The sequence below is a fragment of the Deltaproteobacteria bacterium genome (genome assembly GCA_016210045.1).
Taxonomy (GTDB): domain Bacteria; phylum UBA10199; class UBA10199.
The window spans coordinates 57,672-288,357 of the sequence record JACQUX010000038.1; the positions used below are offsets into that span (position 1 = coordinate 57,672).

208 protein-coding genes, 1 other RNA gene and 1 pseudogene are annotated in these 230,686 nt (G+C 61.5%); 93 read left to right on the plus strand and 117 right to left on the minus strand.

Annotated elements, in window-relative coordinates:
* Positions 1–14: 14 nt before the first annotated feature.
* A complete protein-coding gene (truB, locus tag HY696_10745) occupies positions 15–962 on the minus strand; it encodes a tRNA pseudouridine(55) synthase TruB (GenBank protein ID MBI4238872.1) in 948 nt (315 codons plus the stop codon).
* Between the two features lie 118 nt (positions 963–1,080).
* Here truB and HY696_10750 point away from each other — a divergent pair, with 118 nt between their 5' ends.
* The 8 genes from HY696_10750 (at position 1,081) to HY696_10785 (ending at position 11,828) form a co-directional block, all read left to right on the plus strand.
* A complete protein-coding gene (locus tag HY696_10750) occupies positions 1,081–3,261 on the plus strand; it encodes a LysM peptidoglycan-binding domain-containing protein (protein MBI4238873.1) in 2,181 nt (726 codons plus the stop codon).
* 196 nt (positions 3,262–3,457) lie between these two features.
* Entirely contained in the window at positions 3,458–4,102 is a 645-nt protein-coding gene (locus tag HY696_10755; protein MBI4238874.1) for a LysE family translocator, read from the plus strand.
* A gap of 423 nt (positions 4,103–4,525) precedes the next feature.
* Positions 4,526–4,762, plus strand: a complete 237-nt coding sequence (locus HY696_10760) for a hypothetical protein (GenBank protein ID MBI4238875.1) — start codon at positions 4,526–4,528, stop codon at positions 4,760–4,762.
* Positions 4,763–4,765: 3 nt separating this feature from the next.
* A complete protein-coding gene (locus HY696_10765; GenBank protein ID MBI4238876.1) occupies positions 4,766–5,164 on the plus strand; it encodes a retropepsin-like domain-containing protein in 399 nt (132 codons plus the stop codon).
* 28 nt (positions 5,165–5,192) lie between these two features.
* Positions 5,193–5,738, plus strand: a complete 546-nt coding sequence (locus tag HY696_10770) for a GNAT family N-acetyltransferase (GenBank protein MBI4238877.1) — start codon at positions 5,193–5,195, stop codon at positions 5,736–5,738.
* Between the two features lie 287 nt (positions 5,739–6,025).
* Positions 6,026–7,075, plus strand: coding sequence for a hypothetical protein (locus HY696_10775; GenBank protein ID MBI4238878.1), 1,050 nt, complete (start codon positions 6,026–6,028; stop codon positions 7,073–7,075).
* A 64-nt stretch (positions 7,076–7,139) separates the two neighbouring features.
* The gene (locus HY696_10780) at positions 7,140–10,355 is read left to right on the plus strand and encodes a hypothetical protein (GenBank protein ID MBI4238879.1); all 3,216 of its coding nucleotides are present in this window, start codon (positions 7,140–7,142) and stop codon (positions 10,353–10,355) included.
* Between the two features lie 12 nt (positions 10,356–10,367).
* Positions 10,368–11,828, plus strand: a complete 1,461-nt coding sequence (locus tag HY696_10785; protein MBI4238880.1) for a hypothetical protein — start codon at positions 10,368–10,370, stop codon at positions 11,826–11,828.
* A gap of 37 nt (positions 11,829–11,865) precedes the next feature.
* On the opposite strand, the gene HY696_10790 is transcribed toward HY696_10785, so the two are convergent.
* The 3 genes from HY696_10790 to HY696_10800 are packed head-to-tail and all read right to left on the minus strand — an operon-like array spanning position 11,866 to position 14,445.
* Positions 11,866–12,156, minus strand: a complete 291-nt coding sequence (locus HY696_10790; protein MBI4238881.1) for a nucleotidyltransferase domain-containing protein — start codon at positions 12,154–12,156, stop codon at positions 11,866–11,868.
* Positions 12,149–12,571: a nucleotidyltransferase substrate binding protein gene (locus HY696_10795; GenBank protein ID MBI4238882.1), complete on the minus strand. Its 423-nt coding sequence runs from the start codon at positions 12,569–12,571 to the stop codon at positions 12,149–12,151. Before HY696_10795 ends, HY696_10790 begins: the two co-directional genes overlap by 8 nt.
* Before the next feature lie 50 nt (positions 12,572–12,621).
* Positions 12,622–14,445 (minus strand): DUF4091 domain-containing protein, encoded by a 1,824-nt coding sequence (locus tag HY696_10800; protein MBI4238883.1) that lies wholly within the window; start codon positions 14,443–14,445, stop codon positions 12,622–12,624.
* On the opposite strand from HY696_10800, the gene HY696_10805 reads away from it, so the two are divergent.
* Together HY696_10805 and acs are read left to right on the plus strand one after the other, a co-directional pair.
* The gene (locus HY696_10805) at positions 14,420–15,034 is read left to right on the plus strand and encodes a hypothetical protein (GenBank protein ID MBI4238884.1); all 615 of its coding nucleotides are present in this window, start codon (positions 14,420–14,422) and stop codon (positions 15,032–15,034) included. The two genes, HY696_10800 and HY696_10805, sit on opposite strands and share 26 nt — an antisense overlap.
* A 100-nt stretch (positions 15,035–15,134) precedes the next feature.
* Complete coding sequence (acs, locus tag HY696_10810) at positions 15,135–17,111, plus strand: acetate--CoA ligase (protein ID MBI4238885.1); 1,977 nt, start codon at positions 15,135–15,137, stop codon at positions 17,109–17,111.
* Between the two features lie 17 nt (positions 17,112–17,128).
* Here the strand turns inward: acs and HY696_10815 are convergent, their stop codons facing one another.
* Complete coding sequence (locus tag HY696_10815; GenBank protein MBI4238886.1) at positions 17,129–18,280, minus strand: DUF819 family protein; 1,152 nt, start codon at positions 18,278–18,280, stop codon at positions 17,129–17,131.
* A 24-nt stretch (positions 18,281–18,304) separates the two neighbouring features.
* The gene (locus HY696_10820; GenBank protein MBI4238887.1) at positions 18,305–18,802 is read right to left on the minus strand and encodes a hypothetical protein; all 498 of its coding nucleotides are present in this window, start codon (positions 18,800–18,802) and stop codon (positions 18,305–18,307) included.
* 141 nt (positions 18,803–18,943) lie between these two features.
* On the opposite strand from HY696_10820, the gene HY696_10825 reads away from it, so the two are divergent.
* The 5 genes from HY696_10825 to HY696_10845 all read left to right on the plus strand — a co-directional run bounded on the left by HY696_10825 (position 18,944) and on the right by HY696_10845 (position 23,767).
* On the plus strand, positions 18,944–19,312 hold the full coding sequence (locus HY696_10825) for a hypothetical protein (GenBank protein ID MBI4238888.1): 369 nt from the start codon (positions 18,944–18,946) through the stop codon (positions 19,310–19,312).
* A 267-nt stretch (positions 19,313–19,579) separates the two neighbouring features.
* The gene (locus tag HY696_10830) at positions 19,580–20,554 is read left to right on the plus strand and encodes a hypothetical protein (GenBank protein ID MBI4238889.1); all 975 of its coding nucleotides are present in this window, start codon (positions 19,580–19,582) and stop codon (positions 20,552–20,554) included.
* 159 nt (positions 20,555–20,713) lie between these two features.
* The gene (locus tag HY696_10835) at positions 20,714–22,225 is read left to right on the plus strand and encodes a hypothetical protein (GenBank protein ID MBI4238890.1); all 1,512 of its coding nucleotides are present in this window, start codon (positions 20,714–20,716) and stop codon (positions 22,223–22,225) included.
* Positions 22,226–22,321: 96 nt separating this feature from the next.
* Positions 22,322–22,915 (plus strand): MarC family protein, encoded by a 594-nt coding sequence (locus tag HY696_10840; GenBank protein ID MBI4238891.1) that lies wholly within the window; start codon positions 22,322–22,324, stop codon positions 22,913–22,915.
* Between the two features lie 15 nt (positions 22,916–22,930).
* Positions 22,931–23,767 carry a YihY family inner membrane protein gene (locus HY696_10845; protein MBI4238892.1) on the plus strand — a complete coding sequence of 279 codons (837 nt, stop codon included), beginning with the start codon at positions 22,931–22,933 and terminating at the stop codon, positions 23,765–23,767.
* On the opposite strand, the gene HY696_10850 is transcribed toward HY696_10845, so the two are convergent.
* The 3 genes from HY696_10850 to ssrA form a co-directional block, all read right to left on the minus strand.
* Positions 23,742–24,194 carry a hypothetical protein gene (locus HY696_10850; protein MBI4238893.1) on the minus strand — a complete coding sequence of 151 codons (453 nt, stop codon included), beginning with the start codon at positions 24,192–24,194 and terminating at the stop codon, positions 23,742–23,744. The genes HY696_10845 and HY696_10850 overlap by 26 nt on opposite strands.
* A 30-nt stretch (positions 24,195–24,224) precedes the next feature.
* Entirely contained in the window at positions 24,225–25,532 is a 1,308-nt protein-coding gene (locus tag HY696_10855; GenBank protein MBI4238894.1) for a hypothetical protein, read from the minus strand.
* Between the two features lie 139 nt (positions 25,533–25,671).
* Positions 25,672–26,026, minus strand: a transfer-messenger RNA (tmRNA) gene (ssrA, locus tag HY696_10860).
* Between the two features lie 289 nt (positions 26,027–26,315).
* Here ssrA and HY696_10865 point away from each other — a divergent pair.
* On the plus strand, positions 26,316–27,242 hold the full coding sequence (locus HY696_10865) for an EamA family transporter (GenBank protein ID MBI4238895.1): 927 nt from the start codon (positions 26,316–26,318) through the stop codon (positions 27,240–27,242).
* Between the two features lie 8 nt (positions 27,243–27,250).
* Here the strand turns inward: HY696_10865 and smpB are convergent, their stop codons facing one another.
* From smpB to pal, 11 genes are all read right to left on the minus strand, one after another.
* On the minus strand, positions 27,251–27,691 hold the full coding sequence (gene smpB / locus HY696_10870) for an SsrA-binding protein SmpB (GenBank protein ID MBI4238896.1): 441 nt from the start codon (positions 27,689–27,691) through the stop codon (positions 27,251–27,253).
* 20 nt (positions 27,692–27,711) lie between these two features.
* Entirely contained in the window at positions 27,712–28,317 is a 606-nt protein-coding gene (locus HY696_10875) for a DUF502 domain-containing protein (GenBank protein MBI4238897.1), read from the minus strand.
* The gene (locus HY696_10880; protein MBI4238898.1) at positions 28,310–29,596 is read right to left on the minus strand and encodes an amidohydrolase family protein; all 1,287 of its coding nucleotides are present in this window, start codon (positions 29,594–29,596) and stop codon (positions 28,310–28,312) included. Before HY696_10880 ends, HY696_10875 begins: the two co-directional genes overlap by 8 nt.
* A 10-nt stretch (positions 29,597–29,606) precedes the next feature.
* The gene (locus tag HY696_10885) at positions 29,607–30,464 is read right to left on the minus strand and encodes a pantoate--beta-alanine ligase (GenBank protein ID MBI4238899.1); all 858 of its coding nucleotides are present in this window, start codon (positions 30,462–30,464) and stop codon (positions 29,607–29,609) included.
* Positions 30,465–30,535: 71 nt separating this feature from the next.
* On the minus strand, positions 30,536–31,414 hold the full coding sequence (panB, locus tag HY696_10890) for a 3-methyl-2-oxobutanoate hydroxymethyltransferase (protein ID MBI4238900.1): 879 nt from the start codon (positions 31,412–31,414) through the stop codon (positions 30,536–30,538).
* The gene (locus HY696_10895; GenBank protein ID MBI4238901.1) at positions 31,401–32,048 is read right to left on the minus strand and encodes a deoxynucleoside kinase; all 648 of its coding nucleotides are present in this window, start codon (positions 32,046–32,048) and stop codon (positions 31,401–31,403) included. Before HY696_10895 ends, panB begins: the two co-directional genes overlap by 14 nt.
* Before the next feature lie 44 nt (positions 32,049–32,092).
* Positions 32,093–32,677 (minus strand): hypothetical protein, encoded by a 585-nt coding sequence (locus tag HY696_10900; GenBank protein ID MBI4238902.1) that lies wholly within the window; start codon positions 32,675–32,677, stop codon positions 32,093–32,095.
* Positions 32,678–33,132: 455 nt separating this feature from the next.
* The gene (gene rsmA / locus HY696_10905; GenBank protein ID MBI4238903.1) at positions 33,133–33,894 is read right to left on the minus strand and encodes a ribosomal RNA small subunit methyltransferase A; all 762 of its coding nucleotides are present in this window, start codon (positions 33,892–33,894) and stop codon (positions 33,133–33,135) included.
* A complete protein-coding gene (gene tsaD, locus HY696_10910) occupies positions 33,891–34,916 on the minus strand; it encodes a tRNA (adenosine(37)-N6)-threonylcarbamoyltransferase complex transferase subunit TsaD (GenBank protein MBI4238904.1) in 1,026 nt (341 codons plus the stop codon). Before tsaD ends, rsmA begins: the two co-directional genes overlap by 4 nt.
* A 44-nt stretch (positions 34,917–34,960) precedes the next feature.
* Positions 34,961–35,743 carry a tol-pal system protein YbgF gene (gene ybgF / locus HY696_10915; protein MBI4238905.1) on the minus strand — a complete coding sequence of 261 codons (783 nt, stop codon included), beginning with the start codon at positions 35,741–35,743 and terminating at the stop codon, positions 34,961–34,963.
* A 174-nt stretch (positions 35,744–35,917) separates the two neighbouring features.
* Complete coding sequence (gene pal, locus HY696_10920; GenBank protein MBI4238906.1) at positions 35,918–36,334, minus strand: peptidoglycan-associated lipoprotein Pal; 417 nt, start codon at positions 36,332–36,334, stop codon at positions 35,918–35,920.
* Positions 36,335–36,461: 127 nt separating this feature from the next.
* Between pal and HY696_10925 the strand changes: the two genes are divergently transcribed.
* The 3 genes from HY696_10925 to HY696_10935 are packed head-to-tail and all read left to right on the plus strand — an operon-like array spanning position 36,462 to position 38,443.
* Positions 36,462–36,857 carry a hypothetical protein gene (locus tag HY696_10925; protein MBI4238907.1) on the plus strand — a complete coding sequence of 132 codons (396 nt, stop codon included), beginning with the start codon at positions 36,462–36,464 and terminating at the stop codon, positions 36,855–36,857.
* 5 nt (positions 36,858–36,862) lie between these two features.
* Entirely contained in the window at positions 36,863–37,240 is a 378-nt protein-coding gene (locus tag HY696_10930; GenBank protein MBI4238908.1) for a PilZ domain-containing protein, read from the plus strand.
* 12 nt (positions 37,241–37,252) lie between these two features.
* On the plus strand, positions 37,253–38,443 hold the full coding sequence (locus tag HY696_10935) for an iron-containing alcohol dehydrogenase (protein MBI4238909.1): 1,191 nt from the start codon (positions 37,253–37,255) through the stop codon (positions 38,441–38,443).
* A 190-nt stretch (positions 38,444–38,633) separates the two neighbouring features.
* Here the strand turns inward: HY696_10935 and HY696_10940 are convergent, their stop codons facing one another.
* The 7 genes from HY696_10940 to HY696_10970 all read right to left on the minus strand — a co-directional run bounded on the left by HY696_10940 (position 38,634) and on the right by HY696_10970 (position 43,845).
* A complete protein-coding gene (locus HY696_10940; GenBank protein ID MBI4238910.1) occupies positions 38,634–39,716 on the minus strand; it encodes an ArsA family ATPase in 1,083 nt (360 codons plus the stop codon).
* 32 nt (positions 39,717–39,748) lie between these two features.
* Positions 39,749–40,660: an ATPase gene (locus HY696_10945; GenBank protein MBI4238911.1), complete on the minus strand. Its 912-nt coding sequence runs from the start codon at positions 40,658–40,660 to the stop codon at positions 39,749–39,751.
* Positions 40,661–41,239 (minus strand): transcriptional regulator, encoded by a 579-nt coding sequence (locus HY696_10950; GenBank protein MBI4238912.1) that lies wholly within the window; start codon positions 41,237–41,239, stop codon positions 40,661–40,663.
* Positions 41,202–41,552 (minus strand): hypothetical protein, encoded by a 351-nt coding sequence (locus tag HY696_10955; GenBank protein ID MBI4238913.1) that lies wholly within the window; start codon positions 41,550–41,552, stop codon positions 41,202–41,204. The genes HY696_10950 and HY696_10955 overlap by 38 nt, the downstream gene beginning before the upstream one ends.
* Positions 41,519–41,668, minus strand: coding sequence for a hypothetical protein (locus HY696_10960; GenBank protein ID MBI4238914.1), 150 nt, complete (start codon positions 41,666–41,668; stop codon positions 41,519–41,521). Before HY696_10960 ends, HY696_10955 begins: the two co-directional genes overlap by 34 nt.
* A 103-nt stretch (positions 41,669–41,771) precedes the next feature.
* Positions 41,772–42,248 carry a hypothetical protein gene (locus HY696_10965; GenBank protein MBI4238915.1) on the minus strand — a complete coding sequence of 159 codons (477 nt, stop codon included), beginning with the start codon at positions 42,246–42,248 and terminating at the stop codon, positions 41,772–41,774.
* A gap of 10 nt (positions 42,249–42,258) precedes the next feature.
* Complete coding sequence (locus tag HY696_10970; protein MBI4238916.1) at positions 42,259–43,845, minus strand: alkaline phosphatase family protein; 1,587 nt, start codon at positions 43,843–43,845, stop codon at positions 42,259–42,261.
* Positions 43,846–43,966: 121 nt separating this feature from the next.
* On the opposite strand from HY696_10970, the gene HY696_10975 reads away from it, so the two are divergent.
* Genes HY696_10975 through thiD form a run of 3 tightly spaced genes read left to right on the plus strand, consistent with a single transcriptional unit; the run spans position 43,967 to position 46,526 of the window.
* The gene (locus HY696_10975; GenBank protein MBI4238917.1) at positions 43,967–45,079 is read left to right on the plus strand and encodes a sigma-54-dependent Fis family transcriptional regulator; all 1,113 of its coding nucleotides are present in this window, start codon (positions 43,967–43,969) and stop codon (positions 45,077–45,079) included.
* Positions 45,076–45,759 carry a thiamine phosphate synthase gene (gene thiE, locus HY696_10980; protein ID MBI4238918.1) on the plus strand — a complete coding sequence of 228 codons (684 nt, stop codon included), beginning with the start codon at positions 45,076–45,078 and terminating at the stop codon, positions 45,757–45,759. The genes HY696_10975 and thiE overlap by 4 nt, the downstream gene beginning before the upstream one ends.
* Complete coding sequence (gene thiD, locus HY696_10985; protein ID MBI4238919.1) at positions 45,756–46,526, plus strand: bifunctional hydroxymethylpyrimidine kinase/phosphomethylpyrimidine kinase; 771 nt, start codon at positions 45,756–45,758, stop codon at positions 46,524–46,526. The genes thiE and thiD overlap by 4 nt, the downstream gene beginning before the upstream one ends.
* 1 nt (position 46,527) lies before the next feature.
* Here the strand turns inward: thiD and HY696_10990 are convergent, their stop codons facing one another.
* Positions 46,528–47,388, minus strand: a complete 861-nt coding sequence (locus tag HY696_10990) for a nucleotidyl transferase AbiEii/AbiGii toxin family protein (protein ID MBI4238920.1) — start codon at positions 47,386–47,388, stop codon at positions 46,528–46,530.
* Positions 47,385–48,020, minus strand: a complete 636-nt coding sequence (locus HY696_10995) for a hypothetical protein (GenBank protein ID MBI4238921.1) — start codon at positions 48,018–48,020, stop codon at positions 47,385–47,387. Before HY696_10995 ends, HY696_10990 begins: the two co-directional genes overlap by 4 nt.
* 177 nt (positions 48,021–48,197) lie before the next feature.
* Here HY696_10995 and HY696_11000 point away from each other — a divergent pair, with 177 nt between their 5' ends.
* Entirely contained in the window at positions 48,198–48,779 is a 582-nt protein-coding gene (locus HY696_11000) for a hypothetical protein (GenBank protein MBI4238922.1), read from the plus strand.
* Between the two features lie 198 nt (positions 48,780–48,977).
* Here HY696_11000 and HY696_11005 read toward each other — a convergent pair whose 3' ends face one another.
* The 5 genes from HY696_11005 to HY696_11025 form a co-directional block, all read right to left on the minus strand.
* A complete protein-coding gene (locus HY696_11005; GenBank protein MBI4238923.1) occupies positions 48,978–49,829 on the minus strand; it encodes an aminotransferase class IV in 852 nt (283 codons plus the stop codon).
* Positions 49,810–51,297 (minus strand): chorismate-binding protein, encoded by a 1,488-nt coding sequence (locus tag HY696_11010; GenBank protein ID MBI4238924.1) that lies wholly within the window; start codon positions 51,295–51,297, stop codon positions 49,810–49,812. Before HY696_11010 ends, HY696_11005 begins: the two co-directional genes overlap by 20 nt.
* Before the next feature lie 31 nt (positions 51,298–51,328).
* Positions 51,329–52,399 (minus strand): hypothetical protein, encoded by a 1,071-nt coding sequence (locus HY696_11015; protein ID MBI4238925.1) that lies wholly within the window; start codon positions 52,397–52,399, stop codon positions 51,329–51,331.
* Between the two features lie 49 nt (positions 52,400–52,448).
* Positions 52,449–53,420, minus strand: a complete 972-nt coding sequence (locus HY696_11020; GenBank protein MBI4238926.1) for a ParB/RepB/Spo0J family partition protein — start codon at positions 53,418–53,420, stop codon at positions 52,449–52,451.
* A gap of 64 nt (positions 53,421–53,484) precedes the next feature.
* Positions 53,485–54,771, minus strand: coding sequence for a hypothetical protein (locus HY696_11025; GenBank protein MBI4238927.1), 1,287 nt, complete (start codon positions 54,769–54,771; stop codon positions 53,485–53,487).
* Between the two features lie 253 nt (positions 54,772–55,024).
* Here HY696_11025 and HY696_11030 point away from each other — a divergent pair, with 253 nt between their 5' ends.
* The 3 genes from HY696_11030 (at position 55,025) to HY696_11040 (ending at position 57,132) form a co-directional block, all read left to right on the plus strand.
* Positions 55,025–56,266: a glutamate dehydrogenase gene (locus HY696_11030; GenBank protein MBI4238928.1), complete on the plus strand. Its 1,242-nt coding sequence runs from the start codon at positions 55,025–55,027 to the stop codon at positions 56,264–56,266.
* Between the two features lie 24 nt (positions 56,267–56,290).
* A complete protein-coding gene (locus HY696_11035) occupies positions 56,291–56,740 on the plus strand; it encodes a nucleoside deaminase (GenBank protein MBI4238929.1) in 450 nt (149 codons plus the stop codon).
* A gap of 86 nt (positions 56,741–56,826) precedes the next feature.
* Positions 56,827–57,132: a hypothetical protein gene (locus HY696_11040; protein MBI4238930.1), complete on the plus strand. Its 306-nt coding sequence runs from the start codon at positions 56,827–56,829 to the stop codon at positions 57,130–57,132.
* On the opposite strand, the gene HY696_11045 is transcribed toward HY696_11040, so the two are convergent.
* Together HY696_11045 and HY696_11050 are read right to left on the minus strand one after the other, a co-directional pair.
* Complete coding sequence (locus HY696_11045; GenBank protein ID MBI4238931.1) at positions 57,080–57,640, minus strand: hypothetical protein; 561 nt, start codon at positions 57,638–57,640, stop codon at positions 57,080–57,082. The genes HY696_11040 and HY696_11045 overlap by 53 nt on opposite strands.
* A 40-nt stretch (positions 57,641–57,680) precedes the next feature.
* Positions 57,681–60,398 (minus strand): hypothetical protein, encoded by a 2,718-nt coding sequence (locus HY696_11050; GenBank protein ID MBI4238932.1) that lies wholly within the window; start codon positions 60,396–60,398, stop codon positions 57,681–57,683.
* A gap of 264 nt (positions 60,399–60,662) precedes the next feature.
* Here HY696_11050 and HY696_11055 point away from each other — a divergent pair, with 264 nt between their 5' ends.
* The 5 genes from HY696_11055 to HY696_11075 all read left to right on the plus strand — a co-directional run bounded on the left by HY696_11055 (position 60,663) and on the right by HY696_11075 (position 71,683).
* The gene (locus tag HY696_11055) at positions 60,663–67,619 is read left to right on the plus strand and encodes a hypothetical protein (protein MBI4238933.1); all 6,957 of its coding nucleotides are present in this window, start codon (positions 60,663–60,665) and stop codon (positions 67,617–67,619) included.
* 188 nt (positions 67,620–67,807) lie between these two features.
* Positions 67,808–68,083: a hypothetical protein gene (locus HY696_11060; protein ID MBI4238934.1), complete on the plus strand. Its 276-nt coding sequence runs from the start codon at positions 67,808–67,810 to the stop codon at positions 68,081–68,083.
* A gap of 72 nt (positions 68,084–68,155) precedes the next feature.
* The gene (locus tag HY696_11065; GenBank protein MBI4238935.1) at positions 68,156–69,412 is read left to right on the plus strand and encodes a homogentisate 1,2-dioxygenase; all 1,257 of its coding nucleotides are present in this window, start codon (positions 68,156–68,158) and stop codon (positions 69,410–69,412) included.
* A gap of 64 nt (positions 69,413–69,476) precedes the next feature.
* On the plus strand, positions 69,477–70,640 hold the full coding sequence (locus HY696_11070) for an ATP-binding protein (protein MBI4238936.1): 1,164 nt from the start codon (positions 69,477–69,479) through the stop codon (positions 70,638–70,640).
* Positions 70,640–71,683 (plus strand): membrane dipeptidase, encoded by a 1,044-nt coding sequence (locus HY696_11075; protein MBI4238937.1) that lies wholly within the window; start codon positions 70,640–70,642, stop codon positions 71,681–71,683. Before HY696_11070 ends, HY696_11075 begins: the two co-directional genes overlap by 1 nt.
* Here HY696_11075 and HY696_11080 read toward each other — a convergent pair.
* The 11 genes from HY696_11080 to HY696_11130 form a co-directional block, all read right to left on the minus strand.
* On the minus strand, positions 71,680–71,862 hold the full coding sequence (locus HY696_11080) for a hypothetical protein (GenBank protein MBI4238938.1): 183 nt from the start codon (positions 71,860–71,862) through the stop codon (positions 71,680–71,682). The genes HY696_11075 and HY696_11080 overlap by 4 nt on opposite strands.
* 218 nt (positions 71,863–72,080) lie before the next feature.
* Complete coding sequence (gene phoU / locus HY696_11085; protein MBI4238939.1) at positions 72,081–72,749, minus strand: phosphate signaling complex protein PhoU; 669 nt, start codon at positions 72,747–72,749, stop codon at positions 72,081–72,083.
* A 175-nt stretch (positions 72,750–72,924) separates the two neighbouring features.
* Positions 72,925–73,677, minus strand: a complete 753-nt coding sequence (gene pstB, locus HY696_11090; protein MBI4238940.1) for a phosphate ABC transporter ATP-binding protein — start codon at positions 73,675–73,677, stop codon at positions 72,925–72,927.
* Positions 73,674–74,486: a phosphate ABC transporter permease PstA gene (gene pstA / locus HY696_11095; protein ID MBI4238941.1), complete on the minus strand. Its 813-nt coding sequence runs from the start codon at positions 74,484–74,486 to the stop codon at positions 73,674–73,676. Before pstA ends, pstB begins: the two co-directional genes overlap by 4 nt.
* A gap of 104 nt (positions 74,487–74,590) precedes the next feature.
* The gene (pstC, locus tag HY696_11100) at positions 74,591–75,508 is read right to left on the minus strand and encodes a phosphate ABC transporter permease subunit PstC (GenBank protein ID MBI4238942.1); all 918 of its coding nucleotides are present in this window, start codon (positions 75,506–75,508) and stop codon (positions 74,591–74,593) included.
* A gap of 3 nt (positions 75,509–75,511) precedes the next feature.
* Positions 75,512–76,612 (minus strand): phosphate ABC transporter substrate-binding protein PstS, encoded by a 1,101-nt coding sequence (gene pstS, locus HY696_11105; GenBank protein MBI4238943.1) that lies wholly within the window; start codon positions 76,610–76,612, stop codon positions 75,512–75,514.
* A 114-nt stretch (positions 76,613–76,726) separates the two neighbouring features.
* Positions 76,727–78,154 carry a HAMP domain-containing protein gene (locus tag HY696_11110; protein ID MBI4238944.1) on the minus strand — a complete coding sequence of 476 codons (1,428 nt, stop codon included), beginning with the start codon at positions 78,152–78,154 and terminating at the stop codon, positions 76,727–76,729.
* A 91-nt stretch (positions 78,155–78,245) separates the two neighbouring features.
* The gene (locus HY696_11115) at positions 78,246–78,926 is read right to left on the minus strand and encodes a response regulator transcription factor (GenBank protein MBI4238945.1); all 681 of its coding nucleotides are present in this window, start codon (positions 78,924–78,926) and stop codon (positions 78,246–78,248) included.
* A 21-nt stretch (positions 78,927–78,947) separates the two neighbouring features.
* A complete protein-coding gene (gene hppD, locus HY696_11120) occupies positions 78,948–80,033 on the minus strand; it encodes a 4-hydroxyphenylpyruvate dioxygenase (GenBank protein ID MBI4238946.1) in 1,086 nt (361 codons plus the stop codon).
* A 101-nt stretch (positions 80,034–80,134) separates the two neighbouring features.
* Entirely contained in the window at positions 80,135–80,545 is a 411-nt protein-coding gene (locus tag HY696_11125; protein MBI4238947.1) for a putative toxin-antitoxin system toxin component, PIN family, read from the minus strand.
* Positions 80,523–80,798, minus strand: a complete 276-nt coding sequence (locus HY696_11130; GenBank protein ID MBI4238948.1) for a ribbon-helix-helix protein, CopG family — start codon at positions 80,796–80,798, stop codon at positions 80,523–80,525. Before HY696_11130 ends, HY696_11125 begins: the two co-directional genes overlap by 23 nt.
* Before the next feature lie 176 nt (positions 80,799–80,974).
* Here HY696_11130 and HY696_11135 point away from each other — a divergent pair, with 176 nt between their 5' ends.
* Both HY696_11135 and HY696_11140 read left to right on the plus strand, forming a co-directional pair.
* Complete coding sequence (locus HY696_11135; protein MBI4238949.1) at positions 80,975–82,450, plus strand: hypothetical protein; 1,476 nt, start codon at positions 80,975–80,977, stop codon at positions 82,448–82,450.
* A gap of 32 nt (positions 82,451–82,482) precedes the next feature.
* Positions 82,483–82,995: a hypothetical protein gene (locus HY696_11140; GenBank protein ID MBI4238950.1), complete on the plus strand. Its 513-nt coding sequence runs from the start codon at positions 82,483–82,485 to the stop codon at positions 82,993–82,995.
* A gap of 9 nt (positions 82,996–83,004) precedes the next feature.
* Here the strand turns inward: HY696_11140 and HY696_11145 are convergent, their stop codons facing one another.
* Both HY696_11145 and HY696_11150 read right to left on the minus strand, forming a co-directional pair.
* Positions 83,005–83,259, minus strand: coding sequence for a hypothetical protein (locus tag HY696_11145; protein MBI4238951.1), 255 nt, complete (start codon positions 83,257–83,259; stop codon positions 83,005–83,007).
* Complete coding sequence (locus HY696_11150) at positions 83,228–83,518, minus strand: BrnT family toxin (GenBank protein ID MBI4238952.1); 291 nt, start codon at positions 83,516–83,518, stop codon at positions 83,228–83,230. The genes HY696_11145 and HY696_11150 overlap by 32 nt, the downstream gene beginning before the upstream one ends.
* A 126-nt stretch (positions 83,519–83,644) precedes the next feature.
* On the opposite strand from HY696_11150, the gene pseG reads away from it, so the two are divergent.
* From pseG to HY696_11225, 15 genes are all read left to right on the plus strand, one after another.
* A complete protein-coding gene (gene pseG, locus HY696_11155) occupies positions 83,645–85,168 on the plus strand; it encodes a UDP-2,4-diacetamido-2,4,6-trideoxy-beta-L-altropyranose hydrolase (GenBank protein ID MBI4238953.1) in 1,524 nt (507 codons plus the stop codon).
* Positions 85,169–85,260: 92 nt separating this feature from the next.
* Positions 85,261–86,142: a UbiA family prenyltransferase gene (locus tag HY696_11160; protein ID MBI4238954.1), complete on the plus strand. Its 882-nt coding sequence runs from the start codon at positions 85,261–85,263 to the stop codon at positions 86,140–86,142.
* Between the two features lie 25 nt (positions 86,143–86,167).
* Positions 86,168–87,490, plus strand: coding sequence for an FAD-binding oxidoreductase (locus tag HY696_11165; GenBank protein MBI4238955.1), 1,323 nt, complete (start codon positions 86,168–86,170; stop codon positions 87,488–87,490).
* Positions 87,487–88,242, plus strand: coding sequence for an SDR family oxidoreductase (locus tag HY696_11170; GenBank protein ID MBI4238956.1), 756 nt, complete (start codon positions 87,487–87,489; stop codon positions 88,240–88,242). Before HY696_11165 ends, HY696_11170 begins: the two co-directional genes overlap by 4 nt.
* A 12-nt stretch (positions 88,243–88,254) precedes the next feature.
* A complete protein-coding gene (locus HY696_11175; GenBank protein MBI4238957.1) occupies positions 88,255–89,556 on the plus strand; it encodes a glycosyltransferase family 39 protein in 1,302 nt (433 codons plus the stop codon).
* An 11-nt stretch (positions 89,557–89,567) separates the two neighbouring features.
* Entirely contained in the window at positions 89,568–90,620 is a 1,053-nt protein-coding gene (gene pseI, locus HY696_11180; GenBank protein ID MBI4238958.1) for a pseudaminic acid synthase, read from the plus strand.
* Between the two features lie 42 nt (positions 90,621–90,662).
* Complete coding sequence (locus HY696_11185; protein ID MBI4238959.1) at positions 90,663–90,944, plus strand: hypothetical protein; 282 nt, start codon at positions 90,663–90,665, stop codon at positions 90,942–90,944.
* A complete protein-coding gene (locus HY696_11190) occupies positions 90,902–91,522 on the plus strand; it encodes a nucleotidyl transferase AbiEii/AbiGii toxin family protein (GenBank protein MBI4238960.1) in 621 nt (206 codons plus the stop codon). The genes HY696_11185 and HY696_11190 overlap by 43 nt, the downstream gene beginning before the upstream one ends.
* Positions 91,519–92,271: a uroporphyrinogen-III synthase gene (locus HY696_11195; GenBank protein MBI4238961.1), complete on the plus strand. Its 753-nt coding sequence runs from the start codon at positions 91,519–91,521 to the stop codon at positions 92,269–92,271. Before HY696_11190 ends, HY696_11195 begins: the two co-directional genes overlap by 4 nt.
* Before the next feature lie 68 nt (positions 92,272–92,339).
* Positions 92,340–93,665, plus strand: coding sequence for an adenosylhomocysteinase (locus tag HY696_11200; protein MBI4238962.1), 1,326 nt, complete (start codon positions 92,340–92,342; stop codon positions 93,663–93,665).
* Between the two features lie 59 nt (positions 93,666–93,724).
* Positions 93,725–95,002, plus strand: a complete 1,278-nt coding sequence (locus tag HY696_11205) for an AAA family ATPase (protein ID MBI4238963.1) — start codon at positions 93,725–93,727, stop codon at positions 95,000–95,002.
* The gene (locus HY696_11210) at positions 94,999–95,439 is read left to right on the plus strand and encodes a hypothetical protein (GenBank protein ID MBI4238964.1); all 441 of its coding nucleotides are present in this window, start codon (positions 94,999–95,001) and stop codon (positions 95,437–95,439) included. Before HY696_11205 ends, HY696_11210 begins: the two co-directional genes overlap by 4 nt.
* Before the next feature lie 81 nt (positions 95,440–95,520).
* Positions 95,521–95,904 (plus strand): response regulator, encoded by a 384-nt coding sequence (locus tag HY696_11215; GenBank protein ID MBI4238965.1) that lies wholly within the window; start codon positions 95,521–95,523, stop codon positions 95,902–95,904.
* A gap of 52 nt (positions 95,905–95,956) precedes the next feature.
* Positions 95,957–96,190 (plus strand): AbrB/MazE/SpoVT family DNA-binding domain-containing protein, encoded by a 234-nt coding sequence (locus HY696_11220; protein ID MBI4238966.1) that lies wholly within the window; start codon positions 95,957–95,959, stop codon positions 96,188–96,190.
* On the plus strand, positions 96,187–96,600 hold the full coding sequence (locus tag HY696_11225) for a type II toxin-antitoxin system VapC family toxin (GenBank protein ID MBI4238967.1): 414 nt from the start codon (positions 96,187–96,189) through the stop codon (positions 96,598–96,600). The genes HY696_11220 and HY696_11225 overlap by 4 nt, the downstream gene beginning before the upstream one ends.
* 14 nt (positions 96,601–96,614) lie before the next feature.
* Here HY696_11225 and HY696_11230 read toward each other — a convergent pair whose 3' ends face one another.
* From HY696_11230 to HY696_11255, 6 genes and pseudogenes are all read right to left on the minus strand, one after another.
* Entirely contained in the window at positions 96,615–96,986 is a 372-nt protein-coding gene (locus tag HY696_11230; protein ID MBI4238968.1) for a hypothetical protein, read from the minus strand.
* Between the two features lie 148 nt (positions 96,987–97,134).
* On the minus strand, positions 97,135–98,022 hold the full coding sequence (locus HY696_11235) for a thrombospondin type 3 repeat-containing protein (protein MBI4238969.1): 888 nt from the start codon (positions 98,020–98,022) through the stop codon (positions 97,135–97,137).
* A 95-nt stretch (positions 98,023–98,117) separates the two neighbouring features.
* Positions 98,118–99,407, minus strand: a complete 1,290-nt coding sequence (locus HY696_11240; GenBank protein MBI4238970.1) for a hypothetical protein — start codon at positions 99,405–99,407, stop codon at positions 98,118–98,120.
* A 123-nt stretch (positions 99,408–99,530) separates the two neighbouring features.
* Positions 99,531–100,346 (minus strand): annotated as a pseudogene (locus HY696_11245) (thrombospondin type 3 repeat-containing protein).
* A 130-nt stretch (positions 100,347–100,476) separates the two neighbouring features.
* Positions 100,477–101,556 carry a hypothetical protein gene (locus HY696_11250; GenBank protein MBI4238971.1) on the minus strand — a complete coding sequence of 360 codons (1,080 nt, stop codon included), beginning with the start codon at positions 101,554–101,556 and terminating at the stop codon, positions 100,477–100,479.
* A 101-nt stretch (positions 101,557–101,657) separates the two neighbouring features.
* Positions 101,658–102,815: an acyl-CoA dehydrogenase family protein gene (locus tag HY696_11255; GenBank protein ID MBI4238972.1), complete on the minus strand. Its 1,158-nt coding sequence runs from the start codon at positions 102,813–102,815 to the stop codon at positions 101,658–101,660.
* A 58-nt stretch (positions 102,816–102,873) separates the two neighbouring features.
* Here HY696_11255 and HY696_11260 point away from each other — a divergent pair, with 58 nt between their 5' ends.
* Entirely contained in the window at positions 102,874–105,072 is a 2,199-nt protein-coding gene (locus tag HY696_11260; protein MBI4238973.1) for a HEAT repeat domain-containing protein, read from the plus strand.
* Between the two features lie 27 nt (positions 105,073–105,099).
* Here the strand turns inward: HY696_11260 and priA are convergent, their stop codons facing one another.
* The 8 genes from priA to HY696_11300 all read right to left on the minus strand — a co-directional run bounded on the left by priA (position 105,100) and on the right by HY696_11300 (position 116,379).
* Positions 105,100–107,160, minus strand: a complete 2,061-nt coding sequence (priA, locus tag HY696_11265; GenBank protein ID MBI4238974.1) for a primosomal protein N' — start codon at positions 107,158–107,160, stop codon at positions 105,100–105,102.
* A gap of 150 nt (positions 107,161–107,310) precedes the next feature.
* Positions 107,311–108,138, minus strand: coding sequence for a methyltransferase domain-containing protein (locus tag HY696_11270; GenBank protein ID MBI4238975.1), 828 nt, complete (start codon positions 108,136–108,138; stop codon positions 107,311–107,313).
* The gene (locus HY696_11275; protein MBI4238976.1) at positions 108,135–109,472 is read right to left on the minus strand and encodes a M20/M25/M40 family metallo-hydrolase; all 1,338 of its coding nucleotides are present in this window, start codon (positions 109,470–109,472) and stop codon (positions 108,135–108,137) included. Before HY696_11275 ends, HY696_11270 begins: the two co-directional genes overlap by 4 nt.
* On the minus strand, positions 109,469–109,969 hold the full coding sequence (locus HY696_11280; GenBank protein ID MBI4238977.1) for an acyl-CoA thioesterase: 501 nt from the start codon (positions 109,967–109,969) through the stop codon (positions 109,469–109,471). The genes HY696_11275 and HY696_11280 overlap by 4 nt, the downstream gene beginning before the upstream one ends.
* 204 nt (positions 109,970–110,173) lie before the next feature.
* Entirely contained in the window at positions 110,174–111,913 is a 1,740-nt protein-coding gene (locus HY696_11285; GenBank protein ID MBI4238978.1) for a hypothetical protein, read from the minus strand.
* Positions 111,914–111,929: 16 nt separating this feature from the next.
* Positions 111,930–113,402 (minus strand): hypothetical protein, encoded by a 1,473-nt coding sequence (locus tag HY696_11290; GenBank protein ID MBI4238979.1) that lies wholly within the window; start codon positions 113,400–113,402, stop codon positions 111,930–111,932.
* 210 nt (positions 113,403–113,612) lie between these two features.
* Positions 113,613–115,847 carry an SUMF1/EgtB/PvdO family nonheme iron enzyme gene (locus HY696_11295; protein MBI4238980.1) on the minus strand — a complete coding sequence of 745 codons (2,235 nt, stop codon included), beginning with the start codon at positions 115,845–115,847 and terminating at the stop codon, positions 113,613–113,615.
* A gap of 85 nt (positions 115,848–115,932) precedes the next feature.
* Complete coding sequence (locus HY696_11300) at positions 115,933–116,379, minus strand: peroxiredoxin family protein (GenBank protein MBI4238981.1); 447 nt, start codon at positions 116,377–116,379, stop codon at positions 115,933–115,935.
* A 42-nt stretch (positions 116,380–116,421) separates the two neighbouring features.
* Here HY696_11300 and polX point away from each other — a divergent pair, with 42 nt between their 5' ends.
* On the plus strand, positions 116,422–118,143 hold the full coding sequence (polX, locus tag HY696_11305) for a DNA polymerase/3'-5' exonuclease PolX (GenBank protein ID MBI4238982.1): 1,722 nt from the start codon (positions 116,422–116,424) through the stop codon (positions 118,141–118,143).
* Entirely contained in the window at positions 118,140–118,802 is a 663-nt protein-coding gene (nth, locus tag HY696_11310) for an endonuclease III (protein ID MBI4238983.1), read from the plus strand. The genes polX and nth overlap by 4 nt, the downstream gene beginning before the upstream one ends.
* A gap of 6 nt (positions 118,803–118,808) precedes the next feature.
* Here the strand turns inward: nth and HY696_11315 are convergent, their stop codons facing one another.
* On the minus strand, positions 118,809–119,951 hold the full coding sequence (locus HY696_11315) for an ATP-binding protein (GenBank protein MBI4238984.1): 1,143 nt from the start codon (positions 119,949–119,951) through the stop codon (positions 118,809–118,811).
* Between the two features lie 190 nt (positions 119,952–120,141).
* On the opposite strand from HY696_11315, the gene HY696_11320 reads away from it, so the two are divergent.
* Positions 120,142–120,375, plus strand: coding sequence for a ferredoxin (locus HY696_11320; GenBank protein MBI4238985.1), 234 nt, complete (start codon positions 120,142–120,144; stop codon positions 120,373–120,375).
* Positions 120,376–120,950: 575 nt separating this feature from the next.
* Here HY696_11320 and HY696_11325 read toward each other — a convergent pair.
* Complete coding sequence (locus HY696_11325; protein ID MBI4238986.1) at positions 120,951–121,928, minus strand: hypothetical protein; 978 nt, start codon at positions 121,926–121,928, stop codon at positions 120,951–120,953.
* A gap of 279 nt (positions 121,929–122,207) precedes the next feature.
* On the opposite strand from HY696_11325, the gene HY696_11330 reads away from it, so the two are divergent.
* Positions 122,208–123,479 carry an ATP-binding protein gene (locus HY696_11330; protein ID MBI4238987.1) on the plus strand — a complete coding sequence of 424 codons (1,272 nt, stop codon included), beginning with the start codon at positions 122,208–122,210 and terminating at the stop codon, positions 123,477–123,479.
* 79 nt (positions 123,480–123,558) lie between these two features.
* Here HY696_11330 and HY696_11335 read toward each other — a convergent pair whose 3' ends face one another.
* The gene (locus HY696_11335; protein MBI4238988.1) at positions 123,559–124,437 is read right to left on the minus strand and encodes a 4-hydroxy-tetrahydrodipicolinate synthase; all 879 of its coding nucleotides are present in this window, start codon (positions 124,435–124,437) and stop codon (positions 123,559–123,561) included.
* 33 nt (positions 124,438–124,470) lie between these two features.
* Positions 124,471–125,319, minus strand: a complete 849-nt coding sequence (locus HY696_11340) for a diaminopimelate epimerase (protein ID MBI4238989.1) — start codon at positions 125,317–125,319, stop codon at positions 124,471–124,473.
* Between the two features lie 52 nt (positions 125,320–125,371).
* Here HY696_11340 and HY696_11345 point away from each other — a divergent pair, with 52 nt between their 5' ends.
* From HY696_11345 to HY696_11355, 3 genes are all read left to right on the plus strand, one after another.
* Positions 125,372–126,328 (plus strand): YcbK family protein, encoded by a 957-nt coding sequence (locus HY696_11345; protein ID MBI4238990.1) that lies wholly within the window; start codon positions 125,372–125,374, stop codon positions 126,326–126,328.
* A gap of 160 nt (positions 126,329–126,488) precedes the next feature.
* Entirely contained in the window at positions 126,489–127,739 is a 1,251-nt protein-coding gene (rho, locus tag HY696_11350) for a transcription termination factor Rho (protein ID MBI4238991.1), read from the plus strand.
* 7 nt (positions 127,740–127,746) lie between these two features.
* Entirely contained in the window at positions 127,747–128,352 is a 606-nt protein-coding gene (locus tag HY696_11355; GenBank protein ID MBI4238992.1) for a hypothetical protein, read from the plus strand.
* Positions 128,353–128,365: 13 nt separating this feature from the next.
* On the opposite strand, the gene HY696_11360 is transcribed toward HY696_11355, so the two are convergent.
* From HY696_11360 to HY696_11370, 3 genes are all read right to left on the minus strand, one after another.
* Complete coding sequence (locus HY696_11360) at positions 128,366–129,118, minus strand: phosphodiester glycosidase family protein (protein ID MBI4238993.1); 753 nt, start codon at positions 129,116–129,118, stop codon at positions 128,366–128,368.
* 82 nt (positions 129,119–129,200) lie between these two features.
* Positions 129,201–130,256 (minus strand): efflux RND transporter periplasmic adaptor subunit, encoded by a 1,056-nt coding sequence (locus HY696_11365; GenBank protein MBI4238994.1) that lies wholly within the window; start codon positions 130,254–130,256, stop codon positions 129,201–129,203.
* A 57-nt stretch (positions 130,257–130,313) separates the two neighbouring features.
* The gene (locus HY696_11370; GenBank protein MBI4238995.1) at positions 130,314–132,044 is read right to left on the minus strand and encodes a hypothetical protein; all 1,731 of its coding nucleotides are present in this window, start codon (positions 132,042–132,044) and stop codon (positions 130,314–130,316) included.
* A 101-nt stretch (positions 132,045–132,145) separates the two neighbouring features.
* On the opposite strand from HY696_11370, the gene HY696_11375 reads away from it, so the two are divergent.
* The 4 genes from HY696_11375 to HY696_11390 are packed head-to-tail and all read left to right on the plus strand — an operon-like array spanning position 132,146 to position 136,451.
* Entirely contained in the window at positions 132,146–133,072 is a 927-nt protein-coding gene (locus tag HY696_11375; GenBank protein ID MBI4238996.1) for an ATP-binding cassette domain-containing protein, read from the plus strand.
* Positions 133,069–133,779, plus strand: a complete 711-nt coding sequence (locus HY696_11380) for an ABC transporter permease subunit (GenBank protein MBI4238997.1) — start codon at positions 133,069–133,071, stop codon at positions 133,777–133,779. The genes HY696_11375 and HY696_11380 overlap by 4 nt, the downstream gene beginning before the upstream one ends.
* 5 nt (positions 133,780–133,784) lie before the next feature.
* Entirely contained in the window at positions 133,785–135,386 is a 1,602-nt protein-coding gene (locus tag HY696_11385) for a GldG family protein (GenBank protein MBI4238998.1), read from the plus strand.
* 3 nt (positions 135,387–135,389) lie between these two features.
* Entirely contained in the window at positions 135,390–136,451 is a 1,062-nt protein-coding gene (locus HY696_11390; GenBank protein ID MBI4238999.1) for a DUF4340 domain-containing protein, read from the plus strand.
* A 21-nt stretch (positions 136,452–136,472) separates the two neighbouring features.
* On the opposite strand, the gene HY696_11395 is transcribed toward HY696_11390, so the two are convergent.
* Together HY696_11395 and HY696_11400 are read right to left on the minus strand one after the other, a co-directional pair.
* The gene (locus HY696_11395) at positions 136,473–136,961 is read right to left on the minus strand and encodes a hypothetical protein (GenBank protein ID MBI4239000.1); all 489 of its coding nucleotides are present in this window, start codon (positions 136,959–136,961) and stop codon (positions 136,473–136,475) included.
* Complete coding sequence (locus HY696_11400) at positions 136,954–138,174, minus strand: MFS transporter (protein ID MBI4239001.1); 1,221 nt, start codon at positions 138,172–138,174, stop codon at positions 136,954–136,956. The genes HY696_11395 and HY696_11400 overlap by 8 nt, the downstream gene beginning before the upstream one ends.
* 192 nt (positions 138,175–138,366) lie before the next feature.
* Between HY696_11400 and HY696_11405 the strand changes: the two genes are divergently transcribed.
* Positions 138,367–138,972, plus strand: a complete 606-nt coding sequence (locus tag HY696_11405) for a lytic transglycosylase domain-containing protein (GenBank protein MBI4239002.1) — start codon at positions 138,367–138,369, stop codon at positions 138,970–138,972.
* Positions 138,973–138,975: 3 nt separating this feature from the next.
* Here the strand turns inward: HY696_11405 and HY696_11410 are convergent, their stop codons facing one another.
* Together HY696_11410 and HY696_11415 are read right to left on the minus strand one after the other, a co-directional pair.
* A complete protein-coding gene (locus tag HY696_11410) occupies positions 138,976–139,761 on the minus strand; it encodes a sulfite exporter TauE/SafE family protein (GenBank protein ID MBI4239003.1) in 786 nt (261 codons plus the stop codon).
* A 65-nt stretch (positions 139,762–139,826) separates the two neighbouring features.
* Entirely contained in the window at positions 139,827–140,810 is a 984-nt protein-coding gene (locus HY696_11415; protein MBI4239004.1) for a hypothetical protein, read from the minus strand.
* Positions 140,811–141,135: 325 nt separating this feature from the next.
* Between HY696_11415 and HY696_11420 the strand changes: the two genes are divergently transcribed.
* From HY696_11420 to HY696_11440, 5 genes are all read left to right on the plus strand, one after another.
* Positions 141,136–142,743 carry a HAMP domain-containing protein gene (locus tag HY696_11420; protein MBI4239005.1) on the plus strand — a complete coding sequence of 536 codons (1,608 nt, stop codon included), beginning with the start codon at positions 141,136–141,138 and terminating at the stop codon, positions 142,741–142,743.
* A gap of 5 nt (positions 142,744–142,748) precedes the next feature.
* Positions 142,749–143,417: a response regulator transcription factor gene (locus HY696_11425; GenBank protein MBI4239006.1), complete on the plus strand. Its 669-nt coding sequence runs from the start codon at positions 142,749–142,751 to the stop codon at positions 143,415–143,417.
* 63 nt (positions 143,418–143,480) lie between these two features.
* The gene (locus tag HY696_11430; GenBank protein ID MBI4239007.1) at positions 143,481–143,675 is read left to right on the plus strand and encodes a hypothetical protein; all 195 of its coding nucleotides are present in this window, start codon (positions 143,481–143,483) and stop codon (positions 143,673–143,675) included.
* Positions 143,672–144,724: a cytochrome c3 family protein gene (locus HY696_11435; GenBank protein ID MBI4239008.1), complete on the plus strand. Its 1,053-nt coding sequence runs from the start codon at positions 143,672–143,674 to the stop codon at positions 144,722–144,724. The genes HY696_11430 and HY696_11435 overlap by 4 nt, the downstream gene beginning before the upstream one ends.
* Before the next feature lie 9 nt (positions 144,725–144,733).
* Positions 144,734–145,420: a cytochrome b/b6 domain-containing protein gene (locus HY696_11440; protein MBI4239009.1), complete on the plus strand. Its 687-nt coding sequence runs from the start codon at positions 144,734–144,736 to the stop codon at positions 145,418–145,420.
* Here the strand turns inward: HY696_11440 and metH are convergent.
* The 3 genes from metH to HY696_11455 all read right to left on the minus strand — a co-directional run bounded on the left by metH (position 145,413) and on the right by HY696_11455 (position 149,774).
* Positions 145,413–148,907 (minus strand): methionine synthase, encoded by a 3,495-nt coding sequence (gene metH, locus HY696_11445; GenBank protein MBI4239010.1) that lies wholly within the window; start codon positions 148,905–148,907, stop codon positions 145,413–145,415. The two genes, HY696_11440 and metH, sit on opposite strands and share 8 nt — an antisense overlap.
* Positions 148,908–149,085: 178 nt before the next feature.
* The gene (locus HY696_11450) at positions 149,086–149,523 is read right to left on the minus strand and encodes a PIN domain-containing protein (protein ID MBI4239011.1); all 438 of its coding nucleotides are present in this window, start codon (positions 149,521–149,523) and stop codon (positions 149,086–149,088) included.
* Positions 149,511–149,774 carry a hypothetical protein gene (locus HY696_11455; GenBank protein MBI4239012.1) on the minus strand — a complete coding sequence of 88 codons (264 nt, stop codon included), beginning with the start codon at positions 149,772–149,774 and terminating at the stop codon, positions 149,511–149,513. Before HY696_11455 ends, HY696_11450 begins: the two co-directional genes overlap by 13 nt.
* A 90-nt stretch (positions 149,775–149,864) precedes the next feature.
* Here HY696_11455 and HY696_11460 point away from each other — a divergent pair, with 90 nt between their 5' ends.
* The 3 genes from HY696_11460 to HY696_11470 are packed head-to-tail and all read left to right on the plus strand — an operon-like array spanning position 149,865 to position 154,316.
* The gene (locus tag HY696_11460; GenBank protein MBI4239013.1) at positions 149,865–153,224 is read left to right on the plus strand and encodes an AAA family ATPase; all 3,360 of its coding nucleotides are present in this window, start codon (positions 149,865–149,867) and stop codon (positions 153,222–153,224) included.
* Entirely contained in the window at positions 153,221–153,898 is a 678-nt protein-coding gene (locus tag HY696_11465) for a cyclic nucleotide-binding domain-containing protein (GenBank protein MBI4239014.1), read from the plus strand. Before HY696_11460 ends, HY696_11465 begins: the two co-directional genes overlap by 4 nt.
* Positions 153,882–154,316 (plus strand): hypothetical protein, encoded by a 435-nt coding sequence (locus tag HY696_11470; protein ID MBI4239015.1) that lies wholly within the window; start codon positions 153,882–153,884, stop codon positions 154,314–154,316. Before HY696_11465 ends, HY696_11470 begins: the two co-directional genes overlap by 17 nt.
* Before the next feature lie 106 nt (positions 154,317–154,422).
* Here HY696_11470 and HY696_11475 read toward each other — a convergent pair whose 3' ends face one another.
* Positions 154,423–156,615 carry a hypothetical protein gene (locus HY696_11475; GenBank protein ID MBI4239016.1) on the minus strand — a complete coding sequence of 731 codons (2,193 nt, stop codon included), beginning with the start codon at positions 156,613–156,615 and terminating at the stop codon, positions 154,423–154,425.
* 265 nt (positions 156,616–156,880) lie between these two features.
* Between HY696_11475 and HY696_11480 the strand changes: the two genes are divergently transcribed.
* Positions 156,881–157,825 (plus strand): radical SAM protein, encoded by a 945-nt coding sequence (locus tag HY696_11480; GenBank protein ID MBI4239017.1) that lies wholly within the window; start codon positions 156,881–156,883, stop codon positions 157,823–157,825.
* A 92-nt stretch (positions 157,826–157,917) separates the two neighbouring features.
* On the opposite strand, the gene HY696_11485 is transcribed toward HY696_11480, so the two are convergent.
* Positions 157,918–158,592, minus strand: a complete 675-nt coding sequence (locus HY696_11485; GenBank protein MBI4239018.1) for a DedA family protein — start codon at positions 158,590–158,592, stop codon at positions 157,918–157,920.
* Between the two features lie 98 nt (positions 158,593–158,690).
* On the opposite strand from HY696_11485, the gene HY696_11490 reads away from it, so the two are divergent.
* Genes HY696_11490 through HY696_11500 form a run of 3 tightly spaced genes read left to right on the plus strand, consistent with a single transcriptional unit; the run spans position 158,691 to position 162,086 of the window.
* Complete coding sequence (locus tag HY696_11490) at positions 158,691–160,070, plus strand: hypothetical protein (GenBank protein MBI4239019.1); 1,380 nt, start codon at positions 158,691–158,693, stop codon at positions 160,068–160,070.
* 11 nt (positions 160,071–160,081) lie between these two features.
* Positions 160,082–161,122 carry a GDP-mannose 4,6-dehydratase gene (gene gmd, locus HY696_11495; GenBank protein ID MBI4239020.1) on the plus strand — a complete coding sequence of 347 codons (1,041 nt, stop codon included), beginning with the start codon at positions 160,082–160,084 and terminating at the stop codon, positions 161,120–161,122.
* Between the two features lie 4 nt (positions 161,123–161,126).
* Positions 161,127–162,086, plus strand: a complete 960-nt coding sequence (locus HY696_11500; GenBank protein MBI4239021.1) for a GDP-L-fucose synthase — start codon at positions 161,127–161,129, stop codon at positions 162,084–162,086.
* A gap of 27 nt (positions 162,087–162,113) precedes the next feature.
* Here HY696_11500 and HY696_11505 read toward each other — a convergent pair whose 3' ends face one another.
* Entirely contained in the window at positions 162,114–163,982 is a 1,869-nt protein-coding gene (locus tag HY696_11505) for a tetratricopeptide repeat protein (protein MBI4239022.1), read from the minus strand.
* Positions 163,979–165,856 (minus strand): MFS transporter, encoded by a 1,878-nt coding sequence (locus HY696_11510; GenBank protein MBI4239023.1) that lies wholly within the window; start codon positions 165,854–165,856, stop codon positions 163,979–163,981. The genes HY696_11505 and HY696_11510 overlap by 4 nt, the downstream gene beginning before the upstream one ends.
* A 69-nt stretch (positions 165,857–165,925) precedes the next feature.
* Between HY696_11510 and HY696_11515 the strand changes: the two genes are divergently transcribed.
* Positions 165,926–167,086: a thioredoxin domain-containing protein gene (locus HY696_11515; protein ID MBI4239024.1), complete on the plus strand. Its 1,161-nt coding sequence runs from the start codon at positions 165,926–165,928 to the stop codon at positions 167,084–167,086.
* A gap of 458 nt (positions 167,087–167,544) precedes the next feature.
* On the opposite strand, the gene HY696_11520 is transcribed toward HY696_11515, so the two are convergent.
* On the minus strand, positions 167,545–170,076 hold the full coding sequence (locus HY696_11520; GenBank protein MBI4239025.1) for an MMPL family transporter: 2,532 nt from the start codon (positions 170,074–170,076) through the stop codon (positions 167,545–167,547).
* Positions 170,077–170,182: 106 nt separating this feature from the next.
* On the opposite strand from HY696_11520, the gene HY696_11525 reads away from it, so the two are divergent.
* The gene (locus tag HY696_11525; GenBank protein MBI4239026.1) at positions 170,183–170,947 is read left to right on the plus strand and encodes a hypothetical protein; all 765 of its coding nucleotides are present in this window, start codon (positions 170,183–170,185) and stop codon (positions 170,945–170,947) included.
* Between the two features lie 153 nt (positions 170,948–171,100).
* Here the strand turns inward: HY696_11525 and HY696_11530 are convergent, their stop codons facing one another.
* The 4 genes from HY696_11530 to HY696_11545 form a co-directional block, all read right to left on the minus strand.
* The gene (locus tag HY696_11530) at positions 171,101–171,955 is read right to left on the minus strand and encodes a hypothetical protein (protein ID MBI4239027.1); all 855 of its coding nucleotides are present in this window, start codon (positions 171,953–171,955) and stop codon (positions 171,101–171,103) included.
* 156 nt (positions 171,956–172,111) lie between these two features.
* On the minus strand, positions 172,112–173,020 hold the full coding sequence (locus tag HY696_11535) for a hydroxyacid dehydrogenase (protein ID MBI4239028.1): 909 nt from the start codon (positions 173,018–173,020) through the stop codon (positions 172,112–172,114).
* Positions 173,017–174,165, minus strand: a complete 1,149-nt coding sequence (locus HY696_11540; GenBank protein ID MBI4239029.1) for an alanine--glyoxylate aminotransferase family protein — start codon at positions 174,163–174,165, stop codon at positions 173,017–173,019. The genes HY696_11535 and HY696_11540 overlap by 4 nt, the downstream gene beginning before the upstream one ends.
* A 75-nt stretch (positions 174,166–174,240) precedes the next feature.
* Positions 174,241–175,176 carry a deoxyribonuclease IV gene (locus tag HY696_11545; protein ID MBI4239030.1) on the minus strand — a complete coding sequence of 312 codons (936 nt, stop codon included), beginning with the start codon at positions 175,174–175,176 and terminating at the stop codon, positions 174,241–174,243.
* Between the two features lie 196 nt (positions 175,177–175,372).
* Between HY696_11545 and HY696_11550 the strand changes: the two genes are divergently transcribed.
* Positions 175,373–175,969: a hypothetical protein gene (locus HY696_11550; protein ID MBI4239031.1), complete on the plus strand. Its 597-nt coding sequence runs from the start codon at positions 175,373–175,375 to the stop codon at positions 175,967–175,969.
* A gap of 6 nt (positions 175,970–175,975) precedes the next feature.
* Here HY696_11550 and HY696_11555 read toward each other — a convergent pair whose 3' ends face one another.
* The 3 genes from HY696_11555 to HY696_11565 all read right to left on the minus strand — a co-directional run bounded on the left by HY696_11555 (position 175,976) and on the right by HY696_11565 (position 177,231).
* On the minus strand, positions 175,976–176,260 hold the full coding sequence (locus HY696_11555) for a type II toxin-antitoxin system RelE/ParE family toxin (protein ID MBI4239032.1): 285 nt from the start codon (positions 176,258–176,260) through the stop codon (positions 175,976–175,978).
* Positions 176,241–176,462, minus strand: coding sequence for a hypothetical protein (locus tag HY696_11560; GenBank protein MBI4239033.1), 222 nt, complete (start codon positions 176,460–176,462; stop codon positions 176,241–176,243). The genes HY696_11555 and HY696_11560 overlap by 20 nt, the downstream gene beginning before the upstream one ends.
* A gap of 106 nt (positions 176,463–176,568) precedes the next feature.
* Entirely contained in the window at positions 176,569–177,231 is a 663-nt protein-coding gene (locus HY696_11565; GenBank protein MBI4239034.1) for a hypothetical protein, read from the minus strand.
* 281 nt (positions 177,232–177,512) lie between these two features.
* Between HY696_11565 and HY696_11570 the strand changes: the two genes are divergently transcribed.
* The 3 genes from HY696_11570 (at position 177,513) to HY696_11580 (ending at position 180,384) form a co-directional block, all read left to right on the plus strand.
* Positions 177,513–178,826 carry a GTPase gene (locus HY696_11570; protein MBI4239035.1) on the plus strand — a complete coding sequence of 438 codons (1,314 nt, stop codon included), beginning with the start codon at positions 177,513–177,515 and terminating at the stop codon, positions 178,824–178,826.
* Positions 178,804–179,475, plus strand: a complete 672-nt coding sequence (locus HY696_11575) for an A/G-specific adenine glycosylase (GenBank protein ID MBI4239036.1) — start codon at positions 178,804–178,806, stop codon at positions 179,473–179,475. Before HY696_11570 ends, HY696_11575 begins: the two co-directional genes overlap by 23 nt.
* Before the next feature lie 165 nt (positions 179,476–179,640).
* Positions 179,641–180,384 (plus strand): hypothetical protein, encoded by a 744-nt coding sequence (locus HY696_11580; GenBank protein MBI4239037.1) that lies wholly within the window; start codon positions 179,641–179,643, stop codon positions 180,382–180,384.
* A 20-nt stretch (positions 180,385–180,404) separates the two neighbouring features.
* Here HY696_11580 and HY696_11585 read toward each other — a convergent pair whose 3' ends face one another.
* The 6 genes from HY696_11585 to HY696_11610 are packed head-to-tail and all read right to left on the minus strand — an operon-like array spanning position 180,405 to position 184,855.
* Entirely contained in the window at positions 180,405–180,806 is a 402-nt protein-coding gene (locus tag HY696_11585) for a type II toxin-antitoxin system VapC family toxin (GenBank protein MBI4239038.1), read from the minus strand.
* A gap of 18 nt (positions 180,807–180,824) precedes the next feature.
* The gene (locus HY696_11590; protein ID MBI4239039.1) at positions 180,825–181,067 is read right to left on the minus strand and encodes a CopG family transcriptional regulator; all 243 of its coding nucleotides are present in this window, start codon (positions 181,065–181,067) and stop codon (positions 180,825–180,827) included.
* A gap of 58 nt (positions 181,068–181,125) precedes the next feature.
* A complete protein-coding gene (locus tag HY696_11595) occupies positions 181,126–181,449 on the minus strand; it encodes a divalent-cation tolerance protein CutA (protein ID MBI4239040.1) in 324 nt (107 codons plus the stop codon).
* Positions 181,446–182,003: a cob(I)yrinic acid a,c-diamide adenosyltransferase gene (locus HY696_11600; protein MBI4239041.1), complete on the minus strand. Its 558-nt coding sequence runs from the start codon at positions 182,001–182,003 to the stop codon at positions 181,446–181,448. Before HY696_11600 ends, HY696_11595 begins: the two co-directional genes overlap by 4 nt.
* Positions 182,004–182,010: 7 nt before the next feature.
* Positions 182,011–182,538 (minus strand): tetratricopeptide repeat protein, encoded by a 528-nt coding sequence (locus HY696_11605; GenBank protein ID MBI4239042.1) that lies wholly within the window; start codon positions 182,536–182,538, stop codon positions 182,011–182,013.
* Between the two features lies 1 nt (position 182,539).
* Entirely contained in the window at positions 182,540–184,855 is a 2,316-nt protein-coding gene (locus tag HY696_11610; GenBank protein ID MBI4239043.1) for a PBP1A family penicillin-binding protein, read from the minus strand.
* 113 nt (positions 184,856–184,968) lie between these two features.
* Here HY696_11610 and HY696_11615 point away from each other — a divergent pair, with 113 nt between their 5' ends.
* Positions 184,969–187,071 carry a zinc-dependent metalloprotease gene (locus HY696_11615; GenBank protein MBI4239044.1) on the plus strand — a complete coding sequence of 701 codons (2,103 nt, stop codon included), beginning with the start codon at positions 184,969–184,971 and terminating at the stop codon, positions 187,069–187,071.
* A gap of 33 nt (positions 187,072–187,104) precedes the next feature.
* Here the strand turns inward: HY696_11615 and HY696_11620 are convergent, their stop codons facing one another.
* Positions 187,105–188,019 carry an FAD-dependent thymidylate synthase gene (locus HY696_11620; protein MBI4239045.1) on the minus strand — a complete coding sequence of 305 codons (915 nt, stop codon included), beginning with the start codon at positions 188,017–188,019 and terminating at the stop codon, positions 187,105–187,107.
* Positions 188,020–188,133: 114 nt separating this feature from the next.
* Positions 188,134–190,851, minus strand: a complete 2,718-nt coding sequence (locus HY696_11625) for a hypothetical protein (GenBank protein MBI4239046.1) — start codon at positions 190,849–190,851, stop codon at positions 188,134–188,136.
* A 188-nt stretch (positions 190,852–191,039) separates the two neighbouring features.
* On the opposite strand from HY696_11625, the gene HY696_11630 reads away from it, so the two are divergent.
* Together HY696_11630 and HY696_11635 are read left to right on the plus strand one after the other, a co-directional pair.
* Complete coding sequence (locus HY696_11630) at positions 191,040–191,183, plus strand: twin-arginine translocase TatA/TatE family subunit (GenBank protein MBI4239047.1); 144 nt, start codon at positions 191,040–191,042, stop codon at positions 191,181–191,183.
* A 164-nt stretch (positions 191,184–191,347) separates the two neighbouring features.
* Positions 191,348–193,666 carry a hypothetical protein gene (locus HY696_11635; GenBank protein MBI4239048.1) on the plus strand — a complete coding sequence of 773 codons (2,319 nt, stop codon included), beginning with the start codon at positions 191,348–191,350 and terminating at the stop codon, positions 193,664–193,666.
* Positions 193,667–193,683: 17 nt separating this feature from the next.
* Here the strand turns inward: HY696_11635 and HY696_11640 are convergent, their stop codons facing one another.
* Genes HY696_11640 through HY696_11655 form a run of 4 tightly spaced genes read right to left on the minus strand, consistent with a single transcriptional unit; the run spans position 193,684 to position 196,508 of the window.
* Positions 193,684–193,824 (minus strand): hypothetical protein, encoded by a 141-nt coding sequence (locus HY696_11640; GenBank protein ID MBI4239049.1) that lies wholly within the window; start codon positions 193,822–193,824, stop codon positions 193,684–193,686.
* Entirely contained in the window at positions 193,821–196,025 is a 2,205-nt protein-coding gene (gene feoB, locus HY696_11645; GenBank protein ID MBI4239050.1) for a ferrous iron transport protein B, read from the minus strand. Before feoB ends, HY696_11640 begins: the two co-directional genes overlap by 4 nt.
* Positions 196,022–196,270 (minus strand): ferrous iron transport protein A, encoded by a 249-nt coding sequence (locus HY696_11650; protein ID MBI4239051.1) that lies wholly within the window; start codon positions 196,268–196,270, stop codon positions 196,022–196,024. The genes feoB and HY696_11650 overlap by 4 nt, the downstream gene beginning before the upstream one ends.
* Before the next feature lie 10 nt (positions 196,271–196,280).
* Positions 196,281–196,508: a ferrous iron transport protein A gene (locus HY696_11655; GenBank protein ID MBI4239052.1), complete on the minus strand. Its 228-nt coding sequence runs from the start codon at positions 196,506–196,508 to the stop codon at positions 196,281–196,283.
* A gap of 195 nt (positions 196,509–196,703) precedes the next feature.
* Between HY696_11655 and HY696_11660 the strand changes: the two genes are divergently transcribed.
* From HY696_11660 to HY696_11675, 4 genes are all read left to right on the plus strand, one after another.
* Positions 196,704–197,318 (plus strand): superoxide dismutase, encoded by a 615-nt coding sequence (locus tag HY696_11660; protein MBI4239053.1) that lies wholly within the window; start codon positions 196,704–196,706, stop codon positions 197,316–197,318.
* Between the two features lie 7 nt (positions 197,319–197,325).
* On the plus strand, positions 197,326–198,033 hold the full coding sequence (locus HY696_11665; protein MBI4239054.1) for a hypothetical protein: 708 nt from the start codon (positions 197,326–197,328) through the stop codon (positions 198,031–198,033).
* Positions 198,034–198,045: 12 nt separating this feature from the next.
* Positions 198,046–198,297 (plus strand): 4a-hydroxytetrahydrobiopterin dehydratase, encoded by a 252-nt coding sequence (locus tag HY696_11670; protein ID MBI4239055.1) that lies wholly within the window; start codon positions 198,046–198,048, stop codon positions 198,295–198,297.
* Between the two features lie 67 nt (positions 198,298–198,364).
* Entirely contained in the window at positions 198,365–199,606 is a 1,242-nt protein-coding gene (locus HY696_11675; protein MBI4239056.1) for an MFS transporter, read from the plus strand.
* A gap of 15 nt (positions 199,607–199,621) precedes the next feature.
* Here HY696_11675 and HY696_11680 read toward each other — a convergent pair whose 3' ends face one another.
* From HY696_11680 to HY696_11700, 5 genes are read right to left on the minus strand one after another with little or no spacing between them, the layout of a single operon-like run.
* Entirely contained in the window at positions 199,622–200,650 is a 1,029-nt protein-coding gene (locus HY696_11680) for a hypothetical protein (protein ID MBI4239057.1), read from the minus strand.
* Positions 200,651–200,652: 2 nt separating this feature from the next.
* On the minus strand, positions 200,653–201,039 hold the full coding sequence (locus tag HY696_11685) for a PIN domain-containing protein (protein ID MBI4239058.1): 387 nt from the start codon (positions 201,037–201,039) through the stop codon (positions 200,653–200,655).
* Positions 201,036–201,299 carry a ribbon-helix-helix protein, CopG family gene (locus HY696_11690; GenBank protein ID MBI4239059.1) on the minus strand — a complete coding sequence of 88 codons (264 nt, stop codon included), beginning with the start codon at positions 201,297–201,299 and terminating at the stop codon, positions 201,036–201,038. The genes HY696_11685 and HY696_11690 overlap by 4 nt, the downstream gene beginning before the upstream one ends.
* Positions 201,300–201,350: 51 nt before the next feature.
* Positions 201,351–204,470: an efflux RND transporter permease subunit gene (locus tag HY696_11695; GenBank protein ID MBI4239060.1), complete on the minus strand. Its 3,120-nt coding sequence runs from the start codon at positions 204,468–204,470 to the stop codon at positions 201,351–201,353.
* Entirely contained in the window at positions 204,467–205,744 is a 1,278-nt protein-coding gene (locus HY696_11700; protein ID MBI4239061.1) for a TolC family protein, read from the minus strand. Before HY696_11700 ends, HY696_11695 begins: the two co-directional genes overlap by 4 nt.
* Before the next feature lie 811 nt (positions 205,745–206,555).
* Between HY696_11700 and HY696_11705 the strand changes: the two genes are divergently transcribed.
* Together HY696_11705 and HY696_11710 are read left to right on the plus strand one after the other, a co-directional pair.
* Entirely contained in the window at positions 206,556–207,002 is a 447-nt protein-coding gene (locus HY696_11705; GenBank protein ID MBI4239062.1) for a hypothetical protein, read from the plus strand.
* A gap of 50 nt (positions 207,003–207,052) precedes the next feature.
* On the plus strand, positions 207,053–209,536 hold the full coding sequence (locus HY696_11710) for a hypothetical protein (protein ID MBI4239063.1): 2,484 nt from the start codon (positions 207,053–207,055) through the stop codon (positions 209,534–209,536).
* A gap of 48 nt (positions 209,537–209,584) precedes the next feature.
* Here HY696_11710 and HY696_11715 read toward each other — a convergent pair whose 3' ends face one another.
* Positions 209,585–210,895, minus strand: coding sequence for a hypothetical protein (locus tag HY696_11715; GenBank protein MBI4239064.1), 1,311 nt, complete (start codon positions 210,893–210,895; stop codon positions 209,585–209,587).
* A gap of 112 nt (positions 210,896–211,007) precedes the next feature.
* On the opposite strand from HY696_11715, the gene HY696_11720 reads away from it, so the two are divergent.
* The gene (locus HY696_11720; protein MBI4239065.1) at positions 211,008–211,685 is read left to right on the plus strand and encodes a hypothetical protein; all 678 of its coding nucleotides are present in this window, start codon (positions 211,008–211,010) and stop codon (positions 211,683–211,685) included.
* A 4-nt stretch (positions 211,686–211,689) separates the two neighbouring features.
* On the opposite strand, the gene HY696_11725 is transcribed toward HY696_11720, so the two are convergent.
* Entirely contained in the window at positions 211,690–212,844 is a 1,155-nt protein-coding gene (locus HY696_11725) for an MFS transporter (GenBank protein MBI4239066.1), read from the minus strand.
* A gap of 88 nt (positions 212,845–212,932) precedes the next feature.
* On the opposite strand from HY696_11725, the gene HY696_11730 reads away from it, so the two are divergent.
* From HY696_11730 to HY696_11740, 3 genes are all read left to right on the plus strand, one after another.
* The gene (locus HY696_11730; GenBank protein ID MBI4239067.1) at positions 212,933–213,886 is read left to right on the plus strand and encodes a hypothetical protein; all 954 of its coding nucleotides are present in this window, start codon (positions 212,933–212,935) and stop codon (positions 213,884–213,886) included.
* 130 nt (positions 213,887–214,016) lie between these two features.
* Positions 214,017–217,085, plus strand: a complete 3,069-nt coding sequence (locus HY696_11735; GenBank protein MBI4239068.1) for an Ig-like domain-containing protein — start codon at positions 214,017–214,019, stop codon at positions 217,083–217,085.
* Between the two features lie 174 nt (positions 217,086–217,259).
* The gene (locus HY696_11740; GenBank protein MBI4239069.1) at positions 217,260–220,142 is read left to right on the plus strand and encodes an Ig-like domain-containing protein; all 2,883 of its coding nucleotides are present in this window, start codon (positions 217,260–217,262) and stop codon (positions 220,140–220,142) included.
* An 83-nt stretch (positions 220,143–220,225) separates the two neighbouring features.
* Here HY696_11740 and HY696_11745 read toward each other — a convergent pair whose 3' ends face one another.
* The 9 genes from HY696_11745 to HY696_11785 all read right to left on the minus strand — a co-directional run bounded on the left by HY696_11745 (position 220,226) and on the right by HY696_11785 (position 229,287).
* Positions 220,226–221,014, minus strand: coding sequence for a hypothetical protein (locus HY696_11745; protein MBI4239070.1), 789 nt, complete (start codon positions 221,012–221,014; stop codon positions 220,226–220,228).
* A gap of 115 nt (positions 221,015–221,129) precedes the next feature.
* A complete protein-coding gene (locus HY696_11750; protein ID MBI4239071.1) occupies positions 221,130–221,348 on the minus strand; it encodes a hypothetical protein in 219 nt (72 codons plus the stop codon).
* Entirely contained in the window at positions 221,345–222,118 is a 774-nt protein-coding gene (gene nuoB / locus HY696_11755; GenBank protein MBI4239072.1) for an NADH-quinone oxidoreductase subunit NuoB, read from the minus strand. Before nuoB ends, HY696_11750 begins: the two co-directional genes overlap by 4 nt.
* Before the next feature lie 17 nt (positions 222,119–222,135).
* Positions 222,136–223,608: an NADH-quinone oxidoreductase subunit C gene (locus HY696_11760; GenBank protein MBI4239073.1), complete on the minus strand. Its 1,473-nt coding sequence runs from the start codon at positions 223,606–223,608 to the stop codon at positions 222,136–222,138.
* Positions 223,605–225,059 carry an NADH dehydrogenase FAD-containing subunit gene (locus tag HY696_11765; GenBank protein MBI4239074.1) on the minus strand — a complete coding sequence of 485 codons (1,455 nt, stop codon included), beginning with the start codon at positions 225,057–225,059 and terminating at the stop codon, positions 223,605–223,607. Before HY696_11765 ends, HY696_11760 begins: the two co-directional genes overlap by 4 nt.
* Positions 225,056–225,691, minus strand: a complete 636-nt coding sequence (locus HY696_11770) for a hydrogenase (protein MBI4239075.1) — start codon at positions 225,689–225,691, stop codon at positions 225,056–225,058. The genes HY696_11765 and HY696_11770 overlap by 4 nt, the downstream gene beginning before the upstream one ends.
* Positions 225,688–226,590 (minus strand): NADH-quinone oxidoreductase subunit H, encoded by a 903-nt coding sequence (locus HY696_11775; GenBank protein MBI4239076.1) that lies wholly within the window; start codon positions 226,588–226,590, stop codon positions 225,688–225,690. The genes HY696_11770 and HY696_11775 overlap by 4 nt, the downstream gene beginning before the upstream one ends.
* A 4-nt stretch (positions 226,591–226,594) precedes the next feature.
* Entirely contained in the window at positions 226,595–228,580 is a 1,986-nt protein-coding gene (locus HY696_11780; protein ID MBI4239077.1) for a hypothetical protein, read from the minus strand.
* Complete coding sequence (locus HY696_11785; protein ID MBI4239078.1) at positions 228,577–229,287, minus strand: PTS sugar transporter subunit IIA; 711 nt, start codon at positions 229,285–229,287, stop codon at positions 228,577–228,579. Before HY696_11785 ends, HY696_11780 begins: the two co-directional genes overlap by 4 nt.
* A gap of 186 nt (positions 229,288–229,473) precedes the next feature.
* Between HY696_11785 and HY696_11790 the strand changes: the two genes are divergently transcribed.
* Positions 229,474–230,439 (plus strand): hypothetical protein, encoded by a 966-nt coding sequence (locus HY696_11790; protein MBI4239079.1) that lies wholly within the window; start codon positions 229,474–229,476, stop codon positions 230,437–230,439.
* Positions 230,440–230,686: the final 247 nt, after the last annotated feature.

Below are 230,686 nucleotides of genomic sequence, written 5' to 3' on the forward strand. Positions count from 1 at the left end.
GTTCCGGCCGACCGTCAGGAGCGGGCGGCCGTAAACACCCGCGCACAACGCCAACCGGCTGCGGTGGGCACTGCAATCGCGAGCAGTGCGTCGGCATGATATAACGCCACGTGCGGCGCCGGCTGTTCCGGCCACTGCAGCGACGCGAGGACGTGTTGTTGTCCCATGCCAAGGGCGCGGGCCGTGGCCGCATCGACCGCGATCCGTGGCCAATGGTCCAATAGCTGATCGAACGGAACGGCGCACGGGAGCGTAGCCAGCGGTTGGTTCGCGGCCAGCGCGGCGGCGATCTGTTCCAGTGTCCATGCTGCCACGCCGTCGAACTTGCCCACACCGACTCGCCGCAGTGCCGTGAGCATCCCGACCGTGCCTAAGGACTGCGCCAAGTCCTGGGCCAACACCCGAATATAAGTGCCCGCACTGCAAGCGACTTGGAAGCGAGCCTCGGGAGCTGAATAGGCAGTAATCGTAAAACCGCTGATCGTGCACGCAACGGGAGCGCGTTCGACCTCCACACCCTGGCGTGCCAAGACGTACAATGGTTGTCCGTCCCGTTTTTTTGCCGAATGCATCGGCGGACGTTGCCAATACGTGTCCCCGACGAATGTATCGGCCGCCGTCTGAATGATGGCTCGCGCCGCCGGCAGCACCGCCGAGGTCCGGATCACCGGATCGGTGCAATCGCCCGACGCGGTGGCCGCGCCGAAGCGGATCACGCCTTCATAGCGCTTCGGGGCCCCGAGAAAATATTCCGCCAGTCGTACTGCCGGGCCCACGAAAATCGGGAGCAATCCCGTGGCGAACGGGTCGAGCGTCCCGGCGTGCCCCAATTTCGGCAGCTCGCGCGGCCGCAGCCCCGTCTGTTGCGCGAAGAGCTGGCGCAAGCGGGCAATGATCGCAAAGGAGGATGGCCCGGCGGGCTTGTCGACCAATAAGACGCCGCAAAAAAATGCGTGATTCATCGAAAAATCGGCCTTTTCATTTTGACAGTCCCCCCGGGTTTTTTTATACTGACCTTGGAGATCATTGCACGCCTTTCGTTCTTTATCACTCGTTCTCTTCGTGCGAATTGGAGTGGACATGCGTCGTCGTCGTTTCTTGATTCTAGCCGCTTGTTGTGCCGGCCTCTGCCTCCAGTCTTGTTCCACGTCACAAAGCAAATCGGCGGGAAATTTTCGCCAAGGCAACTATCGGTACTATTGGGAACGGGAATCGTATGCCCACGGTGGCGGGCGCTCGCACCGTCATAAGCGCGTCCGCGGCGATGTCCCGTTAGTCATGAACGAAAAGGTCCAGGCCTGGCTCGACTATTTCACCGGTCCGGGGCGTCCGTGGCTCGACCGTTCGTTGCAACGATCCGGTCGTTACATCGACATGATGCGGTCCGCGTTGGCCCGCAAAGGCCTGCCGCAAGATCTGGTCTACATTGCGCTGATCGAGAGCGGATTCGTCAATCAGGCGCGGTCGCACGCCGCGGCCGTGGGAACGTGGCAATTCATCCAGAGCACCGGGCGCCATTACGGGTTCAGCATTAATCAGTGGGTCGATGAACGCCGCGACCCGGAAAAGGCCGTCGAAAAAGCGGCCAACTTTTTCGCCGATCTCTATCGGGAATTCGGCGATTGGTACTTGGCCATGGCAGCCTATAACGGTGGACCGGGTCGTGTCCGCAATGCCATCGCCGCCGTCGGGTCGAACGATTTCTGGGAACTCTCGGCGCCAGGGCGCAATGTCTTTCGTCACGAGACACGGGAGTATGTCCCGAAGTACATCGCGGCGGCGATTATCGCGAAGCAGCCGGAGCGATTCGGATTCCACCGCATCCGGTATCAAGCCCCGCTGCAATACGACACCGCGACCATTCATGAGCAGACCGACTTGGAAACCGTCGCCGAAGCGGCGAATGTGCCGGTTTCGACGGTCGAAGACCTCAATCCCGAACTTCGTTCTGGCCTAACGCCGCCGGGCCGCTATGCGCTCAAGTTGCCGGTCGGGTCGGCGCGCCGTTTCGCGCGTGAATTTCGGCAGATTGCCTCGAATCGGCGCGTGGAAGTGGCGACGTATCGGGCGCGCAAGGGCGACACCGTCGACCGCGTCGCGAAGCGGTATGGGGTCAGCACGGAAAAATTGCTGGCGTTCAACCATAAGTCCAACGGCCGTTTAGCAAAGGGTGAAGTCCTCGAAGTCCCAGTCCAGAAAAAACGGAGCGGCGCAACTATCGAAGTAGAAGTCGCGGGCGAGGAAGCCGCGCCAATTGAATCGGTCGCAACGACGACTTCGGTCGCTTCGCCTGCGCCGGAATCCAGCAATCGTGGATTGGCACCAGTGATCGCGGCGATCGAAAAGAGGGACGAGGCCCCAGTTGCGGCGACGGCGGAGGCCTATACCGTGCGGCGCGGCGATACGTTGGCTCGGATTGCCAAACGCACCGGCGTAGCGGTTGCCGATTTGCGCCGTTGGAATGCGTTGGAAACAGGAGAGATCACGATCGGACAGAGTTTGCGGCTGACGGCGGCGAGCACGGGTGAGAGTGTGGTCGTGGCCGCTGCGGCAACGGCGGATGGCGAGCCTGCGGCGATGAACGAATCGACCGAAGGGACTGCGCCGACAGGTGTCGAAGCCCCGCGCGAACCGATCAAAGTGGTCACTGCCCAACGCCCATTGCCGACTTCGTATGTGGTGCGCAGCGGCGACACGTTGGCCACCGTTGCACGCCGCCAAGGGGTGACCGTGGCGGATCTGCGGCGCTGGAATCAATTAAACAATGGCGGCCTGAAGATTGGGCAGCGGCTGCGATTATCGCCCACCGGCAATGCGGCGCGGACGGCAGCGCCCACCGTGGCGAGCAGCGCACGCGGCGCGACACATCTGGTCCGTCGTGGCGACACGCTCGGCGCGATCGCGAAGCGCTATGGTGTTTCGTTGGCCGAGCTGAAAACAATGAACCGGCTCGGAAAGGCTGGGGCGTTGCGGCCGGGACAGAAGTTAGTCGTGAAGACCGGCAAGAGTGCTCCGGTGACGCCCGCCACTCCGGTGGCGGCGACGGCCGCTCCGCGAAGCTCCACCGTTGTCGCGAACGCCAGTTGGGTCCGCAGTCCGGCGAAGGGCCGCCACATTATGCACAAAGTGCGGCGTGGCGACACGATCTGGGATCTGGCCAAAGTCTATAAAGTGACGCCGCACCAAATTAAACAGTGGAACCAACTCAGCCACAACACCCTCAAACCCGGCCAAATGATCACGATCAGAGTCTCGTCGTAAGGGATTGTTTGCAAAATCGATGTGGTGATTCAGGGCTTTCCATAACGCATGCTCGCATTCAATGCGGGGGCCGGGTGGAGGGGCCAGCGTGTCGAGTGCATCACTCTTGATATGAGGGAATTTCAAGAAAATATTTTCTTGAAATGCGCCATTTTTTAGCCAAGCGTCTCTGCTGGGTCTATTCAAGGTTGCCGCAATGACTGATCTCCTTCCGCCTTGGCCGCTGTTCTCCGCATTCCTTCTTGCGAGCTTTGTCCTCGCCGTCACGCCTGGGCCTGGCGTGCTCTACATCGTTACGCGCAGCCTTGTTCAGGGGCGCCGGTCCGGGTTGGTATCGGTGGCGGGTGTTGCTCTCGGCAATCTCGGCAACGCGGTTGCTGCTTCGGCTGGTCTTGCCGCTTTGTTCGCGGTTTCTTCACTTGCTTTCTCCATAGTCAAGTATGCCGGCGCGCTCTACCTTGTGTGCCTCGGCGTGCAAATGCTCCGTTCCTCCCCTGTCGAGAATTCAGCCGCCATACCCGGCGCTGTGCCACTTAAGCGCGCCTTCCGTGACGGTTTCGTTGTTGCTCTGCTCAATCCCAAGACTACGGTTTTCTTTTCTGCGTTTCTGCCGCAGTTCCTGAGCGCCAATGCGCCGCCCATGTTTCAGAGCATCGCGCTTGGTTCTCTCTTTGTGGCAATCGCCGCAGTAACCGACAGTGCCTACGCTTTGGCCGCTGGTGCGGCCGCGCCAGCGCTGCGCGGCTGCATCATTCGCCGCATCGGTCGGTGTCTCGGCGGCGGCGTGTTTATCGGGCTCGGTATCTTCGCTGCACTCGCGGGGTCGCGCGGTGCCAAATAGGCCTATATGCGGGTAGCTGACCCGGAGAATCCAATTGCATAGTCAACCGCCGCCCAACAATGCGCCCACGGCGGACGGCTACGCCGCCGCTTAGCTTGGTCATTAGTTCGCACAAGGGGCAGAGCGTCGACATTGGCTTTCTCCCGCCGTTCAAAAAAATACAGATAGACGGAGTTCCAGAGATGGGACGAATGAGTCTGGTGTGTTCAGATCTTGGAACTTCGTCTGATATTGGTGGTGCTAAACAAAGGGTAAACAGCATGCCGCCGAACAACGCCAAAAATTTTTCCTCTGCCCGCCGTTCATCAGCGGCTGTATGTCCTCCTAAGCTGAAAGATGCACGGCCGTTGATGAAGTTGTCCCCACTCTGACATTGATTTCAGTCGCCCGCTGTGGCCTACTGCGCCTTAGCAGGAGGACGCTATGGAAAAAATGCTGACGTGGGACGAAGTGCAAGCGCAGTACAAAGATCAATGGGTGGCCTTCACCGAATGGGAAGAAGATGAACATGGCGATGTGATCAAAGGGCGCGTGGCGTATAGTCATCCGAGTCAAACGATTTTCTACGAATATCTCAAAACCGCGCTTCGACCGCAGAAAAAAAGAATTGCCAGCCGCTATACGGGCAATGTGAGAGGCCCGTTCTTTTTAGGATCATAACGCATGATTGCCGCATTTCATTATGACGCGAAGAAGGATCTTATTCACGTCCCGGGCAATATGTGGGGTCCGTTGGGCGAGCAGAATGTCCGTTTCGCGTTTGATCCAGGTGCCTACCGCACGATCATCAATACACGCTTGACTGATGCACTTGGCTATCAGGTGGCGGGAGACAGTCAAAAGGTGAGCACCGCGTCAGTCATTGGCAGGGAATGGGGCTATACTCTCAGAGTGGAAAAACTATCGATCCTTGGTTTCGAGTTCCCCAATCTTCAGATCGCCTGCTTCGATCTCCCCGAACAATACGATATCGATGGCCTGATCGGCCTTGATCTCATCGAGCAGTTCGAAATCACACTCCGCCATCGAGACCGCTGGATCCAGTTTCGATTGTTGGGGTGAAAAAAAGTACAGCCGCTAAAAAACACCGATGAAGCCACTCATTTCGCACAGTCTCTGTATTCGACCGTTTCAGGAGCGCGATGGGGTGTCTTTTGTTGCGGCGGCTCGCGAATCGGTCTCGTCCGTGGGGAGGTGGTTGCCGTGGTGCCATGACAATTACGGGCTGGACGAGGCGGCGGCATGGTTTGCCCTCTGTGCGCAGCAGCTACAGTCCGGTTCCGCGTACGAATTTGGAATTTTTTCGACAGTCACCGATGACTTGCTCGGGGGCATCGGAATCAACCAACTCAACCGCGACCACAATTTTGGCAACGTCGGTTACTGGGTACGCCAATCCCAACAACGAAAGGGCATTGCGGCACAGGCCGTAACGACCATCGCGAACTATGGCTTCCAAGCGCTGCAGCTCACCCGGTTGGAGATCGTGATCGCCGAAGGCAATCGGGCCAGCCGCCGAGTCGCGGAAAAAGTCGGCGCCGTGTTGGAGTGTGTTGCCCGCAATCGGCTGATCATCCACGGCAAGACACATGCGGCTGCCATCTATTCATTAGTGCCCGGGCAAAGTGCTCTCTAAGGTGCGTTTGCAATATTATGGAACGCGCACATCGTTTTGTTGAGCATTACAAAAGTACCTCGCAGTGCGTTGTGGGGAGTATTCTGGCACCTCTGGGTAATTAGTTGAAACCACTGAAATTTTCCGAATCGGCTAGTCGTATAATTTCAATATGAAAATTATACGGCGCAGTGTGTTGGGCTCCGTCTGGCCGCCATTATCAAGCAATGCACTAATTTATATATCGATTCTTGAATTCATCCGCTGTGGCACACTCATTGCTTTATACGCCGTACAAGGGGGAAGCCATGGGACAATGCACTGTATCTGTCCGGTCGAGCGGTATCAAAAAAATCGCGGCCATCTTGCTCGGGGTCTTGTTGTTGACGGCGAGTGGGGAGGTGAATGCGGGGATCGAGGCGGGTTTCATTGATACCGGCGCCGGTCGAGTGTTGTTGATCGATGAACCGGAGCGCGGGGTCCAAGCGGCCTTCGGGTTTTCGCTGGAATCGATTCGCTTCCAAGGTTCCGGGGCGGCGCTGCCGGGACAAATCTATGTCGTGTCGCCGAGCGGTCGGTGGCGCGTGGCCGCGATGGCCGTCGCGGATCGGCAAGGGATGCGCGTGAGTCTGCCGGCGGGCCAGGGCAGCAAGCTCGTCTATACGAATCGACAAGGATCCATCGTCGGTGGCGTGGGATGGAGTGCCGCCGAGGTGCAACGCTTCGCGGCGCTGCACGATTTGCATGATCTCATGCCGTTCGCGGCGTTGGCCAAGCCGGAGCTGCAGCCGGGATTCTATGAGTCGATTGCGTTGAGTGCGATCAGCGTGGCCGATGCCACGGCAGTCAGTGCCGGTGAACGCGCCATGATTTTTCTGAGTGCGGTAGAAATGCTCGGCGGTAATGCCGCGCGCAATCTTGTGGATGCGATTCTACAGACGGCGGATAGTGACAATACCGAGTCCCTGGCGGGGTTTGCGGAACTGTTCTTTGGCGATGCGCCGCAGCTTGTGGGTGAGCCGATCGTCGGTGGGGTCCATTTGCTGAGTGGGGATCTCGTTGGCATGGGTGACAACGGCGGTGTCGGTCCCACGAAGGGCTCTGTGGCCATGGGTGATAATGGTGGCGTTGGCCCCACGAAGGGTTCGGTCGCGATGGGTGACAACGGCGGTGTCGGGCCGACCAAGGGTTCCGTGGCCATGGGGGACAACGGCGGCGTCGGCCCGACCAAGGGCTTGGTTGATCCGTCGGTGTTGGTTGCCGGCAGTGCGGCTGGATTGAGTGTGCCGCTGCCGCCTGCCCCGATTGGACTCTCCGCCGATTGCTCGGGGAACTTCATCTTTCTGCTGGGCCAATAATCGGGTCCGAGTCACTGAAATAGCGCTTGCCAGAGGAGGGCTCCGATAGTACGGCGCATAATATATGCCGCCGTTGGATCTCCTCCCCGCGCTCTCTGCATCATTAGAACAGTACACGCGTACCGGTGTTGCGCTCTGGGATTGGTTGGTCGGTGACGTGTCTTGCGAGTGGTCGGCGGTCGGCCCACATTGCGAGGCTCATCCGGATCCCAGTACGTTGCTGTGTGATTTGTACGAATCTTCCGCCACCGTTGCGAAATCACCCAACACCCATCCATCCGTGTCGGCGTTGCGGACGCAGGGCGCCGCGTTACTCCAACGCCATCTCCCGGAAGCGGCGGTCGGCATGTTGTGCCAGGCGCGACGGTTTGCAGCGACGCCAGCGGAACGCTCGACCGCCTACACGGCATTGGGCGAAACCGTGACCTCGCTCCCGTGGCTGTTTGAGAGTGGCTTTGCTGTCGCCACCAGTCAGGCGTTGTTCACGCAGGCCGTGGCCGTGGATCCCCATAATGCCCGCGCGCGCTTGCTGCATGCGGCATTCATGGTGACTGAGAATCCCGCAGCGGCATTGGCGGCGTTGCCGTTGGTCGAGGCCGATCGGGCCCGTTGGGAAGGGAGCGACGTCGACTATTATCGGTTACGCGCGAAGGTGGGGTTGATCGCTGGGGATCCGGCGGTGGCGGTGGCGGAGGCGGAACGGTTGATCTCCATCGCACGCGGTGCCGACGTGATCGAGGCGCGTCTGCTGCGCGCGGAAGGACTGCTCGCAGCGGCTCGTGCGGATGAGGCACTCGAGGAATATTTGTCGACGTGTGCCGCGGTGTCGCGACTGCGCGTTGACCCGGAAGTGCAACGTGGTTGGTGGGGGCAGGGTATCTACGGCGCATTGGAAGCGGCTCGCGGCGTTGCGACCGAAGCGGCGTGGCGGCGCGTCTATGCCAGCCCCTTTGCGACCGCGTTGCCGTTGGAAGACCTGAGTCATGGGATGCGGTTTCAGTATCAAGTCGGAGACGATACGTCCGCGATTCGGCTGGCGCGGGGCGTGCTCGACGCCGTCAATGCGGAGTGGGCGAGTGTCGTCGCCCTGCCGGATGGGGAGCGTGGGCCGTCGTTGGAACGCCTCTGGACGCACAAGAAAAGCGCGCAGTTCATTGGCTCGTGGGCATTGGCGCGTTTAGGCCACGATCCGGAGCCGCAGTTGGGGAAACGCCCGCCTCGTGGGCAGTCTCCGTCGAATCGCTTATTGTCCGATCCGCTCGCGAATCTATTCGGGATGTACGACGATCCGTTTGTAGACCCCGAAGAGAACATAACCGACTCGGTCGATATTACAACGCATCCGTTGGCCTTCGTGTCCGCGGCGGCGATCGGGGCGCAGGCGGCGCTGCGTACGCCTGAGAAACGGATGTCCGAGCGGGATCGGGGTTTACTCCTGGTCGCGATGCGTCCGGAGGTCACGATCGCATGGGTGCGGTTGTCCGATCCGGCCGAGCCGGATGCCGTCTGGTCCGCCGAGCAAGTGATCATGTTGTTGCAACAATGTATCGCGCACGCCGTCCGGCACGGCGATGCAGAGGCCGCGGCCGGCGTCGTGTTGCAACTGCACCGTTTCGGGGACGCGCATACCGGGACGCCGGTGTCCGGCGCCACGATAGCGGCGATCCAGGCTGTACGCGGACATTTCACCGAATGGGTCACCGCGTTGCGGCGGCTCGGTGAGGGACATGAAAAGGACTATCGCCGCCAACAGTACTCGCAGCGCGCGGTGGAATTCGCGCGTCTGGCGGAGGCCTATGCGTCGACGGATATCGCGCTCAAGTCGGCCAAGATCGAGGCGTTGGTGCAGTTGCATCGCTTTTCGCCCGCCACAAACGACCCGATGTTTCAGACCGAACGCGTGCTGCGGGAGGCCCTTGAGACCATCCAAGCAGTAGTCACGTTGCGAGAACAGGGCCGACCGAACAATGACCCGAGCATTGCGCCGGTCGATTTGCAACACGAAGATGGCCGTGCGGAACAATTTCAGCAGATCGCCGTGGTGTGGGAACGCAAAGTGTCGGATCTCCTGACGGAGTTGCAGTTATATCGTGACACGCCGGTCGCCGTGCCGTTGAGCGATGTGAAGTTGTTCGATGCATTGCGCACGACCTGTGCGCTGGAACCGGAGGCGGCCACGACGCTCGCCGAACGGTGCACGGCGCTCGATCGGCAGCTTGGTCAATTGTCGTCGCGGGAACTGTTGCAGTTGGGCTGGGTCGCGTCGGAATTCATGGAGTATCTGGCGGACAGTCGTGTCCCCAAAGGTGTGCCGTCGAATACGCCGGAGGATCGGTCGTTGCGCTATGAATTGACCGCCGCCACGTTAGTGAGCGGAGTCGCGCTATTGCGGATGACGGAATGGTTTGCCGATGAGCCGGAGGGTTGGTTGGAACTGAGCCGCTGGTTTTACAACCTCGGGAAGAAGGAAGAGAGTTTCGAGCGCAGTATCGAAGTCGCGCAGCGCGTGATCACGGTCGTTGGGATCTTACGGGAAAAGCAACTCGCCGGCGACGAACAGTTCGGCGATGCGGTGCGGAATACGTGTTGGACCTATATCGAAGCGGCGCGCAAGCTGGGACGGTCTTCTGTGGCGTCGGCCAAAGAGTTGCTCACGCAGGTCGAGCCGCTGCTCAAACAGGCCGATAAAGTGGTGTTGCTCCCGATCTATCGGCGGGATCTCGTGTATTTGTGGATCAAGTATTACATCGTGCGGCAGAACCTTGCCGATCAGCGCCGGATCTGGGCCGCAGCGGAACGCTTCGGGGATCAACCGAAATTGTGCGTGCGCGTGAATGAAATCGCGGCGCAAGATCCCGAGGCGATGCGCTATTACGACTTGGTCCAACGGCGCGTGACGGAGCTGGAGCAATTGGAACAGCGTCCCGGTCCGCTGTGGTTCGCGAAAGCGGGAATTGCGCATCATTGGGGAAAATTCAGCGAAGCGGCGGATTGGTATGAAAAGGCGTTGAGCGCGGAAGGATGGCCGGCGGACGCGCGTCAGGAGCGGCTCAGCTCGAAAGATGAATTGGCGGATGTGTTGAAGAATTATTTGTGCAGTGAGCGACCGGCCTATCCGGAGAGTTGTCGCGTTGCCGAGCGGATTGTGGAGTTGACGAGCGATTTGACGCAAGCGTATGCCAATTCCCAGGAATATGCGGATGTGCTGCGGCGTTCGGAAGCGGTGCGCGCCGTCTATTGTCGTCCGGGAGTGGGCGTGACACCTGGCGGGGCGCGGTAACGAGGAGTGATCATGATGGGCGTACGGCGGAGAATTCCATTTCTCGGGCTCACCGGGTTCGGCGCGGTGAGTGCGCGGCGTCGCTTCGGGTTCATCATGAGCACGCCGGATGGAGCGCCGCGCGCGGGCTTTTCTCCCACGCTCATCGAGGAACTCCCGGTGCCGTTTGGGGACATTGCCGACGCGGTGTCGTGTGCAGCAGAAATGGTTGCGTATCAGCGGATGGTGTCCCGTTGGTTGGGGCGTAATCATGCGCCGCTGCGACCACGGATGCGGTTTGGTGACGCTCCCGGCGCGCGTGGTGGATCGCCGCGCATGGCCTCAGAAATTGCTGGGCGGCTGCTCCGCCGTATGGGGGCGCCGGATCGTGCGCCCAGTGCGGCGCGAGGGACGACTCCATCGCTAACACCGCCGGAGCGATTGCAACAACTCGTGGCGGAAGTCGTGTCGGAAGCCGCACACCCTAGGTCGTGGGTCGAGGCATTAATGCATGGAGTCATGTTAACGTCGTCGCAACAGGCCGCGGCGATGGCGGCGCTGCACGCAATCGCGCTGCGGGCCAGTCGTTTGTCGCGGCCGCCACGTCAGGATTCGCCAAGTGCCGGACGAAAACGCCAGGTCTTTACCGATTTCGACGCGATGATCCGGTTTTGGACGGTGGCGCCCTCGTTGGTTGAACCGTACAAGGCGTTGCCGGCGGGCACGCAGTGGCTCATTGCGGCATGCTTCGGTTATCCCGATCTGTGGCGCGACCTCGGTAGTCAACTGACGGCGGAAGGGGATCAAGCAGGTGCAGGAGTCGTCGTGCTCAGGACATTCGAACGTTTGCGCGAGGACTTGTGGCGTCGACTGCAAAATCGGATTGGGCATGACCGCAAAAGCCGTGAGGAACGGCACTGGGCGCACGATCAGCCCATCGACTTGGAGGCGCTGCGCGGTCTGAACGGACGCGGGCCGCAAGGCGTGTGGTTGGCAAAGTCTGCGCAGCCGCCGGCTTCGGTTGCGCCCGCCGCGCCGCGTGCCACGGAGACACCGCGACCGGACGTTGCCGTGCAAACGTTGTTAGCCGAAGTCGAGCACGCCGATGCCGCTGCGGCGCGCATGGTGCGTGGTGTGGTGATCTATTTGAAACGACGAGGCAGCGTGACCGAGGAACAAGCGGCCGCGGTGCGCTGTTTACTGCAATGGGCGACTGACGCGGCACACCGAGCCGACGTGCAGCAAGTGCTCAAAGTGCGCGGCGAGGCGGCGTTGCTGCACCTGTTCGCATATGCAGATCTCCCTGCGCTGCAGCGCGTCGCCGTGTTACAAACGATGAGTCGCTGGGCCCAAGAGTCAGGACATCAGAGCATCACTTTCCATTTCGAGCGCCGCGGCCCCGACGTTGTAGTCACAGCGCATCGCCCGGTAATGGGTGATATTACAACCCGCGTCGCAGCGGATGGAATGAGCGCGTCTACGGCGCCGCGTTGAAGAGATCCGCGCAGCTTCCCATTCAGCCAGCCAGCCGCTACAGCACGACATAGTGCGCAGCAATCACGGTCTTGAATTCGTCACTCAGGGCATGCCAATCGACAACATCGACACGAATCGGCAGATCGGATTCTTGGAAGGCCTCCCGCAACGCACCGAGCGTGTTGAGTGAAAGACGCTCACGGTCCACAATAGCCAGATCCAAATCGGAATATTTTTTTGGTGTCCCGGCCGCGCGCGAACCAAAGACTCGCACTTCGGCGGCTGGAACATGCTGCGAGAGGATCGCCTTCACCTGCGCGAGCTGGTCGGCGGGCAGGTCAATCATTGCGCGCCTCGAGCTGCTCGCAGAACTGTGTCGCTTGGCGCAAAAAAATACCTGCGACTCGTGCGACATCCTGGGCCACGTCGCCATCGTAGGTATGTGTCATTTCATTGCGCGCCTGATGAAACGTCATCCAGCGGTCGACATCGTCGATCAATAGGTGTTCTGCGGCGATGCGGAACAATTCTCGCCGCGTCACGCCGTCGACTTGGATCTCACTCACATTGTGCTCCAACCACCGCTTCATCATCTTCCAACATTGTTCATACGCCACTTGAAAATTCTGAATCACCCCAGCCCGCAGCGTCTCTTGAGTCGCTAAATCCACTACGTCCATTACCGTTGGCGACTCGACCACGTGGAGCGCTCGCGCTAACGCGTCAATTGATTTCTTCAGGTTGCTGAGTTTGAGCGACATGCCAGGTTCATAAAGGATTTTTCCGCCGGCGTCATGGCATTTTCAACAGCTTACGGAGCCGACTCGATAATGTCCGCCAATGCGGCGCGTGCTGTTTCCCAGACGTCGGGGTCGGTCGACCAACTGATGTCGGAGTGCAGATACGTCGGATCGTTCGGGTTATCGATGCCGTACTCCCAATAAAACTTCGGCAGCATCTGATGCACGAGTTGTTGCACTGCGGCGGGAGCCTTGGCGGCGGCCATCGTGAGGTAATCGACATCTTGAATGCCGCGCCGCCAGAGTTTCAGCCGCAAGCTCGCGAATGGACCTTGGACGCCGTAGGAATCTTGCGGATAGCGCATGTCGGAGCCGGGATAGAAGAGCACGCCGTCGCCGTTGCCGTACATCCAGCCGGTCTCGCCGTAGGTCGGATCGTTCGGATCGGCGATGCAGCCGAAGGTCATCGCGGTTTGGAAGACGTTGGTCTCGCCGGTGCAACCTTGGTAATTGCTGTAATATGTCGATTCCCAATAAAACCAGCGGTCGATCTGTTTTTTGTACTGTCCCCACGCCAACGCGCGCAATGCCACGCCGTCGTCTTCGATCGCAAAGCTTCCCGTGACCGGGCGACGGCCGTTGTAGGCGTAGAGCCGCTTATCGGGCAGGCCTTCGTAATGGTCAGCCGTGGTTTGCCACGGCACGGTGTCGCCGACTCCGGCCGGCGCGGTCGGGAGATCGAGGTTGGGGACGTTCGTGGAGATCGGGATTTTGGTTCCGTAATCGACGAGCGGAATCGTGATCATCGACATGAGTTGTTTGCCGGGACCGGGATTGTTGCCCAGCCATTGCGCCCATTGTTCGATCTGCGGATAATCGCCGCTTTCGTCGATTAAATAGAGGAAATAGTCCGCACTCGGGGCGTTTGCGGTGAACCAGTTCACCCACGCGTCGCTGTGGGTCCGCATCCCCGCCTCGCCTTCGGCCTTCCATCCCCACGAGCCGTACGTCCCGATCGAGAAGACATTATTTCCGACGCCGACGCCGGGACCTGCGTAACCGTTCGTGGCGGTGAAAAGCGAGCCGTCGAGACGCGGCACCCATTCGGGGCGCGGTTGATCGAGGTTCCAATTTTCACTGCCGGCGTTGGCGTCGATCAGCGAGACGCGGTGACGATGCGCGAGCAGAAAATGACGGTCGCGGATTTGTTTCGAGAGCAGATCGTTCGTGGTGCCCGGATTGGGATAGAGTTCACCCAAATAGCGATCGTTGAGATCGCGATAGCCGAAATAAACCATGGTCTTCGCGCTCGGGAGGTCGGGGAGTGTGAAGTTGCGGACGGCCAAGGTCACGGGGATCTGGTGCGTGACCACGCCGCCTTCGGCGATCGTGAGTGTGCCGGTGAACGTTCCCGTCGGAGCCGTTTTCGGGATGTAGACGTCGATCCAGATCCCTTGGTTTTGACCCGCAGCGATATTGAAGGTCGGGACCAAATCGAGCGGGACGGCGATTTCGGGATACAATTGGTCGTGGTCGGGCCGGTCGTCCCAGGTCGTGCCGGGCTCGGGCGTTCCATTGCCGCTCCATGGACGACGCAGGCGGGATGGCACGTGGCGTTCGTCGTAATACGATTCATAGGCCGAGCGGCTGAGGCCCTTGATGCGCAGATAGCGGAGGTAAAACAGTTCGATCGGGCGATTTACCCAGTTAAAGATGCCGCCGCCGGTGGCGGGCGTGGATTGAATCGTCGCTCCGCCGGGCCCTTGCAATTGATTGAATTGCACGGTGATCTGGCTGACGGCTTGTGTCGCGGCTTCGAGGACGAGGTTGCAATGTACGACTTCGTTCTTCGCGCCGAAGAGGTTGATCGTGTTGCCGTCCCACACTGTATTCAACCCGCTCGCCGGTGCGGTGCTGACGCGCAAGTCGTCGCGCGTGACCTTATCCTCGCCGCTGTTGGCCCAGACCGCGCTGAGCGCGGAGACCGGTGGAGGCGGCGGGGGCGGAGGTGGTTCGCCGGAGGAGGACCCGGATGAAGACGAGGATGATGAAGAGGAGGATGAGGATGATGCCGACGACGCAGCCGATGAACCGGACGATGAGGACGACGTCGAAGAGGAAGAAGACGACGACGCGCTAGACGACGATGACGAAGAGGAAGCGGATGATGATGACGACTCTGGCGGTGGAGTCTCTTCCACGGGCACGTCCGGTATCGGGTCACCTCCGGAAGAAGAGGCCGAGTCTAGTGGGGCGATTTCCGGCAACGGGTCGGCTGCCGGAATGGGTGGCGCGGGCGCCGGCTCAGGTTCAGGCTCGGCGAGTGGCGGTTCCGGTGTCGGTGCGGTCACTACGGGCGGTGGGTTAGCCGCTGGGGTCGCAGGTGGTGTGGCCGCTGGCCCGCATGCCGCCGTCCCTAGCAGCAGCCACAGGCCAACCACCGATCCAAACCGCTGCCGTGCGCGACGCATCCGTACTCCCTAACGCCATCGGCGGGCTTCCGCAAGCAACACCTTTCCGGTTGATTTCCACGGCTGGCGTGAGTTAGCAGTCTCGTCACGCTATCAGCAAATACGGAGGTGGTATGGCCAATCCGACCAGCATTGAGAGTGTCCAGCAGGCGGCGCAACTATTTCCTCCGCCTCCGTGGGGCGAACAGGCTTTCATCCGTTCCCGCGAAGCCTATCAACGGTTGTACGACCGTTCCATTAACGAACCGGACCAATTCTGGTCGGAGATCGCGAAAGAGTTTTTTTGGTTCGAGCCGTGGCAAGTAACGCGGCAGTACGATTTCCGCGATCGGATCGACATCAAATATTTCCTCGGCGGTCGTACCAACATCACCGTGAACGCGCTCGATCGCCACGTCCACGGCGGGATCGGGCATCATGTGGCCTATTATTGGGAGGGGAACGACGGCGAGATGCGGACCGTGACGTATCGCGAACTGCTCACAGAGGTCTGCAAGTTTGCGAACGTGTTGAAAGCCCAAGGCGTGAAGAAGGGCGATCGCGTGACGCTCTACATGCCGATGATCCCGGAGCTGGCCGTGGCGGTGCTGGCGTGTGCGCGGATCGGAGCGGTGCACAGCGTAGTATTCGGCGGCTTCTCTGCTGAATCGCTGAAAGATCGGCTGCTCGACGCGCAATCGACTTGCCTGATCACCGCCGATGCAGTGCGGCGCGGCACCAAAGAAATTCCGCTCAAGGAAACGGCGGATGCCGCCATGGCGGGCACCGCAGACGCGGGACAACCGGTCACGCGCTGTATCGTGTTCCGACGCTTGGGTTCGACGGTTACGATGCAAGCGGGCCGCGACCAGTGGTGGCACGACCTGATGCGCGACGCCGCGCCGGAATGTAAACCGGCAGTCCTAGACGCCGAGGATCCGCTCTTCATCCTCTATACCTCCGGCTCCACCGGCAAACCGAAAGGCGTGCTCCACACCACCGGCGGCTACATGGTCTACACCGCCACCACATTTAAATACGTGTTCGATTATCATCCCGGCGATATCTTTTGGTGCACGGCGGATATCGGTTGGGTGACCGGGCACTCCTACGTCGTCTACGGACCGTTGTGTAATGGCGCCACGTCGGTCATGTTCGAAGGCGCGCCGAATCATCCGGCGCCGGATCGTTGTTGGCAACTTTGTGAAAAATACGATGTCACGATTTTCTACACCGCGCCCACCGCGATCCGCGCGCTGATGCGCGAAGGCGACGCCTGGCCGCAGCGGCACGACCTCTCGAAACTCCGCGTCCTTGGCACGGTCGGCGAGCCGATCAATCCGGAGGCGTGGCGCTGGTATCACGAACAGATCGGCGGCAAACGTTGTCCTATCGTTGATACGTGGTGGCAAACGGAAACCGGTGGCATCCTGATTACACCGTTGCCGGGCGCATTCCCGTTGAAACCCGGCTCCGCAACGCTCCCATTTTTCGGCGTGCGCCCGCAAGTCGTGCGGGAAGATGGAACCGAGTGCGGCGTCAACGAAGGCGGTTTGCTCGTGCTGACGGAACCGTGGCCCGGCATCATGCGGACCGTGTTTGGTCAACATGAACGCTTTAAAGAGACCTATTTCAGTCGCTTCCCCGGGATGTATTTCACCGGCGACGGCGCGCGGCGTGACGAAGACGGTTACTTTTGGCTGATGGGCCGAGTCGACGACGTCATTAACGTCAGCGGTCATCGCATTGGCACGGCGGAAGTCGAATCGGCGCTGGTCGCCCATGGGTCCGTCGCGGAGGCCGCGGTCGTCGGATTTCCGCACGAGATCAAAGGCCAAGGACTCTACGCCTACGTCACGTTGAAGGCCGACCGCGCCGTATCGGATGCGCTCCGCACCGAGTTGGCCGCACATGTGCGCCTGCAGATCGGCGCGATCGCCGTGCCCGACCGGATCCAATTCGCCGATGCATTGCCGAAGACGCGCTCCGGCAAGATCATGCGCCGCATTCTCCGTAAGATCGCCGAAGGCGTCGTCGAGGACTTAGGCGATACCACGACGCTCGCCGAGCCCAGCGTCGTCCAGACGCTGGTTGCCGGGCGACAAGCATGAAGCTGGGCGTTGCGGGTTTATCCGGTCAACGCTTGCGCCAAGAAGAGCCCGATGTAATTCGCGATTGCGTATCCCAAGATGCCGAGCAGGATCGCGGGCGTGACCATATGGTACCAGCCGTTCGCCTCGGCCAGCGCGACGGCCGTAGATGGTCCGCCGATGTTCGCTTGCGAACAGACGAAGATCGTCGCCAAGTCCGCCTTGCTAAGCTTCCCCGCAGCGAGGATCAGCGCGCCGTGTACGGCCACGATCGTGGCGACAAAAACAAAGACCGCCGGACCGAAGCGGACGATCTCTTGGATCGACGAGACCGCGCCCATGTAGAAGAAGAAATAATAAAACAGCAACATGCCGAGCGAATACGACACATTCAACACGCGGCGGAGCGGCGTTTGCGCGACCAACAATGCGAACGTGGTGACCCATAGAATTGTCGTGTTGAAACGGAGCCACTGGATTTGGTTCGCTTCGGCGAACGCGCGGATCGGTTTCGCGATTGCAATGGAGGCGATCAAGATGCCTCCCGCCAACGCCAACGCGTAGACGATGTTCGGAATCAGTGTGGCACTGGTCACGGGTTGACTATGTTCCCGCGCGGCGAGGATTTGCTCCTGCGGCATTTCAGTGGAGAAAAAGCGCGAGAAACCGAACGGCGCGGAGAGGCCGATCATCATCCAGAGCGCGGTTACGACGTTGTCGGCTGCAAACGCCGCCGTGAAGAGATCGGTCGGGACCTCGACGGCCTTCGCCACGGCGACGGAGTTTTCGCCGCCCCCGATGTACGAGGCGACCAATTGGCCAGTCAAACGGCCGGCATCGGGACCGATCCGATCGCCGAATAAGAAAAAGGCGACCAATCCCCCAATCACTGAACAGGCGGAGCCGATCAGAAAGAACAGCAGATGTTGTGCCTTCAACGTGCGCAGCTCGCGCAAATCGAGACGAAAGAGCAGCAGCGCGATCGAGAGCGGGACGACGTAGCGGGACAGCATGTCGTACGCGTCGTCCGTTTGGGTCACGACGCCGACGTTGCCGAGGAGCAGTCCGGAAAAGATCACGAGTTGTGTAATGCCGATTCGTTCGGCCAGTTTGGATCGTGCGGCGATCCCGTGGGCGAGCGCAATAACTGCCGAGATCGCCACGAACAACGCGAATGGTTCCGTAATCATGATGTCCCTCCGCGTATGCGCTGCCTAGTTGACGTAGCGCGCGACCACTTTGCCGGTGCCGCCGCAATGTGGACAATTATCTTTCAAGCCGAAGGCGTGGAAAATCGTGCGCGCGTAGGATTCCTGTTCGTAATTGTGCAGCCCATATCGCAAGTGCGCCAGTTCGTGCGCGAACGTCATCAGCAGTTCGCGTTGCGGGATCGCGATATGCTTGCGTCGCCGCCGCTTCCCCATTTGAATCAGCACCGGGCGATGCGTGGCGATCGTGATGACTTTCGCCTCCACGCTGCACGTTCCGTAGACGCGCATTTCGCGATTGAGCGGAGGCTTGTACGATCGCACTTGTTTCGGCAACGTCAGCGACGGCATTTGGCGTTTTGCGCGCCGCAAGTGGCGCAGCATCCAGCTGAGATTTTCCGATATTTTTGTCGGAATCCGGATCGGTTTCGGCTTTGGTTTGCGGGTCGCCCCACCCACCCCAGCGCGGGGTTTGGCGAGTCGCTGCTCGATAGACGTCGACATCCGGCCCTTATAAGCGAAAAAAGCCGAGACGTGTCAATAACCTACTCAATCACGCCGAAAAGTTCTCGACTCGCGCCCGGAACTGACTAAAGTGACTTTGAACAGTTGCAGCGGGATCAATGTGAGGTCAAAGGAGGCCTGATGGCACCGCCGAAAGTTGAGCCACAACGGGTAGCAGCACGAGGTTACGGATTAGGAAGCGAACCCCTTTCGGCGAAATTGGCACGGGCCCTGGTACGAGCAGATGCTGATTTCGCAGTAGAGTTCGTAAAGAAAAAACCGCGCGTTCAAGCCTTTCGAAGGGTGGGGAACTACAGCGTTGGAATTGATCGTGGCGATGAGGCGTTTCGGGCTTTACTGAGCGGGAAAGATCAGCTGTCTGGAAGTTCGGCAGTGCAGCTGGCGCGTGTGAATGGTGTCAGCGCCGAACATCGACAATATCGTTGTGTACTGAGCGGCGAAACGCTCAAATGCACGCCAACCGATAAGGCAATGAAGACCGCTAAATAGTCCCAAGAACGGTACCTGGGAAACAACGGCCTGGTTTGACCCGAATATCCGCCGGGTTGACTTGGGCCGTTCTTTATTTTGCCGAAGTCCAGCAATCTACTGGTCACGTAGCCTGCCACCAGGCCATGCTGGCAGCATGGCCTGCTAAAAGTCGATAGGCAAATCAGCTTTATATCAGCAGGTTAGTCACAGGTGTGGGGTGTGGTGGAGGTGCGCAACTCCTTGGGGTGTTGGGCCGATACTAAGAGGGGATACGGGGGGATTTGCATGACCAGGCGGGTGGAGCGGCTGATCTTCCACGGCGAGGAGTGCCGACGGCTCTCGCAGTGGTCGGTCCAGAGCGGGGAAAAAGAGGTCGGGACCTCGACGTGGCAGTGCGGGAAGGCCGCCGCGCCGGTGCAATATGCCTATGGCCCGGCGTCGCAGGTCGATGGGGAGTATGTGCATGTGGGGGATACGTCGCTCTCTACCGACGTGTTTCGTCGCGAAGGGCGGACGCTGTGGGTCGAACGACCGGCTCCGGCGCCGGTGCAACCGCCCCATCCCGCGAATGACCTCCAAGCGCTCGATGCGGCGGCCAGGGCCGAGTCGCTCGCCGGCCGTTCCTTTACGGACGACTATGTCCGTCAACGGGGAATGGATGTTTTTCTCGAAGAAGATCCGCATCTCGCCGCGATGGTGGAACATGTGGCCGCCGAGATGGGCGAATCGGCCGCGTTGCTGTACGGCATGATGTTCACTGAGACCGGCGGCAAGATCGATCGCTACAACCCGGAATACGGGGCAGTCTGTCCGGCGCTGGGATACACGATGGATCAACTGGCGCAATGCAAGGCCGACCCGCGCCGTAACGGCGCCGGTTCGCGAGGCTTGCTGCAATTTTTCCGATCGACGCATGAGACCGGCGAAGGGAATCTCTGGCGGAAATTGGGCCGCGACGCCGTCGTCCAAGCCCGTTGGAGCGCGGTCTATCCCGGCCGTCCGTGGCCACGGCGCGGCGAATCGGTCTACGCCGATCTATTGGCGGGCGCGCGCCATTGGCAGTTAAGCCGCGAATCACGCGACTTGCCGTCTGCGAGCGCCGATCCTCGCACCGCCGTAATCCTCCGCGCCATTCACAAGGCCGGCCCACGTGGCGAAGCCATCGCGCGTCGCTTCCTCGCTGGCCACCCGACCACGTTGACCGACCACTTGCGTGATTTCCAGCAGCTCTTCGTGCTGATCCAAGAGACTCATCGGTAGTTCCCGTGCAAAAAACGTTTTCGGTGCGACACCTGTCGATCATCCAGCGTGCGTCCGACAGGTACCCAGTTACCCTGTGACAAATGGATCCGCGCAGGCTACGATGCTGTCATCGTGCGAGCCAAGGCTTGATCAACACGTCGGATGAACGGGGGACTCATGGTGCATGACACGATGTGGCGGTGGGGACGGATCATGTTGTGCTTCGGCACGATGGGACTGTGCATGCAATGCGGGACCTCGGTCCCTACGAGCGGCAGTAGCGATAGCGGCGCCGACAGCACCACGGAGGACGGGACCGATAGCACTGCCGACGACAGCGGCAGCGACGATGACAGCAACTCCGACTCCAACAGCGAAGGGTTTCGCCTCAGCGGTACGATTGCATCCGGCACCAGCGGATCGCTGGTCGGCGGTTTGAAGAGCGTGGCCACAACGCCCACCGACGCCATCGCGATCAGCCCGGGCGTTCAAGGCGCAAGCTGCCGGCAAGCCACGGTGGCCTCCGACGGCACATTCGACCTGACCCTCGAAGCGGGACAACCCTGGATGGTCGTCTTCATTGACCGCGCGCAAAGTGGCGCGTCGATGGTCGTCGGACGATTAGTCAGCGATCAACTCGACGCACTCGCGCCCAGCAGCACGGCCACGAGCCTGGACCTTTCCACCGTCACGATGGACGCCGACAGCGGAACGGCCACGTCCAGCCGTAACCTGATCGACATCGTCGCCGATTTAGGCATCGACAGCGCAGTGGCCGAACTCCTCGCGACACTCGATGACACCGTCACGCGTTACCAAAACCCCGACATCGATAACGACGGCGCGATCGACTGCTCCTCGACGACGTCGAATGCGGTACCCTATTTTCTCGACTTCCACGTCCGTTTCGACATGTCGCTGGCCGGCAGTCGCGCCAGCATTGCCGATATCCTCGACACCTTCCTCGCGGCCGATCAAACGACGGCCACGTACAGCAGCACCGGCATCTATGTCGCGTATCCGAGCTCGTTTTCGACCGAGACCACCGGCACCGTGACGTTCGCCGATGCCGTCACCACTGAAGGCGGCTCGCTGCTCGCCGCAGGCAGCACGAACGCCGCGACGACCTCATTGAGTTTTTCCGATTACTATAGTTTCGGCACCGATATTGGCGCCGCGTCGGAACTCCCCGATGGCGAAATTTCATTCGGCGTCGGCTCCGAGACGCTCACGTTTTCCGGCGTCGTGACCCCGCCACTCAGTGAATTGACGGCACCGACCGGACGCATCTTCCCATTCATCCGCTTCGATCGGACGTCGTCGAGTTGCACCAGCGGTTGTACCTTGTCGGGACTCAGTTACGAATGGCGGAAGAAGACGTCGACCGGATGGACCAGCGCGTCGGTGAGCGAACTGGCGACATTAGTGGAAGCGAATCAGGCCACGGCCGGTTTCAACGTGGGACTCGACACCAATTCCAGCCAAACCGTGTATTTCACGATCCCCGCCACCGCCGCGAGTGGCACGATCACTTGGGCCGCCGCCAATGCCAGTCTCAGCGGCGTCTCCGAAGCGGAATTCCTCGTGCTGACGACGGAACAGATCTGTCACTTGGGCCTCAGCTTCGACGACACCCTCGGCATGCGCTATTTTGCAGGATATCTGAACGCCCCCGGGACGTGTGAGTGAACCTCAGCCGTGCTCTATGCAACAGGCGTTGCGCGCGGGTGCGGCGATACTGATCTGCATTTGCGTCCATGCTCATTCCCGAGTATTCTCCCGCCGATGAAACCTTTTTGGCTCTCGTTTCTGCCGTTATTTGTCGCGATGGACGTGGTCGGGAACGTCCCGATCGTTATCTCTCTCACCAGCGACATGAGCCGCCGACAAGTGGCGCGCGTTGTACGGATGGCGGGCGTGACAGCGCTTGTCGTCGGGCTGCTCTTCATGTGGTTCGGGAAGCCGCTGCTGGCCGTGTTGCACGTCAGCCCAGCCGACTTCAAAATCGCCGGCGGATTGGTCCTGTTCGTCATCGCCGTCTCTGGCGTGATGCATGAGGAGTCCCGAAATTCCGGCGTACTGAAAGAACATATCGGCGCGGTGCCGATCGGCGTGCCGCTGATGGTCGGACCGGCGACGCTCGTCACGTTACTGCTATTGGCCGACCTCTATCCCATGTGGGCCGTGACTTCAGGCCTGGTCGTGAATGTGGCCGTCTCGTTGTTCGTCTTTCAATTCAGCCGCGTGTTGGAGCGCGTGCTGCATGTGAACGCCATCCGCGCGATTTCCAAAGTTGTCCACTTTTTCCTCGCCGCGATCGCGATCATGATGGTGCGCGTCGGGATCATGGAAGTCCTCGCTCTGATGTCGCGTCACTAACAGCATAGGTCATGCATGCGGGAATCTTTGCAAGCGAGCATCGGGACGTTATGGCATGCGGCGCGGCGCTTCCGTGACGACAACGCGCTCCATTTGGCCGCAGGGCTCGCGTTTTTCGGGACGCTGTCGCTGGTTCCGCTGCTGCTGCTGATGGTTTCAGTATTCGGCCATCTGTTAGGCCAATCGGAAAATCTCTTCCGGCAGATCGTGTTGTGGATTGGCGAAACGATTCCGGGCGTGGAGTCTGGATTCGTCGACCTGTTGCGGGGGATGGTCGCGCGCCGTGTGACCACGGGCGGCGTCGGATTGGCCTGTCTGTTATTGTCGGCATCACTGCTCTTTACCAGCCTGGAGCGGACGCTCGATCTGATCCTGCGCGTACAGCGGCGGCGCCGACTGTGGCGGAGTCAACTGCTAGCCGTCGTGTTAATCGGCGTCACATCTCTGGTCTTTTTCACGCCAGTTTTGTTGAGCAGTCTCGGCGAATTCCTTGCCCGCTATTCTGTGGAACTGCGAGTGACGGCGTGGTTTCGCGGCGGCCATTTTTTCTGGATGGCGCACGGCGTCTGGTTCGCATTCCTGATCCGTGTCGTCCCGCACGCCCGACCCCGGATGCGTTTCGTGTGGCTGGCCGCCGCGCTCTTCGCCACCCTCGCGTGGTTGGCGCGCTTCGCCTTCCACATTTACCTCTCTTACACATTCGACCGTTTCCACCTGATTTATGGCCCGCTGACCGTCTTAGTCCTGTCGCTGCTCTGGCTCTTCTACCTCAGCGCGATCTTTCTGTATTGCAGCGAAGTTGTGGCGGTAGCGGAAGCAACGCCGCCTAAGCCGGCAATTGCTGTTGAATAGCGTGTTGCAGTGCCTCGGGCTGATCGGTGCCGATCCGAAATTTCTTGCCATTCCGATACTCCACTTCCACCGCCGAGAGACCGGAGACGTTCCACAACCAGCCATGCGGGGTGAGCCGAATCCCGAATCCATAGAGGAGGGAATTGCGCGCGATCCGACTGGTCTTGATGTCGGTGAGCGGGATCGTCTTGTGAATCGTGCCGGTACCGAACCGAAGTCGCACCTGGCCATTGTCGACCTCCACGCTCAGCGAAGCGAAGAGGAAACAGAGAATCGTGGCGACCACGCCGACGGTTGCCAAGAGGCGGAGGACCCAGAGCTCTTCAATAGGCATCCACCAGAGACTCCCGAATGACCAAATGCCGACGATTGTGCATGGCAACGCGGTGACATAGCCGAACTGCGTATGGCGATACGAAGCGGGCATATATACCCCCTGGGGTGTGTGATGCTCGGATCATATGCGGGGTGCGTGCGCGTTGCAACTCGTTTCCCCGGTCGCAAACGTGATCGACAAGTCGTCGGAGAAATTGGTGAGCGTGAGTCCGTTGGTCGCCGTCGTGGCCGCGCGACAGACCGTGAAGAGACCGACGAAGTCGTCGGGGCTATCCGTGTCGCCGATCAAATCGAGTCCATGGCGTTGCAAGAAGAGTGCGTTTCCATCGCCTTCAAACAGCAGCACGCCGACACACGCGGCGTTGGTGTCGATGTCCCAATCCCAGATCCCGAAGTTCCGATACGCCATCGACTGCACTGGTGCCAACGTCGCGGTGTCGAGCCATTCGCACTGGTCGTAACCGGCATCGTTTTTCGTCCAATACGCGCCGGGCAGCGTGGAGTGATATTGTTGCGGCGGGGCTTCATCCGCCTTTCCGATCCGGTCGAGACGGCCGTCCGCGAGATGCAGCAGATATTGCATTGCGCGATAGGCCTGTTGTTGTTGCGGCGCACACGGTGCCTTCGCACAGCGCATCAGCGCGTTCGCGGCGCGAGCCACCATGCCGGGCGGGTCTGTCGCGAGCGGAGCCGGGAGCACGCCGAGCAACGTCGCGTACGCGGTTTGCGCCGCAGCCGTCAGCGGAAAGACCGCGTAATGAAAATTTGCATACGCGCCGCCGGTGCCTAAGCTTCCTTCGGTGATGTCGCCTTGCGGCAGACCATGCCGGCCGTCGCTGTATCCGATTAGCAAGGCGTCGTCTTCCCAATCGAAGCGAGTCGTGACGTTCTCGATTCGCAGCACGTTGTGGCCATCAAATTGGTGCGGCGCAATCCCCCAGGCACGGGCCGGGGGATTGTTGTGCGTGTCCCACTGGCCGTCGTACCAATCGGCCGCAGGAGTGGCCGATGTGGTGGCCGGATCGAAATTCGCCAGTGTGACGCCGCGCTGCGAGGCCATCCGCGGACAGAGCTGCGGGAGGGGCTGTTGTTGCGCCGCCGCACAATCAAGGTTCGGAGGGGTCAATTCCGCGCCGACGCCAGTGCCGCCGATCACTCCGGCGCTGGCCAAGAGGACCTGAAGCGTGTCCGTGGCGCTGAGATCGAGACAACGGTGCTGCTGCAATAGCGGCGACCATCGATTGGCCGGGGGCTGCGCTGGGGGACTGGTCGAATGTGCGAGCGTTTGCACCACGCGGAAGAGCGTGGGTTGCGGAATCGTCGTGAGGAGGAGTTGAAGGGGGTTGAATTCCACCGCGTGCAGCGGCGTGCTCGGCACGGCACTGCCGGCGAGGATACTGCAGACGGTCACTGTTTGCCAAAAGCGCATGTACTAGTACAAGTCTACGCTGTTAGCCGGCCGCAGCTCAATGACCATTTTGTGGGAATGCCGAAACCAAAAAAATGCCCGGTGATTGCGATCACCGGGCGTGCTTCAGCGAGCGTCGGGCTTTGCCCGCGCGAGCGAATGGTGGAGGCGGGGAGATTTGCACTCCCGTCCGAAAGGTCGTTGAAGCCCCCTCTACGCGCGTGGCCTCCGTTTGAATCTCGCGATGCACGGCCCGGAGACAGGTCGTTGATACATCGCCAGCCGCTGGGCTATTCTCATCGCGTGCACCAGTAGCACCTGCACGCGACCAGCCTCCTAGTGGCGTTCCGTATCCGTAGGAGACATCAGGAAGGGAACGTTAGCGGAATTTAGGCCGCTAAGGCGTACTCAACGTTATCGTTGGCACGTATGGTTTTGCCATCGGTTTAACGACTTGATGACAGGTCGGCGCGCCAGGACCTCGCGGAATCCCTCCGTCGAGCCTATTCGCCCCCAGTTGTGAAAGAACGAAGAACCCCATGCTAGCGGGGCGTAGCGGGTTTGTCTAGGGCGGGATTTGACATTTCCACCCCTCCCTCCCAAATCGCTCCCAGTGGGGACAGGTACCTTCAAACAGGCGCCAAATCTATATTTGAAGGTACCTGTCCCCATTCAAATGAAGATAGCGATGCGTTCTGCGGTTTAGCGGGAACGCTGCAGTGTCCCGCGCGGCACATATCCCGAGAGCCCAAACGACTCCGTGCCCCCTCTGTGCCAAAGGGAAAAATGTGATAGGGGACGTGGATGTCCGGATTTTTTTGGATCCTACTCGCCTCTTGCCTCTGGGCCACTGCGGCGACGGTGGCCAAGGTGAGTTTTCACGAATCGGTCTCGCCGCTGTTGCTCACAGCAGTGCGGTCGCTGCTCGCGGCCGTGGTTTTCGGGATGTGGAATGTGATTCGTGCGGTTTCATTGCGGTTAACTCCGACGCAACTGCGCTTGGTGATCGCGCAAGGCGTGGCCATTTCAGTCATGAGCGTTGCGTATTATGAAGCGATCCGCACCACGAATGTCGCAATCGCGGTGATGTTGGAATACACGGCCCCGCTCTGGGTGGCGCTGTATCAGTGGATCCGCGGTCGAGAGCGGCTGCGCCTGGCGCTCGTGGGACTTTTGTCGCTCGCGATGGCGAGCGGCGTCTTGCTGGTCGGAGGTTCTCGTCGCGCCGTTTGGCAAGTGAATCTCTACGGTGCGGCAATGGGGATCGTGAGTGCGTGGGCATTTGCGGCGTATGTGCTGCTTGGCGCCGCAGGGCATCGGCTGCAGCTCAGCAGTCGAGTTATGCTCGGATACGCATTTGCGATCTCGGCCTTCGGGTGGGCGGTATTGTTCAGTAGCGGCGTGATCACTGTGCCTCCCGTCCATGCGTGGCCTGCACTCCCCTGGGGTCTGCTCGTTTTTATCGGGTTGGGAGGCACCGTGCTCCCCTTTTGGTGTCAGCTCCAGGGCCTGCGGACTTTTCCCCCGATGCACGCGACCCTGCTCGGAATGGTCGAACCGCTGATTGCGGCCTTGTTGGCGTATGGGATGTTCGGCGAATCCTTCGCATGGCCGCAACTCATCGGCATGGTGGGCGTCGGCACGTCCGTCGTGCTGCTGCAACGCGATCGGCTGCGCGCCTGCGCCGGAGACGCCGAAGCCGCCACCGATGCCGTGCAAGTGCTGCAGTGAGGGAACAATTACTTCAACGCGCGCCGCATCAAGCGATCCGTTTCGCGTTTCTTGATCGACTCGCGTTTATCGAATTCCGCTTTGCCCTTGGCCAGCGCGAGTTCGCATTTCACGATGCCGCGCGCGTTAAAATAGAGACGCAGCGGAACGAGCGTCAGGCCGCGTTCTTTAATTTTGGCGCCGAGGCGTTCGATCTCGTGGGCATGGAGCAGGAGTTTGCGACTGCGCGTCGGCTCGTGATTGTTGTAGCTGGCGGCTTCATATGGATTGATGTGGCAATTCAACAGCCAAAGCGCGCCGTTGTGGATCACGGCATAGGCGTCGACCAAATTGGCGCGCCCGAGTCGCAACGATTTCACTTCACTGCCGGTGAGCACCAACCCCGCTTCGAACCGGTCCGATAAATGGAACCGAAAACTCGCCTTGCGATTGGTGATGGTGGGGGTCATAAATAATAGTGCGTAAGCACTTAAACCAACCCCCCACTAATAATCAATTTGCTGGCCTGTTCGACGCTCAGCTCGGTCGGCGTGGTGGCCGCTTCCGGCACCAACAGGAGAAAGCCCGAAGTGGGGTTCGGCGTAGTTGGCACGAACACCCGCACATAGCGCACGGTCTGGCCGTGAGCGTCGGTGTTGACCGTCTCGCCGGTGACGAATCCATAGGCGCGGGAATGTTCGCTGAAGCACGGGACAATGACGACGCGACTGAAATGCTGGCCCGGCGATCCGACCACGAGTTGCATCAGCCGTTTCACTCCTTGATAAATCCCGCGCGCGATCGGGATGCGCTGCACGATCGCCTCGCCGAGTGCGATGAATGAACGGGCCAAGTAGAGGCGTGTGACCAGCCCTACCGACCAGATGATCAAGAGGGTTAACAGAAATCCGAGCCCGGGGATTTGCAGGCCCAACAGCGCGGTCGGCTGAAAATAATGCGGGATGAGTCCCAAGAACAGCCCTTCGCCCCATTGCACGAAGATGCGCAAGATCCAGATGGTCGAGACCAGCGGAAACAGGACCAACAGTCCGGCCAGGAACGTGGTGCGAAAGTGGGCGCGCAGCCGTTTAAGCATGGGGAAGTTCGATTCCAGCCACGAAGCGATGACGAATTTGCGGCGGCGTGGTGAAGCGGACCAACGCCTCTTCCAATCCGCGATCCCGTTCGCGTGGCGGGAGGTCCAGCACGAGATAATCCGCCGCCTTCCCGGCCGTCAGGCTGCCGATGGTGTCGCTGCAGCGCAGCGCATGGGCTCCGCCCAGTGTGGCCATGTGGAGGACGTCTGTCGCGCCGATGCCGCCACTTTGTAATGCGGCGCGCATTTCGGCCCAGAGGTCGCCGTCGGTCGGCGTGAACAGTGCCTCCGTGCCGAGCGCGACCGGCACGCCGTGCTCCCGCAATTTGCCATACGGGAATTCGCCTAAGCCGAATTGGCGCACGGCTTGCGGGCAATACACAACCGCACAGCCGTTGCGTTGTAAGATCGGCAGGTCGTCTGCGGCGAGCTGGACGCCTCCGACAATCGTGGGATGTGCCGCCAGAAATCCGATCTCTTCCAAGTAGCGGATCGGCGTCTTGTGGAACGGCGGCGGTAACGGTTGGCCGGTCGCGGGGCCCCAACCGAACAGGGGGAAGAGTTCCGTGCCGATCGGGCCGCTCGAGTTGAAGAAAAATTCCATTTCTTCGAACGATTCCGCGGCGTGAATTTGAAGTGGCAGTTGGGCCCCGGCGACGTGTTGGCTGACGATATGGAGCACTTGGCGTGACAATAAATACGGGGCCAGCGGTGCGAGTCCGAACCGGATCCGATCGCTGTGGCCGGCGTATTTTTCCAACAGTGCGAGCGCGCTTTCGAACCGGTCTTGCGTGACTTCCGCCGCGCGGCTGGCGAAAATTTCCGGGAAGACGACGGCGCGCAAGCCGGTCCCCGCGAACAGCGGAACGGCGGCGTCGAACGTGGTCAGTGCGCCGACGCAGGTGACACCATAGTGTTGCAGGCGTTCGGCGCAATAGCGGATCGATTCTTTGCTGTGATCGAGCCGATTCTCGAAACGAAACGTGAGCGCGGCCTGCTGCCACTGCAAATGCGGCGATGGCGCGCCGCCTTCCTGATTCCCTTCCGCCGCAGGATGCGGGGGATAAAACTGGGCCATGTCGACATGCAGATGCGCGTTCACCAGTCCCGGCAAGATTACGTGTTCGGGGTAATCGATGCGTGTTGCGGCAGGATGCTCCGCGGCCAATGCGGCGGCGGTGCCAACAGCAAGGATCTTCCCGTTGTTGATGATCATTGCTCCATTAGACATGGCCGGTTGGTCGATCGGGAGGAGTTGCGCCGCAGTGACTAATTGCATGGCCGGCACTCTAACAGAGGGGGGTTGGAACGGCAACAGCCACATTATCAATCAATCGTGTCGTGCCGATATGGGCGGCGATGCAGGCGCGGGCGGGGCGGTCGAGATGTGTCAGCGCAGCCAGCGACGTGGCGTCGACGATCTCCAGATAATCGATGTGTTGAATACCGGCGCTCGCCAGCAGCTCGCGGCCTGCAGCGACGAGCCGGGCCGCATCGCGGGTTTGTGCAGCCAGCACGACGATCTGCTGTAATGCCTGTGGAATGGCCGTTGCCTGGCGGCGTTCCTCCGGCGAGAGATAGCGGTTGCGGGAACTCATCGCCAAGCCGTCGGGCTCGCGAATGATCGGCATCGGGATGATCGTGACCGGCAGCCATAGATCGCGGACCATTTGGTTGATGACTTGGAGTTGTTGATAGTCTTTCTCGCCGAATAGCGCACAGTCCGGGGCGACGAGCTGCAAGAGTTTGTAGACGACAGTCGCGACGCCGCGAAAATGGCCGGGGCGAAATGTTCCGCAGAGCGGACGGCTGAGTTCCGTGACCTCGACGACCGTCTGATCGCCGGGCGGATAGATTGCGTCGGCCGTCGGGACGAAGACGGCGTCGCAGCCGCAGTCCCGGCACACGCCCAAGTCAGCGTTGAGCGGACGCGGATACTTGGAAAAATCCTCCTGCGGACCGAATTGGGTTGGATTGGCGAAGATGCTGGCAACGAGCCGTGCCGCGCGTTCGCGTCCGCCCCGCAGCAAGCTGGCGTGGCCGTCATGCAATGCGCCCATCGTCGGGACCAACGCGATCGTTTCCCCGGCCGCGCGCCATGCAGCCGATTGGGTCCGCATCTGTTGTGGAGTGTGGAGAATGAGCATAGGGGCGCAATTGCTTCCCCTCTCCCATTTGGGGAGAGGGCTAGGGTGAGGGGGAGTTCAACATGGGCATACTAGGGCTTCCTCCCCCGCATCCTAACCTTCTCCCCAATGGGGAGAAGGGATTGATTGGCCTCCCTATGAAACCCGTGCGCCGCGGTGGGGAACGCGCTCGTTTTCACTTCGGTGCAATAGGTCTGCACGGCCGTTGTGACTGTGGCGCCGAGATCGGCGTAGCGTTTTACGAACTTCGGTGCAAAATCGGGATTGAGCCCTAGTAAATCGTGGAGGACCAAGACTTGGCCGTCGCAATCGGGGCCGGAGCTGATGCCGATCGTCGGCACCGGGACGCGTTGCGTGATCTGCGCCGCGGTTTCGATCGCGACGCCTTCCAGCAACAGTCCGTAAGCCCCTGCGGCGACAAACGCTTCGGCCTCGCGCAGTAGCTGGTCAGCAGTGTCGGGATTTTTCCCTTGGATTTTGTAGCCGCCCATTTGGTGCACGCGCTGCGGCTTCAAGCCGATATGCGCCATGACCGGAATGCCGGCTGCGGTCATTCGCGCGACGGTGTCGACCAGTTCCATCCCGCCCTCGAGTTTCACCGATTCGGCGCCGCCCTCTTTCACCAAGCGTCCGGCGCTGAGCATAGCCTGTTCTGCTGAGGCCTGATAACTCATGAACGGCATATCGGCCACCACGTGTGCAAGGGGGCGAGTGCGCGTGACCGCTTTCGTGTGATACAGTACGTCATCGAGCGTGACGGGAATCGTCGTGTCGTGGCCTTGGACGACCATGCCGAGTGAGTCGCCGATCAGCAGCATCTCCACATCAGTCCGGGCGAGCAGTCGCGCGAACGTGGCATCGTAGCACGTGATCATGGCGATCCGTTCGCCGCGCGCCTTCATGGCGGCCAGGCGCGGGATGGTGATCTTTTGGCGTTCAGCGTCCGACATAGTGGTAATGAGCGGTTCCTTGTGCGTGTTCGAGGATCGCGGTGCGTAAGTTTTCCCAATCCGACGGATGCTTCACGATATCGACGTCGCTGACATTCACGACCAGTAACGGCGTCGCCGCGTAGGCGAAGTAGAAACGGTTATAGGCCTCCGCCAGCTCTTCGAGATAGTCTTCGGTGATCGGTTTTTCTGCCGCGAGTTTGCGCTGCCGTATGCGTTGCAACATCACGTCGGTCGAGGCTTGCAGATAGACGACCAAGTCCGGCTTCGGCAGTCGCGGATCGAGCAATTGGAATACGGTATCGTAAAGCGCCATTTCGTCGTCGGTGAGATTGAGTTGGGCGAAGATCCGGTCTTTCGCAAACGTGTAGTCGGAGACGGTGACGGCGTGAAAGAGGTCTTGTTGCGCCAGCCCGACTTGCTGCTGATAGCGCTTCAACATGAAGAAGAGTTGCGTAGTAAACGCATTGCCGCGGCGATCTTTATAGAAGTCGGTTAGGAACGGGTTTTGCGCTAACGGTTCGAGGATCGTCCGTCCGCCCAAGTCTTTCGCCAACATCGTGGCGATGGTCGTTTTCCCCGTCCCGATCGGCCCGTCGATCGCGATATAGCGCCGTGTGGTGGTCAGTGACATGCCGTCGGCTATAGCAGGGCCGTTGTGGCCTGGCAAGCCGGCCGTCAGCCGTGCTCCCCAGCGCGGGGAGCATCATCAGGCAGTGTGCGTGTGAACAGCGCATCGACTTGTTCTCGGTTGACCACATCGCCCAGGCCTGCGCGTTCGAACAACTCGACCACACGCGAGATCTCTCCCAGTACGGTGGTGTAACTCCAATCTCGATTACCTCTGGCCCCATAGAGCAGGGCGCGCAGGCCTGCTTCGGCGGCGAATCCATGATAGCCCTCGTCGCCAAGCATCAGGTTCGACAGCTCGTCGCGGAGCGCGGCATAGGCCAGTCGGAGTGTGAAAAAAAGTGCGTCCTGCGGAGCTCCATCGGTCAGGCAGTTGATCTCCACTTCACCAACGCCGAGATATTCGTCGGCCAACCGCACCATGAAGAGATCCGCAGCCGTGGGGCGATCAGCCGTGAAGAGGACGCTAGTGCCGAGGAAATAGCGAGCGCCGGCCTCGGTGAGCGGGAAGACGTCGTCGCAGATGACTGCCCGACCTTCGATCTGCAGTGTGGCACTATATCGGAGACGATCTGCGTATGGGCAAAGAGCGGTCTCTACGGGTAACGTGCCGCTCAGGCTAAGGCGCTCCATGTCCGGGTCGGGTGAGATTCTGGCAAGGGTCAACGTTGTCCCTCCTGACACCATGGAGTCGGGGAGCTGAAAGTCCACCTGTGCTGGGAAGGGGCGTGTCAGGGCCTCGATGCGACCTCTGCCCGGGGGTGGTTCCGTAATGTTCGTCACGGCGACCTGGCAAAAGTGACGGGCACGCGCATCGTTAAAGCTGAGCCCCGCCACGGGATTGGCCGAATCTGTGCGATCCAAGCCAACCAGGAGCCCGGAACGTGTGGCTGCAAAGACGTGGACCTTCGGCTTCGTGCCCTGCTGCCCTCGCACAAATACCGTGGGGCGCTTCATCGCCGCGCGGGCAGTGTTCAGTAATCGACTCGTTGTCATTTCCATAAGATTCCTCCTGTGCCCTTGATATCGGCCGCCCGTCAAGAAAGTTGCGGATTATTTTTTGAGAGCTTTATTGAAGGGATCGCGCCTCAAACGATAACCAGCCGCAGCAGTTCCTCGATTGTCAGGGTCTCCACGCGGCGGGTGGGGTCGATGCCGGCGGCGAGCAGGCGGTTGGCAGCGAGTGAGTGGCGGAGCATCTTGCGGCGTTTGGTAAACAGCGTGCGCACGAGGTCGCGCAGTGCGGCTGGGTCGGGGATTGCGTAGGGTGGGGGAATCGGGAATGCCAAGCGCACGGCGGTGGAGACCACTTTTGGTGCCGGTCGAAACGAGTGCGGCTGGATGTCGAAGAGGCGCTGCGCCGTGGCAGTGCTTTGCACGGCGATGCTGAGTGGTCCCCACGCCTTGGTATTCGGCGTCGCGGTCAAGCGGTGCGCGACTTCGCGTTGCACGGTGACAATGGCCGTGGCGATCTGGTCGCGGTGAGCGCAGAGCCACAGCAAGATCGGCGCGGAGATGTTGTACGGAATATTGCCGATCAATTGGTAACGCATGCCGGCGGGCAGTGGTGGCGGGTCGAACGTGACGATGTCGTGATGGAGCAGCGTCACGTTGCCGGTATTGCGGAATTGCTCTTCCAGCGTCGCGATCATGCGACGATCGAGTTCCACGGCGATGACTTGAGCATCGGACGCGGCGAGGCGTCCGGTGAGGGCGCCCGGGCCGGGACCGATTTCGATGATCGTGTCGGTCGGTTGCGGATCGAGTGCGGCGATCAGCTTGTCCAGCACCCCCTGATTGATCAGGAAATTTTGTCCGAAGCGACGCTGCGGTCGTGGCGTTGCATTCATGCCGCGCCCACATGTCCCAATTCTTCCGTAGCGGCGGCGTTGAGATCGAGTCCGCTCCGCTCGCCGCGTTGCAGATGTTGCATCCCGGCCCACGCGATCATCACGGCGTTGTCGGTGCAGAAGCGGACTGGCGGAATGAAGACTTGTAATTGATGCTCATGCACCACGGTTTCGAGCCGCGCCCGCAAGGCGCGATTGGCGGCCACTCCGCCGGAGACGACGATTTGCCGACAGCCGGTGGTCTCCGCTGCGGCGACGAGGCGCCGCACTAGTTCTTCCACCACTCGATGTTGAAACCCGGCCGCTATGTCGGCCACAGCGGGTGGTGACGAACGTTGTAACAATTGCGCGACGGCGGTCTTGAGGCCGCTGAAACTGAAATCATGTACCGCGATTTCGAACGGCGATCCGCGTACTTTTAAATTGGGCCGCGCAAAACGGGCGGCCTTCGCATTGCCCGTTGCCGCGAGTCGGTCGATTTGCGGGCCGCCGGGAAATCCGAGGCCGAGTAATTTGGCGACCTTGTCGTAGGCCTCGCCGGCGGCGTCGTCGCGCGTGGCCCCCAACAATTCGTATTGGCCGAGGGCGCGGGCATGATACAGACTGGTGTGACCGCCGGAGACGACCAGGCCGACGAACGGGAATACGAGTTCCGGCGCAAATAGTTGGGCTGCGAGTAAATGGCCTTCCAAGTGGTTCACGCCGATCAGCGGTTTGTCGAGCGCAAAGGCCAACGCCTTGGCAAAGCTGAGTCCGACCAACAGGCAACCGATCAGGCCCGGTGCGCGGGTGACGGCAATCGCGTCGAGGTTGCGCCATTCAATGCCGGCAGTGGTGCGCGCGGATTCGGCCAGCTGCGGCAAGACTTCAATATGCCGCCGCGACGCCAATTCCGGCACAATCCCGCCAAAGCGCGTGTGGATGTCGTCTTGCGACGCGATGCAATCGGCCAAAATCGTGCGATCACGGAGTACGGCGACGGCCGTTTCGTCGCAGGAGGTCTCAATCCCGAGGACCATCATACGTGCGCTCGTCCGTTCGTCCTACGTGCGTTCGTGTACACGTGTTATCGAGGGCCCCGTTCGGCGGTGGCGGCCGTGGGTTCGAGGAGGCGCAGCCGCGTGGTGGCCTGTCGGGCCTCTTTGGAATTCGGCGCTTGAGCCACGACTTTGCGATACGCCCCCGCTGCTTGTGGTTTCATACCGAGTTCGGCGAACGCGAGTCCTTGCTTGAACAGCGCCGCGCCGATTTTTTCGCTGCCGGGATAGCGATCGACGAGTGCTTGAAATTCTTTGGCGGCGTCTTGGAAATTTTTCTGCGCAAAGAGGCATTCGCCGATCCAGTATTGGGCCTGCGCGGCCATCCCGCTTTGGGGCGCGGCGCGGAGATATTGACGGAACGACGCCAGCGCCGTGTCGTAGTCGCGCTCTTGTACGGCGTTGAGGCCTTGTTGATAGGTCGTTGCTGCGGTGTCGGGGCGTGCAGCGACTGTTTCTGTTTCGCCCGTATCAGATGGGGTGACTTCCGCCGACCGCTTTTCGACCGAACGCAGCCGGCCGTCGAATTCGTCGATATATTTCTTCAGTTGATCGAACAAGAGCTGCTGCTGTTGCGAAATGGCGTCGACGCTGCCTTGAAATCCGTTCCAGTCGGCGCGCATCTGTTCGACGGCCATCATTTTTTGTGCGATCTCGGCGCCTTGTTGCCGAAATGCGGCTTGCAAGTCGCGCAGTTCCTGCTCCAACTGAGTGATTTTTTGTTCGAGTTTGTAGGTGTCTTTGTCTCCGGCACCGGCCATGGATGTAACCAAACCAATGGCGAGCACTGCCACCGCGAGTACGTTTTTCATACCGAATATCCTCCTTCGGAGCGCGATGCTCCCGCCTTGGTCGCATCGCGATCATCGCTACCGCGGGCCACGACTCCGCTAACGCTCCGCCGCCCTTACTCCTTCGCAAATGAAAACCCCGGGGAAGATAGCCCCCCCGGGGTTCGCAATCAAGCGTTCTTTGTCCGCAACCGCTTAGCGGGCCACGAATTCTGCGCGACGGTTCTTCCACCAGCAACCTTCGTTGTGATCCGTGCAGCTGGGGCGTTCTTCACCGTAGCTGATCGTGGAGACGCGATCCCCGCTGACGCCGAGGTGTTGCAGATAGGCCTTGGCCGACTTCGCCCGGCGATCACCCAATGCGATGTTGTATTCCGTGCTGCCGCGTTCGTCGCAGTGGCCTTCCACCGTGACCTTCGACTTGGTGTTCTTTTGTAGCCAGGCCGCATTGCCCTTCATCGCAGCTTGGTATTCCGACTTCACCGCGTATTGATCGAGGTCGAAATGAATGCGTTGCAATTTGCCACTGACCCGTTGTGAACAGCCGGCCGCAAACACGACGGCGCCGAGTGCCAATGCTGCCAGCAATTTCTGACTCGTGTTCCTCTTCATACCTGCCTCCTCCTTGTGGAAAATGGGTTGATAGTCTGCGCTCACTTGTTGGGAACCCCCAAACGTGGCGGCAAGCTAGGGAAATAGAGATTGAAAGTCAAGAATTTTCATGAGATGCCGCCCCTCTATGCGTTGGATTATCGTGGACCCATCGCCGCTCGCGCGCAATTTATATCGGTTGCTGGTGCTACAAGCTGCGCCGGATGCGCTCGTGCAGATGGTGGCGAGTCCGAAAGATCTTGGCGACATCGCCGGTGACATGTCCGCCACGCAACTCATCATTGGGAGTGGGGCGTTAGTGGGATTGGAAGAACGCTACCGCGCGTTGTTGACCGACGCCGCGCCGTGGTCGACATTTCCGAAACTGATCTTAATCGGATTTGCGCATCAACGGTTGCCGGAGTCTACGTGGGATCTGCCGTGCGCGATCAGTGTGCCGCGTCCGTTTCGTCCCGAGGCGTTTATTGAATTGATCGCGCATGGGTTGGTGTCCAGTGCGCCGAAACGGGCACGACGCGGTTAATCAGTATGGGACGTCCAAGAAAAAAACTGCCGCTGCTCGAACAAATGGCTGCGCAACGCCCGCGACGGCTGTTTCCACGTGCCGGACTCACGGCCGACGTCGTGTTGGAAGATGAACACGGCGAACCGCTGTTGATCTTGCCGGCTGAAAATATCAGCATTGGTGGGTTGTTCCTGCATGGCAATCTCCCGCTCCGTGTCGGCGCCCATCTCCTGTTGTCGATCCCGTTACCGAATCAATCGTTGCCGCTGCGCGTCGTCGGCGAAGTCGTGCGCGTCGAACGCGTCGGCGGCAAACCCACCGTCCGTGGTCTCGGCGTCCGCTTCATCGAATTATCCCGCGCGATGCGGCAGATGCTGGAGGCGTTAGTCTCAGTCGGGTAAACGGTACGCACGATGGCGCAGCATTCCTACACCTTCTCGTGGCCGACCACGTTAGAATGCGGGCCCGGCGCAACGGCGCGCGCGGCCGAGCGGGTCGGGCAATACGGACGGCGGGTCCTTTGGGTCTATGGCCGCGCGTCGCTGCAACGTTCTGGTCTGCATGCGCGACTCAGCCGGCAACTCGCTGCATACGGACTTGCGGTCTGCGAAGTCGGCGGCATCGGGACCAATCCGTTACTCAGCCAAGTCCAAGCGGGAGTGACTGCCGGGCGGGCATTTGGCGCCGACGTAGTGTTCACTTCCGGCGGTGGTTCGGTGATGGATGCCGGCAAGGCGATGGCAGCGGGGATCGCGGAAGACGCGGACCTGTGGGCGGCGTTCCAACAGCATCGACAAATTGTCGCGGCGTTACCGATCGTGGCGTTAGTGACGTTGCCCGCGACCGGCTCCGAAATGAACGACGTTGCGGTCGTGACTCACGACACCACGCGCGACAAATTGGTCGCCAGCAGCCCGGCCCTCTACCCGCGGCACGCCATCCTCGATCCCGAGCTGACCTTAGACCTGCCTCTCCCGCTCACGATGGGCGGCGTCGCGGACCTGATCTCCCACGTCGTCGAACTTTACTTCGACGGCAGTCGCTCGCCGCTCGTCGACCGCTTCGGCGAGCAGATCGTGGCCGCGGCGATCGCGGCCGCCCGCCGTGTCCACGCGGATCCGCGCAACCTCGAGGCGCGGACCACGCTGATGCACTGTGCGACGTTCGCGCTGAATGGCTTGCTGGCGTTCGGAAAGCACGGCGGCGATTGGAGCAGTCACCGGATCGAACACGCGATGAGCGCCCTCTACGATGTTCACCACGGCACCGGACTCGCCGTGGTCCTGCCCACATGGATGGCATGGGCCGCCGAGCACGTCCCGGAGCCGTTTGCCCGCTTCGCGCTCGGCGTCTTCGGCGAGACCGTGCGGGGCGTCACGATTGCCGACACCGCCCGGGCCGGCATTCTCCGGCTGCGCGCCTTTTATCGCGACGTCGGATTGCCGACAACATTGGAAGGCCTCGGCTTGGAACGATCACAGATCCCGGCGCTGGTGGAAAAGGCCGGACAGATGCGTCCGTATCCGTATGGAGCGTTGTGTGCGATTGGCCCAACGGAGGCGACGGCCATTTTGGAGCGCATAGCCGACTGGGGGGAGCAGTGAAAGGGCGGACGTCGTCGCAGATCGGCATGGTCGATCCGCCACCAAAGTAACGTCGTTCGTCGGCCTCCGCCGTGGCCTCGACACGTTGCTGGACAGCGACTAGCGACCCAATATCATCCGGATGGGGACAGGTACCTTCAAACCAGCGCCGATTCTCGATTTGAAGGTACCTGTCCCCATTCAAATGCAATTAGCCGATTGACACCGCGGCCACACATTCGGCCAAATCATCCAGCCGTTGGGGCGGGGTCGCGCGTTCGGGGATGGTCCAATGGGGGAGGTCGGGCGGAAGTGCGGCCTGCAGCGCGTGGAACGCGGCTTGTTGCGCCCGCTGCACGTCGCGACAGCGCGCGTCGTTGTCGCGTAGGCGCGCGGCGAGGGCGGGGTCGAGCGTGGCGGGGAGCGTTGGCGCGGCGGCGAATGCGGGCATCGCGCGGTTCAGAATGACTCCGGCGAGGTGCATGCCTTGTTCGGTCGCGGCCGTGGCAAACGTTTGCGCGTCGTCGAGCAGGTCGCGTTGAGGTCCGACGACCAATACGATGCCGGTCGTGGGTGCGCGCAGCAGTTGATGCACGGCATCAGCGCGTGCAGCGAAACCGCCGAACAGCCCCACGGTGCTTTGAATGAGGTCGGCCATTTCCTGCAGCAGCTCCACGCCGGTGACGCGTCCGAAGAGTTGCATCAAGCGATCGGCCCCTCTGGCGAACAATTTCGCGCCGAACTTGCCGGCGGCCAGCGCCGGCGCAGTAAACAGCTTCAGCATGCTGTCGCTCAACGCGCGGACCATGCGTTGCGGGGCTTGGAAGAAATCGAGGGCGTGTTGGGTGGGCGGCGTGTCGAGGATGATCAAGTCGTACGCGTCTTGGGCCACAACCTCATATAGGCGTTCCATCGCCATATACTCTTGCGATCCGGCAATGGCCGTGGAGAGTTGCTGATAGAGGGGATTATTCAGGATCGTTTGGGCGGCGCGCCGATCCGGGGCATAACGTTCGATCACACGATCGAACGTGCCCTTCACGTCGAGCATCATCGCGTCGAGCGTGCCGGCCTCCTTCGCCCCCTTTTTCGGCCAGACACGCTGTGCCTGATCCGAAAATGTTTTAATGCCAAGCGCGTCGGCCAGTCGCCGCGCCGGATCGATCGTCAACACCAACGTGCGTCGCCCCGCACGCGCCGCGGCCACGCCCAACGCCGCCGCCAATGTGGTCTTTCCCACGCCGCCGGTGCCGCACGTGAGGAGGATGTGGTACGTGGTCAAGAGTGGGGGCATGGTTGGAGTTTTGTAGCACGACACGGTCATGTTCACCACGTCGCCAGGGTTTCACCGATGCGGGCCAACAGATCGGGGCCGGCTTCGACCGGAAACGTTGGTAGCTCGTGAAGCAATGCGCCGAAGCGGGTGTGGAGACGCTCGCGCTCCGTTTGGGCGCGTGCCCACTGTTGGTCGAGAAACGCCGTGGCTGCGATGGCGGGACGCCACGGCGCATCGGGGGCGGTGTCGTGTTGCAATGTTTCCCATGCGCGACGCAAATCCGCCGGCACCGGCGCGGCCGTCGCATGATTGGCCACCACGCCGGCGAGCGGGATGCATAACGGTGTGGCGAGACGATCCGCCAATTCGAGCGTCTCGTTGACGGGCAATTCTTCGTAACGGGTCACGATCAGCGTCGCGGTGACGGCCGTGTCTTGCAACATGCTGCGCATCTGTTCGCCCAACGTGGCCAGCGGCCCGCGATGCACCGATTCGGTGAGGATCCGTGGGACATCGAGAAAGCCTAAGCCATGTCCGGTGGCCGGGAGATCCACGATGACGCGTTCAAACACGTGTGCCTTGACGACCAAGTGCCACAGTTTGCCAAGGCACATCAACTCGTTCAGTCCTGGCGTGGCGTCGAGGAAATAATGAACGAAGCGATTGTCGAAACAGAGATGGTATAACTTCGCCGATCCGAGTCGCAGTACGGCGTATTCTTCGAACGCCTCGCGCGGTGTCAGTTGAAATGCCGTCAGTCGTGGCGCGACCTCCGCGCCGTGGTAATGGATCGGGGTTTCCGTGTTGAACAACCGCGCGAACGGATGGGGTCCGAGCGCAATGAGTGCGGTGCGCTCGCCTCCCGCAGCGCAGCCGCACGCCAAGGCGGCGGCGACCGTCGATTTGCCCACGCCGCCCTTGCCCGTCACGAACGTCAGCGGGGTGCGAAGGAGCGGCGACACTTAGACCTTCTCGGGGCGCTCGTAATCGTGCAGTCGCTGCTCCAATTCCTCGATCCGTTGCCGGAGCGAGCGGATTTCGGTCTGGACCGCCGGGATGTTTTGGACGCTTTCGATCGTCGGACGAATTTTATCTTCCAGGAATTTGCGCATCGCACTGAGCAGCGGCGCGCGTTCTTCTTGCGACAGATGGCCGTGTCGGACCAGTCGGTCCACGAAGTCGGTCAATTCCGTGCGCACGTTGGCGATCTCGCGCGATCCCGATTCGATCGATTTATGCACGAAGTCGCGGATCGTCTCGCTGCCGCTCCGTACTAAGTTCAACAGCGCGCCGAGGGGGAGGACGTTTTTCTGTTTCTTCTCCGTCTCGAAGATGATTTGGGCCAACGTGACCGACGTGAGGTCGTTCTTCGACTCGTTGTCGATGACTTGAATGTCGTCCCCTTGCTTGATGAGCTCCCCGATGTCTTCCAGCGTCACGTAGCAGCTGTCGGTCGTGTCGTAGAGTTTCCGATTTTGATACCGTTTAATGACGCGGGGTCCGTCACTCCCCTTGGGGCGATGTGGTGCGGCGGCTGACATGGTGTTGGCTCCTTCCAGCGGCGCGGCGCCGCTTTGGTGTCTTCTTGGTGGATGTCGATTTGCGGCGAGCGGACGGTCCCGGTGCTGTCCCCCCTAACGCGCGCGTGATCGCCTTTCTCACGTGCTGGAGCGCGGTGTGGAGATACGGATATTGATACGTGAGCCCACTCTCCACGGACTGCTGCTCCAGTGTCGCGACGCCGGTGTTCAGCGCACACAGCAGTTCTCGGCCGGCGGTCACGAGGTGGCGGCGCACCGCCGGCGTGCTCAGCAGCAGGGCTAACGGGCCTCGGGGGGCGGTGTTGGTTTCCATAAACGATTGCGAACTCGGTGCCCTTCGTGGACCCAGACGATGATCAACGTGACAACGCACACGAACAGCGTTTCTAAGAGTCCCACATGTTCCGTCCATTCGCTCCACGTGGGCATGGGGCGGATATAGTCAGGGGTCGAAAAAGTGTCTAGCACTATTCTTTGCCGCATTGCTGATGTGCGTCATTGGTGCGTTATAGATACTATCGTGCGTCGGTGGTTAGGCGGCTTGGACGGTCGTCGTGGCGGCGGATTCCCCGAGGCGGGCGGAGAAATAGTTGACGGGCGTGGGGTCGGTGTCGCGGCGGTGAAAGTAGAGTAGATGACAGTTCACATAGAGCAGGAACGCAAATCCGAGATTGCTGAGCCACAGGACATGTGGCGTGAGTCCGAGGTGTAAGCAAGCGGCATTGAACAGCAGCACGTAGGCCGCCATGACCAGCGCGGTGCGGAATTGCCATTCGATGCCGGGATATTTGCGCAATCGTGGGGCGTTGGCCGGGCGTGGATAATAACGAAACGAGCCGAACGCGCGCAGTAGCGTATATTCCGCGACAAACACGCCGATCGCGATTTGACTGCCGAGGCCGAGGGTTGACCAATTCGAGAGGCGCGCAAGATAGCCGCCGACTGCGAGGACTCCGAGCAGTTCTAACCACGGGACGACGTGACTTTCACAGTGAAAAAACCGGCGCATGCACAGAGCCCTACTCAAAGAGCGGACGTCCGTCAATCCGATTGAGTGGAACGGGGAGGCTGAACCAGCGGAGCATCGTGGGGTAGAGATCGACCAGTTGGGCCAGCCGTCGGCGATTTGGCCGAATGCCGGGGCCGCGGATCACGAGCGGGACATGCATGTCCATCGCGTAATGGGTGCCATGCGTTGCGCGTTTTTCATGGAGGAAGTCGAAATCCGGTGTGGCCGCAACGACCAAATCGCCGGCGTGGCCATCGTCGAAGAGTTGGGCCAGCATCGGGACGGCTCCCGGCGTTGAGGTGTGGGCCAACCGTGCGATCCAGTTTGACGCAGTCAGTAGGCGCCCGTCGGTGAGGGCGCGCAGTTGGGGGTCATGTGTGAATTCGAGCGGATCCCCGGACCGTGCGTCATAACCGTACAGGGTTTCCGCACCGCGACGGACACTCCGGAGGATGCCCATTTGTTGGCGGCGGTACAGCCGGACGCGTTGTTCGCGCTCCCCAGCCTGCTGAATAACAGGTTCACGTACCAGCACAAGATCGAGTTCGGGAGCGGTCGTCAATAATTCCAGTAAATCGATCGGGTCGGCGGCGCGGCGGGGATAGGCCTGGAGCGCTTCCAACGTAATGGGTTCCTGCCAGCCGTTCGGGCCTCGAGCTGTGAGTGTGGCGACCGAGACGCCGCGCGCGCCGAAATAGAGGTCGGCATAGTGTGGCTTCGCGGGAGGCGTGACGCGCAGTCCTTGTCGCCGCAATACGGTCTTCAGTTCGAAGGTTCCAATGATGTCGTGCATGCCGTGGTCGGAGGTGACGATCAAATATGTTTTATCGAGAAGCTCGCGATGACGGAGCAACGTTACGAGTTCGCCGAAGAAGGTGTCGAAGTCGCGCAAGACCTGTTGGACGCGCGGATGATCGGTCCCGAGCTTGTGCCCCAAGAAATCGGTGGCGAGCAGGCCCGCCAACGTGAAGCGGGGGATTTCCGCAACAGGGCGCTGAAAGAGGGTCAGCAAATCACGCTGCGCGAGCGCGTTCATTTGTTCCAATCGCCCTTGGACGACGACGGCCCAGGCCGCGGGGAGCGGATTGGTCGGGGTTCGGGTCGACGCACTGCGGAAAAATTGGGTGTAGACGGCTGCTGTCTCGTGGCCCTGCAGGTCTTCGAACAGCGTGCCGGCGGTTGCGTCGTACCAATTGCGGAAGCTGGTATTGAGGCGTTTGAAGCCGCGCAGCGAAAGAAAACGGTGCACTTGCTCCGTGGCGCGCTCGAACCATTCCAGATACGGGATACCGGCGTGTCCCGGGAAGAGGCCGGAGACCATGGCCTGGTACCCGGTGCTGGTGGTGGACGGATATGTCGCGATCGCGTCGGTGAACGTGACGCCGGGTTTGACTAAATGGGTGGTGAGATTTGGGAGCTGTCCATCGCGGAGCAATTGGTTGAACAGTGCGGCTGGACAGCCGTCGAGGACCATCAGCACGACATAGACGTCGCGGATTGGGCGTGGGGCTGCGTATGCAGCGTGCGCGCGGCAAGCGCCCGCGATCATTACGGTAGTCCACAACAACCACGTAAAGAACCGGAGGCATTTTGCCATGGCGCCGGACCATGCCTGGGGTCCACGGGGAAAGTCAATATTGAGACGGCATTCCATGATTGCCTAATTTTCGATCACTTTTTTCTTGTCACGGTTCACCGGCACGACTAGATCTCGCGCCATGGGATTACCGCAATACGATCCGGAAACAGTGGTGGAATCCGTCACCGAAGAGCATCGGATCGCTAAGCTTACCGAGGAGTTAGTCCCATTTGTGGGGATCGGGCGCTGGGCGAAAGAGACGTGGGGAACGGTGCAGGCCGCGGCCCGCTCGGGGGACCGTTTGACGCTCGTCGGCGAGGCCGGCACCGGCAAGACGCTGTTGGCGCGTCACCTCCATTGGCAATCACCGACTGCGGACGCGCCGTATCAAATCATTCAACTGGAGCGCATTCCGCACGAAGTCGTCGAGAGCGAGTTGTTTGGCTACGTGCGCGGCGGTTTCTTGAGTCGGCGCACCGTCGTACCGGGACGAGTCGCGGCCTGTGGCACCGGCACTTGTATCGTGACCGGGCTGGATCGCTTGCCATCCGCATTGCAGGAGCGCTGTCTTTCGTGGCTCTGTGAAGGAGCTATGATCCCGATGGGGAGCGAAGAGCGGATTCCGGCGCCGGCGCGTATCGTCTTCGAACTGCGGGCGCGCGAATTTCCCCGCGCGCGGGAGAGCGCGCTGATCGGGCCGTTGTACGACCTCGTGGCCCGCCATGTCGTCACGATGGAACCGATTGCGCGGCGCCGTGACGACATCGTGCCACTCGTGGAATATTATCTCGAACGTTATGGAACCGAATGGGGATTGGGCTATCGGCGTCTCTCCAGCGAGGCCGCGCGCTTCTTGCGCCGTGCCGGGTGGCGGGAAAACGTGCGCGGCATTATGCTGGCGGCCGCGCATGCCGTCTCGACGACCGAGGCCCGGGAACTGACGCCGAAGGATTTCCCGCCGCAATTGGCGCGCCATCCGGAGCTGGCGACGGAGCTGGGCTTGGAATCGACTTCGTTAGAAGAACTGATCGAACGCAAGCTGACGCAATTTTTTGAACGGTTGGGGGAATACGACGTCCACGAGTTGCATAGCGCGATTACCGCCAAAGTGGAGCGGCCGTTAATCAAGCTCGTGCTCGCAAAAACCCGTGGCAACCAAGTGCAGGCGGCGCGGATATTGGGGATCAATCGCAATACCTTACGCACCCGGATGCGACAACTCGGGTTGACGGCCAAGCGGGAGCGGGCGTGACGAGGCATTCGGTGCAAGGCATTTACGCCGTTGTCGACCCACGCTTTCTGCCGGCCGGGCGGGACGTGGCGGAATTCACCCGCGCGTTTCTCGATGGCGGGGGCCGACTCGTGCAATTGCGCGTCAAGGACGCTGGGCCGGCCCTCAGTGCGGAACGGCGGCGGTTGGCCGACGCCATCATGGCGCTGAAGAACGAGTACGACTTTACTTTTGTTATGAACGATGACGTTGCCGGTGCGCGGGCCGTTGCCGCAGATGGTGTGCATGTCGGTCAAGACGATCCGCCGATCAGCGTCGTGCGAGCAACGCTGGGCTCGGACCTGTTGATCGGCTATTCGGCGCACACGGTCGCGGAGGCCGTCACGGCCGCAGCTGCCGGGGCCGATTATGTGGCATTAGGGGCGATTTATCCGACTGCGACCAAGGGGCCGGGTCATCCGGTGCAAGGCGTTACGGTCTTGCGCCACGTCGTGCAGGCCGTACATATCCCCGTGGTGGCGATCGGCGGCATTACGCGCGCCAATGTCGATACCGTTTGGCAAGCGGGAGCCGCAGCCGTCGCGATGATCACCGGCCTCACGCAAGCGGCGGACGTCCGGGCGGAAACGCAATGGCACGTCCGCGCATGGGAACAGTGGCAAAGCAGTCACACACGATGCACTGATAGGAGCGTTGCATGACACGACCAATTGTATTAACCATCGCAGGATCCGACCCGACCGGCGGAGCCGGATTACAAGCCGATCTCTATACCATTCAACAATTCGGCTGCGACGGTCGCTCGGTGACCACCGCGATCACGGCGCAAACCAACGATCGAGTCCTCGGCGTCTGGCCGACGGCCGGCGACGTCTTGACCCAGCAATTGGCCACGGCCGCAGAGCGGGTCGAATTGGCGGCGGTCAAGATCGGGATGCTGGCGACGACCTCGAACATCTGGGCCACGATCTGGTTCCTCCGTTCCCGCGCCCACGGCCACGTTGTGATCGATCCGTTGCTGCATTCCTCCAGCGGCATGCCGCTGCTCGAACAAAAGGGTGTGCAGATCTTCCAGCAGCAACTGTTGCCGTATGCCACGGTCATCACGCCGAACATCCCCGAAGCCATGGCGTTGGCCGGGATGCAAATCGCTTCGATCGAGGCGATGGAAGTGGCCGCCAAACAGATTCACGGCGACGTCTTGCGTCTCCGTGGGGGGCACGGCGATAAACCGCTATTTATCGTAGTAAAGGGTGGGCACTTAAAACACGATCCGGTCGACGTGATCTTCGACGGCGAACGGACCGAACGCCTGACCGGCGCGCGCCTGCCCGGCGGGATCCACGGCTCCGGTTGCCGCTACGCCTCCGCCCTTGCCGCCGAACTCGCGAAAGGCCACTCCGTCGTCCACGCCGCCCAAAGCGCGAAGGCCTATGTTGCCGGCTTGATTGCGGCCGGATTGCAATAATTCACCGCAGGCCCTCTGCCAGCCGGTCGAGTCGATCGAGAAAAAAATCGGTCGACCAAAGTGCGAGCGTAGAGAGTGCAGTCGGTTTTAGAAATCGTTCGACATCGGCGCGTGCTGCGGCCCAATCGGTGGCGCGGATCTTCGCGCGCATCGTGTCCAGGAACCACTTTCGTGTTACTTGTTGCCCTTGGCCGCGCCACGGCCCCTGCTGTTCACACGCCGCACTCAACAATGGCATGTTTAATTGAGGGTGCCGGCCAACGTACCAGACGAAGTCATACCAATCCCGTCCCTTGAGGTACTCGCGGCACAGCAAGGCGTGGCACTTGCCGGCGAAGAGGCTGGGAAGATCGTGAATGACCACCGGGAAGGGAAAAGGAAAGTCGAGATACTTGATTTCGGTGTGTGCGCCGGTCGGGGGATTGGTGTCGAGTTCGAATTTGACGCGGATTTGTTTCGGACGTCCGGTGGTGAGCGGGTGGCGAATCTTGAGGACCTTGCCGATCGATTGATCCTTTAAGAAAGCCGCTTTGACCGTGCCGGTGGCCTTCGTGCGGTCCTCGATCTCGACGGTTAATCCATAGGCCGCAAATTCCGTGATGAGGCCACGCAAGTAGGTCTCCCATGCAAACGTGGGATTCGGTTGGTGCAAGGCAAAGTCCAGATCCTCGGAGAACCGTTCGAGGCTATATAAAATCCGTAAGGCCGTCCCACCGTGGAACGCGGCGACCTTAAAGAAGGCGCTCCGGGACAACGCAGCGAGCGCGATCTCCTGGACGATTTCACGCAGCGCTTGTGCTTCTTCCTGATGGGACTGGCACCGATGCGTATCGAGACGCTCCTGTAGGATGCGGTGGCTCATAATTGGAGGTCCTTTCTCACACGATTCAAGAAACGAACGATTGGTCGACTGCGGTTCACCGCAGCGAGTGCGTTCAATTCCTCGGCGGTTGTCGTATGCATCTGCTCTTCATCGAGCCGTAAATCGTGTAGCAAAGGGCCCACGCCACGCCACGACTTGCGATGCGACCTCATGTAGTCGACGATGGCCCGCCACGGGCGTGCCATGAAGAACACCTCGTCGGCGACGACACAGCGCTCCACTGCGGTCATGAAGCCATGCAGGGGGACCGTCGTGAAATGAAAAATCCCGAGCGGCGTATGAAATGCGCGGGTGCGCAGTCGGGCTGCGGAGGTGGTCGTGTAGACGGCCTCCGGTATCCAGCCGTGATGGACCAGCGCCGTCTCGTAACTGATATACGAAGGGCCATAGAGTTTCTGTGCGAGGACAAAGAGATTCAACGGGCGGCGCCGATACGGCTCGGCCAGACAATAGACGCCGCGGCGCAAGTGGATGAAGTCTCGCCGCGCGAGGGCGCGTTTCACCAGCCCATACAGGCGATCCTTCGAGCCAGGGAAAATTTGGAGCAGTTCCGTATCCGAGAAGCTGTCATATGGGATCCGTGCACGGATGGAATCGATGAAGGGTGACATATATTTGTATGATACTGTCGAAATGTGACAGTATCAATCGTTATTATGCCATTGTTTGCCTAATGTGACGCGCACGCGCGGCGCGATCCCTATCGACAATGTCTGTTCGGGCAGATATCTGCCTGCGGGGACGTTATGAATCGTGTGTACACCGAGCATGATTTTAACAGCGCCGAACTGCGGCGATTGCGCGCGTTGCAGACTCCGTATGGGATCCAGTGCATGCTGGATGCGATGCCGTACCATTTGGCCACGACGGCCTGGTCGCCACGGCGGGTGTTGACGGAACACACCGCGCACTGTTTAGAAGGAGCGATATTTGCGGCCGCGGCGTTGCGCGTGCTCGGCTTTCCGCCGCTGATCCTCGATCTCGAAGCTGACCACGATACCGATCACGTCATCGCGGTGTATCGATCGCGCGGGCATTGGGGTGCGGTCGCGAAATCGAATTTCACTGGGTGTCGGGGGCGGGAGCCGGTCTATCGCACGCTCCGCGAACTGGCGCTCAGTTACTTCCATATCTATTTCAATCCGCGCCGTGCCCGCACGCTGCGGACTTTTTCGCGTCCGGTTAACTTGGCGCGTTTCGATCGCCAGCACTGGATGACCACGCAACGACCCATTTGGTTCATCGCCGAGCATCTGCTCGAGATCCCCCACACCCGCTTATTGACGCCGCAGCAAATCAAGTCTCTCACGCGCGTCGATGAACGCACCTACCAAGCCGAATGTTTAGGGAAGGCCAAGCGCGGCGCGTGAGAGGCGGTGTGATGTATTGCGCGTTTAATCTTCCCAGGTGAAATTCCTCGCGGCTTTTCTTATTCCCTCTCCCTTAGGGGAGAGGGCTAGGGTGAGGGGAGGATTCAAGACTGTGTAGTCATGGTGGTCTCCCCCTCACCCAACCCTCTCCCCAAAGGGCGAGGGAGGTGGATACCCCACCCCTTGGGGCGGGTGCGTTCAGTGCGGCAGTAGTTGTTGATAGGCGGCCATCAGTTGGCGGGTGATCGGGCCGGGGGTGCGGGGCTTGATCGTGATGTCGCGGATTTCACGGACGGGCAGGACTTCGCTGGTGGTGCCGGTCAGAAAAATTTCGTCGGCGGCCTTCAGATTTTCGATGGAGATATGGGCCTCGCGCCACGGGATGTCGAGACTGTCGGCGACTCCTAAAATGCCGAAACGGGTGACGCCCGGCAACACGCCGTCGCTGAGTGGCGGCGTGTAGAGGCGGCCTTTGCGGACGAGCAAGAGATTCGTGGCCGTGCCTTCTAAGACCCAACCGCGTTGATTCAACAACAGGCCTTCGTCGGCGCGCGCGGCCTGGACCTCTTGGCGCGCCAACATCCGACAGAGATAACTCGTGGTCTTCAAATTCGCGAGTGCCGGCGGTTCTCCACAGACCGATGTGACGACGATGATCGAGGCGCCTTGGTGGTAAAGGCGTTCCGGTTTCGGCCGAAAACGCCGTGCGAACAAGACGACGTTGGCGTCGAGGTGGGGCGGGCGGTCGAAGGTGTACGCCGTGCCTCCAGCGCTGATCGTGACGCGCACCACGGCCTCGCGTAAGCGATTGGCGGCGAGGACTTTTTGCACGGTTTTTTCGAACGCGTATTCGTCCAGCGGGAGATCGATTTGGAGTCGTTCGCAGTTTTCGCGCAGTCGGTGGTAATGGAGCGCGGGAAACGCGACGCGGCCGGCATACGCGCGCAACGTCTCGAAGACGCCTTCGCCGTAGAGAAATCCGCGGTCGAAGACGGAGAGCTTCGCCGCCGTTTCCGACACGAGCTGTCCGTTAATATAGACTTTGCTCATGGATCGTGTCGATCGGGAGATGGTGGAGTTGCGCGAAGAATGCGGCCACGCGCTGGTCGGTGGCTTCGAGCGCGGCCTCGGCGTCGGTCGCTGGATCGAGCCAGTTCGCGGCGTGGAGATAACCGAGGCCTTCGCGGATGGTCAGCAGCCGAACGCCGAGGTTAAATTGCGCGCGCCCGTGCGGGCCCCACATCCCGAGTGCGCCGGTGTAGGCGTGGCGACGGAACGGTTCGTGTTGCAGCAACAGGCGGACCACGTTGTGTTTCGGGAAGCCGGTCATCGAAAGTCCCGGCACGATGATGCTTAATGCGTCGACTAATCCGTAATCGGCGCGGAGCCGCGCGCGCAAGTTACATGTCAGGTGGACACTGCGCGCATCGACTTCCAACGCGGCCGGGTCTTCCCGCACGGTCCCTTGTTCGGCGAGCGGCATCAGTTCTTCGCGCAAGCGGTGCAGCAATCCACGGGCGCCCGGTGTTTCCGCAAGCCATTCGTTCGGTTCCGGCAGCGCGATGCCGTGCTGATACGGGCCGCACGCCAATACGGGCTTGGCGGTGAGTTCGCGCTGTTCCATGGTCAGAAACGACGTGGGCGAGAGGGAGCAAAGTTGGAACGAGCCGGTGTCGAGGTACGTGGCGTATGGCGCCGGATTGGTCTGCCGTAACTGCGCATGCACGGCCCATGGGGCTTGCGGCATCAGGCCGACGTACCGTGGCGCCAAGTTGATGCGTTGCGCTACGCCTTGCCAGAGGCAGCGTTTCAATTCCTGCGCGATTTGGCGATAGCGGCGGCGCGGACTGACCGGGGTGAGATCTTCGGCCATGAACGCGATCGGATGATCCCGATCCGTGGCGCGGTGCGAGAGGATGCTGGTCGAGAGCGAGCGTTCGGTATCGTGGTTGGGCAGCAGGCGATGCGCTTCCGGATCGTCAAGCGATGACGTCGCGTGTTCCGTCACGAGCGCGGCCAGTTCTTCGGCGCGGGCCTCCGCTAATGCGGGCCGTGATTGCACGGTGTGGTCGAGGCCGAGCGAGGCGACGTACGCACTCCGTTCGACGTGGTCGATGACGAGCACGGTGTCGAACAGGCCTAACCACGCGTCGGGGAGTTCTTGGTTGCCATCGGCACGGGTATCCGGAATGGCGCGTGCGCCCCATTCGAAGCCGACGTAGCCGACGAGTCCGCCATAAAAGGGGAGATACGGATCGATCGGCAAATCTTGCAAAATGGTGGCAAAGCCGCGCAGCGCGTCGACCGGGTTGTCGATCGCGGTGCGGGTGCGGGACCCCTGTTGCGTGGTGATGAAGCCGCCAACACATTGGAACTGCGCGACGGGACGGATGCCAATGAAGGTGTACCGCCCGCCGGTATCCATACAAAAACTGGGACCGGCCGTGCTGACGGCCTGCAGCGCCGCCGTGACATCGGGTGGCGTGGCGAGAGGGACAATAGCAGGAGTGCCCGGCACGGCGCCACCCGACCACAGTTGCGAGGAGGTGTCAATTGAGATTATGCGAAGGAGCCGCCAATAATCCATGTTCCCGGGTGATGGTGATGGGCACCGTTGCGCGGCGGTAGTGGATGGCGGCGGTGAGATAGGCGTACATCTGTTGTCGCACTGGGCGGAAGTAGCGATAGCAGCCGTTCACCGGGACGAGTTCGCCGAAATAGATGCTCGTTTCCGGAAAGCGTTGCTGTCCTTGTGGGGCATAGCCGCGCGGATAGTGCAGGCATGAGAGTTCGATCCCTTGGAGCGCCGCTGCCGGGACGGCGGCCAGGAGTTGGTCGATCAGCGTGTCGTAGTGCGTTTCCCAATCCGGGCCCTGGACGATCGGATCGAGCGAGCAGATGATCCGATAGCCGGCGTCGGCCAGCGCCGCCGCGGCCGCCAAGCGGTCCGCCAACGGCGCGGTCCCACGTTCATTCCGGCGGATGAAGTCGTCCGGGGCGACGGCAAAGACGATGGTGGTTTGTCCGCGATGTTCGAGACCGATCAAGTGCTGCACGTTCGCGGTGCGAGTCCACAATTCCAGCTGTGCATGGCGCGTCCACGCGAAGCACGGGATGAGCCGCGCGGCAAAGTGCGTGTAGTGATCGATCGCCAACGCATCGCCTGCGTCGCCGCAGCGCAACACGAATTGTTGGTTTACTACGCGGTTGGCGCGACGCGAGAAATCAGTCAACATTTCATCGAGGTTGACGTGCACGGACACAATTGGGCGTCGGAGTTTCGGGTTGGGAAACGGAAAGTAGCTGCATTCATACGGTGCGTTCAGCACAAAGTCGGTGCACCAATGAAGGCTCGGCGCCTCTGCCGTTTCCGCGCCGATCTCCGAGGACGGTATCTTCACCAACGGGCGAAACCATGGTTTCGGGGCCTCGGTAAGTGCCCAGCGGCGCTTTGCCGCCGCCGGGTCGTCGGGGTACACCAACGTCGTCAGGTCGTCGATGGTTTCTGTGGTGGTCGTGGTTCCGAGTTGCGCCAGCAGCTGTTGAGTCGCCGGCAATCCACGCACGGCGGCGTCGATGTAAATGATGTCGGGATCTGCGCTGTACGAAGCCGTGCTCATGCGGGCTCCGTGTTATGTCGCGCTCTCTACTCCTGTCAATCGCGATAGATTATACGCGGTACCATTCGAAGATCTTGCGCCATGACTGACGGTCGAAGGCTTGTTGCAACTGAGTGACCAGGGTCGCCAGCTCTTCCGGGGCCTTGAATTGGTACTCCAGCTTAATGCGGGGGTCTTCGAAGTAGGGATCGGCGGTTAGTTTCGCCGTCTGCGGCAACGCCAAGTCGCGGATCATCGAGGCGAATTGTTGTTGGCGTTCCATCAGCGTTGGCAAGCGCACGCCTTGCAGCGTTTTGCGCAATGCCTCGACCTTGGCCGGCGGAGCGACAGTCGGATCGATCACGACGGCGAGGAGTTGATAGCGCTCCAGCACGTCTTCGACGCTGACGGCGTCTCGGGCGGCGATCTCGCGGATCATGACGAGCAAGTCGTTCAATTTGGCCGGTGTCGCGCGCAACGGCCGCAACACCTTGACCAACGCCTCTTGGGTGCTCGGGCTGAACTCCGCGATCCGAGCAGCCGTGGACAATGCGTAGCGCTTGTCCACGATCAAGGCCTTGGCTGGTCCCGCGCACTGCATTAAGGACAACAGTTGGTGGAGGACGCGATAACTGGCGTCTTCTTCCATCAGCGGGAGATAGGTCTTCACTAAATCGTCTTCGGCGATGCCGTAACTGCCGAGCAGGCGTTCCAACACGTGTGCTTCTTCAATGAGGTTCAAGCCGCGCGTGGCCAAGTTGTCGTGCAAATTGTGTAGGAAGGCCTGAAAGACCGGCAACGCGCTGTGGTCGTAGACCAGCGCCGGGATGGTTTGACGACCCAGTGCCTGGCACGCGACCACGCGCCGATATCCGGCGACGATTTGATACGCGCCGTCCACGGTGTGACGCGCGACAATCGGTTGCACCACGCCGATCGTCTTGATCGAGGAGGTGAGTCGTTCGAGTCGCGGCGCGAAACTCATTCGGAAACTGTCGTCGGCGATATTGAGACCGGTAATTGGGAGGACTTGAAGTAGCATAGACACGCGCGTATCGCAAAATTCGCTCAAGGTCGCAATAAAAAATCAGTCATGCAGTGAAAAATTATTCGGGGAACAGCATTGTTGGAAAAATATCTTCCCATTCCGCTTCCGGATGTTCTCGCATCGTCTCGTCGACTGCGGATTGCAGGGCTGCGAGGGCGGTGTGTTCGATGGAGAGCCGTTGGTAAGCGCCGAACATCCCGCAGTGGTACAATGCCGCTTCGAGTTGTTGCTGAAACGTCCGGATGGCTGTCGCCGTACGTGGCACGGCGTGGTCGTCTCGTGCGAGGAGATACGCCAGCAGCATGGCGTAGAGGCCATGAAACGACGTCAGCGGGCACCCGTCGTCGTTATACAATAGGACTTCGTCCGCCTCATAAATGCCGGGCGTGTGATGGGTCCGGGCGGGTGGATCGTAGACGCGCAGTGTCGCGGCGAAGCGGACGGGCCGCGGATCGTTGACGAACGCAGGGTGCATGGCGTTCCAGAGACGTCCCAACACGCGGCGCATTTCCCAAGTGAGTGTGCGTGGACAATACATCACGATCTTATCGGGACGATGCAGGTGATGCTGGAGTTCTTCGTCGGCGACAAACGGCGACGGCAGTTTGAGGTCGACATCCCAGTCGGCGCGTTTGATGGTGTCGATGAGCGTGGAGGCGATTTGAGCGGCGAACGCGGGATGTATGGCCAAGTAGAAGCGGGTGCTAGTTCTCACGCCTCGATAATCGAAGCGTGGTTGGCATTGTGGATCGCGGGGGCGCAAATACAGCCACGATTCATGATCGGTCGGATCGTCTTGGGGGATGATTTCGATGGTATCGGTGTCGCGCGTGCCACAGCGTCGATACAGGGCCGCTGCGTGGTGTCGATAGATTGCGAGATGTGTCGGTTCCACGGTCGTTGGTGTCTCCGGATGATACGTCATCCAATAATAGACCTCGGATCGCGTCGGCAGGCGGTCCTGCGTGGCGACAAACGCGCGGGCAAAGCGGAGAAACGCGCGGACGTCGCGGCGAAACTGGGCCGGGGCGATGGGCGTGCGCAATTTTGTTTTGGTGACGGCGAGGCATTGCTGCCCCCACGCGCTACGTTCCGTTGTGGCCGCAGCAGTTGCGAACGGGGCGAAGAGTTGGCCGGCTCCAAGGAGGCGACCGGTAATGCGATCGGCCAGCTGTGCGGCGTTGTCGCCATGGAGTGTCGGGGCTGGACGCAAAAAACGGTCTCCGGCAACTGCGTGGTGCCGAGCTGCGGCGTCAGCGGCCACTAATGTAGCGTCGGCATGAGTTTCCCGCAGCCGCCGGATATTGGCGATGCGACGCAGCTGTAATTGGGTGGCTCGGCTCATAGTCAGTACAGAGCATCGGCAGAAGCGGGGGAAAGTTGTGTAAATTAGTCGCATAATCGCAATATTCTCCATCTTTGAGGCCTCTATGAGCCAATTTACCGGGCTCTGGGAGGTCGGCAGGGGGCAGAGGTGGGGGGATTTTTTGGAAAAAACCCAATGAAATCAATGGCAGGTTTCGCAGTCGCAGAAAGTGGTGGTTAAAACAGCTGCGATATCATAAGGATGGACGCGGTTCATAACCTGGAGGGGGACCATGACAGCGAAGCATTCGGCGTTTGCAGAGGTGAATACCTATGTCCGGCGGGTGGCGAAGCGGCTGCAAATCCCGGACGCGTATCTGAACATCATGCTCAATCCGTATCGCGAACTGCGGGTCCAAGTGATGATCCATCGCGACGATGGCTCGATTTTCGAGACCTTCGGCTATCGCATTCAGCACAATGCGGCGCGCGGTCCTTATAAAGGTGGGATTCGTTACCATCCGGACGTGAACGAAGACGAAGTCCGTGCGCTGGCGTCGTTGATGACGTGGAAGAACGCGTTGGTCGATATCCCGTTCGGCGGGGCGAAGGGTGGGATCACGGTCGATCCGCGCCAACTCTCGCCGCGCGAATTGCAAGACCTGACCCGTTCGTTCACGCGCAAGATCGACATGGCGCTCGGGCCGTATCGCGATGTCCCGGCGCCGGACGTGAACACCAATGCCGAAGTGATGGGTTGGATCATGGATGAATACGGTCGGCGGCACGGACACACGCCGGCCGTGGTGACGGGAAAGCCGTTGGCGCTGGGCGGTTCCAAGGGACGGCAAGCGGCCACCGGGCGAGGCGTGAGTCTCGTTACGCAGTGGGCGGCGAACGATAACGGGATCGACGTCCCGGGGGCGCGGATCGTGTTGCAAGGATTCGGCAACGTCGGGACCTATGCGGCGGAGTTCCTGATGCAAGCGGGCGCGAAAATTATCGCGGTGAGCGATGTCGATGGCGCGATCTATGCGAAAGACGGACTCGATATCCCGGCGCTGTTGGCGTGGGTGCGGGAACATCGCACGGTCAAAGGGTTCCCCGGCGCGGAGCCGATCGACGGTGCGAAGCTACTCACGATCCCGTGCGACATCCTGATTCCTGCCGCGATGGGGGGCGTGATTACGATGGCGAACGCGGCCCAAATTCAAACCAAGCTGTTGATTGAAGGGGCCAATCATCCGGTGACTCCGGACGCCGCAGCGGCGTTGGAGCAGCGGGGGATCCCGATCATCCCCGACATCCTGGCTAACGCCGGCGGCGTGACCGTGTCGTACTTCGAATGGACGCAGAACTTACAGCAATTCTTCTGGAGCGAGGCGGAAGTGAATCAACGACTCGGCGAACGGCTCGAAACGGCGTATCGCACCATGTCCGAGACCGTCGTGGAATCACAATGCACGTATCGCGAGGCCGCGTATCTGATCGCACTCCGCCGCGTCTGGGAAGCGATGCAGCTGCGCGGGATTTGAACTGTGCTGACGGACGACGAATGCATGCGTGCGGCGCTGGCGGAGGCGGAATTGGCGGGCGCCCAAGGCGAAGTCCCGATCGGGGCCGTCGCGGTCGTCGGCGAGCAAATCGTGGCGCGGGCCCACAACCGACGTGAAGCCGACGGCAATCCACTGGGACACGCGGAAATTCTGCTGCTGCAGCAACTCATCGGCACTCGTGCCAGTTGGCGGCTCGACGACGTCACGCTGTACGTCACGTGTGAACCGTGTCTGATGTGCGCGGGCGCATTACTGCAAGCGCGGCTCGCACGACTCGTTTACGGTTGCGCCGATCCGAAGGCCGGCGCCTGCGGCTCGCTTTACCAAGTTCTCGACGACGCGCGCCTCAATCACCGCATCCCATGCACCGCTGGCGTTTTGGCCGCCGACTGCGGCGCGCTGCTCTCGGCGTTTTTTCGAGGGTTGCGGGGATGTAAGTCAGTGAAGGCGTAGACGCGTTGTGGGCAATTCCCTCGCCAGTGAAACCGGTTGCGCGTTGTCGCGTCCCTCATTACACTGGCCGCCTGGAGTCGACGCCGATGCTGAGTCCTGCGGAAGTGACTGCGGTGCAACAATTCCGGGCCAAAGTAGCGCTGTGGGATGCGGCCTATGCGGTATTTGTCGCCACCGAGGTGTTGATTGCGCCGCTCGTATTGACCTATCCGCAATACTCCGCGCTCCGGGCGCATGAGCGACGCATTGCGATCGACATCGAGCGGGACGGGATCCGATTATGGATGCCCTTTTCCAAGACGATCGCCGGGGACCGATTGCGCGACGTCGAGCAGTTTCTCACCGTGGCGCGGGCGTATCTGGCCGCGCTGCCAGTTGATCCATTGGGATAAAGCGGCAGGGATGGGAGCGGAGCTGTGCGACGGCCGTGTTGTGCAGCGGGTCGCCGTATTCGCTGAGCGCCAGGATAAATCGGTCGATCGTGTCGGCGCGCCGGGCCGCGCGGATCCAGACGCGCATGCCGGCGCGGAACAATGTGTCCTGCGTAGTTCCGAAGAACGGGGGCGTCGCGGGGTCCGCGGGGAATTCCCAATATTGCACGCGAGCGCGCAACGGTTTCCCCCCAACGGTGCCGACGACGACGGTCTTGGGGAGCCGGCACTTCGCCGGCGAGGTGAAGCGTGTGGCGTGGATCGGCCGCGCGGGCGGCGTTGCTCCGGCAGGCGTGAGCGCGGGGATGAACGCGAAATAGGAAATGACTCCCGGTTGGGCCCGAGAGCCGGGAGGTGGTGGCAGGGGCTGATCGTGACTGATCATGAGGACCGCATCGGCAATCCCATCGCGATTGAAATCGTATGGCGGATTGATCGGTTGTCCGATGGGGAAGTTGCCACGGCCCATGCTGCGGACATACGCCGGGCCGCAGATGCGCGCAAGTCCATTACGGTTGCGGAGTAGCGGGCATCGGCTGCGCTTGTTGCGGCAGGGTGTCGGTGGGCGTCGCGGCGTGTTCGATGAACGACTGCATCATCGGGGAAGGGTCCCAGAGGCCGAAGCCGGGCAAGTTGCTCCAGTCGAGGCCGAGGCGCGGATCGCCGCCGCCTTTGTTGCAGCATTGCGCGGTGCCGCTGCCGGTGCCGGTGCCGCCGCCTTTGCTCGTTTTTACGTCGCTGTCCGCGAGCGGGGATCGGGCGCCCATCGCGGGTCCGCAGTCGACGGCCCAGCAGGCGCTCTTGTTCGACGTCGACGGGGCGCAGCTGCTCAAGTTCCCCTGGCTGGCGGCGCCGCCGCTCATGCTATTTTTATCTGTTGCATCTGCCATTCCGCCGGCCACCAATGATCCGGTGCCGGGCGGTTGACACTCCGCGACGATGCAGTCCGGTTGCGGTTTGTCGGGACCTTGCGGGTATCCTTGACAGCCGCCCGGCGGGGCGAATTGTCCGGAAACGGAAGTACACTGATTGGAACAAGTGTCGCCTTGGCAGAGATGTCCGCCGTGCTGCATCGGCACGGTGCCACTCTCGGCCATCACGCCGTGATGTTCCTTGGATGCGACGCCAGCGCCCGACAGATACGCGTGACCGCCTTCGTGTTGGACAACACCGGTCCCTTGCCCGCTTGCGGCAACACCTTTGTTCAGGAAGATGCGGCCGCTGGCGGGATCGTAGAGTCCGCCGGGTTGCGGTTGGCCCGGTTTGCCGCTGGCGTGGGACACGGTTCCCCCATCGGGAGATAGCACGGCGCTGCCACCCACCAGCGGTGTAGCGCCTTCTTCTTTCGCCTTCTTCGCGAGTTCACCCGGCGTCACTTTTTCGAAATTCACCGGGGTCGCGTTGGCCATCGCCTTCTGGGCGTGTGCCAGTGCGGCCGCGTGTTGCTCGGGCGTGATATTGTGACTATTCGCGTTGGCCTGATTGCGGAGTCCATCCGCGACCGGACCAAAACCATCGCCGGCTTGTTTCTTGTTCTTGTCGATTTTTTCATCGAGCGGAGTCTTAATTGGTGTTTCGGTTTTTTCGGGATTATCTCCGCTCGCCGCGCCGCACAGCGACCCGACCGGGACCTTCACGATACTCTCCATCAGCTCGCCGCCGCCCATGCCTGCGCCGCCGGGCCCGCGTCCACCGCCGCCTTCACCGCCGCTGCGATACGGTTGCGGATTCGGTGCGATCGGATTGGAAAACGGATCACGATGACACATCACCCAGCCGAGTTGCGGGAGTTGCACGCCGCAGGCGCCCGCGGTCCCGCCGCCGTCCGATCCGCCGCCGCAGGTATCATTGCATCCCTTGCCGGCCGCCGCAGTGGACCAGAGGCTGCAGGTTCCCATGCCATGCGATGCCGGGTCGAGCAGCACATTCATGAAGCTGTCGAATCCCATGCATTCGCCTTGCAGCGCCGCGCCGACGAATGCTCCACTGGGACTCCCGCCGCCTGGTTGGCAATTTTTTTCCTTCACCTTCCCCATCGACGCGCCGAATGGGGTTTTTCCCATTCCGCCGCCTCCCCCAAAGGCCGCCATCTTCGGACCCATCCCGGCTCCTTGGCCAGGACCTCCGGCCTTCATCCCCATTCCGCCACTTTTTCCTGGTATGCCGGCCATCCCGGGTATCCCGCCGAGTCCGGCCTTTTGCGCATCCGCGCCGGCACAAAAGAATTGCTGTTTCATCAGGCCTTCGGCCGGGTCATACAAATAGAGACCGAATTTTTCGAGAAACGGATTTTGCGCGGCGAGGTCGATTGACGGCAGCAACGACTGCATCGCGAGCCAGAGTTGACTTTCGGTCCCGACGCGTTTGATCACGTCGAAGAGGTTGAGCACGGGATTCAGTCCGACGGAGAGAAGATGGTGCCGAACCAAGGCGCGTTGTGCCTCCGTGATCGGCAACGCGTCGACCTCTTGCACGGCCGTTTGCAACGCCTTGGCCAATGCGGCGTCGAGCGCCAGCGCTTGTGCAGTATTCAGATAAAGCGAGCCCAATATCCAGTCGCTCAAATGGGCCGTGGCCGGTTTGAATTCACCATGCACGGCATTGAGACAATATTTGGTCAGCGTTTGCTCGGCAACGACGTCGCCGGTGTACTGATCGGTCAGTCCGGCGATCACGGTGCGCAGTCCGAACGGCAGCGCGCGACGGGTCGCGATCCCGAGACGAAAGCAGGATTGCTCCAACAGCGGAACCAAATTGCCGCCGGCCAGTGCGGGGTCTTGTAATACGTCATCAAGACGCGCCGCGAGTTGCGCGTCGAGTTGGGCATCGAGCGGCGCGAGTGCCTCATCAGCCGCTTGCAGCGACTGGATCGCGGCTTGATAAGTCTGTTGGGCCACGGCCAGCGGACTCGGCGTCTTCGACTTCGATTTCTTCTGCAGCAGTTGCCAGAAGCCAGGCGCGGATGGTGGCGTTTTAGTCGCTTGGGTTATTTGCGCGGCTGTTAACGGTTTTGCTGGCTGCAGCGACTGCTGGATCACGATTTCCCGATACGCCTGATCGACCGCCGCCCCAGCCGCCCAGACCCGCGCTTGCTGCGCGATCGCGTCGGCTTCGAGTTGGATAATGGCGTCGGTCGAGCTCCCGGCCCAGCTGAGGGACGGAACTCCAGTCAGGGTCAGGGTAAGGATGAAACGGGCACAGTACGGAAGGATACGAGTTCGGCGCATACGGGGCTCCTGGATAGTGAGGCAGGATGATCAGAAAGCAAGATGCGTACCGCACGCGACCGTGCGGCGGGTTCCGCACGGTGCTGAAAAGGCGGGCCATTTTTTTGCGGGGCGACCAGCTGATTTCTCAGGTTGAGAATGCGTGGTGGGAACGAGAAAAAAACGTCACTGAAATGGCGGTGGCGTGCCTGGATAGACGTCGTCTGTATAGGGGACTTGCTCTAGGAAGGTTGCTGGCCTTGCCATTGCAGGTGTTACAAGGTCATGCGATTCTTGCGGTGGCATTGGTTCGCCGAATACCCACAGTGTGCCTGGGTTCGTGGCGCGCTCTGCGGGCTGTTGTTCCTGGCCGGTCCGGTGGGGGCTGCGGAGGAGGAGGCGCGCGCCGAGCCGGACCCGCCGCCCGCTGCCGAGTCATCCGCCGAAGAACAGGAAGCGCCGCCGCGCGGGGAGACCACGCACGAGCTGGCCACGCAGCAAGCGGCGTTGACCGAGGACGGCGCGGCGGCAGCGCCTGGCGCTGCGGTGGGCGCTCCGATGGACGACACGCAGAGTCCGTTGGGCGATCACGGATTGGCGGTGCAAGAGGCCGGCGTGGGTCCTGCCGGTGGGGTGTCGCTACCATTTCCGTTGCAGTTACTTCCCGGGCGCCACGGAATGACGCCGGTCGTCGCCGCCGTCTACTCCAGCGGCAATCGGAGCAACGGGCCGCTCGGGTATGGAATGGAATTGGTCGCGGGAGGCCAGATCACGCGGCGAGGTTGGCGGGAGGGCGTTGTGCCGCCACAGAGTTATGGGCCGGGGTTTTTCAGCAACTTCGATTGGGCGAACGAACGCTATCGGGTGAATGTCGAAGGGAACGCGCAGGAAATTTTCTACGCCGGATCCGCGACGGCGGGCGGGTTGCGATTTCTGCCGCGGTATCAGTCCCATTGGGTCGTTACGGCGCCGAATCAATTCCTGTTCGATAAATGGGGGGCTCGGCTTCCCACCGGGATGCGCTATCAATTCACAAGCCATCCGGGAACGACGAGCGCGATCAAGCGGAACGAACAGTATTTGGTGGCGGCGATTTCACCGGACGAGCAGACCAACACGTTCTATCGCTATCGCGCCGGTGCGCCATTCATGATCGGCGGCGTCGATGTCGGGTCACGGGCGGTCGTGCTCGCAGAAATCCGCTATTCCTGTGCGCTTGAGGAATCCGATACCTGTTACAAAGTCCTCTTTCACTATGAATACCGAGACGATGTCGTTATCTCGGCCCAATCGGGGCAGGTGGTCGGCTCCGCCGAGCGCGTGAAGCGAGTGGACGTGCTCACGCCGACCGGCGAACTGGCGTGGAGTTACCACTTTACTTACGTGCAGGACCACATCAACGGGCACAGCCTGTTGCGGGAGATTCAACAAACCTTCAAAGGTGGTCAGAGTCTGCTGCCCCCCATTCGTCTGACGTTCAGCGAGGCGCAGCCGCCGCCAGAATATTGGCCGTTGAACACGACGCCACTGGGGGCGCTGAGTTACAGTTATCAATCGTTTTATGCGCAGGAAACATTGGGGACGCCGCAATATAATAAAGACGAGGATGGGAAGCCGATCAATCCGATGGAGGGAGATCCGATTATTTATGTCGGTGGCACCCAATGGGTCGAGGCGGAGGAATTTGTGTTCGGTGCCGGCGTCTTTTTTGCCGATCCGAATCATGATGGCTTGCCCGACTTGATCCAGCGCGACATTGCCAAGCAAGATTGGATCAATCAAGGCGATGGGACGTTTGCCCCGACACCTGCGGCGTTTGCGGGCAGCGTCGGAGCGGACGGCTATTGGATGCGTCGCCACACGACGGAAGCGACGACCATTCCGGGATTCAAGAAAGACGCCGCCGCCGCCGCGCAACCGAAAGCGGCGACTCTGCTCAAAGAGGTCTTAGATGCCAATGTCCAAATGGGCGATGTCGATGGTGATGGGCAAAGTGATCTGTTGGTGAATGGCGTCGGCATGGCCGTCACTCCGGCGGGAATTTTGGGATCAGGCGTCTTCGATCTACGCGGACAACCGCTCAGCGTGGCCCCGACGCTGCCGGTCGCGCTTGCCGGTGCGGGCCCAACCTACAACAGCCCCGGCGTCGTGACCGTCGATCTGAATGGCGATGGTTATGTCGATCTGTTGCAAGGCGTGATGGAATCCTATCCGCCGGGCACGCAGCACCGCGCCTGGCTCTACGACCCGGTGACGAAGCATTTTCAAGAACGCGCTCAATGGGCGCCGCCTGTAGTGTTCAGTCGCTTCGGTGTCGATCTCGGCGTGCAATTTACGGATTTCAATGCAGACGGCTTAGTCGACCTCTACAGCATGAATCAGAAGTACGTCGAAAACAACGGCCTCTTCCTGAACACGGGGAATGGATGGTTGAACGTCACGGCCGATTGGGTGGCCGCGTGGAATGGTGGAGAGCAGGCCCCAACCGTGGTCGTCACGGCATCCGGAGAGACCAAATTCCCCGCGTCGATCGATTTTCCGGACAATCAGAACCGCAGTGTCGATAGCGGATGGCGATGGTTCGATCTGAATGCCGACGGGATTGACGACATGATTTACGCCGTTGTGTCCATTGGGTCGGATGGAAAATCGACGACGGAATATCACACGCTGCTCGGCAGCGCGGTGCGACAGTGGCGGGCGTACATGGGGAAGAACATCATGGGCGATGCGGTTTCTCCAAAATTTGTTGTGCCGATGGCGACACGGTTCCGCTCCCAGAATCCCGACGATGACAAGACCTACACCATTGATCGCGGTGTACGGGTTCTGGATCTGAACGGGGATCGAGTGCCGGATCTAGTGGAAAATGTCTGTGCGATCGGCCAAGCGTCGTGCGTAGCCACGGTACATCTGAATTCGCTGGCACTTCCCAATTTGCTGAAAACGGTGCGCGCCCCGATGGGGACGACCACGACGTTTGCGTACACCACATATGCCAAGTTTGAAGAGGCCGTTGGTTCGCCTCCGCTGGTCGTGCAATCCGTGAAAGTCGCCGACGTGGCCGGTGCCGCGATCGGCGCGCGCACGTTCGAATTCGCGGATCCGCAATTCGTGGCTAAGCCCGAGTCGTCGGAGAGCGCGGATTCGGAATACGACGAGCGGCGCGGTCCGGAACTTCTCGGCTTTCGTGAAGTCCGGATGATCGAAACGGGATTGCATCCGGCATATGGCGCAATGAGCGAACGCCGCACCACGACGATTTACAAGCCGGGCTATGCCTTCATGGGGATGGTGGAACAGCAGCAAATGCATGTGCGGGAGGACCTTAAACAGAAGTCGTCATCCGCGGAATGGCCACCGCAACCAGTGAGTGCGGTTTCGCAGACCTATCACGAGGTCGGCACGGCGAAGCCTCCGTATGCGCCGCGGGTGCACATTACGGAAACCACGCAAAATGAGGGCGGCCTAAAACGGACGGTGCGCACCGAATATCAGGAGTATGATCCGTATGGATTCCCCATTGCGATCCATCACCACGGACGGATCGATGCCGCCGTGGGGCTCACGGACGATGTGCAGGAATCACGCATCTACACGCGGCGCGAAGATCCGTATATCCTCGGGCTGTTGGAAAAGTCGACAACGACCGCGAATGGCCTCAAGCGCTCCGTCGACAACGTGTATGATGACCTCGGGCGGCTCCAAAAAACGACCACGGAGGCCGACGGCGCGGCCTCGAGCTGGACCAGTTATAGTTACGACAGCTACAGCAATCGCGATATCGAACGACGATCCGGTGCGGACCCGGACGCGCCGTCCAGTCAGACGCGGATCTTTTACGATGCCAACTATGCGCAATTCGTGATCGGTCAAGAGAACACGCTCGCGCAACGTTCGATGGTGACGTATGCGGGTGTCAATGCTGCGGAACCGTTGACGTCGGGGGCTTCATTCGGCAAGCCGGTGCGCGTTGAAGGCCTGTCGACTACGGCCGTCGCCGCCGCGCACTATGACCTCCACACGTACGATATGTTCGGTCGGCTCGAACAGCGCATGTCGATGGGACGCGCATTGGAACAGGGAAAATGGATCGACGCGCTCGATCGAGCCCAAACGTGGAAGCACTTCATCTTTGCTGCGGACGGCCAGAGCCAAACGACCCGGACTGATCATCCGAGTTTTTATTCCGCAAAAGGCACGCCGTCCTCCATGACCGAAATGACGCTGAACGATCGCGGAAAAATCGTGCGCGTGCGGACGTTGGGCCAACAAGGCTGGCGCCAAGTCCTGACGGAATATGGCCCGTATGCAACGGTGTGGCGGGTGAGCGAGCCGCATCGGGATGGCGAGCCGGTCCGCTGGACCACAACGACGGTCGATGCGCTGGGCCGCAAAATCGTCGTGGAGAATCCGACCTCGGTGGAAAGCTATGAATACCGGCCGTTCCAGGTCCACACGGTGTACGCCGATGGACAAAAGAGCACCGTGGAATCCGACGGACGGGATCGCGTGATCCTGCGCTCCCATCCCGGCGGCGGCCAGACGGCGATCAGTTATGGTGTCGCAGACGGCCGCATCACGATGACGGGTCCAGACGGGAAGAATACGATTCTGCAGCGCAACGGCTTGGAACTCGTGACCCAACGGGTAGATCCGGATCGCGGCACGTGGACTTGGCAATACAATGCGCGTGGCATGCAAGCGGCGCAGATCGATGCCAAGCAGATCGCCACGCGGTTTCACTACGATCTGCTCGATCGCGTGCGGGCCGTGGATGTCGGCGACGATGGAAATTTCGAAGCGGAATATTTTTACGACGGCAACACGCCCACGACGCAATCGCTGGAGGCGACCGCGTTGGGCCAACGCAGTGCGATGCGCGACGCGCAGGGCATCACGCGATGGCACTACAACGCGCAAGGCTTGGTGCAACAGCTCGAGAAAACAGTAGATGGCGTCACCCATCGGGCACTGTACACGTATGACCACCGCGGCCGCGTATCGGAATTCCGCGATGTCGATCCCGCTGCGCAGCCGAAAATTGGGCTGACTGCCGGAGCCATGCCGACAGCGGATCCGATCCGCTTCACGATCCGATATCAATACGACTTGGACGGACTGACCAAGGTGCAAAGCCGCGTCGGGCAGCAACCATGGCAGGTCAGCATCGCCGCGATCACGTACGACGGCAGTGGTCGATTACAGCAAGTGACCTATGGCAATGGGACCCAGGAGGACTTCACGTACCTCCCGAACACGGGACAACTGCAACAACGACGCGTGACGCGTCCGGGGAGCGGCAATGCGACTGCATTGCTGGACTTTACGTACGCGTACGAACATCCGTTGGGATTCATCTCCGCGATTACGGACGCCGTGACGCCGAGCTCCTCGCAGCAGTTTACGTATCATGCCGATCGCTCGCTCGCGTCCGCCAAGAGCCAAGTCTACGGGGAAGTCGCCTACTACGCGGATGCGGCGGGAAACCTGATCAATCACGGTCCGTGGACGTTGGCGTATGCGGACAAACGTCCACACGCCGTGAGCAGCGCGTATCATCAGCAGACCAAACAGCAGATCAGCTATGCGTACGACGCGAACGGCAATATTACGGGCTCGTGGGATCGTATTTTCACGTACGACGACCAGAATCGGTTGTCGCGGCTTCAGAGTTCGCTCGGCTTCGTGGACTTTGTGTATGACGGCGATGGACGCCGGGTCAAACAGCTCACAACGGTTTTGCAAGGACAGCGCGCGGCGCCGACGTTGAAAACTGCGGATGGCCGCACGCTCCGGCAGATGTGGCAAGCGGCGTTCGGAATCCCGAGCGCCGTTGCGGCTGTGGCTCCGTCGCGTTCGACCGGGGCGCTGGTGCGCAGCCAAGCGGGCAAGATGCCGGCCGTAACGAATCCCCTTGGCGCCGTGCCCGGGACCAATAAACCGCCCGCGGCCAGGGCGCAACAACCCGTGCCGACGCCGCGCGCGAAGCAACCGATCGCGATTCCACGGACGCGGACGCCGACCTTGGCCGCGCTGCAACCCAGCGCGCAAACTATGACGACACCGTTTGACGAGCTGGAGATCGTGGAGCGCGATGGAAACGTAGAACGGCGCTACCATATCATGGCGCTGGACCGCCGCGTGGCTACGGTCACGGTTGTCGAAGCGACGCCTGTCATCCGCTATTTCTATGCTGATCATCTCGGCTCCCGTTCCATCGTGGCCGACGCGACTGGCACCGTGACCGACGGCCGCACCTTGTACACCCCGTACGGCACGCCGCTCGCTGCCGACGGTCAACCACAATGGCACGGTTGGCAAGATCAGACCAATATGTATACCGGCGTCGAGCTCCCCGAAGTGGTGGATTTGTATCTGACCGGACCGCGCACCTACGACCCGGTCATTGGGCGCTTCCTGCAGCCCGATGCGATTCCGGGCGATCCCACCGCCTCCGTAGCCGCCAATCCGTATGCCTATGCGATGAATAATCCGATCGTGGCGTTGGACCCAAGCGGGTTTTCCAGCGAATCCGCGCAAATGAACGGCGGCGGATGGTTCGGTTTCCTCTGGAATCTCGTGGAAGGATTCGTGGAGATGGCCGTCTCCGGCGGGAAGGATTTTTCGTTCGGATTGAGTCTCGGTGCGAATACGTCTGGATCGTCCGGCGCGTTCGGGCCGTCCCTTGGGGATGGTGCCTATGGTCGTGGTCCATTCAGTGTATCGGAAGAGACCCTTGCCAGAGATCCAGCGGGTATCCAGCAAGAGGCGGCGCGGATGCTTACGGAATACGGCATCGATGCGGAAGATGGCCCTGAACTGATCTTCGTGAAGGAGCTGTATCTCAGAGGCGAACCCGTCAAAGGGGCCTTTGAGCCGCCAGATAATTCCACTTGTTCCCCTGCGACACCGTGTCGTGGAAAGATTTATCTCGCGTCGTGGACTTTGAGCACGCTCTACCACGAAATGGGCCATTACCTACATATCGGCGCGCGGGTCTTCGATACGGCGAATCGTTATCTCGGGTCGCTGGAGCAGAAAGAGGCGCTTGGAGACATCTTCATGATGCGGGAGTTGAATCGACAGGGACATACGGGCGTGGAGCTGGGCATCAATGAGTCGGCTCGCGCGGCCTTGCGGCGGTGGGAGCGAATAAGCTTCGTGAGCGGCGGCAATATGTGGAGCGGCCAAGATTTGAACCAACACTTTTTCAATGTCGAAAAAGTCGGCAATTGGTAATGGGTAAGTGCGGTGTGGTTTTTTCTTCAATGCCCATTGCAGTCCAACCGTTTGAAATCCATTGATAAATCTAACTACCGCTTGGCCGGTCGACGCGCGGTCAGCATTCTGCTAGCAACTTTTTCACGCGCACACCGATATATTGCACAGTCGTTGTTCAGAGTCTTCACCTGAGTAAGGAGGTTGTTATGGCCCAGCCACCGAATGTTGCGCCGCCGAGTGCGGGGAGAGCCACACCGCAGACCCGCGGGGAGCCGGAGAAGGCGCCGAAGACCAGTCGTGCGCAGCCGCGCGAAATCCGGATTAGCGACGAAGATGCGATCGTCGTTGTCGGCAGGATTCACAAGCCGGAAGTTATGTTACTGCTCGGCCGGACGGATCCGCCCCAGCACGCGCTGTTTCGGGATCGGGGCAAGTCGTTTGTGCCAGAGATCGAAAAAACCGTGCGGAAGAACCCGTTCTGAGCCGGCGAGTGCTTTTCGCGTTGATATCGTGGCGTCCCCTCCGCTAGAGCGCTGAAGCGGAGGGTCCAATTTATGGCTATGATCGTCAAACGCGGAACGTTACCGGCGACGCCACATACCGAACATTACGCCATCCCTGGCGTATTGGCGTTGGAAGAAATCCACGGGAGCTACGGTTTTAGCGGCGCGTGGTCGCGCAAGCTCCACGTCCGATCGTATCCCACCGAACAAGTCGAGCCGCCGACACGCGCCGATTTCAATTTCATCCCGCAAGTCCCGGCCGAAGCCGAAATTCTGCAACCGTTCCTGATCCAGACCGGTGAGATGCCGTTCGGTCGCGACGCATTGCGGGCGCGGACGCCGATCGTGTTCGGACCGCAGACGACGCTTTCTATCGTGAAGCCGACGGCCTCGTTTTCGCCCGACACCTTTTTCCGCAACGGCGAGCGGCATGAGATCTATTTTGTCCAAGAAGGCGAGGGCGTGCTGACGTCGGAATACGGGCGTCTGCCGTTTCGCCGACATGTCTACATCGTCGTCCCGAAGGGGACGACGTATCGGATCGATCTGACGACGCCGCGCGCGTTTCTGTTGCTGACCGAATCGGTGTTTCCGATCGAATGGCCGCAACACTATATGAATCCGGCCGGACAGGCCACGCTGGTTTCTCCGGTGGTGGAGACCGAAATCGAAGTCCCGGAATTGCCGCCGTTTATCGATCGGCGCGGGACGTATCCGATCTTCGTCCAACACGGCGGCGGACGCGTCACGCGTCTCACACTTGGACACCATCCGTGCGACGTGGCCGGATGGGAAGGTGCGCTCTATCCGTTCGTGTTCGACGTCAAGAATCATCACGGGATCGCGCGCGAGATCCACACCGCGCCGCCGGTCCACCAAACGTTCCAGACCGGGAAAGTGCCGTACAGCGGGTTTTCGCTCTGCTCATTCGTGCCGCAAATGGAGGGCTGGCATCCGAAGGAAGTGCCGGCACCCTACGCGCATTACAACGTCGACAGCGACGAATGCATGTTTTTCTGCAACACCAGCTACGGCGCGCGCCAAGGCGTGATCAGCGAAGGCTCGTTCACGTTTCATCCCGGCGGCACGCCGCACAGTCCGCAAGGCCATGCCGCCAAACGCTCGCTCGCCGCACGCGGCACGATGGCCGCGCGTTTGGCCGTCATGCTCGACACCTATTTCGAGAGCCTCCAGATCACGACCCACGGCTATCAATACCGGACGCCGGATTACGCCGTCAGTTGGAACGACGCGCGTTGGACGGAAACGGGCCGCGGCGACGCCGCTGGCGAATCATCGGGCGTGTAAGGCGTTGTGTTTGAGTGGGGGAATAAATCTTGTGCGTGGTGAATTTGCAAGGTAATATCACTGTATGATTGAAAGAATTTTGGCTCGCCGGCTGCGCAAAGAGCGCAAGCATCACATCCTGTTGTTGGGGGCGCGGCAGGTCGGTAAGTCTACGTTGGCCAAGGCGTTGCATCCCGGACGCTACATCAACCTCGCCGATGAGTCGCTTTTTTTGGAGTATGCCAAAGTTCCGGCGCTGCTCCGACGCGAATTAGCGGCGCTCCGTGCCGCGACATTGGTCGTGATCGACGAGGTGCAGCGGGTCCCGGCGCTGCTCAACATGGTGCAAGCCATGCTCGATGAGGGGACTGCTCATCGCTTTCTGTTGACGGGTTCGAGCGCTCGCAAGCTGAAACGAGGTGGAGCCAACCTGCTCCCGGGGCGAATTATTCTCGAGCACCTCGATCCACTCTTGTACAGTGAAATGGGGGCGACATTCGATTTGGAACGCGTGTTGCGGCTCGGTTCATTGCCGGGCGTCTACTTGAACGCAACACGCGGTGGGGACCTGCTCGACACGTATGCCACCGTGTATCTCCGTGAAGAGGTGCAGGCGGAGGCCCTGACGCGCGATATCGGGGCCTACTCGCGGTTTGTTGATATCGCTGCGCAAATGAGCGGACAATGGATCAACTATTCAAAAATGGCGTCGGATGCCGCGATTCCGATCGAAACGATCCGCCGTTTTTTTTCCCTCTTGGAAGACACCTTATTGGCGTTCCGAGTCCCGTCATTTCAGCCGCGTGTCAACCAACGCCGCGTCAGTCAGCGCGACCGCTATGTCCTCTTTGACATCGGCGTGCGCAATGCATTGCTCGGCATTCACCAGCGGCCGATCAGTCCTGTGGAGCGTGGTCTGTTGTTCGAACAGTGGCTGCTGCTGCAATGCCTGTATTATCAACGAGCGCATCGGTGCCATTGGCACATTGCCTCCTATCGGACGCAGGCGGGGGCGGAGGTGGATATAGTGATCGATACGGGACGAGAGATCGTCGGGATCGAATGCAAGAGCGGCGCGCGGATCTCAACCGTGGATCCGCGAGGGTTTCGTTCGCTGGAAGAAGTCGTGGGGCAGTCCATTCGCCGCGTCGTCGTGTACACGGGATTGCGTCGGCAACGTTTCGATGACGGGACCGAGATCGTGCCATATGGCGAGTTTCTGACTGACACCTTGGCGGAGTTGCATTGATGCTTGCCAAGCACTCTGACTGTACCGGCACCCAGCAATCAGCCCTCAAGCGGTTGCCCATCATCGATCTCCACTGTGACCTGCTGTCGTGTCTCTACAATCACCCCGAATGCACGCCGTTTCTGCCGGAGGCGCGTTGCGCATTGCCGCAATTGCAGGCCGGCGGCGTGCGGCTGCAAATTTGTGCGATCTTTCACCTGACGGAACCGGGATCGGGGCGTGCCGGAATCGGTCAGGCGGAAACCTTCCAGCGACTGTTATCGGAACAATCCGCGACGGTCCACGCGTGGCGACCAGGCCAGGCGATTAACGGCGACGACCGCCGTATCCAATTGGCCTGCGCGATCGAAAATGCGTCGGTGTTGGGTGAGGAATCGGAGCCGCTCGATATCGTGCTCGCACGGCTCGACCGGATCCGCATGCTTGCCGGGCCGTTGGTCTATCTGAGTCTGACGTGGCGCGACGCCAATCGTTTCGGCGGCGGCGATGCCACGAGCTCCGGATTGACTGCGGAAGGGCGCGTGTTGCTCGATTATCTTGCGCAATATGGCATCGCCGTGGATTTCGCCCACACCTCGGAATCACTGGCCCACGATATTTGTAACTACCGCGCCGCGCATGCGCCGACGCTCCGGCTGTTGGCGAGCCACACCTGTTTCCGTGCGGTGCACGATATCCCGCGCAACCTCTCGGACGAGACGCTGCGCGCGATTATCGCCGCCGACGGCGTGATCGGTATGCACTGGATCCGTGACCACGTCGGCGGCAACAGCGCCGCGCAATTCGCGCGGCACGCGGCGCAGCTGCTGCAACTCGGCGGCGAACGCCATTTGGCTTGTGGCGCGGATTTCTTTTACGAAGGCGATCTTCCGCCAGCCATGCGGTCCACGGAGCCGCACGCCCATTTCTACCCCGGCTTCGAAAACGCGACCCACTACCCCAATCTGTTCGCGCTGCTGCGCCGCGAATTACGCCTTTCCGAGGCCGTCTGCGAACAAATCGCCTGGCGCAACGCCGCGCGGTTTTTGGGGGCGGCGGCTTAGCGGGGCCCTTGCGTGAGCTGTTGGCGGGCGAGTTGAAGAATCTTGATGTCTTCCAGATCGCCTGGATCTTTGGTGACACGCGGGACGCCATACGCAATGGCCAGCGTCCCTCCGATCAGCAGATATTCAACCCCGTGGGAGTTCAAGGATTTGAACAGTTGTATATGTTGAACGATCATCAGGGATCTCGACTTGGCACCATTGATTGACGAAGACGACGCTTTCAAGCGCCTCGCGGAGACGGTCCTCCAGTGGTTTTTGCCAGAACCACCGCGCTTTCGCTTCGAGTGATTCCTCCTCGCGGTCGTGGGAGATGCCGTACTCCATAGGTCGCAGCATAGCATGGGTCACTGGTCGGTGCTACGAGAGAATCGTTCGACATCTGCTCATGGACCGTTTACGCCCCCCGATGGCGGATGTCTTCGCCTTCGACGATGAAGATCACTTCTTCGGCGAGGTTCGTCGCGTGATCGGCGATCCGTTCCAAATGGCCGGCGATTGCGATTACGCCGGTCGCGGGGCGGATCGCGGCGGGGGATTGCTCCATCTGCTGGAGCATTTGTTCGAAGAGCGCGTGATTACGAGCGTCGACTTCGTCGTCGCGCGCACAGACGGTGCGGGCCAGTGCGGCGTCGCGGCGGACGAACGCATTCAGCGCGTCGCTGACCATTTGCCGGACTTGGGTGGCCATCGCCGCCAGCGCCGTGGGCACGGTGTCGGGTGGCGCGCCGAGCAGGTCTTGCGCGGTATGGGCGATATTTACGGCCAAGTCGCCCATCCGCTCCAAGTCTTTGTTGGCGCGCAATGCGATGATGATGAGTCGTAAGTCCGATGCCATCGGCTGATGGAGCGCGAGGAGATTCAGACATTGGGCGTCGATTGCGATCTCGAGTCGGTCGACTTCTTCGTCGCGCGCCAAGATCGCCGGGACGGTGAGTGGATCGCGTTCCGCGACGGCCGCCATCGCGTCGCCGATCATCGCTTCGATCAGGCCGCCGGTATGAAGCAGCGAATCCTGCAATTGGCGGAGTCCCGCGTCGAATTGGGTATCGGTGTGTTTGCGCATTTATTTCTCCAAGTGAAATTTTTCACGCTTTGTCGCATTTCCCCCCTCTCCCATTTGGGGAGAGGGTTAGGGGGAGGCATCAAGTGGATGCTGCCCTGGAGGTCCCCCCCTCACCCAGCCCTCTCCCCAACAGGGAGAGGGGAGAGGATCCCCCGCCCCTTGGGGCGGGGAGCACTCATCCAAACCTCCCGGTGAGATATTCCTCGGTGCGTCGGTCTTTCGGATTCGTGAATAGAGTTTGCGTCGGGCCCCATTCGATCAATTCGCCCAAGTACAGGAACGCGGTGCGGTCGGCGACGCGCGCCGCTTGTTGCATGTTGTGCGTGACGATCACGATCGTGTACCGCCCGCGCAGTTCGTGGATCAGTTCCTCGATCCGCGTCGTCGCGATCGGGTCGAGCGCGGAACACGGTTCGTCCATCAGTAAGACGTCCGGCTCGACCGCCAGCGCGCGGGCAATGCAGAGCCGTTGCTGCTGGCCGCCCGAAAGGCTGGTGCCGGGCGCGTCGAGCTTGGTGCGCACTTCGTCCCACAGGGCCGCGCGGCGCAGGCTTGCGAGCGCGGCGGCATCGAGGGTGCGGCGATCGCGGACGCCGCAGAGTCGGAGTCCCGCGACGACATTTTCGAAGATCGACATGGTGGGAAACGGATTCGGACGTTGAAACACCATCCCGACATGGCGGCGCAGCAACACCGGGTCGAGCCGTTGCGTCGCGGCACCGTCGAGCAGCACGTCTCCGCTCCATCCGGCCTGCGGGACCGTCTCGTGCATCCGATTCAGGCAACGGATCAGCGTGGACTTTCCGCATCCGGACGGGCCGATGATCGCGGTGACTTCGCCGGCGGGGATGGCGAGCGAAATATCGCGCAGCACGGTTTGGTCGCCGAACCACGCCTTCAACTGTTTCGTTTCGAGCTTGGCATTCATGGCTTATCTCCAGCCGAGGACGAAGTCCGAAAGCAGATACGGGTCCCGAGGTTCAACAGCAAGACGAAACCGATCAGCGCCAATGCGCCGGCCCAGGCTTGGCGTTGCCATGCGGCGAACGGGCTGATCGCGTAGGTGAAAATTTGCAACGGCAATGCGGCGAGCGGTTGCAACGGATCGAACGACCAATTCGGATTGCCGAGCGTCGTGAACAGGAGCGGCGCCGTTTCTCCGGCGATCCGCGCCAGTGAGAGCAAGATGCCGGTGACGATACCGCTGCGCGCCGCGCGCAGCACCACGGAACACATCACGCGCCAATACGGGATGCCGAGTGCGATTGCCCCTTCGCGCACTTCGCGCGGCACGAGGCGCAGCATCTCTTCCGTGGTGCGCAACACGAGCGGGATCATGATCAAGCCGAGCGCGATGCCGCCAGCCAGGCCGGAGAAGTGGCCGAGCGTCGTGACGCAGAGGGCATAGACGAAGATGCCGGTCACGATCGACGGCGTGCCGCTTTGCAAATCGGCGGCGAAGCGGACCCAAGCGGCGAGCCGCGTGGATCGCGTATGGGCGAGAAACAGGCCGCCGCCGATCCCGAGCGGGATGCCGATGCCGGCCGCGAGCAGCAAGATCAGGCCGCTGCCGACGAACGCGTTCGCCATCCCGCCGCCGGATTCGCCGACCGGGCGGGGCAGCGCGGTGAACAAGGCGGGCGTGAACGCCTCCCAGCCACGTTGCACGAGCTGCGTCGTGATCAACAGCAATGGCACGAGCGCGATCAGCGTGCAGCCCACGCAGCAGAGAATCATCGCGTAGTTCACGGCGTGCCGCAGACGTAATCCGCTTGCTGCCCCTGCGGATCTCCCCCTCACCCAGCCCTCTCCCCAAGGGGAGAGGAGACCGTTGATCGATTTCATGCCACGCTCCGACGTTGCGGCACGAGCCGATGGACCATCACGCGCGCCAACGCGTTGATCCCGAGCGTGACCACGAACAGCAACAGGCCGACGGCGAACAGCGCGCTGCGATGTAATTCACCCGTCGCTTCCGCGAATTCGTTGGCGAGCAGCGAGGCCATTGTCTGTGCCGGCGCAAAGAGTGACGCGGTAATGTCCGGTCGATTGCCGATCACCATCGTGACGGCCATCGTTTCCCCTAACGCGCGCCCGAGGCCTAGAAAGACCGCGCCGAGTAGGCCGGATCGGCCGTAGCGCAAGACCGCGATCCGGATCATTTCCCAGCGCGTCGCGCCGAGTGCCAACGCGGCCTCGCGCTGCGTGTTCGGCACCGCAAGCAACACGTCGCGACTCAGTGCCGTGATGATCGGCAAGATCATAATCGCCAGGATCACGCCGGCCGCGAAGAGGCCGATGCCGTACGCCGGTCCGCGAAACAACGGCAGGAAGCCGAGCGCGCGGATTAGGTGCGGCTCGCCGCTGTCGCGCAGCCACGGGATCAGCACGAAAATGCCCCAAAGGCCGTAAATGACCGACGGGATGGCGGCGAGCAGTTCGACGAGCGGGCCGACGACGGCGCGCAGCCAGCGCGGCGCGAGTTCGGCGAGAAAGATCGCGATGCCGAATCCGAGCGGGGCCGCGAGGCAGAGGGCCAATAGCGCAGAGAGGACGGTGCCGTACAAAATGGGCAATGCGCCGAAGTGGTCCAGCACCGGGTTCCAGACGGAGTCGGTAAGAAAACCCCAGCCCGCATGCGCGAGGATCGGGAATGCGCCGTGCCCCAGAAAGAGCGCCATCGCCAACTGCACGCCGATCGCGCTCAGTGCGGCGCAGCCGATCAGGCGAATGAAGAGTCGATCCGTGCCACGAAACATAGGTCACCGTGCGGTATATTGGCCCAATGTGGCGAGCACGCGCTCGCGGAGCGCGTTCGGCAGCGGCGCGTAGTGGAGCGCTGGCGCCAACTCTTGACCCGGCCCCAGCGCCCAGCGAATAAATCCTTCCAGCGCCTTGGCCTTCGCGGCATCGGCCGGTGTCGGATCGATCAGCAGATACGTGAATGCGCTGATCGGATACGCCGTCGTGCCGTCTGCGTCGGTGATCGAGCAGCGAAAATCCGCCGGAATAGCACCGAGCGACGCTGCGGCCGCTGCGGTGACGCTGTCTGTCGTCGGCTCCACGAATTGGCCCAGGCGATTTTGCACCGCGGCGTAGGCCAATTGATTCTCCTTCGCGTATGTGAGTTCGACGTAGCCCAGCGCGCCCGGCGTTTGTTTGACGAGCCCGGTCACTCCTTCATTCCCTTTGCCGCCGATTCCGACCGGCCACTGCACCGCTTTACCGGCGCCGACGTTCGTCTGCCACGCGGGACTGACCTTCGCGAGATATTCGGTGAAGATATGCGTCGTGCCGCTGCCGTCGGAGCGATAGACCGGCATGATGGCAGCTGTAACGCCCGCCAATTGCGGATTTAACGCCGTCAACGCCGGATCGTTCCATTGCGTGATGTGGCCGAGATAAATTTCGCTCAGCAGCGCGCCGGTCAGCTGCAGCCGGCCGGGCGTATTGGGAACGTGATAGACCGCAACCACGGCACCTAACACGGTTGGGATATGCAGAATAGTGCGGCCGGATTTCGCGAGTTGTTCGTCGCTCATCGGCGCGTCGCTGGCCCCGAAGTCAACGGTCTTCGCGGTCATTTGTTGAATGCCGCCGCCGCTGCCGATCGATTGATAGTTGAACTGCGCGCCGGCGTGCGTGCGCTGATATTCGTAGAACCACTTCGCATAGAGCGGATACGGAAACGTCGCGCCGGCCCCGGTCAGTCGCAGCGTGCCGGTTGGCGTCGTGGTCGATGGCGTGGAGGCCGTTGTTGGTGATGCGGTCGGCGCCGGACCGCTCCGTTGGCATGCGAGTAGCGGCCAGAGACCGCAGAGCAGCAATGCGGCAGCGCGGACGCGGCGGATATGAGCGTGCATCATATGAGGCCCCCTGGGTACGTGATGAAAATTATTACGCGTTCCTCTCTATCGGGACACGGTGCCGGGATGATGAAGCGGGTGTGACAATTCGGTGACGATTAGTGCGCTGCGCTAATACCCTGTCTTCGGAAGCTGCACCGTAAAGCAGCTCCCCTGACGCGGTGTGCTCTGTACCGTGATCGTGCCGTCGTGGAGTTGGACCAAATGTTTGACGATCGCGAGGCCGAGGCCCCCGCCGGAGGCGGACCCGCCTCCGGCGGAAAGTGGAATGGATGCTTGCGGCACACGGAAAAAGCGCTCGAAGATTCGTTCCAATGCGGTGGCTGGAATGCCGACGCCGGTGTCGCGCACGGCGATGCGGCATTGATCGGCGTTTTCGGTCGCAGTCACGTCGATCCGGCCGCCGTCCGGAGTCCATTGGATCGCGTTCTCCACGAGATTGCGTATGATTTGGGTGAGCAGCGTGGGATCGGCAGCGACCATCAAGTCGCGCGGTTCGGTCGTGACGTGGAGCGTGAGGCGGCGCCGATCGGTGAGCGGCGCGAGGTCCGCAATCACGCGCTCGCAGAGCGGGCCGACCGCGATTGATTGTCGATCGACCGCAATGTGTCCCGCCTCGATCGCGGCGAGCCGGAGCATCTGTTCCACTAAACGTTGCAGATGGATGGCGCTGCGTTCGATTTTTTCCAAAAATGGGAGTGCGGTGGCGGCGTCGCGCCACGCGCCGTCGCGCAGCGTCTCTGCATAGCCGCGGATGCTGGTGAGCGGCGTGCGGAGTTCATGCGCCACGTTGGCGACGAAGTCGCGCCGCATGGTTTCCAAGGCCCGAAATGCGGTGACGTCGTGCAACACGGAGACGCACTCGAGCCCTGCTGTGTGCAGGAGCGCGATCGGGACGCTCTGCACGTGGATGCTTCGCGGTTCGGACCCATGCGACACCGCGAGTTCGCACGCGGTCGGCTGCCGGTCGCGATGGGCGGCGCCAATGGTGTCGTGGAGCAGCGGATCGCGAATGGTTGCGCGGAGCGATTGCCCGACGGCCTCGTGGGGAAGTTGGAGCAACGTGTGGGCCTGTGGATTCGCGAGCGTGAGTTCGTGCCGCGCGTTCGTGACCAAGACGCCGTCCGATAATCCTTGTAAGATGGCCTGCAGACGTTCGTGCGCCGCCGTGTGCTCCGCCAGTCGCTGTTCTAATTGCGTCGCTAACGTGTTGACGTCGTCGGCTAAGCCGCCCAGTTCATCATAGCGGCGGATCACGATGCGGTGCGTGAAGACGCCGTTGCCGAATTGGGTCACGGCGTCACGCAACGCGCGTGCGCTGCGGCTGAAGCGGCGTGCGACGACGACGCTGACGCCGAGCGCGAAGCAGCCACCCATCGCGAGCGCCGCGATCAGTGCGGCGCGGAGTTCCGGTTCGAGGACGATCCTCACCGTACGTGGAAGGGCGGTAGTTAAGACGAACGAGGCCGCGCAAAGACTCAGGCCCATCCCCGCTGCCAGAGTTGCAAAGAGCCGCCAACCGATCCGTGCGCCTGTCATGAACCTTCCTTCCATAATCTCCCTCTCCCCGTTGGGGAGAGGGCAGCCCGCGCCGCGCGGGCGGGGTGAGGGGGAGGCCGTTCTGTTTCACTCACTCCCCGCCCACGAAGCGGTAGCCGACGCCGCGGACCGTTTCGATCGCGTCGCCGGCAGGCCCAAGTTTTTCGCGCAGCCGCTTCATATGCGTATCGACGGTGCGCGTGGTCAGTGCGGCTTCGTACCCCCACACGCGGTCGAGCAACGTGTCGCGCGTCGCGACGCGGCCGCGGTTGCTCAAGAAGTAGTGCAACAGTTTGAATTCGATCGCCGTCACATGCACGAGCCGATCGTCGACGAAGACTTGATGCGCGTTCGTGTCCACGCGGAGGCGCCCTGCGCTGAGTGTCGGCGCCGCCGCGTCGCGGTCGTCGCCGTGGCGCCGTAAGATCGCGCGGACGCGCAACGTCAGTTCCCGCGGACTGAACGGTTTCGTCAGATAGTCGTCCGCGCCGACTTCGAAACCGACCACGCGATCGATCTCTTCGCCGCGCGCCGTGAGAATCACGATCGGCACGTGCCGCGTCTGCGGATTATTCTTCAACGTGCGACAGCCGTCGAGACCGGAACCGTCCGGGAGCATCAGGTCGAGGATGATCAACTCCGGCGGAGTGGCGAGTGCCTGCGCGATCCCGTCGCGCAACCGCGCGGCGCAGGCCACGGTATAGCCGGCCTGGCGGAGGTGATAGCTTACCAAGTCGGCGATGTCGCGTTCGTCTTCGATCAGGAGGATCATCGGTGGCGACTCCGTGCCGTGTTACAAATTGCCGCGCGCGGCTTGATCGCGTTCGATCGCTTCGAACAACGCCTTGAAGTTGCCGACGCCGAAACTTTGGCCGCCTTTGCGTTGGATCACTTCCAAGAACAGCGTTGGCCGATCTTCGACCGGTTTCGTGAACAGCTGCAGCAAGTAGCCGTGTTCGTCGCGATCGACCAAGATGCCGAGATTGGCGAGCGTCTTTACGTCTTCATCGATCTTGCCGACCCGCGCTTCGAGCGATTCATAGTAACTGCCCGGGATTTTCAAGAACTCGACGCCGTTTTCGCGCAGCTTCGTGACTGCCTCGATGATGTTTTCGGTGTGCATCGCGATATGCTGCACGCCGGCGGAGCGATAATATTCCACGTATTCCTCGATCTGCGACTTGCGCGCGGCGGGCGCGGGTTCGTTGAGCGGGAATTTAATCCGCTCATTCGCGCTGGCGACGACTGTGGAGCGGAGCGCCGAATAGTCGGTGTGCAATTGCTTGTCGTCCACGCTCCAGAAACGATGAAAACCGAACACGCGCTCGTAATATTCGACCCACGTGTTCATCCGATTCCATTCCATATTGCCGACCACGTGGTCGATCAGTTGCAACGCTGCAGGGCGATGGATCGGATCGCGTTCGACCGGCTCATAGCCGGGCAGAAAGACGCCTTGGTATTTGGTGCGATCGATGAACGTATGAATAGTGTCGCCGAACGTCGCGATCGACGCGGTCTGGACCGTGCCATTGCGGTCCTCGGCCACATGCGGTTCGGCCACGGAATGTGCGCCTTTCGCGATCGTGTCGCGATACACGGCGGCGACGTCGTCGACGACTAACGTAATGGCGCGGACGCCGTCGCCGTGCAGCTTGTGATGCTCGGCGAACGGATGTTCCGGCGTGAGCGGCGTTGTGAGCACGAAACGGATGTCGCCCTGCTCCAACACATACGACGCACGATCCCGCACCCCGGTTTCCAGCCCGGCGTACGCGACGAGGCGAAAGCCGAACGCGCTGCGATAATAAAACGCCGCTTGTTTCGCGTTGCCGACAATAAATTCCAGATGGTCGTAGTTCTTAATGGTCCACGCCATAGTCGACCTCCGTTGGTGGTGGTAGGCTCCTCCCGCGCCGCATAGATCATATAACGGGAAGCAGGCAACGGAATATTTCACGGCAAGGGCCCTATGTTGCTTCAGCGCTCCATTGCCATGAGAAAAGTGGCCGGCGATAGGATCGGGATGCCGGAGTACCGCCGCAGGGTCAGCAGGTGATGATCGCCGGAGACGATGTACTGCGCTCCAGCCGCGTGCGCGCATTCTAACACTCGATTGTCATCGGGATCGGCGCGGATGACCCGCACACGCCGTTGTGGCACGACAATCAACGAGTATGCCACTAGCGTATCGGCAAGGAGCAGCAACAGTGCATCATCGAGGCGAAATTTGGGACGCGCCAACACGTCGGTAAATTCATCCAGGAGGGGACGGGACAGGCAGAGCTGAATGACGCCTTGCTGGGATAATTCGAGGACCCTCCGTGGCGGACCTCCGAAGAGGACTCCGGAGATCAAAACATTCGTATCAGCCACGATTCGAGTTCGCATGGAAGCGCCGGGTGTGCCGCTGTGCGCGATGGGCGGCGATTTCGGTGGCGACATCGCTCGCCCGTATGCCGTGCTGTGTCGCTGTCTGTGCGGCCAAGCGGCAAACGGCCTCCCACCGCCGATAGCGCTCAATGTATTGCCGCGCCGCCTCTCGTAAGAGTTCCGACCGCGTTCGTGATTCGGCCATGGCGACGGCATCGAGGGCCGCCATCAGATCTTTTTGGAGTGAGATGTTGACCATCGTCGTTTTCATCAACACTATCGTATATATAAACCTTGTATATTGTCAATCAGGGGCGCGCGTACTCTCCGCCTCTGTGGCGGTAGCGGTAACGCTGGCAACGGAATATTTTGACAGCAGCGGCGTCTTTCATTAGTCCGACGGGGCGATTCGATGATGACGCCTGGGGGCAACCGCAGAGGTGCAGGGTGGATCGACGTATTGGTGTCCCTTCATACTATTACCGTCAACAAGTGGCGCAGCGTGCAACGGCCCGAGGTCGTGATGCCGCCGTGACGCCGATGCCGCGCGGGGGCGGGCGCTCCGGGCGCCTGCAGCGAGCGTCGCGCCTTTCTGGGCACCCGGCGTTGGCTTCGACCACCGGCGTGGCCATCACGACGAGTACATTGATCGCCGCGCGCGATGCGTATGCCGGCGTCGCGTCGCCTGCCACGCCGCCGGCTGCAGATGGGTTGTCGCCGCAGTGGGTTGCCGGCGCGATGGCGGTGGGCACGCTCGCATTCGTCGCGACTCGCGCCGTGATGCGGCATCGCGCTGACCGCAAACGCGAACGGCCGCTGGTGGCAGAAGAGGTCCGATTGGGTTGGCGGAGCCATCCGACACTGACCCCGGCCGCGTTTGTGGACTGTAGCGGCAGAGTAGCGCCGCCGCGCACCGTTGAAGAACTGCGTGCCGAGGCGTTGCGGCTGATCCCCGGATGCACGGCCGAGCTCGTATCCGAAGAACGGACCGCAGATGGCGTGGCGGCCGTTGCACAGTACTTCGCGCTGACGGTGCCGACCGGATTCGAGCCCACGCGCCTTCCGGGATTGGTGGCGCAGCTCTTCCAATTCGGATATGCCGACGGTCGTGGCACATTGCCGGTGTCGGAATTTCGTCTGCTCGTGTCCGATTCGCTCCCCAGTGTCGACGCCTGGACTGCGCTGACGCAGGCACTGCAAAAGACGCTGAAATTTTCCGGATTGCCGGGAGTCGACAGCGCCGTGCATGGATTTGCTCGTTTCGGCGGAACAGTCCACGCCGTGGAATCCTTGTTGATCTCTTCACTGACGTGTTTTGCGGTCCGCTTACGACCACGCATGCCGCTCGGCACACCGGAAGCCCATCTGCAGACCATTCTGGCCGGTGTGCGCCAAGCGTCGGACTACCCATGGGGGTTCTTGCAGGATCTCGAGCTGCGCTACGACTTGCCGTCCGGCATGTCTCGGGCCGAGGTGTTGGCGTTCGTGCGCATGCTGTGCCGGACGGAGGAATTTGCGGATGTCTCTTCTTACGCGGTCTTCTGTGACGAGGCGTTCTTCCTTGCGCTGTGGACAGTGGGAATGGTGACTGTTGGAACGGAAGTTGATATCTTGCGGGCTGCGCTCACGGCCGAGCACTTCTCGTGGAATGGGTCCGTCGGCTGGGGGGCTGGTTTAGGAAGTGTGTTAGGACTTGCGGCCGGTTGGGCGCACGGCCGCGTGATCGAGCGGCGCGCTGCGGTCCGCGAACGCACGGCATCGGAGTTCAGCGGCCGCTTGCATCTCTTTGTCGACGGGGCGCCGGTCGTGTCGCTGCATCGCCAAGTCTACGCACGGGGGTGGGCAGCCACGACCGTGGAATGGGCGACGCCGGAGTCTGAAGCCGCGCGTCCCATGCCGCCGCCCGTGACGGCCGCGGCGTGATGGCAGTCTATAACCAGGAAAGGAAAATGCTTATGACATCCATACGCTCTCTCATACTGGCGCTTGTTGCTGCACTCACGGCCGCCGGCTGTGGCAGCACCGCAACGACCGATGCGTCGTCTTCATCGTCGTCATCCTCATCGTCGTCCTCGTCCTCGAGTAGCAGCTCCAGCAGTTCGAGCGGCGGCAGCACGAGTTGCGCGTCGGACGGCAGCGCAAGTCTCGTCGTCGGGAGTTACACGCGCGAACTGACGAATATCGACCGCTTCCAGTTCAAGATCTTCCGCTCCGACTGCAATTATTGTTCAGGGAGTGTCGACCTCGACGACGCCGACGAAGATCAGTCCGTCGACGGCACCTGGTCGTCGGAGCTGGCGGATGACACCAGCGCATCCGGTCAGGAAATCAGCATCTCCGCCGGTGGCATCACGTATGTCCTCTCCGGCGATGGGCAGACATTGTACGAAGGCTCGCTCGGCTCGGACACGTTTTGGACCAAAGACTCGTCGCCAAGCGCCACCTGCGACGGCGAGACGGTGCAGTAAGCGGATGGCCTATGCCGTGGCCGTGCGCCGTAACCGATGCATCAGCCACATCTTAATCAGGGATTGATAAGGAACATCTTGTTCATCCGCGATCATCCGGATGCGGTTGAGCATGGCTCGTGGCAAACGGATGCTGATGGATTCCGTCGGTGAGGGGAATTTGAGGTCCAACGTCAGTGGAGTGGCGCTCGCGAGCAGATCTCCATAGTCCGTTGTCAAGTGGCGCGCTCGTTCACGCAGTTCTTTGGTGATTCTTTTCTTCATAGAGGTGTCGCTCCTTTCGACTGGCCGGGCGGACTGAAATGATCCTTACGTGTGTTCCGCGTAAGGTCCAGGCAACGCAGAGCAGTCGTGGGCGGGAACTTTGCCCAAGCGTAATATACCGTCGCTCGGCGCGAGAATGGAATGGGTCGTCAAAGTCGAGTCGACGACGATCTTGAAACGCCGACTCCGCTTCCTGGCACGAGACGCCATGTTTGGAATAGTTCTTCGTGTCATTGCCGTGGTCCCATTCGAAGGCGATTTTCACTGTATATGCCCCTCTCTACACATCGTACTGGAGGTCGAGGGGGGCGGTCAAGGGGTGCGATGCGTTCCGTGTTTTTTGACTGGTATGGGGTGTCTGGTCGAGACTAGGGTGGGCGCAGCGATGCCGAACCCTCTCCTAATCCGTGCCGATGCCGGGCCGCAGCGCGGGCTGGGGCACATCATGCGCACGTTGGCATTGGCGCAGGCCTGGCGCGCGACTGGCGGCGCCGTGTACTTTGCGGTCGCGGAAGGGGCGGCGATAATCGAGGCGCCATTAGTGGCTGCGGGCTGCGTCGTTGAACCGCTGGCCGTAGCGCCCGGCAGTGCCGCCGATGCTGCGGCCACGCGGGCCATGGCCGCGCAGTGTGGCGCGGAATGGCTCGTGCTCGACGGCTATCACTTCAATCCCGATTACCAACGCGTCGTGCGCGCGGATGGCCCGCCACTGCTCTTGCTCGACGACTACGCCCACTGGCCGCAATATCACGCCGATCTGTTGTGGAACGCCGTGGCGGGATCGGGGAGTGCGGGCGCGGCGCTGCTGACCGCGTATGCGGTGCAGGCCCCAGGCGTCGCGTTGTTGGCCGGGCCGCAATATGCGTTGCTGCGGCGCGAATTCGAGCCATGGATCTGCCGCGAGCGCACATGGGCGCCGCACGTGGCGCGCGTGGTCGTCAGTTGCGGCGGCAGCGACGCGACGGGTTTGGTGGCCGCGTGGTTGCGCGCGTTCGAGTCCATCGACGATGCATCACTCGATATCACCGTTGTGCTCGGTGCAGCGCGCGCCCCGGACGCCGCGTTGCAGTCGCTGGCCGCGAACTCGCCACACCGCGTGCAGTGGCTCGTGAATCCCATCAATCTTCCCGAACTCTTCGCCAATGCGGATCTCGCGTGTGCGACTGCGAGTCAGACCGCGTGGGAATTGGCTGCGTTAGGCACGCCGAGCCTGGTCGGCACAACGGCCGCAAATCAGCGCTGCCTCGCAGCCGCGCTGGCGGAAGCCAGTGTCGTGCGCCACGTAGGCGAATGGCCGAGCGACGCCACGGCGGCAGCCATGTCCACGGCGCTGCGCGCGTTGCTGGCCGATGCCGCAGCACGTGTCCGCATCGGCCAAGCCGGTCGCGCGTTGGTCGACGGCGACGGCGCCGTGCGCGTCGTGCAACGATTGCAGCGCGCGCCACTGCGGTTGCGTCGCGTGCGCCATGGGGACGATCGCCGCTTATGGGAATGGGTGAATGAGCCGACCACGCGCGCGATGTCGTTCAGTGCGGAACCGATTCCGTGGGCCACGCACGTCGCATGGTTGGCCGCGCGCCTGCACGATCCCGATTGTGCGTTTTATCTCGGCGTCGATACCGATGACCAACCGATCGGACAATGGCGCGTCGATCGCATCCACGACGAAGGCGTGGTCTCGGTCGGTCTCGCGCCGCAAGCCCGCGGCTGTGGCATGGGCAGTGCGCTGATCGCGGCCGGCACGCGGCACGTGGCGTATGTCATGGGTCTGCGTCGCTTTCACGCGTATATCCGTCCCGACAACGCGGCCTCGGTGGCCGCCTTCACGAAGGCCGGTTACGTTGAAATCGAGCCGACGCAATTAAAGGATCAACCGGCGCGCCATTTTGTTTGCGATGCAGTGTCGTAAATCTTGCGTGAGGTCCGTACATTTTCCCCTTCCCTTCATTCCGACGATCGGGCGATAAGCGTCCCCGCGCGCTGTCTGGAAAGGGGTGGGGGATGCACAACATTCAACAGTGCTGCCGTGCGTTGCGGATGCGGCAGTGGGCCAAGAATCTGTTGGTGGCGGTGCCGCTGTTGTTGGCGCATCGGTTTACCGAAGGACCGCGACTCTGGTCCATGGGGTGCGTGTTTCTGAGTTTGAGCCTCTGTGCCTCCGCCGTCTACGTGATCAATGACCTGCGGGATCTCGCCGCCGATCGGATCCATCCGCGTAAGTGTCGGCGTCCCTTTGCCTCCGGCGCGTTGCCGCGCTGGAGCGGCGTGGTGGCCGCGCCGCTGCTGCTCGCAATGGGGTTCGCGCTCGCAGCGTGGACGCTTTCGTGGGTCGCCGCCCAGGCCCTTTGCCTCTATATCGGACTGGCGTTCGGCTACGCGGTCTATCTGAAGCGTTTCCCCATCCTCGATGTCTTTCTGTTGGCGGGCCTCTATACGCTGCGGGTGATGCTCGGCGCGATAGCCACGAATGTTCCGGTTTCTCCGTGGCTGTTGGCCTTTTCGATGTTTTTTTTCACGCATCTCGCGTTCGTGAAGCGCTTTACCGAAGTACAGCTGTTGACGCGCCAGGGGCAGCGCGAGGCTCCCGGGCGGGATTATGGCGCCCAAGACCTCGCGCTGTTGCGCGTGATTGGTCCGTGTTGCGGGCTGTTGTCGGGACTGGTCTTTGTCCTCTATTTGCAAAGCCACGAAGTGGCAGCCCAGTATCGGGCGCCGATGACGCTCTGGCTGATTGCCCCGTTCCTCCTGTATTGGATCATTCGGATGTGGTGGCTCGCCAATCGTGGCGAGATCGACGACGATCCCGTGGCCTTTTGTCTGCGCGACCCGATCAGTTACGCAATCGGGAGTGTGATGCTGCTGATCATGCAGTCGGCCGCGTAGCGGCGGGTCGTGAGAATAGGACAGCATGACGCGCGATCAATCGTGGGGCCATTATCCGCAGGTGCAGCATCGCGACATCGTGCCGTTGTATTGGCGGGATGCGTTGCCGCGCCTCGAGAGTTTTTCTCACTCCGTACTCCCGCGCGCGATGGGGCGGAGTTACGGGGACTGCTGTCTGAATGCCGATGCGATCCTGCTCGATGTCACGCCGCTCGACCGATGGATCGACTTCGATACAGAACGCGGCTTGGTGCGGTGCGAGGCCGGTGTAAGCCTGGCGGAACTGTTGCGTGTGTTGGTGCCGCGTGGCTGGTTTCTGCCGGTCGTGCCCGGGACCAAGTTCGTCTCCGTCGGCGGCGCGATCGCGAACGATGTCCACGGCAAGAATCATCATCGTGCCGGGAGCTTTGGGGCCTACGTCCGCCGCTTCGCATTGCTCCGCTCCGACGGCCGTTGCCTCGAGTGTTCGCCGACGGAGGAGTCGGAGCTGTTTCAGGCTACGATTGGCGGACTCGGATTGACCGGCGTGATCCTCTGGGCGGAGTTAGCATTGCGGCCGGTTGCCGGTCCGTGGATTTTGGAAGAACGTCGGCCGCTGCGCGATCTGGACGAATTTTTTGCCTATGCCCCGGAGGCGGATCGGGCCCACGAATATACCGTGGCGTGGATCGATGCGCTGGCGGGAACCGCTGCTCGGGGGCGTGGCGTCTTGATCACCGGCGATCATGCGGAGGCGCCTGTCATGCAGTCTCCGCCGCGCCGCCGCACTTGGCATGTGCCGTGCGCGCTTCCCGGCGGCGGTCTGCCGCGTCCCGCCGTGCGCGCGTTCAATGCGGGACTCGCGTGGTGGGCGGCGCGGCGCGGCGTCGTGCGGCGCGTGGTCGATTGTGATCGCTTCTTCTTTCCGCTCGATGCGTTCGGCGACTGGAATCGACTCTACGGCCGGCGCGGTTTTCTCCAATATCAGTGCGTTGTCCCATTGCCCGTCGCCCCCGCAGTATTGCGCGAGATCCTCACGCTGCTGGCGCAGGCGCGCGCGAGCGCTTACTTGAGTGTGCTCAAGCTGTTTGGGGAACGTCCCAGCGTTGGCCTGCTTTCGTTTCCGCGCGCCGGCGCGACGCTGGCCCTTGATCTGCCGTTTCGCGGCACCCCGACGCTCCAAGTTTTGGATGTGTGCGATCAGTTGGTCTTGAGTGCCGGCGGGGCGGTTTATCCGGCTAAAGATGCGCGAATGTCGGCGGCGGCCTTTCGCGGATTTTTCCCCAATGCGGAGCGTTTTTGCCGACTCATCGATCCGAAATTTTCCTCGAGTTTTTGGCGACGCGTATGGGAAGAGAGGGGAGTATGAACGCTCCAACGCAACGACCGCATCTTTGCATCATCGGGGCAACGTCCGCGATCGCCCAAGCGACGGCGCGACTCTATGCCGCCGACGGCGCGACGTTCTTTCTGGTGGGCCGACAGCAATCGCGCTTGGAGGCGGTCGCGGCCGACTTGACGGCGCGCGGTGCGGGATCCGTCACTGCGTATGTCTGCGACGTGAATCGGGTGGACGACCACGAGGCGTTGCTGGACGCAGCGTGGCGCAGCCTCGGCCCAGTCGACGTGGTGTGTATCGCCCACGGGCTGATGGCGCCGCAACCGGCCTGCGATCAGGATGTCGCATGCACGTTGGAAACCTTACAGGCCAACGCGATCAGCACCATCGCGTTGTTGGTCCGACTGGCCAATCGCATGATCGCCCAACGGCACGGCACGCTCGCCGTGATCACTTCGGTGGCGGGCGAGCGCGGCCGTCGTGCCAATTACACGTACGGGGCGTCCAAGGGAGCGGTCACCCTCTTTCTGCAGGGATTGCGCAGCCGACTCTATCGGCACGGCGTGCACGTTTGCACCATTAAACCGGGACCGGTCCGGACGCCGCTGACGGACGCGTTGCGGAAAAATTTCCTCTTTGTGGAGCCGGCGGCGATCGGAGCGGGGATCTATCGCGCCATTCGGAATCGTCGCGATGTGGTCTATCTCCCGTGGTATTGGCGCGGCATCATGGCCGTCGTGCGATCGTTGCCGGAGGCGGTGACCAAGCGGATCGGGTTATGAGGAGATGACCGCATGCAACGGAGCGGATGGGGTTGGGTCGCGGTAGGGGTCGTGTTCGGGCTCGGCTGTCTCTGGCGCTGGCACTACCTGTTCCACGTCCACCCGCCGACCGCATTTCTCTACAGCGACATGAAAGGCTATGTCGAAACGGCGCTCCGCTGGTTCGATCCGGCCTATGTCCAGTCCATTGCCGACACCTTGTATCCGCCGGGGACCGCGTATTTTTTGGGATGGCTCCACGCCATCGATCCCAGTTGGCGACTCGCGATCGTTGTCCAGTGTGTTCTCTCGTGTCTCGTGCCGCTGCTGCTCGCGGACACCGCCCGCGTGCTGTATGGCCGTCGTGCGGCGTGGCTGACGTTGATCGTCAGCAGCGGCTATTTCCCGTTTCTCGATCACGCCGGTTACTTTTTTTCCGAGGGGCCGCTGTTGGTGGCCGTAATCGCCACGATGTGGGCGCTCGTCCGTGCGCTGGATGCGCGTCGTCGCCGGACGGCATGGAGTGGGGCGTTGGTGGCCGGCGTGTTCTTGGGTATGGCCGCGGCGGTGAAGAGCGTGGTGTTGGTCCCGGCGCTCGCGGTGGCCGGCGTGCTGGGCGTGGCCGCGTGGCGGGTGCGTGCGCGTCGCGCCGCGTGGTGCGGCGTCCTCGTGACTGCGGGGATCGGTTTCGTACTGGTGTGCATCCCGCTGAGCCGGCGCTGTACCCGGTTGAACGAGGGGGATTTCTGTCTGATCTCGAACAATGGTCCGATGAACGTGTTGCTCGGTCACGCGGGGGCGATCAAAGGGATCCGTTGGACCGACCCGCAGCGCCATTTCGTACACGAGTTCGGGTGTCCGGTCGCGAACCAACGGGGTTACACCGCGATGCTCGAGTTTCCGTTCGGCGCGTACGAGTCACAACCGAACCTCGCCGCGGCGTGGCACTGGATTCGCCGGCACCCCGGCGACGCATTGTTGCTCTCGATCGAGCACGTCTTCGATCTCTTCGCCGGGACGCTCCCGTGGCCCACGTCGCACACGCCGCAGCGTCGTTGGATCAATCTCTTTCAACAACTCTATTGGATCTTCATCTTGCTGCCGGCCCTGTACTATCTGGCGCGGCGGCTGCCGTCGGCGCGGGCCGGCAACGGCCCGATCCTCGCGGACTGTCTGATGATCGCGCCGTTGCTCGGTCTGATGGCGGTCGTGTTTGCGACCAAAGGCGAGCCGCGATACCGGATCGCGTATGACGGCTTCATGATCGTCGTGGCGGCGCATGCGTACACACGAAGGCGGGATGATGACTTGACCCCTGCGGCACCAACGACCTAAGAGAGACCTCGATGGACACCATATTTCATATCGGCGCGCGTGCAGTGGGACCGAGCCTCCCCGTCTATATCGTCGCCGAGCTCTCCGCGAATCATCGACAATCGTTCGATCAGGCCGTCGCGCTGATCCATGCCGCATGCGACGCGCACGTCGACGCGATCAAACTCCAGACGTACACCGCCGACACCCTCACCATCCGCTCGGATCGCGAATATTTCCGGATCGGCGGCGGCACCTTGTGGGATGGCCGCACGCTCTACGAGCTGTACCAAGAGGCGTATACGCCGTGGGAGTGGCAGCCGAAGTTGCAACAAATCGCGCACGAATGCGGACTCGAGTGTTTTTCGTCCGCGTTCGACGCATCCGCGGTGGATTTTTTGGAACGGATGGATGTCCCGGTCCACAAAGTCGCGTCGTTCGAACTGGTCGATCTTCCGCTGATTCAAACGATGGCGCGGACCGGCAAACCGCTGATCCTCTCCACCGGGATGGCCACGCTCGCGGAAATCGACGAGGCCGTGCAGGCCGCGCGTAGCGCCGGGGCGCAAGAAATCATGTTGCTCAAATGTACCAGCGCATATCCGGCCGCGCCCGCTGCGATGCAATTGCATGCCATTCCGCAATTGCAACAGCGCTACAACGTTCCGATCGGCCTCTCCGATCACACCCTCGACACGACCGTGCCGATCGCGGCCGTCGCGCTCGGCGCCTGCTTCATTGAAAAACACCTGACCCTTTCCCGCGCGACTCCGGGCCCGGACAGCGCGTTTTCGCTGGAGCCCGCCGAATTCAAGGCCCTGGTCGAGGCCGTCCGCACTGCCGAAGCCGCGCTCGGGACCGGCGCAATGGGCGACGACGCGGGCGAAGCGAAGAGCCGAATCTTTCGCCGCTCCCTGTTCGTCGTCGCCGAGATGCAGGCCGGTGAAGCGTTTACGCCCGCCACCGTGCGTTCCATCCGCCCCGCGCACGGCCTGCCCCCGAAACACCTCCCGGAGATCCTCGGCCGCCGCGCAAAATGTGCCCTTCCCGCCGGCACACCGCTCACGTGGGACTGTGTGGAGTAGCGTGGCCGTTGTGTTTCCGCTGCTGCGTGTTATAGTGATTGTATGATCCCCGCCTTGCTCAGTCGCTTTTTTTGGGATGTCCAAGCGGCGACGCTCGATCTGAATCGTCATGCCCCGTACATTATCGAGCGACTGCTCGAATGCGGCGATCTGGACGCCGTGCGTTGGTTGTTGGCCACGTACTCGCCGACAGACATCGTCGCCGTGCTGCACAGTGCGCGGGGACTCTCCGCGCGGAGCCGGCGGTATTGGTCACTCTATTTTGATCGCCCCGAGGTCGCATGCACGAATCCATCCTGGCTCCCGACACCGCCCGTGTCTTGATCGCGCTGTCGGCACAATCCTGGTTGTCGGCATTTTATCTGGCGGGTGGAACGGCCATCGCGCTTCGGCTCGGGCATCGGCGATCCGTCGATCTGGATTTTATGGCGCCGCAGCCGATCGATACGCTGCAATTACGACAACTGTTGGCGCAATGCGGTCCCTTCATCCTCGACCACGAAAGTGCAGGCACGGTGCACGGCACGCTGGCCGGCGTGAAGGTGAGCTTCCTCGAATATCGCTACCCGCGACTCGACCCCGGTGACCACTGGCACGGCGTTGCAATCGCCGCGTTGTCGGATCTCGCGTGCATGAAATTAGAAGCGATCGCGGCCCGAGGCAAGAAGCGCGATTTCTACGACGTCTACGCGATTGCGCAAACCGGTCATAGCGTGCGCGCCATGTTCGATTGGTTCGTCAATAAATATCAAGCCGTGCAGTACAACCAAGTCCACATCGTGAAGTCGCTGACCTATTTTGCAGATGCCGAGAACGATCCCGAGCCGATGCTGATCACGCCGATCGCGTGGGACGCCGTGAAGGCCTTCTTTGAGCGCGAGGCCAGGGCGCTGATCCCATGACGGTCATGCACTGTCTCACCACCAACCCCCAGCCGCAGAATGACCGCTTCACGGGACTGCTGCGGGCGCGTGGCATCGGCGTGACGCAACTCCCGCTGCATGCCTACGGGCCGCCGAGCGCTGGCGGCGCGGCGTTGCGGCAAGTGCTTCGCGAGGCCCAAGCCGACGCATTCGATTGGCTCCTCTTTTCCAGTCCGCAGGCCGTGGCAGCCGTGGTGGCGGAAGCGACATTGTTCCCGAACGCAGCGCAGTACGGCGCCGTCGGCGAGGCCACGGCCGCTGCGTTGCGCGCGGCCGGCGTGGAGCCGGCGGTGGTCGCAAATGGCGGTGGCGAGGCCCTCGCAACCGCGGTGCTGCAGCATGGCTTGACCGCGAGTACGCGGATCGCTTCATTCCAAGCGGAAGCCGGCCGGACCGAGTGGCACACTGTACTCACGGCCCACGGCGCGACGCTACGCCACGTCCCCGCATATCGCTTGCTCCCAAGCCCCGTCGACGCCGCCGCGTGGTGCGCCGCCCATCCCGACCCGATCCACGCGATTCCGTTCACCGCCCCATCGGCCGTGCAGCGCTTTGTCGAACTATTCTCGCCGTTTCTCGCGGCCTCCCCGTTCGCCACCGCGCGGTACTACGCGATCGGCCGCACCACGGCCACTGCCCTTACGGTCGCCCAGCTCCCGATCGCTGCCGTCGCGTCGTCCCAGGCCTTTTCCGCGCTCGTCGCCGTGATCGAGCACGAAAACAGTTGACCGAACCGCCAACCTTCTCTATCAGCGCCCCGAGATTCATGAAACCGTTGCCACCAAAGGAGAATGCCATGGCCACCGCCGCCGCGATCAAGTCCGTGCAGCCTGATTATAAGGTGAAAGACATCACGTTGGCCGAGTGGGGACGGAGAGAAATCGTCATCGCCGAGACCGAAATGCCGGGCCTAATGGCGCTGCGCGAGGAATATGGTCGCACGCAGCCGCTGAAAGGGGCGCGAATCGCCGGCAGTCTGCATATGACGATCCAAACCGCCGTCCTGATTGAAACCCTGATCAAGCTCGGCGCCCAAGTCCGCTGGAGCTCGTGCAACATTTTCTCCACTCAAGATCACGCCGCGGCCGCGATCGCCGCCGCCGGGATCCCGGTTTTTGCCTGGAAGGGCGAGACGGAAGAGGAATATTGGTGGTGTGCCGAACAGTGCACGCGCTGGCCGGACGGCCAAGGGCCGAACATGGTCCTCGACGACGGCGGCGACATGACGCTGCTGCTCCACGAGAAACAACCCGAATTGCTCGCCGGGATCTACGGCATCTCGGAAGAGACGACCACCGGCGTGCATCGCCTCTATCAAATGATGCAAAAAGGAACGCTCAAATGTCCCGCGTTCAACGTCAACGATTCCGTCACCAAGTCGAAGTTCGATAACTTATATGGCTGCCGCGAATCGCTGCTCGACGGGATCAAGCGTGCTACCGATGTGATGATCGCCGGAAAAATCGCCGTGGTCTGCGGCTACGGCGACGTTGGCAAGGGCTGTTGCCAGTCGTTGCGCGGCCAAGGTGCGCGCGTGTTGGTCACCGAAATCGATCCGATCTGTGCGTTGCAAGCGGCGATGGAAGGATACCAAGTCGTCACGATGGACGCCGCAGCTGCGCTCGGCGACATCTTCATCACTGCCACCGGCTGCTGCGACGTCATCCGTCGCGAACATATGGATCAAATGAAAGACCAAGCGATTCTCTGCAACATCGGTCACTTCGATTCCGAGATCCAGATCGCGTCGGTTTTCAACGATCCGCAGCTGAAACGCGAAGCGGTCAAACCGCAAGTCGATCAAGTCATTTGGCCGAGCGGCAAGCGGCTCACCATCTTGGCGGAAGGGCGATTGGTCAATCTCGGCTGCGCCACCGGCCATCCGAGTTTTGTCATGTCCAACTCATTCACCAATCAAGTGATGGCGCAGATCGAGCTGTTTACCAATCACGGCACCTACGAAAACAAGGTCTACACATTGCCGAAACACCTCGACGAAAAAGTCGCGCGGCTGCATCTGAAAAAACTCGGCGTGCAACTCACGACCCTCACCGCGCAACAGGCCGACTATCTCGGCATTCCGACCGCCGGCCCGTTCAAGCCGGATTATTATCGCTATTAAGTTGACGCGTGACGGTGTGCTCGCTAAATAATTTCCCCACGATAGCGCAAGGGGGAATCATGCACACAGTTGCGATTGCAAACCATAAGGGCGGATCGGGGAAAACCACGACGGCCGTGAATTTGGCCGCGTGTCTCGCGGAGATGCAGTATCAAGTGCTGCTGATCGACCTCGACCCGCAATCGCACGCCTCGCTCTCGTTCGGCATTGAAATCAGTCGCGAAGAACAATCGATCTTTTGGGCGATGGGACAACCGGTCAGCGAACGCGCGTGGTTGGCCGAGATCGCCACGCCAGTCGGCAAAGGTTTGGCGCTCATTCCCTCCGCGCCGCTTTCCATCCAACATGAAGAGAACTTGATGCGGCGGGAGAATCGGTTGTTCCGGCTCCGCGAACTGATCCAACAAGTGCCGAAATACGACTTCGTCGTTATCGATTGCCCTCCGGCGCTCGGCATCCTGACCTGCAACGCGTTCATGGCGAGCGACTCGGTGCTGTTGCCGGTCGAAACCAGTTTTTACGCGATGAACGGCGTCGGTCGCGCGCTCGACATCCTCGATGAACTGCATCAGACCTATGGCACGCGGCCGCGGCACCTGGCCGTCGCCACGCTGTTCGATCGCCGCACGTCGCTTGCGCGCGACATCTTGGAAGAACTGCGCCGTTTTTTCCGCGGCGCATTGCTCGAAACGGTCATCCGTCAATCGATCCATCTGCGCGAAGCCGCCAGCCACGGCACACCGGTCACCAACTACGCCCCCAGCTCGCGCGGCTGTCGCGATTACTGCGACCTCACCGAGGAATTCTTGCAACGGATTGCCGTGCGGCCGGAACAGCAAGCCGGATGCAGTGAAGAGGTCGTGTTGCTCGGCCAAATGTATGGCGAGGCACGGGAAACGCTCGATCGGTTGCGTGAGTCCGGCTTCGTGACGCTCGAAGCATTGCGCCACGCCGACCCGAAGAAATTGGCCCACGCCAGTGGTGTCACGCTCCACACCGCGCGGCAACTCGTACGCCACGCCGCGCGATTGCAAGGCTTTCCCGCGTTGCGCAGCGCGAAGCCGTCGGCCGTAGCGAACGAAACGGCGGCGTTGGTGTTGCGCACCACCGCCGACGGCGCAGTGGCGGACATTGTGACGTTACAGGGGCTCACGTCGCCCCCTCCAGTGGCAAAGCCACTGGAGCCTCCCCCTCAACGCCGCTGTGCGGCTGAGGGTGGCGTCACAGGCCCAGATGTGGTCGCGAGTGGCGTGGCAACCCCAGCCACCAGTCACCAGCCACCAGTCACCGGTCACGAGTTGCCAGCCACGCCTGCTGACACCCCCACACTCCAATGAATCCCCCCTCGGATCGCCGCGCATCCTCTGACCGTCGGCAGCGTCGGACGCCGTTGTTGAATCGCTATTTCCTCTGGGGCCGGCGCCGTGCGCCAAGGCGCGAATCGGAAGACCCGTGTTACGTGGACCGCCCACGCCCGTTGTGGAGCTGCTTCGCGCTCCTCGTGGTGGCATTGGGCCTGGCCGATCTGGCCATTACCGAATATGAACTCGGACTGGGCTGTGCCACGGAAGGCAACGTCATCATGCACTGGTTGTTGGAGCGGAGCGGCAACGTCGTCGCGTGGGGCATCAAGACGATCGTCACATTGCTCGGCGCCGGACTTTTATTGGCGCACCATCGGTGGCGTTACGGAGGCTTAGGCCTGATGGTGCTGACGCTCTATTATGCGGGCTTACTGATCTTCCACGGCACGGTGCTGCTCCGTTGTTGGTAGCAGCTGTTGAAAATCGTGCAATGGGTCGGCATTCACCCGTTGCGAAAAACGCTCACCATCGTACAATTCACCCTGGGGATTATGGCAAACATACTCATCGCGGAAGACAACAAGGAATTCGCCGACCTCTTAATGCGATATCTCCTCAGTGCGGGCCACACCGTGCGCGTAGTCAACGAAGGCGTGCGCGTGATGGAAGAAGTGCATCGCCAATCGCCCGACATCATCTTGCTCGACTTTCTGATCCCCGCCGGACGCGGCAGCGAAATTATCAAACGCCTGAAAGGCCACCGCGACACGGTCCGCATCCCGATCGTGATCATCTCCGCACTGAACGAAGCCAAGGCGCGCGACCAAGGCTACGAAGGCGGCGCCTACATCTATCTGACCAAGCCTTTCGCGCTGCAAGATTTACTCGGCTACATCGAAGAAGCCGTCGATAGTTCCTCCGTCACGATGAGTTAGCCCTTCAAGGACCCCATTGACAGCATCCGAATACGAAATAAGATAATCAAATATGAAAAATGACTCTGTGATCACCAGTCGAGGTCAAATTACGGTGCCGAAACGGCTGCGCGATCGGTTTGGGCTCCGTCCTGGTATGCGCGTGCGTTTCGCAGCCTCGCGACAAGGCGTCCTGGTGCAAAAAGAAGAACGCGCCAAGTCCGTGCTGCGCCGGGCCTACGGGGTGGTACGCGACGGCGTGGCCACCGATGCGTATCTCCGCACGATCCGGGGATCGGTAAAATGATTCGCACCGCTGTGGACTCGTCGGTCCTGCTGGATATCTTTGCCGCCGATCCGACATTTGGCGAGGCTTCGCTTCGGGCTCTAGAACAGTGCAGCCGCGACGGCGTCTTGATTGCCTGTGAAGTGGTCTGGGCGGAATTACGGCCTCGTTTCCCCTCGGACGATGCTTTGCTCCAGGCCGCTGCAGCGCTCGATCTGCAATTCGACTCCATGTCCCAAGAGGCGGCACTGCTGGCCGGTCGCGTGTGGCAGAAGTACCGGCGCACCGGGGGCCGGCGCGAACGAATGATTCCGGATTTTCTGATTGCCGCCCATGCGTTGGAGCAAGCCGATCGGCTCTGTACCCGCGACCGCGGCTTCTGTCGACGATATTTCACGAAGCTCGCGCTGTTGCAGCCAATGCCGGCGTGAGCGGGTCGGGTCTGTTACTCCACGACCGATTCCGGGATTTCACCTCGGCCGACGAGGCGATAGGTGCGCCAGGTCCAGCCAAGGATGAGGCCGAAGAGGAGGCCATAGATTAGCCGATGATTGGTGGCGCGTTGGGCGGTGCGCGGATTAAACAGCGCGCTGCGACTGCTACTGAGGCGCGTGCCGGCGTAGGCCGTGCGGCCGGCCAATGGCGCGGAAGGGCGAGGGAGCGGCGGGCGAGCGCGGCGGGCGAGCGTGGGCCATGGCGCCGCCGATGGGGAGAACGTCGTCGGAGATGCCGGAATTGTGGGTTCGGGAAGATCACTGAACAACAGGCCGAGACCAGATGCCAGCAGAAGCGCGTATTTAAACAGTTTGCGGCTCATGACAACCTCTCCAGAGAGCAAGGGGCATGCCATATTATGCGACTGGATAATCCCGAGTGATGTTGCGGAGATGAACTTTTGGTGCATGGAGAGCGTTGCCTGCCGCCGGGAAATTTTGTCCCGGAGTGGGGCGGCAACGCGGCATTTGTTACCGCAGTGAGCGGCGCATCCGAGTCCATACCCATACCACTGACAGCAGCAGGCCGACGATCGTCAACTCCGACAAGCGCCATGCCCGCTGCCCGCCGACGACTAACGAACAACCTTCCCCACCGATCACCTTTGCGGCCGGAGATTGAATCATGGTTGGCGTGAGCGGTGCCGCGCCGACGCTCGGTTGGAGCCCCTTCGCGCGGCACGTGTGCTGCGACACGTCGTACTCTTCAGTCGCCGGATCACAACAGGAGGAATCGAGCAGCGCGACATTGGCGCAGCTCGCCCCCGATTGGAAATCGCACGCATCGCCGATTCGGTCTCCGTCGCGGTCCAATTGGCTCGGATTGAAGGCATCGGGACAGTTGTCCGCCGCGTTCGCGATCCCGTCGGCGTCGAGATCCGCGTTCGATGTGGTGCCGCCGCCGCTACTGCCGCTGGAGCTCGTGCCGCTTGGACACCCGGTTGCAGGCTCAATGACGGCCTGGCTCAAGTCGACTTCCGCCTTACCGAAGCATTCGGACCCTTCCAGTTTCAATGCGAACGCGAGCGTGTCTTGCTCGTCCAGCGGACCGTCGAGTGGCGCCATTGCGTAGCAGACGGAGTCGGTGTTGCTGCTGATCTCGGCCGTCATCATGGCGGTGTTGCCGTACAGTCGGGCCGCAGCCGTGGCCCCCTCGATACAAAGGTCGATCTTCGTAATGCCGTCACACGAAGCCGTGCCCGTGGCCACGAGTTGTACACTCTCAGGAAGCGTGTAATTTTCGCATCCTTCGCCCATATGCTCAAACGGCCGCCGATTGGGGGCAAACGCGCGATTGGGGACGAGGGTGCCGAGGGCGACGATGGCTCCCAAACCGACTGCTATCATTGTGTGGCGCATAGACCGACCATCCCGTGGACCGACCCCTCACTGATAGTATCGGCAGAATTGGGAAAAGGTTGCGTCGCGTGATTTCGGCGTTCCCGAGGTGTGGGTTACGGACGTCCGTTGCCCACAACGAGGCTACAACCGCCGCCGGCGTTGGTGTCTGCGTCCGCGGTCGATTTGTCCTTGTTCGGCAAACTCGTATTTTCGCCCGCAGCCGTTTTCGATTTACAGCTCAAACTCCGCGCATCGAAAATCTCGGTTTTTGGATCGCAGCAGGCCGTGCCCGCAAAAAGGACTTCATTGACCGTGCATCGTGGCGCAGTGCGTAGACATCCTTCGGCGTCGGGATTCGTGGCGCATGGATCGTCAGCGGCCGAACCGCCGCCGGAGCTGGAGGAACTGCTGCTGCTCGATCCCGTGCCAGCTTTACTCTCCGGCACGCAGGCCGCGCCCCAGCCGTCGCCGTCGGCATCGAGTTGATCCGGATTCGGCGTGGCCGGGCAATTGTCGTCCGTGTCGGCGACGCCGTCGTCGTCCAGATCGGAAGCCTCGGTGTTGTCCTCATCCTCATCCGGTGTTGGTTCCGCGACACAGAACTGCGTTGGATCTTCCGACAAGACCGTTCCTGGAGGGCAGGGACAAACACCGAACGGATCATCGGATGCGGGCATGCCATTCCAGCAGATTTCGGTATCGCTCAGCGAATAGTAATCGATGATCGGACGTCCGTTTTTTAATGGGACCTTCACGGTCTCCGTGCAGCTTGGCCGCTTCACAGTGACCGAAACGGTAGCCAGCGTACTGAGGAGTGTCTCGTGAGTATCTATATCTTTGCCCCAGAAACCCCAGCAATAGAGTTGGTCTGCATCGCGTACGATGTCTAATGTGGAGAAGTTCACCTGTGTGGAACTCAACGAACTTGGTTCGGACTGACCCACCAGACAGAAAAACCCGAGTGTTCCGCAATCTGAGTTCGTGCAGGGATAGACGAGGACTGTGCTGCTCTCGTCGCAGGAGCCGTTGATGGTGTTATAACTGGTCTTCGCAAACGCGCGCGAGGGAACGAGGCTGATGCCGCCGGCAATGCAGAGGAGCAGCAAGCTGACGGAGGCCCCGGTTCGTCGATCCTTTCGCACCACGCGATCGAGGCCCAGTGCGAGCGCAATAATCAGGATCGCCAGCAGTGGGAACATGCCCGGCGCAGCGGCAGGGGTCGTGGCGTGCAGACTGCATCCGCCGCCACCGTCGGTGACGGGATTGCCTTTGGGCTTGGCGATCGTCGCGAGGTTCGTGGTCGTCTTGCACTGATTGCTCGGATCGTTTTGCTGCGGGCATTCGTCGATACAATCGAGGATATTGTCTTTGTCCGTGTCGACATTATCGCAGCACAAGCTCATCGCCGGGATCGCGATCTGGTCGGCCTTGCAGGTCGTCGAGCCGCCGCTGCTGCTGCCGCCGGAAGAGCTACTGCTACTACTGCCGCCGCCGGACGAACTACTGCTGGAGCTGCCGGTCGCGTGATCGTCTTCGCAGACGTCGCCGATCCCATCCAAGTCACTGTCGGCCTGATCGGCGTTGCCGGCGAATTGGCAATTGTCGTCGTCGTCTTGCACGCCGTCGCTGTCGAGATCGTCCGCGTCGCACGTGGTGCCGCTGCTGTAGGGGCACGGGTCCTGCGTGATCGGCAACTCGTCGCCATCGACCGAAACGGCCACGTCTTCGGCAATCTTCGCGAATACGGCCGCGATGACGCAGCCGGGATTGAAGTCCCCCGGTTGACTGTCGCATCCGCTGACGAGTCCCTGCGGAGTGATGGCGACTACTTTACTCAGCGGCAGTGATAAGCCGAGTGAACACGTAAGCGGTTTTCCGTTCACGACCGGCGTGACCAAGATCTCGAGCGTGGCATTTGCTCCATTGGGAAGCTGCGACTGTTCTAACGGACAGCCCGAGAACGCCTTCGGAAGTGGGTTGTCGGCTCCGCTACTACCGAGCTCTTGGCACTCCAACGCGCCCACCTTGCTGATCCCGACCTTGTTGGGAAGATAGGTCCCGTCCTTATCTTGCAGGAAGACGAGCAGTGGATACGCATCGACGCCGCTGGAGTTCGTGAAATGGTAGAGGACGCCGAACGTTGTATAGTCGCTGCAGTCGCCGGCTGCATAGTAGTAGTAGCCGCTGCCGCCATAACTGGCCTTTGCGGTATTCGGCTTCGCCTCCGTCGCGCCGCTCCCGAGCAGCAGCAGCGTGCAGCAGGCAATCGCCGTGGAAATTAACCGTAGATAGGTGCGCATAGCCGTCCTCCCTTGTACGGTCCAGAGAAGAGCAATGGCCATGCCATGTTATGCGACTAAATTGTCTGGTTCTTTCGCCAGGTTTGGCGCGCCATCCCACGGCGCGTGGGGATCGGAGTCGCACGTTCCGCCGATTCTGCGGACCGCGCACCCCGGGTGGTTGATATGCGGACTATTCGTAAGTGACGCCCTCGATCTCCACGCTTCGCACGAGCCGAACCAATTCGAGGCGGATAGAAGGCTCGAGCAAATCATCCAGAAACCAGTCGGGCTCTATAGGCCGTAAGGGGATCGAAAACGGACGACCCTCGATTCCGACGATCTCTTCGATGACGCGAACTGTCGGAATCGTTGCAAAGCGTAAGACCTCGCGGCTGCCGAGGCCTCGTTCGTGGACCTCGACGATATATCGAGACTTCCAGTCCGGTTCCAGTCCGACGTCAAATCGCACGCGGAGCGTGTAGTGCGCGGCGTCGCCGTTGATGCGCCGGACCTGGTGGTAGATGTCGGTCAGATAGGCCCTGCGTTGGGAGGGATCGTGGAGGACGCGATCGGCCTCCGTTGCCAGCGCAGTGAGTTGGTTGATCAATTCCGTATCGGGCGATATGCCGGCGCGGTCGCAGGCCTGGCGGTACCGTTGCAAGTGGTGTGTCGTGGCGTGGATTTTTCCGCGTCGTGCCTCCTGCTCCGCGTGCTTGGCCTGTGTCTGGAGCTCGCGGCGATAAAAGGGTCGGCCAACCGTGGAGATCTGGGCCATAATCTCCTCCGGAGGGAGGCCGGCCGCAATGCCGAGTCCATAGAGGGTGTTCGTATCGGGCGCAGAGTGGGAATCGCATGGGACCCGCTCGCACATTTCGCTAGCGCGTTGGAAGAGCAAGGAGAAGAGCGGTCGTACGCGCGCGATCGTGGCCTCGGCAGCCGTCTCCAACCCGAGCGAGTGTGCTGCGGCGCGCAGGTCTTGCTGCGCCATCTCTCCCTGCATGAGGCGATCGGCGTAGTCGGCCATCCGCCATGGTCCCAGAGGCTGGGGGCTGCGCGGCCGGTAGAGCGCCGTCGCTGCCTCCAGATACCGCGTGACTTCCGCGACCGACTTCCCGATGAACTGATCCGCGGTCACGCCGTATCGTTCGGGCAGTTCGCGGAGCGGCCGCGTCTTATCCGAGTCACACCGTAATTCTCCCCGCTCGACGACCCCGTTGCGATTGTCGTCAGTGACCGTGACCTTGTTGTGGCATGCCGGTACCTTGCCCATTCCTGGTCTCCCTTTGCCTCAGAATGATTATCGGCGGGACGGGCGTGATAGTTGCGGATTGGCGGGTGTTCCGGGCGGCGATTCGCGACACGGCGGACGCATTACGATTCAAAACACCCCAGGCCGCGGGCGATGACGAGCCGCTGGACCTCGTTGGTGCCTTCGCCGATCTCGAGGAGTTTCGCGTCGCGATAGAAGCGGGCGACCGGATATTCTTCCATGCAGCCGTAGCCGCCGTGGAGTTGGACCGCTTGGTCGACGACGAACTTCATCACTTGAGAGCAGAACAGTTTCGCCATTGCGGCTTCCTGGCCGAACGCTTGGCCGGAGTCCTTCAGCCAACACGCGCGATACAACAGCGACCGCGCGGCCTCGATCTGCATCGCGCTATCGGCGAGTTTGAACGCGTTGGCCTGGAAGCTGGCGATCGTTTGGCTGAACGCACGCCGGGTTTTCGCATATTGCAATCCGGCTTCGAACGCGCCTTGGGCGCCGCCGAGCCCCATCGCGGCAATCCCGAGTCGTCCGCCGTCGAGGGTCTTGAGCATCTGTTTGAAGCCGTCGCCGCGTTTGCCGAGCAAGTTGGCTTCCGGGACGCGGACGTTGTCGAAATAGAGTTCCGCCGTGTTGGAGGCGCGCCACAGCAGTTTGTGATGCATCGTTTTGGTCGTGAATCCGGGCGTGCTTTGCGGCACCAGGATGCAACTGATTTCCTTGCGGCCGTTGGCGTCGCTGCCGGTGATACATTGGACCGTGCTCCCGGCCGTGATCGGCGTGCCGGCGTTGGTGATGAAAATTTTCGCGCCGTTAATGGTCCAGTGGCCGTCTTGCAGTTCCCCGGTGGTGCGCGAGTTGCCGGCATCGGATCCGGCGTCCGGTTCGGTGAGGCCGAAGCCCCACAGTGTGCGGCCGGCGCACAAGTCGGGGAGGTAGGTCTGTTGCTGCGTTTTGTTGCCGAAGTTTGCGATCGGTCCGACGCCGAGCGTGTTGTGGGCCGCGACCGTGGCCGCGTGTGACGCATGCACGCGCGCCAATTCTTCCACGATGATCGCGTACGACAACGTGTCGAGTCCGAGACCGCCGAATTCCGGCGGGGCCATCACGCCCATGAAGCCGAGTTCGCCCATTTTTTGTGTCAGCTCGATCGAGAATTGTTCGTCGCGTTCCAAGCGCTCCGCTGCGGGAGCGAGTTCGCCCTCCGCGAAGTCGCGAACCATGGTGCGGAGTGCCTGTTGTTCCGCCGTGAGTGTGAAGTCCATGCGCCGCCTTGTAGCGAAGTTGATGTCAGATACAAGCAGTTTATGGTAGAGCGCCGCCGTGCGGTTTCCACGTGCCACGATCTGGAACGTCGTCACCTTTGCGGCGCTGGCCTTTGCGGCGAATGTTGGATTCGTCTTCGGTCTGTTCCCGACGAATGCGCTGCTCATTACGCACGTCGGCACCGATGCGCTGTTTGCGGCCTATCTCTGGAGCGCGCTCGCGGTGCTGGGGTTTTCCGGCCTCTTCGCCTGGATTGCTGACCGTTATCCGCGCCGTCGCCTCTTTCTCGGGTCGCACTGGTTGGCCGCGGCGTCCGTCTTGGTCGCGTGGTGGGCGGTCCGTCAGCCGCAGGTCGAGTTTTGGTGGTATGCGCTGATCCGCGCGTTTTTTTACGGCTACTACATCCTGTTGTCGCTCCAGTTTTGGGTCCTCGCGAGCGATCACTTTTCCAGTTATGAAGCGAAGCGCGTCTATCCCTACGTCATCGCCGCCAGTATCGGCGGGATGATGGTCGGAGGACTGATCACCTCGTTCGTCGCCGGAACCCTTCCTGCGGCCGACTTCCTGCTCCTGTGGGCAGGAATTTTAGGCCTTTCGCCCGGACTGTTGTGGTGTCTACGTCTGCGGCCGGTGCTGTATGGACGTGTCCATCAAGCGTCCGCGACGACGCCGCTTGTGGGAACGTGGTCGTTGTCGCTGTTGATGCTGCTTTTCTGGATGATCTATGCCTTTCTCTGTCATGGCGTCGATTATGTGTACAACGTTGTCGCGTCCGCCGCGCTCCCCGACCCCGATCAGCTCACGGCGTTTTTTGGGAAAGTCACCTGCGTGGCCAGTCTCGTCGTGCTCATCTACCAACTTGGCTTGGCCAAACGCATTGCGACGCGATTCGGGATTGACCGCGCGCTGCTGATGATTCCGTTGTTGGCGGTCGGCGCCTGCGGACTGTTAGTGGCGCAGCCGTCGCTGTTCGGCGTCGCCGTCGCGGAGGCGACGGTTTTTTTCTTCGTCGATTTCGCCGGCTCGGCGCTCGTGCAACCGCTGCTGAACATTGTGCCGCGCTCCCAACGCGGCCGAGTGAAAATGGGCACGGAAGGGGTGGGGCGTTCCGTTGGAGTTGTCGGATTGTTTTTCCTAGCGACCGTCGGCACGGCTGTGATTGTGCCGGAACGGCTGAGTGGGCTTCTCTTTGCTGTGTCGCTGGCCTTCCTCGGATTCCCGATTTTGTTTCATCGCATCTATCTGCGCCATTTAGTGCGTTGTCTGCGATCGCCGGATCAGGAGCTGGTGCTGAATGCGATTCAGGCGCTGGGCGAGCCGAATAAAGTGGCGGCGACGCGGCCGCTGCTCCGCTTATTGCGTGCCACGACGCAACTCCATTTACAACGCACCATCGTGTTGAGCTTAGGCCAAATGCGCAGCGGCGAGGCCTTTCAGGAAGTCGTGCAACTCTTCGACGTCCGCAATGAAGCGCTCCAAAACGCCGTCGTGGAAGCGTTGGGCGACTACCGCAATTACGAAAGTATTTTGGCGATTTTTCGATTGATGAAATCGGGCAACAACGTCTCGCTGCAAGTGCGGATGAACGCCGTGATGTTGCTCACGCGTCTGCTCGGCCGCGCAATGACGCCGTTCTTGTTGCAGGCCTTGGACGATTCCGATCCGCGTGTGCAGGCCAATACGTTGGAGGCGTTGGGCCTGTTGCGTGATCGCGCGACCATCCGTTTGTTGCAACCGTTCTTGACCCATCCGCACCATCGAGTGCGCGGCAGCGCTATTATTGCGTTGTACCCGTTTCGTTTTCGGCCACGATCGGTGCGGCCATTGGTGTTGCAAGCATTGGCGCAGCTCTATACGTCGCCGCAGGCGCTCGAGCACCGCACTGCGCTGCATGTGATCGGCGCGTTGCGCTGCCGGGCGTATATCCCCGATCTGCTCCGCCAACTCGCGACGCCCGATCGCCATACGCGGCAACATGTGGCCATTGCACTCGCGAAGCTGCAAGTCCATCAGTGCACGCCGGTGTTAGTCGAACTGATGCTCGATGCCGACGAGACGTTCGCGATCGATACCGCGAAACGCATGGGGCAGTTTCCGGCCGTCAGCCGTTGGCGCGTGTTCGAGGCGATCGACCAATTGCCGACTACGCCACGCGCCGTCGTCTTTACCCGCCTTGAAGCCACCGGTCTCGATTTCTCCGCCGAACAAGAACAGCTCGGCAGCCGCGCCACGCTCTTCACGTATGCCCCGTGGTGAACGGGGTCCCAGCCCCCAGTCACGCTTTTACAGCAAATGCACCGGATCGACGTCGATCGCGACGTGGACGCCGGTGGTGCCTTCTTGCTCGCTGTGGCGACGGATCAGTTGGGTGAGTCCGGCGGCGGCGCGGGTGTCGGGGAGTTTCAGCAGGATCTGCCAGCGATATTTGCCGGCGATTTTTTCGCGCGGCGATGGGGCGGGGCCGAGGAGGGAGAAGGGGTGGCTAGTGACTGATGACTGGTGGCTGGTGGCTGGTGATTCTGTTCCGCCGAATCGGTGGAGCGCGTTCGCCAATTGTTCTGCATAGGCATGCACTTGCGCTTCGTGATTGCCGCTGAGGCGGATGTTCAGCAAGCGGCCGAACGGCGGATAGTTCAAGTCCGCGCGGAGTTTTGTCTCTTCGCTGACGAACGCGGCGTAATCGTGGCCGCGGGCGCAGAGCAAACTGTAATGTTCCGGGGTGTACGTCTGGATGATCACTTGTCCGGGACGGTCCGCGCGTCCGGCGCGTCCGGCGACTTGGGTGAGCAGTTGAAACGTCCGCTCCGCAGCGCGGAAATCCGGCAGATAGAGCGAGAGATCGGCCAAAATCACGCCGACCAAAGTGACGCGAGGGAAGTCGTGGCCCTTTGTGATCATTTGGGTGCCGATCAAGATGTCCACGGTGCCGCTGTGCATCGCACGCAGCGTCCCGTGGCGGCGGTGGCGCGACGTGCTGGTGTCGCGATCCATCCGCGCGATCCGCGCCGTGGGGAACTGCGTCTGCAGCAGTTGTTCGATCCGTTCTGTGCCGCTGCCGACCGCTTTGAGTTGCGCGGATCCGCAGGCGGGGCAACTGCGCGGCACATTGATCGTGAATTCGCAGTAGTGGCAGCGGAGTTGCGCTTTGCTGTGATGGAGTGTCAAGCTGATCGCGCAGTTCGGACAGCGAAAAATGTGGCCGCAGTCGCGACACAGCGACATCGTTGCGAAGCCGCGACGGTTCAAAAACAACAGCACTTGTTCGCCGCGCGCGAGCGTGTCGTGCATCGCCACGCGCAACGGCGCCGAAAGCAGGGCCGCGTCCGGCGTGCCCGCGGCGTGTTCGCGCAAGTCGATCACGGAAACGGTCGGGAGCGGTTGGCCGGTTGGTCGCTCCGTGAGTGGTAACAGCGTATATTTCGCGAGGCCCACGTTGTGGAAGCTCTCCAACGACGGCGTCGCCGACCCGAGCACGACGGCGGCTTGTGCGGCCTGCGCGCGGCGCACCGCCACGTCGCGCGCGTGATAGCGCGGATCGTCTTCCTGTTTGTACGAGGCGTCGTGTTCTTCATCGACGATGATGCAGCCGAGTCGATCGAACGGGGCGAAGACGGCGGAGCGGGTTCCGCAACAGACGCGCGCTTCGCCGCGGGCCATCCGTTGCCATTGATGCAGCCGTTCGGCTTCGGTCAAGTCGCTGTGATACAGCGCGATCGCGTCACCGAAGCGGGCGCTGAGATGGGCCAACAGCTGCGGCGTGAGTCCGATCTCCGGCAACAGCACAATCGCTTGGCGATGCGCCGCCAGACAACGTTCCACGGCGGCTAAATAGACTTCGGTTTTGCCGCTGCCGGTGATGCCGTGCAGCAGAAACGCACGGAATGCGTGGTCGCGGATCGTGGCGGCGATTGCGTCGGCGGCCATGTGCTGCGCTGCATTCAAGGTGATCGCGGCAGCGTCGCTGAGTGTATGTTCTTGATGTAAATGGGCGGCGCGGCGCGGTCGTCCCAATGGTTTTCCCGCGCGAAACAACGCGGTTGGGAGCGCGGCGCGACAGACTTCTCCGATCGGCGCGGCGTAGTAGCGGCTGATCCATTGCACGAGTTCGAGGAGCTGCGCATTCAGGACCGGCTCCGGATCGCACAGCGCCGCGATTGGCTTACAGCGCGCGGTCGGCGGCGGCGTGGTCTCGGTCTGTAGGATAATGCCGACGACCTGTTTGCGGCGAAACGGGACCACGACGCGACATCCCGGTCGGCATTGCGCGGCACAGGCCTCCGGCAGTTCGTAAGTAAACGCGGTATGCACGACCACCGGAACGGCAATGTCAGCGTAGCGAGGCATCGGTGTTGAATTTCTTCCTCTCCCGTTGGGGAGAGGGTTAGGGTGAGGGGGAGGAATGAACCAGAAAATCGCCTGGTGGTCTCCCCCTCACCCAGCCCTCTCCCCAACGGGAGAGGGGGGTGGCGACCCGTGACTTGCCGCGGGTATCGCTCATGGCCCTACTCTCTCGAAGTCGTACTCCACAATACTATTTACGAGTGACGCGTCGGGCGCGATCCGGAGCCAACATTTGAGCCGTTGGCCGGCGGTCACGGTCAGCGGGCGACGCAGCGGCAAAAAGGCCTGGCGCCAGTGCGTCGGCGGGTCGTGAGGACCGGTCGCAAAGCGGATCGTCGGCGTGAGATGGAGTGTGAACCAACCGGCGAAGCCGGTTAACGTGGCGTTGCGCGTGATGCGAAACGTCGGACTGAACTGCCATGCGGTCGCACGGGCGGTGCGAAATGCACACACGGGGCTGGTTTGTGGATTTGCGATGAGCTGCGCAGCGGGAATGGCTTCGTCCCGGAGCTGCCACGAGCGACGCCACGAGACAAACTCGGTCGGCGCGATCGTGAGCGCGCAGCCGTGCGGAATGATGCGTCCGCCGGGCTTCAGCCAGACGCGCCGAGCCGTGCAGAGTAGCGGGAGGATGTTTTCATCGAATCCGAGCGAGCCGAGCGTCTCGGTCATAATGGCGTCGACGAGTTTCTTTGGCCGGACGGCTTGCGCGAGGCCGGCGTAAAACGTGATCCGATCCGCGACGCCGCGCGCAGCGGCCTCGTGCCGTGCGAGCGCTAATGTGTGCGGCTCGACTTCGACCGCATGCACATGCGCCGCGCCTGCGTCGAGCGCCAGAAATGCGAGCGCGCCAGTCCCGGTGCCGAGATCGGCCACGATATCGCCGGGCCGCACGATCGCGCGGATCGCGCGCGTATAGGCTTGCATTCGGACGGTATCATCGAGCAGGATTTGATGCCGATGCTGCAATACTCTTTTCACGTCACAAATTCCTTCACCACATCATAAAGCGTCCGCACGCCCCAGTGAAAGCCGTCGAGCGGGATCCGTTCGTCGTGGGCGTGTGCCAGCGCAACGACGTCAAAACCGCGCGGACAGCGCAGCGGCTGGAAGCCGTAGGTCACGATGCCGAGCCGCTGATAGAAATGCGCATCGTCGAATCCGGTGATCATGAACGGCACGGCCCGCGCGCCCGGATCGGCCGCCGCGACGACGCGGGCAATGGTCGCAAAGAGCGGCGTGTCGCGCGGTTGCTCCAACGGCGCGCGATAGCGAATGACTTCGTACTCGTAACCGGGACCGAGCAGCATTTGGAGCTCCGCCAAGAAATCGGCCTGTGTCTGTCCCGGGAGGATCCGACCGTCGACACTCAACTCCGCCTCCGACGGGATCACATTGACGGAATCGCCGCTGCCGGCCCGCAGACTGGTCGGGCATGCGGTGTTGTGGAGCGTGGCGAGTAGAAACGCGGTTTGTTGGTTCAGCGGCAATGCGCGTGCGCAATAGTCGCCGACGCCGCGAAGCGTGATGCCGCGCAGCCACCAACGTTGCGGTACCGGTGACGCCGCCGCGATGGCCTGCACAAAGTCGAGTGCGGCAGCGGTGCGATGGAGTGGTAAACGCCGCGTCGTTAAGCGGTGCAGCGCCTGTCCGAGACGGGCCACAGCCATATCGGCATGCGGTTTCGATCCATGGCCTGGCGTTCCGCGCGCGCGCACGTTCACCCAGACGATCCCTTTTTGTGCCACTTCGATCGGATACAGGCGTTGCGCGCCGATATGGAGCGTCATCCCGCCGACTTCATTCAACGCATACGCGGCACGGATCAGATCGGCGTGGTGTTCTACTAAATACGCGCTGCCGTACTGACAGCCCACTTCTTCGTCGGCCGTCGCGGCGAGAATCACGTCGCGTCGCACGCGGAGTCCGTGGCGCTTCAGCAGCAGCAGCGTCATCAGTTGGTAAATCGTCATCGACTTCATGTCGAGCGCGCCGCGGCCCCAAATATATCCGTCCGCGAGCACGCCGTCGAACGGCGGATGGGTCCAATGCGCTGCCTCGGCGGGGACGACATCGACGTGCGAAGAGAGCAGCAGCGGGCCGTCCGTGCCGCCGGTCGTGTAGCGGCAGACCACGTTGGCACGACCGGGTGCGGGCTCGATGAGCTGCGGCGAGAATCCCTCGCGGGCCAATATTGCGGCCAGCCAGCGGGCCGCCGCGAGCTCATTCCCCGGCGGATTCGTAGTGTCGATCCGGAGCAGCTGTTGCAAATAGCCGGTCGCCTCGGCAGAGACTGAGTCCCACGCGATGTTCATGAACGATGTTTCTTGATGAAGTCGAGCCGCGCTTGGCGCCGTGCCTCGGCTCGACGGTAGCGCGCTTTATCTTCCGTTGCCTCGACGATCAAGCGCGGCACCGCGGCGGGCCGGCCTAAGTCATCCAGCGCGACCATGGTGAAATACGCACTCCCGACCTTATGGACGCGACCGGCCTTCAAGTCTTCCGCCTCGACTAACACGCCGACTTCCATCGAGGTCGTACCGACATAATTGACTTGCGATTTGAGGATCAATACGTCGCCGATCCGCACCGGATGCAGAAAATTTTGTTGATCCACGCCGGCGGTGACGACGTTGCAGCGCGCCAGTCGCATTGCCGAGACGAACGCGGCTTCGTCGACCAACTTCATGATCTCGCCGCCGTGCACGTATCCGTAAATGTTCGCTTGCGGCGGCTGCATGACTTTCATCATCGTATTTCGCGTGGCCCGAACGGGGATTCCTTCCAACTTCGCTAAGCGGCTTGTTTTCATAGCGTGCTCGCTCCTTATGCAACTCGTCTCCGGACTGCAAGGCGAATCCCCCGGGACAGGGCACGTATAGATAAGAGACGTCATCCTGAGCCGAAAGGCGAAGGATCCAGTGGGTTTTGTGGGATTCTGCGCCGCACTCAGAATGACAAATATGCGCGGGACATGACACGAAAAAAATGGAGCACGAATCTGATTTCAGTGCCGCTACGCAGCGGGTTCTTGGGCTGGGGCCGGCTCTGTCGGGGCCTCGGCCTCAGCTGCTGCCTTGGCCGCCGCAGCGGCTGCGGCGATGCTGTCGTAGTCGCGGAGCGCGGCGCCCACTAATGTCGGATTTTCTGATTCCAGCGCGACCAACGCCGCGCGATAGCGCCCTTCCGCGTGCCACGGTGTGCGGAGGACAGCGATGCTGCTGAGTCCCAACAACATCTGCTGTGCGTTGGCGAAGGCCGTCGGCTGTGTTGCGGCCAACTCGCGCTGCGCGGTCAGCAACGGCACGACGACGGCGTCGAAAAATGCGGACAAGCGGTCGGGGCGTGTCTCGATCTCGGCGATCTCTTCCTCGATGGCCGCGCGCTGTTCGGCAACGGCGAGCACGAGTGTATCGGGATCCCGAGCGACGAAGAGGCCAACGAGGCGAAGAAACGCGGCTCTCTCTGTTTCACCCATTGTGTTCAGTGCGGCGAGTGCCGCTTGGCGGTCCAATACGAGAGTGCGTTGTGCGCGAAGGATTTCCAATTGTGCGGTGTCGCGGGCCTGCTCTTCGCCCAAGTGTAGCAAATATACGCCGCTGCTGGCCCCTCCACGGGCGTAAAAGGTTACATCCGCATTGCCGAGCTCAGCGTAGCGCAACCATGCCGGGAGTGGTGTTTCGAGATACGGCGCATCTATGTTGAGTCGCACGCAGCTCGCGGCATCAGCGCTGGTCTTGACGTGGGCGATGACGTGCTCCAGTCGTGCATTGCACAGCGCCTTCACGCGCGCCAAGGCCGCTTGTACCGCGGCGAGATACGATTCGCGATCCGCCTCGAGCACGCGCTGCGCCTCGGGCGTCAAGAATCGCAGTTTTCCTGCAATAATTTGGTAGGCCTCGCGGAGCCTTCCCAAGATTGCGACGTCCACGTCCGGGTCCGTCGATGCCGCGTCACCCAACTGGTCAAGCCGCTCCAGGCCTTGCAGGCCGCGTGCAAAGAAGTGGAGCGCAATCTCCTGCGGCCTTTTTTCATTGGCCGCGCCGTGTGCGTAACATGTTGCCGCGACAAAAGCGTCGCCAAGGAATTTCACTGCGGACGTTGGTTCCTCCAACAAAACCGCCAGCCGGGCGCCGAGCTCCATCACGTCGATCACTGCCGGTCCTTTGGATTTTTTATCATCCTGCACGAACCACATGGCGCTGCGAACCGCGTCGGTATCTGCGTCGCTTAGTGGCAAGCCGGCGTTCTCCAAGCGATCCGCCAGACGCTGTGCGTTGGCGAGCGTGGCATTCACCGCGCTGCCGCGATGCCTTGCCCGATAATGTTCGGCGACCACGGCCGGAACCTCAGCCGCCGTGGCATACTGTCCCGGCGAGAGACGTCGTGCGATGGCTTGCTGCCATCCGGGGAGTGCCGCGAAGGTCTCGCGCGGCATCCAGACCAAGCGGCGATAGAGTTGGACCGCCTTGAGTGCGCCCAACGAAGCTCCGAGACTGAGCACCGCCAGTGTAATGCCTCCGACCGTCGCGGTTGTGGCCACGACGTCGGTCGGTTCTCCGTTGCCTCCTTCCCCGAGCTTCGTCGAGAAGACGCCGAGCGGTCCCATCGGCAATGCGGCCATGCCGAATGTGGCCCGTTCCAATCCCTCTTTGACTCGCGCTCCAAGCGTGCGGCGTTGCGCCAGCGCTATTGCCTCGCCCGTGGGATGTGAAATCGCTGTGGTCGTCCGACGCCTCAGTTGCACACGCTGCATAGTGACTCCTCGATCATTACAATTTCATGTTATGGGCCACGAACCAATGTTGCCCGCCGTCGGATGACACCAAATAGTTATGGATCGCTCCAGTCCCGAAGCCGAGATTGAAGAGTGCGAACGTCCCTTCCATGCTCATCGAGCCCGCCATCGACAGCGCATAGGCCGATCCGTCCGGATTGATGAGCGTATCGCCTTCCTGCAATGCGCCCGCGTGGATCCAGCGTTCCGTGCCGTGGCGTTGTACGCGCAATCGATGGATCGACGTCGTCTCGAGCGTGCCGAGTGCGCCGTTCGCGTCGGTCACGGCGAGCGAGAGCAGATCGGACGGAACGACGCCGTGCTGCATCAGTTGGCGCGGCGTCTGATACACGACGGCGCGCGTGTCCGGATCGAATCCCGCTACGGCCGGCAGTGGCTGTCCCGCAGCCTCCAACGCGGCGAGTGCGGCAAACGAAATCGTGCCGCCGTCCGCCGTGCGCAGCACCGCGCGTTCGGTGAAACAGCCGCCGTAGCCCTTGTTGCAACTCCCGACGTCGAAGCTGACTTCCGTGTCGGGATAGATGCCAAACAGCCACGCGGCGTCGTTGAATTCGACGTCGATCGTGCCTTCACCCTCGCACGCCGCCCAGTCGCCATCGCTCTGCTGTGTGCGGCATTCAATGGTCTCGACAGACGCGAGGATCTCTGCCGTCTCAGTCCACTGGGTCGCAGCCGCAGCGGCCAGCGGCCGTAGGGCCTCCGGTACACCGAGCGCGAAGTACGTCATTTGTTTGATCTCGTCGCACCCCTGGCCCAACACCAAATCGCCCGGATCGCGCAATCCGCCTAAGCGCACATAAATGGACAGCCCGCGCGCGGAGAGATCGGCCAAATAGTCTTTCGTGATGGCCGGGGCCTGCGCGTACGGATGGCTCGCGGGATAATAACCGCGCGGATCGATCCCGCTGCGCACCGAATGATCGAATGTGGCTTGGTCGACTTGCAGGACGTCTGCATCGCCGTCGCCCGGAACGCTGTTGAGGACCCACTTTCTTGCATACTCGCTGACCCGTGCGACCTCCAGAGACCAATCGAGCAACTCGGTGACCGCGCGCTGTTGCCCGATTGTGATGGGTCCGCCAGTGAGCGGTACAGCCGCGTAGCCGATCAGTCCGCGCAGATGGGCGCGATCGAATCGTTGCGGTGTCTCGGACGGCGTGGGAAGCAGGAAGTCGTCTTCACTGAGCATGCTGAACGGCGACACACGATCGAAGCGTTTGAGGATCGCGACGGCCTCGGGCGAGCAAAATATCGCGCTGGCGCTGCGTGAGATGGAGGTGAACGCGTCGACCGCCTCGCCACTGCCGGTCATATCCCAAATGGGATGTACTGCAGCACGGATGCACGGTGTCGGCGCCGCGGCCGTCGCCGCATTTGCCGTCGTTCCTTCCACTTCATATCCCGTCACCAGTTGCGCCAACGCTGTCCCGAGTCCAATTCCAACCATAAGTGCCTCCGCATGGGTTCCGTACTGTTCGCTGTATATCGGCGTCACGAAAAAAGAGTTGCTAAGAAAATGCCTGGCCGTTTCCGGGAGTCATTAGGGAACTCATGCCTGGCTTGAATACTCCGCAATCGACCCGCAGGGCTAGCGCCACGGGCGCGCTGATGGGGAGGCTCCAAATCCGCGAACGAGGACACGCGCACGCCGTCGTGCTTATGGCATGTTGCCTGCCGGGGGTGGGGGACAGTCTGGCATGTGCGGTTCCGCCGGGATATCGGCGGCGCAACGGAAGCCGATGAACTTGGAGCGCTGCGCGGGGTGCCACCGGCGGTCGGTGACATCGCGGATATCCGGGACCGTTTGATCGACGGCGATCGCGTCGTCACACTCATTCAGCGGATCGGAGTCTGGATTGATATGATACGCATTGCCAACTACGACGGGTAGTCTGTCTCCGTCGAGTTCCGCGGTCAGTTCATAGACCGGACCGACCAGGTCGTGGATCCCCAACGGATTGGCCGGTGCGGTGGCGACGGACAACGGCCGCTTGGTGCCGATCGCCATTTCGTCGGCGCGTAGTTCGCCGCTGCGGGTGCCGAACTGGTTGTTCCCGCCGGCGGTCGCCAGATATTGCCATTCGGCTAGTGTGAGGAGCCGTTTGCCGGCGGAAAAGGCGAAGAAGAGGGCCTCCCAGAGGGTCACTTTGACGACCGGCTGATTGGGAGCGCCATGAGATTGGGGCAGCCGCCGTTGCGTGGCGACGGGGACAATTCGCTCCACCTGCATCGCGTACGCATGGAAACGATGCTCGCTGCGATTCTGCCGAATCCACGCCTCCGCGTCGTTTTCGTTGCGGAAGCCGCCGACCAGCACGGAGTAGCGCCCGTCGATCTGACCGAAGACCGCGAAGGGCCTCGTGGCATAACGGCCGCAATGGGCATCGAAGGCCTCGTTCGTGACCACATGGGGATCACAGTAGAAGGGCGCGATGGCGACCACATGGAGGCTGCCGTCAACACCGCGGCTCGTGAAGCCCGTCATTCCCGCCACTTTGACCATTCCGATGAAATCCCCGGTGCCATATTCCATGACCGTGTTCGGCGCGGCCAGTTGCAGCGGGTTCGGTGAGGGCGCGAAAGGCGTGCGCCGCACACGTGGAGCGGCCTTCCCAACCGCGCGCTGGGCTGCGGCCTTGGCCTGTCGTTCTTCCTGTGCCCGTGCAGTGCGCAACGTGTCGATTGCGGCCATCACCAACGCGCGCCGTTGCCGACGGCGGATCTGCCACCAGTGCGCCGATTCCGGCAGTAGATCCAACAGGGCCGCGAGGGCGGGGACCGCGTCGGTGGCGGCCAGAGTCGAGACATGGCGCACCGCGGCGGCGACTGTGGACCATCGGTTACGCACGGTGCCGGCGTCGAGGCCCCGCAGGAAGGCCACTTGATGTTGGGTCGTGACCTGCTGCTCCGCTTGGCGGATTAATTGGGCCTGCTCGCCGGCGCTGCGTTGATCGCGGCCGGCCAAACGGCGGAGATTGACGAGGGCAATCTGCTGGCCCTGCGTGAGGAGTCCAAATACGGTGAAGGGCTCATCGACCACGGTCCGACGAGTGGCTTCATCCAGTCCATAGAGGATCTCGCGGACGGCCAGTTCGCGCTCACGATCGGGCAGGACCTCCAACAGCGTAATCGAGAGGATGTAGAGCAGTAGATCGCTGGCGGCATTCAACTGGTGGGTGGGGTACTCCACGACGGTGTGGACCAGTCGGGAGACCAGCCCGCGCAACAGGTCGCGCACAAATTCATACCGGCCGTCGACGGCGCGGATCACGTCGCCGCAATCGACGGCCAACATCTGACAGAATTGTTGCCATGGCAGTTCGTCGCCCGCAAAGCGTTCCGGAAAGTCGCGCGGAAACATCATACGCAGGATGACCTCGCTTCGGTCCTCGGCCGCGGCGAGGTTCACGACTCGACGCAAGTGATCGAAGTCCAGCAGGGAGCGCTCGGCAATCCATAACAGGCCATGATGGGGCGCGGCCGCCACCGGGCCCGAGGCCGTGGTCGCTAAAGCGGTTGACGGGCTGGTGGCATCAGTGACCGGGACTGCAGTCTCATTCGCGACAGCAGGTTCAGCGCTGGTCGGTGTAGGTGGCTGGGTCTCTCCGCTCATACTGAAATGCGGCACTGCGGCGAAGCGAGTGCTGGCGGGTTCGGACGGTGACAGCGCGTGTGCAAAGGTTACTGGTCGATCCGGGACATGCGAAAAGGTGTCGCCGTTGGCACAGCGGAGGAGTGGCGCAGTGGCTGCATCCGGAGCGATCGGGTGGTGAGGCCGATGGGGAGCGGTCGGTGGTTGTGTTCGCGTCCGTAACGAAGGCCGAGTGGTCGCGCTAGTCCGCCCCCCCCCGTCTCCCCAGCGTCGCATGTGTGTCGTGCGTCTCCAACTCATAACGTGGCTCTCCTCTTGTTCCGTGTATATCGGCCCTGCGAAAAAAAAGTTGCTGGATCAATGTGGGTAACTGGGAAACGTGCGTTTACGCCATCCACCCGCGCACCAGTGTGGCGAGCGCGTCCGGGGTGGGGTAGGTCCAGGGCCACACGCTCATCTGGTGCGCGAGCGTGCCGTCCGGTGTCACGAGCGCGACGCCGCGTTTGGGTCTCAGCCAGGAAGAAAGGCCGAGCGCGCGGAGCAGCACGGCCTGAGGATCGGCGATCAAGTCGAATGGCAGTCGATGCGTCTCGCGAAACTTCGTGTGTTGCTCCACAGTGCCGGTATTGATTCCCCACCACAGGCACGGCACGGCCTGCAGTGCCGCCCACATGTCGCGATAGGTGCAGAATTGTTTGGTGCATACCGGCGAGAAGTCGCCCGGATATGACAGAAACACCGTGTTCCGATCTGCGGCCAATATAGCCCGCACCGCTAACGCGCCACGTGTGGTTTCGAACGTCTGATCCAATATGTCCTGCAACGGAGCCACTGCTTGCGCCTTTCGCACATTCTACGCTAAGGCGAAAGTCCCATGCCACTCGATCGGTCACAAATTGCGGCGCGGCTGATGGAATTCGCGGCGCTGTTGGAATTGACGGGCGCCAATCCGTTCCGCGTCCGCGCGCTCGCCAACGGCGCGCGCGTGCTCGGCGGGCTGGCCTCGTTCGAGCGACTCTTGGCCACAGCGCAGCTCACGAGCATCAAAGGGATCGGAGAGGGGCTGGCGGAACATGTGCAAGAACTTGCGACCACCGGGACGTTGCAGGAGTGCGACGCGCTCGCCAAGACGATTCCGCCCGGGGTGGTAGAGATGCTCGATATCCCCGGCGTCGGGCCGAAGACGGCGCGGCGGCTGTGGCAAGAGTTGCAGCTGACGACGGTCGACGCGTTGGCCCAAGCGTGTGGCACACATCGGCTCGCCGCCGTCGCCGGAATGGGCGAGAAGACGGAGCAAAAGATCCTGCACGGGATCGACTATCTGCGCACGCAGCACGGACGCCATTTGTATCCGGGCGTCGCGTTGGTCGCATATGAACTGGCGGCCGCGTTGACGCGGAGTCGCGTAGTGCAGCGGATCGAAGTGGCCGGGAGTATTCGGCGCCACAACGAGATCGTGAAAGATATCGACTTGGTGGCGAGTACGCGCGACGCGGAACGGTTGATGGCCGCGTTCGTCGCGCATCCGCTGGTCGGTCGGGTCGTGCAACACGGGCCGACAATATCGAGCGTGCAATTACGTCCCGGATTTTCCGCCGATCTGCGTTGTGTGACCGAAACGGAATTTCCGTACGCGTTGCTCCACTTGACCGGCAGCAAGGCGCACAACGTGGCATTGCGCGCGCGCGCGCAGCAGATGGGGATGCAATTGAACGAATATGGATTATTCAAGAGCGACGGGACTGTCGAATCACTCGTGCCGTGTGTGGCGGAAGACGAAATCTATGCCGCGTTGCAGCTCGCATTCATCCCGCCGGAACTGCGCGAGGACTGCGGCGAGATCGCGGACGCAGCGAACGGCGCGTTGCCGGATCTGCTGACGTACGACGACTTGCAAGGCGTGTTTCATTGTCACACCACATACAGCGACGGGCGAGCGACGTTGGCCGAGATGGCGGACGCGGCGGCCGAACGCGGATTTCGGTACCTCGGCGTGACGGATCACAGTCAATCGGTGACCTACGCACGCGGTTTAGAACCGGCGCGGGTGCGCGAGCAGTGGCGCGAGATTGAACGGCTCAATACCAACGGCAAGATCCGGATCTACAAAGGGACGGAAGTCGATATCCTGAAAGACGGCGCGCTCGATTATCCGGATGAATTATTGCGCGGCTTCGATTTCGTGATCGCGTCCGTTCACACCCACTTCACACTCACGCGCGACGAAATGACCGCGCGCGTAATCCGCGCACTGCGCCATCCGGCGGTGCGGGTGTTGGGACATCCGACCGGACGGCTGCTGTTGTCGCGAGAACCGTTTGCGGTCGATCTCGAAGCCGTGTTGCGCGTGGCGGGGGAGGAGGGCGTCGTGGTGGAAACGAATTGCAATCCGCAGCGCGCGGAACTCGATTGGCGGCTGGCGCGCACGGCCCAAAGTTGCGGCGTGCGCACGATGATCTCGCCCGACGCGCATCACGTGGACGGACTCGACTACCTCCGCTTCGGCGTCGGGATCGCGCGCAAAGGCGGCTGGACGCGGGCGCACGTCGTGAATGCGTGGACGCCGCGCGCGGTGGAACGATGGCTCGGACAATGACGGTCCAGCCACTAGCCACCAGTCACCAGCCACCAACAAGGCGAGCGCCCCGCATCATGTCGTTATTGCGCGCCGCCTATCCCTCGATCCACGTCGCGCTGACCCACGACAACCCGCTGCAGCTGTTAATCGCGACCATTCTTTCCGCGCAGTGTACCGACGAACGCGTCAATCAAGTCACGCCGCGACTCTTTGCGCGCTATGTCACGGCCGCCGACTTCGCGACAGCCGCGACGGCGGAACTCGAAACGCTGATTCGGTCCACCGGTTTTTTCCGCAGCAAGGCGCGAAATATTATCGGTTGTTGTCGTGGCATCATGGAGCGATTCAATGGCGAAGTGCCGCCCCGACTCGACGACTTAGTCACGTTGCCCGGCGTGGGTCGCAAGACCGCCAACGTGGTCCTCGGGGCCTGTTGGGGGGTTCCGGGCGTCGTGGTCGATACGCATGTCAAACGAATCTCGAATCTTTTGGGCCTCACGCAATACGACGATCCGGAGAAAATTGAACGGGACTTGATGGCCTTGTTGCCACAATCCGACTGGAACGATTTCAGCCTCGCGCTCATTTGGCACGGCCGCCGCGTTTGCATCGCCCGCCGCCCCCGCTGCGCGGAATGCGTCTTGAGCGTGCTGTGCCCGAGCGCGCGCAGGAAGTAACTTTCGTTACTCCAGATATTGGAAAAGTTCGGCCCATGGAATGGCCAAAATTTGTCCGATGCGTTGTGCTCGCGCCACTTGGCACACAAGATACGCAGCGTGCGGCCGGTACTCTTTGCAAAAATGCGCCAGGCCTTTTGTGTCCGCGAGTGTGGGCCGTGCAGTTGCTTTGACTTCGATAGCAATGCGCTGTTGACCGGTCTCCAACACCATATCGACTTCATCCCCCTGCTTATGCCGCCAATAAAAGAGTTGCGTTCGGGGGGAGCGCCGCGCCATCAATTCCAGGACCATCAAATGCTCGAACAACACGCCTTGTTGGAGGGGGAGGAGTCCGGGACCATGCCCGATCTGCGCTGCGGCGTTGCGGACCCCGAGGTCGAAGAAGTAATACTTCGCCGTGCGGAACACGGCATCGCGCACTTGGCCGAAGGCGGGTAGGCGTTGGATAATCAGCGAATCTTCAAGGATTTGAAAATACTCCCGGATCGTGGTGTGGCTCAGTCCGATGCGCCCGCCGATCTTCGAGAAATTGGGCGCCCCACCCGATTCTAGGGCAGCCAAACGAAGAAATTGCGTAAAGCGCGGCACATTGCGAACCGCTGCCTCGGCGCGAATCTCTTCCTCCAAATAGAGGTGTGTATAGGCATTGAGATTGCCTTCGCGCTGCGTGAAGTCCGTTTGTGAAAGAATTCCGGGCAACATGCCATAGCGCAAGATTTCTCCCAGCCGAGAGAGGGGGAACCCAGTTTCTTGCCATGTCAACGGAGGCAGGAAGTGGAGTTGCACTCGGCCGGGGAGCCAGTTCGTGCGCAAACGTTTCATCTTCCGAGCCGACGAGCCAGTGGCGGCGAGAACGATGCGGCGATGATCCAGGAGAAATTGTAGCGGATCCATGACGGCAGGGATTTTCTGGATCTCGTCGATGTAGAGGAAGAGCGGCGTGCGGGAACGTTTCGCTTCGACCTCGCGCACGATGCACTCGGGGTCCTGTTCGATCGCTTCGCGTTGGGAGGGAAGTTGGAAATAATAGGTGAGACACTGCGCGGCGGGAAGCTGCGCGAACAGGGCCTCCAACAGCGTGGATTTTCCCGTCTGACGGGGGCCGAAGAGGAGAAACGACTGGCGGCGATCGAGTAGTTGCTGCAAGCGCGAGACGGCAGATCGAGGGAAAGTAGATGTTTCAAAATTGTTCATATATTGAAAGTACCACTTTCAATTCGAATTCGCTAGCAAAACATCAGGCGCGCATTGGCGGACGTGATTGCAGAAACCATTGACGTCGTGGGCTCAGGCTGCGTAGGATCATGCCTCACTTCGCAGGGAGGAGAACGTTTGTATGGCGAATCGAGAAGATCGGGTCAAAGAGAACGTCGCGGGGCTGTTTTTTGTCGACTCGCAGTGCATCGATTGCAATTTGTGTCGCGACACGGCGCCGGCAAATTTCAAGCAACACGAAGCGGGTGGCTATTCGTTCGTGTATAAACAACCGGAAACCGACGAAGAGCGTCAACAATGCCAAGAAGCCCTCGAAGCGTGCCCCGTTGAAGCGATTGGCAGTAATGGGACGTAGTGTGTCGCACACAGTAAATGAGCAGATCATCCAGAATAAGATAGACTGAGTCCCAGCTCCGGGAGGGGAGTGCGGGGGGCCTGCGGGCCGTTCGCCTCGTGTTACGGCGCTCGGCTCACTGAGACCTCGCTCGGTCGAGCTTCAACACCATAGTACTCCCTCGCTCAGACTCGCCCGCAGGCCCCCCGCACTCCCATCCCGGGACCATCGTTTCAATCCGGATAGTCAACCAATCAGATTGAATCATGTCCTTCGTGCTTCGGGGGGCAAGAGAGAAGGCCGTGCAGTGTTCGACTCCTCATAACCGGTTTGTGTCTCGATAAACATTGATCTTAAGAAAGAGGCTACCCAGGCACCGCTGTCTTATGGCCGGAGTCCAGGCCGGCGGGCGCCAGGGGCTCTCGCAGCCGTTTTCCCCTTGCGTAATCTAACGACGAAAACGGCGAGGGCGAGCGCGCGGCGGCTCGATGCCGCCGCGATAGCGTACCCTGGCGCCCGCCGGCCCGGGGCTCCGGCCCTTCGTGTGCCAGCAATGCGTGGACAGATGATCGTAAAGGCATACGTATGGCGTGCTGTTATCTCCGCTTCCCCTTCGCAACCGCCCACTCCACGAGCAGGTCTTGGAACGCGGGGTCGTTCTTGAGCGGGAAAAAGTCGTCGCCGATTTGGACCCACGTCTTGAGTTGGTGGCTGTTGTCGAGTGGTTGCGCTTGTTGCAGGGTCGCGATCGTTTTTGCCACATCGCCCGTCGCCGCGTAATAGCTGATTAGGGCCGTGAGGCCGCCGAATTCTTTGGTCACTTCGTCGAGTTTGACCTTTGCCACGCGTCGTTCGGCGTCGCGGGTTTTCCCCATCGTGGCGGCCAGCGCCGCAGTGAGCAGATCCGCTTCGTATTGGTGAGCGCCGCGCGTTGCGCGTCGGGCCTTGCTGTAGGCTTGGGTTGCTTTGCCGACGAACCGCTTGTTCATCGTCCCGTGATTTTTCAGAAAGAGGATCAGGTTGTGATACGCGACGCCGAGGTTGAGGTAGTAATGGTGCTCGTCGCCCGGCGCCGGCTTCACGCCCGCTTGGGCCTCGCCGATCCGCTCCATTTCCCGAATCAGCATCATGCCGCGTACGGAGGCTGGTTCCAAATAAAGACGCCGTACGGCCGCAGCGATCTCGCCGTCGGCCAGCAGCGTGACGACAGCGCCGGGAATTGCGGTCTGCAGCGGCATGTTTCGCGGTTTTTCGAGCAGCGCAGGGAGTGGACGCTTGCCACGGGATGCGGCGGGGCGCGCTTTGTCCTTCGCCGCGTGACTTTTCTTCTTCGTATCCGTCTTGGCGGCACTCTTACTCTTGGCCTCTGTCTTGGTGGACTTCCCCTTCGCGGCGGGAGTGCCTTTCTTGGTCGGAGGCTGCGGCGTCTTCGCCGGCGCCGTTTTCGGTGCAGTGCCGGCCTTTCGGCCTGATTGGACCCAGGTCGGATTAGCGGCCGCGCCGACGAACGGGGCCGCGAGCGCGACGATGAGGAACAGGGTCACCAAACTGCCGAACGGGCGTAGAATCTGCATGGGAGGTCGTATAGGGAAGAGTGCTCGCGCTGTCAAATCGACTGACAGCCATCATGCGTTTTCGCTAGCAACTTTTTTTCCACAATACCGATACTACTGGTAATGGTCATTTGATACCGGCTGCAGGACGAGCTCAAACGGGTTGCGATGCGACGGATTGCGAAGGCCCGACCCCCCGTAATATGCACCCAGCGTGTGCGAAGCATCGCACGCCGGACCGGAATCAACGTTCGTCTTCCCCTGCCACAACCCCATGGGGGACAACCCCTCCACCCCGTCTTGTCGATCGGCGTCCATCGGGGCGGATATCGTCTGGTGCAAGTCGGCTTTGGCGGCGCGGCCGTGCCCGTACTCCCGTGGCAATACGAGACCTTGGCCATGCGGTTGGCGCGGCATTTTCATCATAATGATGTCGCGCCCGATCCCTGTGCGTTGGAATTGGCGGCGACGGGTTTTGGAGATATGCCAGCGACTGAAAGTGTCTCGGTCGCGGCAGCGTGGGTGTTGAGCGGATCTGGAATGTTTGTTCGTGGTGGTGTCCCGCGTGGTCCGCTGCGCGTGGCATTGGCGACGCCAAACGACGCAGAGGCGGGGGGCGCGCAGATCAGTCACGGGCGCGCGTCTGCTGGCGTTGCAACGGCCGTTGCGAGCGCTCCGCCGAGCGAAGCGGACGGGATCGCGGCGGTCGATGCGGTGAAGCGGCGCTACGAATGTGAATTACGGCCGCGGATTGAAACGCTGCTGCAGATGACGGCGCAGCTCGTGGATGGGTCGGTGCCGTTGGTCATCCCGTGGCTCCGAGCGGCCATTGAGGCCATTGATCGGTTGAAGGGCGAGTTACATGACATTGCGAAGCGTTTTTCTGCGTATCCCACCCCTTCGACGTATGCCCACATCGTGCGGCACAATACGCTTGCGCCGCTCGGCACGTCCCTCATGATGTTGCAGCTTAAGATGGAGGTTGAGACCCAGCATCTCCCGTGGGTCGCATGGCTCCTCCCGGCATTCGGCGCCACGCCGCGGTTGTTGAAACACTTGGCAGATGCGGCGATGGGGCCGGTGCGCGTCGAGGCCGTGCGGCGGGGGATCAAGGAGGAGCCGGTCCGGTTGGAGCACGTGCAATTGGCCGTGACCATTTCAGACGCGCAGGCCGAGCAACTGTTGGAGGTGTTCCGCAATTTGGCGACCAATGGAATCGTCCACGGATGGGAGGGACGGGCGGATGAATTCGATCTGACTGCGGCGGAGGCGCAGCGCCGCTTCGTGCGGCTGAGCTTCAAGGAGGGTCAGTTAGTTTACGAAGATAACGGGCAGGGGATTCCCCCGGAAGTGATCGACGCCGTGGCGTTGGCCGATTGGACGGCGATTGCGCAGCGTTCGCAGACGCGTGGTACTGGCAGCGGTCTTGGCCTGGAACATTTTGTGCGCACCATGGATTTACTTGGCTGGTCGTGGAGCTTCGGACCACGATCCGGTGGCGGGACGCGGATCGTCTGTACCCCAAATCCGGAAGATCTCGCCCATCGCCCGGCATATTCCCCCGGTTCATAACTTCATTTGAATGGGGACAGGTACCTTCAAATGCCCGTAGAGTGGGCATTTGAAGGTACCTGTCCCCACTGCGATTACTTTATGGGGCGAGGAGTTGGGCGGTGCGCAGTACGGCGGCCAGCCGGTCCCGATTGGCGGGGGCCATTGGGGTGAGGGGGAGGCGCCAGGCCTCTTCGCAGCGGCCCATTAGTGCCAGCGCGGTCTTCACCGGGATCGGGTTGGATTCAATGAATAGGGCTTGATTCAGTGCGTACAGCGCTTGGTGGAGGCGTGCGGCCGTGGCGGTATCGCCCCGTTGCCACGCGTTCCACAATTCCGCCACGCGGCGCGGCGCGACGTTCGCAGTGACGGAAATAGCGCCTTGGTACCCGATCGCATAGAGCGGATAGTTGAGCGCATCTTCGCCGGACAACAACGCGAACGTATCGGACACTGCGGCCCGATGTTCCGTGGCCTGGGTCAGCGAGCCGGAGGCGTCTTTGAGGCCGACGATGTTGTTAATGCCCGCCAAGCGCGCGACGGTCGGCGGCAGCAAGTTGACGCCGGTGCGGCCGGGAACGTTGTACAAAATGATCGGCAACGGTGTCGCGGCGGCCACGGCTTGGAAGTGCTGCGCCAATCCCTCTTGCGTCGGCTTGTTGTAATACGGCGTGACGTGCAGCAGGCCGTCGGCTTTACATTCGGTGCAGAGCGTGGTCAGTTGCGTGGCCTTTTCGGTGATGTTGGCGCCCGCGCCCGCGATGACCGGCACGCGGCCGCGCGCTTGTGCCACCGTGAATCGCACGACGCGCGCATATTCTTCCAGCGTCAGCGCCCCGGCCTCTCCGGTCGTCCCACACGGCACGAGGCCATGCACGCCTTCGGTAATCAGCCATTCGACGTGGTCGCGAAACGCCGCTTCGTCGATCGCATTGCCTTTGAACGGAGTGATGACGGCGGGGAAGATGCCAGTGAACATGAAACGCCCCCTATTTGGTGACTAGTCACCCCTTTACGCACTTACAGGCACACTCCCCGAAAAAACCAATTCGGCCGGACCGGTCAGGTGGAGTTCGTGGGTCTCGCGGTCCCAATTCACCTTCACGGTGCCGCCCGGCATTTTGACTTCCACGTCGCGTTCGGTGTGGCCGTTCAGGACCGACGCCACGACGACCGCGCAGGCCCCGGTGCCGCAGCCGCGGGTCTCGCCGGTGCCGCGCTCCCAGACCCGCATTTCGATTTCGTTCGGGCTGACGGTGCGGGCGAATTCGACGTTAATGCGGCGCGGAAAGGCATGATAGGTCTCGACCAACGGACCGAATTTGGTCACAGGAAAGTCTTGTGGATTTTCGACGAAAATCACGCAGTGCGGATTGCCGATCCCGCAACAGGTAATGCGCAGTTCGCGCCCTTCCATCCGCAGCGGGCGATTGATGATCCGGCCGTTCAAGCTGACGCCGATCTCTTTCCCCTTTAATTGGGGGACGCCCATGTTGACGCGATATTGCTTGCCGATCGGCGTGACGCTGTAAAACCCGCCCAACGTTTCGATGTTGACGCTCTTCTTTTTGACCTCTTTGCGGTCGAACAGATACTTCGCGACGCACCGAATGCCGTTGCCGCACATCTCGGCCTCGGAGCCGTCGGCATTGAAGGCCTGCATTTTGAAATCGCCGTCTTTGCGGCGCGTCGTGGAGATCAGCAGCATTTGATCCGCGCCGATGCCGGTGGACCGGTTACAGAGCTGCCGTGCGGTCCGTCCGGGGTGTTGCAGCGTCCAACCGCGCAGGTCGAAGATCACGAAGTCGTTGCCCGTGGCGTACATCTTGACAAAGGGACGGGCTTGTGAGCGTTGGGCCATACTTATCCTTATATTCCTTTATAAAGGACCGGGAGCCGCTTGTAGCAATCGCATGGGGGCGCTGTCAAAGAAAATGGGCTTCATTCGTCGGATAATCTGCTGTTTCTTGGCCTGTGCCGTGGGATTTCCCGGATATGCGGCGGCCGCAGCCGGTCGATTTCGGGTCATGGGGGATGGGGCCCTGACCGGGACGCGGGGGAAGGGAACCGCGACGGTCCGGTATCGCGGTGCCGACGGGCAATACCTGGCCGAGGGATTACGCACCATCAATAACTTCTTCGGGACCTCCTATGACCGCCCCACCGAGCGGATTGAACTCCGGCTGCTGGAATTGCTCGACGCGGTCCAAGACCATTTTGGCGGTCGCGCGATCGTGTTGCGATCCGGTTTCCGCAGCCCGTCCGAGAATAATGGCCTGCGGCGACAAGGCAAGCTGGCCGGGCAGTCGAGCATGCACATCGAGGGAGGCGCGGTGGACTTTCACTTGGCCGGTGTGGCGTCGGCTGAAGTCGCGGCGTATGCCCGCTCGTTGGAAGTGGGCGGCGTGGGCTATTATCACGGCCGAGAGGTCCACCTCGACACCGGCCCGGTCCGGCAGTGGGACGAACAGACGTCCGGGACCGAGAGTCGGGAGCCGCAGCGGAATGCCAAGATCATCCTGCAGACCGAATATGACCACTACCGCCCCGGAGAGCCGGTGCGGCTGCGCTGGATGCGGATCACCGAGTTTCCCGTGGCCGTCCCGCTCCGGGTCACGCTCGAATGTGATCGGGATGGGCGGGCCACGTCGCTGGGAGAGGTGATGCTACAGTACGGCGAAGGGGTGCTGCACCGTAAAGACGGCTGCGCCGTGCTGGAGACGCGGGCGGCGGCGCGGAGCCCCGTGTGGGTGGCGGCAGTCGGCGACCGGTGTGGGGCCCGGCATCGGCTGCGGGTCCGTTTCTGTGAACGGCCGTCGGAAGCGATGCCGGCGGAGGTCACGTCCAATATTTTCCAAATCGATGATTGACTATCTCGGCAGCTTACAGCATAACCCCGCCCGAATCTGAATCTGCAGGCCGCCGCACAGACCACCCCGAATGTAGGAATTTCATAACGCCCGACCGACTACGACCACTGCATGCTGCGCCCTCAACTCACTGACCATTCCCTTAAGGAGGATCTCCCCCATGCATCTCAATGAACTGAAGCGAATGAAATTCGGCGATCTTGTCGAAATGGCCAACGGCTTCCGGGTCGAAAATGCGGCGGGCATGCGCAAACAAGATCTGATCTTTGCGCTGCTCCAATCGCAGGCCAGCCAAGATAAGGCGATCTACGGCGAAGGCGTCTTGGAAATCCTTCCCGACGGGTTCGGTTTCTTGCGCTCCCCCGATTACAGCTATCTCCCCGGTCCCGACGACATCTATGTCTCGCCGTCGCAAATTCGTCGCTTCAGCCTGCGCACCGGCGATACGGTCGCAGGGGAAATCCGGCCGCCGAAAGAAGGCGAACGCTACTTCGCATTGCTCAAAGTGGAGACGATCAACTTTGAAAGTCCCGAAAAGGCGAAGACCAAGCTGCTCTTCGACAACTTGACGCCGCTCTATCCGAACCAACGCTTCAAACTCGAGACCAGCGATCCGGAAAATTACTCGATGCGGATCATGGAACTGCTGACGCCGCTCGGCAAAGGGCAGCGCAGCCTGATCGTCTCGCCGCCGCGGGCCGGCAAGACCGTGTTGTTGCAAAATATCGCCAACGCGCTGACCGGGAACTTCCCCGAAGTGAAACTGATCGTCCTGTTGATCGACGAACGGCCGGAAGAAGTGACCGACATGCAGCGCTCCGTGAAGGGCGAAGTCGTCAGTTCCACCTTCGATGAACAGGCCTCGCGGCACGTGCAGGTCGCCGAAATGGTCATCGAAAAGGCGAAGCGGTTAGTGGAACACCAACACGACGTGGTCATTTTGCTCGACAGCATCACCCGGCTGGCGCGCGCGTACAACACCGTGGTCCCGCCGTCGGGCAAGATCCTCTCCGGCGGCGTCGACGCCAATGCGTTGCACAAACCGAAGCGCTTCTTCGGCGCGGCTCGGAACGTGGAAGAGGGCGGCAGCCTCACCATCATCGGGACCGCGTTGATCGACACCGGGAGCCGGATGGACGAAGTCATCTTCGAAGAATTCAAGGGCACCGGCAACATGGAAATCCACCTCGATCGCCGGCTGATGGAAAAGCGGATCTTCCCGTGCATGGACATTAATAAGTCCGGCACGCGGAAGGAAGAACTGCTGCTGGAAGATGGCGTGTTGAAGCGTGTCTGGGTATTGCGCAAACTGTTGCAACCGCTGAATCCGATCGACTCGATGGAATTCCTGCTCGATAAAATGGGTCATACGAAGAATAATCGCGAATTCCTGGATAGCATGAACAAGTAGGAGTGGTATGGCAATCACTGCCCTGTGTCGTTGGCTGAAAGGGTCGACGCGCAAAGTCGGCGCGCCTGCTACAGCGCGTGTGTCGCGTCCTGTGGCGCAGCACTTTGGCACGCTGGAGCGGTTTGCGCAACGGCCGACGCCGTACCAATTCGGCCGCGACCGAGAGGCGTTGCAGCTTGTCGAGTTGGCGTGGGGCGTTGTTAGCGAGCACGACATGCTCATGAATGCTCGGCGCACGGCCGGCAAGAATATAGAGTTGATCCGTGATTGTGAGCGGCGTTGGTGTCGTGCGATCCGCAGTTTTGCTGAATATGCGGTCCCTCGTTTCCCTGACACGATGGCGCGGGTGGCCGTACTCTCATCCTTCCAACAGCAGGGATTTCAAGCGGCATTGCCGTTTGGCGTGTTCGCGATCGCGGCACGGCGTGGCGACGTCGATTTCGTCGTCAGTGCATATCCGCTCGCGGCCGGGGCGCGCGAAGTACTCGCGATCCGCGCGGGTGGAACGGCGCTGGAAATTCTCGACGAGGCCGACTTGGAGCCGGAAGCCGATTGGTTGAATGATCTCCTCGGGGCGACCACCCTCGTGGTCGCAGCGCGCGACGCGGCGTAAAGTCGTCGTGTTGTCATTTTGGCAACACGACGACTGCATCGGTGATCGCACTCAAATTCGGGATGTGGAGCTGAAAGCGGCCTAAGCGGGTAAAGAGTTGGGCGGAACGGCCACCGTCCAAGTTGAGCGCCGACCGACAGCCGAGCCCGCCCTGTTTTTCGGTGCGCCGGAACAAATCGGCTAGCGTGGCCGTTTCCATCGGCGCGTGTTCCGTGATCGCCACGACAACTTTCCCCTGCGGCGTGATCCCGAGCGCGGAACGGTCATCGGTGCCGGGCCGCAGCGGAGGAAGGGCGCCATCCACCAGCAGGCGCGGTCCTGCTTGCACGGCCATCGTCGGATTCGTGTCGGGACGAAAATCGCGTTGCGCCACGATGCGTGGTTGATGGCCGTGGATTGCAAAAACACCCCACCAACTGGTGTTCTTGAGCGGCGAGCGAATCTTGCCGCCTTGAATCCGGAGCCCCAACGGTTCCAGTTCCGGCGAAAAAAACCCGCCGTTGATCGCGAGCAGTGCCTTCGAGCGCTCCGCCAATTCGCGGACCGAGGTGCTCTTTTGGGAAAAATCTTTGGCGAGCGCGACGCTGAAGCGATACTTCGCCGGATCGATCCGAAACGCGTGGACGTAACTTTCGGTATTGGGTCCCGCCGCCGCGAGCTTGGCATATTCAAACCCCGGCGCGAGCGTCATCCACGTCGTCGGCGCCGCAATCGCCGGCGTGATACGGAGACAGAAGAGGCAGAGGATGAGTGCTCGAAGGCGCATATGTTAAGGGGTGACTGGTGGCTAGTGGCTGGTGATACGTGGTCCGTTCCCCAGTCACCAGCCACCAGTCACCAGTCACGATTCACCGCACATCCACCACCGCTCCGTCTTGCAGCCCTTCCGCCCCTTTGACGACCACTAAATCGCCGCTGTGCACGCCGCTGGCCAGCGTGGCTTCTTCGTCGTCGATCCCTTTCACGACGACCGGCTGCAGCCGGGCGACGCCGCTTTGGATGATATAGACATGGGGTCGCCCGTTTTTCAACGTGAGCGCTGAGGCCGGGACGAGAAAAATATCGTGGACCTTGGTCGTGCGGAAATCCGCGAACGCGCGCATTCCGATTTTCAGCGCCGCGAGTGGATTGGGCAGCGCCGCCCAAACGGCGAATGTGGAGCCCGGCATTTCCAGGCTGGGCCCGACGAAGCGGACGGTGGCCTCGAAAGTCTCTCCGGGAAGTTCTTCGATCCGAATTCGGACCGAGTCGCCAGGCGCGATCGATCCGGCTTCGTCGGCCGTGAGATGGAATTGCGCGAGCAGCGGATCCGGCGCGACGATTTCCAGCGCCGGCACGCCGGCGGCGAGGTTTTGGCCGACGCTCGCGCCGCGCCGCACCACCATCCCGCCGATTGGACTCGAGACGGTGCCCGCGGCCAGTTCCTGTTCCAACGCGGCGATCTCTGCGTCGGTGCGTTCGGCGCGCGCCGCACTCAGTTCGACCTCTTTCTCCACGCCGGCGTACTGCAGATCGTCCATTTTTTTCTCGTCCCGCAACTTGTCCCGATTCTCCAACAAATAGCGGTTCCGGTCGAATTCGGCCGCCGCCTCGCGGCGCGTCGCGCGCAATTGTGCCAACGCCGATTGGCGCGTGCTCAGATCGAGACTCACGATGGGATCGCCTTTATTGACGACGTCCCCTTCGGTCACAAATATTTTTTCGATGCGCACTTCGCGAGGAAAAGAAATTTCCGCGCGGTCACTGGCCGCCAACGTGGCCGGAGCGGTAATTTGCGGACTGGCCTGGCGCGATTCCACGGTGGCGACGACGACCGATTGCCCGATCCCGTGTCCTTTGAACAGACGACCGCACGCCGCCGTCCCCACGGCCACACTCAACACCATGCAGAGCCCCCGCTGCATGGGCCGGTCATAGAGGGTCGAGCGAGTGGGGTCAAGGGGGAGAGGGGGCTTTTGTGCTTACCGTGTGGATGGCGACGTGCGTGACGCCGGGAGGGTTGTTCCGGCCGGCATCGATTCGGTATTGGCAGGAGTGATGGCGCGTTCCATCGGCTGCGTCGCCAGTGGCGATGGGTCGATGGCGCCGCACAGCCGCGTGTTGAGCGGGGCGCCAAGAGTGCCCGCGGCGCAGCGTTCCACACGCGTGGGAGCGTTGCCGCCGCCGCATTTGGAGCAATCGCAGGCGTTGTGGCCGTCGGGTGAGGGGATGTCGGTCGGGGCTTGCTCGTTGCAGCAGATCGGGCAGTCGGAGTTTGTCCCGCCTGCGTCTCCGCTGGTCCCGCCGTTTCCCGCGTTCGCGCTGGTTCCCTCGGCACGATCCCCACCCTCACCTGGATTGCAACCACAGGTCATCGGTCCACTGGGCGTCGGAAGCGGCATCCCAGGCGTCATGATGGGTGCTTGCTTGCCGGCGTTTTGCAGTGCGCAGGAGGCAACGGGATCGATCAGCGGCGCCTTAGCGGCGAAGCACCCATACGTGATCGTCGCGACGGCCTGACGGCACCAATTGGCGGTCTCTGCATCGGGCGTTGGTGAAAACGTGCCGAGCAGTCCGACTTCCGCGTGTCCGAAGCCGACGCCCTCGCCCCCGACATGCACGCTCCCCGAATGATACACGCCGAGACCGAGTTCTCCGCCGACGTTTTTGGTGATCCCGCCGCCGCCTCCATACGTCCCGTCGGGATTTTTTCCACCCCATCCGCCGATGGTCGATCCTCCTTTGGTCGTGTACCAAATTTCGCCACGCTGCTTGTTCTTGCCGTTCGGATTTTCCGGAGGCTTCGGCGTTGATCCCGGCGGGAGCGGGATCTCCACAGGGGGCGCCTCGATCGGTTTCCCCACCCCCTGATTCGGTGTGGTGTAGTCGTTTGGATCTTCCGCCGTCGCAGGAGGCGCTGCTTGATTGCCGCCTTCCGGTTTTTCAGGCTTGGCGGTCTGTTCGCGAGGAGCCGCGCCCGGATCCTCGGCACTCGTTCCCGGCGCTGTGCTTGGAGCCTCTGCTGCCTGCTCGTTCGGTGTCGCCGCCCCGCCGAACAGCTTCGTGGGATCCACAGTCAGGCATTTGGCAGAAAGCGCCTCCATCCCTTCCACGCCCTTGGTGAGTGGCGGTTGTCCGGAGACTGTGCCGTTGCTTGCGCGTCCGGGCGTATATTCCTCGCCCGGCGGTTGCAATTGGCCGAAGTCGCAAAAAGGGTTCACCGCGCCGCTTTCCGGGCACGCACCGGGCTCCGCAATGTTCATCATCGGCTGAGTGAGCGGGCCGCCGCTCAGTGCCGCAGTCTTGTCGAGCATGGCCGCAAACGTCGCGGGACCGGTGTCTTCCATGGCTTCGATCATGGAGCGTTCCGCCAGACACCACCACCCCACGACGGCCGGTGTCGGTGTCTGGAGGGTATTCAGCTGCGCGGGGAGGGAAAGGGTCGAGCCGATCTGTTGCGCGGTGAACGTCTGTTGTAGCGTATTACATTGCTGTAAGGTCATCGTGATCGATTGCGCGCAGGTCTCCGTGAGTCCGTTGGGGCAAAGGTGGGTGGCCATTTGGGAACGAATCAGCTGCTCGTTGGTCGGCGGCGTAGGGTCCGCCGCCCCGTACAGCCACTGCCAGGCCAAGTTCCGTGTCGCCGCAGGGCGCGCCGCAGTCAGCCCAAGGCACAGCAACAGCAAAGAACCACGAAGACGAGTCCAGACCATACCCAAAGAATTATCGGTGATTCGTTGTCGGGTGTCGAGATTTCTCTCGAGCCGTTGCACCATCTTGACACGCGCGGCGAAACTTATCATATACGGCGCCCATGATTGAGGTCCGGAATATTGCGAAGGCGTTCGGTGCGATTCGGGCGGTGCAGGATATCTCGTGTACCATCCAACGCGGCGAAGTGGTCGGATTGCTCGGGCCCAACGGCGCCGGCAAATCCACGACCATGCGCATGATGACGGGCTATTTGCAGCCGGACGCCGGGGTCGTGCGGATCGGCGGGATCGACGTGGCCACCGATCCGCTCGGCGCGCGCGCCTTGATCGGCTATCTCCCGGAGAGTGCGCCGTTGTATCACGACATGGAAGTGACCGATTTTCTCGACTACATCGCAGCGCTACGCAAACTCGCCGCCCCGGTGCGGCGGGAACGGATCCGCGAGATGGTCGAACTGTGCGGGCTGAAGAGCGTGGTCGGGCGACCGATCGCGGAATTATCGAAGGGATATCGCCAACGCGTCGGCTTGGCCGCCGCGATGCTCCCCCACCCGCCGGTCCTGATCCTCGACGAACCGACCACCGGCCTCGATCCGAATCAAATTCAGGAAATCCGCGACGTGATCCGCAACATCGGCCGCGAACGCACGGTCGTACTCAGCACGCATATCATGCAGGAAGTCGAAGCGGTCTGTAGTCGCGCGCTGATCATCCATCGCGGCCAATTGGCCGGCGAAGGAAGTCTGGCCGAATTAGTGAACCAACAATCGGGGCAAGTCCGGTTCGCGATGCTCGTGAATGCGGCGGAAGGGATGTTGCGGGAGCGCGCGCGCCAATTCAATCAGGGGAGTCTCGTGACGTGTCGTCGGCTGGACGGCGAATGGCATGAAGCGGTGTTCACGGCGCACGGCGGTGTGGCGGGCGAGGATCTGTTTCAATGGGTGGTCGCGAACGGCTGGCGATTGCGGGAATTGCGGCGCGAGGCGGTCAGTCTGGAAGACGTCTTCCGGGAGTTGACACGGCAATGAACACGGTGCTCACCATCGCACGGCGGGAGTGGCTCGCGTATTTTCGCTCGCCGATCGCGTATGTTTTTTTGGTCACGTATTTAGCGCTGACCGCCTTTCTCTTCTTCCGCAGTTTTTTCCTGATCGGCGAAGCGGAACTGCGCCCGTTCTTCATGCTGATGCCGTGGATCTTCCTCTTTTATGTCCCGGCCGTGGCGATGGGGAAGTGGGCGGAAGAGCGGAAACAAGGGACGTTGGAACTCCTGCTCACGTTGCCGGTCGCGGATCGGGACGTGGTGTTGGGCAAATTTTTCGCCGGACTCGGCTTAATCGCCGCCGCGCTGCTGTGCACCTTCCCAATGACCTTCACGGTCTCGTTGCTCGGGACGCTCGATTGGGGCGCAGTCTGTGGGGCCTACCTCGGGCTGCTCTGCCTCGGTGGCGCGTATTTAGCGGTCGGGCTGGTCGTCTCGAGCCTCACGCAAAACCAGATCGTCGCGTTCATCATCGCGGTCGTGGCCTGTTTCTTGTTGCTCGTGATCGGCGAACCGATCTTCACCGTGGCCATGCCGCAGGGCGTGGTCCCGTTTTTCCAATATTTGGGCCTGGGGTATCATTTCGAATCGATCGGCCGCGGCGTGATCGACACCCGCGACGTGGTCTATTACGTCTCGCTGATCGGATTCTTTTTGTGGGTGAATTGGCAAATCATTTTGAAGCGTAGATAACGATTATGAAACGATCGGCTCCTATTAGCGGTGTGGCGATTGTCCTGACGCTGCTCGTGGTCAATTTCTTGGCGAGTAGGCATTTCGCGCGACTCGATCTGACCGCGAATCGCGAATATACGCTGGCTGCGGCCACGAAAGAGACGCTGCGCGGTTTGCAAGACGTGATCACGATCCGCGAATATTTCAGCCGGGATCTGCCGCCGCAGCTGACGTCGATCAAGCGCGGTGTTACGGACATTCTCGGCGAATACCAACGCTATGGCGCGGAGAATATCCAAGTCGAAGTCCTCGATCCGCAGGCCAATCCGCAGACCGAACGCGAAGTGATGATCCTCGGGATCAACCCGCTGGAAGTGAATGTGGTCAAGAAAGACAAGCAGGAATTGGCGCGCGTCTTCATGGGCCTCGTGTTGTTGTACGGCGACGACAAAGAAATCATTCAAATCGACCCGCGCGAGCCGACGCGTCATTTGGAAGAATGGCTGACCGGCGGGATCGTGAAGCTGACGCGGGACAAACAACCGAAGATCGGTTGGGCGGCGCCGACCACGCGGCCGGAAGGCTCCGGATTCAACATCGCGCGTAAGTTCTTAGAAGAACGCTACGGCGTGGAGAACATCGACGCCAAGTCGCCGCAACTCGACCCGACGAAACTCGACGCGGTCGTGCTGGTCTCTCCGCAAGACGCGACGCCGGAGCTGCCGTACGCGCTCGATCAATATCTCGGCGCCGGCGGAAAAGTCGTGTTGTTCCTCGACCGCGTGCAAGTCGAAGAACGCGGCTTTAGCGGGACCAAGCAGGCGTCCGGATTGGAACCGCTCTTGGAGGCCTATGGCGTGCAGAGCACCGGCAAGCTCGTCGCCGATGCCTCGGCGAATTATGCCTCGTTCCAATCGCAGATGTTATCGCAGATGTTCACGTACACCGTGCCGTATCCCTTTTGGCCGGCATTGCGCGGCGCCGGCCTGGACCGCGAGCATCCGGTCGTGAGCAAATTGGAACTCTTGACGTTGCCGTGGGCGACTGCGCTCGAAGTAGCGGCGACCGTCCCGGCGGGGCTGACGGCGAAGGTGTTGGCGCGGACTTCACCGAAGAGCGGGTTGTTGGCGGGCGAGCCGCCGTACACGCTCGATCCGGAGTCAGCCGCCGGCGCGATTCCGGCCAATCCCGGCGCCGGGTTCCCATTGATTGTCGCCGTGGATGGCCAATTTCCGGATGCGTTCGCGGCCGGAGGATTGGCACGACCGGTCTCTGCGGAAGGAAAACCCGCACTGCCGCGCGGGACGACGCCGGGCCGCCTGATTGTGATCGGGACCGCGCATTTGTTGGAAGATCGTTTCGTCGGACAGCGCCAATTCGCCGAAGGTGTCGCGTTTTTTGCCAACGTGATCGATCACTGCACGATCGGCGACGCGTTGATCGGGATCCGTTCTCGTCCCGTCACCGCGCGACCGATCAGCCGCGATTTTTCCGAAGCGGATCGCGCGCTGATTCGCTATGCGAACTTGATCGGCGTGCCGTTGTTAGTGGTCGGCGCCGGGTTGTTCTGCCTGGCGCTGCGCCGCAAACGCTGGGCCGCGCTGCGCGCCGTGTACGGGCAATAACGTATGCAACTCAAACATCGTCCTTATTGGTACCTCCTCTTCGCGATCGCATTCGCCGGCGTGGTCCTCTGGATCGAACGGCCGGATCGGGAATCGATTCGTGTCGCGGAGTCGCAGCCACTATTCGCCGGGTTGCAGTCTGAACAGATCGCGCGGATCGAGATCGAGCAACTGCTGGATGGCGTACAGTTGGTCCGCGACGGGACGCAATGGATGATCCGCCCGTTGACGTCGACGTTGAAGGCCTCGGTGACCGAGGCGGAGGCGCAGCCGACTGCGGATGCCCCGGAGACTGTGTCGGCCGCGCCGGCGTCGCCAGCCGACGCGACGCTGATTGCATCGGCGTTGGAGACGTTGACGAAACTCGAAGTCGGCGGCGTAGCGAGCCGGAATCCGGACGCGCACGACAAATTGCAAGTCGGAAAACTGGCGCTGCAAGTGCGCGCGTTCGACGCCGCAGGCAAGGCGTTGGCCTCGCTGCGGATCGGCGGCCAAGGCCCCGATTTCCTGAGCAGCTACGTGCGCGCCGGCGACGCGCCGAATGTCTATTTGGTTCGCCAACAATTGCGCAGCCATTTCCCGACCCGCTTGGCGCCATGGCGCGATAAAGTGATTTGGAAGCTCGACCCGGATCTAATCACGTCCGTGCAACTCGACCGCAAGACCGGCAACTTGGCGATCGCGAAACAGCCCGATGGCTTATTCGCGCGCAGCGATGTCGCCACGCCAACTCCGCTGGATGCGGCGAAATTGCGGGAGTGGTTCAGCGGCTGGACCGGACTCAATGCCGTCGAGATCGCGGAAACTGCGGATCCGAAAACCACCGGTCTCGACGACACGAAAGATCGTTTGATTGTCAAATTGCAAGATGGGACCGAACGGATGCTGTTGCTCGGTAAAGCGGCCACGCACGGCTCCTACTTCGCGAAGCTAGCCGACCGCGATACCGTGTTCGTGTTGCCGACGACTTTCCAATCCGTGATGACCGCCGACGTCGCCCAATGGGTCCCAGCCGCCGAACCGCCCGCTTCCACCGCCGAGTCGTCTGCGCCGGTTGCGGAATAACGCACTGCCTTGCCGTTATCTCTACGGATCCACGACCGGCAGCCAGCGGTCCAATTCGCCGAGGCGGTCTTCCACTGGGGGCTGGCAAGTATACTCCGTCGTCCGGTGAGCGCGACGGTGGCGGACGCGGATGCCGCGCTGTTGCTCCGGCCGCTCGCCCTCGCCGTTGTAATCGGAAAAGAGTTCGTACGTGTAATCGCCGTTGTCGAACGCGACCGTGAGATACGTCACTTGATACCGCGTATAGCGCGAAAGTCGGAAATGGGCCGACGGCGTTCCGTGGGCAGTGGGAAACGTGAGTTCCAAATGTCCCAACTTGCCGAAGCGATATTGCAACGCCGTCAGCGATTCCCGCTGCCGCGTGCCACAGAGCGCCACGACCTTTCCGCTCCCGACGATCGTGCAACTGAAATACGTCGCCTCCGGCGGACGGCACCAGGTATCGACACTGGCGGCGTGGAGTAGTGAGGGCGGGAGCGACAAGCAAAATGCCAGTGTCAGGTTACGCATGTTCCCTCTTACGAGCCGATGCGTTTGCAGTGGCATCGGCGTGTCCCCACGCCCGATACCCATACATGCACAATCCGCACGCCACCACGCCGGTTGTGCCGCAGAGTACCCAGCAGGGGCCGAAGCCAAACCAGTCGAGCAATAGGCCGGCACCGAGCGGGCCCACCATGGCCCCAGCTGCGGAGACGGCGTGGGAGATGCCAAAAAGCCGGCCGCGAAGGTGACGCGGGGATTGTAATGTGATCAACTGATACAGCACTGCTGCGGCCAGCGCCTCGCCGATCGTGACGACGGCCTCGGCCGCCAAGAGTCCCGGCAGTGTGCGAGCTATGGCAAACAGTGCGGTCCCGGCACCCAGCACGAGCGTGCCGAGGCCGGTGCCGATGAACGGATGCCAGCGACTGAGCCACGCCGTGAGCGGATATGCGAGGATGATGATCCCGATCGCGTTCCACGAGACGGTCACGCCGTAGACCCAGGTTGGCAGTGCCAACTGCTGATGGATGTAAAGCGGCAACACGGAGAAGCCGAGGACCATCGGAATCATAAACAGCAGTTCGACCAACATCACGAGCGCGAAACGCCCGACGAAAAACGTTTCCTGGTCGTCGCGTGCCGTGTCTTCGGTGCTTGTTGTCGACGGCGCATTCCAAATCAACCGCCAGGCGATCGCCCAACAACCCGCCAGCGCCACCGCATTCCACGCAAAGAGCCACTCGAAGCCCCAGGCCAGCAGCGCGCTGCCGAGCAACGGGGCGATCAAAAAACCGATGTTGATCATCGTGTGATGCAGGCTGAAGGCCTTCGTCAACTGAGGTCCGGCCATATAATGAGTCAGCAGCGTCGAGGAGGGTGGCCGGACGAGTTCAATACAGACGCCGCAAGCAAAGACGGATGCCACGAGCCACGCGACCGAGTGTGCCCGCAACAGCGCGAGAATGGTGACGACACCGCCGGCGTAACTGAGCAGGATGAGCCGCCGGCATCCCCAACGGTCGACCGCGTAGCCGCCCAATACCGTGGCGAGGATCGAGCCGGCCCCGTAGATGCCCATCGTTTTGGTCGCCTGCGCCGCCGTGAAGTGGAAGCGTTCCGCCAGATACAAGGCGAGAAACGGAATCACCATCGCCCCGGCCCGAGAAAGGGCCGTCGTCGTGAAGATCCCCAGCACCGGGCCAGGATAGGAACGCAGCAATGTCAGCAAAGCGCGCATACGTTACATTCATCCGAGTGGGGACAGGTACCTTGCGATCGTTATTTTTCGCGCATTGGAAGGTACCTGTCCCCACTCGGATGGAATTAGAAGTGGGCTATTAGCATCAGGTGGGCGCGGGTGCAATGGGTGTGTTATCCGACAAAATTGCCGATTGACGAGTGGCGATGCTGTGGATAAGTAGCGCCCTCTATGTCTCGTACCCCGCGTCCTCGGATTCGTTGGTCCATTGGGCTGGCGTTGCTGCTGATCGGTGGCGGCGTGAACTTGTGGCCCGCCCCGACGGCCGTCCGCTTGGTGGCCCGCGCCGTGCCGTGGGAGGCGGTTGCCGTCACGCGGGGCCGTCCCGCGCTGGGAAAGCGAGTCCAGTTCCGCGGCATCCCCCGCTTGGCGCAGCACCCGCTGGCGCCGATTATCATCGCGGCCGCAGAGCGGTATCAGCTTGATCCGGCGATCATTGCGGCCATCATTCATGTCGAGTCGGGATTCAATCCGTTAGCGCGTTCTCCGAAAGGCGCGATGGGGCTGATGCAACTGATGCCGCAGACCGCGGGGCGACTCGGGGTCGAAACGCCGTATGATCCGGCCACGAACGTCTTTGCCGGGGCCCGCTACTTCCGCCAAATGCTCAACCGCTTTCATGGCGATTATCTGCTGGCGCTCGCCGCGTACAACGCCGGGCCCGGTGCCGTCGAACAGCACGGCGGTATTCCTCCGTACGCCGAAACCGTCCAATATGTGCCGAAAGTGATCCGCTACTATCGCCAATACGCGGCCCTCGCGCGTCCCGCCGGCTAAGCGTTACAACAATCCCGCAGCCATCAGCAGGCCGATGACCACGAGCAGCAGCCCCGTGAGCCGCTGGATGGTCGTCATCGTGATCTTGTGGAGGAATTGCATCCCGAGCAGGACGCCGCAAACCGCAGCGATGCTGCCGGTCAGGATCATCCGGCCTTCAGCGGTGACAGGGAGCGTCCGCCAGTGGAATGTAGACAGCATCGTCCCATACGTCAGCAACCGGATCGCATCCACGGCCAGGCCGATCACCGCGTTGGTCCCGATGAACGCCTGCGGTGTCAGGTCGACTTTCGTGAGAAACGCGGAACGTAAGGCGCCTTGATGGCCGGAGAGACCGCCGAAAAAGCCGGAGAGCATTCCGCCGAGCGGCAAATATTTGCGGTTGAAGGAGAGGTGTTTGAATCCGGGGTGCAACTCCAGCACTGCAAAGCCCAAGATGAGTACGCCTAAGACGAATGACAGCGGACTGACGTCGCGTGCGCCGAAACATTGGTACGAAAACCATGGAGGGAGATGCGCCAGTCGGACCAGCAATACCGCTCCCACATAGGCCGTCGCAATGGCCGCAAGCCCGAAGCGCCAGACGATTTTGAAATCGGCCAGTCGGCCTGCGACCAGCACCTTGAGTACATTATTAGCGCCATGGACGATCGCGGTCGCGGCGACGGCCATATCGGTGGGGAGGAAGATCGCGAACACGGGCAACAGAATGGTGCCGAGACCGAATCCGGAAAAGAGGGAAAGAAACGATGCCCCCAACGAAACCACGGCTATGAGTACGAGATCCATCGGCTGATAGCGAATGTCTCTCGCACGAAATCATCCGGATTGTCTAGGGTGGTATTGCCGTGTCGTTAGATCTCGGGGAGAAATCCGAGCCGATCGAGCGTTTCGACTACGCTGTCGAGTGAAGGCGCTGCAGCTGCGGCGGCTCTTGGGGCCGGGCGTTTTTGGACGATTCGTAGCGGATTGCGAGCGATCGCCGTCATGAGCGCTGGGCTCCACGGGGCTTGCGTCAGATGGTAACGCCGGAGGGCCGCCTTCGTGAGCGCCATACGGGCTTTGGGTGGATCGAGATGCCAATCGACCAGTAAATGTTGCCACGCCGGCGGGACTGCGAGTTTTTGTTCCATCAGTTGCGTCGCATGTTCCACGCCCTTCACGAGGACTTCCACGGTGATCCACGCATCGCTGATCCGATCCACCAAGTCCGCACAATAGCCAGCCAGGCCTCCGTAGTCGGCGTCACATTCGGTCGCGACGCGCTGCAAGTCCGCTAGCGGCGGGAAACAGGCGGCAAAGCGATCGAGCTTGTGTCGCAGCGTCGTCCGGAATCGGATTTCGTCGATGAGATTCGCAAAGGCCAGCGCAGGATCGCGGTCGGCAAGGAGCTCGATTTCGAGCGTCACGGGATCGCGGCTGGTCATCCGTGCCAGCCCTAACGCGAAATCTCGTTCTTCGGGTGGCGTCTCGGCGACGTGATAGCGAATGACGAGAGGCTCCCGAGGATCTGGAGCCATTTGCCGCAGGGCCGAGGCATAGATGCAGCGGCGCGGATCCGAGGTATTCGAGAGTGGCGCGATCAGGTCCAATGGGCTGAGTTTGCCGGCCAACGCTGCCGTGTTGCGGTGTTGCGTGGCACGGCGTGCGCGTTCCGCGCTACGACTGGGATGCGGTGGTCGTTCCGCGCGCCGAGGCGCCGCATCTTCTGCCGGGGGCACGCGGCTCTCGAAGAGGCGCCGTGCGAGCAAAACGGTGCCGGGGACGAAGCGCGCGACGCGCGCATGAGCCGTGGGCGCGCCGGGTGCGCGGAGTGCCACGGGCGCTGCGCGTTGCATCGGCTTTGGTATTAATGGTGTCGGGGCGCCGGGAAATACGTGCAATTTCCCGCCAATGGCAGTGCCGGTGCCCGGGCGCAACTTGCCGCCCCCGCCCATGCGGCCCCGAAACGGTCCAAAAGGTCCTCCCCCGGGTCCCCGGGGCGGTCGCGTACCCATCATAAGAGGTATCGGCAATCTGCCGGAAAAGTTGTGTCAGTCGGCGAACGACAAGTGCACGGCGGACGCGTATCGCAGAACGAACGGCGCCGTGCAACGGAAATGATTTGATATCGAATGACTGCGGTCATGGCGTCTCGGCGTCGGCAGGCGTCCGATAGCCGGTATGGGGCCGCAAGCGCGCACACTCAGCATAAAACACCGGATCTTGCTGTTCTCCGTGGTGGGACTCGGTATCTCGATCGCGATGGTCTTGATGTACAGCGTGGCCCATGTGCGCGAGGCGATCGACCGCAGGGTCACCGAACAACAGCGCGTGACGACGTTGGTGGCTCGGCATCTGGATCACGTGCTGCAATCCCAACTCACAACGTTGAGCGGGCTTTCGCTGTTGCCGGGCGTGGATCTGCACGACGCCGATTGGGAGCCGGAGCGGGTGGCAATTCACGGCATGGTCCGCACGTCACTTTTTCGGAAGGGGATTTTTTTGCAAGACGCGCAAGGCGCGGTCCCGTTGCGCGAGCCGATGGATGCCCTCGTGCCGGCGGTCGCGTGGTCGGCCGTATCGTTGCATAAACCGTTAGTGACGACGGTGACGGCCGACGGGGCGGGGGGCGCGCGGTGGATCCTCATGGTGTTGCCGTTGCGTGACGGGCGCGGGGGCAGCTTCGGTATCATCGGCGGCCTGATCGACCCGGCCCAGACGGGATGGGTCACGGCGCTGTTTCCGGCAGCGGCCGACCTTCCAGGCATGATCGAGGTGTTGGATCGCGATGGCGTCGCGGTGTGGCGCACGGGATGGTCCGACACCACCGCTGTCACGACGGCGCATGATGATGTCTCCGCGACCGTCACGGAGGCCGCGCTGGCCGTGGCGCCGTGGCGAGTGTCTGTGCGGCAACCGCGAAGCGCGGCGTGGCGGTCTGTGATGTCGTTGCAAACGCGAGCCGTCTTGCTGGCCCTGTTGCTTTTGCTGGTCGGACTCGGGTTTGCGCTCGGCATGGCCCGCAGTGTGACGCGCCCGATCGCGGTGTTGCAACGGAGCGCGCAGCAGATCGCCGATGGGGATTTCGCGCGGCCGGTCCCGCTGCTGGGCGGCGACGAACTGGGCGTGCTCAGTCGCCACTTCGAAGTGATGCGGGTCCGGTTGTTTTCCTGGCATCGGGAACTGGAAGGAAAAATCCGGGAACGCACCCAGAAGATCATTACGGCACAAGAGGAAGAACGGAAGCGGATTGCACGGGAGCTGCACGACGACTTGGCGCAAAAGATGGCCGCGCTGCTGCTGAAACTCGAGTTGCAGCGGCCGGAGGAGGCGCGCGCATTGGCCATTCAAGTGCTCGACGACATGCAGCGGTTAATGCGCAATTTGCGGCCGTCGATCTTGGACGATGTCGGACTCAATTCGGCGATCCGCTGGTTGGTGAAACACAATCTCACGGCGACGGGCGTTGCGACGCAATTGTTTCTCGATGAGTCGCATCCGCGCTTGGCGCCGGCGCTGGAAACGGCTGTCTTTCGCGTGGTGCAGGAAGCGGTGGCAAACGTCTGTCGTCATGCGGCGGCGCAGCGAGTCGTCATTTGCACGCAACAGCAACACGACGTACTCCACGTCACGATTGAAGATGACGGTTGCGGATTCGATCCCGCGGCGGCCGCGAGCTTCGGGATTGCAGGGATGCAAGAGCGGGTCGCGTTAGTCGACGGGCGGATGCAGATCGACGCGGTCCCGGGACGCGGCACGAAGATCCGCGTGGAGGTTCCACTGCGATGACACCCATCACGGCCACGATTAATGTGCTGATTGTCGATGATCACGCGATTTTGCGGGAGGGCATCCGCGCGTTGCTCGCGGCCGCGGAGGATATGGTGGTGGTCGGTGAGGCGGCCAATGGCCAAGAGGCGATCGAGCGGGTTGAGGAACGGCGGCCGGATGTCGTCTTGATGGATATCGCGATGCCGGGGCTCGGTGGGCTCGAAGCCACGCGGCAGGTCTGCGTGCGGAGTAAAGTCCTGATCCTCACGCAGTACGACAATCCGGAGTATATCTATCGCGCATTCAAGTCCGGTGCCTTGGGCTACATTCTGAAACGCGCCCTTGGGAGTGAACTGTTGACCGCGATTCGCGCGGTGCATCGCGGCCGCACTTATCTCGATCCGACGATCGCGTCCGACGTCATTGCCGGATATCTGCGTGATCGGGGGGAGCACGTAGTGACCGATCCGTACGAACTCTTGACGGATCGCGAGCGCCAAGTGCTGAAACTCTTCGCGGAAGGTTGCACGGCGAAAGAAGTGGCGACGGTATTGAAAGTCAGCGTGAAGACAGCGGGGGCGCATCGTGACAACCTGATGCGCAAGTTAGGGCTCCATAATCGGGCCGCGCTGGTGCGGTTCGCGATCGAAAAAGGCGTGCTCTCGGGCATTAAAGAGGGAGAAATCGGGTGAGTGCCCAATGGTTAAAGTGTGGCCGACATCGTATCTTGGTGGCGAACCAAGAAGGAGGTACGTATGAAAACCACATTGCAAGCCATCGGGATGCTCGTGACAGGGTCGCTGTTGGGCCTGCTGTACGTCATCTTTCTCCCGTTCATCGGCTTCACGATGGTGTTCTATCACGGCATCGTGTGGGCGGGGCGGGCGGCGCGACGGGCGGTGAGCCTCTGCGCAGACGCGGTGGAGAGAAGGGTACGGGACAAGGCATGAAGCGCTGCTGGGTGGTCGTGGGGCTGTGCGGGCTGTTGTTGGGGCCGATAGTCGAGGCGCAGAGCCAAGAGAAAAATGCCGCGTGTCTGGCGTGCCATGACGATCCGACGTTGACCACGTCGTTGTCGAGCGGCGAGTCGCTGGTCTTGCACGTCGACCCGCAGCAGTTTGCCGGATCGGTGCATGGCGCGCAACTCTCCTGCACCGACTGCCATGATGTGGCGCTGGAGTCGCATCCGAGCGGGACTGTGGCATTTGCGACGCGGCGCCAATATGCGCTGGCGATGTATGAAAATTGTAAGCGGTGCCATTTTTCCAATTACACCAAATTGTTGGAAAGCGTGCATTACGACATGCTGGCGCAAGGGGCGCTGCACGCGCCGGTCTGCGTCGATTGCCACGGCGCCCATGATGTGGAACGGCCGGCCGCGGATCGCCAAGGCATCTCGCGGCGCTGTGCCACGTGCCATCATACAATTTATGCTACGTATGCCACGAGTGTGCATGGCGCGGCGCTGCTCGGCGACAACAACCAAGACGTTCCCGTATGCACCGATTGCCATACGGCCCACAATATTCAGGACCCGCGGTCCGCGCAATTTCATTTGGAGTCCCCGGAGGTCTGCGGACGGTGTCATGCCAACGCCCCGTTAATGGCCAAATACGGTCTTTCAACGGACGTCTTGCGCACGTATCTGAACGACTTTCATGGCGTCTCGGTGCAGTTGCATCGACAGGAAGGCGCCCCCGAATCGACCGCAGTGACGGCGGGGTGTATCGATTGTCACGGCGTTCATAATATCAGTCGAGCCGATGCGCCGAATTCAACCGTCATGAAAACCAATCTCGTCCAACAGTGCCGGCGCTGTCATCCGGAGGCCTCGGAGCACTTTCCCGATGCGTGGCTGTCGCATTACGAGCCGACGCCGACCAAGGCGCCGCTCGTCTACGCGGTGAAGCTCTTTTATCGGATCTTTATTCCGTTCATCATCGGGGGGCTGGCGCTCCATATCTTGCTCCATATCTGGCGAGCGATCGTGAATCGATAGGAGGCGGTTGTGCGAAAGTGGATACGCTTTACCCGGCAAGATCGTCTGGAGCACTGGCTGGTCGCGCTCTGTTTTCTGTTGTTGGTGTGGACCGGGCTGCCACAAAAATACTACGGAGCCGAGGTGTCGCAGTGGATCATCGCCCACAGTGGCGGGATCGATTACACCCGATTACTACATCGCGTGGTCGGTTTTGTTTTTACTGCGCTGACCGTATGGCATGTCGGCTCGCGCGTCTGGGGCTTTCTGCGCAAAAAAATTGCCCCCTCGATGCTGCCGACGAAACGCGATTTTACCGACGCGATCACGAATCTACGCTATTACATGGGGCTCACGGACCACGAAGCGCGCTGCGATCGATTCGATTACAAACAGAAGTTCGAATATTGGGGCATGCTGATGGGGAGCGCCGTGATGATCGCCACCGGGCTGCTGCTCTATGCGCCGGCATGGTTCACGCAGTGGTTGCCCGGGGTGTTGATCCCCGCCGCTAAAGTGGCGCACAGCAATGAGGCAATGTTGGCACTGCTCGTAATCGTCGTTTGGCATTTGTACGGCGTGGTGTTCAGCCCCGAAGTCTTCCCGCTCGATACCAGTATGTTCACCGGCAACATTTCGGAAGAGCGGATGAAGAAAGAACATCCGTTGGAATACGAACGCCTGCAGCGCGAAGCGGAGACGCCGCCGCTCACTTGACGTCGAAGTAGCGCGCGGCGGGATGGTGCACGATCAAGGCCGACGTGCTGGCTTCCGGATCCATTTGGAACGTCTCGCTGAGACTGACGCCGATCCGTTCCGGTTGCAGCAATTCAAACAGCAGCGCCTGATCCTCTAAATTCGGACACGCGGGATATCCGAAACTGTACCGACTCCCTTGATACCCTTGGTGATACAGTCCCTCGATCGTTGTCGCGTCGGCTCCCGTAATGCCAAGTTCCACGCGGATTGCCCGGTGCCAATATTCCGCCAACGCCTCCGCCGTTTCGACCGAAAGCCCGTGGAGATAGAGGTAATCCGTGTAATTGCCCGCTTCGTAATACTGCTGACACACGGCCTTCGCGCGCGCGCCGATCGTGACCACATGCAGCCCGATCACGTCCATCGTGCCCGCATCGAGCGGCCGGAAGAAATCCGCAATGCAGTGATACGGCTCTCGCGGCTGCCGCGGAAACGTAAACAGCACGCGCTCTTGCCGCGTCTCCGGATCCAACACGATCACGTCATTGCCCACCGCGCCACAGGGGAAATATCCGTACACCACCTGCGGCGCGAAAATCCCCTCCCGCTCCACGCGTCCCGTCAACTCGCGAAAGATCGGTTCAATTTTTTCCCGCACCAGCGCTTCATACTCCGCCTTCCGCATCTGCCCCTGCCGAAACTGCCACTGCCCCTTGAACAACGCCGTCCGATTAATCAACGGCCACAGTTGCCCCACAGCAATATCCCCCACCACCCGCGTCCCCCAAAACGGCGGCGTAGGGATTGAAGCCGCCATCTTAATGGCAGAGCGCCTGCCTCGTCCCCCCAATAAAGTGGAGGATTGCGATGCAGCCGGAGACGGGATGGGGTCCGCGGGGGGGACTTGCGGAGCCCGCTGCAACGATGTTGTTGATACCGCAGCGGGCGAGCATGAGCGCGGCTGCGGCGCGTAAGCCGCAGCCGACGCGTGCCCCCCCGCGGACCCCATCCCGTCTCCGGCTGCCACCTTGCATTCCGAAACGACCGCTTCCATCACCCGCAACCCCTCGAACGCATCTTTACCATAATACACCGCCCGCCCATACGCGCTCGCCAAGTCGCTCTCCACAAAGCGCCGCGTCAACGCCGCCCCGCCGCAGATCACTGGGATCGCCAGGCCGCGGTGCGACATCTCTTCCAAGTTTTCCTTCATGATCGCCGTCGACTTCACCAGCAAGCCCGACATCCCGATCGCGTGCGCCGCATGCTGTTCCGCCGCCGCCAACATCTGTTCCAACGGGACTTTAATGCCGAGATTGTAGACCGTGTAGCCGTTGTTGGTCAGGATGATATCGACCAAGTTCTTTCCGATGTCATGCACGTCGCCTTTTACCGTTGCCAACACGATCTTCCCCTTCGATTGGCCCTCGACCCGCTCCATGTGCGGTTCCAGGAATGTCACTGCGGCTTTCATGACTTCCGCCGACTGGAGCACAAACGGGAGTTGCATCTTGCCGGCGCCGAACAACTCGCCCACGACTTTCATCCCGTCGAGCAGGATCGTGTTGATAATTTCGAGCGGCGCGTAGCGCCCCATTGCCTCGCGGAGCAACGGTTCCAAGTCGGTGCGGCGTCCGTTGATGATCCGTTGTTTCAACCGTTCTTCGAGCGGTGCGGCGCGATCCTCCGCTTCGCTGGGACCCGTCTCCAAACGGTTCGTCTGAAAATAGGCCATGAACGCCGTGAGCGGATCGCCTTGGCTGCGGTCGTTGTGCACCAGCCGCTGCGCCAACTGGAGTGCCGCATCGGGGATTCGGTTGAGCGGCAAGATCTTCGCGGCGTGGACAATGGCGGCGTCGAGCCCGGCCTCGACAGCGGCGTGCAAGAAGACGCTGTTCAACACGACGCGGGCCGCCGGATCGAGGCCGAACGAAATATTGCTGACGCCCAAGACCGTGCGCACGCCGGGCAATGTGGCCTTGACTTGGCGAATTCCGGCAAGCGTCTGGACGCCGGCATCATGAAATTCAGCGTCGCCGCTGCCGAGCGTGAACGTCAGCGTGTCGAACAACAGATCTTCCGGCTTCAGGCCGTATTCTTCCACACAGAGGCGATAGATCCGTTGCGCAATGGCGACTTTTTGTTCCGCGCGCTTCGCCATCCCTTGTTCGTCGATGGTCAGCGCAATCACGCCGGCGCCGAAGCGCCGCGCCAGTTCCAAGACACGCCGCGCGCGCGCGTCGCCGTCTTCCAAGTTGATCGAGTTGATCAGGCAGCGTCCGCCGGCGAGCGCGAGCGCGTGCTCCAACACCGGGAGCTCGGTGGTGTCGATCACGAGTGGCAGCGGAACTTGCGTGACATAGCGGCGGATCGTTTCCGTCATATCGCGCACTTCGTCGCGGCCCACGTACGCTACGCAAACGTCGAGCGCGTGACAGCCTTCGGCGACTTGTTCTTTCGCCATCTCGACCAGGCCATCCCAATCGTCGCGTTGCAATAAGTCGCGGAATTTTTTCGACCCGTTCGCATTGGTCCGCTCGCCGATCAGAAACGGCCGCGGCTCTTGGTCGAGCGCTTGCGCGGTGTACATGCTGCTCACCGCGGGCGTCCATTCCACCGTGCGGGCGTTGGGCGCTCGTCCGGCCAGCGCGATGGAGAGTGCGCGGATATGTTCGTCGGTCGTCCCGCAGCAGCCGCCAACTGCGGCGACGCCGTAATGCTCGACGAAATACGTCTGCCACTGGACGAATTCCTCCGGCGTGAGGCGGTAATGGGCGTGGCCGCCGACATTTTCCGGCAGTCCGGCGTTTGGATTGATCACGATCGGGACGGGACAGTGTTGACTTAAATGGCGGACGTTGTCTTCCATCTCCTTCGGACCGGTCGCGCAGTTCATTCCGAAGAGATCGATGCCATACGGCAGCAATGCCGTGCAGGCCGCGCCGATTTCGGTGCCGATCAACATGGTGCCGGTCTGTTCGATCGTGACGGAGACGAGGATCGGGACGCGCTGTCCGGCCGTGGCCATCGCCTCGTGCGCCGCGACGATCGCGGCCTTGACTTGCAGCAAGTCCTGACAGGTCTCGATCGCGAAGAGATCCACGCCGCCTTCGAGTAATCCGAGACATTGTTCGGCATATGAAAGGCGCAATTCGTCGAATGTGGTTTGCCCTAAGGTGGCGAGTTTAGTGCCGGGACCGATCGAGCCGGCCACAAAGCGCGGTCGTTCCGGCGTGGCGAATTGGTCGGCGGTCCGTCGCGCGAGCGCGGCGGCGCTGCGATTCAGTTCTTGCGCCTGTGCAGCGATGTCGTACTCCGCCAATACGATCCGGTTGGCGCCGAACGTATCAGTCTCGACGATGTCGGCGCCGGCCGCATAATAGCGGGTATGAATGTCGGCAATCGTATCTGGGCGGGTGACGACCAGATATTCGTTGCACCCCTCCAGCGCCTTGCCGCCGAAATCGTCCGCGGTCAGCCCGACCCGTTGGATCATCGTGCCCATGCCACCGTCGAATACGAGCACGCGCCGTTGTAGAAGCGTCAACAGTTCCACGCGCGGGGCTTACTAAGGTCCAGGGGCGGGGGTCAAGGGGTGAGAGGGAAATGCAAACGGCAAAATGCAAAAATCAAAAGGCAAAATGCCGGGACCACGTCCGAACCGTTTGCGGAGGCCGGTCCCTTCACAGCGGATTAATGACGTGCAGCTTCGGGATGCGGCGGAATTCCGTGTCGCGTGTGAAGATCGTGTCGATGCCGTGTTCGCGCATGATCGCCGCAATCCGGCAGTCGTGGACAAAACTTCCGCGCACGGCGCCGACGTCCTGCAAGATCGCTTGCAGCGTCGTCCAATATCCTTCGCCTTCGGTGAGGAGGCGCAATGTCGGGAGCGCCAACAATGACGTCACGTTGGCGCACGCCTCCTGAAGAGAGAAGAGGGGCGGCGCGCCGCCGAACGACTGGGTCACGAAGGCGAGATATTCGCCGATGTTGATCCATGTGATGGCGTATGAAGATCGGTCCTGTGCCACTTGATCCAGGAATGCACGGGCCGCCCGATGCTCCGGCGCGGCCTCACTCGAGGCGTAAATGAGGATGTTCGTGTCGATCAGGCCGTGCACGGCAGTGGTCGCTCCAAATCAGGGAGATACGAAGTGCGATCCGCAGGGTCGATGCCGGCCGGAAGCGGACGTTTGCTCGTGTGCCACGTGGCCAGCCGGGCGGCCGCCGTATGCCGCCGCTCCGTGCGCGCCTCCAAGCCGCCGCGAATGAGTTCCACCACAAGGTGTTTCAATCGTCGGCCCTCGCTCACGCACAGCCGTTTGAGGGTGCGCAACAACTGGTCGTCCATTTCGATGGTGGTTCGATGCATCGTCAAAAATGATAAAATGTTCCAATGAATGTGTCAATATGTGAAAACCTTCCGATTGCACCCCCGTTGGGGGCGTGGCACAATGGTCGCGTGATCGAAAAGAGTCTGAACCTCGGCCATCTGGCCGAGGATTTTGCAAAGTTGTTGGTCGATGTCCCGGGCGAATCCCTGCCCGAAGACACGATTCAATTGGAGGAAGGAGAGCGACGCGAAGTCACGATCCTTTTCCTCGATATCGTCGGCTATACGCGGCTGGCGGAACAACTCGATCCGGAACAACTCAAGTTCGTCATCTCGAACACGTTGCAAGTCTTTACCAATCAGATCAAACGCTGCGGCGGGACGGTCGAGAAATACGTCGGCGACGCGATCATGGCGTTGTTCGGCCGTTCGGAGGCGCACGAAGACGATTCGCGGCGCGCGGTGGCCGCCGCGCGCGCCATCTTGGAACGGCTCGAAGACATCAACAGCATCCTGGCGCAGAAGGGGATCAACATCAGTTGTCGGATCGGCGTGAATCGCGGTTTGATCGTCACCGGACAGATGGGCGAACACGACACCGTGACCGGCGAAGCGATCAATATCGCGCAACGGTTGGAAGCCAACGCCCCATCGAACGGGATTCTCGTCTCCGACTCTGTTTTTGCGGAATGTCAGGCATATTACGATTGCCAAGCCTTGCCGCCGCTGCATGTGAAAAATAAGACCGAGCCGGTGATCGTCTATTTAGTGAGCGACGAAAAGGCCGGCGGCGATCGCGTGATGATCCGGCATGAAGGGACGTTCGCGGGACGGGAAGGGGAACGGTCGACGTTGCGGGCGGTGTGGGAGCGGGCCGCGCAAGGGCAAATGGGTTTGGTGCAGGTGGTCGGCGAGGCCGGGGTCGGCAAGAGCGCGCTGTTGCAAGCGGTGATGCAGGAAATGCGGTCCGAGACGTTGCGCGCGGCGACCGTGTATTTCAAGGCCGATTCGTTCGGATTGACGCCCTACCATGTCCTTTCGGACTTGGTGCGGGAATATTTGGCCGGACACGTGACGAGTCTCGAGGACTTTATCGCGGCGATTCCGGACGCGGCGTTGCGCGACGGTCTCGGCGCGTATCGACTGTATCTCACAGATATTCTCGGATTGCCGCTCGGTGAAGACGATCGGCAGCGCTTATCGCGGATGGATCCGCGGGCGCGCCAAGCGGAAACCAATTTGGCGTTGAAACGCTTTATCGAAGCCGCCGTGGCGACCGAACGCGTCCGTGGTGCGCTGCCGCTGGTGATCGCGGTCGACAACTTTCAATGGGTCACGCATGCCTCGCGCGAGGCGCTCAGTCAAATCATCCAGACGTTGCCGTCCGAATCGGCGGTACTCTGGCTGATGGCGGGGCGCAGCGGCGATGCGGCGCCATGGTTGTCGGCGCAATTGGGGGCAACCGTGTTGCAACTCACGCCGTTGCCGTTCGAGGCCGCAGCGACACTGATTCGGGCGCGTTTCCCGGAACGCGTGTTAGGCGACGAGTTTTGTCGTCGTCTGTTTTTGCGCAGCGGCGGCAACGCGCTGTTTCTCAACGAACTGGTCGGCGAGTTGCGGCACGACAGCGATCTGAGCGATGTCAGTTTCGCTGAGCGGCTGCCGTCGTCGATCAAGGCGTTAGTGTTGTCGCGTCTGGATCGACTGCCGCGTCCGGAAAAATTCGCGCTGCAACTCGGCGCGTTGGCGGGGCGGGAATTTTCCGAAGACCTGTTGCGCCATGTGCTGCGGCGCGCGATGTACGATTACGACGCCACGCAACTGATCGAACGGCTCTGTGCCGCGAATTTCCTGGCCCGCAGCGATCACGGCGTCACGATCGCGCAGCCGATGCTGACCGAAGTCGCGTACTCCACGATTTTGTACGCCAATCGCCGCAAACTCCACGCGACCGTCGCGCAGTGGGTGGAAGACAATCGTCCCGACATCTCGATTTACGCCGCGTATTTGGCCGAACAGTGGGAGCGGGCCGAGGAATATGCGAAGGCGTATCATTACTATGCCGACGCCGGGCATTCCGCGCGGCGCCGCTATGCGCAACGCGAAGCGGCGACATTCCTTGAAAAGGCCCTCAAGTTCCGATCGGCGGCGAATGCGACTCCGGACCAATTGGCGGAGGTGTACGGACATTTGGTCGGCGCGTTCGAGGCGTTGGGCGATCAGGAAAAATGGCAATTGTATTTAAAAGAAGGGTTGCAATATGCTCCGCCCGAAAGCCGGATGCATTTTCGCTTTCGCTTGTCCGCGATCGAAGTGGAGCAGCGCTATGGCGACCGCGCGAAGGCAAAAGAGCGATTGGCTGTGTTTCTTGCCGATGCCGCCGTGCAGGCCAATGCGGAAGTCCATTTGCGGGCGTTGCTGACGGCCAGTAATTTTGCGAACGATCAAGGCGCCGACGACACCGCCTTCATCGGCACGGCATTGGCGTTGCGTCCCAAAATTCAAGACGTGGATCTCCAAGAGAAACTCGATCATTGCGTGTTTAATCATTACAAAAACGCGGACGAGCTGACGCAAGCGGAACAATATCTCATGCGGCTGCTGGATGCGGCGCAGACGGATTTTCGGCGTCATTTGTGCGATCTTTTTTATTGTTCGTTCGCGTGGGATCGTGGCGTTGATTTCGCGGCGATCATGACGCGGGCGTTGGCGGCGCAGAACTATTGGCGAGAAGTCGGCTGGGTGCGGGGCGTCGGCTGGGGCGCGTTTTATCGAGGCGCGGCGTTATGGCGGATGAGCCGTTACACGGAGGCGCGGCAGGTCTTCATTGAAGGCGTCAAGGAATTAGAACGCGCGCGGGACCAATTCATGTTGGGTAAATTGGAACTCGTGTTGGCGGCGATCCATCTATTCAGCGGCGATCAAGTGAATTACCAAGTGCGGAAGAATCGGATTCTCACGCACGCGCAGCAGACGTCGGAATCGGAATGGCTCGCGCTGCGGCGCGAATTTGCGATGTTCGAAGGCCAATGCCTCGAGCCGCGCCATGCGCTGACGGGCGTGTATGAAGAACTCGTCGCGACCGGGTCGGCGCCGTTAGCGAAGGTGCAGATCGACGAATATACCGTCACATTGGCGCTCGTGGCCGTGCAGTTAGGCCACACCGTGGAGGCGGAACAGTTAATCCACAAAGTGGGTCCGCATATTCGCGACAATGAAAAGACGTGGCTGTGGGGACTGTGCGGCCGGGTCGAGGCGTTGATCGCCGCGGCGCGGGAGGAGTGGGAACCGATGGAACGGTCGTTTGCGGAGAGCGTGCTGCGGTTTCAAAAACTCGGCGCGCTGTACGACGCGTATCAGACCTATCGCGGTTGGTGGCGGGCGTTGAAGCAGCGAGGATTGGGAGAAACGCCGACCGGGGCAACGGTCCAGCAAGCGCTGGCGCAGCTGGCGGTTTCGGTGGGTGTGCCGGGGGAGGGACGGGGATGACCGACATGCACGACGTGATGATCACGCTTTTTTCGGGACTCGACGCGGCCGCATTGGCCGGCGTGCGCCAGCGGGCGGAGCCGCGCGACTTCGACGGTAACGTGGCGATCATTCGCGAAGGGGAGCCGGGCGATGCGCTGTATATTATTGTGCAAGGGACAGTGGCCATCATTAAACATGCGGCGAGCGGACGCGGCGACTTGCTGGGCATTTTGGGGCGCGGTGAATACGTCGGCGAGATGGCGCTGCTGACCGTTGCGCCACGCTCGGCCTCGGTCATCACGTTGGAGCCGGTCAAGACGTTGGCGATCAGTCACGCCCATTTCGGGCAATTCGTCGAACAATTCCCCGGCGCCGGGGCGCAGATTTTCCGGACCTTTGCAACGACGCTGAGCGCCCGGTTGCAGCGCGTGACGGAAAAATTGGGGGAACTCTTGACCCCGACCGCCGCGCGGGCCTCGCAGGCTGCGTCCGTGGACGCGAGTATCAGCCAGCCCGATGCCGAACTCTCGACGCCGGCTGCGGTGCTGAAAGGCACTGTGGATCTGTTGTCCCAAACGGCCTTGACGCCGGAACGGCGGCAGGAATTCTTGCGCACGATGACGATTCAAGCGGAACGCTTGGTCGGTCTGTTGCGCACGGCGAACGGATTGAGTCATGAACAGACGCAGTAACTGCGGCGTGATCATCCTGTTGGCGCTAGCGGCGTGCAGTGCCGTGGGCTGCCGCGATTCGCGCTACTACGGAACGGTCGAAGATTTGGTCTTCGATTCGGTGCCGGAAAAACACGACTTGATGACACAAACCATTAGTGGATTTGTGACTTGCCCGACCTGTCCGCCGGATACCTCCAGTATGTTGATCGAAGTGCGTGGTCCGCAATTATTGACCGCAGAGCCGTTAGTGAGTGAACCCTTCGCGCGGGTCGGGGCCTACGAAGTCACCGTGAAGGTGCGGCCCGGCGAACCTCTCGTCGTCGAAGCGACCATCTTTACCAGCGGCGGGCTCCGCAACGTCTCACAAGAAGTCATGGCCATCGCCGACGCCCCCGATGGGACCGCGAGTATGACGGTGAATTTGCGCGTGGAATGAGTGGCTGGTAAGCGGCGCGCATAGCACACGTTGTTCCCAGCCACCAGTCACGAGTCACCAGCCACCGCTTTTCCCAGTCACCAGTCACTAGCCACCAGTCACGCATCTAAAACTCCGTCACTTCCACCGGTGTAGTTTGCGGGGGCAGTTGATAGCCGGGGTTGATGCCGATGCCGAGTTGTCCCGAGCTTGGATCGCCCCACGCCCAGACAGTGCCGTCGTTCTTGAGCGCCAAACTGTGGCGCATTCCCGCCGCGACGGCGATCACGCGGTCCAAATTCACGGTCGTGGGGTCGCAAGAGGTCCGGTCGATCGTCGTGCCGTCGCCCAGTTGCCCATTGTCGTTCTCGCCCCACGCGAAGACGCGGCCGCTCGCATCGATCGCCAAGAAATGGTTGCTATTGGCGCCTAAGCCGGCATCCACGATATTCGACAATGCAGTGACCTGGCGTGGGCCGGTGTTCCATTCGTTCTCCACGTCGCAATAGCTGCCGCCCCAGACCCAAAGTGTGCCGTCGCGTTTGACGGCCAACGAGACGCCGCTGCCTGCGGCAATGTCGACGACATCGGAGATCCCGGGGATTTGGGTGGGAGTTGGGACGTAGCGGTCGTCGGGAGACGAATTCGAATCATACGGCGTAATCTCGCCATTCACGGACCATCCCCACCCCCACACCGTGCCGTCGCTGCGCAGTGCCAGATTATGAAACGATCCCGCTGCGAGTGTGACGACGTTTGACAGCGAGCCGATGAGTACCGGGGTCAAGCGGTCGGTCGTCGTGCCATCCCCCAATTGTCCGGTGCCGTTATCGCCCCAGGCCCAGATCGTGCCGTCGTTGCGCAGCGCAATGTTGTGACTGTCGCCCGCGCCGACAGTAATGATATTGCTGAGCGACGAAACTTGGATCGGCGTCGGGCTATAGGTCGTGGTCCCGTTGCCGAGTTGCCCCGAACGATTACTCCCCCACGTCCAGACCGTGCCGTCGCGTGCCCGCGCCACGGCGTGTTGCGGCCCGGCGCTTAGCTGAGTCGCTGCGATGTTCACCACGGCTGGCGTGAAGACGTTGGTCTGTCCTTCGCCCGTGCCGAGCGTATATTCCACGCCATCATCCACCGCCCACCGGATATAATTGTTGCCCCATCCGTACACGGTCCCATCGACATCCAACGTGTACGAAGTCACGTTGCCAGCAAAGACGCCGACGAATCCGGTCGACGCGGCAGTGGTCGATGCCAACGTGACGTCATCGTCCGCCGCACGACCTGGGACGGCGAGCAGCTCTTGGGCGGTGCATCCGCTGGCCGCGCTACCAGCCAGCGTAACGCAGCTTTGCGACGCGCTTTCTCCGTCGACCGTGTAGGTTGTGTAAAGTTTGCCCGAGGCCGGGGTCCAAGTGGCCGTGAATTCGACATCCGCTTCGGCGCCGAAGTCCGCGTGCGTCCCGAGCACTGCGGCCTGTACCACGGTGTCGCTGGCCGCGGTCTTGTCGCGGGCGATCGACTGTGACGAGCCCGCCGTTTCGGTCAAGTACGCGTGCGACGTCTCCACGTCGAACCCGGTGAGATCGGGGAGCGACGTCGACCAATACAGCTCGAGTTGTCGGCTAGTCGTCGCTTGCTGATCCCAGACGCCGCTCAGCACGTAGGTTTCCACCCCGCGGATCTGCGCGTCTTCGTTGGTGCCGGTGTTGTGCGTCCCGAAGAGGCGGAAACAGCCGGCCCCTTGTCCGGTGTCGTCTTCGGCCGGCAGCGCGGTGAATTTCCCGACGAAGACGCGGCGATTGTTCACATACAGCCGGACACACATCGGCAGTTCGCCCGCATTGCCCGAACAACTGGCGGAGCAATCGACGGTCGAGATCTGTTGATTGGACAGCGCGGGAAACGTGAAGGACGAAAAGTCGAGTCGGTAACTGCTGCCACCTGCCGTCGTGCCGGTGGTCGCGGTCGTCGCGGTGTTATTTTCGACTTCGATGCCGCTGAGCAACAGCAGCAGCGCGTCTAATCGATCGCTCGCATCGTCGACAAATGAGAGCGCCCGTTCCGGCGCCCCGCTGCCAGAGAGTGCCTTCGCCGACTTGGCCGCGCTGACACTGCTGCTGCTCGAGCTCACCGTGCCGACGCCGACGCCTAAACTATTAGGGAACGAGAAGTTGCCGGTGGCGGACGGCAGTTCAATCGGAATCGGCGTGCTGGTTCCTCCGCCGGTCGGGACCCCGGCGCCGCCACAGGCGGCCACGCCGATACACAGCATCAAGACAGAGATACACCGCCAACACACCTGGGACGGTTTTCGCATATCGTCATGGAAGAGCAAAGGACATGCCGCAGCCCCTCGATGCCAACGCGTCAATATCGCAACGCTTTTATCCGGCGTATCCGTCCGCCCGGGTAGGCGTTCACCACAAAATCCTCGAAATGAATGAGAATGCACTCATACGGCAGTGACTGGTGGCTAGTGGCTGGGAAATGGGACTCACTTGCTCCGTTCCCCCGCCACCAGTCACACCTTTCCCAGCCACCGCTTTACACCGCCCCGCAGATCGACTAGCCCTCGCGGACCTATGCAACCGAGCTTGTGGCAACGCCTGCGCTATGCGCCGTGGTTTGTGCAGTTGGTGGTGATCCGCCGCTGCAATTTGAGCTGCGGGTATTGCAACGAATTCGACAAGACCTCCGCGCCGGTCCCGTTGGACCTCTTGAAAGCGCGCGTGGATCGGATCAAAGATTTGGGCTCGTTCGGGATCTGTTTCACCGGCGGCGAACCGACGTTGCACCCCGATCTGCCGGCACTCATTCATTACGCCCGCTATGAACGGCGTTTTCTCCGCACCGGGATGATCTCGAACGGCACCTATCTGACGCCGAAGTTGATCCAGGCGCTGAACGAGGCCGGACTGCAGGAATTGCAAATCTCGATCGACGGTGTGCAACGCAACGAAACGACCGAAAAGGTGTTGAACAATTTGCGCAAACGCTTGGAGGCGCTCCGCGAACACGCCACGTTTAATGTTACGGTCTCCGGGGTCGTCGGCGCGTGTCCGCCGGAGGAGAGTTTCGAAGTCATCGCGTATGCGAAACAGATGGGTTTTCGTCCGCGCGTGTTACTGGTGCACGGCGCTGACGGACAGATTCGGCTGACGGCAGAGCAGTTGCAAGCGTATCACGAAATCCAAAAGAGTATCGGCCGGCATCTGTTCGAACCGTCGGCGTATCGGCATCGCTTGATCACCACGGGCCGCGCGCCGTTCAAGTGCCGCGCCGGAAGCCGCTATTTGTACGTCAACGAATTCGGGATGGTGCATTGGTGTTCGCAGACCAAGCAATATTTCGGCAAGCCGTTGGCCGAGTATACGTTCGACGATTTGAAGCAACAATTCCACACCCCGAAATCCTGCGCCGATCGCTGCACGCTCGGCTGCGTCCGCTCCGCCAGCGCGTTCGATGAATGGCGCGGCCAAACGGCACTCGCTACGCAAGCGCCCGCCGCGGCCTCCAACTCCCGCTAGAATACATCCGAGTGGGGACAGGTACCTTCAAACGCTGTATTGACAATGGTTTGAAGGTACCTGTCCCCACTCGGATGTATTTGATTGCGATGCTACGCTGCACCGCCGGCATGGTGCGCGCGGCGGCGTTCGCGCCATGCGGTGATCACGGCCGGGAGCAGTGAGAGGCCGATGATGGCGAAGATCACCAGGCTGAAATGTTCTCGGACCGTCGGTAAATTGCCGAAGCCGAAGCCGGCGCCGACGAAGCCGCCGACCCACAACGCGGTGCCGACGACGCTGAAGGTCAGGAAGCGCGGATAGTGCATCCGGCCGATCCCGGCGACAAACGGCGCGAAGGTGCGCACGATTGGCGCGAAGCGGGCGATGATCACCGTCTTGCCGCCGTGCCGCGCGTAAAAGGCGTGCGTTTGATCGAGATGGCGCCGATTCAGGAAGCGATGTCGTGCATCGTGAAAGAGGCGCGGGCCCACTACGCGGCCGATCCAATAATTCGTCGAGTCGCCGGCCACCGCCGCGCCCGCCAATACTGCCAGCACGGATGCGCAGTCCAACGCACCGGTCCCCGCCAATGCCCCCGCCGCAAAGAGGAGCGAGTCGCCGGGGAGGAACGGCGTGACGACCAGGCCGGTCTCGCAGAAGACGATCAGGAAGAGGAACGCATAAATCCACGGGCCGTACATCGCCGCGAGCGCCACCAAGTGGCGATCGATATGCAGGACGAAGTCGATCACGAGGGGGATGCCTTGCCAGAGCCAGTCGAGCATGAGGCGGCTCATAGCGGATGCAGAGATTTGAGACAAGGTTTTGACAGCGCCGCAAATTGCGCTATGGGAGACAGCTCAACAGGACAACAGGGGGAACTATGCGACGACGAATCAGCTTCGTACTGATTGGACTGCTCAGTGCTGCGGCCTATGCCGCCGGATGTGGAGGGAGTGGCACGACAACGACGACCGAAAGTGGGCTGGGAGACGCGACGAATATTACCGGCACCGTCTACGCCCCGAGCGGGTTGACCGGCGTTGCCGGTGCCTCGGTCTATGTCCCGGGCGGCGTTACGAGCAACGTCACGGCCTCGAAGGCCGTGACCGATCCGGCCGATGACGGGACGACGTGCGACGACCCGCCCGAAACAGCCTGTGCCAGCACGTGTACCCAGGCCAACGGGACGTTTGCGTTAGACGTCAGCGCATGCGCCGACTCTGCCACGTCGATCAAATTCGCGAAGGGATCGTTTACCAAGACCACGACATTGGATTGCGGGACCGACACGACCTGCACCTTAGTCGCGACCGATACCACGTTCGCCGCGACGGTCGTGAGCATGGCCGTGGTCTCGGGCGCATACGACAACATGGAAGACGTCTTGGCAAAATTGGGCTTCGGCACGTTGGACGCAACCGGACATCTCACGATCGGCACGGAACAGTTCGCGATCTATCGCGGCGGCGGCAGTATCGACAGCCAGCTGACCGACACGGATCGCTATAAGGCCTCCACGACACTCTTTTCCGATATCGACGAGTTGAAAAAATACAGCATCATCTTCATTAATTGTGGGGCCGACGAATCCTTAGTGACGACCGACGAAAATGCGTTGCCGAGTTTCAATTTCAAGTCCCATCAGAAAACGGCTCATGTCCATAAGTCGCTGCCGGCGGCGGTCGTCAGTAATCTCCAAACGTATGTGCAAGACGGCGGACGATTGTATGTCACCGATTTGGCCTATGACTTCATCGAACAATCGTTCCCCGCCGTCATGGACTTTGAAGGCGACGGGACCGATGCGAGCACGGCGGAAAATTACGGCGAGGCGCAACTCGGCACGTCGGGCATCGTGTCGGACGCGACCGTCAACGACGCGACGATGCAGTCATGGCTCAGTTCGCAAACGAGCAACACGATCGCCAGCACCGGGGCACCGAGCAGTAGCGAGTGCACGACGACGGAAAACGGCAGCACGACCGCGTTGAATGCCAATAATACGATCCGGATCGGCGACTTCCTCTCCGGCTGGGCGGTGATGAACAGCGTCCATAACGGACAGGACACCAAGATCTGGCTGACCGGCCCCGTCAGTTTCAGCGGCGGTTCCGGCGATCGTCCGCTGACGATCACGAAGACGGTCGGCAGCGGCAAGGTCCTCTATTCGTCGTACCACACCGCCCACTCCTGCCCCACGACCGGCGCGTGGCCGCAGGAACGTGTGCTGCAATATTTAGTCTTCGACGTAGCGGATTAGCGAGGGCGTCTATGGCGCGCGCGTTGATTACCGGGATTACTGGGCAAGACGGGTCCTATTTAGCGGAGTTCTTGCTGGCGCAAGGCTACGAAGTTCATGGCCTGATCCGGCGGGCCAGCACGTTCAACACCAAGCGGATCGATCACCTTTATACCGATCCGCATACGTCGACCGCAGCGCTGCAGCTTCACTACGCTGACTTGGCCGACGGCGGCCAGCTGACCCATTTAGTCTACCAAATCGCCCCGGACGAAGTGTATCACTTGGGCGCACAGAGCCACGTGCGGGTCAGTTTCGATCTGCCGGAGTACACCGTCGACATCACGGGGCTCGGGACCGTGCGCCTGCTGGAAGCGATTCGGCGCAGCGGCATCACAACGCGATTTTATCAAGCGTCGTCTTCGGAAATGTTCGGCGATGCGCCCACGCCCCAATCGGAGCAAACGCCGCTGCGTCCGCGCAGTCCGTATGCGATCGCGAAAGTGGCGGCGTATTGGTCGGTCGTCAATTATCGCGAGGCGTATGGGCTCTTCGCCTGTAACGGCATCTTGTTTAATCACGAATCGCCGCGGCGTGGCGAGACGTTCGTCACCCGCAAGATCACGCGCGCGGTGGTCGCGATCAAGGCAGGACGCCAGGAGAAGCTCTACTTAGGCAATCTGCAGGCCTGCCGCGATTGGGGCTTTGCGCCGGAGTATGTGGCGTGCCAATGGCGGATGTTACAACACGACACGCCGGACGATTACGTGATCGGGACCGGAGAGACGCATCGTGTGCAGGAATTCGTGGAAGCGGCGTTTGCGTATGCCGGACTCGATTGGCGGGTGCATGTGGCGGAAGATCCACGTTACTTGCGCCCCACCGAAGTGGAGTGTCTGCAAGCGGATGCGAGTAAGGCGCGGCGGATCTTGGCATGGGAGCCGCGGGTGCGATTTCACGATCTGGTCGCGATCATGGTCGACGCGGATCTGCGGGACGCCGGGCTTCCGGCACCGGGGCGGGGGGCCGCGGCGCTGGAGCGGGCGGGATTGACGTGGTTGCAACGGTGGTAAGTCGATGACGACGCGCGCGAAAACAATCTATGTCGCGGGGCACACGGGTTTAGTGGGGCATGCGTTGTGCCCGCAAATACAAGCGGCCGGATGTGCGCGGCTCGTGGTGCGGACGCATCAGGAATTGGAATTGACCGATCAAGCGGCCGTCGACGCGTTCTTCGCGGCGGAACGGCCCGACAGCGTCGTGTTGTTGGCGGGGCGCGTGGGCGGCATTCTCGCGAACAACACGTATCCGGGCGATTTCATCGAGCAGAATCTCTTGATCCAGACCAACGTGCTGCGCGCGGCATTGCGGGCGCATGTGCGGCGACTGCTCTTTTTCGGCAGCGTCTGTATTTATCCGCGCGAGGCGGCGGTGCCGGTGCGGGAAGCGGCGTTGCTGACCGGGCCATTGGAAGCGACCAACGATGCCTATGCCGTGGCCAAGATCGCCGGCATTCTGCAATGCCACGCGTACAATCGCCAACACGGGACGCAGTATCTCGGGCTGATGCCCGCGAATTTATATGGTCCGCACGACAATTTTCATCCGCACGACGCGCACGTCATTCCGGCACTGCTGCGTCGCTTTCACGAGGCCGCGCAGCGCGGCGATGCGAGCGTAACGCTGTGCGGAACCGGCGCGCCGCGACGGGAGTTCCTCTTCGCCGACGACTTGGCCCGCGCGGCCGTGCAGCTGTTGCAATTAGACGATGCCGCGTGGGGCGCGTTGTTGGCGGAATCCCGCTATCCGATCGTGAATGCCGGGAGCGGCGAAGAGGTGACGATCCGGGACTTGGCCGAACAGATTCGTGCGCTCACCGGATTTCGTGGCGAGATCGTCTGGGACACGACCAAACCCGACGGCACGCCGAGCCGCATGATGGACAGCACGCGGATGCGCCGCCTGGGTTGGCAACCGCTGGTCCCGTTGTCCGCAGGCTTGGCGCAGGCCTATCGGTGGTTTGCGGGCCGCAAGTAGAGCATTTTCCATAAGAGGGACGGGCTGTCATCCCGGGAACCCGCTACACCACGCCCGCCACATGCCGCGATATGCCGCTTCCAAGTCGCGTGTGAAGGCCGCGGCGTCGCAGAGCGAAGATGCTCGCATCCGGTCACGCAATTGCGCACGCCAGGTTGCGAGCTGGTCCGGATCGTTGGCGAGCCGCACGGCCGTTGTGACATATCCGGCACGATCATTCGCGATGCATTCAGATAAACCGACGCGCGTAAGCAGACTCGCGCTGACACGTGCGGCATGCCGATCGCCCCAGGACGCGATGACGGGCACGCCCATCCAGAGTGCCTCGCACGTGGTCGTCGTGCCGTTGTACGGAAATGGATCGAGGGCGAGGTCGAGTTCCCGATAATACGAAAGCTGATCGCGTCGGTCGGTACTCCACCCGACCAGCTCCAGACGCGCAGCCGCGATGCCGTGCGCCGCGAAGCGCTGCGCCACGAATGCGCGCGTCGCCGCGTCGCCGAGCGCCTTGCTCTTGAGCAGCAGACGCGCGGTCGGCACGCCGTGCAGGATCGCGGCCCACGTCTGCAATACGTCGTCGTTGAGCTTGGCCGGATTGTTGAGCGAACCGAACACGACGTGGCCGCGCTGTCGCGCCGGTAGCGGTCCCACAGCCGGCGCATCGGCGGGCGGGAGATAACAGTTGAAGCCGTGCGGGAGTCGCCACAATCGCTCGCTGTGAACTGGCTCGGCGCCGTCCGGATCGGTGAGCGCGTCGACCAGGCGATAATCGATCGTCGCGAGGCCGGTCGTGTTCGGATAGCCGAGATACGTGACTTGGAGCGGCGCCGGCTGTTGTGCGAACACGTCGAGTCGTTCGCCTTCGGTGTGGCCGGCCAAGTCCACTAGGATGTCGATCCGGTCCGCGACGATCTGTGCCGCGATCTCGTTGGTGGCGCGGCGATGAATCATCCGCCAGAAATCACCGTAACTTTGCAGCCGCGTGGTCGTGGCGTCGGGTTGGGCCACGTTGGCGTAACAAAACAGTTCAAACACGGCACGATCGTGTTGTTGCAGAAACGGCTCGATGAAATAGACGCACGCGTGCCGCCGAAAATCGGGCGAGACATATCCGATACGCAGCCGTCGATTCGGGTCGCGATCGTGGTCCGTACCGACGATTGTTCGCACCGGCTGCCGCTGCCCCCACGCGCGGTGTTGCGCAGCGACGGAGGCAGTGCTCAACGACGGATGGTAATTCAAGTTCAGTAAATGGTTGTGCCATGCCTCACGATAATCCGGTTTCAATGCGGTCGCCTGTTCCAACGCGGCCAACGCCTCCACAATCCGTCCTTGGGCGGTGAAAATGGCACTCCGATTGTTCCAAACCTCCGCCAGGATCGCGGGGTCTTGCGCCGCGCGGTCGAAATATTCCAACGCGCGGCTGAAATTTCCCCACTGCGTATGAATCACGCCTAAGTTGAGCGCGGCGGCGCTTGGATTGGCGTCGAGCTCTAAGACGCGCTGATAGCAAGCCGCCGCGGCCTCGAGGTCTCCGTGGTGTTCATGCCAACTGCCTAAGTATTGGTGGGCGCACGCGGACGGCGGATTGCAGTCGGCTGCGCGGGCAAGGCATGCCCCGGCCTCGTCGCGTTGTCCCGTTTGCAGATAGACGATGCCTAAGTTAAGCCACGCATCGCCGTGCTGCGGCTCCCGTTCCACGACCTGTTGGAGATGGGTAATCGCCTCGGCCGATGCTCCGTGCTGTGCACACGCGGTGCCCAGCAGAATGCGGACTTCCACAGACTCCGGCAGTGCCGCTAAGACCGTGCGATAGCCGTCGATCGCTGCTTTGAGACGACCTTGTTGTTGATCGGCGATGGCGTGATCGAGCAACGTGGCGAGTTCCGGCGTCACAAATGTGTTCCGCGCAACGCCGCGACGCGTTCTTGTAAGTCTGCGGCGCGAACTTGCGTCGGCGGAAGCGGCTCGGCGATTACCAGCCGAATGTGGGAACGCAGTCGTTGTAGAAATCGCCATACGGTGCGGCCCGGCATCCGGCTGAACGCGCTGCCCCACAACCCTTGCAGCGCCATCGGAATGACCGGCGCCGGTGTGCGTTCGATGATTCGCTCAATCCCCGGTTTGAACGGATTCATCGCGCCGTCGTGCGTCAGTTTCCCTTCGGGGAAAATGCAGACGACGTCGCCTTCCTGCAGCGCCTGCGCGATCGCGTCGTATGCGGATCCCAACACATCCGGATTTTCCCGCTTCGACGCGATCGGGATCGCGCGGCCGCGTTTGGCGAAGTAGCTGATGATCGGATGCGCGGCGATGTAATGATCCATGATAAATCGGGCAGGGCGACGGCATGCCGCGGCGACGATCAGGCCGTCGACGAAGCTGACGTGGTTGCAGACCAACACCACCGGCCCGTGTTCCGGGATCCGCTCCGCGCCTTCGACCTCGAGCCGATAGAGGGAGTGCATCAGGATCCAGATCATGAAGCGGTAGAGGAATTCCGGGATGATCCCGTAAATGTAACTCGCGACGGCGGCGTTCAAGATTGCGAGCACGAGGAACATCTGGGGAATGGAGCAATGGAGTTGTGTGAGGAGCATCGTCAGCAGCGCGGAGCTGACGACGAACACGGCGTTAATGATGTTATTCGCAGCGATAATCCGCGAGCGCCGCTCCGGTGCGGACCGTTGTTGAATCAACGCTTGCAGTGGCACGACGAAGAATCCGGAGAAGATGCTGATGCCGACGAGGTCGATGAGAATTCGCCAACTCCCGACACTGTGCAGAAATGCGGCGACGCCCAATGGTCCGGACGCATTGCCGTGAAACTGCGGACTGGCCCACGCGAGATCGAGTGTGAAGAGTGTCATGCCGATCGAACCGAACGGCACTAAGCCCAATTCCACGCGCTTGCCCGAGAGCCGTTCGCAGCCGAGTGATCCGATCCCGATCCCGACACAAAACATCACGAGACACAGCGTGACCACCGACTCGCGACTGCCCAAGACGTCTTTACCGAAACTCGGCAGCAGCGTGAGCAACATCGCGCCGAAGAACCAGAACCACGAGATACCGAGAATGGAGAGAAAGATCGTGCGATGGCGGCGCGCGTCGCGGACCAAGGCATACGTCAGGCGCAGCGGATTCCACGTAGCGACGGTCGTGTGATCGAGTGGCGGGGCGGTTGGGATGCCGCGGGAAAATCCCCAACCGAGCATGGCGACGCCGATGGCCGTGAGCGGGACAATATGCGCGCCGTTCGGCAGCGCCATCAGGACGCCGCCCAAGATCGTGCCGAGCAAGATCGCGAGGAACGTCCCCATTTCGATCATACCGTTCCCGCCGATCAATTCGTCCGCATGCAGGTGTTGCGGCAGTAAACTGAACTTGATCGGGCCGAAGACCGTGGAGTGGAGCCCCATCAATGTGAGTACGACCAACAATCCCGCCAGGCTGTGGTAGTGAAAGGCGATGAGCGCGAGTCCCATAATGGCGATTTCTGCCAGCTTGACGAAACGCACCAAGCGCGATTTTTCGCAGCGATCCGCCAATTGCCCGGCCAGCGCGGAAAAAAGGAAGAACGGCAGAATGAACAACCCTTGGCAGAGGGCCACCAGCGACGTGCGTTGCGCCTCGCTCGTCTCCGCGCTGTGGAAGACGATCAGGATCATCAGCGCGTTCTTGAATAAGTTGTCGTTGAGTGCGCCAAAAAATTGCGTCCCGAACAACGGCCAAAAGCGCGTGCTGCGCAGCAACAGGAATTGATTCATCGCTGCTCGTCTATATCGTATCGTCACTACTTGCCTCAACGGGATAATTGGCGTAAGAGACGCGACACTATGCGCAAATGGGGAGCGAGTATTGTGGTGGCGGCGGCGCTGTTCGGAGTGCTCTGCAGTGCCATCGCGTTGAAACATTACGTCGGCATCGCACAAGGCGGATTAAGCGAGCCCTCGTTCTGCAACATCAGCGAGGCGTTCAATTGCGACGCCGTCGCCGCGAGCAGTTATGCTACGCTGGGCGGCCTTCCGGTCGCGGGACTCGGCCTCATCTTCTTCGCGGCGCAGGCCCTGTTCGGGCTCTGGGTCCTGTTTCAAGGCGAAGCGGCGCATGCCACGGCCGGCTTCGGCCTTTGGTTGGCAGCGTTGGGGCTCATCCCCAGTGCGTATCTCCTCTATGTCATGACCGTCGTGTTGGGAACGTACTGTCTCACTTGTCTCGGCATGGACGCCGCAACACTGCTGATGCTGTTCGGCTGGGCATGTTATGGGCGCGCCGGCTTGGCTGCCTTGAAAGATCGCAGCGCTTGGGTGCGGCACGGTTCCACGTTAGGCGTGCTGTTTTTCGTCGGGATCTTGTTCCTCGTCAACCTGCGCAGCGCGACGGGCGGCGGCCAAGTGAAGCCGGAAGTGTTGCGCGAGGCGCTGCGGGCCTTTCAACGTCAGCCGCAAGTACAACTGGCGATCAATCCGCAAGAACATCCGGTATGGGGCGCGCCGGACGCCAAGGTCACGATCGTGGAATTCAGCGACTTCGAATGTCCGCATTGTCAAAAGGCGGCGTTCTTTATTCGCCCATCGTTGGCGGAATTCCGGCGCCACGTGCGTTTCGTGTTCGTCAATAATCCGCTCGATCAGTCGTGCAATGACGACATCAAGCACCCGGCCCACCAATTCGCGTGCCTCGCCGCGCGCGCGGCGCTCTGCGCCGGAGACGTGGGTCGGTTTTGGGAATATCACGACGCCGTATTCAAGATCCAAACGAAGCTGTCACGCGAGCGCTTGATCGGCCTCGCGAAGACGCACGGGATCGAAGAGTCCGCATTTGTCGCCTGTCTCGATGCGCCGGAAACTGACCAACGGGTGCGCCGCGATCTGGAAATCGGTCGTAGTGTGAAAATCAGCGGTACGCCGACCGTCTATGTGAATGGGCGGCTCCTCCGCATTTGGCAAAACGCCGAATTCCTCCGCGCCGTCCTCAACGCCGAGTTGTCTCGATGATGCATACGCCGAGAGCTTCAAGGCATGCCGTAGTAGAGCATCCAGATTGAATTGTAGCGTCACATGCCCCGGCAGGGGCGTGAGGGGAGTCCCGCGGGGCCGTTCGCCTCGCGGTACGGCGCTCGGCTTACTGAGACCTCGCTCGGTCGGGCTTCAACACCATAGTGCTCCCTCGCTCAGACTCGCCCGCGGGACTCCCCTCTCGCCCCTGCCGGGACCTTTTTACAATTTGGATACTCTACTAAAGCACATCGCACTCAATGCCGAAGCGCCTGCTCCTCTCAGCGGGTGACGCCGGCGGAAGGCCTCCAGTCTGGAGCCGCACAGCGTCGGCAAGGCCAGCTCTTACGGACCTGGAAGGCGTCAGCGAGCAGCGAAGACTGGAGGGACCCGCCGGTGGCAGGACCCGCCCACGTGGCCAGAAGCGAATTAGAAGATGTGTGCTGGATGCTAGGTGTTCACGGTCTCGCGAGCGATGACGCAGATGGAATGTGATTCGAGTTCCCCATAACTTTTTGTTCCAATTCAATCCACGTCACATACGCCGGTAGCACGACCACGGCTGTGAGCAGACAGGTGATCTCTGCGAGCAAGCCCGTCAGTCCGAAGGTCTGGAGCGCGCCGTTGCGCGAGATCATCAATACGCCGTAGCCGAGAATCGTCGTAAGGGAACAGAGGCAGACCGCACCGCCGACTTGTTGCACGGCCGTGCGCATGGAGCCGGGGCCGTCTTGCCGATACCGTTGGAAGATGTTGACGGCGTAATCGACGCCGATTCCGAATGCGATCGGCAGTGCGACGAAATTCAAAAAGTTGAGTTTGACGCGGAACAGCGGCAGACACGCGATCAGCCAAATGATCCCGAGACAAAGACTCGCGAGCACCTTCGTGACCGCGAACCGATCGCGGAACGTCAGCCAGACGACGAAGACGACTAACGCCAGCGCCAACAGCGAGACCCGCGGCCCCTCGCGCGTGACGACGTTCAGCAGGTCGGAAAAGATCACCGCCTCGCCCGAGGCATAAATGATCTTACCAGACGCGAGTTCAATCCGACTGAGCAGTCCGGCGAATTTAACCAGCTCCCGACCGTCCCACAAATTGGCAGAAGAGGTCGGATACACGTAAATGACGAGCCCCGTTCGCCCATCCAATTCGCGGAATTTTTCGATGACCGTCACCGGCAAATCCTTGATCTTGACCGGCTGCAAGTCGACAGTCCGCTCGAATTCATCGACTTTTTCCCGCTGCGCATCGGTCAGAAACTTCAACGTGTTGCCGGTCAGGAGTTTCCGGATGCGTTGCAAGGCGGCCAGCTTGTCTTCCTGTTGTTCGGGGATGAACGAAAACAGCGTCTTGCATTGATCGAAAATCCGGTGTCCCGCCTCGGTGTACAGATTCGCGGCCTTGGCGTGAATGGCGTCGCAAATCGGCTGTACGTCGGCGAGGTCGTCGGCCAAGATCACGGCCGGCGAGGCCGATTCGCCGAAGACGTCGTCGGCGTGGCTCTGCGCCCATTTCTCCCACGACTCCTGCTGTTCCTGCGGTTTGAATCGCAGCTTATTGAAATCGTACTCCAGCGAATCGGGAATATACCAGCCCGCGACGACCAGCGACGTGGCCGCGAGGCACGCCGCGCTGATCAAGACCGGACGCCAGCGCTGCGTGGCGAGACGTGCCAACGGATTCATGAACAATGCGAACGGCGTGCGCGCGTTCGCGCGGAAGCGGAGCGGCCACATCCGTTCGGTGCAGTGGATCCAGCCGGGGAGCAATCCATACGTGGCCAGCCAGCAACCGACCATGCCGATGCTGCCGATCACGCCAAACTGATTGAAGCCGCGCACCTGCGCGACCGCGAGCGCCAAGAACGAAAAGACCGTCGTGGCACACGACGCGAACGTGCCGCGCCAGGTCTGATGCATCGCGATCGCCATCGCGCCGATGGGCGGATGCGCGCGCTCCCGTCGTTCTTCCAGATACCGCGCCATCAGGATCAGGCCGTAGTTGATCCCGTTGCCCAAGATAATCGAACCGAGGAAGGCCGTTTGCGAGGTGAGATAGCCGATCGTGTAGCGCGCAAACGTCAGCGCAGCCAACGTGCCGAGTCCCGCCGCGCCGATCATCAGGAAACACATTCGGAATTTGCGAAAATAGAGCAATACGGTGCTCCCGACCAGCAACGCGCACAGCAGCAGCGTGTGTTGTGCATCGCCGACGATCGTCTCGTACTCGGTGATCATTTTCGGATAACGCCCGCCGAATCCGATCCGCAGCCCAACGCCATATTGTTCGGGATGGAGTTTATCGACTAATGCACGCGCGGCAGCGATCAGCCGCTTCGCGTCTGCGACGTTCAGCGAACCCGCCTTCGGTTTCAACACCACGATCGCCAGCGTCGCTTCGGCATTGGTGAAATAGCCGTCTCGGTTTTTCCCCGGCTCTTTGGAGGTGTGGCGATACTTCCCTTCGATATCGGTAATGTCGAAGTTCGGCGGATCGTCGATGTCGACGAAGAATGGATTCTTTTTCAGTTTTTCGTAACGAATTTGGCGATCAAGCCGTTTTTCGATCTCATGCAAATCAGGGAGATCGATATAGAGGTAGCGATATTTTTCCGTGAAGTCATCGATCGGCTTGGTGTTGTATTCGACGCGGTCCACCAACTCCCGGAGCCGCTCCGGTGCCGCAGCGGCGAAATCGTCGATGAAGCGCCGCATCGTCGGCCAATCGGGCCCGGCCGCGCCATCCGCCATGTTGCCGCCGCCAATCAGTAACAGCAAGTTGGCGGTGGAACGGAAGCGCTGTTCGATTTCTTCCAACTCCTGCACGCTCGGATAGCTACGCGGCAACATGCGCTTGAAGTCGCTGTCGATCCCCAAACGGCGCACTGCCAACGTCGTGAGCACGGCGCATGTCATCCCGAGGATGACAAATCCCCACGCATACTTCCACGCGACCCGACTGTATCGTTCCCAAAACGTGGCCATACGTCCGTGCGTCCGTAGCATGGGTCAGGGAAGGGGAGCAAGGGAATGGGGGACGCGGAGTTCCCCTTCTTGCGCCCCCTGCCGAAGCGTGCTACTGCTTCTTCCTATGTGTTCCCGCCTTGGTGTCAGTCTCGGTCTTTGTGGGGTGCTGGCTGTTTCGGCGCCGGCGTTTGCCAAGAAAAAAGGGGATGACCTCGGCGTGATCACGGTGGAAGAAGTGCCGCTCGGGGCCGTGCCGGCGTCGCGTAGCACCGGAAAATCCGCGCCGGCCGTGAAGCGGAAGAAACCGAAGCCGGTAGTGCAAACGAAGGCCGCGCCGCACCATGCGCACACCGCGACTCCGCCGAGTGAACCCGCGACTGCGACCGTCGCGACGCCCGTTCCGATGCCGACACCCACAGCCTCCGCAACGGGTCCCACTGCGACCGCAGAGCCAACCGTCGTTGTCACGCCTCCTTCGCCGCAGGCGGGAGTCGAGGCCGCTCCACCCGCGGCGACTGCAGACGCGACCGCCGCGCCAACTCCCGTGCCTCCACCGACCGAAACGCCAACGACTCCAGCGGTGACAGCCACGGCCCCCGTCGAAGTTGTGACGCCGTCACCGAGCCCCAGCGCCCCGATCGCTTCACTCCCCCCCGCAGCCGTGCCGCCGCGTCCCGAAGCTCCCACGAAACGTCCCGAGGATCAATTTGCGGGCCAACTCGTGCAAGTCACGCCCCAGTCCGTCGTGGTTCGTGCGCTGAACGGCGAGACCCGCACGTTTGCACGCGCCGGCCTCAAGATCGAAACGCCTCGCGCCGGCGACATGGTCACTGCCCGCTTCCGCGAAGGCACCGATGAATTAGTCGCCGTCGATGTTGCCGGGCCTTGAGGGAACTTCTTACAAATTCAATTTGTTGGGGACCTTGAAGAATGCCCCAGATGCTAGGCGCCCGGCCCGCCGCGACCGGAGCGTACTCGGTTGTACGTGAGGATCGCGGCGGGCCGGGCAACAACGCAGATGTGGTATTCTCCGAGGTCCCCACTAATCCGCAAACACGAAGACTGATTCTGGGTAATAGCGAATGCGATCTGCTTCGTAACACCAACGCAGATGCTCGCGCAGTAGCCGATTTTTGGCCGCGAGGCTGACTTGGCCGCGCAGCCAGGCGAGCGCAACGTCGACCCGCAGCGGACGCCCCGGAATCAGGTGGCGTGTGCTTTTCCGCGGGAAGATCTTCCCGGCGACCGTGCGCTCGATGACCTCGGCCTTCGTGTAGAGCGGCCGCATCACCAGTCCACCGCAATCCATCCGGTGAAAATCGCGCAGCGACAATACATCCGGGACATACAGCGGACGAAACCCGTCCGCATCGAGCGCGGCATCCATCCGCGCACAGGCCTGCACGCAGGTCTCGACGGTGGCGCGGCGTCGTGCGCCGAGCAGATAGAAACGACTGCTTCGATCGCCGACGGCCAGGATCGCGTCCCGCGCCACGACGGCTCTCCGAGCGGCATCCGCGTTGTCCACGCGGGTCACGACGAACGAACGATCCTTGCCGAAGACGTTCTCGACGACGCGCCGGGCTTGCACCGGTCGCAACAGCAACGTGTCCCAGCCCGCGAGCCCAATTTTCGGATCGTGGTAATCGATTTCGTAAGTGAGGATGTCGCGGATCTCCAGCGCGCGCAACGCCGCGAAGCGATGCATCCCGTCGACCACGATCCAACGCGGCGTGCGTCCCTGCAGCCGACTGACGATGATCGGATTTTTCATGACCCCTTCATCAAGCAAGTTGGTCATGATCGCTTCGACCCAGCGGCGCACTACGCCTTCGTGCGCCACACACTGCGGCATCGGGACGATGCGAATTAGTGGAAGGATAGAAGCGGTTTGCATAGTTGGGGACCTCGCATAATACCCCATCTGCGTCGTTGCCCGGTCCGCCGCGATCCTCACGTACAACCGAGTACGCTCCGGTCGCGGCGGACCGGGCGCCTAGCATCTGGGGTATTCTTCAAGGTCCCCCAAAAATCGAATCGTTCCTATGCCCGACTATCGAAACTCACAAATGATCCGCGCCACTTCGAGACCTGCGCGGCGTTGGCCTTCGCCGGTGGAACCGCCGAGGTGCGGGACCGTAATGACTTGCGGCAGGCCCACGAGCGGATGGTCCTGCGCGGGCGGCTCGCCGCAATACACATCGACCGCGGCCCCGGCTAATTGGCCGGACCGCACCGCTTCGGCCACGGCGGCCTCGTCGATCAGTTCGCCGCGCGCGGTGTTGATTAAATACGCCCCGCGTTTCATCAGCGCCAGCCGTTCCCGGTTGATCAAGTGGCGTGTTTCGGGGACCAGTGGCAAATGTAAGGTGACGTAGTCGGAACGCTGCAGCAGCGCGTCGAGTTCCAGCGCCTCGATATCGAGTGCGTTGACGACTTCCATATTAATGATGTGATCGAACGCAACGACGTTCATATGAAACGCGCGTGCCCGCTTGCTGACTTCGGCGCCGATCCGGCCGAGTCCCATCACGCCGAGCGTCTTACCGTACAGCTCCGTCCCTTCGAAGGCCTTCCGATTCCACTCGCCGCTCTTGACCGACGCGTTCGCGCGCGTGACGTGTCGGGCCAACGCCAACATCAGCGCCATGGTGTGCTCCGCGACGCTGATCGACGTGGCGGCCGGCGTGTTGCGCACTGCGATCCCGCGTGCCTCGGCGGTGGCGGCATCGACGTTGTCGATTCCGACGCCGGCCCGGACGATCAGTTTCAGTCGTGCCCCACGCTCGATTACGTCCTTGGTGATTTTCGTCGCGCTCCGCACCACGACCGCCTCGCACGTCGGCATTAATTCCATCAGCGTCTCTTTGGGGATACCGCGATGCACCGTCACGGCATGTCCGGCGGCTTGTAGTTGCTCAATGGCTTCTTTATCCAATCCATCACAGATCAGCACATTCATACCTTCGCCTCCTCTACCAATAACGCCTCCGTTGCGGCGACGCCGGTGCCTAACGTGACGGGGTATCCCAACTGTTGCAGCGTCAGTTCCAATGCACTCATCGCGACGACCATATCGAAGCGGTCCATATAGCCGAGATGCGCGATTCGGAAAATTTTGCCTTTCATCTCCGCCCCTTGGGCCCCGGCAATCGTTACGCCGAAACGATCGCGCAGCATTCCGACGATCTTTTCTCCCGGAATCCCCGCCGGCGCCTTCACTGCGGTCAGCACATTCGCCGGTGTCTCGGCAAAGAATTCGAGATTCAATGCCTTCACGCCCGCGCGGCACGCGTTGCCGAGCCAGGCATGTCGTGCCCACAGGCCTTCAATCGTGATGGTGCGCAATTGTTGGATCGCGACTTGGAGCTGCGTGATCAGCCCGACGGCCGGCGTATACGGATGCGCGCCGGTCGCGAGGCCTTTTTTGTAGGCGCGCAAATCGAAGTAGTAGCGTGGGCTCTTCGCTGTTTCGGCGGCGGCCCACGCCTTCGTGCTCATGCTGATGAACGCGAGTCCCGGCGGTAGCATGAAGCCCTTTTGCGATCCGGAAACGAGCACGTCGACCATCCAGGCATCGGTGGCGCATTTTTCCGCCAACAATCCGGAGATCCCATCCACGACAAATACCGCCGGCGTCTCGGCGACGATCTCGCCGATCGCCTTCACGTCGTAGCGACAACCGGTCGAGGTCTCGCAGAGTTGCGTAAACACGGCCTTCGCGTTTGGATGATTGCGCAGCGCCTCGCGCACCGCCTCCGGTTTTGGTGCCGTGCCGTATGGTGCTTGAATAATGACGGGTTCGGCCTGATACGCGCGACACAACTCCACCCAGCGGTCGCCGAATTTACCGCCAATGGCGCAGATCACGGTATCCCCGGGCGAGAGCAAATTCGCAACCGCGGCTTCCATCGCGCCGGTGCCGGTCGCAGAGAGTGTAATCACGTCGTTCTTAGTGCAGAAGAGATATTGCAATCCGGCCGAGACTTCTTTCATCCAGCCTTCGAAGCGGGGGGTGCGATGGTGAATGATCGGGATGGTCGCTGCCGCCGCGACGTCCGGCGGGATCGGCGTTGGACCGGGCGAGAGGAGATACTCTTTACGCATCGGGTTTGGATTCATATGAGGCTCCTGTAATCTCCCCTCTCCCTTTGGGGAGAGGGGTAGGGTGAGGGGGAGATTTTATTTTGTTGTCCCAATCCACTGTTGAATCATCGCCAAATTTTTCCGATCCAATGCATCTGTGACGCCCTTCGGGGTCTCGCACACCATCGGCAGTCGGGCAAGTGTGGCGTCGCGAAGTAATAAGCGAAACCCGTTCGGACCGATTTTTCCGCGACCGAGATGTTCGTGTCGATCGACGTGGCTTCCCAGTCCGACTTTTGAATCGTTCAGATGCAGTGCGCAGAGTTGACGCCGTCCGACGATGCGATCGAATTCGTCCCACAGCGTGGCGTACGTTTTCGGAGTGCGAAAGTCGTAGCCGGCCGCGAACAAGTGCGCCGTGTCGAGACAGACGCCGACTCGGTGTTGGTCATGGATGCGGCCGAGGATGTCGCGCAGATGTTCGAACCGATGCCCGATCGAAGTCCCTTGTCCGGCCGTGCCTTCGAGCACGATCCGGACTGGGCTGAAACCCGATTCCTCGATCAGGATGTTTAAGCGGTCCGCAATGCGCCGAATGCCGGCTAATTCGCCGTCTCCTTTGTGGGCGCCGGGATGCAGCACGACAAACGCGAGCCCTAACGCATACGCGCGATTCAATTCGCAGCGCAGCGATTCCATCGATTGCTCCGTAATGTCGCGTTCCGCTGAGGCGAGATTGATCAGATAGCCGGCATGCGCGAAGATCAATTTGATGCTCGCGTTCGCGCGCGCAGTTTGAAACGCCTCGACTTCGTCGTCGTGAATCGGCGTCGCGAGCCAGCGGTTATTATTTTTGGAAAAAATTTGGATGGCTGTACAGCCAAGCTGAGCGCCGCGTTCAATTCCCGTCGCGAGTCCCCCGGCCGTCGAGCAGTGCACGCCGACCAACCGCTCGCCCCAATCCGGTAATGCCGGCGCCGCTGCCGCCGTGCGTGACCGTGTGGGAGATTTTCGAGATCGAGGTCGCACCATCGGCGGCACTTCTGACAAATTGCGCCATAAATCGCAATGAGAACCTCCTCACTCGCCCCACCTCTCATTTCATCGTAGGGGGACAGGTACCGTGCGATGCCCAAATTGCGCGGATCGCACGGTACCTGTCCCCCTACGATGATTATTGTGGGTGGGGGGCTTGACAGTCGCTACGACGCATAATATACGCGCGCCCATGCATATCTCTCTATCATTAATAGTGGCGCTGCTGGCCTCGCTGCTCTGTTCGCCCCTGGCCTTCGCCAAGTTCAGTCCCGATTTGAGCACGGCGATTGAAAATCAATATACTCCCGCCGTGGCACACAAAGGGCTCCTCTCCGCCCAGCAGCCGTTGGAAGCCGCGAAGCTGCGCGGCTTTGTCGTCTTGTTGCAAGGCGGTATCCCTGCCGAAAAGGCCTATTGGTACGTCACGAATCAGGATTACGAATATCGCCCGATGGTCGTCGACGTCGCTACGGGCCGCATGAAGACGCGCCGCGGCACGGTCTTCACCTATCTGGATCGTGGCCAAGTGATGCTGATCGCCGGCGTCTCCTATGTCGGTAACACCGTGTACCTGAAACTCCTCTCGCCGGAGGTCTACCGCCCGACCGCGAAAAACGAACGTCATCCCTCGCGCGTCGCGACGATGCTCGGCGTGAAATTTCCCGCCGCGCAACTAAAGGCCGGCGATGCGCCATCGCTGCTGGCCACGTTGGAACAATGGGCCAAACCGTTCCCCGACCGTGCCACAGCCGAGGCCTTCGCCACGCAGCTGAGGGCCATGAAGTGACGGCGCTCATTTCTCATAAATATCTTTGCGATGTTTGATGGCAACGACAGTGACAGCCGGCCTTTTGGAATCGACTCGGTAAACGATTCTGTAGTCGCCGACACGCAATCGCCGATGGCCTTTCAAACTGTACCGGAGGGGTTTTCCGAGGCCGATGGGGTCAACCGCCAGCCGCTCTTCGAGTGCCCGTTTAATGACACCCCGCATGGTCTTCGGAAGGTTTGGGATATCCTCCTCGACTACCGAATCTACATATTCAAGCTGATAGGCGCTACTTCCAGGCCTTGTCATGGGAAAGGCACTTTCTGGTTTGGCGTTCGCGTTTCATCGCCAAGTCGGAGAGCCACAAATCTTCATGACGGTCGAGGGCCTCGGTAATGAGCTCTTGCGCGACGACCGAGAGCGATTTGTCTTCACGAGCGGCAATTTCCATCAATGTGTTCAGCACTGTTTTGGCGAGCACAACATTCAGTCGCGGATGTTTCGTGGGCATGGGCGATCTCCGTGTATGCATAATGTGTATCACTAGTGATGCACTCTGTCAACGGGGACCTTGATCTTCGCTGCGCCGCTGTGCGCTGTCGAGTAATCCGCCGTACTTATTTTGTGACTTGATGTGGCCAGAGTATGTCGAGCCGGTCGTTGCGAATGTGCAGAAATGCCCCCCACTGTGACGGCATGTTCGTGAAGAGTTGTACCGCACCGGCATGGAGGTGTTCCATGGCCATCGCATCCTCGCGCAGCCAGTGCCACAGTCCGACCACGAAGAGCGGAAAATTTTCCTGCCACAGCGGGTGCTCAATGCCTTCGTCGCCTGTCGCCAGTCCGTAGAACTGTAGTTCCTTGCGACTGGCGAGTGTCGCGAATGGTTTTAGAGGCTGTTTTGCACCCTCTTTACGTCGCTCGCTGATCGCTCGCGTAATGCCGACGGCATTGATGGCTCGCGCCAGTTGTGGAATGCGGACCAAGAGTGTTTCTCCGGGGATCAGACCAAAAAGTGCGACACCGATATCTTGTGCCAGTGCCCGAATAAAAATCGGATCGACATCACCCCAGTCCAGAAAAAATGGGGGGAGGGTCCGTGTGTAGCTTTCCAAGAGACTGACTTGTGCCGTTGGTTCGGCCGTGAGTACATGGTGCGGAAGTTGGGTCAGACCCTCCAGCCAGTCCTCCAGCCCGGCCAGGAATTGTTGCTCATCCGGTGCGGCGGCAGCCATGACTCGCTGCACCTCGGCCATTGCTGCGCGATTAGTGTCGTGCATGGCATTGAGAGTGTCCTGTAGCCACGCCGTCAAATTGGACGGCTGATCGGTCCTCGCTCGCTGGACAATCCCAGTCATCTCACGACCGATTTGGCCGCGCAACGGGACACAGTGCAGCGGCGGTGTAGGTCGTTCCCCGGTTCTATGGACTATCGCGGGGAGGCGGTGCGTGGCAGTAAATCGCAAATGAGCCATACCGTATCTATCGACAGGCCGGGAAAAAAGTTGCGTGCCTGTTCAGTATTGACTTTCCCTCTCTCGATCCGTACTACCCGAGCACCATGGCACGGACACGAGTACTCATCATGGGCGCGGCGGGGCGCGACTTTCATAACTTCAACGTCTGCTTCCGCGCCGATGCCTCGCACGAAGTCGTCGCGTTCACTGCCACGCAGATCCCAAACATCGAAGGCCGTTGCTATCCTGCGGAATTGGCAGGTCCGCTGTATCCGCGCGGCATACCAATCTATCCCGAAACGGAATTGGAAACCCTGATCCGTCGCGAACGGATCGACCAAGTCATCTTCGCGTACAGCGACGTCTCTCACGAATATGTCCTGCAGCGCGGCTGCGCGGTCCTGGCCGCTGGAGCCGATTACCGATTGCTGGCGCCGCACCACACCTGGATCCCGTTGCAAAAACCGGTGATCGCCGTCACGGCCGTGCGTACCGGTTGTGGCAAGAGTCAGACCTCGCGCAAAGTCGTACAGCTGTTGCGCAACGCCGGCAAGCGGGTCGTCGCAGTCCGCCACCCAATGCCGTACGGCGACCTCACCCAACAAATTTGCCAACGCTTCGCCTCGTATGCCGATCTCGAGCAGCACCATTGCACCATCGAAGAGCGGGAAGAGTACGAACCGTATCTGGATGCCGGACTCGTCGTGTATGCCGGGATCGATTACGAACAAATCGCCCGCGCGGCGGAGGCCGAGGCCGATGTCGTGGTCTGGGACGGTGGCAACAACGATGCCCCGTTTTTCAAACCGGATCTCCACGTCACCGTCCTCGATCCACTGCGCGCCGGACACGAACGCACGTTTTATCCGGGCGAAGTGAATTTCTTGTTGGGACATGTCTTGGTCGTAAATAAATATCAGCAGGCCAATCCGACGCAGCTCGAAGCGCTCACTGCTAATATCGGCGTCTGCAATCCCACGGCACAAGTCATCCACGCCGCGTCGACGCTGCTGGTCGAGCGGAGCGATGCGATTACTGGAAAACGTGTCCTCGTTATCGAAGACGGTCCGACCGTTACGCACGGCGGCATGGGATACGGCGCCGGCTACGTGGCCGCGCAGCAGTGCGGTGCGGCCGAAGTCGTCGATCCGCGGCCTCAAGCGATCGGCTCCATCGGCGCCGCGTTTCGCAAATATGCGCATTTGGCGAAAGTGCTCCCGGCGCTCGGCTATTTTCCGGAACAGTTGCGCGAATTAGAGACCACGATCAACAATACTCCGTGTGACTTAGTCATCAGTGCCACGCCGATCGATCTCGGTCGACTGGTCACGATCAACAAGCCGATCCATCGCGTTCGCTACGAACTCGACGAGATCGGCAAGCCCGATTTGGCCGATGTCCTGCGCCCCTATTGCTGATGCGCTCAAACGCCGTTTCCGCACGCGCTTGTTGCGCTGGTTTGCGCAGCATGGGCGCGCGCTTCCATGGCGCGAGACGCGCGACCCGTACAAAATCCTCGTTTCGGAAGTCATGCTCCAACAGACGCAAGTCGACCGCGTGCGCGAGTTCTATCCGCGCTTCCTGAAAAAATACCCGTCGGTTGAATCGTTGGCGCGTGCGCGTCCGCTCGCGGTTCGCGAGGCGTGGGACGGACTTGGTTACTACGCGCGCGCGCGCAATCTGCACGCCGCGAGTCGGGCAGTCGTGAAAAATCACGACGGTCGGTTTCCGCGCGACGCGACGGCATTGCAACAATTGCCCGGCATCGGTCGCTACACCGCCGGCGCCGTCGCGAGCTTCGCCCACGCCCAACGCGCGCCGATCGTCGACACCAACGTCGCGCGCGTGCTCGCGCGTGTCTTTGGCCTCGGCGCGGACGTCAAACGAAGCGCAGTGCAAAAACAACTGTGGCACTTGGCCGAGACGTTGCTGCCCCGCAAGCCGGAGTCGATTTGGGCCTTCAATCAAGGGATCATGGACCTCGGCGCCACCGTCTGCACCGCCCGCAAACCGCAATGCCCCGCGTGTCCGTTGCGTGGATTGTGTCTTTCCGCAAAAATGTTTTGACAACTTCTGTACTAGTGCGATAGGTCATTGGTCATGGCAGTGCTGACCCGGCAATATTTCTTCCAACACTCGTTGTCCTATTGGGGCTAACGCCCCACTTATAATTTCCCCCAGACATCGGTTTGTTTTTTTGACCAGTTTCAGCGACAACTCACGGAGGTTCACATGTTCACCAAGACGCAATCGGCGCTGTGCGCGCTGTTCCCCACCATGCGCGCCGCGCGGCGGCAGGCGCGGCTGGCGCTGCGCAGCGGAAATTATGTGCGTGCGGCCGATCGCTACGCGCTCGCAGCGCGCAGATTGGAGAGGATACTGGCCCGTGATCCATATCGAGAGCGGTCCTGTGGCGACTCTTTTCAGGCCGCACTGAGCGCCCAACTGGGCCTGATACGCCGCTCCGCCGGTGCCGCGTTCGTAATCGCCAACGAAGAGGATCGGAATATTTCCGGCGTTGGCACGCTGGCGCCGAGCGAGCCGCAAACGGGCGCGGTCGCATCATTCCTGGCCGGCGCGGAAAAATTTCTGACCCCCGATGAGCAGCTGTTGTTCTCCTTGCGGGACCCGTTAGCCGCACCAAGCCACTTGCAATCCGCTGCCGCGCGTCCTTCGTTCGAGGATCGTGTGCAGTGCGGAATACGGACCCTATTCGGTGTTCGAACCCTTGAAGCCCAGGTTGCTGTAGGCGACACGGATGCACTCGCTGATCTGACGCTGCGTGCGCAGCGCGGCGATGGATCTGCCTATCGAGCCCTCTTGCGGCTTGCGCGTTACGGCAACTCGGCGGCGGATGAACGCTTGGGCTATATCCGCCAAGTCGAACACGAACAGCACAAGGCGCGCGAACGAGAGCGCGCACGACGGATCGACGATGACTATTTCCGGGCGCGTATGGGGATGATGCGGTGGTGAGGACGGCCGGCGGACGAGCGTCACGTCGACCAGTTCTCAACCAGTAACCCTGGCACGCGCGTGAAGTGTTTGACGTTATTTGTGACCACGGTGAGTCCGAGCGCGCGCGCCACAGCGGCGATGAGCAGGTCCATGATGCCGATCGGTTGCCCTTTGGTCGTCAAGGCCTGTTTCATCTCCGCGAAGTGGCGCGCGGCGCCGGAGTCGAATGAGCAGAGAGTGAACGGTGTCAGAAACGCGCGCACGCGGTCGCGATTTTTCTCCGCGTGCCCGGAATGCAGCGCACCATAATACAACTCCGCCTCGGTGATGGCGGAAATGCCGATATCCGGCGTCCGACACTGACGGAACCGTTGCTTGAGGCGTTCATTCCCACCGTTCAAGATGTAAATGCAGATGTCGGTGTCAAGCAGATAGAGCATGGGCGGTTGCCAATATAATCACTTGATGCGTCGCCGTGCTTGGTGCCGCGCGCCGTGACGAATCGCGCGGAGCAGAGCCCGAGGCTCTCGATGATCTTCCCAGCTTCCCCACAGCGCGAACCATTGTTCCGGCAATTCACGCCCGACTTTTTCCTGGATCGCCTCTTTGACCCAGGCGGATTTGCTTTTTCCGGACTGACGAGCCACGCGGCCCATCCCTCGTTCCAATGCCTCATCCAAGTATAATGTAATCTGAGCCATAACGAGACCAAGTATATTGCCACATATATCACTGGTCAAACGTATTCTTGGGCGGCGTTCACGCGTTGGATTGCGTAGCAGCAGCCACCCACGCCAGATACGGCGGGAAGCCGTCGGTGATCGGGAGCACGATCAATTCCGGGCATTCGTAGCTGTGCAGTTCCGGCAGGCGCCGCTGCAGCGCCGGCACTCGGTCTGCAGTCGTTTTCATCAGCAGCACGTGCTCGCCGGCCTCGCAGCGTTTGCCCTGCCAACGATAGATCGACGTGGCCCCGGCGAGGATGTTGACACACGCAACGAGATGCTCGTCCACCAACGCCGCGCCGATTGTGCGGGCGGCTTCGATGGAATCCGTGGCCGTGATTGCAAGAACGCAGCTCATGGGGCCCTACCGGAGACCGATTCATACGCGACGCCCGCCGCGGCCTCTTCGGCGCGGGCCCAGAGGAAGCAGACGTCGGAGAGGCGGTTGATATATTTCAGCGCGTCGTGATTTTGGAACTCGCCGGCCTCGGCCATGCGCACGAGCAGCCGTTCGAAGCGACGGCAGACGGTGCGGGCGACATCCAGCGCCGCCGCGGACGGAGTCCCGCCGGGGACGATAAACGCGCGCGGCAGTCGGATTGTCGCTTCATAGTGCAGCACCAATTGATCCAGCCGCGCCAAATGCGTGGCCGTGAGTGGAGCGATTTGAAATGGCGCCGCCGCGGGATTCGGTGTCGCAAGTTCCGCGCCGAGCTGGAATAGTTCGCGTTGCGTGGTGTGGACCTCGTCGCGCACCGCGGTCACTTGGCAGAGACTCCGCGCCAAACCCAACGCTGAAATCACTTCATCCAATGTGCCGTAGGTTTCCAACCGCGGATGTGACTTCGTCACCGTTTCGCCGGAAAAGAAGCGCGTCTTCCCTTGATCTCCGGTTTTGGTCGCGATGGACATAGAATGATTAGGCCGATGTTCTTAATTGCGCCTGCCGAATGGTTTCGCGCAGGCCTTCGATTTTGAGCAACCAATCGTCGGCGTCGCCGAGCAGCGATTCGGCGCGTTCCAGCAGCCCGATTGCGCGTTCATGGTCGCCGAGTTTGTAATGGGCTTGGGCCAAATAGTAATAGGCCACGCCGTTGCTGCCGTCGATGGTCACCGCTTCTTGGAACGATTGCACCGCGCGTGCCACGTGCCCGGCAGCGAGTTCCTTGGTGCCGCGCTGTACCACTTCGTGCGACGCCTGCCGCTTTGGCGACGAGATCGTAGCAAGATTCGTGCGCTCCGGCCGCTTCACTTCCAGCGGGATGTTCGAAACCGGCGCATTCGTGGTTTGTGGATTGGTCGATGTCGTCGGCGCGTTGCGGCGGACGACCGTCGTCCGCGGCCCATGCCCCTTGACTCGCTGCCGTGTCGCCGCCCGCTCATACGCCGAACATCCGGCCAAACTCACCGCCACCACCGCACTCAACATGAGATATTTTGTGTTCATATTAATGTACCGGACACTCTTCCGTTGGCTCCGCGCCCTCCACGAACGGCGCGAAGATGGCCTCCGGGCAGTCTTTTGTCCAGGCCTTTCCGGAAACGGGGTCGATCTTCACGAGAATCACATTCTTCGGCATCGGGAAGTCTTGGCTGTTCGCGGGTTGCGCGTCGCGCATATAACGCACCCAAATCGGGAGCGCGGCCGTGCCGCCGCTCAAATGCGTGGAGGTGTTGTCGTCGTAGCCGACCCAACTCAATGCGACCAACTCCGGCGTGAAGCCGACAAACCACGCGTCCCGATAATCGCTTGTCGTTCCCGTTTTTCCGGCCGCCAGTCCTTTAAATCCGAGCCGTCCTGCACTCGCCGCGGTGCCCTTCGTCAACACGTCCTTCAACGTTTCCGTGACTAAATAGACCGGGCCTGGATCGAAGCGCCGCTCCATCCCGATCGTCTTCCGCTCCAACACCTCGCCTTGTGCCGTCACGACGCCGTTGATCGCCAACGGATGTGCGAGCATCCCGTTGTTGGCGAAGATCGTATAGGCCGTGGCCAATTCCAGCGGCGTGACTTCGAACGAGCCGAGCGCCATCGAAGGAACGGCCTGCACTGTGCTCCCGATGCCTGCGTCCTGCGCCGTTTGCACGACGGCTTCCAGCCCGGCATCGATTGCGAGGCGCGCCGTCGCGATATTGTAGCTATGAATCAGCGCCTCGCGCGCCGGCAGCGGACCATGTTCCCGCTGGTCGTAATTGTGTGGTGTCCAATCTTTGCCGCCGGATTGTATGGTGAAGCTGATGTCTTCAATATAGCTCGACGGTGCAAACGGTTGTTGGCTGCGTTGCGGATCGAACGCGGTCAAATAGACGAACGGCTTGAACGTGGAGCCGGGCTGGCGTTTGGCTTGGGTGACACGGTTGAACTGCGTATCGGCGTAACTGCGTCCGCCGACCATGGTGCGGATATAGCCGGTCTGCGGTTGAAGACTCACGAATGCGCCCTGCAGTTGACCGGCGTGGTCTTTCGGCAACTTCGCCGCGAAGCGCTGTTCCAAATCGGCCAGCCCTTCCGCCACCGCCTGTTCGGCGATTAATTGGCCGCTCACGTCGAGCGACGTGAAGATCCGCAGTCCTTCCGCGACTAACCGTTCTTCCGGATACAATTCGTGGAGCTGTTGCTTAACGAAGTCGAGGAAGAACGGCGCTTGGACCAATTGCCGTGCCTGCCGCGGCGTAACGATCGGCGCGGCCGCGGCCTTTGCGGCATCGGCTTCGTTCAAATACCCTTGCTCCCGCAATCGGGCGATGACGAAGTTGCGCCGGTCCTTGGCGGCTTCCGGATGGAGAAACGGATTATAGCGTCCGGGCCCACGGATCATCCCGGAGAGCAGCGCGCATTCGGACGCGTCGAGCTGGGCGATCTCTTTACCAAAATAAAGTCGCGCGGCCTCGCCGAATCCGGAGACGCTGCTGGCCCCGCGTTGACCCAAATAAATCTCGTTGACGTATGCCTCGAGGATCTCCGCCTTGCTGTGGCGCTGTTCGATCGCCAGCGCGATCAGCGCTTCGTTCAGTTTGCGGCGCCACGTCCGATCTTGGGTCAGGAAGTAATTTTTGACCAATTGCTGCGTCAGTGTCGAACCGCCTTCCACGACGCGCATTGCCTTCAGGTTGTTCCACATCGCGCGCAGGATGCCCCACGGGTCCATGCCGCCGTGGCGGAAAAAACGTTCGTCTTCGATCGTGACCACGCCCAACAGACAGAGATCCGGGACCTGCTGCAATTTGACTAACGTTCGGTCTTCCATTTTTTCGTCGAACACCGAACCGATCAGTTCCGGCTCCAGCCGCACCGTGGTGAGCCGTTCCGCCGTTTTCAAGTGCGTGATTTCCTGAATGGCTCCGCCGCTCAGCTTGACCCGTAGCGGAAACCCGACAAAGCGCTCATTGGGGTAGTCGAAATCGTGTAAATAGAGATCGATCCGATCCTTCGCGAAGACATATTCGCCGGCTGCCGCTGCGGCCGCGCCGGTGTCGCGATACCCGAGCCGATCGAGTTTGTCGCGCAGCAAGCGCTGCGTCACGTCAAGTCCGGGATAGAGATATTCGACATCCGAATAGATGCGCGACGGGACCTTCCAAGTGAAGGAGCGGGAGAAATAGCGTTCGGCCCAACCGCCTAAGTGGTGCAAATACCACCACCCCCCGGTGAACGCGAGGCTTCCCAAGATGGTCGTCCACTTCACGATCCGCCACCACCGGCGGATCCGCTCGCGCAACGTCCGTTTTGGCTTCTTTGCAGGGGATTCCCGACCACGACGCATAGGGGGTGCTTGTAGCAAAAAGTGGAAGGGGAAGGAAGGGGCGGATGTGAAGGTTTGACATTATGCGGCGCAGAGGATAGTGGAGGCCGCTGGGGAAACTGAAGGAGGTTGTCGTGCGCCATCGCTGTTTTTCCTCGTGGTTTGCCCCATGGTTATTTGTTGGCTCCGTGTATCTGTTGCTCGCGAGTCCCCCCGTCGGAGCGGCCCAATTCGCGACGCCCGCGACACTCCTGAATGGCGTCACAGCGACTGCAAGCGCCGGACCGGACTCCGTATCTGAGGCGTCATTTCTCCGCGTTCGGAATCAATCGTTAGTGCTGCGTAAGTCATTCCTGGGGCATCGCTTGCTGCTGCTGCCAGCCATGGCGGAGAGTACGATTCGATCTCCGTCGCTCAATAGTGCAAGGCTGGTCCATTTTTCCCGCGTTGGTTCGACGCTCCAGCTCATTCTGGAACAGGAGGGGCGCACGATGCGGACGATGGATCTCACTGGTCTGACGTTGGCGTCTTTTGCGATCGAGTCCGAAGATACAGAGACATTAACTTTTCGTTTCGCAGCCAATGCGTTGCACGACTTTTTCGTGGCCATGTTGTCGAACGAAAGTGCGAAGTCGAAAGAGTGGATCGGGGGCACTCCTCCATGGCCGCGCGTGACGGGTGCATACGTGCAAGCCTCAGTCGCGGGACCGAATTGGGTGAGTGTGGAGCAAGTGATCAGTTATCTGATCACGAACGGTGTCGATGAGCAGGGGACCGTTGCGCTGGATGCAGAATTACACCGTGTCGTCATGCGCTTTACGTTCTGGGATCCTGAGGAATCTACCTACGTGACCAAAGAGGATCTGGTGAATGACCACTTCGGCTATTTCAACACGACGTGGCGCGTGCCGGGCGTTGCGGCGCCACGCCGCTTGGCGCGCCGTTTCGATCCATCGCGTCCGGTCACGTTCTATCTTTCCGCGAATACGCCGTTGCAATATCGGCAGACGATCCGCGATGCAGTGCTGCAGTGGAATACCGTGTTAGGCGAGAATTTTTTGCACATAGCCGACGCGCCACCCAGTGTGCGGGCCGGAGATCCTCGTTATCCGCTGATCTTGTGGCTTGAGGATACTACGATCGACTACGCGTTCGGCTCGGCGCAGGCCAGTCCCTTGACGGGCCAAGTTTTAACAGCGCTGATATTATTGCCGACCGGGCGCTTCAGCCCGCGCTGGGTTGATTATCAGAATCCAGCACTGCCCGATGCTGCGACGAGCGACTACGAGGCCGTGGGATTGAGCGACACGCTGCTGTGTGCAGAACGGCGCGCTTCTGGTGGATGGTTAGATATTGCCGCCACGAGTGCGGACGGTCGCAGGGATGAACAAATAGTACTGTGGGAGCTCAAGAACGTTGTGACCCACGAGATCGGTCACGTCTTGGGCTTGCGCCACAATTTTGCCGCCAGTCTCGATAGTCAGATTGCGTTAGCGGAAGACGATGCCGACTTCACAGCGTGGCTCGCGGGCACGCGAGCGACCGATGCCGCGCAGCCGTCGTCGTCCATTATGGAGTATCTCTCATTGCGCGACACCGTGCGGATGACAGCGCCTGGAGTGTATGACTGGCTCGCCGTGGCGAATCTTTATGATCGTCCGCTGCCGCAGCCGGAATGGGCGGATGTGCCATTTCACTTTTGTACCGATGACGATGCTTTTACCGATACAACAGATTGCCAAAAATTTGATGGCGGTCGAGACACGGTGCAATGGTGGGGACGAGAAGTCGATCGGTACGCCACGATCCTGAGTCAACGACTCGCCGACGTGGCCATGTCGGAGCCGTCGTTTTTGGATCGCCCCACCAAAAATCCGCCGCTCCAAAATGCGGCATGGAGAATTCAGCAGGCGCTTGCTGCGTTGCTCGAATACGCCCAAGGAAAAGGTTGGGCAGTGAACAACCGGCTGCCGTTCGAAGCGGCGGAACAAGCCACTGCTGTGTTAAAGCGCGTGGTTCCACGCAGCACGCCGGATTTAAAATCCTCGCTCGCCAACCATCCGCTCGTCGCCGAACCGCTGCGCTCCCAGGTCCTCGCGTGGGAAGCGGCGCAGCGCGGCACCGATACCGACGCCCGCCTCGCCACCCAGCGCCTCAAGAATATTCGGATCGTGTTGGATACGTGTTACTCAGAAGAGGTATTGCAATTTGTGGGAAATACAACCGCGGCTGAATAAACCACCGATGATTCGTGGCGATCTCGCAGCGGGTTATCGAGTGCTGGACGCGCTTGGCGTCAGCTTTTCCCGCAGGTCTGCGAGTTCGCGTTCGATCAGGCGTTCCGAGGCGCCGTCGGCTTGGAGTTGTGCCTCGCGGCGCCGCAGCAGTTCGCCGAGCAGTTCGCGCTCCTGCAGTAGTGTGCTCACCAAGTGTCGTTCGCTGTGCGACAATGCCGCGGCGTGGAGTCGAAATTCTTCGAAGGCCTCCCACGTCAGCGGACAGCGGGTGCGTACGAATTCGGCCATGGCCTCCGCAAAGACGCGAATTTCGCGCTGCGCGTGGGCGTCGAGGCGTAGTTGCAAGAAGTGCAATAAATTGTGCAAATCGATCTTCCAATACCATTCGGTGTAGAGCGAGAGCGGTAAATTCACCCGCGCGATCTCGCGCGCCACGCCCGCATCCAGTGCCGTCTGATAGCTTCGATACAAATGCCGTTGGTCGTCGCGAAATTGCGCGGCGATGGCAGCGGCGTGTTCTGTGTCGATCGGTGTATCGGTTGAGCCTTGTCGATTCGTCGTCGATTGAGTGCGCAGATCGTCCGCACGCGGTTCCCAAAAGACGTCTTCCATGATCGAATAGCGTCCGCTGATCTCGTTCACATTCGCCGTGCGATGTCGGATCCACTGTCGCGCGACAAAAATCGGCATCCGGCAATGAAACTTGAATTCCACCATTTCGAATGGTGTCGTATGCTGGTGTTGCATCAAGTAGCGAATCAGTCCGCGATCCGCGCGCACCGTTTTGGTGCCCGTGCCGTACGACACGCGTGCCGCCTGCACGATCGAGTGATCGTCGCCCATTACATCGACCAACCGGACAAAGCCGTGATCGAGACAGCGACGAACGGATGCGTCGTCGGCGAGTGTTGTAGTTTGCGGTTCGGCAGTGGGGAGGTCCTGGCTCATGCCGCTGGGGTAGCGTGGCGATTAGCTGATGGCAAGGGGAAACGAGGTGACTGGTGACTGGTGACTCGTGGCTGGTGACTGGGGGTTGGACCACGAGTTTCCAGCCACCAGTCACTAGCCACCAGTCACCCTGATAGGGCCCCGCCGCGCAGGCGCGCGAGGGTGCTGGAGAAACGGTGGTGCAATGCCGGTGAAGTCGGGATTCGTGATCAGCAGGGAGCGGCGTTGCGGAGGGTGCCAGCGGCGGGCGATTTGGTGCGAGGCAGCGATCCAGCGCTCCCAGGGGGCGAACGGCGCATCGCGCAAGTTGGCGTCGAGTCGTACGACTTGCTCGCCGATGGAGGTGAGGCTGCCGGCCTCCGCGCGTGCGATGTCGAGTCGATTCGGGATCGCGAATTGCAAGGTTGTCGGGATGCGGAACGGCGCGGAGCGATGCGCCCGCACCACGCGACCGATCGTCTGTTCCACTTCCGGCGGGACCGCGTGGCCGGTGATCACCATCTGCGACAATTCGCGCAACGCCAATTCGACGTCGGCCCATTGACTGTGTGCCGCTGCCAGGTCCGCGAGCCGCGCGATAGCCAACATCCGCTGCGTCGAGGAGGTGCGTGGTGCGCGGAGCATCCAGTGCAGTTCGGCGAGCGCTTCAGTCACAGCGCCACCAGCGGCGAGCACATCAATTTGTTCGAGGCGCAGACTCGATTTCGGGTGGAGCACGTCGCGCGTAAATCCCTGCCAACGTTCACGATGCGTCGGATCGTGGATCCATTCCTGAATGTCTTCGCTGGGGATCGAAAGAAAGAAGCGCAGATAATCGACCAACGCTGGGAGCCGAGTACCCGGCCACGCGAGCCACGGACGTCCGTCGATTTGAGCGCGAAGTTGTGCGTAGACGGCGCGGACCACGGCGGCCTTTCGCGCGACTGGATCGTCGTGTGAGGCATCCGTCGGATCGACCAGTCGCATCAGGCTGGTGGCGAATGCCGATTGTTGTGCCGGAGTGAAGAACGGGAGATAGCTGTCGCGGAGCCGCGCCGCCCGCAGGCGGAGGTGGGATGCCGCGTGGCGGTAGGCGACGGTTCCGACGTGTGCGGTGTCGTTCCGCGCGAGTCGGGCCACAGAGAGGCTGTCTTCCCACAGGTCATCCACCGCCAATAAGAGACGCACTCCCCAATTCGTTTGTCCGATCGCCGCCGCCAGCTTGTCGACTTGATCGGGAAGTCCCGGGACGCGTCGTGGCGCCAATCCGACCGCTTGCCAAGCCGCTAAGACGTCGGTAAGAAATTGCGCATACGCGAGCCGCAACGTGCCATCGTCACCACTCGAATGGCGTCGGAACCACCTCCAGAGATCGATCAAATGTCCCAAATCGGCCTCCGTGCAATGGAATGTGTGTCCACACCGATCGGTGATCATCAACGCGGGAAGCGGGACGACGCCCTGTTGCGGCGAGACCGTCAGTACGTGACTCGGTGCATACGCGTAAGGGCCGAGGAAGAAACTCGGCGGTACGTCGGCGCGCATGTGCCGACCCAGACCGCTTCCTTTGGTCCCCGCCGCGAACGTGATGCGTGCATGTTCGGGGAGATCCACGGCAATCGGCGCGCCGGCACCGTGGCCGACCGCATCCACGACTTGGCGGAGATCGGTGTGATCAGGTGTGTGCGCCTCTGCAAGCAGATCGCCCGCGCGCTGGCGTGCATGTAGGGCGTCGGCCAGCGGCGCGGTGTGGAAGGCGATCGCGTCGCGCACGTCCGCGTTCGCAGCGACGAGTTGCTCAATGAACGCCGCTTCCAGCGGTTCAAGGGGTTCACCCCGTCGGAGTCGCGTCGCCATGTCCGCGACGCGTGCACTGGGCGTCGCTTCCGCTTGCGGCAGCGCCCGCACCGTTTCGCCGAGGTTCGCCAACGTGACGGTCGCGGCGCCGAGTCGGACTTGAATGACGCCGCCGGTCGGCAGGTGTTGGAGTTGTTCTGCGCTGGCTTCTAACAGCTCCGAGAGCACGGCGCGTTCCGCCTGATGTCGCTCGATTTCGAGGAAATGACCGTGCTGACCGGTCTCCGCTTGCGCCCGATCGAGCTCGTGCAGTGGCGCTTCCTGCATCCGAGGGGCAAACGCCGCGGCGACTTGGCGGAAGCGTTTGAACGGGTTGCGCAAGAAGTACCCCTCTTTCTTCGTGGCGACATCGATCCAGTGACACACACTGGCGGCGCCGAGCCCGTCGTCGGCCAGCGTTTGCAGCAACACGGAATCGACATCCCACGCGGTGCCGGGGCGGAGCCGATGGTGGCCGATGTACACGAGCAGATACCCGAGCGCCTCGGTTGGGGCGTATGATTGACGCAGCCATTGATACGCCGCGAGCGGACTGCCCGTGTGTTTCAGGGCTTTGAACACTTCGTGCTTCTGAATCAGCAGCGGATCGCGACGATGAATCAACCACTCGGACAGGGTATGCGTGGGGGCGCCGAGTTTGCCGGCAATTTCCAATACGAACTTCAACGGCCACGCCCACCATTTGATGGTGTGATGGCTGAAGATTGTCGGTAATTGCTGCGTATGCGGGGCGCTTGGTGTGGTCAGCGGTGCTGCGGCGAGCTGCCCGGATGCCAGCGTGGCCAGTGGTGGCGGGTCGCAGCGGCAGTAGCGCGTGGGGGAGAGGCACCGACTCCACCACCCGGGTCGTTGGATGCCGGAGAGGTTGGACTCCTCATGCCGGACTAAGTTGCGGGATGGGGATCTTGGAGAGCCGGGCGGTGGACAAGGGCGTCGACAAGTCGCACAGTGCGGCGGAGGACGACGGAACGGCGGAATGCGGGAGGGAGAAGCCATGAGCGCCTCCAACACGTATCAAACAGTGCAGAATGGACGGGACTTTACTCTGATGGAGTGTCTCGACAAGCGAAAAATGCATGCGGACGCTTCCGTCATAAATAGGCGGAGTTGTCGGACGGCCTTGATGTACTAGTTGAGTGGTACGCTTGCGAGGTGGCCCCGTGTCACGTAAGGAGGGCTCTACTATGGGCCTTGGATGGTCGGAAGTGCTGGTCTTGGGTGTCCTCGCCGTAGTCGTCTTTGGCCCCGACCTGCCACGTGTGGCCCGCGACGCAGGCCGTGTGATGTATGAGCTGCAACGGATGCTACGCGAGACGCTGCGGTTTTAACGAGTGACTGAACCAGCGGTGACTGGTGACTCGTGGCTGGTGGCTGGGGGGCGGACCACGAGTCACCAGTCACCAGCCACCAGTCACCCTTTCCTAACCCCCGATAATCACTACACTGCGGGCATCCCCCTGGTGGCATAGGCATTGCTCTCGTATCCCTCTGGATGCTGCGATTCCGGGCGACACCGTTTTCTGAGCGGGGCTTTGCCTTGCCGTTCCTGGCCCAGGTGGGGGAGGCCAGGACCGCCGGCTGGGCGGGGGCGAGTCTTGCCCGCGCCGCCCAGCTCGATAGTCTGCTGGGCGCGGCCGGATTCACCATGTGGACGGGCCTCAGCGGGCTTTTCAGTCTGGGAATCCCGGGCCTGCAATCCGGATCCACGATCGGCGTGCGTGGATGGGGCGGCGTCGGCGCCGGGAGTGGTCTCTGGCGTCCCGACACTTGGATGCATTGGACCGCCCCGACCGGCCCGTGGCTCGGTGCCGCCGCACTCTTCCCTGGACTCTTCGGCACTCCATCACCTGGTATTCCATCTTACGGCCCTGATGCTGCGGCAGCTGCGCCTCTGTATCCGGCCGCTCCCGCAGCCAGCGCGACGCCTTTTTCAGTTGGCCCTTCCGATTCGGCTCGGCGTACCACGGCAGGTCCGGCTCGTTCCGTGGCCGGCGTCGCCCCGGCACCGCTTCCAGTCCCCGAACCGGAGCGCACGCCGGATGCGGCACGGACCCCGCGCCGTACGACCGATGCGGATGTCGAAGCAGCCACCGCACGCGAGCGACAACCCGCAGAACGTGATGGTGTCGCACCTGTGCCGGCGCGGGCGGCAAGAGATCCGGAACCCGCGCCGCGACCGGAGCCTCGCCTCGCGCCGGAGCCTCGCCTCGCGCCGGAGGGCCGCGAGGCCGAACGCGCTGCACCGGTTGCTCGACGGATTCCCGCAGAACGCCCCGCACCAAGGCCACAGGGGCCGCCGCCACGGCCCGAGCAACCTGAATCCCCACCGCCGCGTCCGCATGAGCCACCAGTGGTGCCCGAACCTCCGGCGCCGGAGCCGCCGCGACCTTTGCCAGAACCTCCCGCGCCGCCGCCGGAACGACCGGCCGATCCGGTGGCGCCGCCTGCCCGCGCCGTTGGAGATGTTCAACTCGACGACGTGGCACTGGTCGCTCGTCTCGCGACCGGCTCGGTTGCAATCGGTGATTTTACCGCCTCGTGGAAATTGGACGGCCCGTTGGCCACGTATGTCGATACCGCGATTCAGCAGTTCCGCGCCGAGCTGATGCGTGACGGTCTGAAAGAGGGAACGTCGGCGTGGGAAGAGGCGATGGTCGATCGACTCTTTGCATTCGTTCGTCGCGATCGACCAATCAACGGATGGCCGCTGGCAGCACTGCAGGACGGTAAAGGGCTAGGTCTCAATATCGCCGGGATGCAAGACGAGCGGCGCTCGCAAGAATGGGGCGAGATTGTGCGTGTGATTGACCAACGCGGAGCCGGCGAACGGAAGCGTGGCGAATGTACGGAGCAGACTGCGATCCTCCTCGCCCTCGCCGCACGCGCGCAGGTCAAACATTTGCGGGCCTTCGAGGTCACGGAGACACGCGAGAGTCAACATGGCTTGATCGAACGCCATCCGGTCAGTCACGTCTGCGCCGGTCTGCAGTATCCCGGCGCGGCGCAACCGGTGTTGTATGATTTGGGGATGAAAAAGAAGGCGCCGGTCCATACCGAGACCCGCCCGCTCGCGCACGCGGCGTTCATCGCCGCACAGGCCGGGAATCGCGTGCTCGATTTGTTGCAAGCCGGACGGGTGCTGGCTGCCGCACGCACTTTGGCGGCGGCGCAGGCCATGGCTCCCGACAGCGCCTATCTGTGGGGGATCGCCGCTGACGTCGCGTTGAGTCGAACCGATCTCCCGGTGCGCCAGCGGCATGAACAAGCGGCGCAGGCCTTGGCGCGGGCGCAACACAGCGACGGCCCGCCCCCGCGCGGGAGCGTCTCCGTCGCCAGTGATCCGTTAGACAGAGGTGTTGTGGCGCGTCTCTTCCAGGTGGACGATCGTGTGCATCGCCGTGTGTCGAATTGGCAGGGTTTGCTGCGACTCACGCGATGGTTGGCTGTCGATGCCGAGGCGCGGCGCGATTGGGATCGGGCCTATCATTACCAGGATCAATATTTTCAAATGCTGCTCGATCAACAACCGAGTTGGCAGTTGTTAGCCAAGAGTTATGACCAACTGCTCCACGCCGCCCGCGCCGGCCATCCGGAACCGCGAGGCGGCGTTGCCCTGCCGGTGGGACCAGCTGCGGCCGCGCGCGGTTATCTCCAATGGCTGCAGCGCGCCATTCAGGAAGTCGATGCGGACCAACGGCGTCCGAATCTGACGACGCGGCAACACGAACTGCTGAATTATCGCCGAGGAAAACTCGTGGAACAACAAACCCGCATCCGCCAACAACTCGCCACCGAACCCCGCGTTTCTTAACTCACGCGCTCACGCACTTAAGCACTTATTATCTTCCGCATTCCGCACCCGTGACATCCCCCGCGCGCATGGCGGCGCCAGCCGCGCGTGGTGACGCGCAGCAAATACGCGATCGCTGCGCCGACGATCGTGATGGCCACGAAGCCTTGCCACGTCATAGCCGTACTCCGATCTGATATGCGCCCCACGCGGCAACGTAGGCCAACGCCGTCATGTAGCCAAACGTGCCGAGCGCGTAGCCCCACGAATTGGTTTCGCGCCGGATCGTCGCCACAGTAGCCATGCACTGACAACAGAGTGCGAAGAAGATCATTAGCGAGAGCGCGACGGGAATCGAGGCGAGCGGGCGTCCGTCGGCTCGCTTGGCGCCGCGCAATGCGGTTTGTAGCGGCTCCGACGCTTCATCGACGCCGCTGCCGACGTTGAAGATCGTGCCGAGCGTGGCAATGACGACTTCGCGTGCCGGAAACGAAGCCAGTGCCGCCATCCCAATCCGCCAATCCCAACCGAGCGGTCGCACCACCGGCTCAATCCATTGTCCGAGCCGGCCGAAGTAACTCGCTTGCAGATACGCGCCGGCCTCCGCGTTGGCGAGTGCGGCGGCAGCGTCATCGGACAGCGGCGCTTCGGCCGTCAGTGCGGCGCGTTGCGCAGCGAACTGTTCGCCGATCGCGGCGGGATGCGGAAAATACGCGCATGCCCACACCACGATCGCCATCGCCAAGATGATCGTGCCCGCGCGCTGCACGAACGCCTTCACGCGCTCATAGACCCGAAAGCCGACTAGTCGCAGCGATGGGACCTTGTACGGCGGCAGTTCCATGACAAACGGCGGCGTGGCGCCGCGCAACACCGTGCGTTTGAAACACCACACCGCCGGGATCGCGACGGCGAGGCCCAGCAGATGCATCGCGAGCAACGTGAGCCCTTGCAGTCCGATCCATCCGTGGAAGTAGGTCGTGGCGGGAATGAACGTCGCGATCAGCAGAATGTAAATCGGAAGCCGCGCGGAGCAGCTCATCAGTGGAGCCACGAGAATCGTGGCCAAGCGGTCGCGACGATTTTCGATCGTGCGCGTCGCCATGATTCCCGGCACCGCACACGCGAAGCTCGATAACAATGGAATGAACGATTTGCCCGAGAGGCCAAGCTTGGCGAATACGCGGTCCATCAAAAAAGCCGCGCGCGCCATATAACCACAATCCTCCAACACCGCGATGAATGTGAACAGGATGGCGATTTGCGGCAGAAAAACGAGGACCGCGCCGACGCCGCCGATGATCCCGTCCTGCACTAAGCTCTGTAACGGGCCGGCGGGAAACAGCGCGGCACACCACGCGCCGAGCCAGCTACACGCCCCGCTGATCAGGTCCATTAACGGCGTCGCGAGGCGATAGATCGACTGAAAGACGATCAACGCCAATACGCCCAACAAGAGGCTGCCGGCCACTTTATGAGTTAGGATGCGATCGATGCGGTCGGTCAGCGTCGTGGTCACAGTCGTCGGCCGTTCGACGACGCCGAGTAATTGGCGGCGAATCCAGGCATACCGGGCCGAGGCCTCCGCGGTCGCGAGCGATCCCTCAGTGACTGCCAATGCGCGCAGTGCTTGCAGGCGGGCGTGGAACGTCGGGAGCCGTTCCAACAAGCGCCGCGCGGCGAATCCGTCCGTGTCGATTAAGATGCGTGTGGCTTCCAATGTGTCCACCGTGCGCCCCAACAGGGACGCATGCGGTTGTAACTCCGTCACCAGTCGATGAATCGCGTGGCTGCAAGCCGGCGCGAGGGGAGACGCAAACGTCGGCGCGGCCAGCTGTCCCATCGCGAGCGTGTGTAAGGCCTCGCGCACGGCCTTGAGGCCGACTCCTTGGTTTGCCTGGGACACGATCACCGGCACGCCGAGTCGTTGGCTTAAATGATGCGGATCGACCATGTGCCCGCGCCGCGCGGCGATGTCCGTCATGTTCAAGACCAAGATCAGCGGTAATTGCAGCTCGAGTAGTTGAGAAATGAGATACAGATTCCGTTGTAGATTGCTGGCATCGACGATGGCCAGGATGCCCGTCGGTTTTGCCACGCCAGGCTGTTGCCCGAGCAATACATCCACCGCGATCATTTCGTCCGGCGATTGGGCGGCAAGACTGTAAGTGCCGGGCAGGTCGATCAGGTCGACTGGGCCGTTGTCAAAAAGGATCGTGCCGAGTTTGCGTTCGACCGTGACGCCGGGAAAGTTCCCGACCTGTTGTCGCAGCCCGGTCAACGCATTGAAGAGTGTCGATTTGCCGGTATTGGGATTGCCGATCACGACGATCGTCGGCCGCAGAGCACGTTCGGCGGATCGTTGCGGCGCGCTGGTCATCCCTCGTCTCCGGCCGGTTGGGGGGCGATCGTGACTAAGCGGGCCTCCCGTTGGCGCAGCGAAAGGTGATAGCCGTCGAGCCAGATCTCCAATGGATCGCCCAGTGGCGCAGTACGAATCATCGCCACTTCCGCGCCGCCCACTAGCCCCATTTCGGTGAGGCGCTGGGTCAGCGCGCCGTCGCCGCTGACCGTGACCACTACTGCGCGGGCTCCTGGACGGAGCTGATCGAGAGTGAACTGCATGGGTATAACCTCAGCGGTGACACAGCACGGAGATTTGGGCGGCCTCGTCGCTGCGGACGCAGACGCGGCTTTCGCCGATCCGCAGCAACATCGGCGAACCGCTTTGCAGCACGTGGACCGATTCTCCGGAGGCGAGCCCAAGTTCTGCCAAGCGCGAGCCGCAGCGGGAATCGCCGTCTTGCGAGAGGACAATGCCCTCGTCGCCGCTAGATAATGCTGTTAATGGTAGAGCTGTCATTTTTATGTTAGATATACCTAACTCACTGGCGATATATAAAATCCTCTCTGAAACTGTCAAGCGGGATAGAGAGGATTCGAATATTTCCTTGCCTCAGAACTGGCTCCCGTTTATCAAGCCACCCAATCGATGGACATGACGGTGGTCATGCGATCGATCCGCCTCCGTATTCAACAAACCAAGAAGGAGAGACCTATGGCCTACCAACTACCCAATCTTCCCTATGACTTCGGGGCATTGGAGCCTCACCTCGATGCGAAGACCATGGAAATTCATCATGGGAAGCATCATGCGACGTACGTGGCCAAACTGAATGCCGCGCTCGAAAAATTTCCGGCGCTGCAACAAAAGTCGGTGGAGCAACTGCTCCGCGAATTCGAAACGGCCCCAACCGAGGTCAAGACCGCGGTCCGCAACCACGGTGGCGGGCACGCAAACCATAGCCTCTTTTGGCAGATCATGAGTCAGAATGGCGGCGGCACGCCGACCGGGCAATTGGCCGGGGCCCTGCAGACCACGTTTGGAGACGTGTCCGCGTTTCAGGCGAAATTCACCGAAGCCGCCACGAACGTGTTCGGTAGCGGATGGGCGTGGCTGGTGGTCACGCCCAACAAGACGCTCGAACTTTGTATTCGCCCCAATCAGGACAGTCCACTGATGGAACAAAAAACGCCGATCCTCGGGCTCGATGTTTGGGAACACGCGTACTATTTGAAATACCAAAATCGCCGGCCGGACTATGTGACGGCGTGGTGGAATACGGTGAATTGGACGAAGGTCGGGGAATTGTACGACGCGTGCGTAAAATAGGTAAGATATGGCCATTCTCACTTGCCAAGCGCGGGTCGAAGCGATGCGGCAGCTCACGGCCGATGTGCGGGAGTTGACGTTTCGTTTGCAAGAACCGTCCACGTTGCCTTTTACGGCGGGGCAGTACATCGGGTTTCGAGTCCCGGCGGCGGGGAAAGACAAGCCGGTCTCGAGACTCTATTCAATCAACTCCGCGCCGTGCGAGGCCGGCCTCGTGCAATTACTCTACAATTACGTCGGCGGACCGGGGACCGAGTTCTTACAAGGACTCACCGTCGGCAGCGCCGTCGCCTTCAAAGGGCCGTATGGCGCGTTTACATTGAAAGAAGCTTCGACGCGTGACGTGCTATTTGTTGGTACCGGAACCGGATTGGCGCCGTTCCGTTCGATGTTGCGGGAATATCTGCCGCGTGGGTTGCAACGCCGTGTCACGTTGTTGTGGGGCGTCCGGCACGAAGCGGACGTCTATTACCAAGAAGAATTCGCCGCGTTGGAACAGACCTATCCGAACTTCCGTTTTCTACTGACGCTGTCGCGCGCGGCCGATGGGTGGCAGGGATTACGGGGGCGTGTCACGCAGATCTTTCCTGAATTTTTTTCCAACGTCGAGAATCTTGAAGTCTACTGTTGCGGCAGCGATGCGATGATCCACGACATCACGGCGTTGTGTAAGGCGCGTGGGGAATGTCCCGTGTATCGGGAAAAATATTTTTAATGGAGGTCTCCGATGCCGTGTGCAATCCCCGGTTGGACGGAACGCGAAAAAGCATTAGTGCGCGAATATCAATTCAACGACTTCGCCGCCGCGCTGGCGTTTGTGAATCGAGTCGGCGCGCTCGCGGAAGCGGCGAATCATCATCCGGATATTTTTCTCTACAGTTGGAATAAAGTCCGACTGACCCTCTCCACCCATTCCGCCGGCGGTCTCACAAACAACGACTACGCAATGGCGGGAAAAATGAATCAGCTCGGTTCATAGTGGCGGCGCAGCGCTAACGATCTCTGCCGTTGCAGTGTGTGGCGGACTTCGCTACAGGCAGTGACGGATGCCGTTTCGTTATCGGAATTTTCGTTTGTTCTTCCTCGCCCGCTTCGCTTTTCTGTGCGCGCATCATTGTCTGATCGTCGTGCTGGGGCAGGCCGTTTACGAGCTGACGCACGATCCATTGCAGCTCGGCTTGATCGGATTGGCCATATTTCTGCCGCGCTTCGGTTTCGCGATCGTCGGCGGGCATGTGGCGGATCGGTATCATCGGCAGACGATTATTGCCTGCTGTCGCGCGGCGCAAATCGCCGTCGGGGTCGGCATTGCGCTGGCCGGTTGGTACGGCTTTCAGCCGCTTTGGGTGCTGTATGCGTTGCTCTTTATCGGAGGAACTGCAACGGCGTTCGACGGTCCGGCCAGTCAAGCGTTGTTGCCGAGTTTAATTGCGGAGCACGAGCTCCACACGGCCGTGGCGTGGAGTGCGACCGCAATGCAGGCCGCGATGGTGTTAGGTCCGGTGCTGGGCGGGCTGCTCTATAGCGTTCATGGAGACGCGCATGTGGCACTGGTCGTCGTCGTCGCGTTGCGCGTGGTCTCGGCGGTTTGTACGGCCGTGATGCGCGTGGCGCCGACGCCGATCGACCGCACCGCGTTTTCGTGGGAACGGTTGTTGGCCGGTCTGCGGTATGTCTTTACGGAGCGGGTTTTATTGGCCGTCATTTCGCTGGATCTCTTCGCCGTCCTCTTTGGTGGTGCGGTGGCGTTGTTGCCGATCTACGCCAACGACATTTTGCACGTCGGGGCGCGAGGACTGGGTTGGCTGCGCGCGGCGCCGGCGGTCGGCGCGTTAGGCGTGGCCGTCTGGCTGGCCGGTCGTGCGCATTTTCGCCATCCGGGCGTGGTGATGCTCTGGTGCGTGGCACTATTCGGGTTGGCGACGCTCGTGTTCGGTGGTTCGCGAAACTTCGCGCTCTCGTTGGCCGCGTTGACCGTGCTCGGCGGCGCCGACATGGTGAGCGTCGTCGTGCGCGGCGTGTTGGTGCAAGTGCGCACGCCGCCCGCGATGCGCGGACGCGTCAGCGCCGTCAATCTGGTCTTCATCGGGGCGTCGAATGAACTCGGCGAATTTGAGTCGGGGCTGACCGCGAAGTGGTTCGGCACCGTTCCGGCCGTGTTGCTCGGCGCGAGCGCGACGTTGGCGATTGCCGCCCTGTGGGCGCGTTGGTTTCCGGAACTGCGTGCGTTGCGCGGCGATGATGTGCCGCGCCATGACGCGGTGGAGTCAGCGGAGCGGTCGGTGTAAATGCGAGAGACCGATCTACTCCGCCGCGCGGGACCACGTACTTCCAGGCCACGTGATGATGGATGGGCTGGAAACGCTGGTCGCGCTGCTGAAGTTCGAAGAGATGCTGTTGTCCAGGACCGTGGTGAATGCGCTGCTGCTGAGCGTGGTGGTGCCGTCGCTGCTGACGGCGCGGCGAATGATTTCGCGGCCGCCGGAGTTCGTCGTGACATAGATCCACACCTCGTTGCTCACTTCGATCCCGCTCGGGACGCCGCCCATGAGGCTGCTGATGGCGCGCGGCGTGGTGCCGTCGGGGCTGGCAAACGTGCTGCTGAGCGCCGTGCCGGTGAAGACATAGGTGCTTTGGCCTGACGAGACATAGAGCAGATACGTGCCGTCGGTCCGTGCGACGATATCCGGGTCACTGAATGTTCCGCTGCTTAAGCTCAGCTCGGAGCGATTGCCGCTTTGCTGGGTGAACGTCGTGAGCGTGCTGTTGGTCGCAGTGGCCGAATGGATCTCTTTGGTACACGGATAACTGGTACACGATGCCGGATCGGCACCCGTCACGCCTGGAAGGTAAAAGAGTTGCAGCTCGGTCCCCGATTGGATCAGTGATGGATCGACGAAGCCGCCGGAATCGGTTCCGCTGATCGTGGCGGTCCCTTCCTCCACCACAGTAAAGCACGCATTCAGCTTCGCCCAGGACTTCGTCGTGCTGCCGGCGTGGAAGAGGTAGAGGAAGTCGTTGTAGAAGATAATGTCGGGCACGCTCCCCGCCAGCCCGGTGAAATTAGAGATCAGCGACCACGTCGTGCCGTCGTTGGAGCCGGCCATGTAGATCGTGTGATTGCTCGGGTCGCTGCACTCGCTGCTGCAGGCATGGAAGGCCATTAAGTACGTGTAGCTCGTGAGCGTGCTGGGATCGCACGTCGTGTTGGTGCCGCCACTGCTCGAAGTCGCGGTGAGCGTGATCGTGCTACCGCAGGCGGTGAACGCGATCAGCGCGAGCCCAATTGCACCACGCAGCAGGTGCCGGTGTCCATTGCGTCGGTGGCGCATGGTTACCTCAACAGCCGATGACGTTGCAGGTCGGTCATCGGATAGTGTTTCCAGTTAAACGTGCATAAGGCATAGTTATGTTCGGCGGCCGCCGCGGCGATGAGTGCGTCGGCAACGTCCATACCATGGGATTTGGCGTACCGCCGCAGATAGAGTCCGGCGCGGCGGCCGATGGCTTGGGTGATTTCCAGGCACTCAAATGTTGAGAGCGTTAAGCGAACGCGCTCTTCCTCGCTCGGTCGCATGCCATGCACAATTTCAGCCTCGGAGATCGCCGTGTAAACGAGCAAGACGCGAGATTCGACCAACGTCCGTAGCGCGCGATGCACGGCCACATTGCCCCGTAGGTGTTCGATCAGGACGTCCGAGTCACAAAGGATCGGGGTCATGGGAGTTTCAATCGCGTTGCCCGATGCCCTTTGCGCAGCGAGCGCACGTAAGCGGCAGTCGGGGCAAGATCCTTTCGTTGGGCCCACACGCCAAACGAGGCCTGTAGCGCCTCCACTGGATCGACGTGTGTCTTGGTCGTGCCATAGACCTGTGTCACGGCTTGGCGCACCAATTCGGAGATGGTGGTTTGTTGATGTCGGCTCAGGCTGCTCAACAGTCGGAGGGAGTCTTCATCCATGTAGAGCTGAGTCCGTTTCACGATGTATAACATACATCACTAATGACCGACCGTCAAGGCCCGGCGTGTGGGTCATCTGACCGGCAGATCGGCCTCTGCCTCGCGCAGCGCTTGATCGTGGCGGTGGCTTTCGAAACGGGCGAGCAGGCTGTACGCGCAGGGGACGACGAACAACGTCAGCACGGTGGAAAACAAGACGCCGCCGATCACGACCAACGCCATCGGCGTGCGGGCCTCGGCGCCGGGGCCGAAACCGAGCGCGGGCGGGATCGCGGCGGCGATCGTGGAACACGAGGTCATTAGAATGGGGCGTAAGCGGATGGGGCACGCTTCCAGCAATGCGTCGTGCGGCGCCATCCCGCGTTGGCGGCGTTCGTTTGTGAAATCGACTAGCAGGATCGCGTTCTTTTTGACGATCCCCATCAGCAAGATAATCCCGATCATGCTGTAGAGATTGAGCGAGCGGCCGGCCAGCAGCAAGGCGACGAACGCGCCGGTCACGCTGAACGGGAGCGAGAGCAACACGGTAAACGGATGGATGAAACTGTTGAACTGCGAGGCGAGCACCATATACGCGACGAAGACGCCGAGCACGAGCGCCACCATTAAGCTCTGAAACGATTCGTGGAACGTCTGTGCGCTGCCGGACCAGACCAAACGGTAACCTTCTGGCAACGTCTCTGTTGCGAGCTGTGCGACGGCGGCCAAGACTTCGCTCTGGCCGTGCCCGGGCGCGACGTTCGCAAAGACGCTAATCGCGCGCTCGCGATTGCGTCGTGAGATGCTGCGCAGTGTGGAGCGTTCTTCCAATCGCACTACGTCGGCGAGCGGGATGAGTTCGCCGCGATTATTGCGGACGAGGATTTTTCTGATGTCTTGCGGGTCTTGACGATCATTCTCGCCGAGTCGCAAGCGGATGTCGTAGCGGCGGCCGCGCTGGGTGAACTTGCCGACTCGCACGCCGCCGATCATCGCGTTGATCGTGTTGCCGATCGTGGCCATGCTGACGCCGCGCGCCGCGGCTTGATAGCGGTCCGGGACGACATGCACTTCCGGCATCCCGAGCAAATAATCGCTGTCGACATCGGTCATGAGCTCCGTCGTGCGCATCCGTGTCATCAATTGTTGACTGACGGTGGCGAGCTGTTCCCATTCGGGACCGCGCACGGTGAATTCGACTGGAAAGCCGCGTTGCGCGCCGAAGCCGGAGAGGGAGAGATCTTGAATAATGAGATGGCTGATGCCGGGCGTTCCTTGCAAGTCCTTGCGGATGATCGGCATCAGGGCTTGTTGCGAGAGTGGGGCCTTGGCTGGCGGGACGATCGGGCGCTCGCGGGGCGGCTTGAGCGTGACAAAGAGCATTGCGGTGCTGACTTCGCCGCCGCCGAAGCCGCCGATCGCGGCGTAATAATATTGCACTTCCGGGCGGTGCATCAGATACGCCTCGACCTGTTTCGTCACGGCGTCGGTGACTTGCAACGACGAGCCGATCGGGGTTTGCACCATCACGAGGAAGCGCGACTGGTCTTGCGGCGGCACGAATTCTTTTTTCAGCAGTGTGGCCAGTTGTAACGATCCGACGAACAGCAGCAGGCAACCGAGGATCACTTTCCAGCGATGGCGCAGCGCCGCGCGTAGCCCCCGGCCATAGGCGCGCGCCAAGCGTTGCATGGTCCGTTCGATGGTGCGGCCGACGCGGGTGGTGTGTTGTGCGCTGACATATTGTGAACAGCGCATCGGCGTGAGCGTGAGCGCTTCGAGCAGCGAGAGCAGGACCGCGACCGACATCGTGACGCCGAATTGGTAGAAGAACGCGCCGATCATCCCTTTCATGAAGACGACCGGGAGGAAGATCGCGAGGATCGCGATCGAGGCTGCCACCGCCGCGAACGTGATCTCGCGTGCGCCGACCAGTGCCGCACGGACGCGGCTCATCCCTTGTTCTTGGTAACGGACAATATTTTCCAACACCATGATCGCGTCGTCGACGACGATGCCGACGGCGAGCGTGAGGCCGAGCAACGTGAACGTGTTGAGCGTGAAGCCGCTGAAATAGAGAATCAGGAACGAGCCGACGATCGCGGTCGGGATCGCCAGCAGGATATTCAGCGTCGAGGTCCAGGAGCCGAGAAAAAACCAGCAAACGAGCGCGGTCATGAACACCGACAGGAGCAACGTGAAATTCAGTTCGCGCGTGGCCTCTTCAATGAAGCGGCTGCTGTCGAAGACGACGCGGAATTCCAGCCCGGCGGGGAGTGACGACTGGAGCGTCGCTACACGGGCCTTGACGGCGCGGGCTACGTCCACGGCGTTGGCGCCGCGTTGTTTCTTGATTCCGAGACCGATCGCCGGTTTGCCGAGGTGGCGCGAAATGCGGCGCACGTCGTTCAGGCCGTCTTCCACGCGGCCGACGTCGCCGATCGTGAGGCGGCGCCAGATCGGCGCGCCGCTCCGTTGCGGAATGATGATCCGCTGAAATTCTTCCGGCGTGGCGGCCTCGCCCAACACGCGGACGTTCAACTCGCGTTCGCCGGTGTCGATCAGTCCGGAGGGGACTTCGGTGTGCTCGGTTTGCACGGCTTGGATCACGTCTTGCGCGGTCAATTGCTGAGCATGCAATCGGTCGGCGTCGAGCCAAATGCGCAAGCTCGGCGCGACATAGCCGCCGAGGAAGACCTCGCCGACGCCGGGGACCGTGCTGAATTGGTCCTGCAGCGTGTCGTGCGTGTAATCCATCAACTCCTTCAGCGGGCGTTCGCCGGAGAGGGCCAACCACATGATCGGGTGATCCTCCGGATTGGTCTTCATGATGGTCGGCGGATCGGCCTCGCGCGGGAGTTCGCGCTGGGCTTGGAACAATTTATTTTGGACCTCTTGCACCGCGACGTCGATGTCGCGGCCCAATTCGAATTCGACCGAGACCGATGCGGAGCCGTGTCGTGAGACGGACGAGATTTCTTTGACGCCCGCGATCGTCATGACCGCGTCTTCGATCACGTCGGCCACTTCCGTTTCCATTACCTCGGGCGCAGCCCCTTCCAAGGTGACGACGACGGTGACCATCGGGAAATCTACATCGGGGAGTTGGCTGATCCCGAGCCGCGTGAAGCCGATGCCGCCGAAGACAATCAGGCCGAGCATCAGCATCCAGGCGAACACGGGACGGCGGATGGAGAGGTCGGAGATGGTCATGGGGAGGGCGTCTCTCCGGCAGCGACGTCGAGGAGGAGGCGCGCCACTTTGGTTTGAAAATGGGCGGCGTTGGCGGCGAGGCGTTGGGTCTGCCAATCGCGCAGCGCTTGTAACACGTCGAGGTTGGTGACGAGGCCTAAGTGATATTCGCCGGCCTGGGCCCAGTAATTGGCGCCGGCCTTCGCGGCCGCGCGATGCAGCGCGTGTTCGCGATGGCGTGCGGTGCGGAGCGCGTCGTGTTGTTGACGGACTTCCAGTTGCGCGCGACGTTGCACTTCTTGATGCGCGAGTTTCGATTGCAGCCATTTGGCCGTGGCCTCGCGCACTTTCCCGCGCGTGGTGCCGCCTTGGAAGATCGGGACGTTCAGCGCCACGGTCGCGTCCCATTTGATGTCGCTCAAATAGCCGGCGCGGTACGGATAGTAATTGGCTTGGAGTTCGGCGGTTGGGAGATAGCCGCCGCGTTCGTAGGCGACTTGGCCTTTGGCGCGGCGCGCGGCCTCCGCTTGGGCGTCGACGTCGGACCGACCGGCCGCGGTCGCGAGCAGCGGCGCTAACGGCGGCAGGCCGCTGGATCGCGGCGTGCGGTCGTGCAAGCGTTCGGTGACGACATGGCCGGTCAGAAAGCCGAGCAGATCGCGCGCGTCACGCACGCGGCCGCGCGCGCCTTCCAACTCGGCGTCGCTGCCGGCCAGTTGTGCCTCGGCGCCGAAGCGTTCGCTCTCGCGGGAGCGCCCGAGGTCGATCCGTTCCTGGATCTCCGCCACGCGCCGCGCGAATGTGTCACGCAATTCGCGGTGGATCGCGACTTCGGCCTCCGCCTCCAATACCGCGTAATATGCGCGCGCCACGTCGGCGTATAGCAATTGCTCCGCACGGTGCCGCAGCAGCCGGTTTTGGCGGGCCTCCGTGCCCGCGTTGCGCAACGCGACGAACTCGCGGAGCCCCTGAAACAGCGGTTGGCGCAAGGTGAGTGCGACTTCGGGACGACTCCGGCGGGTGAACGTACTGCCGATGCTGCTCGGATCGCCGCCGCCCGCCGTGTCTTGCACCGTTTCGGCGACGCGTCCGCTCAGTTGCGGCAACGCGGTGCCGAGTGCTTGGCGGTACCGCGCCGCCGCAACATTGATGTCCTCATCTTTCATCGCCAATTGCTCGCTCTGTTGCACGGCACGCTGAAACGCCTCGGCGAGCGAGAGGCCGGACTCGGGACGCGCCCAACTGATGAGCGGGCAACAGAAGAGGAGGCAGAGGCAGCAGAGGCGATGCAACATGCCGCAGACCTTTACGGTCGGCGCGGCTAATGTGCAAGTGGTCGGTTGGAAAACGGTGGCCAGGGCGTGTTGGCAACATCGATTGTCGTGCCCATTCCCCGGGAGGGACGCGAGGGGGGCCTGCGGGCCGCTCGCCTCGCGTTACGGCGCTCGGCTCACTGAGACCTCGCTCGGTCGCGCTTCAACCCCATAGATCTCCCTCGCTCAGACTCGCCCGCAGGCCCCCCTCGCGCCCCTCCCGGGACCGCGTTCCAAGCCGGACGTGGATAGGGCGTGCTTGAAAAACTGCCGAACGGCTACGGGTGGACGGCCCGGCCCCCGGAATAAACACGGATCCTGGCAGCATGGAATGCGCTGTAGATCCCGCACTGCTTCATCGATTTTGCAAACGCGCCCTAGTGACCGGTGGCTGGTGACTGGAAAAGAGGTGGCTGGGCAAGCGGATGCACATGGTTCGCCCCCCAGCCACGAGTCACCAGTCACCAGCCACCATTTTATAAGTCGGATAATGCGATGACTCCCCCATTTCAGACGCACGGTAGTGCACGCAGACGCGCTGGGCGAGGCGGGGTCGGCCTCCGACTCGTCCGCTGCATCCAAAAAAAATAATGATTTCAATAGGCGATTCGCCGCGCCCTAGGATGTCGCGATAATGTTGAGGAAAATCAAGGGCGGGCTGAATGGCGATCGAGCTGACGGGTCACCCTCTGCCTCTGAACGCCACCGTAACCCACGCAACTTTTTCTGCGACGTGCCGATAATCAATCGTGATTGTCGACGCACATCAACCGACCCACCCAAGGAGGTCCCCATGCCCCCCGTCGATTTGAAAGCTATCTGTCTGGCGCTGGATCCGCGTCAGCGATCCGTCGCCCAATGCAAGGAGGTGCTCCAAACCGATTTCTCCCTGTCACTGGCGCGGCTGGAGTGTCCGGCGGGTAACGATTATGTGGCGCGCCAAGTTGAATATTTGCGGGGAGAGGCGGTGGCAAGGAGTCGCAGTGGTCTGCTCAAGGATGCGATCGTCAACCGCTGGAAGCAGATCGGGCTCCTCCGCGCGGCAACGGCGGCAGAGATCCGTAGTGCAAAACCAGGTCAATGCAGCGTGCGACCGAGTAGTACGGACGAGGACTATCGTTTACCCAAGGATGCCATGCAGCGCCAGCCGACATCCCCCGATCCATCCTCGCCCGACTCGTCGGCAGAGGGTGTGAATTTTTTTGTCGGTACCGCTTTGAAGTTGCACTTCGGCAAGTGAGCTGCTAGCCGTTGCTCCGCAGTGAGCGTCTCTCTGTGGGGGGAGTGGCTATGCGCACCGAGTTCACTGCGAATTCGCCGGTCGGTCAGGTGTGGCAGGCGATCCGCCAGGATTGTACGGCCCGAGGAAAAGCGGAGGAGGTGTGTGCGGCAGAGCTGCACACCGGATTTGTCGACAACGTCACACTGCTTCCCCTGCGAACCTATCTTCCCGACACCCTGACCGCAGGCGAGGTCTTAGAGCACGCTTACCGTTTCGATCGGTATTGGCCGCTACTGGTCAAACACGGATTTCCCGTCCCCTTCGCCGTCGATGACTACGATCCCGTCACCACGGACGATGGGTTGGTGCGCGAATCACTTCAAGCTGCGGCCGCACAAGCCACAGCGGCGGTCATGAGCCAGGGGTTGGCACCGGAGACGGACGCCTACCTCCACGCGGTCGCCACCACGCTCTACGACTGGGGCGTGCAGCACCTCGATTTCCCGAACGATTGCCCGGAAGAGGCCGATGCCGTTGCGGCCTGGCAGCGGCACTGTGGCGCCTGTTCGGAGACGAGCTATCTGATGTATCGCCTTTTTCAGTACGCTGGCCTTTCCCCGGTCTTTGCCCACATCGCGTCGCCGTCGCCCACCTTAGACGCGTATCAATTCCTGGAGCGATTGCCGGCCCGGCTGCTGTGGGCGGAGCATGTCTTCGTGGGGGTGATGGATCAGCGTGGACAACTGCTCCAAGTCGACGTGGCCTTGCACCGCTTCGATGCGCAGTACGCAGGGGTTCACATCTTGACCCCACGACAGACGGTCGCTGCAGCGTGGTATGGAAATCGGCTCACGGGACTGGACCAGAGCGGCGCGGGCGATGTTGCGGCGGAGGTCAGTTTGCTCCACGGCCTGTTTGCCGTGGCCCCCCGTTCCTTCCTGGCGTGGCAACGAACCTGTGACGGGGACGCAGCCGTGACCGCCCGCATGGGGGAGGCGTGTCAAAAAAATCCCCCGCACCTCATGAATTATCCGATCACCAGTCCGTGGGTCGTGGGTTCGACCCTGCTGCGGGCCGCGCTAAACGGTCAGGAAGCTATTTTTTTCGAAATGGACCGCGAGTTGTCCCCCGCCGTACGCGCCTTGGGTGCAGTGGATCTGGACGCCGGAGCGGGACTGGCGTTTCGCTTGGCCGTCAATGCGCTCCGGGTGGCGACCGTGATGGCTCAGGAGTGGCCGATACGCCAAGCGAGGCCCGATTGGCCTTTCACGACAGCTATCGTCTCCGACCTGAGGCGCAAAGCGGTCATGCTGCTGCGCGAAAGTTTGGGGTGGCAGCCGGGACGGGTGCCGGCGTACGTGACGTTGCAGCGCATCGCCGCGCAGGACCGGAGCTTGCTCGCGGAGGTGCGCGCGGCGTGCGAGCACGTGGCGGAGACCTGGCCAACCCATGCCGTCGCGCACTTCAATGCGGCCCTGATGCGGCTGGGCGAGGTTGCGTCCCGGCCACGGGCCGAAGTGGCGGACGACTTGGCGCGGATTCAGCAACATGTGGAAGCCCTGACAGTATTGGCACCGCGCCATCCGTGGACCCGGCTATTACAAGCGCAATGGCATGCGTATCGGGGCGAGATTGAAATCGCAGTGGCGCACCTGCGCGAAGGGGAAAAGGGGGTCGGGAACGATCCCCGGTTCCTGACGGAGGCCGGCTTTCTGTATTTGCTGGCGCATCGGTCGGGCGATGCGGAACGAAGTTGGACTGCGTTACTGGAGCGCGACCCGCTGTACGGGGCGCAGGCGTTGCAGGCCGCACTCTCGATCCTCACCATGGACCTCACGGGGGCGGATCGTGTCGCCTCGGTCTCGGAGGGCCAGGTGCCGCAGGACACCCGTGGGTATTGGGTTGGCCTGCGATTGGCGGCGCGACTGGGTCAGCGCGATGCCGAGGCGGGCGCGCGGCAGGCGATCCGGTTTGGACTTATGGCGCTGCTCGAGGGAGATACGGCAGCGTGGCAGTTCGCGCGTCCCCTCTTGCCGCCGGAATGGCCGGCGAGTGTCGGCAAGACGTTGGGCAGTGAGTTGGAGGCCTATGGACGGATGTTGTTGTCCGCGCCGGAACCGCATGTGATGACGCAACTGACGCCGGCACGGGCTGACGCTGTCCTAAGCGAGCTGCTCCGGCTCCTGGTGCCCCAACCCAACTTTGGAGATCCGGAGCTCGGGACACGAGGACTCATGGTGTTGTGTCTCGGTCTGGCCAAACAGCATCTCTGGGCCAAACAATATCCGCTTGCGGCCAAGCGAGTGGCGCAAGCGCGTGAATATGATTACGTCGTGGCGGAGCGCCTGTATGCGGACGTGGCACGTCCCTTTCTCGAGACCGGCGACTACGAACGATTTTTCCGTGCCATCCAGATGGGCTCACCGACTGTCTGGGAACCGCTGCTGCGCAAGCGGCTGATGACGGATCTGGAGTCCCTCCTGGCCCAGCCGCACCTCAAAGCGGCGGTTCGCCGGACCGCAAAGGCCCTTCTGCAATCGGTGGCTGAGTGACACGCCACTTTGGTACGTCCCCGAACCGCCCTCTGCAATGGAATGCGCTCAAAACACTCCCGGAATAAAGCGCCAACGGACCTTTTGCATATACGCGCGGTAGTCGGGGAATTGGCGCAGGTGGCGCTCTTCGGTGAGCGCGCGGCCGAGATAGAGCAGGTTCCAGCCGAACAGGCGCAGACAATCGCCCAAGCTAAACAGGAACGGGATCGTGATCAGCCACCACGAGAGATTCTTCGCGACATATGCGGGATGGCGAATGATGGCGTAGGGGCCGCTGCTTAGGATGCCGCGATGGGTGAGGTTGGAGAAGCGGAAGCCAAACGCGATCGTCGCGTGGACGTAAATCCACATGCAACCGAGAATCAACACGGCGAACAGCGCGTAGAGAATTGGCGTGGCGGCGAGCGTCTGTCCCCAGAAATGATTGCCGCTGTTGTAGGCTAAATACGAGTCGCTGATGCGCGCGAACGGCGGATAGCAGAGCAACGCGACCAACCATCCGGCGATCGTCGGCTCGGCGGAGCGCAGATGCGAGTCGAGCAAGCGCCAGGTGCAGACGTAGCCGACGAGTGCCAGCGAGACGTCGAGAAACATGATCCCTTCGTACGCGGCCGTGTAGAGACGATTCATTTGCGGGACGCTGAAGCCGTGCCAGAGATTCGGTTGGAACAAGCCGCCCAAATTACGGTCGAACGAGGCGGCGTTGTTGACCCAAAAGACGGTCATCAGTGGAATGAAGTAGAATTTGACCAGATAGCCGCGCAGCACGCGGGCGAATCCGGGCGCAGGCGCTTGGCGACGCCACAGCGCTTGGGCGCCGCGCGCGATGATCAGCAAGTCGTCGTCTTCGTTGCGCCAGCGGCCGCGCCGTTCGCAGAGTAGCAGATACGGGAATGCGCCGAGCAGCAGCAGCGCTGTGGCGACGGTGAAGAGTTCAAAGAACGGCCGATAGTAACTCTTGGCATATTCGACGAGGAACGGGAGACCGATGTGCAAATGATATTCGCGGAGCGCGGCGTACGTTCCCCAGGCCAACATGAGGCAGCCAGTCATCGTGATCCAACGGAGCCAGACGCGTCGCCACGCCGCGGCGTCGAGTGCGCGCGAGACTGACCAATCGAAATGGCGACGATGGACTTTCACTACCAAGAATTCGTAGGTCGCCATCGCGGCGACGGCGATAAAGAGTAAGACGATGAAACGCGGATGGGGTGGGCCGGAAGGGAGGACCTGCAGGCGCGTGCCGACGTGGAGCCCGATCATCCCCAGCAATAATACGCCGGCGCCGATCAGTCCGGTCCAGATCGATTGTGCGCCTAACACGAAATCCGGAGCCGCATTGTCAGTCTGTGCCACGATGCCCCCAATGGGGAGCGCTCATACCTGATTCGCTGCGCCCCCGCAATGGCTGAGCATGATCAGATGGCACAACCTTGACAGAGGGTGCCGATCGTGGTCGCTAGCGGGCATGACAATGCGAATTCCAGTGGTGACCGGAGTGATGCGTCGTTGCGGCAACGTCGCAACGCGGATGCGAATGCGTGGGCGGGCGCCAAACGCGGCGAGCGTGGTCGCGGAGGCGCGCGCGATACGGCTACGAAGGGCGGGTGATTTGGTCGCGGCCGAAACGTGGTTTCGCCGGGCGGCGTGGCAGCGGGAGTTTCGGTCGGCCGATCAGCGCCGGTTGTGTAACGAGGCCGCGCGTTGTGCAGTCGCATTGGCCGAAACAGCGCGAGACCCGGTAACGCAGATGGAATGGTGGGAGGCGGCGGCGCGGAATGTGGCGGATCGACAGCTGGAGGCCGCAGTCTGGTGCCGTCTGGCGGCCGCGAAAGGTGAAGTCGCACGACAATTGCTCGCCGCGCGTGACAATCCGCGCGCGTTGCGGCAGTTAGTGAAAGGCGGTTGTCCTTCGTGGCTGTTCGGGATGTTTCTGAAATTGTTGAGCCAGGGGGCGGTGACTGCCGCCGAGCATGCAGCGCAAGCCCGCGCGGAACTGGCAGTGCAGGGTCTGCAGGATGCATTTGTTCCGTTGCCGGTCTCTCCTGATGCCGATCTGGCCGCGTTAGCCGCCGAATGTGCTGCAGTGTCGCGGCACATTGCTTTGGACGTCGAGCGCACTGAACAGCTTGCCGCCGTTGCATAACCACTCACGACCGTTTCAACCACCGTACCGTCACCGTTAACACCGCCGCGCTGACGACGGCCAACACGAAGAACGTCGTCGGGAATCCTCGATGGTCGACCAGCCAGCCCACGCCGAGCGCGGCGGGGATGAAGATTCCGTTCTGTAGGAAATCTTGAATCGACAGCACGGTCGCGCGCCGTTCGGACGCGACCAGCCGATTCACGGCCGCGCTGACGGTCGGCAACAGCAGACCCCATGCGGCGTAGATCAGGGCCAGGATCACAATCGCCCCCGTCGTACGACCGATGGCGAGGCCGAGGCAAATCGCGATGCATCCGAGCCCGAGTTGCAGGAAAAAATGATGTCCGAGCAGATGCGATCCCCACCGATTCGCCGCTAACGTGCCGCCCATCGCTAACATGTTGCAGCCTAAGAAGACCCAGCCGAAGGCCGAAAGCGGGACGCCGAGCGTGCGCAAATACGGTTGGCTCAACGTGGTGGTGACGATCAAGACGAGCGAGAAAAACCAGCCATAATAGCCGATCAGCGCGCGCAGTGCGGGCACGCCGACGCGGATTTCGCGCCATCCGGCGAGCAGCGTGCGCAGTCGCAACGCGACGGTCGTGGACGGGGGTTCGGGGATCGTCAGCGCAGTGAGCGCGGCGGCGAGAAACAGCATGGCCGTGCCGTAAAACGGTCCTTGTGGAAACGCGATGTAGAGCGGCGCGCCGACCACGGCGCCGACGCTCATCGCGGCGAACTCAAAAAACTTTGCGTTGGCATAGCGCCTTTGGTAATCAGCCGTCGCGTTTCGTTCCTTTAAATGGTCGTACAGCAAGGCCTCAGTCGCGCCGGTCTTGAACGCATAGCCGACGCCCAGCAGACATTCGCCGAGGGCGTACCACGCGAATGCGTGGGCCGGAACCAGGCAGAGGGCGCCGAGGACTTGCAGCCCGCTGCCCGCAAAGAGCGCCCATTTGCGGCCGAAGCGGTCGGCAAAGAGTCCGGTCGGGAGTTCCGCGAGCAGCGCGCTGCCGATGTACAGCGAGATGAGCAGCATGACATCGGTCTGGGTCAGTCCTTGGCGCAGCAGCCAGACGACGAAGATCGGCAAGTACAAGTAGCAGCGGGAACAAAAGGCGAAGACGTAAAAACGTGTGAAAAAGGTCGTGTACATGAGGATTCGTTGCCCATTCTACCTGATTTTTCTCGGCTGTATACTTTCTCTCGGCGTTTCCACGGCCGTGGCGAAACATCGTAGGCCTATGCGGACGATCAGCGCGTCGCCCACGCCGGCGGTGCTGTTCGATCGCGGGGCCAAAAAAAAGCCGCGCGCGTTTGAATCCGTCGACCGCTGTGTCGAAACGCCGTGCATCGTGACGCAGCATGGCGCGTGGCAATTCGCCCCGTCCGTTGTGGACGCCTACCGCGTGGAAATGAGCTATTTCCATGAAGGGAGTCAGCGGCCGATCGGTCTGTTTCAACAGAGCACGACGTTGGAACAAAAAGTCGCGGAGCGATTGCTCAATCGGCATCCGAATCGGAAGATCGTCAACTTGATGCAGTTGGTGGAACGCGGGACCGCGCCGACGATCTTCATGTACGGCGTGTTGCTGCAATACGAGATCCGCGACGGCGATCCGGTCATTGTGCGCCTGACCCGCTTTGCCGACCCGACCGACGTGCGCGAATATTATTTCCGCTATCACAAGACCGGGCCGGTCCCGGATATCGATATTTCGCTACTCTACCCGATCGGTTTTTTTCACCCCAACCCGAACGATGCCATTCAAGGTGCGACGACGGGCGCCGCGTTTTCCTTTTCGATCGGTTCCCATATGGACCCGGAGCGGCACTATGGATGGTTTCGGAAGTCGTTGCGCGCCGTGCGGTTGAATCTCTTTACCGGGCTGGTGACGCGCAAAGAACTGAAGGCGATGGGCGGCGATCTCGTCGTGAGCGATTCCGTCGACGGCTTCGGCGGGATCGGTCTGACCGTCTTCGATTTCCTGAATCTCGGCTATGGGATCAATTTCGTCCGCACGCCGCACAGTACGTTCCCGTTCGTGGGCATTGAAGTGAAACACGTCTTCGAATTCATCCGCTCGCTGAAACAAGATACGCACACCAAGTGGGAGAAGTATCTGCGCGAAGAACGCGAGCAGCGAGGTAGTCCGCAAACAGGTCTCCAGCTGGGTAGAACTTCTCGCTCAAAATGAGGCGAACGGGTGGCCGGGAACCCACGGTGCATGGGGCCGTGCGCGGCATCTGCGCGGTCGGGCGATGTTTTTTTTTCGCTGCTGTGTGGTGTGGCGATTGCACCGATTCGTCGTTGTGTCCTCTCATCCCATGCGATCTGTAGGGGTTGGTGTCACTGCGCTCTGCTTGGCGGTGTGGCTCTCGGTCGGGTGCGGGGCGGCTGGCGTGCCCTCCGGGACCGGCACCACGCCGATTCCGATTGAACTCCCGAGCGTCGTGCAGCTACCTGAGAGTTTAGCGATCAGTGTCGCTCCGGTGCAAGGGGCCGCCGATGTTTCCGTCCCGTTGGGCAAGACGGTGGTCGTTCCCGGCGAGACGCCGCTGCAACAAAGCGTCTATCCGACCGATAACGGGAACACGCGACTCGACGCAATCTTGGCCGTCCTGGCCAACGTCTCGGCCAATAGCGATGCGACCGTGACGAGCGCGAGCGGCACGACCGACGATGGCAGTGCCTGGGTCGCGGATTTTTCCGCCGCGGAATTTCCGACCGTGGATTTCGACACGGCCGGATTTCCCACGCTCGATTGTAGTGCAACCTGTTCGGGGCATACCGCGAGTTATCCCGTCTGCATGCGGATTTGGGTCGGGGGCAAGCGTGCGGCGTTTTTTAAGATCTTGAGCGCGGTCGATGCTGCCGGTGGGGCCGGTTGTTTCTACACCGTCTCCGACGTCACGGCGAGCGCCGCGTCGAGCGCAGCACTCTTTACCGGGACGGAGTCCTACGTTCTGGCGGGCCGTTGGGACTTCCGCGACACGGCGAGTCGCTGGCTAGAGTTGGTGTCGTCGACTACAGCGGCCGACGCGGAAGGCGTGCGGATCGACAGCCATCACGCGGTGTTGAACGCCGCCACGGCGACCGACGCCACGGTCACGACGTTGGCCCGCTTGCGGGGGCAGATCACGGTCGGTGAATCGCCGTTGGACATTGAAGCGGTGCATCGCTGGACCGACACACTGAGTCAATCGAGTTATACGTTGACCAACGACACGACCACGACCGACGCGGGCTGTTTCGATTTGGAGACGGGTGAGGAGGTTTTTACCGATGTGGCCGGATGCGAATCGCTGACGATCACGGAAGAGCGCGCGCCTGAAGAGGCGACGCCGCCGCCGTTGGAAGAGACGGTGATGGTGGCGACGCTCGACGAGTCGAGTAGTAGTTCGTCCGGCAGCAGCTCCAGTGGTGGCGATGGCGGCAGTTCGTCAAGTAGCTCCAGCGGTGGGAGCAGCAGCGGAGACGCGAGCAGTTCTTCCAGTTCGTCCAGCGGTGGGAGTAGTTCGGGTGGTGGCGCCACACTCCCGACCGTGGCGTTCACTGCGACGAGTGCAAGTGGTGCCGAGTCCACCGGATCCGTGTCGGTGCAAGTCACGCTGTCCGCCGCGAGTGCCGATGCTGTGACCGTGGCGTATGCTGTCACCGGCGGGACGGCCACCGGGAGCGGCACCGACTTTACGTTAGCGAGCGGAACGGCCACGATCAGTGCCGGCAGCACTACGACCACGCTTGCGCTGGCGATCGTCGACGACGCGCAGGTTGAGAGCTCCGAGACGGTGATCGTGACCCTCTCCAATCCGGCAAACGCCACGCTCGGGACCAACACGAGCCACACGTATACGATCACGGATAACGACACGCCGCCGGGTGTGTCGTCGTCCACGCCTGCAGCGGGTGCCACCGAGGTGAGTATCAGCAGTGCGGTCGAGGTCACGTTCGACCGGGCCATGAATGCCGCGACGCTGACCACGAGTACGTTCACGCTGACCACGGGCGGCACGCCGGTGGCGGCCTCCGTGAGCGCCGCCGGCACGACGGCCACGCTGACGCCGACGAGTTCGCTTGCCTACAACACCACGCACGAAGCGACGCTCACGACCGGCGTGCAAGACAGTGTCGGCAATGCGCTGAGCACGCCAACTTCGTGGAGCTTCACGACTCGCCCCGCCCCGGGAAGCCTCGATACGAGTTTCAATAGCACCGGGAGCGTCGAGACGGACGTCGTCGGGACCACGAATCAGAACTTCGCGTACGACATGGCCCGCCAGTCGGATGGGAAATTGGTCGTGGTCGGATCGACCGGGAATGCGATGGTGCTGCGCTATACCAGCGCCGGGGTGCTCGACACGACCTTCGATTCGGATGGCGTCGTGCTGGCCAGTGCGGAGAGCGGGATGGGCCGTTGGAATGCCGTTGCGATCCAATCGGATGGGAAGATCGTCGTGGCCGGCACGACCTCTGACAACGCCGACATGATCATTGCGCGCTACACCACGACCGGCTCACTCGATACGGACTTCAGCGCCGACGGGAGCGTGACCGTGAATATCAACGACCCGACGGGTGCCACGGAATATACATACGATGCCTTGATCGATGCCAGCGGACGGATTGTCGTGGCGGGTGGCGCCGGCACGCAGACCGCGCTGGTTCGGCTCACCAGCAGCGGCGCGCTCGACACCACGTTCGGCGGCGACGGGATCGTCGTCACGAGCACCTTCGGCGGTGACGACAGCGCGCAGGCGATTGCGTTGCCCGCCAGTGGCGCCGGATTATGGGCCGCCGGCCGCTACTATGACGGTTCAGAATATAACGTCTATTTGATGTTCCTCAACAACGAGGGCGACATCGACGTGGTGTTTAATACCGACGGTGTGGCCACGTATGACGTACAAGCAGGGAGTGCGCTGAATGATATGGTGTCGAGCATGGTCGTGCAGTCGGATGGCGATATCTTGATTGCAGGCTCGGTGGCCACGACCACGGACGAACTGTTTGTGCTGAGAGTGGATGGTGCCAGTAACGGCGCACTCGACACCGCGTTCAGCGGCGATGGGATCTTCACGACGACGATCGGGACGCATACCACGGCGAATGCCAACGACCTCGTGGTGCAATCCGATGGGAGCATGTTTGTGGTCGGGAACGCCTGGACCAATGTTGCCGAATTCTACTATGTCGTGGCGCAAATCAGTAATGTCGGCGTGCTGAATACCAACTTCGACAGTGACGGGATCTTGACCATTGCCACTGGCGGGACTGGCACGACGGGCGAATTCGACGCCGCCGTATTGCAGTCCGATGGTAAATTGGTAACGGCCGGATATGCTGACTTTTCCTCCGGTTCAAACAATGTCGTCGTCTATCGCCTCTGGCCGTAACCTGAGACCTGCCCAGGCCGGGTATAACTGCTCACTCAAAATGAGGTCAACGGGTGACCGCCAACCCACGGAGCATGGCGCGGCGCGTGGCATCTGTGCGTTCGGGCGACGTTTTTTTTTCGCTGCGGCGTGGTGTGACGATTGCATCGATTCATCGCTGTGTCCTCTCATCCCATGCGATCTGTAGGGGTTGGTGTCACCGCGTTCTGCTTGGCGGTGTGGCTTTCCGTCGGATGTGGGTCTGCCGGCGTGCCCTCCGGAACCAGCTCCACGCCGATCCCGATTGAATTGCCGTCGAATTTCGCGATGCCGTCGGCCTTGTCAATTGGTGTCGATGAAGTGACCGATACGGCGAATGGAAACCTCGCCGTCGAAAAATCGACCGACAAGACACTGCCTGGAGAAAATGCCCTGGCCCAAGGGCTTTATCAGACGGACCAAGATAATGCGCAGTTGGATGCGATCCTCGCGCACTTGGCGGCGGTGACTGCCGAGGCGAGCACCTCGGTTACCAGCACCATTGGCACCACTGCGAATGGGGGCGTATGGTTCGCCGACTTTACGGATTTCAGTTTCCCGACGCTGACCAGCAGCATCTCGGGGATCGATTGCACGGCCGCTTGCTCAGGGAACACTGGGGAGTTCCCGATCTGCGTGCGCATTACCGTGGGAGGAAAGCGGGTATGGTATGGCAAGATGACCTCGCCGGTGACCTCCACAAGTAGGGGGGCCGGTTGCTTCTACACGTTTTCGACGGTGACGGATGCGTCCACCGAGGCCGCTCTCTTTGATGGGACGGAGTCGCACCTTATTGTGGGTACTTGGGATTTTACGGATAGCACGAGTCTCAAGCTGGATATGATTTCGGCGACCACGACGGCGGATTCATCGGGCATTCTCAACTCCGGAACCCGCGCGGTTTTGACCGAGACCAGTGCATCCAGCGCGTCAATCAATAGCCCCTCCGGCAAGAGTATCGGCAGCGCTACGCGGACCGCCAATGTCAATGGTACGCTAGTGGACAATGGCGAGTCGAAGACCGTCACGGTGATCGACCGTTGGAACGCCGCGACGATTCGCGCCACTCAGACGATTACGGGGAGTACCGCGGTCAATGTCGATGGCTGTTTCATCACCGGTACCGTCATTCCGACGGGCGATTGTCTGACGATTGACGACGTCATTCTAGTGGAACAATTTTCGCTGCCCACGGTGGCCGCCGTCGCCTCGCCGCCGTCAGTGACGGGGACGAGTCCCGTTGACGGGGCGACCGCCGTCATGCTCAATTCGTCCGCCACAGTGACATTTAGTGAGACTATGGATGGTTCGTCTATTACCGCGAGCACATTCAAGCTGACCGACGGCAGTGGAGCGGTGGTGAATGGGACGATTACCATCGGCGATGATGCCACCACCGCCATCCTGATGCCCACGACGCTCCTTACCGCTAGCACGACCTATACGGGGACCGTGACCACCGGCGTGACCGATACGGGCGGAACGCCGCCCTCTGCGCCATACACCTGGAGTTTTACGACGGGGACTGAAGTGGACACTAAAGTGCCATCGATTGCGTCGACCAGTCCCGTGAATGGCGCCACGCGAGTGGCGGTCAATGCCCAGATGACGGCCACCTTTAGCGAAGCCATGGATTCGAGCACGGTGACGACCAGCAGCTTCACCGTACGCCCTACCGCCGGAGGGGCTGCCGTTTCCGCCGCAGTCGACTACAGTGGCACGACCGCGACGCTCACGCCCACTGGCAATCTGAGTTACAGCACGTCCTATACCGCAACGATTTCGACCGCAGTGAAGGACACGGCCGGCAATGCCTTGACGGCCGCGGCGAGTTGGGAGCTCACGACCATCGCCGAGAGCGGTCACTACAACCCGCAATTCAGCGGTAATGGGTGGTACGACGAATCGTTCTCGACCACGGGCGACGGCTTTGATTCACTGCAAAGTGTGGTCGTACAATCCGATGGAAAAATCGTCGCCGTTGGAACGGCATACAATGGGACAGATCAGGACGTCCTCGTCGTTCGATTCAACGCGGATGGATCATTGGATTGGTATGACCTGGTCGATCTCGTCGGCGGAGGTGATTTCGGCCAGGGGGTCGCCCTGCAATCGGATGACAAAATTGTCGTGTCGGTCTGGGCCAGTAACAGCGATGATACGGAGCGCAATTTTGCAGTACTGCGCTACACGACCAGCGGCGCGCTCGATCCGACCTATGGTGGCGGGGATGGCATCGCGCTCGTCGATTTCAATGCCGCCGCAGATACCGACACACAATATGACTTAGTGATCAATCCGTCGGATCAGGCGATTCTCTGCGGACAGATCGGAGGTCGAGCTGGCCTTGCACGCTACGATACGAATGGTGATCTCGATACGACCTTTGCCACCAATGGGACGTACTCGGATGCGGATTTCGATTTCTTCTTTGACTGTGCGATGGATAGCGATGGCAAGATTGTGGCTGTCGGCGAGGATCAGACCTTCGATACGCCGGGACAGGATATCGCGATTGCGCGTTTCTCGGCCGCGGGCGCACTGGATACGAGCTTTAGCGTGGATGGGCGAAATGCGTTCACCGTCGGGAGCGCGAGTAATGAACAGGGATTGGGCGTGGCCATCCAGAGCGACGGCCAGATCGTGATCGTGGGACAAACTGATAACAATTCGACCTCGAATGACTGTGTCCTCGCCCGCTACGGCACGACCGGAACTCTGGATGCCGACTTCGGCAGCTCCGGAATCTTCCAATTTGGTAACGACGCCGGAGGCGAATTGCAAGACCTCTGCTACGATGTCGCTATTCATTCCGGCGGCCGCATTGTCGTGATCGGATCCAGCACAGGGGATGCCTTACTGGCGCGTGTGACGTCGTCGGGAACGCTCAACACGACGTTCGATTCGGACGGCTTGGCGGTCTTTACCGAGGCTGGCGGTGGCACAGGACTCGCTCTCGACAGCAACGAGGACTACATCGGCGTTGGGAGTGTCCAGGATGGCGGCACGGACACCTTCATTTTCAGTGTGATTCAGTAAAGGATGCGGTCAAATCCATCACAACCGAATGTAGATCGCCGAACGCTGCTGCGGTGTTGTCAGATTGTCTCTGACCGTAACACTTAAAGTGTAATGCCGATCGTGCCGAACAAGACGCGCACGCGTTCCGCGTAGCCGCCGTGTTGGCCGACCAGCGTGTCCAAGACGCCGGCCCAATGGAGATATGCGTCAGGTGCCGGATCCGCGTGGCGCTGGAGTTCAAACGCGATAATTGTGGCGGCCATCGGATGCCAAGTCGCCAAGTCGAGCAAATGCGCCAGACGGAGCAAGGCCCGCCGTGCGGCGGCATGATCGAGTGGTATCATGCCGCAATCGACCATCCGCAAGACGTGGAACTGCTGCGCAAAATAATGCGGCGGGTCTTCGGCAATGCGCCAGACAATGCCGCCATCGGACTCGGCCCATTGGGCAAGGGCAGATTCGGGGTCCGGTGCCGCCAACCGAGCCGGGCCGCAGTGGGCGTGGAACGCAGGGAGTAGGGCTTCGGCACTTGCCCGTACGACGTCGATTCCCAAAGTCGGGCGGACCGGTTCAAACGACGTATTTTCGAGCAGGACCTCCGAGACGCCCAGCAATCCGGCGTCTTGGCCGAGGATGTGCTCGATCGTGCGGCGGCCGCGTTGGTGACACCAGGCGCCGAAGTCCGTGAACAGCTCTCTGGCGGCGCGGGCCAGCGGGCCCCGCTGGCGCGTTGCGGTGGGCGACGGGGCCAACCGCTGGAGCCGGAGTCCCGCAGCCGTGAGGAACGCCGCCCCGGTCAGACGACGCCGAACCGACGCCGTTAACGGCGCGCGGCTGTGCCACCATGTCCCGGAGAGCGGAGGAACGCCAGATGTTGGGTTGATCGCCATCGCCTCACTACTATCGGCTGTCGGTCGAAAAAGTTGCTGAGTAGGAGTGACTTCCTTTAATACCCCTCGCCCCGACGGGGAGAGGGTTCCGCCGGAGGCGGAGGGTCAGGGTTCATTACGGCCAAAATAATAATCCCGTCAGGCTGAGGCCGATGAAGAATGACGCCCACGGATTTGGCACGAAGTAACTGTAGACCATCAGCGCCAATCCTAGCGCAATATGGCGTGTGCTCTGGGTTTTACGCCCATACCGCCACGCCGCATAGCCGACGATCCCGAAGAAGAACCCATAACAGAGGGCATAAAAGTCGAAATTGAGGAATGACGTGCTCATGCCGTATTTCGCTCCCGCCCCGACTCCAAGCGGCCGAGCAAACGCAACAGTCCGTCGAGGATCGTGAGCGGGTGCGGCGGACAGCCGGGGATGAAGAGGTCCACCGGGACTGTGGACGTGGCGCCGTTGTGGCACGCGGGGCTGTTCAGGAACGGCCCGCCGCTGATTGCGCAGGCGCCGACCGCGATGACGAGTTTCGGATCGGGGACCGCCTCATACGTTTTTTGCAGCGCCAGCCGCATGTTTGCCGTGACTGGGCCGGTAATGACCAAGCCGTCAGCATGGCGTGGCGACGCGACGAATTGGATTCCGAAACGGCTCAAGTCGAAGACCACGTTGTTCAGTGCTTGGAGTTCCAGCTCGCATCCGTTGCAGCCGCCGGCACTCACTTGGCGCAGCTTCAGCGATCGTCCGAACAACGCGCGCATTTTCCGATCCAACGCCGTGGCCAACGGGAGCGCAGCGTCCCGTAGCAGCAAGCCCTCGCGCGTGCGCGTGGCTAACCGATAATCCGGCGTCCACGCGATTGCGCCGCTCGGACAGGCCTCCGCGCACGCGGGACAAAACGTGCAACGGCCGAGGTCGAACGTCAGCGGCGCGAGCGTGATCGCCTCGGTCGGGCAAGCGTCGCGACACGCGGTGCAGCCGGCAGCGCAACGGCCGGCGTCGATCGTCGGGCGACCGCGGAATCGCTCCGGCAGCGGCTGTGCCGGGGGGAAGGCCTGCGTCCGATGTCCTTGCTGCCACCGTGTTTTGAACGTGTCCCACATCGTCCCGGCTCCCGGTGTTACAAATCGTGTCCCGCATACGACAAATTGAAACTTTTATTACACAATGGAAAGTCGGAGATCTGTCCGCCGCGGCACGCCCACGCGAGTCCCATCCAGTTGTGGAAGGACGGATCGACGACATCGTAGGCGTCGATCGCGCCGTATGCGTCGGTCCGCACCACATGGACGATTTCGCCCCGCCAGCCCTCGATCAGACTGACGACCAAACGGTCCGCCGCCAACGATTCACACGGCGCACCCGGTTCCACGCGATGTACGATCCGACACTGTTCCGCTGCGAACGTGAGCGCTTGCTGGGCCTCCAACACGCGGAGCAGCGCGCGCGCGTACACGTCGCCGGAGGCCAGCCGCACCGGCGGGATGTAATGAAACCGATACGCCCCGCTCGGGTAGTCGGTGCGCACGTCGCGCAGCAAATTACTGGCGCGCGCGGCTGGGCCGACCAGCCCCAGTTGGCGTGCCACCTTTTTTGCGACCACGCCCGTTTGTTCGAGTCGGGTGACGACGGTTGATTCGGCGAAGAAGAGGTCGGCGATCGCCTTGAGGTCCCGTTCGGCCTCCGCGAGTTTGGTGCCGCAGCGGGCGCGCAACGCAGCGGTGAAAGCGTGACACACTCCACCCGGATACACCAGCGAACGGCCGTACCGATTACCGGTCAGCTCCATCAGCAGATTCAAGAATTCCCCGCGCAGCCGTCCAAAATACGCCGCGGCCGGCAAATAGCCGATGTCCGCCGCCAATGCGCCGAGGTCGCCGACATGGTTTGCCAGTCGTTCCAATTCCAACGCCAGCGCGCGGAGCTGCTGCGCGTGGTGTGCAACCGCGACGCCGGCCAGGCCTTCGATCGCCTGCGCATAGGCCCAGCTGTGCCCGATCACCGTGTCTCCGGCCAGCGATTCGGCCACGACGGCACGACGCGCGGGCGTGGCGACGCGCAATAACGCAGACGCGCCCCGATGTTGGTAGCCGAGCGCGATTTCCAAATGCAGCACCTGTTCGCCGTGACATTGGAAACGAAAATGACCAGGTTCAATGATGCCGGCGTGCACCGGTCCCACGGCGACTTCATGCACGGCGTCGCCTTCCACGGCGAAGAACGGGTAGTCGCGTTGCGTTCGCACCGGCTTCAACCAGGGGTGGCCTTCGGGGAAAATTCCGTGCTGCTCGTAGACGACGCGCTCGAATAACTGGGCCTCCGGCAGGTCCGGCGTCAGTGCGGGATACGCCGCGTGTCCTGCCGGAAATGTCGTGGCCGCGATCCGCAATTCGTTCCGTGTATCGAGGCCGAGGATCGCGTAGACGCACCGGCCGCCCTCCGCTGTCGCTGCTGTCGGCAGTGCAAGCAAGCGCGCGCGAGCGGTTTGACAGGTCGTCACAATCCACAAGCGCCACGCTTCCGGCGCGAGTTGGGGGATCGCCGTCGTGACTACGGCCACGCCGTTGCGGGCGCTGCAGCCGCCGAGATTCATGATCCCCCTCCGATGAATGTGGCCGCGCGGGCGACAAGGGTTTGCAGTCCGGCAGGGAGATAGAGACCGAGGCCTGCGACGCCCAACGCGAGGAGGGCGGGGGCGATCATCATCCGTCGCGGCAGCGCCGGCGTTTGCGCGATCTCCGCATTGGCTGCGCCGAAGAGCATGCCGAACAGCGCGCGCGACATGACGACGAAGATGATGCCGAGACACAGCAGATATATGGCCATGACTGCATAGTGACCGTGCGCCACGCCGCGTTGCAGGATCAGGAATTCGCTGACGAACGGTGCGAACGGCGGAGCTCCGACAATGGCGAGTCCGCCGATGGCGAACAGTGTGCCGACGCGCGGCGCGGTCCGCAGTAATCCAGTCACATCGCCGATCACTTTCGTTCGGTACAGTGTCAAGATTTGCCCGGCGACCAAGAAGAGGAGGCCTTTGGTGAGCGAGTGATTGATGGCATGCAGCAGTCCTGCCGCACCCGCGCCCACGCCGACGGCCAACGCCAAAATGCCCATATGTTCGACGCTCGAATACGCCAGTAGGCGTTTGTAATCCCGCTGCCCCGCAATGAATGCAGTGGCGACGAGCAATGATACGAGACCGAACAGGATCAAGAGCCGATTCATGAACGCGCCCAGTCCTGCGGCATCCGCCACTTGATAAAAACGCACGATGCCGAGGAAGGCGCAATTCAGCAATGCCCCGGAGAGGAGCGCCGAGACAGGGGACGGGGCTTCGCTATGAGCATCGGGGAGCCAATTGTGCAGCGGGGCAAGCCCCATTTTGGTGCCGAAGCCGATCAGGACTAAGATGCAGCCGATCCGCAACCAACGCTGATCGAGCGCCGCGGCGTGATGGATGAGCGACGGCACGGTGAGATCGACGTGTGCCGCGCGTCCCGACGCGGCGACGAAGAAGAGCCCCAGCAGTGCCAGCGCGATCCCGACGGAACAAATGAGCAGATATTTCCACGCCGCCTCCAGTGCGCCCGGGTGGCGATGGTAATAAATGAGCGGCGCCGACGCGAGCGTCGTGGCCTCGACGGCCACCCAGAGCACGCCGAAATGCGGCGTGACCGTGGTGAGCGTCATCGCGGCGAGGAAGAAGAGCATGCACGGCGTGTACAGATGACTGACGCCGTCATCCAGCGTCGTCTCTTGCTCCTGTTGGAAATATCCGAGGCTGTAAATCGCGACGAGGAAAAATAGCACGCTGATGATCAGCAGAAAGACCTGACCGATCGGATCGAGTTGCAAAAAACTCTGCCACGAGACCGGCACTTGGCGGCCCCACGCCGTCAGCGTGGCCAACGTGCCGAGCGTGTGCCATGCCGCGCCGCCGACCAAGATCGCCCGCCGCGCCGCGCGCCGCCGTTCGCCGCGCACCAGCAGACTCGCGATCCCCAACGCCATCGGCCCCAGTACTAAGAACAACACGATCATTCGGTGTCCTTTAGTGTGGAGAGTGCCTTCGTGTTGATATGATCGAACGTCCGGTGAATGTGATAAATCATAATGCCCATCACGAAGACGCCGACCAGCAAATCGAGCAGTACGCCCAGTTCCACCGTCAGCGGGAAATCGGTCAGCAACGTGGAGCCGAACAGAAAAATCCCATTCTCCAATACCAGAAAGCCGATGATCTGCGAGACCGCTTGCGTGCGTGTAATCAGAATCAGAAAGCCGATCAGGAACGTGGCGAACGCGACGGGAATGGTGAGCGGGGAGAGGATCGTGGCCGGCAACGGCAACACGCGCGCGCTGGAAAAAGCGATCACGAGAATCAGCCCGCCGGTCAGCAGCGAGACATGCAGACTCACGCCCGGCTCGGCCTCTTGGCGCACCGCAGCCTCGCGAATGGATCGGTGCAACAGGACCGGAATCGCGATCGCCTTGATCACAAAGATCACGATCGCGAGCGGGATGCGATGCCAATTCGACATCTCGCCCTCCAACCACGGGATGGCCGCCAACAGCGCGCCTTGCACGGCCGCGAGGCGGATCGCTCCGGCCAAGCGCGCGCTACCGAGCAAGAAAAACGCCGTTAAGATGATGCCGATGAGGATCCAGTTCATAGTGTCAGTAGTGTGACCAGCAGCGCAAAGACCGCCATCACGAAGTTCGCCATCAGCAGTTGCGGGATTTTGACCAGCCGCCAGCGCGCCATCCCTGATTCGATCAGGCCGACGCCGATCGCCATTGCGCCCATTTTCACCAGCAGCCATCCCGCAGCGAGGAGTGGCGCATACGTCGGTTGCGGCCACCACAGGCCCGCCACCACGCTGAGAAACAGAAACAGTTTCAGCCCGCGCCCCAGTTCGATCAGCGCCAGATCGACGCCGCCATAGTCGAGGACCATCACTTCGTGGATCATCGTGAGTTCCAGATGGGTCGTCGGATCGTCGATCGGGAGCCGCGAATTTTCCGTTAGCAAGATGAGAAAGAAGATCAGCGCCAACAGGACCAAGATCGGTTGCAATCCCGCCGTGACGGGAATGCGCGACAGGATCGTGTCGAGTGACGTGGCATGGGTCAGGATCGCGAGCGTGATGAAGCCGAGGATCGCGGCCAATTCGGAGAGGGCGCCGAACGTGGCTTCCCGGCTCGCGCCCATCCCTTCGAAGCTGGAGCCGACATCGAACGCGGCGAGCAGCGTCGCGCAGCGCGCGAGGCCGAGGGCGTAGAGGAACAGCAGCAGATCGCCGGAAAAATGGAGCGGCGCGGCCCCGATGCCCGGCAACAGCGCGATGCAGAGGATCAATAGGGCTACGTTGACGACGGGCGCGAGCGGCAGGACCCACGAGGCCGTGTGACTATACACGGTTCCTTTGCGCAACAATTTGTTGAGGTCGCGATAGACTTGCAGCAACGGCGGCCCGCGTCGTCCTGCGACCAACGCCTTGGTCTTCGCGATCAGTCCGAACAACCCCGGCGCGACGAGGAGCGGCAGCAGAAAATGGAGTCCGAGCAGCAGCGGTTTAGATCCCAAACCAGACCTCCCAGAGGAGCAGTACTACGAGGGTCGCGAAAATGAAGGCCAGATAATCGCGAATTTGTCCCCGTTGCAGATGCCGCAACGCCCGTAGTCCGCGGGCGACTGTCCAGTAAAGCGGGGCATACAACGTTCGCTCCGCGATGTCGTCGACTCGTTCCGAAAACATCGCAGTGGTGGGGAAGAGTCCGTGCAAATGACTGCCGTGGGTCTGCGGGCGCAACAGCCCGCGAAACACCGCCCCCAACGGTTGGACGTACGATGCGCCGCTGTATTGCATCCGTGAGGTCGGCGCAGCAAATCCGCAATCCCACGTGAGGGCGCGCCGCGCGCCGGTACGCCGCCCGAGCCAGTGCCGCAGCAGCGCGAGTCCGGCGATCAACAGCACAATCCCCCATGCGGCGGCACACAACAGACGGAAGTCGTCGTGCAATGTCGCCAAGTCGCTCGGCGCCGCCATGCCCCAGATCTCGCACACCGCCTGCGTCGTGCGCATCAGCCACGGCCAAAGCACCAACGGAAACAGTCCGATCCCAACACAGAGCGTGGCCGCCGTCCACAATGCTCCGCGCATCGTGCCGCCGGCGTCGTGGAGTGCAGGGAGTGGGGTGCGCGGAGCGCCGAGAAACACCGTGCCGAAGGTCTTCGTGAACGCGACCAGTGCCAGACCGCCGGCCAGCGTGAGCGCCAGCATGCCGCCGCATGCCAGAAACAGTGGCACATGGTGCAATTCCTGACAGGCGCGCAGCAAGCCCAGATACAACACCCATTCGCTGACGAAGCCGTTCAACGGCGGCAGTCCGCTGCCCGCCACCGTCCCGATGGCAGCCGCAGCGCCGGTGATCGGCAACTGCCGTAACAAGCCGCCGAGCCGGTCTAACAGCCGCGTGCCGCTGGCGTGGGTGACGTGTCCGTACGCAAAGAAGAGCAGACTTTTAAACAGCGCATGGTTCCAGATGTGCCACAACGCGCCCGCGCCCCCGAGCCAGCAAATCCACGGCTGATGCAATGTCGCGCCGAGCAATGCGAGTCCGATCCCGATGAAGATGATCCCGCTATGTTCCACCGTGCTGTACGCGAGCAATGCCTTGCAGTCCCGCTGCATCGTGGCGTAGAGCGCGCCGAACACTGCCCCGACACTGCCGAGACCGATGACGAGTCCGCCCCACCATAACGGGGGGAGTCCCAACCAACTCAGTACGCGCAGCAGACCATACATGCCGAGCGTAATCATCACGGCCGACATGAGCGCCGAGATGTGGCTCGGCGCCGCCGGATGCGCGTGCGGCAGCCAGACGTGGAGTGGAAACAACCCGGCCTTGGTCCCGAAGCCGATCAACGCGCAGAGAAAAAGGGTGCCGCGCAGTCCCGCGTTCCAATCGCCGATGCCGCGGAATTGATCGAAGTCGAGCGAGCCGACCGCCGACCCGATTGTGACGAACAAGACCAGCAGCAACGCCGTGGCCAGATGCGCGATCCCGAAATAGAGCCATCCCGCGCGCCGTGCGACGGCGGATTCGTGATCGGTCGTCACCAAGAAAAACGACGCGAGCGACATCAGTTCCCACGCGAGCAACAACAGGAATCCGTTCCGCGCCAATACGACAACGGCCATCGAGGCGATCAGCAGTGGGAACCACGCGGCGGTGGCGAGCAGCGTGGCATCGTCGCGGAGATACTCGAACGCGAACCAAGCCGTGAGCGCGGCCAGGACCCACAGCATCAGCAAGAAGAATGCACTCAATGGATCGAGCCCGAGGGCCAGATGCAATCCCGGCAGCGGTTCCCCGGCCAATGTCCATGTGGTGACGGTCGCCGTGCCGAGCAACGGCACGACGCCGATCACGCCGCAAAGCGCCGCGAGCAGCACTGCGCCGCAACTCCAACGCCGTCGCCATTCCGCGGTGGGCGCCGTCGCAGTGAGCGCCGCGCCAGTAAACAGGAGCACCAGCGCCGCGAGCTGGGCCATCATGGCGACATCCCCTCCCGCTCGGCGAAGGTGCGTTCGACCGCGCGGAAGCGTTCCATGACGGCCGCGGCCGGCGGCCGGCTGCGGAGCCAATCGATCAGTCCCGGGTGCTGCAACACGAACGCGAGCCGTGACAAGAGTTGCAAATGATCGCGGATCGTCGGCGCGAGCAAAAGGCAGAAAGTATGGATCGGGACTCCGTCTGCGGCACCGAAGTCGAGCGGATGGGCCAAAAAGCAGAGCGAAAGCGCCGGTTCGGCGATCGGGAGCACGATCGGGTTGCGCACATGCGGCACCGCGACGCCGTCGCCGATCCCGGTGGAGCAGAGCGTCTCGCGTGCCATCAGGAGTTGCGCCAGCTCGGCGGCCGAAAATCCCGGCGGCAACGGCGCCAGCAAAGCCAATGCGGACAACACCTCCGCGGTGTCGGCTCCCGAGATGTTTTCGTGCACCCCGCCGCGCTCCATCGCGCACGCCAGCGGCAGCGTCTCCGCGACATCCGGCTCGCGCTCCGACGGTTCATCTGCCAGCACCAAATCGGCCGGCACCGCATGTCCGTGCCGATGCGCCCACTCGATCACCGCGTCGCGACTGAAGCGATATTGTTCATGGACCTTCTGGGCCGGCAGGCTCCCACTACGGATCCAGCCAAGGACGGTCTTTTCCGGTACCTGAAAGAGACGGGTCAAATCCCGCACCGTAAGGTGCATATGCGCCGCGCTTTACGGCCTTCCTCCCCCCGATGCAATCAGAAATTCTCAACTTCATCCGAGTGGGGACAGGTACCTTGCGATGCAGGAAAATCAGGTATCGCAAGGTACCTGTCCCCACTCGGATGCATTTCGGTGACCGCGGTCATAGTCGCAGCTGGTGATCCCGATTACAGCGTGTCGCGTATGGAATTGGCGCTTAACGCATGGCTTATGCCACTCGCCGTCGGTCTCACGGTCGTGGCCGTGACCTGTCTCGCCGACCGCTGTGGTGCGCGGGTCGGCGGTTTCTTGGCGACCATTCCCGTGACCTCGCTCTTCGGCATCGTCTATCTGCTGTGTACCGTGAGCGACCGGCAACTTGTCTCCCCGATCATCTTAGCAGGCAATTATTCCGTGCTGGCCTCGCTCGTCGCGATCCCGGCGTACGCCGTCGCTGTGGCGTGGAGTCGCGGGCTGTCGAACGGCGTGCGGGTATGTGGCGCACAAGTCGTGTTCTTTATCCTGTACCTCGCGCTGGTGCTGGCCGCGCGCCGCTGGCTTCCACTCGGCCACTATCTCTTCGCCATCGATGCACTGCTCGGCCTCCTATTGGTGGTCGGTCTGCGTCGCCGTTCACCCCGCCCCGTCACCACGTCGCGCCGCCTCCCGTGCACACCCGCAGAATGTCTGCTCCGTTTTGCGAGCGGTGTCTTGATCATGGGACTGTTGCAAGTCGCCGCCCGCCTCGACACTGTTCTCGCTGCGGTCTTGGCCGTCTTCCCCGGGATTTTCTCGATCAGCCTCGGCATCATGGGCATCCGCCAATCCGCCGAATTCTCCGCCCAAGCTGCCACCTCCGGCAGTCTCGGCGTCATCGCGATCGCGCTCTTCATTGCCGGCTTCGCCCTCTGGATCCCCGCGCTGCAACACGGTCAACTGTTCGCCGTCCTCTCCGCCGCGCTGACCGCCTGTACCTTTTACACCCTCGGCCTTTGGGGACTGCATCGCGTGACCCGTAGCGCGCACAGGGCGCGGGTTAATTATCTGGCGTCCGGAGATGCGGAGTCAGTGGCCCCCCCCATGAGGTCGGCAAACGGTGGAAGGAGTTTCGCAAACACGCCCCACCCGCAAAGGAAGGATGGAGGTTGCCCTACAGGGGCACTGAAATAAAACGAGCCGCTAAATCCAATAGGAGGCCCTCGCATACTGCGCATTTCGTGTACGATGGAGACTCCGATCCGTCCCCCATTTTTTAGATCGACATTGATTTGACACGCCGTGGGCAAGAAACCGTCCGAGCTTTGTCTCACCTCCGGTGTGTCCGTAAAATCTATGACGTGAGGTGGAAAGTGCCACGTTCGGTGCCCCGAGTGATCTCTTCGCGCGGTCAGTTGATATATAGGTGGGTTGAGGATCT

Excerpts from the sequence above, each read along its gene's own strand:
- truB (MBI4238872.1), bottom strand. The coding sequence starts at position 962 with ATGAATCACGCATTTTTTTGCGGCGTCTTATTGGTCGACAAGCCCGCC.
- HY696_10750 (MBI4238873.1), top strand. The coding sequence starts at position 1,081 with ATGCGTCGTCGTCGTTTCTTGATTCTAGCCGCTTGTTGTGCCGGCCTC.
- HY696_10755 (MBI4238874.1), top strand. The coding sequence starts at position 3,458 with ATGACTGATCTCCTTCCGCCTTGGCCGCTGTTCTCCGCATTCCTTCTT.
- HY696_10760 (MBI4238875.1), top strand. The coding sequence starts at position 4,526 with ATGGAAAAAATGCTGACGTGGGACGAAGTGCAAGCGCAGTACAAAGAT.
- HY696_10765 (MBI4238876.1), top strand. The coding sequence starts at position 4,766 with ATGATTGCCGCATTTCATTATGACGCGAAGAAGGATCTTATTCACGTC.
- HY696_10770 (MBI4238877.1), top strand. The coding sequence starts at position 5,193 with ATGAAGCCACTCATTTCGCACAGTCTCTGTATTCGACCGTTTCAGGAG.
- HY696_10775 (MBI4238878.1), top strand. The coding sequence starts at position 6,026 with ATGGGACAATGCACTGTATCTGTCCGGTCGAGCGGTATCAAAAAAATC.
- HY696_10780 (MBI4238879.1), top strand. The coding sequence starts at position 7,140 with ATGCCGCCGTTGGATCTCCTCCCCGCGCTCTCTGCATCATTAGAACAG.
- HY696_10785 (MBI4238880.1), top strand. The coding sequence starts at position 10,368 with ATGATGGGCGTACGGCGGAGAATTCCATTTCTCGGGCTCACCGGGTTC.
- HY696_10790 (MBI4238881.1), bottom strand. The coding sequence starts at position 12,156 with ATGATTGACCTGCCCGCCGACCAGCTCGCGCAGGTGAAGGCGATCCTC.
- HY696_10795 (MBI4238882.1), bottom strand. The coding sequence starts at position 12,571 with ATGTCGCTCAAACTCAGCAACCTGAAGAAATCAATTGACGCGTTAGCG.
- acs (MBI4238885.1), top strand. The coding sequence starts at position 15,135 with ATGGCCAATCCGACCAGCATTGAGAGTGTCCAGCAGGCGGCGCAACTA.
- HY696_10815 (MBI4238886.1), bottom strand. The coding sequence starts at position 18,280 with ATGATTACGGAACCATTCGCGTTGTTCGTGGCGATCTCGGCAGTTATT.
- HY696_10820 (MBI4238887.1), bottom strand. The coding sequence starts at position 18,802 with ATGTCGACGTCTATCGAGCAGCGACTCGCCAAACCCCGCGCTGGGGTG.
- HY696_10825 (MBI4238888.1), top strand. The coding sequence starts at position 18,944 with ATGGCACCGCCGAAAGTTGAGCCACAACGGGTAGCAGCACGAGGTTAC.
- HY696_10830 (MBI4238889.1), top strand. The coding sequence starts at position 19,580 with ATGACCAGGCGGGTGGAGCGGCTGATCTTCCACGGCGAGGAGTGCCGA.
- HY696_10835 (MBI4238890.1), top strand. The coding sequence starts at position 20,714 with ATGGTGCATGACACGATGTGGCGGTGGGGACGGATCATGTTGTGCTTC.
- HY696_10840 (MBI4238891.1), top strand. The coding sequence starts at position 22,322 with ATGAAACCTTTTTGGCTCTCGTTTCTGCCGTTATTTGTCGCGATGGAC.
- HY696_10845 (MBI4238892.1), top strand. The coding sequence starts at position 22,931 with ATGCGGGAATCTTTGCAAGCGAGCATCGGGACGTTATGGCATGCGGCG.
- HY696_10850 (MBI4238893.1), bottom strand. The coding sequence starts at position 24,194 with ATGCCCGCTTCGTATCGCCATACGCAGTTCGGCTATGTCACCGCGTTG.
- HY696_10855 (MBI4238894.1), bottom strand. The coding sequence starts at position 25,532 with ATGCGCTTTTGGCAAACAGTGACCGTCTGCAGTATCCTCGCCGGCAGT.
- HY696_10865 (MBI4238895.1), top strand. The coding sequence starts at position 26,316 with ATGTCCGGATTTTTTTGGATCCTACTCGCCTCTTGCCTCTGGGCCACT.
- smpB (MBI4238896.1), bottom strand. The coding sequence starts at position 27,691 with ATGACCCCCACCATCACCAATCGCAAGGCGAGTTTTCGGTTCCATTTA.
- HY696_10875 (MBI4238897.1), bottom strand. The coding sequence starts at position 28,317 with ATGCTTAAACGGCTGCGCGCCCACTTTCGCACCACGTTCCTGGCCGGA.
- HY696_10880 (MBI4238898.1), bottom strand. The coding sequence starts at position 29,596 with ATGCAATTAGTCACTGCGGCGCAACTCCTCCCGATCGACCAACCGGCC.
- HY696_10885 (MBI4238899.1), bottom strand. The coding sequence starts at position 30,464 with ATGCTCATTCTCCACACTCCACAACAGATGCGGACCCAATCGGCTGCA.
- panB (MBI4238900.1), bottom strand. The coding sequence starts at position 31,414 with ATGTCGGACGCTGAACGCCAAAAGATCACCATCCCGCGCCTGGCCGCC.
- HY696_10895 (MBI4238901.1), bottom strand. The coding sequence starts at position 32,048 with ATGTCACTGACCACCACACGGCGCTATATCGCGATCGACGGGCCGATC.
- HY696_10900 (MBI4238902.1), bottom strand. The coding sequence starts at position 32,677 with ATGGAGCGCCTTAGCCTGAGCGGCACGTTACCCGTAGAGACCGCTCTT.
- rsmA (MBI4238903.1), bottom strand. The coding sequence starts at position 33,894 with ATGAATGCAACGCCACGACCGCAGCGTCGCTTCGGACAAAATTTCCTG.
- tsaD (MBI4238904.1), bottom strand. The coding sequence starts at position 34,916 with ATGATGGTCCTCGGGATTGAGACCTCCTGCGACGAAACGGCCGTCGCC.
- ybgF (MBI4238905.1), bottom strand. The coding sequence starts at position 35,743 with ATGAAAAACGTACTCGCGGTGGCAGTGCTCGCCATTGGTTTGGTTACA.
- pal (MBI4238906.1), bottom strand. The coding sequence starts at position 36,334 with ATGAAGAGGAACACGAGTCAGAAATTGCTGGCAGCATTGGCACTCGGC.
- HY696_10925 (MBI4238907.1), top strand. The coding sequence starts at position 36,462 with ATGCGTTGGATTATCGTGGACCCATCGCCGCTCGCGCGCAATTTATAT.
- HY696_10930 (MBI4238908.1), top strand. The coding sequence starts at position 36,863 with ATGGGACGTCCAAGAAAAAAACTGCCGCTGCTCGAACAAATGGCTGCG.
- HY696_10935 (MBI4238909.1), top strand. The coding sequence starts at position 37,253 with ATGGCGCAGCATTCCTACACCTTCTCGTGGCCGACCACGTTAGAATGC.
- HY696_10940 (MBI4238910.1), bottom strand. The coding sequence starts at position 39,716 with ATGCCCCCACTCTTGACCACGTACCACATCCTCCTCACGTGCGGCACC.
- HY696_10950 (MBI4238912.1), bottom strand. The coding sequence starts at position 41,239 with ATGTCAGCCGCCGCACCACATCGCCCCAAGGGGAGTGACGGACCCCGC.
- HY696_10955 (MBI4238913.1), bottom strand. The coding sequence starts at position 41,552 with ATGGAAACCAACACCGCCCCCCGAGGCCCGTTAGCCCTGCTGCTGAGC.
- HY696_10960 (MBI4238914.1), bottom strand. The coding sequence starts at position 41,668 with ATGCCCACGTGGAGCGAATGGACGGAACATGTGGGACTCTTAGAAACG.
- HY696_10965 (MBI4238915.1), bottom strand. The coding sequence starts at position 42,248 with ATGCGCCGGTTTTTTCACTGTGAAAGTCACGTCGTCCCGTGGTTAGAA.
- HY696_10970 (MBI4238916.1), bottom strand. The coding sequence starts at position 43,845 with ATGGCAAAATGCCTCCGGTTCTTTACGTGGTTGTTGTGGACTACCGTA.
- HY696_10975 (MBI4238917.1), top strand. The coding sequence starts at position 43,967 with ATGGGATTACCGCAATACGATCCGGAAACAGTGGTGGAATCCGTCACC.
- thiD (MBI4238919.1), top strand. The coding sequence starts at position 45,756 with ATGACACGACCAATTGTATTAACCATCGCAGGATCCGACCCGACCGGC.
- HY696_10990 (MBI4238920.1), bottom strand. The coding sequence starts at position 47,388 with ATGAGCCACCGCATCCTACAGGAGCGTCTCGATACGCATCGGTGCCAG.
- HY696_10995 (MBI4238921.1), bottom strand. The coding sequence starts at position 48,020 with ATGTCACCCTTCATCGATTCCATCCGTGCACGGATCCCATATGACAGC.
- HY696_11005 (MBI4238923.1), bottom strand. The coding sequence starts at position 49,829 with ATGAGCAAAGTCTATATTAACGGACAGCTCGTGTCGGAAACGGCGGCG.
- HY696_11015 (MBI4238925.1), bottom strand. The coding sequence starts at position 52,399 with ATGAGCACGGCTTCGTACAGCGCAGATCCCGACATCATTTACATCGAC.
- HY696_11020 (MBI4238926.1), bottom strand. The coding sequence starts at position 53,420 with ATGCTACTTCAAGTCCTCCCAATTACCGGTCTCAATATCGCCGACGAC.
- HY696_11025 (MBI4238927.1), bottom strand. The coding sequence starts at position 54,771 with ATGAGCCGAGCCACCCAATTACAGCTGCGTCGCATCGCCAATATCCGG.
- HY696_11030 (MBI4238928.1), top strand. The coding sequence starts at position 55,025 with ATGACAGCGAAGCATTCGGCGTTTGCAGAGGTGAATACCTATGTCCGG.
- HY696_11035 (MBI4238929.1), top strand. The coding sequence starts at position 56,291 with ATGCGTGCGGCGCTGGCGGAGGCGGAATTGGCGGGCGCCCAAGGCGAA.
- HY696_11040 (MBI4238930.1), top strand. The coding sequence starts at position 56,827 with ATGCTGAGTCCTGCGGAAGTGACTGCGGTGCAACAATTCCGGGCCAAA.
- HY696_11045 (MBI4238931.1), bottom strand. The coding sequence starts at position 57,640 with ATGGGCCGTGGCAACTTCCCCATCGGACAACCGATCAATCCGCCATAC.
- HY696_11050 (MBI4238932.1), bottom strand. The coding sequence starts at position 60,398 with ATGCGCCGAACTCGTATCCTTCCGTACTGTGCCCGTTTCATCCTTACC.
- HY696_11055 (MBI4238933.1), top strand. The coding sequence starts at position 60,663 with ATGCGATTCTTGCGGTGGCATTGGTTCGCCGAATACCCACAGTGTGCC.
- HY696_11060 (MBI4238934.1), top strand. The coding sequence starts at position 67,808 with ATGGCCCAGCCACCGAATGTTGCGCCGCCGAGTGCGGGGAGAGCCACA.
- HY696_11065 (MBI4238935.1), top strand. The coding sequence starts at position 68,156 with ATGGCTATGATCGTCAAACGCGGAACGTTACCGGCGACGCCACATACC.
- HY696_11070 (MBI4238936.1), top strand. The coding sequence starts at position 69,477 with ATGATTGAAAGAATTTTGGCTCGCCGGCTGCGCAAAGAGCGCAAGCAT.
- HY696_11075 (MBI4238937.1), top strand. The coding sequence starts at position 70,640 with ATGCTTGCCAAGCACTCTGACTGTACCGGCACCCAGCAATCAGCCCTC.
- HY696_11080 (MBI4238938.1), bottom strand. The coding sequence starts at position 71,862 with ATGATCGTTCAACATATACAACTGTTCAAATCCTTGAACTCCCACGGG.
- phoU (MBI4238939.1), bottom strand. The coding sequence starts at position 72,749 with ATGCGCAAACACACCGATACCCAATTCGACGCGGGACTCCGCCAATTG.
- pstB (MBI4238940.1), bottom strand. The coding sequence starts at position 73,677 with ATGAATGCCAAGCTCGAAACGAAACAGTTGAAGGCGTGGTTCGGCGAC.
- pstA (MBI4238941.1), bottom strand. The coding sequence starts at position 74,486 with ATGATTCTCTGCTGCGTGGGCTGCACGCTGATCGCGCTCGTGCCATTG.
- pstC (MBI4238942.1), bottom strand. The coding sequence starts at position 75,508 with ATGTTTCGTGGCACGGATCGACTCTTCATTCGCCTGATCGGCTGCGCC.
- pstS (MBI4238943.1), bottom strand. The coding sequence starts at position 76,612 with ATGCACGCTCATATCCGCCGCGTCCGCGCTGCCGCATTGCTGCTCTGC.
- HY696_11110 (MBI4238944.1), bottom strand. The coding sequence starts at position 78,154 with ATGACAGGCGCACGGATCGGTTGGCGGCTCTTTGCAACTCTGGCAGCG.
- HY696_11115 (MBI4238945.1), bottom strand. The coding sequence starts at position 78,926 with ATGATCCTCCTGATCGAAGACGAACGCGACATCGCCGACTTGGTAAGC.
- hppD (MBI4238946.1), bottom strand. The coding sequence starts at position 80,033 with ATGGCGTGGACCATTAAGAACTACGACCATCTGGAATTTATTGTCGGC.
- HY696_11125 (MBI4238947.1), bottom strand. The coding sequence starts at position 80,545 with ATGCGAACTCGAATCGTGGCTGATACGAATGTTTTGATCTCCGGAGTC.
- HY696_11130 (MBI4238948.1), bottom strand. The coding sequence starts at position 80,798 with ATGAAAACGACGATGGTCAACATCTCACTCCAAAAAGATCTGATGGCG.
- HY696_11140 (MBI4238950.1), top strand. The coding sequence starts at position 82,483 with ATGACATCCATACGCTCTCTCATACTGGCGCTTGTTGCTGCACTCACG.
- HY696_11145 (MBI4238951.1), bottom strand. The coding sequence starts at position 83,259 with ATGAAGAAAAGAATCACCAAAGAACTGCGTGAACGAGCGCGCCACTTG.
- pseG (MBI4238953.1), top strand. The coding sequence starts at position 83,645 with ATGCCGAACCCTCTCCTAATCCGTGCCGATGCCGGGCCGCAGCGCGGG.
- HY696_11160 (MBI4238954.1), top strand. The coding sequence starts at position 85,261 with ATGCACAACATTCAACAGTGCTGCCGTGCGTTGCGGATGCGGCAGTGG.
- HY696_11165 (MBI4238955.1), top strand. The coding sequence starts at position 86,168 with ATGACGCGCGATCAATCGTGGGGCCATTATCCGCAGGTGCAGCATCGC.
- HY696_11170 (MBI4238956.1), top strand. The coding sequence starts at position 87,487 with ATGAACGCTCCAACGCAACGACCGCATCTTTGCATCATCGGGGCAACG.
- HY696_11175 (MBI4238957.1), top strand. The coding sequence starts at position 88,255 with ATGCAACGGAGCGGATGGGGTTGGGTCGCGGTAGGGGTCGTGTTCGGG.
- pseI (MBI4238958.1), top strand. The coding sequence starts at position 89,568 with ATGGACACCATATTTCATATCGGCGCGCGTGCAGTGGGACCGAGCCTC.
- HY696_11185 (MBI4238959.1), top strand. The coding sequence starts at position 90,663 with ATGATCCCCGCCTTGCTCAGTCGCTTTTTTTGGGATGTCCAAGCGGCG.
- HY696_11190 (MBI4238960.1), top strand. The coding sequence starts at position 90,902 with ATGCACGAATCCATCCTGGCTCCCGACACCGCCCGTGTCTTGATCGCG.
- HY696_11195 (MBI4238961.1), top strand. The coding sequence starts at position 91,519 with ATGACGGTCATGCACTGTCTCACCACCAACCCCCAGCCGCAGAATGAC.
- HY696_11200 (MBI4238962.1), top strand. The coding sequence starts at position 92,340 with ATGGCCACCGCCGCCGCGATCAAGTCCGTGCAGCCTGATTATAAGGTG.
- HY696_11205 (MBI4238963.1), top strand. The coding sequence starts at position 93,725 with ATGCACACAGTTGCGATTGCAAACCATAAGGGCGGATCGGGGAAAACC.
- HY696_11210 (MBI4238964.1), top strand. The coding sequence starts at position 94,999 with ATGAATCCCCCCTCGGATCGCCGCGCATCCTCTGACCGTCGGCAGCGT.
- HY696_11215 (MBI4238965.1), top strand. The coding sequence starts at position 95,521 with ATGGCAAACATACTCATCGCGGAAGACAACAAGGAATTCGCCGACCTC.
- HY696_11220 (MBI4238966.1), top strand. The coding sequence starts at position 95,957 with ATGAAAAATGACTCTGTGATCACCAGTCGAGGTCAAATTACGGTGCCG.
- HY696_11225 (MBI4238967.1), top strand. The coding sequence starts at position 96,187 with ATGATTCGCACCGCTGTGGACTCGTCGGTCCTGCTGGATATCTTTGCC.
- HY696_11230 (MBI4238968.1), bottom strand. The coding sequence starts at position 96,986 with ATGAGCCGCAAACTGTTTAAATACGCGCTTCTGCTGGCATCTGGTCTC.
- HY696_11235 (MBI4238969.1), bottom strand. The coding sequence starts at position 98,022 with ATGCGCCACACAATGATAGCAGTCGGTTTGGGAGCCATCGTCGCCCTC.
- HY696_11240 (MBI4238970.1), bottom strand. The coding sequence starts at position 99,407 with ATGAGCTTGTGCTGCGATAATGTCGACACGGACAAAGACAATATCCTC.
- HY696_11250 (MBI4238971.1), bottom strand. The coding sequence starts at position 101,556 with ATGGGCAAGGTACCGGCATGCCACAACAAGGTCACGGTCACTGACGAC.
- HY696_11255 (MBI4238972.1), bottom strand. The coding sequence starts at position 102,815 with ATGGACTTCACACTCACGGCGGAACAACAGGCACTCCGCACCATGGTT.
- priA (MBI4238974.1), bottom strand. The coding sequence starts at position 107,160 with ATGCCTCGCTACGCTGACATTGCCGTTCCGGTGGTCGTGCATACCGCG.
- HY696_11275 (MBI4238976.1), bottom strand. The coding sequence starts at position 109,472 with ATGAACATCGCGTGGGACTCAGTCTCTGCCGAGGCGACCGGCTATTTG.
- HY696_11280 (MBI4238977.1), bottom strand. The coding sequence starts at position 109,969 with ATGAAAACAAGCCGCTTAGCGAAGTTGGAAGGAATCCCCGTTCGGGCC.
- HY696_11285 (MBI4238978.1), bottom strand. The coding sequence starts at position 111,913 with ATGCAGCGTGTGCAACTGAGGCGTCGGACGACCACAGCGATTTCACAT.
- HY696_11290 (MBI4238979.1), bottom strand. The coding sequence starts at position 113,402 with ATGGTTGGAATTGGACTCGGGACAGCGTTGGCGCAACTGGTGACGGGA.
- HY696_11295 (MBI4238980.1), bottom strand. The coding sequence starts at position 115,847 with ATGAGTTGGAGACGCACGACACACATGCGACGCTGGGGAGACGGGGGG.
- polX (MBI4238982.1), top strand. The coding sequence starts at position 116,422 with ATGCCACTCGATCGGTCACAAATTGCGGCGCGGCTGATGGAATTCGCG.
- nth (MBI4238983.1), top strand. The coding sequence starts at position 118,140 with ATGACGGTCCAGCCACTAGCCACCAGTCACCAGCCACCAACAAGGCGA.
- HY696_11320 (MBI4238985.1), top strand. The coding sequence starts at position 120,142 with ATGGCGAATCGAGAAGATCGGGTCAAAGAGAACGTCGCGGGGCTGTTT.
- HY696_11325 (MBI4238986.1), bottom strand. The coding sequence starts at position 121,928 with ATGCAGATTCTACGCCCGTTCGGCAGTTTGGTGACCCTGTTCCTCATC.
- HY696_11335 (MBI4238988.1), bottom strand. The coding sequence starts at position 124,437 with ATGTTCACTGGCATCTTCCCCGCCGTCATCACTCCGTTCAAAGGCAAT.
- HY696_11340 (MBI4238989.1), bottom strand. The coding sequence starts at position 125,319 with ATGGCCCAACGCTCACAAGCCCGTCCCTTTGTCAAGATGTACGCCACG.
- HY696_11345 (MBI4238990.1), top strand. The coding sequence starts at position 125,372 with ATGGGGGCGCTGTCAAAGAAAATGGGCTTCATTCGTCGGATAATCTGC.
- rho (MBI4238991.1), top strand. The coding sequence starts at position 126,489 with ATGCATCTCAATGAACTGAAGCGAATGAAATTCGGCGATCTTGTCGAA.
- HY696_11355 (MBI4238992.1), top strand. The coding sequence starts at position 127,747 with ATGGCAATCACTGCCCTGTGTCGTTGGCTGAAAGGGTCGACGCGCAAA.
- HY696_11360 (MBI4238993.1), bottom strand. The coding sequence starts at position 129,118 with ATGCGCCTTCGAGCACTCATCCTCTGCCTCTTCTGTCTCCGTATCACG.
- HY696_11365 (MBI4238994.1), bottom strand. The coding sequence starts at position 130,256 with ATGCAGCGGGGGCTCTGCATGGTGTTGAGTGTGGCCGTGGGGACGGCG.
- HY696_11370 (MBI4238995.1), bottom strand. The coding sequence starts at position 132,044 with ATGGTCTGGACTCGTCTTCGTGGTTCTTTGCTGTTGCTGTGCCTTGGG.
- HY696_11375 (MBI4238996.1), top strand. The coding sequence starts at position 132,146 with ATGATTGAGGTCCGGAATATTGCGAAGGCGTTCGGTGCGATTCGGGCG.
- HY696_11380 (MBI4238997.1), top strand. The coding sequence starts at position 133,069 with ATGAACACGGTGCTCACCATCGCACGGCGGGAGTGGCTCGCGTATTTT.
- HY696_11385 (MBI4238998.1), top strand. The coding sequence starts at position 133,785 with ATGAAACGATCGGCTCCTATTAGCGGTGTGGCGATTGTCCTGACGCTG.
- HY696_11390 (MBI4238999.1), top strand. The coding sequence starts at position 135,390 with ATGCAACTCAAACATCGTCCTTATTGGTACCTCCTCTTCGCGATCGCA.
- HY696_11395 (MBI4239000.1), bottom strand. The coding sequence starts at position 136,961 with ATGCGTAACCTGACACTGGCATTTTGCTTGTCGCTCCCGCCCTCACTA.
- HY696_11400 (MBI4239001.1), bottom strand. The coding sequence starts at position 138,174 with ATGCGCGCTTTGCTGACATTGCTGCGTTCCTATCCTGGCCCGGTGCTG.
- HY696_11405 (MBI4239002.1), top strand. The coding sequence starts at position 138,367 with ATGTCTCGTACCCCGCGTCCTCGGATTCGTTGGTCCATTGGGCTGGCG.
- HY696_11410 (MBI4239003.1), bottom strand. The coding sequence starts at position 139,761 with ATGGATCTCGTACTCATAGCCGTGGTTTCGTTGGGGGCATCGTTTCTT.
- HY696_11415 (MBI4239004.1), bottom strand. The coding sequence starts at position 140,810 with ATGCAACGCGCAGCGCCCGTGGCACTCCGCGCACCCGGCGCGCCCACG.
- HY696_11420 (MBI4239005.1), top strand. The coding sequence starts at position 141,136 with ATGGGGCCGCAAGCGCGCACACTCAGCATAAAACACCGGATCTTGCTG.
- HY696_11430 (MBI4239007.1), top strand. The coding sequence starts at position 143,481 with ATGAAAACCACATTGCAAGCCATCGGGATGCTCGTGACAGGGTCGCTG.
- HY696_11435 (MBI4239008.1), top strand. The coding sequence starts at position 143,672 with ATGAAGCGCTGCTGGGTGGTCGTGGGGCTGTGCGGGCTGTTGTTGGGG.
- metH (MBI4239010.1), bottom strand. The coding sequence starts at position 148,907 with ATGGGCACGATGATCCAACGGGTCGGGCTGACCGCGGACGATTTCGGC.
- HY696_11455 (MBI4239012.1), bottom strand. The coding sequence starts at position 149,774 with ATGCATCGAACCACCATCGAAATGGACGACCAGTTGTTGCGCACCCTC.
- HY696_11465 (MBI4239014.1), top strand. The coding sequence starts at position 153,221 with ATGACCGACATGCACGACGTGATGATCACGCTTTTTTCGGGACTCGAC.
- HY696_11470 (MBI4239015.1), top strand. The coding sequence starts at position 153,882 with ATGAACAGACGCAGTAACTGCGGCGTGATCATCCTGTTGGCGCTAGCG.
- HY696_11475 (MBI4239016.1), bottom strand. The coding sequence starts at position 156,615 with ATGCGAAAACCGTCCCAGGTGTGTTGGCGGTGTATCTCTGTCTTGATG.
- HY696_11480 (MBI4239017.1), top strand. The coding sequence starts at position 156,881 with ATGCAACCGAGCTTGTGGCAACGCCTGCGCTATGCGCCGTGGTTTGTG.
- HY696_11485 (MBI4239018.1), bottom strand. The coding sequence starts at position 158,592 with ATGCTCGACTGGCTCTGGCAAGGCATCCCCCTCGTGATCGACTTCGTC.
- HY696_11490 (MBI4239019.1), top strand. The coding sequence starts at position 158,691 with ATGCGACGACGAATCAGCTTCGTACTGATTGGACTGCTCAGTGCTGCG.
- gmd (MBI4239020.1), top strand. The coding sequence starts at position 160,082 with ATGGCGCGCGCGTTGATTACCGGGATTACTGGGCAAGACGGGTCCTAT.
- HY696_11500 (MBI4239021.1), top strand. The coding sequence starts at position 161,127 with ATGACGACGCGCGCGAAAACAATCTATGTCGCGGGGCACACGGGTTTA.
- HY696_11510 (MBI4239023.1), bottom strand. The coding sequence starts at position 165,856 with ATGAATCAATTCCTGTTGCTGCGCAGCACGCGCTTTTGGCCGTTGTTC.
- HY696_11515 (MBI4239024.1), top strand. The coding sequence starts at position 165,926 with ATGCGCAAATGGGGAGCGAGTATTGTGGTGGCGGCGGCGCTGTTCGGA.
- HY696_11520 (MBI4239025.1), bottom strand. The coding sequence starts at position 170,076 with ATGGCCACGTTTTGGGAACGATACAGTCGGGTCGCGTGGAAGTATGCG.
- HY696_11525 (MBI4239026.1), top strand. The coding sequence starts at position 170,183 with ATGTGTTCCCGCCTTGGTGTCAGTCTCGGTCTTTGTGGGGTGCTGGCT.
- HY696_11530 (MBI4239027.1), bottom strand. The coding sequence starts at position 171,955 with ATGCAAACCGCTTCTATCCTTCCACTAATTCGCATCGTCCCGATGCCG.
- HY696_11535 (MBI4239028.1), bottom strand. The coding sequence starts at position 173,020 with ATGAATGTGCTGATCTGTGATGGATTGGATAAAGAAGCCATTGAGCAA.
- HY696_11540 (MBI4239029.1), bottom strand. The coding sequence starts at position 174,165 with ATGCGTAAAGAGTATCTCCTCTCGCCCGGTCCAACGCCGATCCCGCCG.
- HY696_11545 (MBI4239030.1), bottom strand. The coding sequence starts at position 175,176 with ATGGTGCGACCTCGATCTCGAAAATCTCCCACACGGTCACGCACGGCG.
- HY696_11550 (MBI4239031.1), top strand. The coding sequence starts at position 175,373 with ATGCATATCTCTCTATCATTAATAGTGGCGCTGCTGGCCTCGCTGCTC.
- HY696_11555 (MBI4239032.1), bottom strand. The coding sequence starts at position 176,260 with ATGACAAGGCCTGGAAGTAGCGCCTATCAGCTTGAATATGTAGATTCG.
- HY696_11560 (MBI4239033.1), bottom strand. The coding sequence starts at position 176,462 with ATGCCCACGAAACATCCGCGACTGAATGTTGTGCTCGCCAAAACAGTG.
- HY696_11565 (MBI4239034.1), bottom strand. The coding sequence starts at position 177,231 with ATGCACGACACTAATCGCGCAGCAATGGCCGAGGTGCAGCGAGTCATG.
- HY696_11570 (MBI4239035.1), top strand. The coding sequence starts at position 177,513 with ATGGCACGGACACGAGTACTCATCATGGGCGCGGCGGGGCGCGACTTT.
- HY696_11575 (MBI4239036.1), top strand. The coding sequence starts at position 178,804 with ATGTCCTGCGCCCCTATTGCTGATGCGCTCAAACGCCGTTTCCGCACG.
- HY696_11580 (MBI4239037.1), top strand. The coding sequence starts at position 179,641 with ATGTTCACCAAGACGCAATCGGCGCTGTGCGCGCTGTTCCCCACCATG.
- HY696_11585 (MBI4239038.1), bottom strand. The coding sequence starts at position 180,806 with ATGCTCTATCTGCTTGACACCGACATCTGCATTTACATCTTGAACGGT.
- HY696_11590 (MBI4239039.1), bottom strand. The coding sequence starts at position 181,067 with ATGGCTCAGATTACATTATACTTGGATGAGGCATTGGAACGAGGGATG.
- HY696_11595 (MBI4239040.1), bottom strand. The coding sequence starts at position 181,449 with ATGAGCTGCGTTCTTGCAATCACGGCCACGGATTCCATCGAAGCCGCC.
- HY696_11600 (MBI4239041.1), bottom strand. The coding sequence starts at position 182,003 with ATGTCCATCGCGACCAAAACCGGAGATCAAGGGAAGACGCGCTTCTTT.
- HY696_11605 (MBI4239042.1), bottom strand. The coding sequence starts at position 182,538 with ATGAACACAAAATATCTCATGTTGAGTGCGGTGGTGGCGGTGAGTTTG.
- HY696_11610 (MBI4239043.1), bottom strand. The coding sequence starts at position 184,855 with ATGCGTCGTGGTCGGGAATCCCCTGCAAAGAAGCCAAAACGGACGTTG.
- HY696_11620 (MBI4239045.1), bottom strand. The coding sequence starts at position 188,019 with ATGAGCCAGGACCTCCCCACTGCCGAACCGCAAACTACAACACTCGCC.
- HY696_11625 (MBI4239046.1), bottom strand. The coding sequence starts at position 190,851 with ATGGCTTCTCCCTCCCGCATTCCGCCGTTCCGTCGTCCTCCGCCGCAC.
- HY696_11630 (MBI4239047.1), top strand. The coding sequence starts at position 191,040 with ATGGGCCTTGGATGGTCGGAAGTGCTGGTCTTGGGTGTCCTCGCCGTA.
- HY696_11635 (MBI4239048.1), top strand. The coding sequence starts at position 191,348 with ATGCTGCGATTCCGGGCGACACCGTTTTCTGAGCGGGGCTTTGCCTTG.
- HY696_11640 (MBI4239049.1), bottom strand. The coding sequence starts at position 193,824 with ATGACGTGGCAAGGCTTCGTGGCCATCACGATCGTCGGCGCAGCGATC.
- feoB (MBI4239050.1), bottom strand. The coding sequence starts at position 196,025 with ATGACCAGCGCGCCGCAACGATCCGCCGAACGTGCTCTGCGGCCGACG.
- HY696_11650 (MBI4239051.1), bottom strand. The coding sequence starts at position 196,270 with ATGCAGTTCACTCTCGATCAGCTCCGTCCAGGAGCCCGCGCAGTAGTG.
- HY696_11655 (MBI4239052.1), bottom strand. The coding sequence starts at position 196,508 with ATGACAGCTCTACCATTAACAGCATTATCTAGCGGCGACGAGGGCATT.
- HY696_11660 (MBI4239053.1), top strand. The coding sequence starts at position 196,704 with ATGGCCTACCAACTACCCAATCTTCCCTATGACTTCGGGGCATTGGAG.
- HY696_11665 (MBI4239054.1), top strand. The coding sequence starts at position 197,326 with ATGGCCATTCTCACTTGCCAAGCGCGGGTCGAAGCGATGCGGCAGCTC.
- HY696_11670 (MBI4239055.1), top strand. The coding sequence starts at position 198,046 with ATGCCGTGTGCAATCCCCGGTTGGACGGAACGCGAAAAAGCATTAGTG.
- HY696_11675 (MBI4239056.1), top strand. The coding sequence starts at position 198,365 with ATGCCGTTTCGTTATCGGAATTTTCGTTTGTTCTTCCTCGCCCGCTTC.
- HY696_11680 (MBI4239057.1), bottom strand. The coding sequence starts at position 200,650 with ATGCGCCACCGACGCAATGGACACCGGCACCTGCTGCGTGGTGCAATT.
- HY696_11685 (MBI4239058.1), bottom strand. The coding sequence starts at position 201,039 with ATGACCCCGATCCTTTGTGACTCGGACGTCCTGATCGAACACCTACGG.
- HY696_11695 (MBI4239060.1), bottom strand. The coding sequence starts at position 204,470 with ATGACCATCTCCGACCTCTCCATCCGCCGTCCCGTGTTCGCCTGGATG.
- HY696_11700 (MBI4239061.1), bottom strand. The coding sequence starts at position 205,744 with ATGTTGCATCGCCTCTGCTGCCTCTGCCTCCTCTTCTGTTGCCCGCTC.
- HY696_11705 (MBI4239062.1), top strand. The coding sequence starts at position 206,556 with ATGCCCCCCGTCGATTTGAAAGCTATCTGTCTGGCGCTGGATCCGCGT.
- HY696_11710 (MBI4239063.1), top strand. The coding sequence starts at position 207,053 with ATGCGCACCGAGTTCACTGCGAATTCGCCGGTCGGTCAGGTGTGGCAG.
- HY696_11720 (MBI4239065.1), top strand. The coding sequence starts at position 211,008 with ATGACAATGCGAATTCCAGTGGTGACCGGAGTGATGCGTCGTTGCGGC.
- HY696_11725 (MBI4239066.1), bottom strand. The coding sequence starts at position 212,844 with ATGTACACGACCTTTTTCACACGTTTTTACGTCTTCGCCTTTTGTTCC.
- HY696_11730 (MBI4239067.1), top strand. The coding sequence starts at position 212,933 with ATGCGGACGATCAGCGCGTCGCCCACGCCGGCGGTGCTGTTCGATCGC.
- HY696_11735 (MBI4239068.1), top strand. The coding sequence starts at position 214,017 with ATGCGATCTGTAGGGGTTGGTGTCACTGCGCTCTGCTTGGCGGTGTGG.
- HY696_11740 (MBI4239069.1), top strand. The coding sequence starts at position 217,260 with ATGCGATCTGTAGGGGTTGGTGTCACCGCGTTCTGCTTGGCGGTGTGG.
- HY696_11745 (MBI4239070.1), bottom strand. The coding sequence starts at position 221,014 with ATGGCGATCAACCCAACATCTGGCGTTCCTCCGCTCTCCGGGACATGG.
- HY696_11750 (MBI4239071.1), bottom strand. The coding sequence starts at position 221,348 with ATGAGCACGTCATTCCTCAATTTCGACTTTTATGCCCTCTGTTATGGG.
- nuoB (MBI4239072.1), bottom strand. The coding sequence starts at position 222,118 with ATGTGGGACACGTTCAAAACACGGTGGCAGCAAGGACATCGGACGCAG.
- HY696_11760 (MBI4239073.1), bottom strand. The coding sequence starts at position 223,608 with ATGAATCTCGGCGGCTGCAGCGCCCGCAACGGCGTGGCCGTAGTCACG.
- HY696_11765 (MBI4239074.1), bottom strand. The coding sequence starts at position 225,059 with ATGATCGTGTTGTTCTTAGTACTGGGGCCGATGGCGTTGGGGATCGCG.
- HY696_11770 (MBI4239075.1), bottom strand. The coding sequence starts at position 225,691 with ATGAACTGGATCCTCATCGGCATCATCTTAACGGCGTTTTTCTTGCTC.
- HY696_11780 (MBI4239077.1), bottom strand. The coding sequence starts at position 228,580 with ATGATGGCCCAGCTCGCGGCGCTGGTGCTCCTGTTTACTGGCGCGGCG.
- HY696_11785 (MBI4239078.1), bottom strand. The coding sequence starts at position 229,287 with ATGCACCTTACGGTGCGGGATTTGACCCGTCTCTTTCAGGTACCGGAA.
- HY696_11790 (MBI4239079.1), top strand. The coding sequence starts at position 229,474 with ATGGAATTGGCGCTTAACGCATGGCTTATGCCACTCGCCGTCGGTCTC.